This is a genomic window from Erwinia sp. CGal63 (genome assembly GCF_037026505.1).
Lineage (GTDB): Bacteria > Pseudomonadota > Gammaproteobacteria > Enterobacterales > Enterobacteriaceae > Erwinia.
In genome coordinates, this window is the sequence record NZ_JAKUMN010000001.1 from 1,017,288 (window position 1) to 1,244,655 (window position 227,368).

The window sequence follows — 227,368 nt, forward strand, 5'->3', positions numbered from 1 at the left end:
GAATTGCCACCGTAGCGGAACCCTGCGACGCGCGCAGCGCCAGCGACAGGATAAACGCGGCCGGCACCAGCGGCAGATGCAGCGTTTCAAGCGTAAGCGCAAGGGCTTTGCCGACACCCGACTCAACCAGCACCTTGCCGAAAGCGCCGCCCGCGCCCGCTACCAGGATCACGCTGGCCGAGCCGGGGATCGCGCGACCGGTGAGATCTTCCAGCTTCTCTTTGCTCCAGCCGCGACGCACGCCAAGCAGCCAGGCGGCCAGCGCCAGCGCGATAAGCAGCGCGATAGGCGGCGTACCTATAACCATCATCACCTTGCGCAGCAAACTCTCTTCCGCCAGCAACGAATGCGCCAGCGTACCCAGCACGATCAGGGCGATAGGCACCACGATCAGTCCTGAGATCATCAGCGCGCCCGGCGCTGCCGGCTCGTTCTTCTTCTCCGCACCTTCCGGCTTCGCCATTTGCAGGCTTTCCAGCACTTCAACCGACAGCTTATAGTGCTGACGATTCATAACTTTAGCGACAAAGTAGCCCACGACGCCGACCGGAATCGAAATCAGAATGCCCAACATCATCAGCCAGCCCATATCGGTGTGCAATATGCCAGCCGCGGCTGCCGGGCCGGGATGCGTCGGCAGCGCCACGTGTACCGTCAGCATCACGCCCGCCATCGGCAGGCCAAACTTCATCGGCGACACGCGGGCGACTTTGGTAAAGCCGTAAATCAGCGGGATGACAATAATAAAGCCGACTTCGAAAAAGACCGGAATACCGAGAATAAAAGCAGCCATAGTCAGCGCCGCTACGGTGCGCTTAATGCCCAGCGATTTGCTGAAGCGCTGCGCCAGCGACTCTGCGCCGCCAGAAGCCTCGATAACCGCGCCGAGCATCGCGCCCAGCACGATAATAATAGCGATATGGCCGAGCAGCCCGCCCATGCCGCTCATAATGACTTCCATAATTTTTTCAGACGGAATGCCGGTAGCGATGGCGACCAGCAGGCTGACAATCAGCAGAGCGACGAAAGGATGGACTTTGGCTTTAATGACCAGCAGCAGCAGGATAACGATGCTGGCGGTCGCAATGGCTAACAGCATAGCGGTGGACATGAAAAACCTCAGATATTGTTATCGTTTTAACCGATGGGGGTACCCGGTGCAGGCAAGGTTGAAGCAAACCGGCGCAAAGCGCCGGAAAGTACGGGTTTTCAGCGTTTTTTCGCCCAGGGTTTGAACCAGCCAAGCCCGGCGAGCGTGCCGTTTCGCGGCAGATATTCGCAGCCTACCCAGCCGTCGTAGCCCACTTCATCAAGCAGGTTAAACAGCCACGGATAGTTGATTTCGCCTTCGTCAGGCTCGTGACGATCCGGTGCAGAGGCGATCTGCACGTGGCGATAGCGTCCCGCGTTGGCGCGGATCAGGTGGCTCAGGTTGCCGTCCACCATCTGCGCGTGAAACAGGTCGAGCTGGGTAAAGACGTTCGGCCTGTCGATGCGCGTCATCATTTCCAGCGTCTGATACTGGCTGGCATAGAGATAGCCAGGCTTGATTTTGGGGCCGAGCGCCTCCAGCAAGATAGTGACGCCGTGCGGCGCGAAACGATCCGCCGCGTAGTGAATATTGCTGATAAAGGTTTCCACGCAGGCCGCGCGATCCATGCCTTCCTGCACGACGCCGGCCATGATGTGCACCTGCGATACGTTCAGCGCCAGCGCGTACTCCAGCGCGCTGTCGATATCGGCGCGCGCGTCGGCTTCGCGTCCCGGGATCGCCGTTACGCCCCATTCGCCCGCCTGAACGTCGCGTGGAGCCGTATTAAAGAGCACCAGCTTAAGGTTGGTTTCCGCCAGCTTTTGCTTCAGCAGCGTTGCAGGATAGTCATAGGGGAAAAGAAACTCGACGGCTTCAAATCCGGCTGCGGCCGCGGCCGCAAAACGATCCAGAAACGGCACCTCGTTAAACTGCGTGGAGATATTGGCTGCAAACTTCGGCATTATCGGCTCCTTAACTCGTCGACTTCCGGTTCGCTGAGGTAGCGGATGGCGCGCTCGCCCAGCGTGAAGATCAGGCGAGCCGTCTCTTCCAGTTCTTCGGTATTGTCTGCCGCTTCGCGCAGCGTTTTCCCCACCACGACCGAGCCGTGGTTCGCCAGCAAAAAGCCGCGATAGCGGCCAGCCAGCCCGGCGAGATCGTCCGCCAGTCGCTGGTCGCCGGGTTTGTAGTAAGGCACTACCGGCACATCGCCGACGCGCATCACCACATAAGGCGTAAATGGCCGGATGCAGTTGTGCTGATCGAGCCCTTCCAGACAGGAGAGCGCCGTCAGGTAATGGCTGTGTAAATGCACCACCGCTTTGCAGTCCGGATCGTTGAGGTAGAGCGCACGGTGAAAGGCAATCTCTTTGGAAGGCTTATCACCGGAGAGCCATTCGCCTTCTGGCGTCACCTTTGAGAGGCGCTCGCCGTCCAGCTCGCCCAGGCAGGAACCGGTCGGCGTCGCCAGCAGATTACCGTCTTCCAGCCGCAGGGAAAGATTGCCGGCGGAACCGGTCGCATACCCGCGCTGAAAGAAAGAAGCGCCCAGCTTAACCATCTCCTGGCGAGCCTGTTGTTCAGTCATAGTGGAAACTCCGTTTGCGCGCGGCGGAAAAACTCTTCGTCGCCAAAATTGCCCGACTTCAGCGCCAGCGACAGCGGCTGATGGATATCGCGCACCCAGGGTACGCCGGGAGAGATGGTTGGCCCAATATGGAAAGCGGTGACGTCAAGACTCTGCGCCACCACGCCGGAGGTTTCGCCGCCCGCGACAATAAAGCGCTGCCAGCCGCGGGTTTTCAGTTCGCGAGTCACGGCGGCAAAAAGTGCCTCAACAGCGGCGCTGCTGCGTTCCGCGCCATATTCCTGCTGAATCGCCTGCAGCTGCTGCGCGTCCGCCGTCGCGTAAAGCAGCGGCGCCAGCTCGCCATCGTTGTTAGCGGCGACCCAGTCGCAAAGCTCGCGGGCATAGTCGCTAACGTCAGCCAGGCAGCGGCGGACGTCCACTTCCTGGGCCGGAGCGAGCTGGCGATAGGCGTTGACCTGCCTGTTGGTCATTTGCGAGCAGGATCCGGAGATCACTACCGCGCGCTCGCCCTGCGGACGCCCTGCCGTTTCGGCATCTTCGTCGCCCTGCGCCGTCGCCCACTGACGGGCCAGCCCAATCGCCAGACCAGAGCCGCCGGTTACCAGATGGCAGTCGCGCAGCGCTTCGCCCTGCGTCAGCAGATGCTGCTCGTTGGTAGCGTCCAGCACCACGTAATTGATCCCCTGCGCTTTCAGCTCCTCCAGACGATCCCGCACGGCGTCGGCGCCTTTATCAAGCAGCGGCGCGGCGATCAGACCAGCTTTACCCTGCGACTGGCGTTCCATCAGACGCAGCAGATTGCTGTCGGTCATCGGCGTAACCGGATGATGGCGCATACCGGAATCGGACAGCAGCTGCTCGCCCACAAACAGATGCCCGGAATAGACGGTGCGACCGTTAACCGGCAGCGCCGGGCAAATCACCGTCATCGTCTCGCCCAGCTCGGCCAGCAGCGCATCGGTCACCGGGCCGATATTGCCTTTTTCCGTGCTGTCGAAGGTTGAACAATATTTGAAGTAGAAGCGGTCGCAACCCTGCTCCTGCAGCCAGCGCAGCGCGGCCAGCGACTGTTCTACGGCTTGTTCGACCGGACAGGATCGCGATTTCAGACTGATAACAATCGCCTGCGCGGTAATCGCTTCCTGCTGCTGCGGTACGCCATTGAACTGAATGGTCGCCAGGCCGTTCTGAGTCAAAAAACTGGCGATATCGGTCGCGCCGGTAAAGTCATCGGCGATGACGCCTAAACGAATCATGCCTGCTCCTTACCCTGAGGCAGCGTAATGCCGCTGAAAATTTTAATCACCGCGCTGTCGTCTTCGCGGCCATAGCCAGCGTTGCTGGCTTCGGTGAACATATTCAGCGCGGTAGCGGCCAGCGGCAGCGGGAAATGCAGCGCTTTGGCGGTTTCCGCGACCAGGTTGAGGTCCTTAACAAAAATATCGACCGCGGATTTCGGGCTGTAGTCACCGTCTACTACATGGCGCATACGGTTTTCGAACATCCAGGAGTTGCCCGCCGCGTTGGTCACCACTTCATACATGGTTTCCAGTGGAATGCCCGCGCGTGCCGCCATCGCCATCGCTTCCGCGCCTACCGCGATATGGACACCAGCCAGCAGCTGGTGAATGATTTTTACGGTCGACCCCAGGCCGATTTCGCTGCCGACGCGGTAAACTTTCGCCGCCACCGCATCCAGCACGGGCTGCAAACGTTCAAAAGCGGCGTCGCTGCCGGAAGCCATAACCGTCATCTCGCCGGTGGCGGCTTTGGCCGCGCCGCCGGAAACCGGCGCATCCAGCATCAGTAGCTGGTGCTGCGCCAGCTGCTGTTCAATTTGCTGCGCATCCTGTGCCGAGATGGTGGAAGAAACCATCACCACAGTGCCCGGCTTCAGCTTTGCCGCCAGACCATTCTCACCGAATAGAATCGCATTGACCTGACGAGCGTTCACCACCAGCAGCAGCACCGCTTCCAGCTGGTCGACAAAGCCGTCGGCAGCAGTCTGCGCATCGCGGGCGCCCGCCTGACGCAGCGTTTCCAGCGCCGTCGGGTTCAGATCGACGCCCCATGTATTCAGTCCTGCGCGGATACAGGACGTCGCTGCGCCCATGCCCATCGAACCTAACCCGATCACGCATACGTTTTGAATTGGCACCGCGGCCTCCATTGTTAAATTAAGTGATTATTTGTTCAATGTTGTTAATCGTGCCAGCTTATCGGGTTAATAAATGTGCCAGGTATCACAGTTTCAGGTTAAAGCACAAATTCGCACATTTCTTCACACAGACGGTTGTGCCTGTGTTTTCAGAGGATTTAAAGCAAATCCCCTGATAAAAAGGGGATTTGCAGTTCGCATCGCGGCCTCTTTTCGTTACAATGTGAAAAATTGATAATTTCACAGGAGCAGACGTGATCCCGGTTGAACGACATCAGCAGATCCTGGCGATGGTGGCCGAACGCGGCGTGGTGAGTTTTTCTGAACTGACCGAGCGGCTTGGCGTTTCGCATATGACCATTCGTCGCGACGTGCAGAAGCTGGAGGAGCAAGGCGCCCTGCTGGCGGTTTCCGGCGGCGTGCGTTCGGCGGAAAGGCTGGCGGCCGAACCGTCGCATCTGACCAAAACGTCGCTCTATAACGCTGAGAAAAGCGCGATTGGGCGTTACGCGGCGCAGCATATTCCGCGTAACAGCTGCATCTACATTGATGCCGGCACCACTACGCTGGCGCTGGCGCGCGAGCTGCTGGATCGCGACGATCTGCTGGTGGTGACCAACGATTTTATGGTGGTTAATCTGTTAATGGAGAGCAGCCATTGCCGGGTGATCCATACCGGCGGCAAAGTGTGCCGCGACAACCGCTCCTGCGTGGGAGAGAGCGCGGCGCGCAGTTTGCGTCATCTGGCCGTGGATATCGCTTTTATCTCCGCCTCCTGCTGGGGGCCGCGCGGACTTTTCACCCCGGATGAAGAGAAAGTCACGGTAAAACAGACGGTGTGTGAAGTGAGCAGCAGACGCATACTGCTGAGCGACAGCTCGAAATATAACAAGATCGCCACCTTTATGGCGCTGCCGCTGGACTGTTTCGATACGATTGTTACCGATACGCATCTGAGTCCAACCGCGCGCGAAGCGCTGAGTGGAGGTAGCTGGCAGCTGGTGCTCGCAGAGTAATTTTCCGGGCTTTATCAGAGTGGCACGGCCAAAGAGAAAGACGCTCTTCTCTGGCGGAAACGCGTTATTTCTCAAGGCCGTCGCATTTGTCTTTTGGTAATTTATGAATTTAATTGATTTATGACTAACAAAAAGCATTTGATTCTTTTTTTAATTTTGCACCAGGTTAATCCTGTTCCGGGTAAGGAAATAGCGCCGCGATTAATTTAGCTCTGGCGTTGTCTTGCCGGGAGTATAATGTTAATTTATTTTGCTGATTATTATCCCTTACCACTGCAATAAGCATTGTCTCTGCACGCTGCGCTTGCTCCGGGATGACGTCATCAAACTGATTGATTACAGATTTTAGTAAAGCATTGCGCTTTTCCCGGCGTGTTAACGGAACCCTTATTCAGGTTACAGGTAAAGGTAAAATTTCCATTTCTACAAGGAAGAGTAATGGCTCAGGACAGTTTTCTGAAACTTAGCGGTATCCAGGGGGAATCCGAGGATTTATCGCATAAAGGCGATATCGAATTAATTAACTGGGAATGGTGCGTCAGCCAGACGTCAAATATGCACGCGGGCAGCGGCGGCGGTGCGGGAAAAGCCACCATTTACGATCTTAATTTTGAACACTACGTCGACAATGCCAGCCCTGCGCTTTTGCAGTACTGCCTGACCGGAAAGCCCATTTAACAAGCTGTGCTTACCCTGCGCAAAGCCGGCGGCTCGCCTCTGGAGTATCTGCGTATTACTCTGCAGGAGGTGCTGATCACCCGTGTGCATCCTGTTTACTACAAAACCATGCCTGTGCCGCGTGAGGCAGTCAGCATGGCTTTCTCCCGGGTCACAATGGACTACGTACTACAAAACGCGCTGGGAAATCCTGCGGGGACAATTTCTGCAGGATTTAATATCAAAGCCAACGCGGCAATCTGATTGTGGAAACGATAACGCTAAGGAGGGAGCAAATATGTTATTTATCGATAAAAACGGCATGGTCGATGCCGAACGCATAGTAAAAAAACGATTCAGAACCATCGAGCGCGGCGACCTCGATAAGGTCAATGGCATAGTGGTGCATCAGACCAACTCGCCAACAGCTGAAAGCACGTTCAACAGCTATCGGGACAGGAACGCCACGGGTGCCCACTTTTTGATAGATAAAAATGGGGGAATTTATCAAACTGCTTCACTACACAAAATCACTTGGCATGTAGGGAAAATGAAGTCACGGTGCTTTTTAGAAAAAAAATGTGAACTAACCGAACTCAAGGTCATCTCCAGCCTGGAAAGAAACTGGAGGAATTCCAAAAAAATTTCTGATAGGGAAAGAGCGAAAAAATTTCCTGTCCGCTTTCCCGCTAACAGCGACAGTATCGGTATTGAAATAGTAGGAATGGCTTATGATGTCGATGGGGAAACAGATAAAATATACGAAGAGGTTAACGATGTGCAAAACGCAGCTCTGAAATGGCTGATATCGGAACTAACAGAAACGCTTGCAGTTGCCCGTACTGAGATATATCGCCATCCAGAGATAGCCAGAAAAAATGCGACAGAAGCGAGTACAGCAAAATGGTAAATAACAAATTTTTATTCGCAATTATGGTTTTTCTCTTTCCTGGTCAGCCCTTTGCCGATCGTGTCGTTAAGATTGAAATCGAGAAAACGGGAATAGCCTATAAAGGAAGAAGTGAAGTTGAACAGGAAGGATGTAAATTATTCAGGCCAACCGAAAAGCAGCTTATTCAATATTTTAATCAGGCTCAGCGACTGGAATTTGGCGGTTGGCGAGAGCACAAGTACTATTCGCCTTGCATAGTAATTGGAAGAGTCACGTTTAAGGAAGGAATGTCGGGCAGATTTACCCTGCAGTCCAGCGGATTTGGCTATGGGGTTTTCAATCACCAGCAAATTAATTTTTTTAATGAATTCAATCCGTGGTTCGATCCTTTTCAGTGTACCTATGCGATGGGCGATGAAGTTGAGCCGGGCTGTGATTGATATCGCAGCGCACGCTGTTATCCACGCCACTAACCGGTAACGTCGTCGCTGTAGCCACGAAAACTGGCGGGCGCCGGACAATCTTCTCCGGCGTGGCGTCGCCGCAGCCTGGCCGTTAAGCCCTTCTCTCTTCTCGGTTTCCCTGCCGCCGCGCCCTTCACTTTTCCAGCCATGAACTATGATTTAAAGCCTGCATCGCCACCCGTGCGATGACGTCGATTGCTCACCCCAGTGCATAACGAGGCTATTGAATGGGATCCAGAACTTTTCATAAAACCTGGGGGGCCGAGTATGTGGCCGCCGATACGGTTCGATTTCGTCTTTGGGCAACCGGGCAGCAGAGCGTCACGCTCAGGCTTGCCGGTCGCGATATCGCCATGTCCGCCAGCGATGACGGCTGGTTTACCGCGGAAGTCGCCGGCGTCGCGCCCGGCGCGGAATATAATTTTGTGTTAGCCGACGGCATGGTGGTGCCGGATCCGGCTTCACGCGCGCAGAAAGCCGATGTCAACGGCCCGTCACTGGTTATCGACCCTGAGCAGTATCGCTGGCAGAACGCCTGGCGCGGCAGGCCGTGGGTCGAAACGGTAGTCTATGAAATGCATATTGGCACTTTCACCCCCGACGGCACCTTCCGCGCCGCTATCGATAAGCTGCCTTACCTGGCAGAGCTGGGCGTCACCATGCTGGAAGTGCTGCCCGTCTCACAGTTTGGCGGTAATCGCGGCTGGGGCTATGACGGCGTGCTGCTCTATGCGCCTCACGCCGCTTACGGCACGCCGGACGATTTCAAAGCCTTTGTCGACGCCGCGCACGGTTATGGCCTGTCGGTCGTGCTGGATATCGTGCTTAACCACTTCGGCCCGGAAGGCAACTATCTGCCGCTGCTGGCGCCCGATTTCTTCCATAAAGAGCGCATGACGCCCTGGGGCGCCGGTATCGCTTACGACGTCGCCGCCGCCCGCGACTATATCGTGGAGGCGCCGCTCTACTGGCTGCAGGAGTACAACCTGGACGGCCTGCGCTTCGACGCCATCGATCAAATCGAAGACAGCTCGGAAAAGCACGCGCTGATCGCCATCGCCGAACATATCCGCTCGGAAATCACCGACCGGCCTGTGCATCTCACCACTGAAGACAGCCGGAACGTGATCTTCCTGCATCCACGGGATGAGGACGGCAGCGCGCCGCTGTTTACCGGTGAATGGAACGATGACTTTCATAACGCTATGCATGTGTTCGCCACCGGCGAGACTCACGCCTACTATCAGGATTTCGCCCGCGAGCCGGAAAAGCTGATCGCCCGCATCCTGACGGAAGGCTTCGCTTATCAGGGCGAAGTGTCGGCGCAGTCCGGCAAGCCGCGCGGCGTCAAAAGCGCTGCCCAGCCGCCGGTCGCCTTTGTCGATTTTATCCAGAATCACGATCAGACCGGCAACCGCGCTCAGGGCGACAGGCTGATTAAGCTGGCTGGTGCCGATCGCACCAAAGTCCTGCTGGGCACGCTGCTCTGCTCGCCGCATATTCCGCTGCTGTTTATGGGCGAAGAGTATGGCGAAACCCAGCCTTTCCTCTTCTTTACCGATTTTCACGGCGAGCTGGCCAAAGCGGTGCGTGAAGGCCGCGCGCGCGAATTCCAGGGCCACGCGGGACACGAAGATGAAAGCGTGCCCGATCCTAACGCCAAAAGCACTTTTGAAATTTCAAAGCTGGACTGGCAAAAAACGCAAAGCCAGCAGGGCAAAGAGTGGCTGGCGCTGACCAAAGCATTACTGGCGCTGCGGCAACGCCATATTGTGCCGCTGCTCGCTACGGCTGGCGGCGACAGCGGTCGGGTACTGCAAACCGCCGAAGGCTTCGTCGCCGTCAGCTGGACTTTCCCGCAGGGCACGCTTTCCCTTGCGCTGAATATCGGCGAACAAACCCAGCCGCTGCCGGCGATGCCTGGCGACACGATTTTCAGCTGGCCGCAGGCGATTACCGATCTGCCGCAGCACTCCATTATTGTTCGCCTGGCTCCGGGAGGCGCAGTGTGACTATTCCCTCTTCCACTTACCGTATTCAGTTTCGCGACGGCATGACGTTCGATCGCGCCGTCGCGCTCGTCCCCTATTTGAAACAGCTGGGGATCAGCCACCTTTACGCTTCGCCAATCTTCACCGCGCTTTCTGGCTCCACCCACGGCTATGACGTAACCAACGCCAACGAAATCGATCCGGCTATCGGCGGGCGCGAAGGGTTCGATCGTCTGACGCAGGCGCTGCAGGCGGCGGGATTGGGCCTGGTGATCGATATCGTGCCGAATCATATGGCTTCTTCGCTGGAAAACGCCTGGTGGCGAGATGTGGTTGAGCATGGCGAAAAGAGCCGCTACGCGCGCCATTTCGATATCGACTGGTCGCGTCGCCTGACGCTGCCGTTCCTCGGCGACGATTTTGAGCAGGAACTGGAAAGCGGCGCTATTACGGTGCAACCCGATCCGCAAAGCGGCAAGCCGACGCTGGCCTATTACGAAACCTTCTATCCGCTCGATCCTGCAAGCTGGCAGGATCGCGAGCAGGAAGTGCTGCAGCTCAGCGATAAAGCGGAGATCGCCAGGCTGCACGAGCGCCAGCCTTATCGCCTGATGTCCTGGCGGGATGCGCCGCGCGATCTCTCCTTCCGCCGCTTTTTTGAAATCACCGGGCTGGTTGGCGTTCGGGTAGAGGACAAGGCGGTGTTTGATGACTCGCACAAGCTTATCCTTGAACTGGTGCGCAGCGGCGCGGTACAGGGATTGCGCGTGGATCACGTGGACGGTCTGGCGGATCCGAAAGGCTATCTGGAACAGCTGCGGCAGGAAGCCGGGCCGGCGTGCTATATCACGGTGGAGAAAATTCTGGCAAAGGGCGAGCAGCTGCCCGCCGACTGGCCGATCTCCGGCACCACCGGCTATGAGTTTATCGCCTCGCTGTCGGAAGCGTTGGTGGACGGCAGGCATCTGCGTCAGCTACGCCAGGCCTATGAGTCGCTGCTGGGCAAGCCGGTAGACGTTGACGCCGAGCTGCGCGCGGCCAAAATGCTGATGGCAACCCGCAATTTCGCTGGCGAAGCGTCGAGGCTGCTCCAGCTCGCCATGACTATCGCCGCCGCTGATAACGAACCGCTGGCAGAACAGACGCTGCTGACGGCGCTGCGCGAGCTGCTGGTCGCCTTCCCCGTTTACCGCACCTACGGCACGACGGAAGGTTTGCCGGCAGCGGATGCCGATCTGCTGCTGAAGGTGGTCGACGAAGTTAACAACGGCGTCAAAGCGCCCGATCCGGCGGCGCTGGGCTTTTTAACGCGCATCATGGCTGGCGAAGTTTCCGCCGCCGCGCAGGAAGATGCCGCCAGCTTTCGCACGCGCTTTCAGCAGCTGACCGGGCCGCTGATGGCCAAATCGGTAGAGGACACGCTGTTCTTCCGTCTGCATATGGCGCTGGCGCTGAATGAGGTTGGCGCGGAGCCGATGCCGGACAGCTTCTCGCCGGAGCGCTTTCATCAGGAGATGCAGCAGCGGCTGGCGCGCCAGCCGGACGCCCTTTCCGGCACTTCCACGCACGACACCAAACGCGGCGAAGATGCGCGGGCGCGTCTCTATACGCTGACCGAAGCGCCGGAACGCTGGGCGGAATGCGTCGCGCGCTGGCGACAGGGCAATCAGGCGCAGGTCGTGAAGCTGCAGGATGGCCCGGCGCCGAAACCGGCCGTGGAGTGGATGCTCTATCAGGCGCTGGCGGGCGCCTGGCCGACCAGCCTGGCGCCGGACGATGCGGCAGGTCTGAAAGCGTTAGAGGAACGCTTTACCGGCTTTGTGGAAAAGGCGCTGCGCGAGGCGAAACTGCGCACCGACTGGGCGGACAGTAACGAAGGCTACGAGAACGCCGTGCTGGACTATGTGCGTCATCTGCTGTCGCCGGACAATCAGGCCTTTTTGCAGGATTTCACCGCTTCGCTACGGCCTTTTATCCGCGCGGGCCTGGTCAACAGCCTGACGCAGACGACGATTAAGCTGACCGCGCCGGGCGTACCGGATATCTATCAGGGCAGTGAAACGCTGGATTTGAGCCTGGTGGATCCTGACAACCGTCGCGAACCGGATTTCGCCGCGTTGGCGCAGCTGCTGCAAGAGGCGGATAAAGCGGACTTCGCCAATGAAACGCACTGGCTGGACGGGCGCCTGAAGCAGCGGCTGATCGCCAGCGTGCTGCCGCTGCGTCAGCAGCAGCCGGAGCTGTTTCGCAAAGGCGATTACCTGCCGCTGAACGCGACAGGCCCGCAGGCAGAAAACGTACTGGCGTTTGCGCGTGTCCATGATGATAAGGCGCTGATTGTCATCACGCCGCGTCTGGTGTTCCAACGGTTGCAGGACGAAGCGTGGGCGGCGGCTGAAATTGAGCTGCCGGAGCCGCTAGCCGGGCGGCGTTATGTCGACCTGCTGAGCGGCAAAGAGTGGATTGAAGAAAGAACGCTGAGCCTGGCAGGTATCGACAGGCGCATGCCGGTGATCCTCTTCAGTCGCTAAAGCTCTCTCTGGCACAGGGACGTGCCTTCTCCGCCTTGTTCTGGTGCTAACACCTCGCTTTCCCGCGCTTTATGGCTCTCTTTAAACGCCCTTTTTTAAACCGTGCCCTAACCATCAGGCACTTTTTCTGCGCTTATTTGTAACTAAATTAATTCAAATATGACATTTTTTAGTTATGTAACTAAAAACACATACAATCTCGCATAACAATATTTTAATATTTACAACCACTTTTTAACTAATCTCAAATCCCGACCTGCCATGATTAAATCAAAAAAGCTTTTTACATCGCTCTCGCTTGCCACTTTACTGATTTCCTCAGCGATCCACGCTGAGACTACACCAGAGAAAACCGACGTGCTGCTGATCGGCGGCGGCATCATGAGCGCCTCGCTGGGCACCATGCTGGAAGACGTGCAGCCAGACTGGAAACAGATCATGGTTGAGAAGCTCGACGGCGTGGCGCTGGAATCCTCTAACGGCTGGAATAACGCCGGTACGGGCCACTCCGCCAACATGGAGCTGAACTATACGCCTGAGCGTGCCGACGGCACCATCGACGTCAGCAAAGCGCTGGAGATCAACGAAGCCTTTATGATCTCGCGCCAGTTCTGGACTTCCCAGGTGAAAAACGGCGTGCTGAACAACCCGCGCTCTTTCATCAACTCGACGCCACACATGAGCTTCGTCTGGGGCGACGCCAACGTAGAGTATCTGAGCAAGCGCTACGCCGCGCTGCAGAAGACTACCCTGTTCCAGGGCATGAAATTCTCTACCGATCAGGATCAGATCAAACAGTGGGCGCCGCTGATCATTGAAGGCCGCGATCCTAAGCAGAAAGTGGCCGCGACCTGGACGCCGGTCGGCACCGACGTCAACTACGGCGAGATTACCCGTCAGCTGACCGCCAGCCTGCAGAAAAACAGCAACTTCAAACTGGAAACCTCTTCTGAAGTTACCGATTTTAAACGCAACAGCGATAACTCCTGGCATGTGACCATCAAGGACGTGAAAAGCGGTAACGAGCGCGCTGTTGATGCGAAATACGTCTTTATCGGTGCTGGCGGCGGCGCGTTGAAGCTGCTGCAGAAAACCGGTATTCCGGAAGCGGACAACTACGCGGGCTTCCCGGTCGGCGGATCTTTCCTGGTGACCGAAAACCCGGCCATTACCAGCCGTCACCTGCAGAAAGTCTACGGTCAGGCTTCCGTAGGCGCGCCGCCGATGTCCGTACCGCATATCGATGCGCGTAATCTGGACGGTAAGCGTGTGGTGCTGTTTGGGCCGTTCGCGACCTTCTCCACCAAGTTCCTGAAAAACGGTTCGCTGTTCGATCTGCTGAGCACCACCACCACCAGCAACTTTATGCCGATGACCCATGTAGGTATGGATAACTTTGATCTGGTGAAATACCTGATTGGCCAGGTGATGCTGAGCGACGACGACCGTTTTGCTGCGCTGAAAGAGTACTATCCGGACGCGAAGAAAGAGGACTGGAAACTGATTCAGGCCGGTCAGCGCGTGCAGATCATTAAGAAAGATGCGGATAAAGGCGGCGTGCTGAAGCTGGGTACGGAAATTGTGACCGATCAGCAGAAAACCGTTGCGGCCCTGCTGGGCGCGTCTCCTGGCGCTTCTACCGCTGCGCCTATCGCCATCAACGTGATGAAGAAGCTGTTCCCTGAGCAGTTCAACTCGCCAGAGTGGCAGGAGAAGATCCACAAAGTGGTGCCTACCTATGGCCAGACGCTGAACGGCAACACCGAACTGACGCAGAAAGTCTGGGATGACACCGCCGCTACGCTGCAGCTGACCAAACCACCGGTTATCTCTATGCCAGCGCAGGAACCTGCACAGTCCACCATCACCGGCCAGGCTGAGAAGACACCAGCCCGGCACGATATGGCGCTGTAAGTTCCGCGTTACGCGCCCGATAAAAAGCCTGCCATTCGGCAGGCTTTTTTGTCTGGAATTACGGGGAAACCTGAGGATTGTCAGTGCCAGACTTAACGTGGAAGCGCTGGCTAAAGCAAGGGAGAGGATCGCCTCTCCCTTTTTGTCGTTAACGCAGCGTCCCTGAGGTTTCCAGCGCTTCGGCGTGCTCCAGCGCGATGGGAATGCTTTTATAGGCAGGAATGCCGCTTTCCGTATCGAAGCTGTCGAGCGGCACCATCACATTGGCTTCCGGATAGTAGGCCGCCACCGAGCCCGGCGCCATGTCATATACCACCACCGTCAGGTTATCCAACCGCCGCGAGGTCTGTTTGCCCTCAGGATCGAGCGCAATCATATTGACCTTGTCGCCGACGCGCAGCTCGCGTTTTTCCGCTTCATCCGCCGAGATAAACAGCACGTCCCTTCTGCCCGTTACGCCGCGATAGCGGTCATTAAGGCCATATAGCGTGGTGTTGTACTGATCGTGGCTGCGCAGCGTGGTCAGCACCAGATCGTGGCATTTCAGCGAGCGCGGATCTTCGTTGATGCCCTGCATCACCTTGAACTGCGCTTTGCCGGAAGGCGTCAGCCATTTACGCTCCGAAGCGGCATTGTAGAGACGGAAGCCGCCGGGCTGCAGGATTTTGCGGTTAAAATCCTCAAACGCCGGGAATACCGACTCAATAGCCTGGCGGATAAAGCTGTAGTCGCCGATCATTTTGTCCCAGTTCACTTTAGTATTGGGCAGCGTCGCTTTCGCCAAACCGGCCACAATGGCCGGCTCCGACTTCAGCCACTCTGAGGCGGGCTTCAGCGTGCCGCGTGAGGCATGAACCATCGACATGGAATCTTCCACGGTGACGCTTTGCTCACCCGAAGCCTGCTTGTCGATCTCGGTGCGGCCCAGCACCGGCAGCAGATAGTTATGTTTACCCAACAGCAGATGAGAGCGGTTCAGCTTGGTCGCCATATGCACGACCAGATCCAGCTTGCGCATCGCCTCAAAGGTCTGCTGCGGATCGGAAATCGCCTCGGCCAGGTTACCGCCCAGACAGAGCAGCGCTTTGGAGTGGCCGTCACGGATTGCCTGAATAGCCTGCACGGCGCCGTGGCCGTGCTTCTGCGGCGGCTTAAAGCCAAAGGTTTTTTCCAGACCGTCCAGCAGCGACTGCGGTGGAATTTCGGTAATGCCAACGGTACGGTCGCCCTGCACGTTGGAATGGCCGCGCAGTGGACAGATCCCGGCGCCCCTTTTGCCGATATTGCCGCGCAGCAGCAGCAGGTTGGCAATCTGCTGTACGTTCTGCGTGCCGTACTGATGCTGGGTGATCCCCATGCCGTAGCAGATAATGGTCTTCTCTGATTTGGCATAGAGATGGGCGATATTCTGGATCTCTTCAAACGTCATGCCGGAAACTTTCAGGATGTGCGGCCAGTCGGTCGCATCCAGATCCGCTTTAAGTTCCGCAAAGCCTTCGGTATGGCCGTGGATAAAGTTTTCATCCAGCACGCCCGGTTCGCCGGCCGCCAGCGCCCGATCGTGCATCGCGAGCAGGCATTTCATAATGCCTTTCAGCATGGCGGCGTCACCGCCCACGCGGACTTTATAGTAGGTGGAGGCTAGCGTGGTGGAGCTGAGCGACAGCATCTCAACCGGGCTTTGCGGCGAGGTAAAGCGCTCCAGGCCGCGCTCCCGCAGCGGATTGATCGCCACGATGGTCGCGCCGCGTTTCGACACTTCGCGCAGCGTGCCAAGCATACGGGGATGGTTAGTACCCGGATTATGGCCGATACAGAGCACCAGGTCGCAGTGATCGAAATCATCGAGTTCTATCGTGCCTTTACCGATGCCGATAGACTGCGGCAGGCCAACGCTGGTCGGCTCGTGGCACATATTGGAGCAGTCCGGAAAATTGTTGGTGCCATATTCGCGGGCGAAAAGCTGCCAGAGAAAGGCAGCTTCGTTGGAGGCGCGGCCCGACGTGTAAAACTCCACGCTGTCCGGATCGGCGTAGCTTTGCAGCTTTTCGCCAATCTCACGAAACGCGGTTTCCCACTCAATAGGCTGATAAGTATCCGTCGCGGCGTCATATTTCATAGGATGGGTCAGACGGCCTTCGCCTTCCAGTTCAAAGGCATTGCGCTGCCACAGCTCGCTGACGGTATGGGCGGCGAAAAACTCCGGCGTGGTGCGCTTGCTGGTCGCTTCCCAGGAGACGGCTTTAGCGCCGTTTTCACAAAATTCAAAAGATGAGCCGTGCTGAGGATCGGGCCAGGCGCAGCCGGGACAGTCAAAACCCTGCGGCTGATTGACTTTAAACAGCGCGATCACATCCTGCTTAACGGACATCTGGCCGCGTATCGCATCGGCGACGGCTTTTAATGCGCCCCAGCCGCCTGCTGAACCGCCGTAGGGCGCTATTCCAATAGTCTTATTCTGGTGTTTCATACGACTCCACATCACATTGCAAACCAGATTTGAGCTTAGAACAGCGTGCGGCGGGCGCCCCTTTATTTGCTTTCAGAATGTTACCGAATAGCAGCTGTTTTGCCGTTTATAGCCGCCGGTGTCTGGGCTGGAGTACAAAAGCTTTCACGTAGTGACAGCCAGGGCGACAGAGGCTCTTCCTTCCTTCAGGCGGATCGAAATGACTGGCTGCCGCAGCTGTTGCCGCTCATTTGGGTCATGTCAACGCCAGGCCGGTTGGGTTGAAAAAAATAGTGTTTATTAACAATTAGTTGATTAAACAGAGCGTATCTTTTAACGACCCCGCCACGAAAATTCAGTAGACTCGCGTCTCAGCGTTATGCACTAAGTTTCTCTTTGTTTTCAATTTGAGCTGGACAACCCTGCAAAGGCATCTGGTAAGGTATGCATAACATAGCGAAAAATCTGGAACCCTCCATGCTGTCAACAATCATCTATCGTAGTCATATTTCTGATGACGTCCTCATTAAAACCCTGGGGGCGCTGGCTGAAAAAGCCAATCAGGTCAACGAATCAAACAGCGTGACGGGCATTCTGCTGTTCAACGGCACCCACTTTTTCCAGGTACTGGAAGGCCCGGAAGAGGCGGTGCTCGCTATCTATCAGGCGATTTGCCAGGATCCGCGCCACCATAATCTGGTGGAGCTGATGCGTGACTACGCGCCGGCCAGACGGTTCGGCAACGTGGGTATGGAGTTGTTCGACCTGCGCCAGTACGATCCTGACAATGTGCTGCAGGCCGTGCTGGATAAAGGGACCTCAAAATACCAGCTGACTTACGACGATCGCGCGCTGCAGTTCCTGCGCATGTTTGTTGAAGCGACAGAGCGTGAAAACTACTTTGAAATTCCGTCGGGCGACTCCTGGGAATTTATCGTGGATAAGGAAGAAACCCCGCCGCGAGCGGCGATTCAGCCAGCCACGGATCAATACAGCTTCGCGTTCCAGCCTATCATCGACCCGCTTTCACGTCAGATCGTTTCCGTGGAAGCCATGATGCGGCCCGGCTCTGGCGTCTCTGTAGCGGATTATTTCGCTGAGCTGCCGCGTAATGAGATGTATGAAATCGATCTGAAATCCAAGCAGCATGTGTTTGCCATGGCGAAGCAGCTGGGTATCGAAGGCCTGACGCTCTCCATTAACCTGCTGCCGATGTCGCTGGCCATAGTGCCGAACGCGGTGGATTTTTTACTGCAGGCTATCCACAGCAACGGCCTGGTGCCAGAGCAGATCGTAGTGGAAGTGACCGAAAACGGCGCGCTTTCTCGAGTGGACGAGTTCGAGGCAGCGATTAAAAAGCTGAAGGCGTCCGGCATCAGCCTGGCTATCGACAGTTTCGGCGCCGGCTCTGCCGGGCTGGTGCTGCTCACCCAGTTCCAGCCGGATAAAATCAAAATCGATCGCAATATCATTGCCGACGTGCACAGAAGCGGGCCAAAGCAGGCCATCGTACAGGCGATATTAAAGTTCTGCTCCTCTTTACAGATTACGGTGATCGCGGAAGGCGTCAATAAACCTGAAGAGTGGATGTGGCTGGAGTCGGCCGGCGTCTGCAATTTCCAGGGCGCGCTGTTCGCACCGTCCACGCTGAACGCCTTTCCCGCCGTCGCCTGGCCGGAGAAGCTGGAAGTCTGGTAAACGCCCACGACGAACCGGTGAAGGCTGCCGGTTCGTCTGTTTCTCTTCCCTCAGGCATATTTTTTTGCGCCCGCCACGCAGCACAGTGCGCCAAAGGCGCAGGCTACCATCATCCCGCTAATACTTTCATGTAAAAACAGCGCCGCGAACACGAAGCCGATAAAGGGTTGCAACAGCTGTAGCTGCCCTACTGTCGCCGCGCCGCCCTTCGCCAGGCCCTGATACCAGAAAATAAAACCGATAAGCATACTGAATAGCGAAACGTAGCCTAAACCGGCCCAGGCGGAAAAAGCGATGAGACGGAAAGAGCGCGGCAGCGTCAGTGTGGCAATCGGCAGCATAATCGGCAAAGCCAGCACCAGCGCCCAGGCAATGGTTTGCCAGCCGCCCAGACGGCGCGCCAGGCTGGCGCCTTGCGCATAGCCCGCGCCGCACAGAACGATCGCCGCAATAGTCAGTAAATCCCGCCAGCTCGCCTGGCTCTCTTTCGCCATCAGCGCATAGCCCGCCACAATTGCACCACCGATCAGCGCGAAGAACCAGAAGGCGGCCTGCGGTCTGCGCTCGCCGCCCCAGACGGCGAACGCGGCGGTGCAAAGCGGCAAAAAGCCCAGATACATTAATGAATGAGCAGCCGTTGCGTTCTGTAAGGCGACGGCCGTCAATAACGGAAAACCGATAACCACGCCCACCGCGACCACCGTAAGGGAGAAGAGATCGCCGCGATCCGGCTTTGGCTGTCGACAGGCGAACAACAAAAACAATGCTGCTGTCGCCGCCAGCGTCGCGCGCGCTGTTGTCAAAAACAGCGGGGAAAATCCCGCTACCGCCAGCCGGGTTGCCGGCAGCGATCCGGAAAAAATTACCACGCCCACCAAGCCGCTTAGCCAGCCATTCGCTTTAATCATTTTCTGCTCCTTAAGGTTTCGCCCAGTTAAGCATTGGCAGGGTGATACATGCCAGATACAATCCAGTACAATCTTTCTTAACTGTGCTGGTCTACAGTGCAGTACAGTCCGGAGAATTACATGTCGCGCAGCCATACACGTATTGCCACCGTGATGGAGCAGGTGCAAACGCAGATTGCCGCACGCGCTTATCTTCCTGGCGCGCGTTTGCCCTCAGTACGTCAACAGGCGCTTCTTTCCGGCGTATCGGTTTCAACCGTCGTGGAAGCTTACGAAAGACTGGCTGCGCAAAATGTCATTGCTGCTCGTCCCGGCGCGGGCTTTTTCGTGTGTGGGCCAGCAGCGCCGCTGGCGCTGACCCGGCAGGGGCTGAATACGGAGCGTGAAGTCGACCCGCTGTGGATTTCGCGTCAGGCGCTGGAAGCCGATCCTCATTTGCTGAAGCCGGGCTGTGGCTGGCTACCCTCTTCGTGGATGTATGAAGAAGGCGTCCGCAGAGCGATGCGAACGGCGTCGCGCGGCGAAAGCGCTTTATTGACCGACTACGCTTCGCCCTATGGCTATGCCGAAATGCGGCAGTTTATTGCCCGCCGGCTGGCGAAAGCAGGCGTACAGGCTGCCACGGATCAAATTCTGCTTACTGAATCGGGCACTCAGGCGATAGATTTGATCTGCCGGTTTCTGCTACGGCCCGGCGACTGCGTATTGGTAGACGATCCCTGTTATTTTAATTTTCATGCGCTGCTTCGCGCTCATCCGGTTAACGTTATTGGCGTGCCTTTTACGCCAAAGGGGCCAGATTTAACGGCTTTTGCACATCTCCTGCAGACCCATGCGCCTCGGCTTTATATTACCAACTCCGGCATTCACAATCCGACCGGCGTCTCGCTGTCGCCGGTCGTCACCCATCAGCTTCTGGCGCTGGCTGAGGCTGCCGGGCTAATTATTGTGGAAGATGATATTTTCGCCGATTTCGAAACCAGTCCGGCGCCAAGGCTGGCCGCGTATGACGGGCTGCACAATGTGATGCAGATCGGCAGTTTTTCCAAAACGGTTTCCGCCTCCGTACGCTGCGGCTATATCGCCGCGCGCGGCGAATGGGCGGAAAGTTTAGTCGATCTGAAAATCGCCACCAGCTTCGGCGGCGGCCAGCTCGCTTCGGCGTTGCTGTTGGGCGCGCTAACCGGCAGCGGCTACCGGCGCCATATGGAATCCGTGCGGCTACGGCTGGGCGTGGCGATGCAATCTACGCTGGAAAAGCTTGCCGGGCTTGCTATTACACCCTGGCATACGCCGCAGGCCGGTATGTTTCTCTGGTGTCGGCTGCCGCAAGGCGTCGATGCCGCCGCTCTCTCTCGCGCCTGCTTAAAAGAAGGCGTGGTGCTGGCGCCCGGTAATGCTTTTAGCGAATCCGGCTCGGCATCGGCTTTTCTGCGTTTCAATGTCTCGCAATGCAATGATGAACATATTTTTACCGTGATAAAACGAGCGCTTGCGACGCGTTGACGGGCGCTGGCTCCTTCACATGGCCTGTCCGCCAGGAGATTGACTTTTTACGCCATTCCCTATTTTATTATTGTTGAAATAATGTAAATAATCTCTGTTCAGGGACGGCGACGGCCGCGCCCCGGCTAAAAGGAGTTTTACGCTAATGCAATTTTCCAGCGGTTTTCTGCTGAGCCTGTCGCTCTGTCTTGATATCGGCATCGCCAATATCGCTATGATTACGCTGGCGATGCAGCGCGGCTATTTTCATGGTTTTTGGCTGGGGATCGGCACCTGCGTGGGCGATTTGATCTATGCGCTGCTGGCGCTGGCGGGCATGACGGTGCTGCTGCAGTTTGCCGCCGTGCGCTGGGTGTTGTGGATAGGCGGCGGCGCGATGCTGCTGTGGTTTGCCGTTAAGATGACGCTGACCGCACTTCGACGCCATGAAGAGTTGCGCATGGACGAACAACTGCAGGCACGGCCATTGAGTCGGGAGTTTGGCCGCGGCATTTTACTGGCTATGTCATCGCCTACTGCGATTTTATGGTTCGCCACGGTTGGCGGCGCGCTAATCTCACGCATGGGGCAGCACAGCACGGTAGATACAGGTTGGTTTCTGAGCGGTTTTTTCCTGGCTGGCGTGTTCTGGACTGGCGTATTATGCCTGGCGGGCAGCTTCGGCGGTAAACTGCTGGGCGCTCGCCTGCTGAAATATTCTTATATGGCGTCCGCCGTTATCTTTAGCTACTTCGCCATTTATGTGATTGTTTCGGGCTATCGGGAATTTATTGCTGTTTAACGGCCTGAAGCCGCGCCGGTAACGCAGATTTACCGGCGCGTGCTTTGCGCAGATTTAGTGCTTAATTTGCTGGAGATCGTCCTGCGTCAGGCCGGTCATTTCGATAACGGCCTGGTAATCGAAGCCTTTGGCCAGCATATTGCGGGCGATTTTCAGGCTGGCTTCTCGCTCGCCGTCCTCGTGGCCTTTGGCTATCCCCTGCTCTATACCCTGCTCCCGGCCTATCTGCTCAAGTCTTTTTGCAATTGTCATCAGTTCATCCTTATGCTGTGGCAACGCCTGTGCCAGTTTATCAAGAAACCCGTTGATATCGGGCGTTTCTCCTGCCTGAATCATATAGTTTATCAGCGCCGTCTGCTGTTGTCCGGTAAGATCTTCCGACTGCATCAACGAGGTGATGTCATTAAACAGCTCAAGCAGATCGCGCAGGCGAATATGCTTTTGCAGCAGCGTCAGCAGCGCCATTTTGCGATGTTTCCGGATCTCTTTATCGGGAATGACGGTGATATCCACCAGCGGAAAACCGCCGCCGTAAAGTTTCGCCGCCAGTTCCGGCTCGTCAAACAAATCCAGCCAGTTTGTGCTGAATGGATAAGGCGAGCGGCTGCCCTGATAAAACAGCACCGGAATAACCAGCGGCAGGGTTTTATGTCCCGCGTCCAGGTGGCGCTGCATAGCCGCAATGGCATAGCGCATCAGACGAAAAGGCATTATTCGATCCGGCGAACTCTGATGTTCGATCAGCACATAGGCGTAACCGTCGCCCCCGGTGGTTTTGAGAGAATAGAGGATGTCGCTATAGCAGGCTCTTAAATCGTCCTCAATAAAGCTGCCTGACTCCAGCCTGAGCGTGCTGAGATCGCAGATCGCAAGCAGCGGCTCGGGCAGATGCAGCTCCAGGAAATTCCGGGCGAGCAGCGAGTTCGACAGAAAGGTTTTAAAAATTGCGTCGTGCGGCGTAGGGGTACTGTTTTGCATGGTTTGGCCATCCTGTGCCAGTGGTGAAAAGAGAAATAAATGCTGGCACGGATGAAAACGAAAATAAAGAAAATTTACATATAAATCAGTAAGTTAAATTAATACGTTACTTATTCGCGATACTGTGAGCCTCCCCCGTTACGCAAACAGATAACGGCGGTTGGCCGTTTCGCCCTTAAAGCCATGTGCGGCCGGTCGCGCCGGGACAAAACCGGTCACCGCCGCTACCTTTGCGTCACCTCCGCCAGCATCACCCGATGCTTACGATGAAACAGCGGATAGGCCACGCTGGTAACCACCAGGCTGATAATCCAGGAGATATCAACGCCCGGGATCAGCTTCGCGTAAGGGCCAGAGAAGAAAGCGTTTTCGATAAAAGGCAGCTGCACAATAATGCCGAAAAAGTAGACCGCCAGCGTCTGGGTGTTCAGCAAGCCATAGCGTCCGCCGTCGGCGCGGAATATTGCCGTCACGTCATAACGCTGCTTGTTCACATAGTAGAAATCGATCAGGTTGATCACGCTCCACGGGATCAGGACGGAGATCAGCGCCAGGATCAGATTAATAAAGAAAGCCACAAAGTTTTGTGAGGCCGCCAGGGCTACCATGACGCTTCCCAGTAACACCAGCCCGGAGCAAAGCACGCGCACGGCCGCGCCGGGCGTCCAGTTTGGCCGAAAAGTCTGCACGGCGGTGATTAGCGACAGCACTGCGCCATACAGATTCATTGAGTTATGGCAGATGATATTAATCAGAAACAGCACCATCAGCACCGGGCCTAATCCGCCGGTGGCATGGCGCACGGCCATCATCGCGTCGCTGGCAGGGGCGACGGCCACCGCCATCATGCCGAAGACAAATGCCAGAATGGTGCCGCCGCATGCGCCCAGCCAGGTAGCGATAAAAGGCCGGGCGATGCCGACATTGGCGGGAAGATAGCGCGAGTAGTCAGAGGTATAGGGCGAGAAGCTAATCTGCCACACCGCACCGATGCAGAAAGTGCCGAACCAGCCCGCCGCGCTGAAGCTGCCGCGCTGCCAGAAATCGCCAGGCAGCGGCTGCGACAGCATCACTCCCAGGCCAGCTATCAGCGCCAGCCCCATTACCCACGCGCCCACCTTATTGATTTTATGAATAAAGTGATAGCCAATCATGCCGATCAGGGTGGCAAGCAGCGCGCCGGCGATGGTCGCCAGAGGCACGGGAATCACCGGTAACACATTGTTGATAACCCGGCCCGACAGCGAAATATTGGAGATAAAAAAGCCCAGATAGATCACGGTGGTAAAACTGATAACCAGCAGCGAACCATAGCGGCCAAACTGCGCCCGGCTTTGCACCATCTGCGGAATGCCGGTTTTTGGCCCCTGCGCCGAAGTCAGCGCCAGAAAAAGCCCGCCAAAAAGATGCCCGGCGACGATAGCCGTCAGCGCTGAAATCACATTCAGATGAAAGGTTTCGGTGGCGATGGCGCCGCTGACAATCGCCAGCGGCGCGATATTGGTGCAAAACCACAGCGTAAACAGGCTGCGGGATTTGCCGTGGCGCTCTGATTCCGGTACGTAATCCACGGACTTGTTTTCAATAATCTGCTGCGTATTCATTTTCCCCTCCGGTTATCGACATGGTTACGGCGTCAAAAAGTGCATAAAAAAAGCGCAGCCATCCCGACGAAAGGGTTTTCGTCATCTCAGCAAAGAGTTGGCGGTACAGCTCCAGGCGGGCTTTGCCGGCGCGGAAACCGGCAAAGCGTTAATCAGCGCATGATAAAGGGATCGTCTATCGGTTCATCGCTGGTGCGCAGCCAGACGGTTTTGGTGGTGGTGTATTCCAGCGCGGCGTCAATGCCGCCTTCACGGCCGAAGCCTGATTTGCCGTAGCCGCCAAACGGCGCCATTGGCGAAACCGCCCGATAAGTGTTCAGCCAGACCACGCCGCAGCGCAGCTTACGGGTGACGCGATGGGCGCGCGTCAGGTTCTGCGTGAAGATACCTGCCGCCAGGCCGTAGTCGGTGCCGTTGGCCAGCCGAATCGCTTCGGCTTCGTCTTTGAAAGTCAGCACGGACAGCACCGGGCCGAACAGTTCCCGCGTGACGCTTTCCGCCTGCGGCGTGTTGCTGCAGTCCAGAATAGTCGGCGGATAGTAAAAACCGGGCCGGTCGATGGGCTGATGACCGATAACCAGACGCGCGCCCTGCTCCAGGCTGCGGCTGACCACCGCTTCGATCGTGCGCTTCTGCTGTATCGTGCAGAGCGGCCCAAACTGGGTTTCCGGCTGCTCAGGCGAGCCGATGACGATGCCACGCACCTTGCCGATCAGCTTTTCTATAAACGCGTCTTTGATCTCCTCGGCGACCAGCAGCCGCGATCCAGCCACGCAGCTCTGTCCTGAGGCGGAGAAAATGGCGGCGACCTGCGCATTGGCCGCGCTTTCCAGGTCGGCGTCGGCGAAGACGATAAACGGCGATTTGCCGCCCAGCTCCAGCGAGGTGCTGGCGAGATTCTCGGCGCTATTGCGGATAATATGCCGCGCGGTATCCGGGCCGCCGGTAAAGGCGATATGGTCAACCAGCGGATGAGTGGTCAGCGGCGTGCCGCACTCCTCGCCGAAACCGGTAATGATGTTGCAGACGCCCGGCGGAAAGCCGGCTTCGTGAATCAGTTCGGCAAAAGCAAGCAGCGGCGCAGGCGCGGTTTCCGCCGCCTTGACGATCAATGTGCAGCCAGCCGCGATCGCCGGGCCAATTTTCACCGCCGAAAGAAACAGCTGGCTGTTCCACGGCACGATCGCCGCCACCACGCCAACCGGCTCTCGTTTAATCCAGGTTTCCATATCGGCTTTATCAATGCTCAGCGTCGCGCCGTCCATCTTGTCAGCCAGCCCCGCGTAGAAGCGGTAATACTCAGCGACGTAGGCGATCTGCGCTTTGGTTTCGCGGATGATCTTGCCGGTATCCTGCGTTTCAATCCGCGCCAGCCGATCGGCGTGCTTCTCTATCAGATCGGCCAGGCGCAGCAGCAGTTTGCCACGCGCGCCCGCGGTCATGGCGCGCCAGCTTTCTGACCCGAACGCGCGCGAGGCGGCTTCCACCGCGCGATTAACCTCATCGCGACGCGCTTCCGCGATAGTCGCCCAGGGTTCCGCCGTGGCCGGATTCTGCGAGCTGAACTGCGCCGCGCCGTCCGTAAATTGCCCGTCGATATAGAGTTTGAAAACGTCCATAGCCTCTCCGCTTAGTGAAATTCAGGAACAACGTGGCGGATAAACCGCTCCAGCGATGCTTTCTTCCGCTCAAAGGTCATGCCGCTGTCCAGCCACAGGGCATATTCGTCATAGCCCATCGCCTCGTAGTTTTTCAGTTTCGCCACGATCTCGTCGGCGTTGCCGATCGCCAGATTGTTACGCATGGCTTCCGCGCTGTAGTAGCCGTTGGCGGCAATCTCTTCGTCGCTTAGCGGTTTGATCAATCCCTGAGTCACCGGGCGCTCGTTTTTGAACCAGGCGCCGAAATAGTTATAGAAGCGGTTAAGCTCTTCGGCGGCGCGCTGCGCGTCGGCGGCGTCTTCCGCCACGTAGCCGTGCTGCAGCAGCATGATTTTCAGCGGTTTCTCCGGCGAGTATTGCTGGCAGGCCGTCCGGAAACAGTCAATCAGGCGCGTAATCTCTTCTTCGCCCTGATGCAGCGGCGTAACCTGTACGTTGCAGCCGTTTTTCACCGCGAATTCATGGCTGTTGGGATCGCGCGCGGCCACCCAAATTGGCGGATGCGGCTGCTGCTTCGGCTTCGGTGCTGAGGTCGTGGCCGGAAAAGACCAGAACTCGCCCTGATGGGCATAGTCGCCTTCCCACAGCGCTTTTATCGCCGGCACCAGTTCACGCATGCGCTGACCGGCTTCCCAGGCGGTCATGCCCGGCATCAGGCGCTCATACTCATAGGAGTAAGCGCCGCGCGCGATGCCCAGTTCCAGCCGTCCTTTAGTCACCAGATCGGTCATCGCCGCCTCGCCCGCCAGGCGAATCGGATGAGTGAACGGCGCGATAATGGTGCCGGTGCCCAGCCGTACGTGGCGGGTGCGATGGGCGATATCCACCAGGTTGATAAAAGGATTGGGCGCGATGGTGAAGTTCATACCGTGATGCTCGCCCGTCCAGATCGCGTGCAGGCCGCCTTTGTCGGCGATTTCACACAGCGTCATCATCTCTTCGTACAGTTTCTCCTGCGCGTCATCGGCAGAAACCCTTTCCATATGCAGGAACAGTGACAGTTTCATGGTGCTCTCCTAACTGGCTTTCAGGGCGAAATGTCTGACCGATCCCTGGCGCTCGTCGCCGTAGTAGAGACCGTAGTTGCCGACCGCGCTTTCCCGCACAAAGCGGTTCATCAGCGACTTCAGGGCGGAATCAGCGATGGGCAGCGTGTCCAGCTGGCTCAGGTTGTACCACTGCGCCTGACGGACGTCGGGCTGCGGGCTGCCGGTCGGCTGCGCGCAGAGGAAAACAATATGCTGCTGGTTTTTCTGGCGATCTTCCCAGATGGAGTAAACAAAACCGGGGCTGGCCTCAATAGCCAGATCGCCAATCAGCTTATTCAGCGTCTCGCTGACGCTGCTCTGGTTAACCCGCCGCGACGGCAGCGTGTAGCTGCCTTCACGCTCGACCATCAGCACCTGTCCGGCGGATTCGATCAGCGCGCTGACCACCACATCCGGCCCGCCAATCAGCGAGTCGGCGTTCTGGTACGGCGTGAAATAGACGCCGCGGTAATAGCCGAGTCCGGCGGTGCCGCAGGAGGAAAAGGCTTCTACCTTGCCGATCAAAATCGCGTGATCGCCCGCGTCCACCACCTGATGCAGCGAACAGTCGAACCAGGCGGAGCTGTTGTCGATCAGCGGCACACCGGAAGCGGCCTTGCGCCAGTCGACCAGCGCGAAGCGGTCTTCCATTTTCTGCGCGAAAATATTGGAAGTCTCTTTCTGCTGCTCGGCCAGAATATTGACGGCGAAATGGCTGCAGCCAGTAAAGTTCTCGTAGTTGGCGGAGCGTTTATCGATGCTCACCAGCAGCAAGGCCGGGTCCAGCGACACCGACGAAAAAGAGTTGGCGGTAAAGCCGATCGGATTGCCTTCACGATCGTTGGTGGTCACCACCGTCACGCCGGTCATAAAAGCGCCGAAAGCGTCACGGAGCTGTCTGCGTTTATCTGCGTCCATTGTTACTCCTTTACGGTCTGTAGCTTGTTGCCGACCACGGCGGGACAAAGAAACGTCAGCATCTCTTCGTTTACCCGTTCCGCGTCGGTCAGGTTCAACATATGTCGGGCGTTGCCGACCACGACGGCGACGCCGTTGGGCGCGGCTTCGGCCATCTGGTGCGTCATCTCCGGGCTGGAATTGGCGTCCAGTTCGCCGGTCATCACCAGCACCGGGCAGCGCATTTCAGGCCAGCGATCGGCATAGGTGCGGTCGCCTTCGGCGAAGGCCTGATAGGCGCGCGCATAACCCTGGCGATCGACCTGCTGCAGCCAGGCACCGACCCGATGACGCAGCGGCTGCTCGTGTTCGTCATCGCTGAACCAGCGATCCAGTGGCGCGTCTATCCGTACTTTGCCCTGTGTCAGCTCGTGCGCCCTTTTTATTACCGCCTCGCTCGCCTGCTCGCTGCGTTTGTAGACGCCGCTGATCACCACGGCGTGACTGACTAATTCCGGATGCTCAATCGCCAGACCGGCAGCGATCAGCGCGCCCATCGAATGACCGGCGACAGCGAAGCGCCGCGCCTTTTGCGTCCGTAAAAACGAGGCCAGCCAGCCCACGTAATCCTGCAGCGTGGCGGCATGGTGAAAGCCTTCGCTCTCGCCGTGACCGGGCATATCAACGGCGATCACGTGAAAGTTACGACTTAACGCTGCCAGCTGGGGAAACCAGGCCTCCGCATTCATGCCGACGCCGTGCACCAGCACCAGCGGCGTGCCCTGGCCCGCCTCCAGCCAGCTCACGCGCAGGTTGAGGTCAGACAGCTGCCGGGTTTTTCTGATCATGGCCTAGCTCTTTCAGGTCAAGGTAACGGTTGCCGATGCGGTGGTGCGGACGACCGCCCAGTGCCGCGCCCAGCGCGATAACGATTTCGTCGCCGGACGGCGCATCGTTGATATTGAACTGCATGGTCAGGTAGTGCTCGCGGGTGCCTTCATCGTTGGTGCCCATCATCGGCACGAGGATCGGCGTGTTGGCCGGGCCGCGCGTGTTGTTGAAGGCCAGATAGGTTTTTCCCTTTACCGCCGAACGATAGTGGTTACCGAAATGCAGCGTGTGGATCAGCGCCGAGGCGTGCTCCAGCTCGCCGTTCAGCCCAACCACCGCGCTTTTGCCATAGGCCTGCACGCGATCGCCGCCGCCCGCTTCCTTCACAATCAGGCCGGTCAGCAGCTCGCCCAGCACCGGCGCCATTTCACGGATTTTCGGCGCCAGATCCTCCACAAAGCCTTCACCTGCCCAGGGGTTTCTGACTACGGCCGCTGCCGCGATCATCACCAGCGGTGTGGTGGCCGCCTTGCCGCCGTCGGCATAGATTGTTTCCGTGGTCACGATGGTTTTACGAATATCAGGATGCATGCCGGGAACCTCGTTGGTTAATGATTTGTTAAATGCTCGGGAATCGGTATAACACCGGCATTCAGGGCATGTCAAAACTTGGTATACCATCATACGGTGTTATGGTGATCGGCGGTTTTTCGGGGTAAAAAGCCTGTAATTTCAACCTTTGCGGCCGAAAACAGGCTTAAAATTCGTCGGCTTTTAACCATGCTAAGAGATGTGATAATCCTCAAAGATTCAAACAAAATCGAGCAATACGCTTTGTTGTAAATACTATAACTATCAGTTGGTTATAAAATAACACTGCTCTTACGCTGCCCGGTTCGCTTTTGTACCAAAACCGACAGCGGAATTTGTGAGCCAGCGCCGGTTCCATCCGCGGCTGCGGATACAAAACCGCAGCATTGCGTTAACGGTTAAAACAGTGCTACTAATAAAAAGGTCAGGAGTGGCATTTTGCTATTTTCCCTTTTATTTCCGGACTGAGAAAAATATGGTTGCGAGCCATTCCTTAAAAATAGAAACCACGCCGACTTTACGTGAGCTGGCGTTAGTTAAAGTGCGTCAGGCGATTATTTCCGGCTATTTTCAGGCTGGCGATCGGCTGGTAGAGCGCAGTCTGTGCGATGAATTAGGCGTCAGCAGAACGGTCGTCCGGGAAGTGATTCGCTACCTGGAAGCGGAAGGCTTAATTGAAAATCTGCCGAAAAAAGGGCCGATCGTGGCCGTACTCAACTGGCAAACGGCTGAACAGATTTACGCTATTCGCCTGCTGCTTGAGCAGGAAGCGGCGCAGGATTGCGCGCTTGTGGCGACGGCGAAAGATAAAAAGAACCTGCAGCAGAAGCTGCTGCGCATCGCCAAAGCCTCGAAAGATCGGGATGATATCGAGCGAGTCGAGGCGTCACAGGCTTTTTATGAAACGCTGTTTACCATTGCCCGGCATACCATCGCGTGGGAGATCGTGCAGCGGCTCAACAGCCGCATCAGCCGGCTGCGCGCGTTAACCTTGCGCAGTCCGGAGCGTCAGGTGGCCGGCTTTGAGCGTATGTCGCGCATTTATGAAGCGATTGAAGAGAATAATCCCGACCAGGCGAAGGAAGCGGTTAAGCAGCATTTAACCGAGGCGGCCAGCCTGGCGAAATCTATTCTGACCAAAGAGGAATAATAATGGCGGCGTACTGGATAGCTCACGTAACGGTTAAAGATCCGCAGCAGTATAAAAATTATATGGCGCTGGCGCCGCAGGCTTTTCAAAAATATAACGCCCGGTTTTTAGCGCGCGGCGAAAAAGCCGAGACGCTGGAAGGTCAACATTTTATTAAGCATGTGCTGATTGAATTTGCGGATTATCAATCCGCGCTGGATTGCTACCATTCGGCAGAGTACAGCAAAGCGAGAAAAGAGCGAGAAAATATCGCCGAGGCGATGATTACTATTGTCGATGGTATAGATTAGCTCTTCTGCCGCGCCCTTTTCTCTGTAAAGGGCGTGACTGACGCACTGAATCGTGCGGTCGCGCCAAAATGTAATCAAATGCAAAAAACTCCTTACTCCTTTCCCTCAAATGTGAGTGAAGTTTTCACCAGCCCAAATTAGCAGTAATAGCTAAATGCCGCCGGCGGAAAAGGCGTTTTATTACTCCTGAAGGTTACCTTTCATTAACATATGCCGATATTTCACAACAACCCTCTGTCGGGTTTGGTTCATGAGGAGCAAGACGATGAAAGCCTTAGTTCAGGATGTGCTCTCAATATTTTCCGCTAAATCCATTGAGCCGGTGCTGGTGCGCCCGGGCCTTTCTCACCGTGAGAAAGCCTCGATTACCCCGGTCGGCGTAACGGAAGTCAGCTGGGCAACCTCGCACGAGGAGCTGCACGACGCGCTGGTAAAAAAAACGCTGGCCGCCGGCGCCGTCGGCTATCACATCACCCATGTTGAATCCCATAAGCCGGGCCATGACGAGCAGTCGGTGCTGGCCGCCACCGCTACGCTCTACAGTGTTGACGACAAGCTGGCGCAGGACGACTGGCTACTCTAGCCGCGTCAGTTGCTGATACCGCCTCTTTCCCGCGCGCCCTGTTGCTGCATGAAGTCGCGCAGGCCAATGCCCAATTCCGCCAATGCTTTACAGGAATAGAGATATGGCAACCTCCTGAAGGCTGGTAGGCTCTGACGCTTATCAACCCTTCAGGGAGTCTGCCGTGGCCGTTTTCAATTCTGCCGAAAAGGCGAACAGCCGTTTCACGCACGAGCGCGACTGTGCCGACTATTTGTTGGCCGTTCGCCACCATCTGCACCGTTTCCCTGAACTGTCGAACCAGGAGTTCGCCACCACCGCTTATCTGCGCAAGCAGTTGGCGGATCACGCTATCCACGTAATGGATCTGCCGCTGGCCACCGGCCTGGTCGCGGAGGTGCGTGGCGAACAGCCAGGCCCGCTGGTGATACTGCGTAGCGACATTGACGCGCTGCCGATCGAAGAGCAGTCCGATGAGGCTTTCCGTTCGCAAAATCCCGGCGTGATGCACGCTTGTGGTCACGATTTTCACGCCTCGGCAGCGCTGGGCGCGGCGATCTTACTGCAGCAGCAGCGCTCGCGGCTGGCAGGCTGCGTGCGTATTTTGTTTCAGCCCGCAGAGGAGATCGGTCAGGGCGCGCCAGCCATACTGGCAAGCGGCGCGCTGAATGACGCCAGCGTGATCTTTGGTCTGCATAACGATCCTGGCCTGCCGGTTGGCGTAGTGGGATGCAAAGCGGGCGCGCTGACGGCGGGCGTCGATCGTTTTGCCATTCGTATTAAAGGTACTGGCACGCACGCGGCGCGTCCGCATGAAGGTAACGATCCGATCGTGATCGCCGGTCAGCTGATTACCGCGCTGCAAACGCTGATCGCGCGCAATCTGCCTTCCGATCAAAACGCCGTGGTTTCTGTTACCCAAGTTCACAGCGGCACCACCTGGAACGTGATCCCGGAAGAGGCCTGGCTGGAAGGGACAATTCGTACCTTCAGCGATGAAAGTCGGACGCTGCTGGAGAGGCGCCTGCGTCAACTACTGCACGGATTGGGTGTGTCGTTCAATGCCGACATCGCGCTGGAGTGGCTGCCGGGGCCGCCTTCGGTCTGCAACGACGAGCGCTGGGCGGCTTTCGCGCTGGAACAGGCGACCCTCTGCGGGCTGGAAGCCCGTGTTGTCGAGGCCAGCCCAATCGGCGAAGATTTCGCTTTTTATCAGCAGCGCGTTCCCGTCGCTTTTGTGATGGTGGGCTCCGGCGGCCCGTGGCCGCTGCATCATCCGCAGTTTCGCGTTGATGACGCCGCCCTCTTTCCAGCGGCCCGCTATCTGGCAGCGCTGGCGCTGGCGGCCGGACAGCAGCTGGCGGCCAGCGTCGGCTAGCCTGAGTCTGTCAAAGGCTGCCGATCCGATCGAAACGGCGCGCCGGGCTTATTACTCAGGGCCGATGATATCGACAAGCAGTCCCTGTGCCTCGAGCGTTTCTCTGCAGGCATCGGGAAGCTCGCTGTCGGTAATGAGGTGGCTGAAAGGCGCTTCGGGCGCCAGCGGATAGGGATGGATCTGCCCGAATTTCGACGAGTCGGTGAGCGCCACCTTATGCGTATTTTTAAGCATTACGGCGTTGATCACGTCACAGCGCAGCATATTACGTCCGGTAAAGCCGGTTTCCCTATCCCATCCGTCGACGCCAATAAACGCCTTATGGAAGTTGAGGTTCTGAATGCAAAGCCGGGTCAGCGGCCCCACGACGGATTCGCTGCTTTTCTGATAGAGGCCGCCGAGAATAATGACGTCTGCGCCCGTGTCTCTCAGCAGCGTGGCGATGTAGTGGCTGACCGTCACAATGGTAATATCCTGCCTTGCGCTGAGCTCTCTCGCCAGCAGCGCGTTGGTGCTGCCACCTTCGATAAATACCACTTCGCCCGCGTTAACCAGCGAAGCGGCATGCTCTGCCAGCCGCTTTTTGATGGCGTAACGGGTGCGCATTCTGGAACCCACGTCATCGCTTTCGGGCGCCACGGCCGAACCGTGCACGCGCCGCAGAAAACCGCCCTTTTCCAGCACGTTCAGATCCTGACGTACCGTTACCTCGGAAACCCCGGTGATTTGAGCAAGTTCGCTGACGCTGACGCTGCCGCGTTCACTGACGAGCTGAATAATAGTCTGGTGACGTAAGTTCATAGTGCCTGCCGGTAAGCTTTTTTCTTAAGCTTACCAGAAAGATAAGCCGCGATATACGCAACAGGCCCGCCGCAAGCGGGCCATAAAAGCGCTTACGCCAGCCCCAGGCTGCGGCGGCCGTTTGCGTTAAGTTCGTCCGGCGTGAAGCGGTTCTTCCAGGCGATCTCATAGTCTTCTTTGGGAAAATCGGCGGGCGACTCGCCTGACGCCAGCGCTTTGGCGACGTTCGCGGCGCAGGCGGCGTTTTTAGCGCAGAGAGGCGCTGCCGGGATATACATCACGTTTCCCCAACCCTGCTGGTTTTCCACCGGCGCCACCGCATGGATCACGTCGCAATGCCACCACACGGAATCGCCGGCCTGTAGCGAAGGTATAGAGCAGAGCCCCTGAATCAGCTCAGGATGCCACTTTTCCGACACGGGCAGGACTTTGCCGGGCGTGACGCCGCACAAATCCTCTTCCGGCACGTCTTGCAGCAGCGGACGCAGCAGCAGCAAAGCCATGGCTTCCGGCACCGGCACCACGTGCACCAGCCCCTGGCCGATTTGCATATCGGAGAGCGCCGTCCAGCCCTGGAAAGTGCGGAAAGCGGAACATTTTGTCGTGGTGCCCGCTTCATACTCATTCACCTCGGTGCGCCATGCCGCGTCCCAGGGATCGTACTCGGCAAAACGGCCATCGAAAACATGACGAAACACCTGCTGATAAGCGGGAAGCAGCCAGCGCTCCAGCGCGCCGGAATCGGTATGGGCGCCCAGCCCTTTTGATGTCGTGCCCGGCAAACGGCGCCGGATACGATCGGGATAAATAATGCTCACGTCCGGCTCGAACCAGCGCTGGCCTGCCGATTCAAACTTCCACAGTCGGTTCAGAAAAGACTGGGTTTGCGCCATCGCCTCGCTCTGACGCGCTTCCATCTGCGCCTCAGACCAGTAAATGGGATAAATTTCAGGACGCGAGGCGTCGAGACTGCCGAAAAAGTTGTCGCCCGGCCCGTTATAGACGCGGTCGAAGTCGTTGCTGTCCAGATAGCTCAGCATCGATTTATCCCATGCCAGCGCCTTCTCCCGGCTGAAATTTTGCCTGACCACGACGCAACCTCTGCGGCGTATATGCGCTTTAACCTCTTCGGAAATACGCCCTGCAGCGATATCCGCGTAGGCGATCTCCGGCCAGGCGGTGCCTTTCTGCTTTTCTTCCTCTCGGGCCGCGTTAATTTCGCTGACGATCTTCTGCTGAACCTGGGCGAAAAGCGCCTCCACGTCGCCGATTTCCGCTCTAAGCGCTTTCTTTAACTGGCGCACAGACGCCTTGTAATCTTCTGGCTGATGCACTGAGGTAAAGCGGGTAGCCATAATTTCCTCCGGTGGCTGATGAGGGTTTGCTTTCATTCGAAATTAAATTATTCTTCATTCATAACCTATGCATAAAATTTAACAACGACGTAACAGCAAAAATTTGCACAACCTCACAGTTAAGTGCGCAAACGCCTCAGGCAGTGCCAGTAACTCTCTCTTCAGGATGCTTTCTCATGTACTGTCATGATGAAGACCAAAGGGCTCTCTCCCTGGTTTTCGTAGAAATGAGGAACGTCCGTCCTGGCCGTTGCCGAACAGCCGGTCTCCACCAGATACAGGTGATCCTGTACGCCAAGTGTGAGCGTGCCCGTTTGTACATATAACAGTTCAAGCGTTGCTTCCGGGTGACCGGGTGAAGCAAATTTTTCCCCTGGCTGCATTTCCCACATCCACAGCTCTGTCATATCGGGGCCGCCAGATCCTGCGAGCAGCCTTGCTCTCCCGCCTTTTTCGCCTTCCCACAATTGAGGGATCTCATCCTCAGCAATGAGATGCACGGTCGGTTTAGCGCTGACATCTACGACGTCAGCCACCGAAACACCCATTGCGGCAGCGAGGCGACATAACAGGGCAATGCTGGGATTCGCCCGGCACCCTTCAATCTCAACCAGCGCGCCCTTGCTGACGCCCGCCCGACGAGACAGTTCATCGAGTGAGATTTTCTTTTGCTTGCGATACAGCTTAATCCGCTGAGATACGGCTTCATTCACGGTGCTGACGATAGAATTCGCATCGGTCATTAAATTGACTTTTTTGGTCATTGGTCATTATCATGGAATAAATTGGTCATTACAGGATTATCACGTGCCAACAGTCTCTCCGTCAATTGCACCAGAAATTTACCATATCGCACCAGGCTTTCGGGCGCTCAGTATCTACGTAAAAGCTGCGCCGGTGCTGAACCCTGGTGCAGGAGAAAAGGTGCTGCAAGAAGCCTGTGAAGCGGTTCTGGCTGGCGAGCCTGAATGGGCGGAATCTCATCTGGCCGCCTGGGCTGCGGTTTTCCAGACGTTTGGTGTTAAACCGAAACGCACGCCATGTTCAGCGGATGCGTTACGTAAGCGCGTATTGCGTGACGGTACGATGCCCGCGCTCGATCCCATCGTTGATCTTTATAACGCCGTTAGCCTGCGCTATGCCGTTCCTGTGGGTGGAGAGAATATCGCTGCCTATCAAGGTTTACCGCGTCTGGCTGTGGCAAAAGGTACAGAGCCTTTTGATACCGTCAAAGACGGCGAAACCGCCATTGAATATCCTTCGCAAGGTGAGGTTATCTGGTGCGATGATGCTGGTGTGACCTGCCGTCGCTGGAATTGGCGACAGGGGATAAGAACCCGTCTGGGCGTTGAAGCTCAGCAAATGTGGTTCATTCTGGAGAGTCTGCCGCAGATGCCGCTGGAGAAGCTTCACGAAGCCGGAAAAATGCTGACCGATGGCCTTGAAAAAATGATGCCGGGTCTGTGGTTTGAGGCGGCTCTCATCGAAGAACAATGCCAGTAATATCATTCAGGAGAAATACAATGTTCACCGGCTTGTCCGCTTTCCCGTTAACCCCGATCGCCGCCAGCGGCGTCGACGAAGAGGGGTTCAGTAAGATTCTGGCCCGTCTTACGGCGGCCCATGTTGATTCGATGGGCATTCTGGGTTCAACCGGAAGCTATGCGTATCTGACCCGGGAGCAGCGCCATCGCATCGCGACGCTGGCGAAACAGCTTGCCGGAGATATTCCTGTGATGGTTTGCGTGGGGGCAGTCAGTACTGACGCCATCCTGCATCTGGCCGATGATGCGCAGGCCGCAGGCGCGGATGCCCTGCTGCTTCCGGCGGTCAGCTACCAGTCACTCCGTGATGAAGAGGTCTTCGCGCTTTTTGAGACGGTGACCCGGTACGCATCTGTTCCGGTCTGTGTTTATGATAATCCTGGCACTACCCATTTTACATTTACGGATGAACTGCACGGTCGTCTGTCATCGCTGGAGGGGGTTCGTTCGGTTAAGATCCCGGGTGTTCCAAATAACCCGGCTGCGGCCGCTGAGCGGGTGAATGCGTTACGCAAACATCTTCGTCCGGGAGTGACAATCGGTATCAGTGGCGATGCGTATGCAGGGCTGGGATTAAACGCAGGCTGTGAGGTCTGGTACTCCGTGTGCGGCGGTCTGTTCCCGCAAACAGCAAAACAGATCACGGAGGCAGCTGCAGCCCGGGATCATACCCGCGTCACGGCACTGACAACCCGGCTCGAACCGTTGTGGGCGCTGTTCCGTAAGCATGGCGCAAGTATTCGCGTTATTGCCGCTGCCGCTGGTGTGCTTGGCCTGACCGATACGGATTGCCTGCCCCGCCCTCTGCAGCCGTTGTCAGCAGGCGATATCGCAGATATTGCCCGTGTAATAACGGCACTGGAGCTGAAGTAACTCCCCTGGCTTGCCGGTGCTTCTGAAACCCAACCCGGCAATAATCTTCATAACCCTGAGCGTCCGTAAAAGCTGATGGCTGATAAAACGGCTGAGGCTTTCGTTCGTAACCTCAGCCTTTGAGGGTTATCTGCCCTTACCGGCCGCCAGCGCCTGCCGCGCAAAACTTTTTCCTGCCTGACGGGCTAAAGCGATCTCTTCCGCCTGTTGCAAAACCGCCTGCAGATCTTCTTCGTCGATATCCAGGTATTCCCCTTTCATTAAGGCTTCGTGCAGATCCTGGCGCGAGATAGCGACCTCCATATGTACCGGCGCCGGCGGCGCGCTGGCCTGCGGATGCGGATAACGGCGGCCACACAGATTATTGAAAAGGATCGCGACAAACGTCAGCGAAACGGAATTGAGCAGCACCGGCGCAAAGGCGAAATGGTAGCCGCTCATACCTGCTGCATGGCCGCTCAGCACCGTGGTCAGCGCTATCGCGCCGCCGGGCGGATGCAGACAGCGCAGCTTAAACATCAGCGCTACGGACAGGCCAGCAGCAAGCGCCACTGCCAAAGCTGGCTGTTGTACGGCGTGAACAACGGTCAGGCCAGTTAAGGCCGAGATAAAATTGCCGCCGATAACCGACCAGGGCTGGGCCAGCGGGCTGTTTGGCGCGGCGAACAGCAGCACCGCAGAAGCGCCCATTGGCGCGATAAACCAGAGGTTAACCTCGCCCAGCGCCCAGTGGCTGAACAGACTGGCGAACAATAAACCTACTCCCGCGCCAATGCTGGAAACTAACACTTGCCGGGGCGCGACCGCGACGGGACGCGGCCAGAATCTTTTCAGAAAGGAGATTATTTTTATACTGATTGTCATGCAGGCGATATCTTATTTACTAAAAACCGGAGGCGAATAGTCCCTGAATTTATCAACAAAAACAACGTCTGTTCGTTCAGGGAATGCGCGCCTGATTGCTGGCCGGCGTCGCTCTTCTTTGATCGCAGCGGCTGCATTTAAAAGGCTGCGCGTTGAAAATCTGCACCGTATGGCTACAGCGTGTACAGGCATACCAGCCCGGATGCTGAATATCCGTGACGTCTTCAATATAGCGTTTTGGGAAAACCGGCAGCCCGTAGCGAATGTTTTCTGGCGCATAATAATAGATGCTGACTTCACCATCGATTTCCAGAAAAGCCGTTTCAATCTGCCCCAGATGATGAACGCCGCGCTGGCGCAGCATAATAGAAAATTCTTCGTGCGCCAGCTTGTGCCGCCTGTCGTTTTCCCAATAAAGCTCGCCGTTTTCCACCATCAGCAAGGGTTTACCTTCCAGCGCGCGCTGAAAGCGTTCGCTGTGGTTGATTAGCATGATAAAACCCCGATACAGCCCGATAACGATAATAAAGGTCATGACTACCGGCAGCAGCGGCGCATCGGCGTCCAGCGCGGCGTCCCCCGATGCCGAACCTAACGTCAGGATCAGAACCAGTTCGAACAGCGACATTTGCCTGACGCCGCGGCGGCCGATAAAGCGCAAAAAGAAGTAGACCAGCGAAAAGGTGATCAGCGATCTGACGGCGACTTCGCCCAGATAACTCCATGGGTAGTTATTGATCAGAATACGGTTTATATCCATCACATGAACGGTCACGGCTTGCTCTCCAGAAGGAGCAAAGGGAAATCGGCCCTTTGCGATTTTAGTCGCTGAAATCTACCTGTACGCGGCCCGGAAAGCAAAGCTGAACCCCTCAAATACGCTCTTGCTTGCTATAGTTTTCTGCAAGGCCCGCTGGGGCATCCATTTCGACAAAAGGAAAAGCGATGAATATCAAAAATGGTCAGTGGATTAATGAGCCTGCCAGGTGGAGGCTGGATGATGATGCCCTGCTGGTGACCACCGATAAAAGCACGGATTTTTGGCGCGAAACGCATTACGGTTTTGTACGCCATAGCGGCCATCTTTTTGGTTTCAGGGTGAGCGGGGATTTTACGCTGCAGCTCTGCATTGAGGGCGAGTTTGCGGAACTCTACGATCAGGCTGGGCTGATGATAGAGCAAGGCCCGCAGCAGTGGTGCAAGGCCGGGATAGAATTTACGGATAATCACTTTATGCTGAGCAGCGTATTGACCAATGGCAAATCGGACTGGGCAACCGGCCTTTTTCAGGGCAACCCTGAAAAATTCTGGATGAGGGCTACGCTTGAGGGCGAAGTACTACGTCTGCAATATTCAGCCGACAGCGTTACTTGGCCCTTGCTTCGCCTGTGCCCTTTTCCCAAAGCAGAAAATCGGTTTGTCGGCGCCATGTGCTGTACGCCGGAGCGAGAAGGACTGGCTGTTCGCTTTAGCGAGTTTCAGCTGGGTAGGCCTGCTGGCAAAGCGTTGCACGATCTCAGCTAACTCCACGTCGTTCGTGAAGAGAAAACATCCCCGGGCATGACTGAATGCCCATGATTTTCTAACTTATAAAAAGCAGGATGCTAATTAAACTTGCTGTTAGGGTTATTTTAATAAAACAGGCATTAAACCTTCTGCTTTGATTAATTATGGAATACGCTTAACCTCCTGCTGCGCTAAAATATTACGTGAATGATATCCCAAATAAAGATGACTTAACTCAATTCGGCCTGGTGTCGACCAAACTTATTTTCACAATTATTAACCGGATGCTTTTTACGGTTGTTTCCTGCCATAAGGTAAATTTCCCGCTGAGCTCTGCGGCGGCCAATAAAATTTACCTTCAGCGCCTGTTAGTCCGGAGAATGCTGCCGATATAAGATCCATATTCTTTTTCTCTGCCTGACAGCAGGCGGATAGCGAGAAACATGCCGCCAGAAACACACGATTTAATCCGACAGCATTATTCATAGTGCCGCCGCCGGTGTTATGCCAGGGCTCAAATAATAACTATTTACTATTCAACTAATTATATTGCCGGGGGTTTTCAAATGCGCCTGAAACTTTTATGGTTAGCAATGCTAAACATTGCAACTATATTTCTCCTTTCCACCTTGTGGGAATGGGGGCTTGAGGAGTCGATATCCACGCTGTTCGGGCTGGGATACAGCGCCGATTTTGAATATGGCGAAAGAATGAGGTTTATTCTGACCTCTTCCGCCTTTGCTATGCTGGCCATGATCATTCCGGGTCTGCTTATCGCCAGACTTATACGCAAAATGATGACGGCTGAAAAAGAGGCCCTCCGACTGGCCGATACGGATGAACTGACTGGCGTGGGCAATCGTAGAGCATTCAGCGCCCGGATTGCCAGACTCGACGCTGCCGGACTGCCTTATGTGCTGACCTTGCTCGATATTAATGACTTCAAAAGCATCAACGATCTGCACGGACATCATCAGGGCGATGCCGCGCTGGTTTCTCTTGCCCGCCTGCTGGCAGAGTTTGTCGGACCGGATACCCATGCGTTTCGCATCGGTGGCGATGAGTTTGCTATGATCTCCGGCAAAGCTCAGCCCGAAGAAGCCATCGCGATGGCCACCTCTCTCCGGCGGCGTGCGGGGGAAATCCCTACCGGGCCTGATATGTTCCTGGGCGTGTCGGTAGGTATAGCCTGCTCGACCAGCAGTGGACGCTCCGGCATCGTTCGGGCGGCCGATCTGGCCATGTATGAGGCCAAACGGGATAAAACGCAGCCACTGGTGCATTTTTCACCGGATATGGAGCAGCGTTTTCTGCAGAGAGAAAAACTGGAGTATGAAGTGGCCGAGGCAGTCAAAAGACATGCCATCATCCCTTTTCTTCAACCTATTGTCTGCCTGCAAACAGGACGCATTACCGGCTTTGAGATCCTGGCACGATGGATACCTGGCCCCGATAAAGTGATCGCGCCCGCGGTGTTTATTCCCGTGGTAGAAAGGCTGGGACTGATGGACAGCCTGACTTTAGAGCTATTGCAGGCCGTAGTCCTTGTTACCGCCGACTGGCCGGCAGGCCTGCATCTCTCTTTAAATATCACGCCCGAACAGCTGCTCAATTCGGTGCTGACAGAGTGCCTTGCCACTATTATGCAGCAAGCTGAACGCTTAAAGCTGGAGCTGGAAATCACGGAGCAGAATGTCATGACGATTTCCGACGAGGCCAGACGAGCTACCCGCGATCTGCGGGACTGCGGCATCAGCGTGGCGCTGGATGACTTTGGCACCGGTTATTCAAATCTGTCGGTTCTGCTGGGGCTTGGCATTACCCGACTTAAAATTGATCGCTCGTTTATCGCCACCGTGGCGCACGCCTCTCAGCAGCAAAAGGTGGTCGAAACCCTGCTCTCACTATGCCAGGAGCTACAGATAACGGTGACGGCAGAAGGTATCGAAGACGCCGCCACGCTTGAGTGGTTGCAAAAGCGAGGATGTGACTACGGCCAGGGCTATCTTTTCAGTCGCCCCATACCGGCAGAGCAGGCGACCGCTTTGCTTACCTCAGACTACTTTGTTAATGAGCCGGTGCCCGCGCAGTAAGCCAGGGCGCCTCTGGATCAGCGAATTTCCTCCGGATCTATGCTGACTTTATATAATGGGACTTATATAAAGTCAGAATTACCGCGTGATAAACGGCATTAGCGTCAGGTAGTAGATAACGGTGGGAAATTGCGCAGCCTTTTAGCGTGCGCTACGTGAATTCTGACGGATCATCCCCTTAGCGGTTTGCCAGAATTCACGTAGCGCGATCGATTTAGTGCAGGGTAATAATTGAGCAATTAAGGCGGGAAACGCGCAGGCGTAGCAAAAAGAAAAGGCGCGCAGGTCACCGCCTCTTCTGTGATGTGGAGCGATCTAGTTTTTAGCCAGCATATCCTTATTCTGCTCGCCATAATTAAAGGATATCTGCGCCCCATGTTCGTTAGGCAGCCTGCGGGCTTCCAGGAACACGGATTTCCAGTAGACGTTATCCAGCGAAGAGCGCATGACGCCGCGGCTGGCGGAAGCGTGCAGAAAATGCCGATCGGTATCATAAAAACCGACGTGCATCTGGCGATTCACTCGGAAAAAGACCAGGTCGCCAGGCTGTAGGTTTTCCGGCTGAATGCGCTTGCCCATATGGATAAGCTGACTGGTGGTGACGCGCTTCATCGGCAGATTAAAGCGATCCTTGAGCGTGCGCCAGACGAAGCCGGAGCAGTCGACGCCGGAAAGTTCTGTCCCGCCCCATTGATATGGCGTGCCTTCCCATGCGTACATCTGATCGTGTAAAGCCGCGATGACCGGAATAAGATCGGGTTCGCCGGCATGGCTGGCGGTTTCATTCGCCACGCGATGGTTATTTCTGTCGCCAGAATGAGAGGAGCAGCCCGCCAGCGCGAAAAGCGCCAAAACCGTTATCCTGCGAAAAGGGGTTAAATAGTGCATCTGTGCCTGTCCGATTCCTGATTAATTTTCCTGAGTATCTGGAAACATAACGGTTAAAACTGGATAAGTATCATCGTTTTGTTATCGCTATAAATCATGCATTTTTACTTAAATTTACAGCGATTTATTGCACTACATTATGGTTGATTTCTGTTACCAATAACCCGCCAGAATTTGACAAAAACCTGCGGTTTTTACCCTGCGTCCTCAATCGTTATTATGCGCTGTGCCGCCGCCAGCAGATCTTTTTCGACAACGTCCGGCTGCGGGCCAATCTCTAACACCGCATTACCGGGACGAGCGACCAGCGCGCCCTTCCAGCCACAGGCCATTGCTCCCAGAATATCCCAGCTATGAGCCGCAATTAGCCGCAGTGAGCCAGGCTCTTTTCCCAGAGCGTGCGCTACATTAGCGTAATTCTCGGCGGCGGGTTTAAAGCGGCTAACCTCTTCAACGGAAAATTGCTTTTCAAAAAAGTGAGCCAGTCCCGACTGCGCCAGCGTCTGCTGACCAGCCTGTGCGGAAGAGTTAGTGAGTGTGACCATGCGAAAACCGGCGGCGCTAAGTTTCTCCAGCGCGGGCAACGCATCCTGGTGGGCGGGAAGCGCCGCCATTCGATCTCTGAACTCGGTGATATCGCCTGCTGTTAATGACAAACCTCTTATCCTGGCGACCATGTGTAGAACCTCCACCGCAAGCTTGCCAAATGGGAGGTAATCACCGCAAAGCGTCAGCGTCTGCGAGTAAAGAATAAGTTCGGCGAACCACTGACGCATGGCCTGGCGATCGGCAAAAACCCTGACGAAGAGCGGCGTCAGCGCTTCTAAATCGAGGAGCGTTTCATTGACATCAAAAACAAGGACTTCGCTGCGCATACTTATTTCTCAGACCATTTTAAAAGTAAAGTGTAGATGTGGATTTCCCGAAGGCAATGTTGTTGGCAGAATTCGCCAACCTGATGGCGGGCCGCGCCGATAAATCCGGGACAAAGGCCGCCGTTATCGGTAAGATGGCGCCCGAATTTTTAACGGCATCCGCTATTTTCTCTGAATGGACGTAGCGCGATCGGGGCGCATTTTATGGATCAGCTAACGCAGGCCGAAACCTTTTTGCCGATCCTGTCGGCAGATGAAGATATCGCGAAACGGCTTAAGGAATTTGTTCAAGACAAAGAGGCCTTTTCCGACAACACCTGGCGACAGCTATTAAGCGTGATGCGCATCTGCTGGCGATGGGCGGCGGAAAACCAGCGCCCTTTTCTGCCGATGGCGGCGGCGGATCTGCGTGACTATCTCAGTTGGCTACAGCTCTCCGGCCGCGCCTCTTCGACGGTCGCTACCCATGCTTCGCTGATTGCTATGCTGCACCGCAACGCCGGTCTGATCTCGCCTGGCGTTTCCCCGCTGGTTTTTCGCACCCTGAAGAAGATTAACCGATCGGCGGTGGTCGCCGGTGAACGTACGGGCCAGGCGGTGCCGTTCCGGCTGGTCAATCTGCTTGCTTTAGATGAACGTTGGGCCGGGATGTCGCGCAGGCAGGAAACGCGTGACCTGGCTTTTCTGCACGTGGCCTATGGTACGCTGCTGCGACTTAGCGAGCTGGCCCGCTTGCGGGTCGGCGACATTACGCGCGCGGAAGATGGCCGCATTATTCTGGACGTCGGCTGGACGAAAACTATCGTGCAGACCGGCGGGCTGGTCAAAGCCCTGAGCACCCTTTCCAGCCAGCGCCTGACCGAATGGATAAAGGTTGCCGGACTGGCAGGCGAACCGGACGCTTTTCTGTTCTGTCCCGTACACCGTTCCGACAAGGTAAAAATCGTGACGGAAAAACCGCTGACCACGCCTGCGCTGGAGGCCATTTTTATCCGCGCATGGCAGACGGTCGGGCCTGCCCAGCCGGCGAAGGCGAATAAAAAGCGCTATCGCGGCTGGAGCGGCCACAGCGCCCGCGTCGGCGCCGCGCAGGATATGGCGAAACGAGGCTATGCCGTTGCGCAGATTATGCAGGAAGGTACCTGGAAAAAACCGGAAACGCTGATGCGCTATATCCGCAACGTGGATGCGCATCAGGGAGCAATGGTGGATCTGATGGAGCAGGATTTCTGAGCCGACTGCCCGGCTCGCCTGACTATATCCGCACCCTGTCAGCGCACAACCTGGATGCCACGGTAAAAGGTGGGTTCTACCTTCAGCGGTTGGGCAATCAGTCCCTGCTGTTGATAAAAATCTGCCGTCGCCTGCTGCTGAGCAATCGTTTGCGTATCGATGGACTGCCAGTGCGCCTGCCTGCGGCTGAAAGAGAGTTTTACCGCCTCCGGCGGAAAGCCGATGATTTTCGCAAGCGTAGCGGAGTAGCCATCAATATCGGCATAGGCTCGCTGTTCCGCCTGCGCCAGCAGATTGACATAGCTCTGTAGCGCCTCGCGTTTTGCGTTATCGTTCAGCGCGCTGTCTGTCGCCGCCAGGAAACTGTTGCCCGTGGTTAACCCTCGCCCATTTACCAGCACGCGACCGGTAGCGGAGGTTTCCGCCAGCGCGGTATAAGGATCCCAGGTAGCCCAGGCATCAATGGCGCCGCTGGCCAGCGCAATTTTCGCGTCGCCCGGCGTCAGATAGCGGAAATGCACTTCGTCAGCTTTGATGCCTGCCTGCGCCAGCGCTTTCAGCGCTACAAAGTGACCGATAGAACCGCGTCCGGTGCCGATGCTTTTGCCTTTCAGATCGGCGGCGTTACGCAGCGCAGAATCTTTATTCACGACAATGGCCGTGCCGATCGGATCGGATTTATCCACGGCGACGGCTTTAACCTGCGAACCCGCCGCAATAGAAAACAGCAGCGGCGCGTCGCCGATAATACCCACATCCACCGCGCCGGCGTTTAATGCTTCCGCTAACGGCGCGGCGGCCGGGAATTCCGCCCATTCAATATGAAAAGGCAGATTTTTAAGCAAGCCGGACGCCTCAAGCTGCGCGCGCATATTGCCTTTCTGGTCGGCGATTCTGAGAGTAACCGCTTCATCGGCGTAGCTTATTCCGCTGGCGGCCAGCGCGAAAAATAAGAGTAATTTTTTCATTTCACTTTTATCCCTGCCCTAAAAAAATATCAGTAGTTTATTTTTCGCCTTCGCAAAATCCCTGTTTAGTCTGCAAAGGCTCCTGCGCAATCTTTTATCCGGCGTCATAAAGAAAACGCCATCTTATTATTTTTTCGTTATCAGCGGTGAAGATTAGTTATGCCAATATCTCCTTAGTATTATCGCGCAGCAGATTTCGCGACATATCCTGCTGCCGCCGAGGTTGTAGCCAGGGCGATTGCACAAAAAGCCGTCGCAGGCGGTGAGTAGCCGTTTTATCCATATAGCGGGTGAAGTTATCCTTCTTCCGCACGGCCAGACTGAAAAATAAGCTGATTCTTCTTTATAAACAAAGCATTAACCTGAAATAACAACAGGTTACGGCATGGTCTTTTTTTTGACCGCCTTAGCATTACAGATAAACCTTTTATCCACAGAAAATGGGGATTACCTGTGTATAAAAAAGTATAAATCTGCCGCCGTTGCGGTGAAACCCGCTAATTTTGTTGGAAAATTGCGCACACTGCTTTCCTGATAGCAAAAAAGAGGCCAAAAAAATTGCGTACGCGGCCGCAGGTCAATAAAACGGCCTGTTCTCTCCTGGATGGAAGTGGCCTTTTGCTCTGGTGTGAGCGAAAGTTATCCTGTGGAGCATCTACAACACAGATATAGGCTCAAGCTGCTAAAGGAGGTTGACGAGCAAGAAGTGGCCATCCAGTTTATTAACGAAATCGGTACTGACAGGGAAATAGAGAAAATGGTAGCCATTCTAATGGCGGCTTCTATGCTTCTCCTGCCAGCGTACCGGGGTTAGCTTCTGGACTTGTTGGTGTTGGGGAATGTTTTAATAATAGAGGTTCTGACACCACCTCAAACTCTAACTGTTCAGGTAATTCCTGCTGCTGGTAAAGGAAACAGAAATGAAAGGTAAATTAGTACGTGTTATATCTATCTTTGTAGGGATTCTATTGGCATCAGCATTACTTAACGGTTCACGAGTAATGTTTTTGGACTGGTATGCATTCCCTGAAACTTTTTCAGGTTTGCCGTGATGATACTTTGCTTTATAGGCGTTATTAAAGCCCTGGAATGGGTTATATATGTTTTTCATAAATTAACAAAGTAGCGAAAATATTATCACTCACTTTAACATGTTATTCTGGCCGCTTTATGCGGCCTTCTCTCTATTTTAAGATCCCGCTCACCTGCCGTGGCTGGAACGGTGACAATACCGGGACTGGAATATCCGGACACGCATAATATCCAGGTGACTATGGCATCGGAGGAGAAGAACTTACGGGATTCTGTTCCGGTGTTTCCGGGAAATATGCATCCGCCATTCTATGTATACGTGAGCCCGCTGGTAAAGCTACCGGAGATGGCTCCATATCAGCACTTGGCTATCATGTGTATGCTGTGTCGTCACGACAGGCGATGTTACTTCGTTATGGCCAGCCAATTCATCGAACTTTGCACTCTTAAGCATTAACTTATTGATAGTAAGCAAATTTATAGCCCTGCCCTATCCCGGGCGAGCAACTTCACGCCCTGTTGAACGAGGACAAGCATGATGCTGAAGTGTGGCAATATTAAATTGAATACAATTGTATGTTGTAACTATTAAGGCAGGTGTCGATTGCAACCCTGTTTGTCGATGCAACTTTTTATAGCCAATTAACGTTAGTGATAGTGTTGGTGAAATAGCAGAAAAGCCTGCAACCGCCTGACAAAAGTGCGTGTTGATGGAATGAAAAGTGACAGCGTCACGCGAAAGCGAAGGTTTAAGACGGAAAAATCTTGCTAGCCAGTTTGATAATAAACCCGGCCCATCGGCCACTGGCTCAATGAATAAAACGATACTGGCAAATCGGAGCATTAACGCTCCGGTTTGCCCTCTTTCGCGCCGTCAGCTATTAACGCCAGCCCAGCTCCGGCGCAACGTGCTGCAAAATAGCTTCCAGCACATGCGTGCAATAATCCACGCCCAGCTGGTTAGGAATGGTCAGCAGCAGCGTGTCCGCTTCGGCAATAGCCTCATCTTTCGCCAGTTGCGCGATAAGTTTTTCCGGCTCGGCCGCGTAGCTGCGGCCAAAAATCGCTCGCGTTTTCTCGTCCAGATAGCCGATCTGGTCGCCGCCCTGCCCGCTGCCGCCAAACCAGGCGCGATCCTGCTCGTTTACCAGAGCGAAAATGCTACGGCTAACGGAAACGCGCGGTTCACGCTGATGGCCAGCCTCGCGCCAGGCCGCGCGATAAGCGCGGATCTGCTTCGCTTGCTGAATATGGAAAGGCTCGCCGGTTTCATCATCCTTCAGCGTCGAACTCTGCAGGTTCATCCCCAGCTTTGCGGCCCAGACGGCGGTCGCATCCGAGCCGGAGCCCCACCAGATTCGTTCGCGCAGCCCCTGCGAAAACGGTTCCGGGCGCAGCAGACCTGGCGGATTAGGAAACATCGGCTGCGGGTTCGGTTTCGCGAATCCTTCCCCTTTCAGCACTTCCAGCAGCGCTTCGGTATGGCGACGTCCCATATCGGCATCGCTTTCGCCTTCCTGCGGCCCGTAGCCAAAGTAGCGCCAGCCTTCGATCACCTGCTCCGGCGAGCCGCGGCTAATGCCAAGCTGCAGGCGCCCGCCGCTGATCAGATCGGCTACGCCCGCGTCTTCCGCCATATAGAGCGGATTTTCGTAACGCATATCGATAACGCCGGTGCCGATCTCAATGTTGCGGGTACGTGCCGCTACCGCCGCCAGCAGCGGAAAAGGCGCGCTAAGCTGCCGGGCGAAATGATGGACGCGGAAATAGGCGCCGTCGGCACCCAGCTCTTCCGCCGCTACCGCCAGATCGATGGATTGCAGCAGCGCATCCGCCGCCGAGCGCGTGGCCGATTGCGGCGAAGGCGTCCAGTGCCCAAAGGAAAGAAACCCGATTTTTTTCATAGCGTAATGCCCTGTGACGGCGCGCTTCTGGCGCGTTTAAGCGCTTATACTACCGCCGCCGTCTGTTATTGTCTGCCGTTGCTTGTTACAGCCTGTTAAAACTCCGCCGGTTCGCCCGGTAATGGCTCCGACAGCGGCATACCTTCCACGCCCGCGTAGAAGATAACCAGCTCGGCTGCCTGATCAGTGGTATAACCGCGATGAATATCGCCAGTGGATTCATTCAGCGCTTCCCCCGCAATGACGGTATGCCTTTTGCCGCTCTCTTTATCCTCAACGGTCAGCTCGCCAGAAAGAACATAAGCGATATTCGGCATTGGATGCGAGTGCCAGGGCAGCGAGGAATGCGGCGGAATACGCATTTTCATCACCGAAAGCTGGGGTTTGCCGGCAGGCCAGGCCTCATAAGGCGTACCGTTCCAGGCCTCGCTGGTCTGCAGCAGCTCGGTGGATTCTGTCTCTTCATGCTGTTTTTCGCTCATCTGCGTCTCCTTAGTCGCTGGCGTCCTGCCTGATAACTTAGTCGAAAACTGGCTTACGCGCCTCTGCAAGGCCGATGCGGGTTTTCCATCAACCTGACGCGGTGTCGCCAGGCGTTTACGACTATAGGTTAAGTACTACCCGTTAATCCCTGTCGCCAGAGGAGAATTTGATGCGCCTGTCCGCTTTGCTATTGCTGAACTGCTGTTTTTTCGCCAGTGCCGCCGAAGGTCCGGCGCTGCTGATAAAAAATGGCTACCTGCTCTCTGTGCAGCCCGGCGTCGCCGACGCGCCAGATAGCGATGTGCTGATCCACGGCGATACCATCGTTAAAACCGGCAAAGATCTTAGCGAATCAGGCGCAGAGGTAGTCGACGCTCGCGGAAAATACATTCTTCCCGGCTTTATTGATGCCCATTCCCATCTCTGGATCACCACGCTACGCGGCCAGTTTCGTAATAAAGACGGCGAGTTTTCCCCGGTCAGCACCCGGTCTGGCGCCAGGATGCAGCCGCAGGATATTTATACGGCGATCTACAGCGGCGCCGTTGAGCAGATCGCTGCCGGCATCACTACCAGCGGCGATTTTTTTGACAACGTGCGCGGCCCGGCCTGGGGCGAGGCAGGCTTTAAAGCGCTGAATGACGCCGGCATCCGTGCCGTGATGTTCTATGGCGGGCCGGATAAAACCACTAAAACCGCTATCGACCTGGAACATCTGCGCCAGCTAATGGCACAGCCCTCCGCTCGTGTCTCGCTCGGGCTGGCGTGGCGTCTGCCGCGCGATATGCAGGATCGCGATAACTGGGCGATGCGCGATCGCGAATTCAGCTTTGCGCGGCAAAACAAACTGCCGGTACAGGTTCACGTCAGCGGCAAGCCAGACGCAATGTTTAATGCACTGATTGAACGACACTATCTGGCGCCTTTTGTCACCGTTGTCCACGCGACCGACGCCAAACCGCAGCAGCTCGCCGCGCTGGAAAAAGCGGGCGGCGGCCTGGTGCTGACGCCGGTTAGCGAGCAGCGCGTGGGTTACGGCCTGACGCGTACAGACCATTTCCACGGCGTCGACCGGCTGGGCCTCGGCCTTGACGGTAACGCGCTGGCGGGCAGCGCCGATATGTTTGCTACCCTGCGGTTGGCGGCGCTGACGCAGAGTGGCGCCAGCAAAGATGAAGCGCGGCCCGATCCGCGTCGGCTGCTGGCGATGGCGACGCTGGGCGGCGCAAAAACGCTCGGGCTGGATAAGATGACCGGCAGCATCGAGCCGGGTAAGCGTGCCGATATCCAGATTATCAATCCACAGACGCTGAATATGAGCGGCTTCGGCGGCGGCGATCCTGCCGCGCTAATCGTCTATTCTGCCGGGCCGCAGAATGTGGATACGGTCATCGTGGATGGAAAAGTGCTGAAGCGTGGCGGGAAAATGGTCACTATCGATGACAACGAACTTATCGAGCGTGCCAATGCGTCAGCGCGACGGTTGAGCGAGCAGCAGTAGCCAATAAAGGGTTGCGTAGACTGACGTTGCGAAATGCCCGTTACCTGCCAGGCTTTTACTGACATTTTGTAGCGACATTAAACAATTTCAGACACTTTTAACAATGGAGCCCTGATGAAAGGAACCCTGCCTCTGATCGCCCTGCTGCTGTGCGGCTGCGGCGCGCACAATACGCCTTCAAACGTGACCGCGCCCGGCGCGCCAACCTCGACAGAGAAAAAAGCGCTGGACGCAGGCGCGGCGGCGTTACAGTCCCGGCCGCCGATCGATGCGATTAACGCCTATCTGGACGGCTTCCATTTTTATAACGGCGACCACAACGGCCAGATGGAAGCGCATCACTATGTCACCATCCTTAACGATGACGTGATGCAGGCGGTGATTTACGACGGCAATACCAAAGACGCCAAGCTGATGGGCGTGGAATATATTATCAGCGAGCGGCTGTTTAAAACGCTGCCGCCAGAGGAGAAAAAGTACTGGCACAGCCATCAGTACGAGGTGAAATCGGGCACGCTGATCGCGCCAGGCCTGCCGCCGCTGGCGGAGAAAGCGCTGATGTCACGCATCGTCAATACCTACGGCAAAACCTGGCACACCTGGCATACCGATCGCGATAAAACGCTGCCTTTGGGTATTCCGGCGCTGATGATGGGCTTTACCGCTGACGGTCAGATGGACCCGCGTCTGCTGATTGACAGGGATAAAAGATTCGATGTGGACACGAAAAAAATCCGTGCGGAACGTAAGGATATCGTGGCGCATCCGGTCGCGGCTGGCGCCAACGCCTGGGAAAAAGGCAATACCGTCCAGCTGAAAAGCGTAAAAGGCGGCGGCGATATCGCGCATGGCGAGACGCATTTCACCACCTCCGAGCAAACCCGGGCGGGCAAGCTTTAGTCGATACGGCCGCGCTGAGAAGCGCGCCATTTCTCAGGTCGCGTTACCGCCGGCTTACTTCAGGCAGTAACGCGGTCACAGATTAGCTTTGCGCGCCCTTTTTCGACCAGGCGTACAGCCGATCCCTCGCCAGATTCTTCATCTTCACCTCGCACATAATATCGAAGTCTTTAAAAGATAAAGCCCAGTCGTTCAGCGTGTCGTTAAAATAGTAATCGGAGTGCGCGCGCAGCTTCGTCTTGGGCACGCCCAGATCTTCCTGCTGGGGAAAGCCGTGTTCAGGAATAATGCCTTCCTGCGAAATCGAATAGTGCAGCACCGGCCGCACGCCGCGCCAGGACTCCTTTATCAGCGCGATACGCGGATCGTCCGGCTGAATAAATTCGTTCTCTTTTACCCAGTAATGGTGGATATCCAGCACGATCGGACAGAGATCTTTCGCCTGCAGCACATCGTCCAGCGAGCAGGAGATCTCATCGTTTTCCACCGTCAGCATCTTTTTCGCTTCCGGGCTAAGTCGTGCAAAGGCACTTTTAAATCCTTCGAATCCGCCCTTGCCATTCATATGGATATTAATTTTAAAATCCTGAAAGGTTTTGCCGTAGCCCATCAATTTGGCGCACAAGGCGTGATACTCCACGTCTTCAATAGCGCGCTCCACCACCAGAGGATTATCGGAGGCGAGCACCGAGTATTGCCCCGGATGGAAAGAGAGACGAATGTTGTTGGCGCGGGCGAACTCGCCGCATTTGGCAAAATCTGCATGCAGCTCCGGCAGCAAATCCTGATAGAGCTCGCCGGCTTCCGGCACCGTAAACAGCGGCAGCAGATCGCTACCCAGACGCATCATCCGCAGCGCTTCCGGCTCACCTGCCAGCGCCTCCAGCGTAAGATAAAGATTGGTCAGATTATGCTGTGAAATCTCGCTAATCAGCGCCAGTCGCGCCGCTTTATCCAGGCTTAAAAATCGGGTACGCGTGGTGGCTCTTAACGGAAAAGGCTGTTTTGCCTCGGCATTAAAATATTTACAAGCAAAGCCCAGTTTCATAATCACTCCTGTTGAGACACCCGTATTGAGTGTAACAACTCAGGCGAAACTGTGTGGACAGGCGCTGACAAGCGCACGGTTTTTCAGCAGTTAGTCGATAAACGGCGACGCCAGCGCGCCGCCGTCCCGGTTAATGCGCTGGCATCTGCTCAGGCAGATTCAGCACCTTGCGTTTGCCGGCTACTTCTTCCGGCTTCACCGCCGAAGCGGCGTTGCCCCAGCTGTTGCGCAGATAAGTCGCCGCCGCCGCGACCTGCTCGTCGGAAAGTTTCCAGGCGAAAGCGGGCATTGCGCCGCTGGTAGGATTCCCCTGGGTTACCGCGCCGCGTCCGCCCTGCAAGATGGTGGAGATAATCGATGAGGCATCTTCCGCCTGCAGTGCAGGATTACCGGCCAGGCTCGTGGCCAGGTTGGGAATGCCTTTACCATCGCTGTTATGGCAGGCGGTACAGTTGGCGGAGTAGACGTTAGCGCCCATTTTCATATTGCTATCGTCCGCCGCCAGCGGCTGCGGCTTCCGCGTGCCGGAATCGGGCTGCGACTTCAGGTAAACCGCCATCGCTCGCAGATCGCCATCGCTCAGATGCTGCGTTGAATTGGTCACCGCTTCCGCCATCGGGCCGGAGGCGACCGCCACGTGATTGCTGCCCAGCTTCAGGTAGTCGACAATCTGCTGCTCGCTCCAGCCGCCGATGCCGGTATAGCTGTTGGCGGTAATATCCGGCGCGTGCCATTCCGATAAATTACTGCCCTGCAGCCAGGCGTCGCGATCGCCGCCCAGCAAGTTTTTCGGCGTGTGGCAGGCGCCGCAGTGTTCCAGTCCCTCCACCAGATAAGCGCCGCGGTTCCATTCCGCGCTGCGGCTCAGATCGGCCTTAAAGCCGCTGTTTTTAAAGAACAGCAGGTTCCAGCCCATCATCGCCAGGCGAATGTTATAGGGAAAGCCCAGATTGGTTTCCGGCACCGCGTAACGCACCGGTTTTACCGAACGCATATACATCCAGAGATCGTGCATATCTCTGTCGCTGACCTTTACGTAGGCGTTGTAGGGCATCGCCGGATACAGATTTTCGCCCTCTTTGCCCTTGCCGTGACGCACCGCGCGATAAAAGTCCCGCTCGGTCCAGTTCCCGATGCCGGTTTCCTTATCCGGCGTAATGTTGCTGGCGAAAATACCGCCGAACGGCGTGCTGATCGAGTAGCCGCCAGCGAAGGCGTTTTTACTTTCCGGCGCGGTGTGGCAGGCCACGCAGTCGCCCGCGATAGCGATATATTTACCGCGCGCGACCGCTGCCGCATCGGCGGCGCCCGGCGGCTGGCTGGTCAGGATCTGATTATCGGCCACGTCATCCGCGCTGGTGTCGCCGTTTTGCCACAGCATGCCTGCGGCCACGGCGGCGGCGATAAAGGCCACGCCGCCCAGAATTGTTGTCTTTTTCATCTCACACCTTTACCAGCGGGCCAGGATTTTTTAAATAGCGTTCAATAATCGCTTTCGCCGTCCACAGGCTTAGCGCGCCAATCGTGCCCGTTGGGTTATAACCGGCGTTATTGGGGAACGAGGAGGCGCCCAGCACGAACAGATTGTGCATATCCCAGCTCTGCTGATAGCGGTTAAGCACGCTGGTTTGCGGATCGGTGCCCATGACCGCGCCGCCGATGGTGTGGTCGCTGGCGAAGTTGTAAGGCGAATAGTTGCCGGCGGCCGAGTTAGTGCCAATCACCGTTTTCGCCCCCATCGCCTTGCCCAGCTCGACGCTTTTCTCTTCGATAAACTTCGCCGAGCGGCGATCGTTCTCGTTATAGTCAAAAGTGACGCGCAGCAGCGGATTGCCGTTGTCATCGACATATTCCGGGTCCAGATCCAGGTAATAATCCTCATGCGAGAAGCTGGTTCCCTGGCCGAAGATAAAGGTGCCGTTCTGGAAAGCATGGGTATAGGCTTTTTTCCACTCTTTGCCCCAGCGCGGCGTGCCTGGCGGCAGGACATCGGCGTTGCCGATAGGACGAGCGCCGCGCGCGACCACCAGGATGCCTGCGCCGCCGATAAAGTCCATGCCGGTATGATCGAAGTTGTCGCCGTTGAAATCGTCCACCTGCTGGGAGAGCGCGCCCGCGCCGATATACTGGTTCAGGTATTCGTTTTCAAAGAACAGGCTGGCGCCGGAAACGGTCTGGAAACTGTAGGCGCGGCCGACCACGCCGGTTTTGCTGACCGGATCGTAAGGCTTGCCGATTTTGGAAAGCAGCAGCAGGCGTACGTTCTGCATCTGGAAAGCGGAGAGGATGACGATATCCGCTGGCTGCTCCCACTCTTTTTTATTGCGATCGAGATAGGTCACGCCGGTCGCGGTTTTGCCATCTTCCGCTTTATTAACGCGCACCACGGCGGAATCAGTCAGCACCGTAAAGTTTTCGCGCTGCATCAGCGCCGGGATCACGCAGGCGTTCGGGCTGGACTTGGAGAAGTTGCCGCAGCCGTAATAGAGACAGTAGCCGCAGTAGGTGCATGGCCCCATCCGCACGCCCAGCGGATTGACATAGGCGCGGGAAGCCTGGCCGGCGGGCACCATAAACGGATGCTGACCAAGCGACTTCGCCGCGTCGCGGAAGATATCGGTCAGGCGCATCCCTTCCAGCGGCGGCAGCGGATAGTCGCTGCTGCGGTTGCCTTCAAACGGGTTGCCATCAGGAACGATCTCTCCGTTCAGCCTGCCCGCTTTTCCGGAAACGCCAGCGATTTTCTCGAAACGATCGTAGAAAGGTTCCAGCTCCTCATAGGTAACGCCCCAGTCCTGCAGAATTAACCCTGGGGCGATCTGCTGTTTGCCATAGCGTTCCACGGTCTGGCTGTAAGGCTGGAAATCCCACGGCGTAAAGCGCCACGCCATCCCGGCCCAGTGCGTACCGGAACCGCCGACGTTATAGCCCAGTTCATTAAGGTTCCAGTCGCGCGTCGGCAGCGCCTGCTGCGTGCGATTGTTACGGAAAGTGGTGGTTTCCACCGCGGGCGGCAGCAGCATACTGCGACGGGTATCCCAGCGCAGCTCGTCGGTATCGATGGAAGGCGGGAAATCGGTAGCGGTTTCAAACCACGGGCCGCGCTCGATGGCGACGACGTTTAATCCGGCGCGGGTCAGCTCTTCGGCAATCAAAGAGCCGCACCAGCCCAGGCCGACGATAGCCACATCAGCTTTTGGACGTACATTATTCATTTAATAACTCGTAATCAGAGAGTGTTATCGATCAGGCTGGTCGGGATAATATTCAGCTTCTGCCCTTTCTTGCTTAGCAGATCGCGAAAGTCGTAGCGCGCGCCGGGAAAGCCGATCATTTTCCAGCTGGTCATCTCTTTATTGCCGCCGTATATAGGATCGGCAAGAAAGCCTTCACGCACGTTTTGCAGCAGCAGCTCGAAAAAGACTTTGGTGTCGACTTCACCCAGGTTGAATTTATCGGCCTCCATCGCGTGCAGAATCTTTTCCTGAATATCGGCTGAGAGATCGAGAAAGTTTTTGCCGTACTCTTTCTGCGTGGCGGCATCCAGCGCGCCAAGACCCTGACGATAACGTTCCGCTGGCGTCAGCGGCGACTGCGGCCCCTGCTCTGGCGTGCCCTTAACGAAGCGGCCAAGCCGGTAAAGCGCGGCGGCGCGACCATAGTCGCCCGCCAGCTGGCGATCGATAAAGATGGCGCAGCCTGCGTCTTTGCCGCTCAGGCTGGTTTCATCGGCTGGAATGAAGCGTTCGGCAATCGCGCCGACGGTAGCGAACTCGTGCGGCGTAAAAAATTGCAGTCCGCCCTGTCTTGGCGGCGACGGCGGCGTGTTCACGTCACCGGGCTGCCAGGGCTGGCCGCCGTTGACCACCGCCGCTTTTGCGGTCGGAATGGATGTAGCCACGCCCAGCGCGACCACTGAGGTGAGAAACTCTCTGCGTTTCATATTTTCCCTGCGAATAGTTGTTCACACTGCGAAAAGGTTTTTATCTTTATTTTTGTTGATAACTTCTTAATGCATTTATCAAACCAGAGGCTTTAAATTTACAATTGAAAAATTGATTTAATGAAAAATTAACATCGGCGGCAGAATAGATTTTTGCCGGCCGGTGGAAAAGTTTCGCGTTGATGGTTTTCCATCATTATCAGACGGTCGTCTTTTTTTTCGTCAGAAGCGCCCGTTTTTTCACCTTTCCGGCGCCGCAAACCGCTCTGCGGCTGGCTCTGTCGCCTTCTGTCGGAAAGAAAAACAGGAAATATTTTCCCATTTTTTCCGACTTGCCAGACGCATCGGGCTGCGCATACTATGCCGCCGTCCGCGAAAGGCGGATGTCTGGCTGATGGACATCACTATGAAGAAGTTAACTCTGCAACAGCTGGCCGAGCTGGCTGGCGTTGGCGTCGCAACCGTGGATCGGGTGCTGAACGATCGCGGCGGCGTCTCGCCCGCCACCACACGCAAGGTGCTGCAGGCGGCGCGCGAAGCGGGTCTGCAGCGGCCGCTGCCGGAAGCCTATCGCCATCCCTGGCAGATCGAGGTGTTTCTCAGCGGCAACCCCTCTTTTTTCTTCGATACGCTGGCAAACGACTTTTCCGCGGTCGCCAGCCAGCTTGGCTATCGGCGTCTGACCCTGCACCGCACCTACATCGCCGAATCGCAGCCGGAAAAGCTGGCGCAGCGCATGATGGCCGCCTGTGGCCGACGGGACGGCATTATCGTCTTTGGCCATGACTATCCGGCCATCCATGAGGCCCTGACCCACTGCCGCGCGCAGGGCGTGCCGGTGATCACTTTAGCCACCGATATCCCGCAGGCGCAGCGGCTTTGTCATGTCGGTATCGATCAATATCAGGCGGGCAAAACGGCGGGATTGCTGATGAGCAAGTCGCTGCATGAGGCGGGCGAAGTGATTATGCTGAGCGGCCGTATCGACTATCGCGCTCACCGGCAGCGTATTGATGGCTTTCGCGAAACGATGGCGAAACGCGCACCGCATATCGAGCTAAGAGAGGTGCTTTCCGGCCAGGATCAGCGGGAGATAATCCGCACGTTATTCGATCAGGCGTTACGCAAGGCGCATCATATTAGCGGTATTTACAACACGGGCGTCGGCAACAGCGAAATAAAAGCGCTGCTGCAGCGGCACAAGCTACGCTGTTCAGTGATTACCCACGAGCTTTATTCCGTTACCCGCGAAATGCTCGACACCGATATGATCTCCTATACCCTGGATCAAAACGCGCCCGCGCATGCCCGGCTGGCGCTTGATTTGCTGCTGCGGCATCTGGAGGTCGGCTACCAGCCCGATCTTTATCAGGATGGACGGGTCGGGCTGAAGATTATTACGGCGGAAAATATGGAATAGCTTTTAACCAGCTATATCCGATCAGGATTCAGCAAAATAAGGCCGTCAGCCAGGAATAATCTTAAATAATTAATAAAGCTATTAAATCAGGAAGTTGTTATATAAATTCAGGGAATATTCCTGTCCGTAATTCGCCGGAGAAAACATTTTGCATGACGGCCTGTTAATTAGCGTCGGCGAACGGATACGCCTGTTCCGCAAACGCAAGCAGCTGAGTCAAATCGCGCTGAGCGAGCGCAGCGGCATCGATCGCACCTACCTGAGCGATATTGAAAACGGCAAGCGCAATATTAGTCTGCTGACCCTGAATAATCTGGCGCTGGCGCTGGATGTCCCGATTGAAATGCTGATCTCCCGACCGCCGGTCACTCTTTAATTACCGTCTCAAGTCGCGCCGCGCGCGCTGGCGCTGCGGCTTTCCGCCTGCTCTGGCCTGCGCCACTCGAAAATTTATCTATACTTTTCAGTCTGAAGCCTGAAGTCGTGCGATGAGCACATCGTTTACTGGCTCGGGCCGCTTTTCTATTTTGAACAAGGGACGTCGAGTGAAAAATAAAACCTACCGCTCTCCCGTGCGTAAAGAGGGTTTTGCCGGGCTGGGCGACTACGCCGCCATCGGTGAAGGGCGATCCGTCGCGCTGATTGCGCCTGATGGGTCGATAGACTGGTGGTGCGCGCCCAATCTTGACTCGCCGCCGCTGTTCGATCGCATCCTGGATCCCGGCATCGGCGGCTTTTTCCAGCTGGAGCCGGAAGGCGACTACCGCGTCGAGCGCAGCTATCGCGAAGAGAGCAACGTGCTGGAGACGCTGTTTACCACCGCCACCGGCTCGGTGCGCCTGACCGAATCACTTAACAGCTCGCTGGCCGGTCGTCTGCCCTGGAGCGAGCTGGCGCGGCGCGTTGAGGGCATCGAAGGCGAAGTAACGCTCAATCTGCGGCTGAAGCTGGGCACCGTAGCGGAGAGCCGTTCGCCGTGGATGGCGGATACGCAACAGGGCGCGGTGTTTCATATTGGCGACCTGATGACCATGCTCAGAACCAGCGATGATGTAGACATTACCCATATCTGCGATGAGGCGGTCGAGGCGCGTTTCGTCACCTCGTCCGGTTCGCATTCGCTGGTGGCGCTGCTGGCCAGCGAAAAAGAGCCGCTGGCGGTGCCCGAGCTCGCAGCGATTGACGACAGAATCGAAACCAGCCATACCGCCTGGCGCGACTGGGTTAACCATCTTTCTTATCGGGGCCTCTTTTCGCAGCACGTCAAACGCTCCGCGCTGTCGCTGAAGTTTCTCTGGTATTCGCCGACCGGCGCGCTGGCCGCCGCCGCGACTACTTCGCTGCCGGAAGGCATCGGCGGGGAAAAAAACTATGACTACCGCTACGCCTGGGTGCGCGACGCCTGCCTGATCATCAAAGCCTTTGTTTATCTCGGCGCGCTGGAAGATTGTAAAGCCGCCTTCTCCTGGCTGACCCATACCATTATCCGCCACGGCGTAAAACTGCGCGCCTGCTATACGCTGGAAGGCGACCTGGTGCCGGCAGAAAGCTATCTGCCGCTGCGAGGCTACGCCGATTCGCAGCCGGTTCGGGTTGGCAACAACGCTCGCGATCAGGTTCAGCTCAGCATGTATGGCGATATGCTCGCCACCGCTCAGCTGTTTATTGAAGCGGGCCACGTGCTGGATATCGCCACCTCGCGCATGTTGGGCGAGCTGGCCAACTGCTGTGCCGACAGCTGGCGGCAAAAAGATTCCGGCATCTGGGAACTGCCCGACGAGCAGCACTATACCCATTCGAAAATGGCCTGCTGGCTGGCGCTGGATCGCGCCGTGGCGATGGCGGAAGGCGAACATATCGAGCCAACCTGGGTCAACCGCTGGGCGCGGGAACGCGATCGCATTCGCGACTGGATCGAAGAGCACTGCTGGTCGGAAAGCCGTCAGGCCTATCTCTTCTATGTCGGCAGCGAAGAGAAGCTGGATGCCTCGCTGGCGCTGGTGCACCACTATGGCAACACGGTGAATCCGCAGCGAATGCTGGCGACCTACGAAGCGATTCGCCAGGAGCTGGGCCATAACAGCGCCATGCTTTACCGTTACAGCGGCGTGGAACAAGAAGAGAGCACTTTCGTGGCCTGCTCTTTCTGGCTGGCGGAAGCCTTTGCCGCAATGGGCGAAACCGAACGCGCCGAGGCAGCCCTACAGGAAATCCTGGAAGGTCTGTGCGACAGAGGCAACGTGGAGATCTTCAATGAGATGTTCGACGTCCGAACCGACAGCTGGCGCGGTAACCTGCCGCAGGGATTGAGCCATCTGGCGCTGGTCTGCGCGGCGCAGGCGCTGACCGAAGCCAAAGAGAAATAGGGAGAAGCTATGGATTATGTATGGCAGGTGCCTGGCCTGACGCCGGACGAACAGGCCGAACGGGTCGTGCAGGAGATGACCGAGGATGAAAAATTTGCCTGGCTCTCCGGGCCGATGGCGATCCCGCTGGGCGACGAGCCGCTGCCGGAAGGCGCTATCGGCTCCGCCGCTTACTACCCCGCCATTCCACGGCTGGGCATTCCCGCGATGCAGCAGTCGGATGCCAGTCTGGGCGTTTCGGCGCTGGGCAACGTGCGGCCAGGGGACAACGCCACCGCGCTGGCTTCCGGGCTGCTGCGCGCGGCGACTTTTAACCCGGAAATGGCGGAAGAAACCGGCAGGCTGATTGGCCGCGAAGCGTTCAGCAAAGGCTTCAATGTGCAGCTGGCTGGCGGCGCCAATCTGATCCGCGAACCGCGCGGCGGCAGAAATTTTGAGTATCTCTCCGAAGATCCGCTGCTGACGGGCGCGATGGCCGGTTATGCCGTGCGCGGCATTCAGTCTGAACAGGTGGTTTCCACCGTGAAACACTTTGCGGTCAACCCGCAGGAAACCGGCCGCGTGGTGGTCAGCTCCGATATCAGCGAAGCCGCCCTGCGCGAATCCGACCTGCTGGCGTTTGAGCTGGCTATCCATATTGGTCATCCCGGCGCGGTCATGCCCGGCTATAACCTGGTCAACGGCGAGTGGGCATCGGAAAACGCTTTTTTGCTGAACAAGGTTTTGAAAGGCGACTGGCGCTATCCGGGCTGGGTAATGTCCGACTGGGGCGCGACGCACTCCGCTGCTAAAGCCGCGCTGGCGGGTCTTGATGTGCAGTCGGGCGCCAATCTCGACGCGCAGGTCTGGTTCGACAAGCCGCTGCGCGAAGCCGTGGCGGCTGGCGAAGTGCCGCAGGCCAGAATCGACGAGATGGTGAAGCGTATTCTGCGCAGCCTGTTCGCCGTTGGCGCAATTCAGCGCCCGGCCAAACCGGGCGGCGACGTCGACTACACCGCGCATCGGCTGCTGGCCCAGCGCGAAGCGGAACAGGGCATCGTGCTGCTGAAAAACGCCGGCGCGCTGCCGTTGCGTAAAGGCGCGAAGAAGCTGCTGGTGGTGGGCGAACATGCCGACGCGGGCGTGCTCGCTGGCGGCGGTTCCTCTGCCGTGACGCCGATCGGCAGCCTGCAGCTGCCCGGCATCGACTTTATGGGGATCGCCACCAGCAAAATTTATCACCCTTCTTCGCCGTTAAACGCTATACGTGCCGAGTTGGGCGCGGCGGAGGTTGCCTTCAGTAATGGTAAAAACAGTGACGAGGCCGTGGCGCAGGCGCAGGATGCCGATGCGGTAATCTTTTTTGCCGAAGAGTGGCGCTCCGAAGCGCTGGACGCGCAGGGACTTGCCCTGAGCGAGGAACAGAACCGGCTCATTGCCGCGCTGGCCGCGGCCAATCGCAACACCATCGTGGTGCTGGAAACCGGCGGCCCGGTGACGCTGCCCTGGCTGGACGAGGTCGCGGCGGTGCTGGCGGCATGGTATCCCGGTTCCGGCGGCGCCGAGGCTATCGCAGGCGTGCTGGCCGGTCGCGTCAATCCTTCTGGTCGGCTGCCGGTGACCTTCCCGGCCAGCGAGCAGCAGCTACCGCATCCCGATCAGATCGATCCCGCCACAACCACCTCCATTCCTGGCATGCCGGTAAAAGGCGATATCATTCATCTCGATTACGACAAGGAAGGATCGGACGTCGGCTATCGCTGGTACGCCCGCACGCGTCAAAAGCCGCTGTTTCCCTTTGGTTTCGGCCTGAGCTATACCACTTTCGCCTGGCAGGATCTGGCTGTGTCGCAGCAGACGGAAGCTATCGAGGTGACGCTGACCGTGACCAATAGCGGCGATAAAGCGGGCGCGGAGGTAGTACAGATTTACGTGCAGCCACAGGACGAAAGCTATACGCCACGGCTGGCCGCTTTTGCACGGGTCGAGCTGGCGCCGGGAGAGCGCCGCTGGGTTACCCTGTTGCTGGAACCTAAAGTGATAGCCAGTTGGGACAGCGCAAACGCGGAGTGGCGCATAGCCGCAGGCGATTACCGTATTTACGCCGGGCGCAGCGCGGAAGATTTCCCGCTGGAAACGTCGCTGACGCTGGCGGAAAAGCGTTTCGGCTACTGAAAAAAGGGCAGGCTTTCGCTTGCCCTTCGCCGTCTTCTTATTGGCCTTATGGCCGCCCTTCGTAGCCGTCGCGCCAGGTCGCCGTCAGCGCTTCCGCCAGGATTTTCCGCTCTTTTTCCGGCCGATCCGCAAGATACTCCTGGTTAAGAAAGTGATGTTTCACGGCCGCTTCAGGGAGGTTTTCTGGATTAAGCATACAGGCCGCTTTTTCCTCCATCTGCGCTCTGGTCATGCCGGCAGCGCGATCCGCGACGCCCTGCTGGTACATAGCCTGAAAGTCCGGACGCATCGCCCGAATTGAGTCCGCCAGCAGCAGGCGGAAATTCGGGTCAAAATTGGCTTCAGAGAGAAGATGCGCGGTATGGACGGTATGGCGTTCAACGCTGGTTTGCTGAGCACAGGCGGCAAGCAATAGCGCCAGCGCGCTGATAACTAATTTCTTCATTTTTACATCCTTGTGTTACTGAGTGAGAGTCCGTTAAAAGCGGCCTTATTTTGTCCCTTTTCGGGCCTGCGGTAATCCCTTAGCGCGTTTAAATGTGATCCGTTTCAAACTCAAGCCACCCGACAAAATGCCTTTTCTTGCTAAGCACAGCACTTTCACTCGCTAAGCCATTGCGTGCCGGTTTGCTATGTTGCCCTGACGGATCTTTTTACGGGGAAAACGATGAAAAATTATCTTGTTAGCGGCCTTGCCGCGGTCATACTGACAGCAATTACCCAGCCTGCGCTGGCGGCAGAGCAGCCGGAAACGGTTAATATCGGCTATCAGAAAGCCAATATCTTCGCGCTGCTGAAATATCGCGGCACGCTGGACGATGAATTTAAAAAGCAGGGCGTTCAGGTGCGCTGGGTTGAGTTTCCGGCCGGGCCGCAGATGCTGGAGGGGTTGAACGTCGGCAGTATCGATCTGGCCGCTACCGGCGATGCGCCGCCAGCTTTTGCGCAGGCGGCGCGCGCCGACTTAGTCTATCTGGGCCATTCGCCCGCCAATCCGAAAACCGAAGCTATTGTGGTGCCGCAGGATTCCGCGATTAAAAGCGTGGCCGATTTGAAAGGCAAGCGGGTGGCGCTGAATAAGGGATCTGACGTTAACTACCTGCTGATCGCCGCGCTGGAAAAAGCCGGGCTGAGCTACAAAGATATTACGCCGGTTTACCTGCCGCCAGCCGACGCCCGCGCCGCTTTCCAGCGCGGCTCGGTGGATGCCTGGGTAATCTGGGATCCCTATTTGGCGGAAGTGGAAACCAATGCCAAAGCGCGGCAGGTGCAAAACGCCGAAGGCCTGGTGCCGCACTACACCTTCTATCTGGCCAGCCGTAAGTTCGCCGAAGCCTATCCGCAGACGGCGGAAAAAGTGCTGAACGAGCTGGGCGCGCTTAGCGAGTGGGCTAACCAAAACCCGGATGAGACGGCAAAAATTCTCTCCGGCTCGACCGGACTGCCGCAGCCGATCTGGCAGCGGGCTATCGCCAGAATGCCTTTCGGCGCCCAGCGAATGACGCCCGGGGTGTTTAAACAGCAGCAGACGCTGGCTGACAAATTCAGCCAAATCGGCCTGCTGCCGGTAAAGGTCGAGGTCAGCAGCGCCAGCTGGTCGCTGGATAAAAAGTAACGGGATGAGGTGACAACGTCACTAAGCTTTCCGTGCCGTCAGGCTCTCTGCCTGACGGCGACAGCGGCTTTTCCCCCTTCGCTCTATTTGATATCGGCCAGCGCCGGCGTCGTTACCGCATAGCGGTTGACCTTAAACGGAATACCCAGCCGGCCGCGCAGCGTGCTTTCCTGCGAGGGCTGCCAGTAGCCGCGCGCGGTCAAAATTGGCAGAACGTAACGGGTAATCTCTTCCAGCGCCTCTGTCAGCACCGGGCCGCTGATAATAAAACCGCTTGCGCCGCCCTTCTCTGTCCACTCAATCAGCGCATCGGCCACTTGCTCCGGCGTGCCGAAAAACTCGCCGCGCGGCAGCGTGGTTTCACTGGCGATTTGCCGAAGCGTCAGATTCTCTTCCCGTGCGCGGCGCTTGATGCTGTCTGTAGTGGAACGGAAACTGTTTTGCCCCAGTTCGCCGAGATCCGGGAAAGGCCCGTCCGGATCGTACTGGCTGAAGTCGTGATGTTCGAAAAAACGGCCCAGATAGGCCAGCACATCTTCCAGCGACAGCAGCGCCAGCAGCTGCTGATATTTCGCTTCCGCTTCTTCCGGGGTTTTGCCGATGATCGGACTGATACCGGGAAAGATAGCCACGGGTTCGCGGCCGTTAGCGGCCACGCTGCTTTGCAGCTTGCGTGAATAGGTTTGCGCTTCCTCAAGCGTACGCGCGTTGGTGAACACCGCGTCGGCAGATTTAGCGGCAAGCTGGATGCCGGTATCGGAAGCGCCTGCCTGGAAAATGACCGGCTGGCCCTGCGGCGAACGCTGAATATTCAGCGGGCCGTCGACCGAAAAAAATTTGCCGTGATGATTAAGCTTATGCAGCTTCGCGGCGTCGAAGAAAACGCCGCTGTCGCGATCGCGAATAAAGGCGTCGTCCTCCCAGGAATCCCACAGGCCCTGCACTACGGCGATATACTCTTCGGCGATTTCATAGCGCAGCGAGTGCGCCGGATGAACCTTGCCGAAGTTTTTCGCAGAGCCTTCCAGCGGCGAGGTCACCACGTTCCAGCCCGCGCGGCCGCCGCTGATATTGTCCAGCGTTGCCAGCTGGCGGGCGACGGTAAAGGGTTCGCTGTAGGAGGTAGAAATGGTGCCCGCCAGGCCAATCTGCTGCGTCACTGACGCCAGCGCCGACAGCAGCGCGATCGGCTCGAAACGATTCAGGAAATGCGGCAGCGATTTTTCGTTAATATGCAGCCCGTCGGCGACAAACAGGAAATCGAAGCCCGCCGCCTCCGCTTTTTGCGCCAGCCCGGTAAAATAACCAAAGTTGACGCTGGCGTCGGCCGGCGCGGCAGGATGACGCCAGGCATTCATATGACCGCCCGCGCCATGCAGCATCAGGCCAAATTTAATTTGGGTGCTCATCCGGTTTCCTTAGTGCTGGTTCGCCAGCAAAGTAATGGAACGCAGTCGCTGCGCGGGATCGCTCAGCGGCGTATGCAGAATAAATTCCTCGACGTTCAGGCTCTGTTGCAGCGCGGCCAGCCGATGATGAATCTCGTCAGCCGTGCCGTGCAGCACGTTCAGCGTTTGTTTTTCGATGCGGTAGTCCGTCGCGCCCGCCTGGCGCACAAAAGCCTGCGCCTGGGCTTCGCTGCCGACGGTGACGTGGCGGTCGCCGAGCGTCACGCGATAGTTGTGCTGTTCCGCCAGCAGTTCACTGGCCGCCTGCCGCGTGTCGGCCGCCAGTGCCGCCAGGCTAATCAGCGCCTTGCCCTGCGGCGCATATTCATGAAAGGTCAGCACCGCTTCGCGCATCGCCTGTTCCGAGGCGTTGATAAAGCCGGCGTAAACAAACTGCCAGCCGAGGCGAGCCGCCAGCCGGGCGCTCTCTGCGCTGGCGCCCAGCAGAAAACGCTGCGGCGGATCGGCCGGCACCGGCAGCGCTCTGGCCGTCTCGTCGCTGGCCGCTCCGTTTGCCGCGTCCAGATAGTGGGTTAGCTGCGCCAGCAGCGCGGGGAAATCTCTCTTTCCCGCCTGTTCGCCCTGTAGCGCTCTGGTAGAGAGCGGCAGGCCACCCGGCGCCTTGCCGATGCCGAGGTCAACGCGATCGCCCGCCAGCGAGGCCAGCAGATGAAAGTTTTCCGCCACCTTATAAGGGCTGTAATGCTGCAGCATGACGCCGCCCGAGCCGATGCGTAGCCGGGAAGTCTGCGCCAGCAGCCAGGCGATCAGCACTTCCGGCGAGCTGCCCGCCAGTTTTTCATTGTCGTGATGCTCGGAAACCCACAGCCGATGATAGCCAAGCCGCTCCGCCTCGCGGGCAAAGTTCAGCGTGGTGGCCAGCGCCTGCTGCGGCGTTTGCCCTTCCGCCAGCGGGCTTTGATCTAAAAGACTTAATCGATAACGCATAATTCCCTCCACATGCCGTACCGGGAGAATTCCATATAAAGCGCCGCTGGCTAAATATTAATTCCGACTTTGCTTTTGCGTTATGACAGAAATAACCACAATAAACAGCAAGCTTATTATTTGTTATTTCCCGCTATCTTTATTTGTTTTTGTTGTTTTACTTCAGGTGGGCTCCTGGTAATAGTGCAGGAAAATAAACAACAGGGATAAAATATGCACAACCGTTTAAGCGCGCTGGCGCTGCTGCTGGGCCTGAGTTTAAGCGCGCAGGCCGCGCCAGGCATCGATTTAATCGCTAATGAAAAACCCATTCACGCGCCGCTTAATCCGCAGGCCGCCTCGCTGATCCCGGCCGGTTACAGGTTCGTAACGCCGGGCACGCTGACGGTGGCCACGGCCGTATCGGGCAGCGCGCCGCCGTTTGGTTTATTCGCTCGCGACAATAAAACGGTTATCGGCAGCGAAGCGGATATCGCCCGTCTGGTGGCGGACGGGCTCGGTCTGAAATTAAAACTTGTCCCCGCTTCATGGGAAGACTGGCCGCTGGGCGTCGCTTCCGGGAAATATGATGCGGCCGTTTACAATATTACCGTGACCAAAGAACGTAAAGCGCGCTTCGATTTCGCTACCTATCGTCAGGACACGCTGGGTTTCTATGTGAAAAGCACCAGCAAAATTACCAAAATAGATTCCGCACCCGATATCGCGGGCAAGCGCATTATCGTCGGTTCCGGCACCAATCAGGAAGCGATCCTGCTGCAGTGGGATCGCGAGAACCAGGCGAAAGGCTTGCCCGCCATGCAGCCGCTCTATGTGACCGACGACGCCGCCGCCACGCTGGCGATCCAGTCCGGCCGCGCCGACGCCACTTTTGGCCCCAACGTCACCGGCGCCTGGAAAGCCAAACTTAACGGCGCCACCAGACTGGTCGGCATGGTGGCGGGCGGCTGGCCGAAAACCGCCAATATCGCCGTGACGCTAAAAAAAGGCAGCGGCCTGGTGGAAGCGGTTCAGGCTTCGCTGAACAGCGCCATTGCCAGCGGCAGCTATCTGCAGGTGCTGGATCGCTGGGGCGAGAGCGTCGAGAAGATCGACCATTCCGAGATTAACCCGCCGGGTTTGGGCGACTGACGAAAGGAGCGCGCCATGATTGATGAAACCTTTATCCATACCACGCCGGACGACCCGCTGATCGAGCCGATTATTGACGGCCTGTTTGCCGAATATCGCGCCCGCTACGGCGACTACTTCGGCGAACAGGAAGAGGAACCGCTGGGGCTGTACACGCCGCCCGACGGCGCTTTTATCGTGCTGCTGCGCCATGAAACGCCCATCGCGATGGGCGCCTTTAAGCGTTACAACGTCACTACAGCGGAACTCAAGCGCATCTGGACGCACGGCAGTATGCGGCGTCAGGGACTGGCGCAGAAAGTGCTGCTGGAGCTGGAGCGGCTGGCGAGGCTGCAAGGCTATGAAGCGCTCTTTCTGACCACCGGTTTTCGCCAGCCGGAAGCGGTAAGGCTCTATCTGTCGCAGGGCTATCAGCCGCAGTTCGACCTCAGTATCGATCCCGAACGCTATTCACAGCCGCCTTTTGACGGCCGCCTGCCCTTTACCAAGACGCTGTTCGACCAGCCAGCGAGAAGCCACTATGAAAAATCCAGAGCCGTATAAACCTGCCGAACCGGATGTCGTGCTGAAGGTCGTTCCCGCCCGCTATCCGTGGCGGCTGGCGGGCGCGGCGTTTGCGCTGTTTGTTATCGCCGCCGTGGCGCAGTCCATCGCCACCAATCCTCGCTGGGAGTGGAGCGTGTTCGCCCAGTGGTTTTTCGATCCGGCTATTTTAAGCGGTTTGGGGAAAACGCTGCTGCTGACGCTGCTCGGCACGCTGTTTGGCTCGCTGCTGGGCACCGGCCTGGCGCTGGCGCGGCTTTCCAAATCCTGGCTGCTGAGCGCGCTGGCCTGGAGCTATATCTGGCTGTTTCGCTCGCTGCCGCTGCTGCTGGTGCTGATTATTCTTTATAACTTCGCCTATCTGTATGACAACCTGTCGCTGGGCATTCCTTTTACCTCCCTTACCTTGTTCAGTTACGCCACTACCGATCTGCTGGATCAGTTCTCGGTCGCGGTGCTGGGGCTGTCGCTGGTGCAGGCGGCCTATACCGCAGAGATTATTCGCGGCGGTATCGCTGGCGTCGAACAGGGCCAGCACGAAGCGGCGGCCGCGCTGGGATTGTCGCCTCTGCGCCGCACCTTTCGCATCATTCTGCCGCAGGCGCTGCGCGCCATTCTGCCGACCGGCTTCAACGAGGTCATCAGCCTGGCGAAAGGCACCGCGATTGTTTACGTCCTGTCGATGCAGGAGCTTTTTTACACCGTGCAGGTGATCTATAACCGCACCCAGCAGGTGATCCCGCTGTTGATGGTCGCCAGCGTCTGGTATCTGCTGATCACCACCGTCCTGTCCGTGCTACAGCACTATGTTGAACGCTATTTCGCTCGTGGCGTGGTGCGGCAGGTTCGCCCTTCCCGCTTTGCCCCTTTCCGCCGTGCGGCGCGGGCCTGATTTCTGAGGAGAGAATCGATGTCAGAAGCGCTTGAGCTCTATCCACAAGGCCGCGAAGCCACTGGCGTTCGCTGGCGCGACCGGCCGCAGCCTCGACAGGGTAAAATCGAGATCGGCAATATCAGCAAAAGCTACGGCGCTTTTACCGCGCTGGACGATGTCAGCCTGACCATCGAGCCCGGCACGGTTACCGTGATCCTCGGGCCGTCCGGCTCCGGCAAATCGACGCTGCTGCGCACCATCAATCATCTGGAGCGCGTGGATAAAGGCTTTATTCAGATTGACGGCGACTACGTGGGCTATCGGCGTAAAGGCGACAGGCTCTATGAACTAAAGGAAAAAGCGATCCTGAAACAGCGTATCCAGGTTGGCTACGTATTCCAGAACTTCAACCTGTTTCCGCATATGACCGTGCTGGAGAATATTATCGAAGCGCCGATCGTGCATGGCCTGCTGAAGCGGCGCGAGGCCGTTGAGCGCGCTTATGAGCTGCTGGATACCGTAGGGCTGCGCGAAAAGGCGCAGGCCTGGCCGCGACAGCTTTCCGGCGGCCAGCAGCAGCGCATCGCCATCGCCCGCGCGCTGGCGCTCAATCCAAAGGTGATGCTGTTCGACGAGCCGACTTCCGCGCTGGACCCCGAGCTGGTCGGCGAAGTGCTGGCGGTAATCAATAAGCTGGCGCGCTCCGGCGTAACTATGGTGGTGGTTACCCATGAGATCGGCTTTGCGAAGCAGGTCGCCGATCGGGTGGTATTTATGGTTGACGGCAAAATCGTCGAAAGCGGCAGCGCCGATCGGGTACTGAATTATCCCGTTCATCAGCGCACGCAAAAATTTTTGCAAAGCGTTCTTTAGCGGTAGCTGGCGAGAGCGGGAAGCCATGCGCTTCCCGCCGTTCTTATTTAACCGACACGAATGGCACGCCGCCGCCCGGCACCATAGTAGCCGGCAGCTTGCCGTCCCAGCGCTCGGCCGTGGTCAGGCTCACCAGCGCCGGATTATCGCGCAGCGCCTGACCGCGCAGCCGGATAGCTTCCGCTTCGGCAGCGCCTTTCAGCCTGATCGCCTCCGCCGCCGCTTTCGCCGCGGCAAGCTGGCTGGCCGCCTCTGCTTCGGCCTGGGTGATGGCGATTTGCGCCTGGATTTTTTCCGTTTCCAGATTCTGCTTGCGTGTAGCGATGGCGACTTCCGCCTTCATCCTGTCCTCAATCGATTTTTCATAAGCGTCCGAGAAATCAATGTTTTCGATCTGCACGCTATCGATAATCACCGGCCCTTCCACCGCTTTGCGCAAGGCGTTTTGCATATCCTGCACCAGCCTGGCGCGATCCTGTACCGCGCTGATGGCGGTATACTGACCGAACACATTTTCCAGCTGCGTCGGGATCTGTCTGGCAATCAGCCGCTCGGTCATGTTTTCCAGCGTGGTATAGGCGATATAGAGCTTTTCCACTTCGGAGGCGGGAACGTGATAGTTGACGGAAACCGACATCGTAGCCGGCTGCTGATCGCGGCTGTAGGCCTGAATATTGTTGTGCAGCATGGCGTGGTTATGGATCGACAGGGTTTTGACCGTTTCGATTAGCGGGATTTTAAAGCCGAGGCCCGGCTCCGCGATTTTAACTATTTTGCCGTAGCGCAGCAGCACGCCTCGCTCGCCTTCCTTAACGGTATAAAACGACATTAAAACCAGCATGAAGGCCACAACGAAAGCCGGCAAAGCCAGCGGCAGGATCTGTTTAAATTTGCTTTGATTGAGCTGGTGCATAAAATTCCCTTTCAGTCATAATTTTCCGGATGTAATAACCCTTAACATCCCCTGTTTTGATGCTATTAAGCGACTTCCGGAACAGGTTTTCCGGCTTCGCCGGGAAATAGTCTTTAATTTAGCCGCCAGCGTCAATCTTTGTTTTAGCGTGGCGGCGCTGATCCCGGCGGCGGATTCACCCAGCCGCGATACAGCTCGGCTACGGTCATCGTAAACACCAGCAGGCGCTGCGACTTATTGGCGTAATGATGCGCCATAGCCGTTCTGGCTACCGCCAGGCAGCCGGCGGCCACCAGCAAAGACCAGGCGCGGCAGCGATTTTACGCAGGATACCGATGCTGAATTAAGATTGTGGTTCGCTTTATTTTTATATTTTAAAGATTAATTTTCCAGGAGCAGATACTGCAAATATCCTTTGTGCGTACCTGAATGAATAACAGAATAGCGTAAGACTAATTCTCAACGTTTATACCAGGGAAAAACGCCTGTGACTTATTGAGCTTTGTTATATAAGCTTTCGATGTTAGAGTCTTTTTCTTCATTATCGCAAGGAGAGCAGAATGAGCATACAGGAACGGAAAGCAAGAAAACTCACTTCTGGAGAAGTTAAAATGGCGCAAAGTATATTTAAAAACGCCATAAATTATTCAAAGGTCAGAGTTCATAAAGAAAGCTATTTCCCGTTTAATCTGCAAAATAAAGATTATGCTGTCACGCCCAACGGTGAAATCTACTTTATGCCGAAACACTATGAGGCTGATTTCTCCATAGCCCAAGGCTGGAAACAACACTGGTTCATTCACGAAATGGCGCATGTATGGCAATATCAGTTAGGGCTTAACGTCAAACTACGTGGCTGCCTGAGTTGGGCAGCGACTTATCGCTATTCATTACCGAGTTATAAGCTTATTTTTGACTACAGTATGGAAAATCAGGCCAGCCTGATTGCTGATTATTTTTGGTTAAAAACCTTTGGCCGCTCTGGATTTGAATCGGTAGCCAATTTTGAGGGCATCAAGGGTCCCGACCTTCTCAAAAAATATGAATGGGTTATGCGCGGCTTTTTAAGCGATCCCTCCGCCAAAAGGAATTTGCCATGATTAAAAAAGGGGTAATAGCTGCCGTTTTACTGGCGAGCGGCTGTCATCTTGAGAAGCCTTACGTCTACCCGCTGGATGTCGTTATCAGGGATAACGCGCCCTGCTTTTCCGTGCCTGCCGGGATGCAGAAAAAAGGCCACCCAATCCTGAACAGGGGCATTTCCGTAGCTAAATTAACCGAAGGAAAATGGCAAAACATTTGGTATTCAGACCTTCAGCCGCCCTTTGCCATTATTCCCACGGGAAAGTGCGTCTCTTACCCGGAAATTGATTGGCAGGAAGGCGACTACTCTGTATTAATGGGTATTTCTGCCGGTCGTGAAGCTGAAAAGTACCGGCTAGTAAATACGATGCGGCTGCAAAAAAATCGGGCAGGTTATTTTACGCTATCGGAAATCCCGGAGCCCGACCGCTAGATGTCGGTCGCGTCGTTCAGGACAAAGCCGCAGCGCCCGACCCTTTTATCTGTTTACTGCGGCCTCGGGCTTTTCCCTGATGCTATTACAACCTGTCTGCCTTATTATCCCAAACCTGCCCCGATCGATGAGATAAATAACCATGAGCCGTAGCCAACGCTTATTGACGCTAATTCAGCTGTTGCGCGGTCGCCGCTATCCGGTAACGGCGACGTTTCTGGCAGAGAAGCTGGGCGTGCATATCCGCACTATCTATCGCGATATTGCTACTTTGCAGCAGCAAGGCGCCTGTATTGCCGGTGAGGCTGGCTTGGGCTACGTCCTGCGTGAGGAGTTCCTGCTGCCGCCGCTGATGTTTACCCGATCGGAAACCGAAGCGCTGCTGTTAGGGATTAGCTGGGTCAAAAAGCGCGGCGACGCGGCGCTATCTGCCGCGGCGGATGAAGCTTTAGCAAAGATTGGCAGCGTTATCCCCGAGTCGCTAAAGCAGACCATCGACCATCAGGCCCTGCTGGTTGGCCCGGCGGCGCGCGTTCTGCCGCAAACCTGGCTGGTGGAGCTTCGCCAGGCTATCCGCCAGCGCAGTAAAGTCGAGGTTGTCTATTTGAATCTGCAGCAGGAAAAATCGACCCGTATCCTCTGGCCGGTCGCGCTGGGCTATTTTGATGACGCGTGCCTGCTGGCCGCCTGGTGCGAGCGGCGTCAGCAGCTGCGCCATTTCCGTACCGACAGCATCCAGCATCTGGTTACGCTCAACGAGCGCTATCCTCGTCAGCATCACGAGCTGCTGATGGCCTGGAAACGAGAACAGGGGATCCGCTGAATCGTCCTACTGACAAAAACTGTCACGGCGGAAAGCTAAGGTGTTGCAACACACAAAGCACTAAGGAAAACAGCATGCTAACCGCCGATATGACGCTTCTTTTTGTTACCAACCCAATGAAAAGCATGGATTTTTACAGCGACCTTTTTCAGGCAGAGTGCAAAGAAGCCTGGCCGACTTTCTGTCAGCTCACGCTGCCTGGCGGCTTTAAACTGGGATTATGGTCAAAATATACCGCCGAGCCGCTGCCTTTTCCTGCTCAGGGCAGCGCTGGCGAGCTGTTTATTACCGCTAACAGCAAGCAAGAGGTGGATGATACTTTTTTAGCCTGGGGAAATAAGCGCATAACCTTTATCCAGAAGCCGGTCAGCCTGGATTTCGGCTATACCTTCACCGCCCTCGATCCCGATGGACATCGACTACGCGTCTGTTTTTTATCCTGATCCGTCGCAAAAAAAAGGCCGGTTTCCCGGCCTTTTCGCTTTAGCGTCAATCAGTTATTAACAGGAATAACCGCGCCTTTGTATTTGCTGCGGATCCAGTCCTGAATCTGCTTAGAGTGCAGCACGCCGACCAGCGCTTTGATATCCGGCTTGTTCTCATCGCCGCGATGCACGGTGATAATATTGGCATACGGGTTATTTTCGCCGCTCTCAACCGCGATCGGATCTTTTACCGGATCCAGACCGGCATCAATCGCATAGTTGGCGTTGATTACAACCGCGTCGCCTTCGTCGTTGTTGTACATCTGCGGCAGCAGCGCGCCTTCAACGTTAGCCAGGAATTTCAGGTGTTTCGGGTTTTCCACGATATCGCTGATGCGCGCGTCGACTTTGCTGACGCCCGGCTTCAGCTTGATTACGCCTTCTTTCTCGAAGATAGAAAGAATACGGCCTTCTTCCGATACCGCGTCGCGCATAATGACCTTGCCGTTCTGCGGCAGATCTTTCAGCGACTTATATTTTTTAGAGTAGATACCGATTGGCTCGATATGGATGGCGCCCGCGCTGACAAAGTCGTAGCTCTTGTCGTCGGCGTGATCTTTCAGCACGCTGTTCAGGTAAGGCACGTGCTGGAAGTAGTTCGCGTCGATATCGCGGCTGGCCAGCGCGGTGTTCGGCAGAATGTAGTCCTGGAAGGGTTTGATTTCCAGATCGATGCCCTGCTTCGCCAGAATCGGCTTAGCCTGCTCCAGAATTTCCGCGTGCGGCACGTTGGAGGCGCCTACGGTCAGGGTATCGGCCCATGCGCTCAGGCTCAGCGCGCCCAGGGTTGCCGCAGCCAGCAGCGTCAGTGTTTTTTTCATTATTACTTCCTTCATGAGTTAGCGTTTGTCGAGCCGGGTAGTGATGAAATCGCCAATAAACTGAATAATAAAAACGATAATCAGGATCATAACCGTCGCCACCAGCGTGACGTCGCTGTGGTTACGCTGGAAGCCTTCCAGATAGGCCAGGTTACCCAGGCCGCCCGCGCCGATAACGCCCGCCATCGCGCTGTAACTTACCAGCGCGATCAGCGTTACCGTCATGCCGGAAACCAGCGCAGGCGAGGATTCCGGCAGCAGTACGCGGAAAATCAGGGTGCTGAGCCGCGCGCCCATTGAGCGGGAAGCCTCAATCACGCCTTTATCCACTTCGCGCAGGCCAATTTCCACCAGGCGAGCATAGAACGGCGCCGCGCCGACAATCAGCGCCGGCAGCGCCGCGTTGGCGCCCAGAATGGTGCCGATTAGCGTTTTGGTGAACGGGATCAGCAAAACAATCAGGATAATAAAAGGAATCGACCGGAAGACGTTGACCAGTACCGAAATCACCGAGTAGATGGCCCGGTTCTGAAACATGCCGCCGCGCGCGGTCAAAAACAGCGCCAGTCCGAACAGAATGCCCAGCACAAAGGTCGCTGCGCCGGACCAGGCGGTCATATAAAGGGTTTCACAGGTTGCCGCCCAAAGCTGATCCAGCTTCAGATGGGGAAAAAGCGTCTCAGTCATGTACCACCTCGGTCGTAATAGCATGGGCGTGTAAATCGGCCAGGATGTTCTCCAGCGCGCTGCCGCTGGCGGCAACCTGTAACCACAGCTCGCCGAAGGTGCCGTTGGTGGTTTGCGTCATTTTGCCGTGCAGAATATTAAAAGGAACGCCGTACTTCAGCGTCAGTTCGCCGACGATCGGCTGCTGCGTATTCTGGCCGACAAAGGTCAGCTTCAGTACGCTGCCCGCCGCGCCATCGATCAGCTCCGGATTGAACGGCGTTTCAGCGCTGCTGTACTCCGCCGTCTGTTTGACAAACTGACGGGTAATCGGCTGCTGCGGATGAGTAAAGACCGACAGGACTTCGCCCTCTTCCACAATGCGGCCCGCTTCCATTACCGCCACGCGATGGCAGATCTTCCGCACCACGTGCATCTCATGGGTGATCAGCACTATGGTTAGCTGGAGCTTGCGGTTGATGTCCAGCAGCAGATCCAGAATCGCGTCGGTAGTCTGCGGATCCAGCGCCGAGGTCGCCTCGTCGCAGAGCAGAACTTCCGGGTTGTTCGCCAGCGCGCGGGCAATGCCGACACGCTGTTTCTGACCGCCGCTGAGCTGTGAAGGCCAGACGTTCTCTTTTCCCTTCAGGCCCACCAGCTCGATCAGCTCCTGCACGCGGGTTTTGATCGCGGCTTTAGGCGCGCCGGCAATCTGCAGCGAGAACGCGATGTTTTCGCTGACGGTACGCGACCAGAGCAGATTAAAGTGCTGGAACACCATGCTGATCTTCAGCCGCGCCTGGCGCAGCGCTTCGCCTTTCGCCTGGGCGATATCCTTGCCCGCGATGGTGACGCTGCCGGAAGTGGGTTTTTCCAGCCCGTTCAGCAGGCGGATCAGGGTACTTTTCCCCGCGCCGCTGTAGCCGATGATGCCGTAAATCTGACCCTGTTCGACGCGGAGACTGACATCGTCAACCGCCGTCACCGGGCCAGCCGCAGCGTGAAAGGTTTTGGAGACGTTACGCAAAACTATCATTTGTCGCCTGTATTTCCCGTGTTGTTCAGCCTGCTGGCCGAGTCAATAAACTGACTATTTTTAATACGTTATTGGTGAAACTTATGATACGGGATAGCGCAACGCCGGTCGCGGGTCGAGCAAGACCCAAATACCATGACATATAGCTAAAAGGCATATCATGAAGGTTTTATCCGCCGCAATGACGCCTGAAATCCCGCTTCAACCGCTTATTTTTACCGCTAATCTACCGTTAGATTCCGTGGCATAACTTGTGTAACGCTGATAACCGCAGGATAACAGTATTAACTGGTGCGCAATGTTACCAGTTATTGTCAGCATTTATCCATCCGGATGGCTATCAGATGCGTATTAAATCGGCAACGCGCGGGAAATGCGTTATCGTCGTATCAATAACGCTAATGACGCGGCCACAGGGCGCCTCAAGGCCGGTAAGATTTTGAGACAATAATCTTTACAAAATAACTTACTGATAAATAACTAATTAACTGCAAATCCCCCACTATTTTCTTCGCCCTACCTTTGCAATTCTTTGCACCCTGTATTCTTGACTTACCTGTCACCGATCTAATAAGACCTTATGCAAAAAAATTCCTGGTACTCCCTGCCGTCGCTTACCGGCTATGTGGTCAGCCTGTTCGGGCTGGCTTTTCTGCTGCTCGGCGGCTGGCTGGCGACGCTGGGCGGCACGCCCTGGTATCTGATTTTCGGCGCCGGCTTCTTTCTCAGCGGCATCTTTATCGTTAAGCGCCGACCTGCCGGCCTGTGGCTTTATCTGCTCTCTTTTCTGATCTGCCTGGTCTGGTCGCTGTATGAAGTGGGTCTCGACGGCTGGAAGCTGATGCCGCGCCTGTTTGCGCTGGCCGTACTCGGCATCTGGTGCAGCATGCCGTGGATCGCCCGTCCCGTAATGCAGACGCAGCGCCGTGCCGGGATGCTGAGCGGCGTGGTCTATCTGGCGGCGGTGGTACTGATTTTCTGGAGCGGCTGGCATGTTAGCGCAACGCGCTATGTGCAGCATGAAACGGTGCCCGAAGCGACGCCAGCCGCGACTGCGGATAGCGATAACGACTGGCAGCACTATGGCCGCACCCGCGACGGCCAGCGCTTCTCGCCGCTCACGCAAATTACGCCAGCCAATGTCAGTAAGCTGCAACCCGCCTGGCAGTTTCATACCGGCGATACGATGCGTAAAGGCGAAGACAAAGCGGGCCGTGAGTTCAGCTTTGAGGTAACGCCGATCAAGGTCGGCAATACGCTCTTTATCTGTACGCCGCACCGCCAGGTGATTGCGCTGGACGCCACCAGCGGCAAACAGCGCTGGAAGTTCGATCCTGAAGTAGACACCTCGGCGAACGAATATCTCGCCTGTCGCGGCGTGGCTTACAGCAAGGCCGTTGACGACAGCGTCTGCCCGGAAAAAATCATCACTACCACCAGCGACGCGCGCATGGTGGCGCTGAACGCGCAAACCGGCGAGCCGTGCGCTTCATTCGGCGATAAGGGCTACGTCAGCCTCACCGACCATATGGGCCAGGTGCCGCCGGGCTTCCACTTTATTACTTCGCAGCCGATGGTGATGGAGGGTCGCGTGGTGCTGGGCGGCTGGATCTACGACAACCAGACCACCGGCGAACCTTCCGGCGTAGTGCGCGCCTATGACGTGAAAACCGGCCAGCTTTCCTGGGCCTGGGATCTGGGCAGAAGCCCACAGAATGCGCCGCTGAAGCCGGGCGAAGAGTATACGCACGGCACGCCGAACGGCTGGGGTACCTATACGGCGGACGAAAAGCTGGGGCTGATCTATATCCCGCTGGGCAACGCGACGCCGGATTACTATGGCGGCCTGCGCCGTCCGTTTGATGAAAAGTACTCCAGCTCGCTGGTGGCGCTGGATATTCATACCGGAGAGGAGCGCTGGCACTTCCAGACCGTGCATCACGACGTCTGGGATTTCGACGTGCCGATTGGCCCAACGCTGGTCGATCTGCCGGGGAAAAACGGCGAAACCCTGCCAGCACTGGTGCAGACCACTAAAATGGGCCAGCTGTTTATGCTGGATCGCCGCACCGGCAAACCGCTGGCGCAGATCAACGAGAAACCGGTGCCGACCTCGCCTTCTCTGCCCGGCGAACATCTTTCGCCAACGCAGCCAGATTCCGTTGGGATGCCGAACCTGTCGCCACCAAATCTGAAAGAGACGGATATGTGGGGCGCGACGCCGATCGATCAGCTGATCTGCCGCATTCAGTTTCACCGCTATCGCTATCAGGGCCAGTACACGCCGCCTGCCGAAGGCACCTCCATCGCCTATCCGGCATTTGACGGCGTCATGGACTGGTACGGCGCTTCGGTAGATCCGCAGCGGCACCTGCTGATCGCCAACACCAGCTATATTCCCTTCACTATGGAGCTGATGAAGCATGACGAGGCGATCAAACAGGGGCTGATGAAACAGTGGGCGGGCTGGGCCAGCGGCCAGGCCTATCCGAAACCGAAAGAGTTCGCCGTCGGGCCGCAGTACGGTACCGGCTGGGCTGCGGTAGTCAAACCCTGGCTGACCGCGCTGGGCGCGCCCTGCAGCGCGCCGCCGTGGGGCAAACTGGTCGCTATCGATCTTACGACCCGTAAAATCGCCTGGGAACGACCAGCGGGCACTACGCGCAATATGAATATCTTCAATACCCATACCAACGCGCCGCTGCCGACCGGCATCTTTATGATGGGCGGCAATATTATTACCCGCAGCGGGCTAATCTTTATGGGCGCGACGGCGGATAACTATCTGCGCGCCTTCGATGAGGCGACCGGCAAGGAGCTGTGGAAAGCCAAACTGCCTGCGGGCGGCCAGGCTACGCCAATGACCTACACCGGAGAAGACGGTCGCCAGTACGTGGTCATCGCCGCAGGCGGTCACGGCGGGCTGGGCACCACTTCCGGCGACACGCTGGCGGCCTTCGCCCTGCCGCAAGGCTAACACCGACGTAAAAAACCCCACGCCGCTGGGTGGGGTTTATCGTGAAATCAGGCCTCCGCAAGGAGGCTTTTTTACGCGGCTCAGACTATCTCTTCCGGCAACACAACCTTGCGCTGCTTTTCCTTCCGTTCGTCGTCGCCCGGCGGTGTGGGACGCGTGTGTCGCAATTTGGCCACATGGCGGGCAAAATCCTCATGCACCTCTACGCTTTGCAAATTAACGGAAGCGGCGCCATCTTCATCGATTAAGATACGCTCGCCGTCATCTTTCGCTTCCTGCATATCGTTACGCGACATCACGTTGAGCAGCCTTTCCGGACTGGTAAACAGGCTGGCGATCATTTTCAGCACGGGATCTCCTTTTAAAAAATGCTGGCACTATCAGCGGATTCATCGCTGCTGCACCGCTAAAACGGCGCACAGAGAGTATAGAAGATGTTCCGCAGACGAAGCGGCAAAATTAACCCGGCTGGCGTTGGCTTAAAAAAGAGTGGCTGGCGGAGGGAGATAAATCGAACCGCCACCGCGCGGACGCACGATGGCGGCGAGCCTGTCGGCGACAGGCGCATTACGCTTTAGCTGCGATGGCTCTTCTCGCCACCTTTTTTACCGGCTTCAGAGGCTTTTTCACGGTCATTTTTGAAATTACCGCTGCCGCTGCTGCTCTGGCCGCCTTTTTTGCCCGCTTCTGATGCTTTTTCACGATCGTCGGAGAAATTGCCTGAATTTGAATTACCACGATGCTGAGTCATACCCATGTCCTCTTCGTGTTAAAAAATACCCACTGATTTCTTCGTCATTATTTAATCCCGCTGGAATTAAATATCAGTGAACGTGCTGCGTATTTAAATCTAGCAGCCCACCTTATAAATGCAAGCAAATAGCCGCAGAAAGATAAGAAAAAACTATGACTATTTAAATAATTGATTTACATGAATATTTTTATATAACACTTATTTTTTTCATTTATAAATGCAAAAAACATTTTATAGCCAGCTTTTACTCATTAGCGGTTTAACTGGCCAGATAAATAAGGATTACCCTTGTATTAAATTCTGCCGCTTCGTTATAACTCACTGCCGCTTCGTCTTTTTTTTATTTCCTCGTGAAAAAGTGCTTGTTTGCAACGGTGAGTCGACTCGCGCCAGGCAGAGTCTGAATAGCGTTAAAACCACACAAACTGCTGGACTTAATTAACGAATTTTTACAAAATCGGCAGCACCGTACTGCGGCTTCAGGCCGAACAAGAGACGGACAGTACCATTTTTCTTCGGCGAACGCCGGATTGCTTCAGGGAATAGCGACTCTGGTCTGCGGCGCAATGGCCGCCATGACCGGTTCCTTACTGCTTACAGCCCGGTGAAGCATGGATAAAGAACATTTTCTGACCCGTCTGGCACAATGGCCGAAAATCCATTTTTCGGAAGTCTGTATTACCGTTTGCGGCGGCAGCCCCTCGCCGGAACTCTACGTGCGCGACCGCGCCGATCCGCCCTGCTGGCTTTTTATTCGTCGACTCGTCGCCGGTGAAAACAGCGACAGCGTGCTGGCTCGCTACAGCCAGTGGCTGGTGGAATTTCATCGAGAGCGCGGCAACGACTTCTGTTTGCTGTCGCCGCATGACGATCTGTCGTCGAATGAACCAGCCGGAGAGCAGACGGCCTTAAGCCCAACGCCTTTGCCGCTTGTCACCGAGCGTTGAGCGCCTTTTCGGCGGCGCCTGCCAACATATCAAAAAAGTTTATCTATACTTTCGGAAATTGCATGAGCAATACCCTTTACCCGCCAGCGGGCGGGAGTACTGGCAACGGGAGTCTCTGGATGAATAAGGATTTAATTAATGCCGCTGAAAAACTGGGCGGCGTACTACAACAGATCGGCGCGAAAGTCGCCGCCGCAGAATCCTGTACCTCGGGTCTGGTCAGCACTGCGCTGGGCGCCGCCAGCGACAGCAGCAGCTACTTTACCAGCGGCTTTGTCACCTATACCGACGGCGCCAAGCATCGTCTTCTGCACGTCAGCGAGAAAACGCTGCAGGTACATACTGCCGTGAGCGAAGCCACCGCGCGTGAAATGGCGACGGGCGCAAAAGAGGTGTCGGGCGAAAGCGCTAGCATTGCGATCACGGGCTATGCGGGGCCGGACGGTGGCGAGGACGGCACGCCTGCAGGAACGGTCTGGTTTGGCTGGGGATTACCGGATGGGAAAGTGGTCAGTCTGCAACGACATTTTGCAGGCGGCCCGGAAGAGGTGGTGCAGCAGGCCGCGCTGTTTTCACTTCGTCACCTTACTGAGCTGCTGACCTGATCAATAAGGGCGAACCCGAAAGTTCGCCCTGTTTTCAAATTACGGATCGCCAATTTGCTTGACGGCAATTTCCGTTTGTTTGTTTTTATGCTTCACAAAGCCGCTGACGCGCACCAGATCTTTGGCGTCATATTTTTTGCCACCCCAGGCAGATTCCGGAACAACCAGGTTAATCTTTCCTGATTTATCCTGAAATGCGTAGGTGTCGCCACCGACTTTTTTGATGATATTCCCTTCCAGAGTGACCCACGAGCCCTCTTTCAACGTGCGAACCGCTTTAATCTGGCTCTCGTTGGTATCTTCTGAACCTTTATAGCCCGCATCCTGCTTGTGCGGCGGCGGCGGCGTTTCTCCCGCTTCGAATCCCCCTTTGTCCTCGGCCATCACGTTCAGGCTAAGGGCAAGCAGCGCGGCCAGCGTAAGCACTTTTTTCATAAACACTCCTTTCGTTTAAAAAGTCCGATTTTCGTTCTGCACTCCTGTAAGCCTGGCAGAAAGCCGCTACTTTTCTGGTAAAGAGTAAAAAAAACCTGAAATTAATCAGGTTTTATCAGACGAATAGCGTGTTCCAGCACCTTTTGCTCGTCGCGGTCCGCATCCGTCCGCTCATGACGAGTCCTGACCAGCAGAGTGGTCAGCACATCGCGGCTGGTATTGTGGCCGCTCTCCGCCAGCACGATAGCCGCGTCGCCGATCACACGGCACACTTCGTCATAATACTCTTCACTTAATACATCACGTTTCATAAGGCCTCACTTTTCAAACCGGCCTCTTTCCCGGACAGGGAAATGCCGACCAAAAGTATTATTGCTGAAACGGCGTCTCGCCATCGTGCGGCCCGATGGCGGCCGCACAATGTGATGCACATCACACTTTATCAGCGACTGTAAAACGGGAAAGCGCCAAACAGCAGGCCGCCCGCCAGCAGCGCCATACTCACCAGAATCCCCCATTTAATGGCGAAACGCTGATGGTCGCCGATATCGACCTTCGCCAGCCCAACCAGCAGGTAAACCGAGGGCACCAGCGGGCTGAGCAGGTGAAACGGCTGGCCGATAATCGACGCCCTGGCGATCTCTTCGGCGCTGATACCATAGTTGACTGCCGTCTGCGCTATCACCGGCAGGATACCGAAATAGAAGGCGTCGTTTGACATAAAGAAGGTGAACGGCAGGCTGACCAGCGCGGTAAATACCGCCAGATAAGGGCCGAAACTGTGCGGGATCACCGCCAGCAGGCTTTTCGCCATCGCATCAACCATCCCGGTGCCGGAAAGAATGCCGGTAAAGACGCCGGCGGCGAAAATCAGCGAGGTCACCGCCAGCACGTTGCCTGCGTGTGTGGTAATGCGCGCTTTCTGCTGCTCCAGCGAGGGATAGTTGAGCATAACGGCGATGGCGAAAGCGAGCATAAACAGGATCTGAATAGGCATTAGTCCGGTTACCAGCAGCACCAGCAGCGCGGTGGTGAGAATAAAGTTAGGCCAGAACATTTTGGGTCGCCGGTTCGCCTCGCACTCTTGCGCATCACCCAGGCCCAGCTCGATATTGTTCAGATGCTCAGTGTCGAGCTTCATCACGCCGAGGCGCCGACGTTCGCGAACGCCGAACAGTACCGCCATCCCCACCAGCGTCACGCAGCCGAGAAACATGGCCGGTAGCATAGGGATAAAGATATCCAGCGCGTCGATACGCAACGCCGCCGCCGCGCGCGCGGTCGGGCCGCCCCACGGCGAAAGATTCATAATGCCGCTGGCAAGGTTAACCAGACAGGTCATCGCCAGCACGTTCATCCCCAGCTTGCGGTAGAGCGGCAGAAACGCCGCTACGGCGATCATATAGGTTGTGGAACTGTCGCCATCCAGCGAAACCAGCAGCGTCAGCACCGCCGTGCCCACCAGCACCTTCAGCGGATCGCCGCGCACCAGTTTAAGGATAAAACGCACCAGCGGGTCGAACAGGCCGGCATCGATCATCAGGCCGAAATAGAGGATAGAGAAAGTGAGCATTACGCCCGTCGGCGCCAGCGCCTTCACGCCGTTAAGCATCATCTCGCCCAGACCATGCCAGTAGCCGGCAGCCAACGCGAACACCGTTGGCACGATAATCAGCGCAATCAGCGCCGACATGCGTTTAGTCATGATCAAATACATAAAACAGGTCACCATCGAGAAACCCAGTATGGTCAGCACATTACTTCTCCTCTTTCGGATGCCTGGCGCACGCCACCATCAATAAAAGTGATTGTTCCGGCGACGGCAGCGGTAAAAAAGTAAACCCCATAACGCTTTCTGCGGCGTTAACCTGTTGTATTGCCGTAACGGCAGGGTAGGATTGATAATAATATGTAAAATTAATTCATCATTTTTTTAACAAAGAAGGGTGATGGCGATCGGCTTTCACCGGATGGAAAACAAGGGGATTGTGATAAGGATCAAACAAGCTGGCTATAACCTGGCCCTGATTGTGACAACGTCACGACTGGCAGAGAGATCTTCAGCCGGCAATGAATTCGAAGCGCCTGATGTGTAAGAAAAAGTGACATTGTCACCCAAGAGGCATTATTTTTCTCTTGTAAATGCACTAAAAGTGACCGCGTCACTCCTTATAACCAGTTGAATTAGCTGGGTTAGCGATATATTCCTCTGCCCTGCCCGTCGCCAGACTAAATCTTTAGCGTGTGATGCCGATACAGAAAGCATCGAACTCCCTCTTAAGGCTTTTAAGATGTCCCTGAAAAAATCGTCGCTGCTGGTGCTGCTGTTTCTGTTTGTGATTTTTTTCGCCAGCATGATCGCCAACGTCTGGCTGCTGACTCGTAGCAATACGTCACTGGATGCGGTGAACAAAGAGATCCGCGTGGTGCTTTCTATTATCGATCCTATAAACCACAGCCGCACCCTGCGCGTGCGCGTGATGGAATATATGAAGACGGCGGAAGGCAGCAGCAACCTGCCGTCGGAAGAGACTCTGAACGGGTTGAATGAGGTGATGGGCAAGGCGGACAAAGCTTTCCAGGCCTATCTGGCCGCGCCGAAGCTGGCGGATGAAGCCGGACTGGCGGAGGAGTACCGCACAACTTATGAAGCCTATCGTCATCAGGGCATCGATCCGCTGCTGGACGCGGCGAAAACTAACGATCAGGCGCGTTTTAAGGCCCAGCTGCCGACCGTTATCAGCCTCGATCGTCAGTATGAAATCGTACTGGATAAAGTGCTGGCGCTGCATGAAGCTTACGCGAAGCGGTTGAACAGCGACGCGCAGAGTAATTTCAGCTTTGGCATCGGCCTGATTGTCGCCTTCGGCGTGCTGTTCCTGATCGTCATCGTCGGCGTGCTGATGTTCCTGAAGCGTTACGTGCTCAGCCCGCTCGACAGCGCAAAAATGCACTGTAGCCAGATCGCCCAGGGCATTCTGGATACGCCAGTGCCGGTCGTCGCCGCCTCGCGCAGCGAAATTCAAAGCCTGATGGGGACAATGGAGCAGATGCGCTGCTCGCTGACCGACATTATCAGCCAGGTGCGCAACTCCACGCAGACCGTTTCCCACGCCTCGCAGGAGATTGCGGCGGGCAATATCGACCTGGCCTCGCGTACCGAGCAGCAGGCCGCCGCGCTGACGCAAACCGCCGCCAGTATGGAAGAGCTTGGCGCCACGGTAAAACAGAACACCGAAAACGTTTTTGAAGCCAGCCGCCTGACCAGCGAAGCGGTGAAAAACGCCAAAACCGGCGAGAAAGTGGCGCAGGAAGTGATCGTCACTATGGGCCTGATTAACAACAGCTCGAAGAAGATCGAAGATATCACCGGCGTGATTAACAGTATCGCCTTCCAGACCAATATTCTGGCGCTGAACGCAGCGGTGGAAGCGGCGCGCGCGGGCGAACAGGGCCGCGGCTTCGCGGTGGTCGCGGGCGAAGTACGCAACCTGGCGCAGCGCAGCGCCGTGGCCGCGAAGGAGATTGAAAGCCTGATCGCCGAATCGGTCGCCAATATCAAAGCGGGTTCGGATCAGGTAAGCCGCACCGGCGACGCTATTGGCGCGATTATTGCCTCTGTCAGCCAGGTAGACGTGTTGATGGATCATATTTCGACCGCTTCCGACGAGCAGAGCCGCGGCATCAGCCAGATCGAACAGGCGGTAACTGAAATGGACAGCGTAACCCAGCAGAACTCCGCGCTGGTGCAGGAGTCGGCAGCGGCTTCCGCCTCGCTGGAAGAGCAGGTGCTTTTCCTGAACCACTCCGTCTCCACTTTCCGCCTGTCAGAAGTTTGATTCTACCCGCCCCGGCGATACGCCGGGGTTTCACCATAAAAATAAGCACAGCGGCCCGTCCGGGCCATTTATCTTTACGAGAACACCATGGCAAAAATAACTTCACTCTGGAACGCACTGATTCCGGCAAAACTCAATCCACTGGCCGGTCGCCCGGTCAGCAACACTTACGACTGCCGCGCCCTGCCGACCTCGTTCAGCAGCCTGGGCGCTGGCGGCGGCAAAGGCCTGATGATGGTGTTCGTGCCGCCGGAAGCGGATTTCGCGCGGGTCAACGAAGCGTGGCAAAAACTGAGCACGCCGGGCCGCACCATCCTGGTTCTCTCCTCCACCGGCGCGCTGTGCGCGCAAAAAGGCCGCTCCGCCTACTGCGCCACCAATGGCCCGCAGGGGAGCTGGCTGTGGCTGCCGGAGCAAACTGTCGCGCGGCATGAGGTTCACACCATCGACCTGCAGGCGCCGCACGGCGCCAGCGTCAGCCAGCGCATCGCGGGCATTCGCGCCCAGCTGGATCGGCTGCAGGTCACTATGTCGCTCTCTGCCGAAGAGACCTTCGCCATGATCTATTGCGACGGCCTCTCCGCTTCCGAAGGCTTTCTGATGCAGGCCTGGTACGACAGCGGTCGCTTCCCGTGCCTGGCTATCGGCGGCTCGGCGGGCGGACGCACCGATTTTCAAAACACCTGGATGGCGACCAACGGCCAGCTGCTGCAGAACAAAGCGGTCATCGTCTTCTGCCGGATGGCAAAGGGCAAATCCTTCGCGCCGTTTAAAAGTCAGAATTTCCAGCCGACGTCGCAAAGCTGGCTGGTGGCGGAAGCCGATCCAGTCGCCCGCACCGTGACCTCGCTGTTCGACGCCAGCGGCCGCCAGCAGCCCATAGTAAAAGTGCTGGCCGATTATCTGCGCTGCCAGCCCGACCAGCTGGAGCAGAAGCTGAAGGGCAAAACCTTCGGCGTGAAGGTGGCGGACGAATACTTTATTCGCTCGGTGGCGAAAATCGACGCCGCCAGCCTCTCTTTTTTCTGCGATCTGGAATTTGGCGATCGTCTCTATCTGCTGGAAGCGGGCGATTTCGTCTCCGCCACGCGCAAAGACTGGGACAGATTCGTCGCCACGCACGGCAAGCCGGTCGGGCTGCTGCTCAATGACTGCCTGCTGCGTCGCCTGAACAACCCGGAAAGCCTGCCGGCAGCAGAGCTGTTCGACGGCGTGCCGGCCGCCGGTTTCTCCAGCTTCGGCGAGATCTTCGGCGTGCCGATCAACCAGACGCTCTCTGCGCTGGCCTTCTTCGATCGCGACGTCAAGGCGATGAGCCGTTTTCCTATCGAGTACGCCGACTACGCCGGACACTATGCCCAGCGCTCGCTGCGCCGCTGGGAAGCGCTGCATACGCTGCAAACGGACGTTATCGAAAAAGTTATCGACTATCAGCAGCAGATCGGCCCGGTTATGCAGAGTTTCCCGCTGCTGGAGAAAGCCACCAGCCGCCAGAGCGACGCGCTGGATGTGGCCGGCGTCAATATCGGCGCGATTGGCGAAGCGGCGACCGTGACGCTGCGGGCGCAGGATGAGCTGGACGCGCAGATTGGCGAACTGGAGAAGATTTCGCTGGGCATCACGCAGATCACCAGCGGGATCAGCACCATCGCCGATCAGACCAACCTGCTGGCGCTGAACGCGGCGGTGGAAGCCGCGCGTGCCGGATCGGCCGGACGCGGTTTCGCCGTCGTGGCGGAGGAAGTTCGTCGCCTGGCCCGCTCTTCCAAAGAGCAGGCGGATGCCACGCGTGAGAGCATCAACGAGACGGTCGCCACTATCGCCCGCATCAAACAAACGGCGTCCAAAACCGTCGCCACTACCGAGGATATGGCGCAAAAAAGCCTCTCCGCAAGCGGGCAGATCGCCAGCCTCAGCGAGCAGAACAGCGCCGAGCGCAGCGGCATGGCGGAGAGCCTTGACCGGATGAAAAACGCCGCCGACGGCATGGACGCCATGCATAAAGCGGTGGCGCAACTGACGGTGCTGCAGGAGCTGGTACGTTCCTGATCCCTTGTGCGCGGGCCTGGCTCGCGCATTTTTATACTTTTTTTATATTTCCCCGCCCTATTTTTGCAAAATCTTTGCGCGCCGCTTTTTACACTCATCGCGAACTGACTCTCTTAATGAGGTGAACCGTGAGCGTTGCTGTAATAACCGGTGTCCTGCTGGTGGCGTTGTTGCTTGGCTACCTGATTTACGCCCTGATTAACGCGGAGGCCTTCTGATGGCCTCTTCCGCCCTGTTACTGACGGCAAGCTATCTGGCGCTGCTGCTGCTGTTGGCCTGGCCGCTCGGACGATTTATCGCCCGGCTAATCGACACCCGTCCTCTGCCCTTTGTCGGCACAATTGAAAACATGCTTTGGCGACTTGCCGGCCTGCGCGGCGAAATGCGCTGGCAAACTTATCTGCTGGCGATCCTGATGTTCAACGCGCTGGGCTTTGCGCTGCTGCTGGCTATCCTGCTCCTGCAGGGCGAGCTGCCGCTCAACCCGCAGCATTTTCCCGGCTTATCCTGGGATCTGGCGCTGAACACCGCCGTTTCCTTTGTCACTAATACCGACTGGCAGGCTTACGCGGGCGAATCGACGCTGAGCTATTTCAGCCAGATGGCCGGTTTGACGGTGCAGAATTTTTTCTCGGCGGCCAGCGGCATCGCCGTCGCCTTCGCCCTGATCCGCGCCTTCGCACGCCGTTCCAGCACCACGCTGGGCAACGCCTGGCAGGATCTGACCCGTATCGTGCTCTGGCTGCTGCTGCCGCTTTGCCTGCTGCTGGCGCTGCTGTTTATCCAGCAGGGCGTGATACAGAGCTTCTCTGCTTATCTGCCTTTTACCAGCCTTGAGGGCGCGCGGCAGCTGCTGCCGATGGGGCCGGTCGCCTCGCAGGAGGCGATCAAGCTGCTGGGCACCAACGGCGGCGGTTTCTTTAACGCCAACTCGGCGCACCCTTTTGAAAACCCCACCGACCTTAGCAACTTCGCGCAGATGCTGGCGATTCTGCTGATCCCGGCGGCGCTCTGTTTCGCTTTTGGTGAGGCGGTCGGCGATGCGCGTCAGGGAAGAAGCATCCTGCTGGCGATGACGCTGATCTTCCTGCTCTGCGCCAGCGTGATATTTCAGGCTGAAATGCAGGGCAATCCGGCGTTGCAGGCTTTAAGCGGCGACGGCACGAATATGGAAGGCAAAGAGACTCGCTTTGGCGTGTCGGCGAGCATGCTTTACGCGCTGGTCACTACTGCGGCCTCGTGCGGTGCGGTCAACGCCATGCATGACTCCTTTACCGCGCTGGGCGGCATGATGCCGATGTGGCTGATGCAGATCGGAGAAGTGGTGTTTGGCGGCGTCGGTTCCGGTTTCTACGGGATGCTGCTGTTTGTGCTGCTGGCAGTATTTATCGCCGGGCTGATGATTGGCCGCACGCCGGAATATCTGGGCAAAAAAATTGACGTGCGCGAGATGAAAATGACGGCGCTGGCGATCCTGGTGACGCCCGCGCTGGTGCTCTGCGGCAGCGCGCTGGCGATGATGAGCGGCGCGGGCGCTGCGGCGATGCTCAATCCCGGCGCGCACGGCTTCAGCGAGGTGCTTTATGCGCTCTCTTCCGCCGCCAACAACAACGGCAGCGCCTTTGCCGGCCTTTCCGCCAACACCCCTTTCTGGAATCTGCTGCTCGCTTTCTGCATGTTGGCTGGCCGCTTCCTGACCATAGTGCCGGTGATGGCTATAGCCGGATCGCTGGCGGCGAAAAAAGCCCAGCCGGTCAGCAGCGGTACGCTGCCAACGCACGGCGCGCTGTTTGTCGGCCTGCTGATCGGCACCGTGCTGCTGACCGGCGCCCTGACCTTTATCCCCGCGCTGGCCTCCGGCCCGATAGCGGATCATCTTTCTGCGGAGACTTCCCGATGAGCCGTAAACAACTGGGTCTGTTCGACCCCGCTTTGCTGCGTCAGGCGCTGTTTGACGCGGTGAAAAAACTTTCGCCGCAGGCGCAGTGGCGTAATCCAGTGATGTTCGTGGTCTGGATCGGCAGCCTGCTGACCACGCTGCTGGCGATAGCGATGGCCTGCGGCATGGCGGGCGACGCTATATTTACCGCCGCCGTCAGCCTGTGGCTCTGGTTTACCGTGCTCTTCGCCTGCTTTGCCGAGGCGCTGGCGGAAGGCCGCAGCAAGGCCCAGGCCAACAGCCTGAAGAGCGTGCAGAAAACCGCTTTCGCCCTGAAGCTTGAGGAAGCCCGCCACGACGCGCCTTCGCAGCGCATTGCCGCCAGCGAACTGCGTAAGGGCGATCTCGTGCTGGCCAGCGCCGGCGAGATTATTCCCTGCGACGGCGAGGTGGTCGAGGGCGGCGCCTCGGTGGACGAGAGCGCCATCACCGGCGAATCGGCGCCCGTTATCCGCGAGGCGGGCGGTGATTTCGCGTCGGTGACCGGCGGCACCCGTTTGCTCTCCGACTGGCTGGTGATCCGCTGCACCGCCAACCCCGGCGAAACTTTTCTCGACAGCATGATTGCGATGGTGGAAGGCGCCAGCCGCCGCAAAACCCCTAACGAGATCGCCCTGACCATTTTACTGATCGCGCTGACGCTGGTGTTTCTACTGGCGACCGCCACGCTGTGGCCCTTCTCCGCCTGGAGCGGCACGCCGGTCAGCGTGACCGTACTGATCGCCCTGCTGGTCTGTCTGATCCCGACCACTATCGGCGGGCTGCTCTCCGCCATCGGCGTGGCCGGCATGAGCCGGATGCTGGGCGCCAACGTTATCGCCACCAGCGGCCGCGCGGTAGAAGCGGCGGGCGACGTGGATATTCTGCTGCTGGACAAGACCGGCACCATCACGCTCGGCAACCGCCAGGCCTCCGACTTTTTGCCCGCTGACGGCATTGAAGAGCGCCAGCTGGCGGATGCGGCGCAGCTCGCCTCGCTGGCCGATGAAACCCCGGAAGGCCGCAGCATCGTGGTGCTCGCCAGGCAGCGTTTCAACCTGCGCGAACGCCAGCTGCAGCAGCTGCAGGCGACTTTTATTCCCTTTACCGCCCAGACGCGGATGAGCGGCATCAGCCTGCCCGACCGCAGCATTCGCAAAGGCTCCGCCGATGCGATCCGCCGTTACGTGGCCGCCAGCGGCGGCGAGTTCCCTGCGGAAATCGACGAAAAGGTGAACGAGGTCGCGCGCCAGGGCGGCACGCCGCTGGTGGTGGCGGAGAATCTCAGGGTGCTGGGCGTGATTGCGCTGCGGGATATTGTTAAAGGCGGCATCAGGGAACGTTTTGGCGAGCTGCGCAAAATGGGCATCCGCACCGTGATGATCACCGGCGACAACCCGCTGACCGCGGCCGCTATCGCTGCCGAAGCGGGCGTGGACGACTTTCTGGCCGAAGCGACGCCGGAAGCCAAGCTGGCGCTGATCCGCCGCTATCAGGCGGAAGGCCGACTGGTGGCGATGACCGGCGACGGCACCAACGACGCGCCCGCGCTGGCGCAGGCCGACGTGGCGGTGGCGATGAACTCCGGTACTCAGGCGGCCAAAGAAGCGGGCAACATGGTAGATCTCGACTCCAGCCCCACCAAGCTGATCGAGGTGGTGCATATCGGCAAGCAGATGTTGATGACGCGCGGCTCGCTGACCACATTCAGCCTCGCCAACGATGTGGCGAAATATTTCGCCATTATTCCGGCGGCGTTCGCGGCCAGCTATCCACAGTTCGGCGCGCTGAACGTGATGCATCTGCACTCGCCCTCTTCGGCGATCTTAAGCGCGGTGATCTTCAACGCCCTGATTATCATCTTTCTGATCCCGCTGGCGCTAAAAGGCGTCAGCTATAAGCCGCTAAGCGCGGCAGCCCTGCTGCGCCGCAACCTGTTTTTTTACGGACTGGGCGGTCTGCTCCTGCCTTTTATCGGCATCAAACTTATCGATCTGCTTTTGCAGCTATAGGAGATTTAACGTGTCGCAACTGCGTCCCGCGCTGTTTATGATGGCTTTTTTACTGCTGCTGACCGGCGGCGTTTATCCGCTGCTCGTCACTCAGCTTGGGCAAACGTTGTTTCCGCAGCAGGCTGGCGGCTCGCTGCTGCTCTCTCAGGGCGAACTTCGCGGTTCGCGCCTGCTGGGTCAGGCGTTCAGCCAGGCGAAATATTTTCACGGCCGCCCTTCGGCCACGGCGGAAACCCCTTATAATCCGCTGGCGAGCGGCGGCAGTAATCTCGCGGTCGGCAATCCGGCGCTTGATAAGCTGTTCACCGCCAGGCTGGCTCAACTGCGCGCGGAAAACCCGGACGCCGTCGGCCCGGCGCCGGTGGATCTGCTGACCGCCTCCGCCAGCGGGCTGGATAACGGCATTTCGCCTGCGGCGGCCCGCTGGCAGGCGCCGCGCGTGGCGAAAGCGCGACGACTGCCGCCGGAAACGGTCAGTCGCCTGATTGCCGCGCATACGGTTTCGCCGCTGTTCAGCTTCAGCGGCCAGCCCTGGGTTAACCTGACTGAACTCAATCTTGCTCTGGACGCGCTCCAGACACCTTAAGGAACCGGCATGGCCGACACGCTTCGTCCCGATCCCGACCGTCTGCTCCAGCACGCCAGCGAGCAGCCGCGCGGCAAGCTGAAAATCTTTTTTGGCGCCTGCGCGGGCGTCGGTAAAACCTGGGCGATGCTGCAGGAGGCGCGGCGTCTGCATGCGCTTCAGCTGGACGTGCTGGCGGGGGTGGTGGAAACGCACGGCAGAGAGGAAACCGCGGCGCTGCTGCAGGATCTGCCGCGCCTGCCGCCACAGCTGCGGCAGCATCGCGGTCGTCAGGTAGCGGAGTTCGACCTGGATGCGGCGCTGGCGCGCCATCCTGCGGTAATCCTGATGGATGAGCTGGCGCACAGCAATGCGCCGGGATCGCGTCATCCCAAACGCTGGCAGGATGTTAAAGAGCTGCTGGCGGCGGGCATCGACGTGCTGACCACCGTCAACGTGCAGCACCTGGAGAGCCTTAACGATGTGGTGAACGGCGTCACCGGCATTCAGGTGCGTGAGACGCTGCCCGATCCCTTCTTCGACGCTGCCGATGAGATTATTTTGGTGGATCTGCCGCCCGACGATCTGCTGCTGCGCCTGAAGCAGGGCAAGGTCTATACCGGCGAGCGCGCCGAGCAGGCTGCCGGAAACTTTTTCCGCAAGGGCAACCTGATCGCCCTGCGCGAGCTGGCGCTGCGGCGCGCCGCCGAGCGGGTCGACAACCAGATGCAGGCCTGGCGCGACGGGCGCGGACGGGACAAGGTCTGGCATACGCGGGATGCGGTGCTGCTCTGTATCGGCTACGACGATGGCAGCGAAAAACTGGTACGCACCGCGGCGCGGCTGGCGGCCAGGCTGGGCAGCGAGTGGCACGCGGTATGTGTGGAGACGCGGGCTCGGCAGTCGCAGTCTCGCCGTCGGGCGGCGCTGGCTTCGCTACGTCTGGCCCGCCAGCTGGGCGCGGAAACCGCCGTGCTGGCCGATTCCTCCGCCGACCGTGCGATTGCGCGCTACGCCCGCGAACGCGATCTCGGCAAGGTTGTGCTGGGGCGAAGCGCCCGCCGCCGCTGGTTAAGGCCGCTCTCGCTCGCCGACCGCCTGACGGCTCGCGCGCCCGAGCTGGATCTGGTAATCGTCGCGCCCGGTGATAAACCGGCTGCACAAGCCGCGCCGTCGCAAACGTCGCCCCGCCGCTGGCGACAGAATTTGCGCGGCTGCCTGCTCGCCGCCGCGCTGTGCGCCCTGATTACTTTTATCGCCAGCCGCTGGCTGCTGGCCTTCGATCCCGCCAACCTGGTGATGCTCTATCTGCTGGGCGTGGTGGTTGTGGCGCTGCGCGCCGGGCGCTGGCCAGCGGTTTTCGCCACGGCGATTAGCGTCATCAGCTTCGATCTCTTTTTTGTTTCGCCACGCGGGACGCTGGCCGTTTCCGACGCGCAATATCTGCTGACTTTTGGCGTGATGCTGAGCGTGGGGTTGATTATCGGCAACCTGACGGCCGGCGTACGCTATCAGGCGCGTATCGCCCGCCACCGCGAACGCCGCACCGGGCAGCTTTACGCACTTTCCAGCGCGCTGGCTACCGCGCGAAGCTCGCAGGAAGTGGCGGCGGCCAGCCAGCAGGCGCTCTACGCTATTTTTCGCGCCGACAGCGTGCTGCTGCTGCCCGATGAAAACGATCGTTTAATGCCGCAGCTGCCTGCCGCGGGCGATCTGAGCTGGGATGAGGGCATCGCTCGCTGGAGCTTCACGCAGGGCGAGCCGGCTGGCGCAGGCACCGATACGCTGCCCGGCGTTCCCTGTCAGATCCTGCCGCTGCGAACCGCAGACAAAACCCTGGGCGTGCTGGTCACGGAGTTCGATGCGCCGCCGACGCTGCCCGAACAGCAGCAGCTGCTGGAAACGGTGCTGCTGCTTACCGCCAGCGCGCTGGAGCGGCTGCAGCTTACGGCCAGCGAAGAGCTGGCGCGCGTGGCTGGCGAGCGCGAGCAGCTGCGCCATTCGCTGTTGGCCGCCCTTTCCCACGATCTGCGCACGCCGCTGACCGTGCTGTTCGGCCAGGTAGAGATTCTGACGCTGGATTTGGCGACGGAACAGTCGCCGCAGGCGCGCCAGGCGAGCGAAATCCGCCAGCACGTGCTGCGGCTGACGCGGCTGGTCAATAACCTGCTGGATATGGCCCGTTTGCAAACCGGCGGCTTTCATCTGCGACGCGAGTGGCTGACGCTGGAAGAGACCATCGGCAGCGCGCTGGCGACGCTGGAGCCGGGCAGCAAAGGCCAGCCGGTTAAGCTGGAAATGGCCGACCCGCTGGCGCTGATCCATATAGACGGCCCGCTGTTTGAGCGCGTGCTGATCAATCTGCTGGAAAACGCCATGAAATACGCCGGATCGGCGGCGGAGATCGGCATTAAGGCCAGCACGTCGCCGGGCAGGCTGGAGATGGAGATCTGGGACAGCGGCCCCGGATTGCCCGCTGGCCAGGAGCAGGCGCTGTTTGCTAAATTCACTCGTGGCGATCGGGAGTCAGCGATCCCCGGCGTGGGTCTTGGCCTGGCAATTTGTCAGGCGATTGTCGAGGTTCACGGCGGCACTATTACCGCCCGGCAACGTTCGCAGGGCGGCGCCAGCTTCAGGATCAGCCTGCCGCAGGCGCCGCTGCCCGATTTAGCAGAAACAGGTGAGGCGCTGTGACCACCGTATTAATTATTGAAGATGAAAAAGAGATTGGCCGCTTTCTGCGCATTGCGCTGGAAAATGAGTCCCTGCGCGTGTTTGAAGCGTCGACGCTGCAGCGCGGCCTGCTGGAGGCCGCCACTCGCAAACCAGATTTGGTGATTCTGGATTTAGGGCTGCCGGACGGCGACGGCCTCACCTTTCTGCAGGAGTTTCGCCAGTGGAGCCAGAAGCCGGTGATCGTCCTCTCCGCCCGCAGCGACGAAGAGGATAAAATTGCCGCGCTGGACGCGGGCGCCGACGACTATCTCACCAAGCCTTTCGGCATCGGCGAGCTGCAGGCTCGTTTGCGGGTTGCGCTGCGGCGATCGGCGCACGATGCGCAGAGCGATCCCGTTTTTACCTTTTCAGACGTGGAGGTTGATTTAGCCGCCAGGCGGATTACGCGCGCCGGCGAAGAGCTGCACCTGACGCCGACAGAGTTCCGGCTGCTCGCCGTCCTGCTCAACAATCACGGTAAGGTGATGACGCAGCGTCAGCTGCTGGTGCAGGTCTGGGGGCCAAACGCCAGCGAGCACAGCCACTATCTGCGTATCTATATGGGGCATTTGCGGCAGAAGCTGGAGGCCGATCCCGCGCGTCCCCGTCATCTTCAAACGGAAACCGGCGTCGGCTATCGCTTCCGACTGTAGCCCGGCCTTATGGCGTTACACTCTGTTACAGGCTGACAGGCGATATTTTGCGCTTTCTCACAACAATGACGCTATGGCGACAGTATGCTGCTGCCGCCTGACTTTACTGCGTAAAGAACCCTGTCGTTAAAACGGCATGACTGACAGACAGGCATGAAACGCTCATCCTCAAAGTGTCGGTCATTCCTGTGGAAAGGAGTCCTCAATGAAGCCTGTCGCCCTTTTATTCTTTACCGCTGCGCTGCTGTGCGGCGGCTGCGCCATGGAAAATTTCGATCCTGCCAGCGTGCGGCCGACTTCTTCGCCGGCGCTGCCGGATATGACGGCCAAACCCGATAAGATCCAGCGCGCCGCCATTATGTCGGGAGAGCAACCAGACTGGCACCGCTCTTCGCCGCCGGCTATTCCCCTTAAAAAATAAAGCGCTGACGACTGTTATACCAGCCTGATGTAATTTAATGTTAAAGCCTCTGCGCTATTTATAATAAATGGCATAGAGGCTTTAAACAGATAAACCCGGAGTTAATAATGCCCTTTCTTGGTAATATTCTGCGAAGCCATGTAATACTGTTTTATAGAACTCGCTATTGAATGTTACGTGCTGATAAAATAGCTTGTCCATTTTGCGCCCTGTTGCAGACTAAAGTAAATTTTTAACAGCAGCACCAGCAGCGAAGGCCCAATCGCCAGCAACGCCGGAACGCGCCGGGCACAGGCGCGCAGCTCCAGGAGGCAGAAGATAAGCAGGGTCAGCGCGACAGCAGTGCAGAGATTAAGGATCGCGATCGGTAAGATAAAAACCGAGGTGTGCATAAAATAGCTGTAATAGCAGACAGCGGATAAAATAAAGACGGCAGCATTTCCCCAACTTAAAACCAAAGTTATTAAACAAGCAAGCTTATCGTTTAACACAGCTTGGTCACTTTTATTAAAACCATTCATAAATCACCTGACGCAGAGATAAAAGCAATAACCGGCTGGTACAACGTGATGACATTCGCATAACGACAAGTCGGGCTTATTTAATTAGCGTTTTACCTTACCAGAAATAGCGATTTCCCTTGCATACTTAATCTAAAAAAAACCTCACTGATAATGCTGTTTTCCCTCTTTTTATTCTCCCGACGTGACAAACATCACATTTGTGCCAGGCTTGATGTTACGAATAAACACCGATGAAGGAGCACATCATGAGCGAACAAACAAAGAAATCCCTGCTGACCGTCGATTATCCGGTACCGCCGTTTCCGGAACAGCCGCAGCAGGCGCCAGGTCTTGCCAGCAAAATGATCCCCCAGCCCGACCACGGTGAAAAAACCTATCGCGGTTCCGGCCGTCTGCAGGGCCGCAAAGCGCTCATCACCGGCGGCGACTCCGGTATTGGTCGCGCCGTTGCTATCGCCTACGCTCGTGAAGGCGCGGACGTCGCTATCGGCTACCTGCCGGAAGAAGAGTCCGACGCGGCGGAAGTAATCAAACTGATTGAAGCGGAAGGCCGTAAGGCAGTCGCTCTGCCGGGCGATATCCGCTCAGAAGAATTTTGTAAAAAGCTGGTCAGCGACGCAGTAAGCCAGCTGGGCGGCCTGGATATCCTGGTGAACAATGCCGGACGTCAGCAGTACAATGAATCTATCCGTACGCTGAGCACCGAAGATTTTGACGCGACGTTTAAAACTAACGTTTACGCCATGTTCTGGATCACCAAAGCAGCCGTGGATCATATTCCACGCGGCGGCGCCATTATCAACACCACCTCCGTACAGGCATACAGCCCAAGCGCGATCCTGCTGGACTACGCGCAGACCAAAGCTTCTATCGCCGCCTTTACTAAAGCGCTGGCGCAGCAGCTGGGCGAGGAAGGCATTCGCGTCAACGCGGTGGCGCCAGGCCCATACTGGACGCCGCTGCAGTCCAGCGGCGGTCAGCCGATGGATAAAGTGCAGCAGTTCGGCGCCAGCGCGCCGCTGGGCCGTCCTGGTCAACCTGCGGAAATCGCACCGCTGTATGTCACGCTGGCCTCTACTGAATCCAGCTACAGCTCAGGTCAGGTTTGGTGCTCCGACGGCGGTACCGGCACGCTGTAAGCCTGCCGCAAACCGTAACAGCCGCCCACGGGCGGCTTTTTTATGCGTGTCTGCCGCCCTGCAGCGCCGCCACGGCTTTGGCAAAGAAGTCCTTGCTGCCGAAATTGCCCGACTTCAGCGCCAGCGCCACCGGTCTGGCTCCTCGCGAAACCATTAATGGCACGCCTGTCTCTATCTCCGCGCCTATGGTCAGTGCGCCTAAGCCTAATGCGCTGACAACCGCGCCCGAAGTTTCCCCGCCGCCGACCACGATGCGCCGCGTGCCGCCAGCAACCAGCCGTTGCGCCGTCTGCCCAAACAGCCTGTCCAGCGCCGCCGCCACCTGCTCGCGCCCGTACTGCTGCTGTATGCTTTTCACCGCTTCCGGATCGCCGGAAGAGTAAACCAGCGGCGCGCGTCCCTGATGTTCGGTGATAAAGGCTACCAGCTGCTCTGGCCCGGTTTTACCGCTCAGCACATCGCTAACCTCAATCATCATCACCGGATGCGTTTTGCCATGTTCGGCAATCTGCGCCCGCGTCGCGCCGGAACAGCTTCCGACCAGGATTGCTTCCGGGCCGTCGATCGTCGGCGCCTGCGCCTGTTTGCCGCGCGCGCGCCCTTGCGCGATAAAATTATGCGGCAGCGCCAGCGCAATACCGGAGCCGCCGGTGATCAGTTTTGCGCCTTGGCTGGCGCGCCCAATGGTAATAAGATCGTGCTCGCTAATGGCGTCCACAATCAGCAACGTTCGCTCAGGTTGCGCCTCGATGACCTGCTGCAGCGCCTGGCTGCCCTGCACCACCGTCTGCCACGGAATATGCGCCACGCGGCTGGCGCTCTGCTTTTGCAGCACGCGCCGCAGATCCGCATCCCGCATCGGCGTCAGTGGATGATGCGCCATGCCCGACTCGTTCAACAGCCTGTCGTGGACAAAGAGATGTCCCTGATAAACCGTGCGGCCCAGCGCGGGAAACGCCGGGCACATCACCACGCTTTTCGCTGCCAGCAGCGCCGCCAGCGCATCCGTTACCGGGCCGATATTGCCGCTCTCGGTGGAATCGAAGGTGGAACAATATTTAAATACGATCTGCTCACAGCCCTGATCCAGCAGCCAGCGGCAGGCCGCCAGCGACTGCGCTACGGCCTCAGCGGCCGGCAAGGAGCGGCTTTTTAGCGCCACTACGCCCGCCTCGACCTCCGCTTCCGCCGGCGTTGTCGGAATGCCGGTATATTGCGTGGTATTCAGGCCGCCTTCGCCAGTCAGCCCTTTTGCCAGCGTCACCGCAATATCGCCAGCGCCGGTAAAATCGTCTGCAATTACGCCGATTAACATAGCTTACCCCTTAGCCATCACGCTGGCTTTCATCCGTTTGACGGCGGCATGCGGCGCGGTCAGCACCGGAATGCTCACCTGCCTGCGCACGCTGTCGGCAGCGCGCGAAGTGGAAAAATGCGCCAGCATTATCACGTCGCAGTGCGCCAGCTCCCTCGCCTGCGCCGCTACCAGCCGGTTATGACTCTCCGCGTCGCCTTTCTTCAGCAGATCGATAGCGTCTTCCACCAGCAGCGTGGTCAATTTTGCCCGCGATCCCTGCCGCGCCACGTAGTCGTTGAACTCCTCGGTCATCGTCTCTACCGCCGGAGCAAAGGTCGCCAGCATCCCGATGTTGTTTCCCTGCGCCACCGCTTCCATAAACATCGCTTCATTAGGCTTATGCACCGGAACCGGCAGTTCCGCGCTCAGCCTGTCGATGGCCGGGCCAAAGGCGGAACAGGTGATCAGAATGCCCTGCGCCTGCATATCGAAGCCATATTTTCCCAGCCGCACAAAGCGTTCGATCAGCCCGGTGGAAAGCTCGCTCTCTCTGGCGCGATCGAGAGAAAGCCCGTCATCCAGCAGGTTGATGGTTTCCGCCTCCGGCCAGATTTCGCTGAATGCCGTATGAATAGGCGCCATCGCCACCGGCGTGGCGTGCAGTAAGACAATTCTGTTCATGCTCTTCTCCTGGTGAAGGCGGGATGCCTGGTAAAGGCGGCTGAGATCTAATGTAAGGGCTTACAAATGTCTCTGTAAAGTGAACCCGGTCACATAAAATCGCCTTAGTGATGCCGGGCTGTTATTGAAATGTTAGAGATGGTTAGCCAGAATTGAAAGCGCTTACAAAATAAATCGCCTTTTTCGCCCGCTGGATGGCGCTCTGCGTCACCGCTAACCCTGGATCCGAGAACGCTTATGACTTCACCTGCTAATTCCTCGATAACGGCCGTCGTACCTGGCGCGGCGCCCACCGTCGGCAACCCGGCGCTAAAAAAAGTGCCCCGCCAGTTTCGCGATTTGCTGGCGCTGGATGATTTTGAGCGGCACGCGCGCCGTCGCCTTCCCGATATGATCTACCAGTATGTGGCGGGCGGCGTGGAAACCGGTCGCGGCATCGCCGGCAATTTCGAGGCTTACCGCCAATATACCTTTGTGCCACGCATGTTTCGCGACGTCTCCGGACGCGATCAGCGCACGACCCTGTTTGGCCAGACTTATCAGCATCCCTTCGGCGTCGCGCCGTTGGGCGGCGCCTCTTTCGTCGCTTACCAGGCGGATATCGCGCTGGCTAAGGCGGCCAAAGCGATGAATGTGCCGATGATCCTGAGCGCCTCTTCGCTGGTTAAGCTGGAAGATGTTCACGCCGCAAACCCGGACGCCTGGTTCCAGGCCTATCTGGCGGGCGATCAGCCGCGCATCGACCGGCTGGTGGATCGCGTTGCCGCTGCGGGTTACCAGACGCTGGTCGTCACCGGCGATACGCCGATGCTTGGCAACCGCGAGCACAATACCCGCAGCGGCTTCAGTATGCCGATCAAAATCACCCCGAAAGTGGCTTTTCAGAGTGCCATGAACCCGCGCTGGCTGCTCGGCACGGTAGCGCAAACCTTTCTGCGCCACGGCGCGCCGCACTTTGAAAATACCGACGCCGAACGCGGGCCGCCGATGATGTCCAGCAAAGTACGCAATACGCACGCTCGTGACAAACTCTGTTGGAAAAACGTCGAGGCGATTCGCAAAAGATGGACAGGCAATCTGGTGATCAAAGGTTTGATGTCGCCGGAAGACGCCTTTATCGCCCGCGATCTGGGCGCCGACGCGGTCATCCTCTCCAACCACGGCGGACGGCAGCTCGACCATACCGTGCCGCCTTTGGTCACGCTGCCGGAGATAGCCGCGAAAAAAGGCGCCATGAAAGTCATTATCGACAGCGGCATCCGACGCGGCACCGACGTGATGAAGGCGATGGCGCTGGGGGCGGATTTTGTCTTTCTGGGCAGGCCGTTCCTTTATGGCGCAGTAATCGGCGGCCAGGCGGGCGTGGAACATGCCATGCATATACTGCGTGATGAAATCGACCGCGATCTGGCGCTGATTGGCGTGCGCGCACCGGGCGAACTTGACGGCAGCTACCTGCGTAAAATCGGCTGAGGAACAGAGAATGAATGACGGAACCCTGAAGCTTTTTAGCGTGCTGGCTATTCGCGCGCCCTTTACCGATATTGAAAACGCCTGGCGACAGCACCATACCGAGCACGCGCTGGCTATCGACTGGAGCCCTACATCAATCATTGAAAAGAATATCAGCGACGGCGCCAGGGCGGACGCGGTGATCGTAACCGCTGAAGCGATGGATCGGCTAATCGCTCAGGGCGTGGTCGCGGCGGAGAGTCGGGTGGAGCTGGTGGATTCACCGCTGGGCCTGGCGATGCTGCCCGAAGCGGTGGCGCCGGATATCAGCACGGTGCCGGCCCTGACCCAGGCGCTGCTGGCGGCGAAATCGGTTTGCTATTCGCTGGGAGGCGCGAGCGGTATCTATTTTCAGACGCTGTTGAACAAGCTCGGTATTGAAGAAGAGGTTAACGCGCGCGCCACCACCATAGCCGAAGGCTTTACCGCCGCACAGTTGCTGACAGGCAAAGCGGATCTTGCCGTGCAGCAGATTAGCGAGCTGCTGATGGTGAAAGGCATCCGGATGATCGGCCCGCTGCCGCCAGGCGCGCAAAAAGTGCTCTCTTTTTCCGGCGGCGTCTGCAACGAGGCGGCCAGGCCGGAAGCCGCCACCACCCTGCTGCGCTTTTTGCGCGGGCCGGAAGCGATGCCGGCCTTTACCGCTTACGGGTTAACGGCGCGCGATTAGCCTTTAGTCCCGCGCGGCGCCGTTCCCGTGCTGCCGCGCACGATTAGCTCGGGTTTGAGTCGGGTCTGCGAAGGCGCGGCTTCGCCATTCAGCTTCGCCAGCAGATAGTCTGCGGCAACCGTGCCGATGCCATCCAGCTCCACGCGCATGGTAGTCAGCGGATGTTCCAGATGTTCGGCATATTCATAATCGTTAAAACCGGTGATGGAAATATCGTTCGGGATGCGCAGATAGCGCTCGCTGGCCGCCCGCATTGCGCCGAAGGCCAGCAGATCGTTGCCGCAGATCACCGCCGTCGGCGGATTCGCGCCGTCCAGCAGGCGGAACATCGCCTGCCGCGCCTCGTTCATGGTGAAGGCGCTGTTGATCAGATTGGCCTCTTCCAGCTGCAGGCCGGCCGCCGCCAGCGCCTGCCGGGTACCGGTGATGCGATCGGAAACGCGGTCATTGGATGGCGGCGTGCCGACAATGACGCCGAAAACCTTGTGCCCCAGCGCCAGCAGATGCGCGGTCAGCTCGCCCGCCGCCTGCTCGTTATCGTAGCCCACGCTCGGATAGCGCGTATCCACTGAAAAGGTCTGGATGCAGGGAATAGCCTGCTGCGCAATCCGCTCCCACAGGCGCGGATGATGGCTGTTGCCCACCAGCATCAGGGCGTCGATGCCATATTCCACCAGCTTGTTGACCTCTTTCAGCTCGGTATCGGGATCGAAATCGGAGTTGGCCAGCAGCATGGTGTAGCCGGACTGGTGGATGCGCTGCTGAAAAGCCGCCAGCGGCCGGGAAAAGGTTTCCGTCGCCAGCGTCGGCACGACCGCGCCTATGGTCATGCTGCGACGCGAGGCCAGCGTGCGGGCAGCGCGGTTGATGACATAGCCCAGCTCTTCGCAGGCGCGCTCCACCGCTTCCCGACGCGACTGGCGCACCGAGGCGCTGCCGTTCAGCACTCTTGACACCGTGGCGGTGGAGACGCCTGCGCGCTGGGCGACATCGTCCAGCGAGACGCGGGCGGTTGGCTTATCGGACATCTTCAGACTCCAGAGCAAAATTAGTGATGCTGTCCACAAAATTTACAGACAACCAATAACTGCATTTGAAAGCGCTTACTTTTTGCTTGACTGAATTTTGTAATCGCTTACTTTTAACATCATATTATCATAACCTGAAAAATATTTACTTAAACATAACATTCATCCAGGTGCTCGCCGCCGTAACGGCCCCAAAATCATAAAGGAATTCACCATGCGTAGATACCCGCGGATCCGCTGGCTGATGATCGCGTTCTGCTTTTTCGCCATCGCCATAAACTATATCGACCGTATCAATCTGGCCATCGCCGCCCCGCATATCAAAAAAGATCTTGGGCTGGATGACACCAGCATGGGATTGATTCTGGGTGCCTTTTTCTGGACTTACGCGCTGATGCAGATCCCCGCAGGACGCCTGATTGACCGCCTGGGCGCGCGTGCCGGTCTGGCGCTGGCCGTAGGCTGGTGGTCGCTGTTTACCGTGTTCACCGCCTTTGGCCGCGGTTTTACCTCTATTTTTGCCTCGCGCCTGATGCTGGGCCTGGGCGAATCGGGCGGCTATCCGGGCTGCGCCAAAGTGGTTTATTCATGGTTCGCCAAAAAAGAGCGCGCCACCGCCAGCGGCATTTTCGATGCCGGCCCGCGTGCAGGCAGCGCCATCGCCCTGCCGCTGGTCGCCTGGCTAATCAGCACCTGGGACTGGGAAACCTCGTTTATTGTTACCGGCGCGCTGGGCCTCATCTGGGTCGCTGTCTGGCTGGCGTTCTACCGCGAACCGGAAGAGATGAAAGGCCTGAATGAGCAGGAACGACAGAATCTGCTGGCCGACCGCAGCGTGCAGACGCTGGATAAAAACGAGAAGGTGCATATTGGCGGCCTGTTTCGCTACCGCACCGTCTGGGGCATGATGATCGGCTTCTTCTGCATGAACTTCGCCACCTACTTTTTTGTCACCTGGTTCCCGACCTATCTGACGATGGCGCACGGCTTCTCGCTGAAAGAGCTCGGCACGCTGGGCGCGATCCCTGCGCTGATGGGCATTCCGGGCAGCCTGCTGGGCGGTATTACCTCCGACTGGCTTTACCGCAAGGGGTTTTCGCTCACTACCGCGCGTAAATCCTGCCTGATCGCCGGGATGCTGCTCTCCTCGGTCATCGCCTTCGCCGCTTTCACCAACAGTATTCCACTGATCCTGACACTCTTCTCGCTGACCTACGCCGGGCTGGCTTTCACCGCGGCTAATATCTGGACTTTGCCTGCTGACGTCGCGCCCAGCTCCAGCTATGTCGGCACGCTGGGCGGTATTCAAAACTTTGCGGGCAACCTCGCCGGCATCGTTACCGCCTCCTTTACCGGACTGATGCTGACCCTGAGCCACGGCTCCTTCGTGGTGCCGCTGCTGGTAGCCGGCGGTATCTGCCTGTTCGGCGCGTTCAACTTCCTGTTCATCATGGGCAAAGTGGAGCCGCTGGCGATAAAAAAAGGTGAGACGACCGCCAAAGTCGTCCCTGCCGATCACAACATTTAACCCGGACGCGGAGAGAAACCATGACCAGTGAACAGCAGCTGCGCGAAGAGATTTGTCAGGTCGGCAAGAGCCTCTATGAGCGAGGCTACACCGTCGGCACCGCCGGCAATATCAGCGCCCGCCTGGCGGATGGCTGGCTGATTACCCCTACCGACGCTTGCCTGGGCCGCCTGTCGCCGGAGCAAATCGCCAAAGTTAACCGCGACGGCCAGTGGATTTCCGGCGAAAAGCCCTCGAAAACGCTGCTGCTGCATCGTCAGGTTTACGATCGCAATCCTGAAGTTCAGGGCGTGGTACATACTCATTCCACCAACCTGGTCGGGCTGACGCTGGAAGGCGTCTGGCAGCCGGAAAGCATTCTGCCGCCGATTACGCCCTATCAGGTGATGAAAGTGGGCCGTATTCCACTGATTGGCTACTGCCGTCCCGGCGCGCCACAGGTGGCGGAACAGGTGGCCCGGCTCGCCTGCGAAGTGCGCGGCGTGATGCTGGAGAGGCTTGGCCCGGTCGTCTGGGGCCGTTCGGTGCTCGCCGCCTGCTTCGCGCTGGAAGAGCTGGAGGAAACCGCCCGACTGTGGCGCCAGGCGCCGGTGAAGCCGCAGCCGCTGGGCGACGGCGAAGTAGCGGAACTGTGCGAGGTTTTTGCCGCCCGCTGGTAACCGACTTTTACCCTACAAGGAAATAATAATGAAAAAAACTTACGCGGGCGTGCTGCTTTCCCTGGCCGCCCTGACCGGCGCCGCTCAGGCGCAGAGTCTGGTTTATGTCTCCAACGCCGACAGCGGCACCGTGACCGGCTATCAGCTGGATAAAGCGAAAAAAGCGCTGGTGCCGATCGGGACGTTTCCGGCAGGCGCGAAAGCGATGTCGTCAGCGGTGTCGCCGGATAAGAAAATGCTTTATGTCTCGATACGCAGCAAACCCTACAGCGTCGCGGCTTATCATATTCAGCCCGACGGCCAGCTGGTGAAAGCCAGCCAGTCGCCGCTGCCGGAAAGTATGGCTTACCTCTCCACCGATAAGACCGGGCATTTTTTGCTCAGCGCTTCTTACGGCGGCGACCTCTTCAGCATTAACCGCATTGACAGCAACGGCCAGGTCGAAGCCCAGCCGGTTCAGGTGGTGCACACCGGCAAGCGCGCCCACGCTATTCAGGTCGATCCCACCAACCATTTCCTCTACGTCACGCTGCTGGGCGCCGATCAGCTTTTGCAGTATCGCTTTGATGCCGCCAGCGGCAAGGTCACGCCAAACGACCCGCCTTTTATCAATATCCAGAGCGAAGCCGCTACCGGGCCGCGCCACTTTGTTATCGCGCCCAACGTGGATAAGCAGGGCAAACGTAGCATCTATGTGCTGACCGAGATGGCGGGCAATATCAGCCAGCTGACGCTTAACGCCGACGGCACCACCACGCCGGTCGCGGTAGTCGACTCCGTTTCGCCGCAGGAAGATATGCAGCGCGGCGAAGCGCGGCCGTTAACGGGCGACGATAAACTGCCGCCGCCGCATAAGCCTCGTATCTGGCAGGCGGATATCCACCTGACGCCGGATGGCCGCTTTCTTTACGCCACCGAGCGCACCAGCAGTACCCTTTCCTCTTTCTCGGTCGATGCCAACGACGGCCATCTGACTTATCTCGGCAGCATTAAAACCGAGCAGCAGCCGCGCGGCTTCGCTATCGACAGCAGCAGCCGCTTCCTGATCGAGTCGGGCCAGAAGTCGACCCAGCTTTCGCTCTACTCGATCGATGCGAAAACCGGCGCGCTGACGCTGAACGGCCGCTATCCCACCGGCAAAGGCGCCAACTGGGTGTCGCTGGTCGAAGAGTAACACTTACGGGCCCGGACGGGCCCTGAATGGCCAATAACAGGAGACAGTATGAAAAGCCGATATTCCTTCCTTTCCGCCCTGTGTGCGACGGGCCTGATCGCGCTGGCCACCGTGCCTGCCGCGCAAGCCGAGGAGAAAGTGGTCGCCACCGATCTGGAGCCGCTGCATCACGTTATTCTGGAAAATCAGTACGTCACCGTGATGCGAGTGATGATCCGGCCCGGCCAGTCCACGCTGTTTCACGAGCAGCATCTCGATTATGTCAATACCCATGTCAACGGCAGCCTGGTGCATATCTCTTATCCTGACGAGCCAGCGAAGGATCTGGAGATGAAAACCGGCAACGTTAAATTCGGCGCCCATCAGGGCAAATCCGATACCGATAAGGTCACCAACACCGGCACCACGCTGAATCACCAGGTCGCTTTCGAGATCAAACAACACGGCCCGCAGAATTTCGGCGGCGCGACCCGGCCTGACAACCCAGAGTTTAAACAGGTGCTGGATCAGAAAACGGTGAAAGGCTGGAAGGTAACGCTGCAGCCGGGCGAAAGCACCACGCTTTATACGCAGCACGGGCCTGGCGTGCGCGTCTTTTTTACCGAAGGCCGCCTGCTGGAATCTATTCCCGGTCAGCCTAACCACAACAAAGAGGTCTGGCTGCATCGCGGCGACGCCATGTTGACCCAGTCCGGCCAGGTAGAATTAACCAACGGCGGCGAAACGCCGCTGGTCTTCAACGATTACGAACTGCTCTGACGCGCCGTGGCGAACGCAGCGCCGTTCGCCTCCGTCTAAAAACCGCCCGGCAACAGGGCGGCCAGCCGAAAACCGGCTTTTCTATTTTTTCTTTTTACAGGAGCATGTCAGGTGAGACGATTCAGTCCGCCTTTGGCGATCTGCCTGATCCTTTTCACCGGGATAGCGTCTGCCGCCGCGCAGTCGTCGGAGGATCTTATCGCCAAAGGAAAATATCTGTCGCTGGCCGCCGACTGCGGCGCCTGCCACACTTCGCCGCAGCAGGGTGCGCCGATGGCGGGTGGTTACGCCATTCACTCGCCGCTGGGCGATATTTACGCCAGCAACATCACGCCCTCGATGCGTTACGGTATCGGCGACTACAGCGAGCAAGAGTTTGCGCGCGCGGTCAGGGAAGGCGTGGATAAACGGGGCCGCCACCTTTATCCGGCCATGCCCTATACCGCCTATAACAAAATCAGCGATGAAGATATTCACGCGCTCTATGCCTACTTTATGCACGGCGTCGCGCCGGTGGATCGTGCCGCGCCACAGACGCATCTGCCCTTTCCGTTCAGCATCCGCGCTTCGATGGCGGTGTGGAATTTGCTCTTTGCGGACAACCAGCGCTTTACGCCGCAGCCCGATAAATCGTCTGAGGTTAATCGCGGCGACTATCTCGTTAACGCGCTGGCGCACTGCGACACCTGCCATACGCCACGTAACTTCCTGATGGCGCAAAAGAATGACCAGGCGTTTTCCGGCAGCAGCCTGGGCAGCTGGTACGCGCCCAATATCACGCCGGACGCGCAGTCGGGCATCGGCAGCTGGAGCCACGACGAGCTGGCGCGCTACCTGAAAACTGGCCATATCGCCAAAGCCCAGGCCGCCGGGCCAATGGCGGAAGCGGTTGAGCACGGTCTGGCGCATCTTAGCGATGAGGATATCAACGCGATCGCCGCTTACCTGCGGCAAATTCCTGCCGTCAGCAGCGGCGCTGCCCGCGCGCGCGACAGTTACGGTCAGGCTTCAGATGCCGAACAGCGGCTGCGTGGCCAGCACGCGCAAAACGATCCCGGCTGGCAGGTTTTCAGCGGCAGCTGCGCCAACTGTCACCAGCCGCAGGGTCAGGGCAACGCGCACTATCCTTCCCTGTTTCACAACAGCGCCACCGGCGCAGAGCAGCCCGACAATCTGGTTTCCGCCATTCTGTTCGGCGTGCAGCGCGGCGATATCGCCATGCCTGCTTTTGGCCCGGACGCCGACTTCACTAATCGCCTCAGCGACCAGCAGGTTGCCGATGTCAGTAACTATGTGCTGCGAAACTTCGGCAATCCGGCAGTGACCGTCACTGCCGCGCGGGTGAAGCAGCTGCGCGAAGGCGGCGATACGCCTTTACTGGTGAAGCTAACCCGGCCCGCGGCGCTGCTCGGCCTGCTGGCCGTCGTGATGATAATTATCGCCGGCGTTATTCTGCGCCGCCGTAAAAGGAGGTCTTATGCAGCCCACTAATCCCGCCCGACGTCGGCTGTTAAAAGGGATGGCCGCGCTGTCGCTTAGTGCCTGCTGCGTCTCGTTCTTTCCCGGCGCGCTGGCCGCTCAGCCCGCTGGCGCCGACTTTAGCGAGCTTTCCGCTTTTCTGGTCAGTCGACCGGTCAGCGCGATCCTCAGCCAGCGCTATTACGCTGCCCTCGTCCGTCACTACGCGGATTTTCCGACACATCTGACCTCGTTGAACGATTACCTCGCTGCGCGGCAGTTTGCGCACGTTGACGATTTTCTGGCGGCAACGCCCAACGGCTCGCCGCTGTTCAACACCGCTTCGCTGATTATTGGCAGCTGGTATACGGGCGTGGTCGGCGAAGGGGCAAAAAGCGAACTTATCGCCTATGCCGAGGCCATGATGTATCAACCAACCAAAGGCTTTCTGGTGGTGCCGACCTATGGCGGCGGCCCGGATTCCTGGGGCGACAATCCCGAAACGGCTAAAAAGGAAGGGTAACAATGAACAATATCGATGCCGATGTGATTGTCATCGGCTCTGGCGTGATGGGCGGCCTGGTGGCGACGCAGCTGGCGAAGGCGGGAAAATCGGTGATTATCCTTGAGGCCGGCCCGCGCGTTAAGCGTCAGGAGATTGTCGAACGCTTTCGCAACTCACCCTTTAAGATGTCGCTGACCAATATGAAATTACAGGGCGTCGGCTCGCCCTATCCCGATTTGCCTCACGTGCCCTCTACCTATGGCGAATACCTGCAGCAGACCGGGCCGGTCAAATACCCTACCAAATACCTGCGCGTGGTCGGCGGCACGACATGGCACTTCGGCTCCGCGCTGTGGCGCATGATCCCTAACGATTTTAAGCTGCAAAGCCTGTATGGCCGCGGCCGCGACTGGCCTGTGACCTATCAGGATCTGGAACCCTGGTACGGCGAAGCGGAGCGCGAGCTGGGCGTGTCGGGCATGGACGGTCAGGATGAGAGCGGTCATGGCGGCGAGGCCTGGCCGCCGCGCTCCACGCCTTTCCCGATGAAGGGTCTGGAGCCGAGCTATCTGTTTAAGCGCCTGTCGACGCTGTTGGGCGAAGGCGGCTATCATCCGGTAATGGAGCCTAACGGTCGGGCTACTCGTCCCTATGGCCAGCGCCCGGTCTGCGCGGGCAACAATAATTGCAATCCGGTTTGCCCTATCGCCGCGAAATATGATGGTTCTATGCATATTGACGAGGCCGAGCGCCACGGCGCCAGGCTACTGGATAATTCCGTGGTGTATAAAATAGAGGCGGACGAGCAAGGCAACATCAGCGGCGTCTGGTATCGCCGTCCCGACGGCAGCAATCATCACCTGACCGCCAGCTATTTTGTGCTGGCCGCCTACGGTATCGAATCCCCTAAACTGCTGCTGATGTCCGCTTCGGAACGTTATCCCAACGGCATCGCCAACAGTTCCGATCAGGTTGGGCGTAATCTGATGGGCCATACCGGCATCAGCATGAACGTGATGATGAAGGAAGATGTTTGGCCTGGTCAGGGGCCAACCGAGCTGCTGGTTTACCTTAATAACCGCGACGGCGCATTCCGCAAGGATTTCCCCAGCTACAAGATTAAAGTCCGTAACACCGTGCCTACGGCGGACTATGCCGCCTCGCTGATTAAAAAAGGCGTGCTGGGTTCGAAACTGGACGAAGAGTTAAAAAGGCTGTCGGCTCGCTCGCTGAATTTTGCTATTGACTTCGAAACGCTGCCGCTGGCGGAAAATCGTATTGTACCCAGTAAGAGCAAAAAGGATGCGATAGGCATTCCCGTGCCGGAAATTTATTACAGCGTTACTGATTACTGGCACGCAGGAAAAGAACAGGGTCTGAAAGACTTTAATAATTTCGCCCGACTTTTGAATGCGGATATATCAGAAATAGATACCGGCTATCAGGATCGCCAGCATATTATGGGCACCACTATTATGGGCGACGACCCTGCCAGCTCCGTGGTTAATAAAGAGTGCCAGAGCCACGACCATCCCAACCTTTTTATTGCCGGCACCAGCGTTATGCCTTCCGCGTCCTGTATGAACCCTACGCTGACCGGCGCCGCGCTTAGCCTGAGGCTGGCAGATTATATGTTGAACACCGTTAAGGTTTAAACTAACCCAAAGAAGTAAGTATTATTCCACAGGCGAAAGCGATCCGTTTTCGCCTTTTATTCCCCCTTCCTTTACTGCCGCATGAAATTGCGAATCCGCTTCTGAATAAAATGTAAATTTCATAGGATCGTCGATAAAAATTCGAGCCAGCTCTGATAACCGATGATAAAATCCGCATCGGATAAAAAACACCTTTTCACTACTTTTGACCGCGCGCTAAAGTGCCGACGAAAAGATGAAAAGGAGTCCGTTATGTTTGGCGCCGCAGAAAAGGAATCGCCGCCCACGCCTGAAATGGCGAAAACGCTGGCGACTATCCGTTCTTATCAAGATCGGGAAGGGAGAACAGAGAAAAAGATCGGGAAGGGAGAACAGAGAAAATGAGCAGGCAGCTTAACCACTTTGACCAGCTGGAAAAGGATACCCGCCAGATAAAACTGGATCTGGCGGTACTGACCGCACGAGCCGAGACTTTTGTGACCAAAAGCGAGTTCGGCGAGCTGGCCGCGCAGGCGGAAACCTGGGCGACAAGAGGCCATGTCGAAGTGTTGACGGAACGAGCAGGCACCTTCGCCACTAAAAATGATATCGCCGACCTGGCGACGCGAAACGAAGCTTTCGCTATCAGAAGCGATCTGCAGGTGTTAACCGAACGGGCTGAAACTTTCGCGACCAAAACCGATCTGCAGGTGCTCACCGAGCGGGCAGAGACTTTTGCCACCAAAAGTGATATCAGCGGACTCGCCTCAAAAGCCGAAACCACCGCAATCCGCAGCGATCTGCAGGTGTTAACCGAGCGGGCAGAAACATTCGCGACCAAAAGCGATCTCCAGGTGCTCACCGAGCGGGCTGAAACTTTCGCGAACAAAAGCGATCTCCAGGCGCTCACCGAACGGGCTGAAACTTTCGCAACCAAAACCGATTTGGAGGTGTTAACCGAACGAGCAGAAACCTTTGCCACCAAAAGCGACCTTCGTGAACTGGCGGTGCGATACGAAGCCTTTGCCACGCAGAAAAGCCTGATCGAGCTTAGCACGCGCGTGGATACGCTGGCGTCGCGAGAGGATTTGCATATGCTGCGGGTTGAGGTTTATAAGGCGATAACCATGCAGACCAAATGGCTGACGGCCTGTATGTTTACGGTTGCCGGTATGTGCCTGACTATTGCAAAGTGGATTTTTGTCTGAGCCCGCGCCCGGGCAAAAGTGAGTCCTGAAGCACGCCCGCACAAAAGATAACGGACGGCTTCCTGCCGTCCGTGCATTTTACTTCGTTAAGCGAATTTACTTCAGGCGCCAGGCGATAACGCTGTCCCCTGCTTTGGTGCCCAGCGAACCGTGACCGCCTGCGGCGATAATCACATACTGCTTGTTATCAGCGCCCATATAGGTGGCTGGCGTCGCCTGACCGCCTGCCGGCAGTTCGGTTTGCCACAGCAGTTTACCGGTGTTGATATCGTAAGCGCGGAAGAAGTTATCCGCAGTCGCGCCGTGGAACACCAGATCGCCCGCCGTGGTCAGCGGGCCGCCGTGTGCCACCATGCCCATCGGGAAGCCAATCGGGAAGCGGCCCGGCAGAAAGGTGGTTTTCAGGTTTTTAGTGGTGCCCACGCGGCGCAGCCACTCGGTTTTACCTGTAGTCAGGTCAACACCCACCATACGGCCCCACGGCGGCGCGATGCAGGGAATGCCCAGGCCGGAAGCGAACTGCTGGATATGGATAGCGTAGTCGCCTTCAAAGTTTTCATTCCAGTACGGCGTACCCTCTTTGGTGAACAGGCGCTTGTTCTCCGTATCCGGCGTACGCTTGATCAGATTGTATTTGTAGGCCAGGCGCACCGGAGAGGCAACCAGGATCTGACGCTCAGGATCGACCGCCACCGAGCCCCAGTTAAAGACGCCGATATTGCCAGGGAAAACAATCGTCCCCGCTTCGGTGGAAGGCGTCCACGGATTGCCATCGTAACGCATAGATTTGAATTCGATACGACAGGCCATCTGATCGAACGGCGTCAGCCCCCACATCGACTTCTCTTGCAGCGGGTCAGGAATAAAGTTCAGCGCTGAAACCGGTTGGGTTGGCGAAAACTTCTCCCCCGGCACGCCGCCTTTGGTGGAAACCTCGACCTGGTTAATCGGATAGACAGCCTGGCCGGTCAGACGATTCAGCACGAACAGGTTGCCGGTTTTGGTCGGCAGGATCACCACCGGCTGACGGCTACCCTGATAATCGATATCCAGCAGCGACGGCTGGGAAGGATTATCACGATCCCAGAGGTCGTTTTTAGAGGACTGGAAGCGCCATTTAAACGCGCCGGTTTTCAAATCCAGCGCCACCAGCGTATCGCGAAACTTCTCGGTATTGCTGTTGGCATCGCGACGAGCGCTCAGCTCGTCCGGAGAAGCATTGCCAAAAGGCACATACACCAGGCCGTTTTTCACATCGGCGCTCAGCGTAGCCCAGGCGACAGGCGTATCCTGCGGATAAGTCTGGCCCGCCGACAGCGGCTGCGTCTGCTGTGGGTTGGCCGGATCGAAGTTCCAGACCAGACGGCCGCTAACGGCATCGTAAGCGCGGATAACGCCCGACGGATTGCCGCTGTCGTAGCCGTTGTCCATTACCGAACCGCCTACGATCACCAGATTGCCCGCGACCAGCGGCGCGGCGGTCTGCATCAGCGCATGTGGACGGATATTGCCCATATTCGCGCGCAGATCGACAATGCCGTTTTCGCCAAAGTCGGCGCACGGCTTGCCGTTGTCCGCATCCAGCGCAATCAGCTTAGCGTCGGTGGTTGCGTTGAAAATACGTTTGCGGCACAGCGCGGGCGCTGCAGCATCCGTGGAAGGCGAAGACTGACCTTCCGGCGCATAGTAGCTGACGCCGCGGCAGGTCTGGTGCTGCTGCAGATAAGAACGATCTTTCGTCGGCTGATATTTCCACTTCAGCTCGCCGGTTTCGGGATTCAGCGCGTGAACCTCGTTATGCGGCGTACAGAAATAGACGGTATTGTTTACCTTCAGCGGCGTGGCTTCAAACGTGTACTCCGTTGCGTCCTTCTCGGTGCGCAGGTCGCCGGTATGATAGGTCCAGGCCACTTCCAGGTTGCTGACGTTGTCTTTGGTAATCTGCTTCAGACTGGAGAAGCGCAGACCGTTGCTGGTGCCGCCATAGGCTGTCCAGTCGTTGCCGGCCACGGCGGTATCCACCGGGTTGCGCTTGCTGGTCAGATTGCCTTCCTGCGGATAAGGGTCATAGAACGCCAGGCCGATCACCAGAGCGATAATGACAATGACCGTCGTACCCAGAAAAGGATGAAAGCCTGCCGGTTTGGCCGGATTATGCGCTTTTGACAGCGGACGCACGATCCACGGCAGCGCCAGCCAGACGCCGATCAGGCCAATAATATCGCCGCGCGGGATCCACTGCCATTTATCAAAGCCCACCTCATAAAGCGTCCAGCCGACCACCAGCCACATTAAAATCGCATAAATCGACAGCGCGATTTTTTTATTTTTAAACAGCGCCACAGCCGTAATCAGCAGGCCAATCGCCATGACGACATAGAATGGCGAACCGCCCAACAGCAGGAGTTTTCCACCCATGTAAAGCATAGCGATACCAATAATCGCTATAACGATACCCGTTAGTTTTATCATTTTCGTCTCTCGAATTAATGCCAGGGAAAGGTCGTTATCGAATTACAATTTAACAACATAAAATTAACCAAAACTTTGCAGAAAGAAAATACCATTTAATTTATGTATTTTAGGTGATAATTCAGCGGCGGAAGGATTATGTCGATTATGCGCGCGGATCGGGCACAGTGCTGCGCCGCGTGAATGAAAGGGAAAAGCTATTTTCAGATTTTATCGGACAGGGAGAGCGCTGGCTTTCGCCATTGAAAAAAGCCGGAAGCCTGATGCGCTTCCGGCTCTCTCTGCCAGCGGCTTTATTTGCTATAAAGCTGGCGTAATTTCGCCTGGTAGGCTTCGACGTTATGTTCAGTTCTGATTCTGGCGATGGAAGCGTTGGCCTTGTCGTGGATCTGCTCAGGAGAACGAACGATATCTTCAATAATCGCTTTCATACAATCAACAGTATTCCTGCGCAGGGTATCGCGATCCTGCTGCGAGGTTATGCTGAAATCGCAGTCGTCGTTTAGCGGATGGCTAATCAGCCAGCCAGCCTCCTGCGGATTGATCTCCGGCAGCGCCCGCACGTTGGTGGTGATAACCGGGCAGCCGCAGGACTGCATTTCCAGCACTGAAAATCCATAGGTTTCAGCCCAGGTTGGCAGCATGCCGACATCCGCTTTCTGCATCAGCAGCATCACTTTGTCGTTAGGCATAGCGCTGTGATGTTCAAAAAGAGCATAGCGCGCGATTGTCGCCTCCGTTTCACGAGCGAAAGCGGGATCGTCCTGAAACTCGCCGAAGGCGTAGTTGCCGGTTTTGGTAAGGTCGCCAACCAGGGTCACTTTGATCTGCTCAGGCTGAATTTTTTTCTCCGCCAGCAGTTCGCCGAACGCCTTGACGATTTCGCCACCGCCCTTGCGATAAAAGTCTTTGCCAACAAAAACAAAATGAACCGGATCAGCGGCGTTGCGCGCTGGCCGTTCGGTCATGTAGAGCTTTTGCGGCGGATGCATCACCACCATCTTGTCGCGCAGCACGCGCGACAGCTCCGGGCTGTCGTTAAACAGCTTCATCTCCATCTGGTAGGCCGCGCCGGAAAGCGCAATCAGCGCTAAACAGTTATTGGCGGTCAGTGCAGATGAAAGCTGCCGTAGCTTAGCGCGATTGTCCTCTTTGGTGCCGTTTTTAGGCGGCAGAATGCGCGGCAGCTCGGTTTCGAACGTCGCCACCCATTTACGGTCGGTGATCGCTATCTCATTGAAAACGTGAAAGACATCAATCTTTTTTTTCTGCACGCCTCCCAAAGGACGAAACAGGAAAATCTTGTCTTTTTTGAGAAACTTCATGTTAACAAGGTTAATATAAGAATAGATGTTCTTGTTTTTGAAGTTCACATATTCCACGTCAGCATCAACAATTATCGTCCGTTTCTCCGGGTAGTTATCGTTAGATACGCCGACTCTCATACCGCCACCTCATAGAAAATAATGCTAACTGCACTGAGTAATGTTATTAGAATTCATATTTGCCCTGGTATTGATTCCATGACGCCCCGGTACTCCACCACATTGCCTGCGGCAAGTAAATACAGACATATTCTTAATATCATAACTGGCAGAAGCGCGTTCGGCGCGCAGAGGCGGTCGCGATGCGGCAATAGTTAATTTTTGGTTAAATTTTACCGCCACCGCTTTGTTATGGTTTAGTTAAAATTGGCCACAAAAAACGCACATCAAAAGAAACCTTTAGAAATATAATCTTACATTACGCCCAATCCTTAGCCATTCGCTACCCGTCTGGTCGGGAGTGTTGCCGCTTACCAAGCGACGAGCTGTTCTTCTCTTCGCTGGCTGTCAGCCAGTAATAAGGCCAGAATGAATGAGAATAAAGTAAACAAAAAGTTAAATACATGCGGATTTCGCCATCAAAGTATTATGGCAGCTAATTAAATCCTCTTTTCCTGGCAAAACCGCACTGGCCACTTTTTTCATCGGCTAGAGGGCTATTAATCGTCATGACTTTTGCTGCCGTATAATATCTGTTCCGCACGCCGCCACTCTTGCTGGCGCGCAATAGCGCCTGGCGATTTCCTCAGTCAGATATTTCTGTATTTTCCTGCAATTAATCCGGATTTGTTCTTTAAGGAGAAAAGGAGTTTAAAAATACGGCTGCCTGAATAAGAAACGTCCGATAAGAGGGGAGACCTATTCAGTTTCAGATTTTCGGAAATTAAATGCCAGTAACAGCCAAATACCAACAAAAAGTCCCGGAACGTTATTTTGCCTGGCCGCTGTTTTGTCCTGCCGCAGCCAGCACGGTCATCACGTGCCAGCCTGTTGATTTACTATAAAATTTGTTGCGGATGGTCGCGTCGCCAGCCTCATCAGGCTAAACTCGCCCTGAACTTTTCACCCTGAGATAACCATGCTTAAAGACAATTTTAACGATCTTATCTCACTGATGGTGATTGCCCGTGAGAGAAGCTTTACCAAAGCAGCCGCCAGGCTGGGCGTGTCGCAGTCGGCGCTCAGCCACGCCATCCGCGGTCTGGAGGAGCGCTTACAGCTGCGCTTGCTGACCCGTACCACGCGCAGCGTCGCGCCAACCGAAGCAGGCGAGCACCTGATTAAAACCATCGGCCCGCATCTGGAAGAGATTGAAAACGAACTCAACGCCCTGCGGGAACTGCGCGACAGGCCGTCCGGCAATATTCGCCTTAACGTCAGCGAACATGCGCTGAGCTTTGCGCTGTGGCCCGCCGTTGAACCGTTCTTACGGGCATGGCCGGAAGTCAATCTCGAGATATTTACCGACAATTCGCTGGCAGATATCGTCAGCGGCCGTTTCGACGCGGGCGTGCGCCTGGGCGAACAGGTTGCGAAGGATATGATTGCGGTAAGGATTAGCCCCGACTGGCGCATGGTGGTGGTAGGTTCGCCCGCCTATTTCGCTCGCCACGGCAGGCCCGCCACGCCGCAGGATCTGCAGCAGCACAACTGTATCAATATGCGCCTGCCGACGATGGGCGGTCTTTACGCGTGGGAGTTTGAGAAAGCGCAGCGAGAAATTCGCGTCAGGGTGGAAGGCCAGCTGACGCTGAATAACCTGCAGGCGCGCATCAAAGCCGCCATCGCAGGTTTGGGGCTGGCGATGGTGCCAGAGGATACCGTGGTGGAAGCGGTACAGGCGGGTCAGTTAGAGCTGGCGCTGGAAGAGTGGTGCGCGCCTTTTCCCGGCTACTTCCTCTACTACCCCAGCCGCCGCCAGCACACTTCCGCCTTCGCGAAATTTATCGAAGCCGTGCGCTACAGCGAAAACCAGCCGCGCCTGGGGTCAGCACCGCTCGCGCCTTAAAGTATCAGAAAGCTTCCCAGTTATCGGACGGGCCGCCCGATGCCGCCAGTCTCGGCGCCTTCGCCTTTGCGACTGGCAGACTGAGCGCTTCTCTGCGGCCGGTGAGACGGAACACCGCCACCGCCTCGTTCAGGCGAGCCGCCTGCTCTTCCAGCGACGAGGCCGCCGAGGAAGACTGCTCCACCAGCGCGGCGTTCTGCTGCGTGACCTGATCCAGTTCCGATACCGCGATGCCAACCTGGCTGATGCCGCGGCTCTGCTCTTCCGAAGCGGAGGAGATCTCATCCATGATATCGCGCACCTGCTGTACCGAGTTAAGGATACCGCTCATCGACTCTTCTGCCTGACCGGCCAGCCGCGAGCCCTTTTCCACGCGGGCAGAGGATTCTGCAATCAGCGCGTTAATATCCTTCGCGGCCACCGCGCTGCGCTGCGCGAGGTTACGCACCTCTCCGGCCACCACGGCGAAACCGCGCCCGTTTTCGCCCGCGCGGGCGGCTTCCACCGCCGCGTTCAGCGCCAGGATGTTGGTCTGGAAAGCGATACTTTCAATCACGCCGGTAATTTCCGCGATTTTCTTCGAGCTCTCCTGTAGCCCAAAGATGCTTTTGATCACACCATCAACAATCGCGCCGCCCTTCTCTGCCGTTTGAGCGGCGGAAAGCGCCAGTTTCGCTGCCTGCAGCGAGTTGTCCGCGTTCTGCTTCACCGTGGCGGTGATCTGCTCCATGCTGGCGGCAGTCTGCTCCAGCGAAGCCGCCTGCTCTTCGGTGCGGGAAGAGAGATCGTTATTGCCCGCCGCGATTTCGCTGACGCCGGTTAAAATGGTATCCGCGCCGCTGCGCACGTTGCCGACGGTTTTCACCAGCGACTGCTGCATCACCGCCAGGCCGGAAAGCAGATGGCCCATCTCATTGCGCGCGCGCGGGTCAACGGCAATCTGTTCCGTCAGGTCGCCCTGTTCGATAGCGTTAATATGCCCCAGCGCGCGAGCCAGCGGCTGGATCAGCACGCGTTTGATCACCGACCAGCTAATCACTACCGCGCCCAGTACCGCCAGCAAAATAGCGCCCATCAGCCACAGCATCTGCGTGAACACCTGCTTGCTTTCGGCGGAAGTGGTTTTCGACAGCTGACTCACGGCGGCACGCCAGCGATCGTAATCGCCCTGCATGATCTTCTGGTTATTGGCCACGTTGATAGTGAACAGGCCCGGCATATCGCGCTGCGCGGCGATCGCCATCAGCTCGTTAAGCTGTCCGGCATAGATCTGATAGCTTTGCGCCAGCCGGCTGTTAAGCGCAGGATCGAGGCCGGGAATGACGGGCCCGTTCTGGTAGTTTTTGAAATCGCGATCGGCCAGCGCCAGCTGCTCTTTGCCGTGCGCGACCATGCCGCCCACGACGCTGCTGGTCGGCCCCTCTTTTTGCAGCCAAATCAGCACGCGGTTGACGTCCGCACGCGCGGCATTGAGTTCATACCAGGCGTTGGTCAGCGAGGTCACCTGATCGCTGGCCGTCGAAGCGGTTTCGAAGCTCTCTTTATTGTGGCCGAGCGCGCTGAGAAAAAGTATCCCGGCGACAAGCTGAAGCGCGCCGAAGGCGATAATGGTGCTGAGCAAAAACGAGGAGGTTTTGATTCGGGAAAATACGGACATAGCCACACCTGATTATTGTTTCAGAAGTGAGGACTATCGGCATAGTTACCGGTAACATTAGCAAAAAAAACGGCTTTCTGTGCTAATGCCCAAACGCGGATGCTTAGCTACGTTCGATTTTACGCGCGGCTTCGTCCAGCGCGTCGATAATGTCGTGGAGGGTTTGTGCGGGAAGATCGGCCTGGGAAAGGCGCATATTCAACGCCATACGCATATTGTTGATGGCCCGTTCCACCTCGGGAATGCTGCGGTTGTTGACGAGGATCGCCATCGAGCCGAGCCGGCTGACGATAAGCTCCAGAGCCGCCTGGCCCTGCTGCAGCTGGCGTTCGCCTTCTGCGGTCAGGCTATAGGCTTTGCGCGCCGCCTGCGGGTCGCGTGACTCAATGCACGCAATCTCTTCAAGCAGCGTCAGGTTGGGATAGATAATGCCCGGACTAGGGCTGTATTCCCCTTTGGAAAGCTCTTCAATCGACTTGATCAGCTCATAGCCGTGCGCGGCGCCCTGCGAGATAAAGTGCAGCATCAGCAGGCGAATATCGCTGGCGTCCAGCATTTTTTCGCGCCGCTTTCGGCGGCCGCCGGAGAAGTCATGTTGAGAACTGTGCTGTGGTTTCATCGCCTGCCCGAGCCTTACTGTAGGGGAAGCGATAGTAAGTGAGCCTCCCCGAAATTACAACCAGCCTACTTCTGGTGCCAGTACGCTACCGCGCGCACAAAGTCGGCGTCGCAGCCGCGCTTTTCAAAGTAGTCGCTAAGCTGTTTTACCGCCGCGCCTTCGCCCGTCAGCCAGATAAAATAGTCCTGCGGCGGCAGCGCGAGATTATCCAGTTCAGCGATTAGCGATGCGGTGTCCGCCTGCATTTTTCCGCTGCCCAGCCAGTGGATCTCCACGCCTGGCAGATTGCCCAAATAGGGCCGGCCTTTCGCTTCATCGACAAAGGCGTAGAGTTTAACCGGCCTGTCGCCCAGCGCGGCCTGACGGCGTTTAAAGGCGGGCAAACCCGTTTCATCGCAGACATAGAGCTGGAAGGCGTAATCTTCCGGCACGATCAGCGAGCCGCGCGGGCCGCCAATAGCCAGCCGGTCGCCGGGATGCGCCGTGGCGGCCCAGTCGCTGGCCACGCCCGATTCGTGCCGATAGAAATCCAGCGTCAGACGATTTTTTTCCGCGTTAAAAAGCAGCGGCGTATAGTCGCGCGCCAGCGGACGAATACCGTTCGGCCAGACGATGCCCTCTTCCGTCACCTGCGGCAGATAAAGCTCGCCCGTGGCCGGGTCCGGGAAAAAAACTTTGATATGGTCGTCAAAGCCTGGCGAAGTGAAGCCGGCCAGCGCCTCGCCGCCAAACTCAATGCGGTAAAAGCTGTTGGCGATAAAGGTTTTCGCTATCACTTCCACCGGCCGAAAACGCAGTTCATTTCTTACGCGACGGGGAGCGCGGCCCGTTCTTTCAGTCAAAATAGCTCTCCTGACGGGTACTGGCCCGTAAACAATAACAATTCTCAATAGCAGGAGAAAATATATCTATGATATATCTTGACCGCAAGCGGATTTTTCACCAACGGCGCGCTTATCAGCACAAATTATCCGCTCGGCCTCGCCAGCGCAGGCAATAAAAAAGCCGCCGGGCAGAACGCCGGGCGGCTCGCTGTTATTGCTGTTGGTTAAGGCGTCGTGGCGCTGGTAACGCGCCAGACCACGTTGCCGGCATCGTCCGCAATCATCAGACCGCCCTGCTTGTCCATGGTCAGACCGACCGGCAAACCGCGCACCGATTCCTGATCGTCGGTCAGAAAGCCGGTGACCACAGGTTCAGGATTTCCCTGCGGTACGCCATCGCGGAAGGCGACCCAGACCACCTGATAGCCGTTCAGCGGCTTGCGGTTCCAGCTACCGTGCTCGCTGACAAAAGCGCCGCCGCGATACTTCTCAGGCAGATTCGTACCGGTATAAAACCACAGCCCCAGCGGCGCAACGTGCGAGCTGAGCGCGTAGTCAGGCTTAATCGCCTTTTTCACCAGATCCGCTCGCTGCGGCTGGGCGCGCTCATCCACATGCTGGCCATAGTAGCTGTAGGGCCAGCCGTAAAAGCCGCCTTCCTGCACCGTGGTCATATAGTCCGGCACCAGATCGGCGCCGATTTCGTCGCGCTCGTTGACGATGGCCCAGAGCTTGCCGGTTTGCGGCTCCCACTGCATACCGGTTGGGTTGCGCAGTCCGCTGGCGTAGATGCGGCTGGCGCCGGTCGCGGCGTCAACCTCCAGGATCGCGGCGCGGCGATACTCGGCGCCAATGCCGTTTTCCGTAATATTACTGTTGGAGCCGACGCCGACATAAAGCTTGCTGCCGTCCTGGCTGGCCAGCAGCGCCTTCGTCCAGTGATGGTTAATCGGCCCGCCAGGCAGCTCGGTCAGCTCGGTGCCGGGATCGGTAATTTTAGTCGCGCCGCTTTCGTAGCGATATTTCATCAGCGAGTCGGCGTTGGCGACATAGAGCGTATCGCCCACCAGCTGTACGCCAAACGGCGAGCGCAGATTTTCCAGGAAAGGATATTTCTGCCAGGTTTTGCCATCGTCGCTGCTGCGCAGCAGCGTGATGCGGTTGCCGCCTGGCCCGCCTTTACCGGAGGCATTTTTGACGAGGCCGGTGATCAGCTGTTTCGGCTGGCTAACCGGCGCTTTCGGGCCGCTGGCCTCGACCACCAGCACGTCGCCATTCGGCAGCGTATAAAGCTGACGCGGATGCAGCAGGCCATCCGCCACCTTCTCGATTTTCAGACCTTCGGCCACTTTGGGCTTTTCGCCCTCTTTCCACGGCGTGCCGCTCGGCACCTGCATCGGCGGCACCAGGAAGTTTTTGGCTGCGGGCAGTTCCGGATTGGGGCCGGTTTGCTTTACGGGATCGATTTTAGCGCCGTCGTCACAGCCGGCGAGCAGCAGCGACACAGCAACGGCCAGCAGCGAGAGCGTGGTTGAACTTTTCATGACTCCTCCTTAAGCGGCGCGATCGCGCACGGCGAGCTGCACGTTGGCGAACAGCATCAGAACCACCGCCAGGGTGGAGAGAATAACGCCCGCGGGCACCACGGCAAAAGCGTCGCGGCTGTGGATGAAGGCGTTGAAGATTTCCAGCACGATCGCCAGCAGATAAGCCCAGAAATGCACTTTCACCGCTGAGCCCTGCGGATAAGAAGCCCCGATCCAGACCTGCACCAGGTTGATCAGGCGCGGAATGATAGCGATGACCAGGCCGATGGCGATCAGCCAGCTTGCGGCGCGCGTCCAGAGAATTTCAGTGCTGTAGATATAGATGATGTCGAAAATCCAGCCGCCGACAAAGAAACCGAGCGGAACGGGATGAAACAGCGCATAGAGGGCCACCGCGAAGGTCGAGTGGCGGGATGTTGCCTGGGAAGTCATGTACCGGCTCCTTATACAGGGGAAACGCGCGCGGCCTGAAAGCGATGCGGCGACGCAGACTGTAAAAGGTTAGTAAAGTTAGTGACTTCTTGTTTGATAATGTGAAGAAAAATAACATAAGGGCTGTGCGACGGCCCGGCTTGCCACACCCTGCCCGGGCGGCAAACCGGGTTACATCATCTCAGCCAGCCTGCTGACGCAGCGCGGTCAGCGATTGCCGCTGCTCTCCTTTTTCATCAAAATTGCTGGCGTCCAGCCAGCGCTCAAATGTGCGATGCAGCAGAGGCCATTCGCTGTCGATCACGGAAAACCAGGCGGTGTCGCGACTGCGGCCTTTATAGACGATGGCCTGACGGAACAGCCCTTCATACTGGAAACCCAGCCGCTCGGCTGCCTTGCGCGAAGGGGCGTTCAGGCTGTCGCACTTCCACTCATAGCGCCGATAGCCCAGCTGCTCAAAGGCGTAGCGCATCAGCAGGAAATGGCTTTCGGTAGAGAGCGGCGTGCGCTTCAGCGCCGGGGAAAAAGCGACGTGGCCCACTTCCATTACGCCGTGCGCAGGTTCGATACGCATCAGCGCCAGCGTGCCTACCGCGCGGCCGCTTCGCAGATCGATAACGGCAAAATGCAGCGGATCGCGACTGGCTTCGGCCTGAGCGAGATAGTCGCGCAGCTCCGAAGCGGAAAACGGCCCGGAAAACATATAGGTCCAGTCACGGCCATCTGCGGCGCTGCCCCAGGCTGCCAGCAAATCTTCGTAGTGGCGAGCACTCTCCAGCGGCACCAGCTGGCAGAAGCGGCCCGTCAGCGTCACCCGTTCCGGATAAGAGCGCGGCGTCCAGTTCGGCAGCGGCTCGCCAACCGGTTGTTGAAATTTATTTAGCGTTACGGACACCTGTTGTCTCCACGGCTACTGGGCTGATTTTCCTGTATAAGCTGAAGCGCGGTAAAAATCCACTAAAGCTATTCCCGGTCGATAAATCGTCCCGGATAGTCCGGCGGCGGATTTTGTCGCTCATTAAATCGGCCAAACAGCCGATAACGGTTTTGCGCAATCAGATTGTAGCAGCGGTCGCTGATGAATTTTGGACAGAAGCGCAGGACGGAGAGCGCTCGCCACGGCCAGGGCAGCCCCAGCATCACCCGGAAAATGGCATCGGCGCGCAGATAGACCTGGCCGCGATCGAGCAGGACGATGGTATTGATCTCGTCCGGCGACATGCCGGCGGCTTTCAGCAGCGCCTTGCCTTTATCGGTCTGCACGGCAGCCAGGCGCACGCTACGATTTTTGTCATAGCGCAGCAGGAAATTTACCCAGCCGTTGCAAAGTTTGCAGACGCCATCGTAGAGGACGATACGTTCCTGCGGCGGGATTTGAGCATCGGTCATAGCATCACCAGAGTCAGATAAGAATAACAAGCCGCTTTTACGCGATCGGGCCTTAAGCCTGGCCTGAAAAGCGCTATTCATCCATTTACGTTTCAGGAACACCAGTTATGCCGATTACTCCAGGCGAAACCCGATACCAGCTCGCGCTGGAAATGCTCACAGCGGACGACGCGGGCCGGGATGAAATTCTCAGTAAATTCACCCGGCTGACCAGCGAGCTGCTGGGCATTCCGGGCAGTTTCGTGTCGATCATGAACGAGCATCAGCAATATATTAAGGCGGCACAAAATTTTTCGCTGCGGCAAAGCTCGCTGGAAGACGTACTCTGTCGGCATACCCTGGCCAGCGGCCAGGTGATGGTCTGTCCTGATACCCATCTGGATGAACGTTTTCACGCTCATCCCCTTATTCAGGATTCGCCCTTTATTCGTTTCTATGCGGGCGCGCCGCTGAAAATGCGCGACGGCGCTATCGTCGGCACCCTCTGCGTGGCGGACGTGCAGCCGCATATTTTCAGCCAGGAAAAAGTCAAGCTGCTGGAACTGCTGGCGGAGATCATGACCGCGTGGCTGGACGCCTGGTATCACACCAGCCTGCGTGACATTGTCACTTTATTGCCTAACCGTCAGCGCCTGATCCGGGATCTGGAAAAGCTGGAAGACAAGGGCGAGCTGACGCCGCACAGCCTGGTGCTGATCGACTGTATTGATATGCCACGCGCCTATGAGATCGCCCGTTCGCTCGGCATGCTGGCGCTGGAAACGCTGCTGCAAAACATTGCGGAACTGCTGCGCACGCGCTTAAAGCTTCGGGATAACGACAGGCTTTATACCGTGTCGAAAGGCCGCTTTGCCCTGCTCTCCGCTGACAAACAGCCAGGCTGGCCGAAGCAGCTTAGCGACAAGCTTGGCCAGGTGCGCGCACGCATTGGCGAAGAGATCGCGATAGATTTGGATATTCATCTTGGCGAAGTTACCTTCACGCCCGCGCTTTGTCCGCCGGTCGAGGTGCTGCGACGCGGCGTCAGCGCACTGCACGAGGCGGTCGGCCAAAAGCTGCCTTTTGCCGCTTACGATGTGGAAAGCGACAACCGCCGCAAAATGGACTTTCTGCTGCTGCACGACCTGGCGGAAGCGCTGCGCAACGAAGGCGGACTCTACCTGGTTTATCAGCCGCAGATTTCGCTGCACAGCGGACTGCCGGTCGGTATGGAGGCGCTGCTGCGCTGGCAGCATCCCCGCCTGGGCAATCTGCCGCCAATGCAGTTTTTGCCGCTGGTAGAGCACACGAACCTGATGGCCGGCGTTACCGACTGGGTGATCGTCAGCGTGCTGGCGCAGCTCAAACTGTGGCGCGCTAAAGGCATCGATTTACCGGTGTCGGTAAACGTCAGCGTCAGCGATCTGGCGCGCGAAGGCTTCGCCGACTGGCTGGAAAGAATGCTGCTGCGCGCGGGCCTCTCCAGCGATCTGCTGCGTATTGAGTGTCTGGAAACGGAAAAGGTGCTGGAGAGCGCGGAGGCGATGCGCGGGCTGAATCAGCTACGGCTGCGCGGCTTCACGCTGGCGCTGGACGATTTCGGCTCCGGCTACAGCAATCTTAACTACTTAAAGCGCATCCCGATGGACATCATCAAGCTGGACAGGTCGCTGATTGCGCCGCTGGCGGGCGACTGCGGCAGCCAGACCATCGCGCGTCATGTGATCACTATGCTGAAGGAGCTGAACTACACCGTGCTGGCGGAGGGCGTGGAGGATGAGGAGACGCTGCTGATGCTGCGCAGCTTCGGCTGCGATGAAATTCAGGGCTATTTCTGCAGTAAACCCCTTCCGGCGGAAGGGGTTGAGCAGTGGCTTAAAAGCGGCAAAGCGCAGTAAAATCAAACGGCTGGCCGGGCGCGGATCAGGATTCCGCCCAAACGGTCTGCGCGTTGGTGAACTCGCGGATGCCGAAGTGGGAAAGCTCGCGTCCGTAACCGCTCTGCTTAACGCCGCCAATCGGCACGCGCGGATCGGAGAAGCTCGGCGTATTGATAAACATACCGCCGGTTTCCACTTTCGCGGCCAGTTTGCGGGCTTTGGCTACATCGCGGCTCCACAGGCTGCCGCCCAGGCCGAATTCGGAATCGTTAGCCAGCGCGATGGCGTCGTCGGCGTCTTTCGCGACGATCAGCGAGGCGACCGGGCCAAACAGCTCCTGCTTAAAGCTGGTCATGCCGGGTTTTACATTGCTCAGCACGGTCGGCGCATAGAAGTTGCCTTCGCCCTGCATAACGTGGCCGCCCAGCAGACACTCCGCGCCCTCGGCGATAGTCGCCTGCACCTGAGAATCCAGCTCGTCGCGCAGATCGTAACGCGCCATCGGGCCGATATAGGTCGCTTCATCGCGGGGATCGCCCACCACCATCTCTTTCACCGCCGCCACGAACTTATCGCGGAATTCAGCGAACACGGCCTCTTCGACGATAATGCGCTTCGCCGCCATGCAAACCTGGCCGCCGTTCATAAAGCGGCCCGCTACGGCGCCTTTCACCGCCGCATCGATATCGGCATCCGCCAGCACGATAAAGGCGTCGGAACCGCCCAGTTCCAGCACGCTTTTCTTCACCGCGGCGCCAGCCAGCGCCGCGATCGCCGCGCCAGCCCGCACGCTGCCGGTCAGCGTCACCGCTGCGATACGCGGATCTTTGATAATAGCGGCGACGGCGTCGTTATCGGCGTTAATCACGCCGAACAGCCCTTCCTGCACGCCCGCTTCCGCCAGCACCGACTGCAGCAGCAGCGCGCTGCCCATGATGCTCGGCGCCGGTTTCAGCAGGTAGCTGTTGCCCGCCATGATAATCGGCACCGCGCCGCGCAGAACCTGCCATACCGGGAAGTTCCACGGCATAACGGCCAGGATCAGGCCGATCGGCAGATAGTTGACGTGCGCTTTTTCGTTCTCCACCAGCGTGGCTTCCGGCGCCAGAATCGTTGGGCCCTGCTCCGCGTACCATTCGCACAGGCGCGCGCATTTTTCCACTTCCGCCAGGCTCTGGGTAATCGGCTTGCCCATCTCGTCGGTCATCATTTCCGCCAGCGCACGGCTGTGCTTGCGCAGGCTGGCCGCCATATTGCGCAGCAGCTGGCTGCGTTCCGCCACGTCGGTATGACGCCAGTTGCGGAAAGCGCCCTGCGTCTGCTCCAGCGCGGTTTCCACTTCGGCGGCAGTAGCGAAAGGCGTCTGGCGAATGATTTCGCCGGTAAAAGGATTGCGGGACACGGCGCCCGATTGCATGGCTGTGGTCATTGAATTCTCCTGTCGGCTTTTTTTGCCGGTTGCGATGTTGAGTTCAGCATAGCCTTGTGAACCATTTCTGAAAAATGAATAATAATGAAAATATCCTGCTCAAAATGAGAATGATGATGGATTTAACCCAGCTGGAAGTGTTCCGCGCTATCGCGGAAGAAGGCAGCGTGACGGCGGCGGCCAGCAGGCTGCATCGTGTTCCCTCCAATATCTCTACCCGCCTGCGCCAGCTGGAGGAAGAGCTGGGGATTGAGCTGTTCAGCCGCGAGAAGCTGCGCCTGCACATCACCGATGCGGGCCGTACGCTGCTTGACTACGCCCAGCGCATTCTGGCGCTGACCGAGGAGGCGCGCGTGCAGGTTTCCAGCCAGCATCCGGCAGGCGTCTTTACGCTCGGCGCCATTGAAAGCACCGCCGCCGTGCGTCTGCCGCCGCTGATCGCCCGCTATCATCAGACCTGGCCGGAAGTGGAGCTGGATCTCTCCACCGGGCCGTCCGGCGATATGACCGACGGCCTGCTGGCGGGCGAATTCAGCGCGATTTTTGTCGACGGGCCGCCGAAGCATCCGCAGCTGGAAGGTGTTGCCGTTTTCAATGAGGAGATGGTGCTGATCTCCTCGCTCAATCATCCGCCGGTCGCCAGCGCGCGCGAAATCTCCGGCTCGACGATCTACGCCTTCCGCGCCAACTGCTCCTATCGTCGCCTGTTCGAAAACTGGTTCGCCCGCGATAACGCTTCGCCGGGCAAGATTTTTGAAATGGAGTCCTATCACGGCATTCTCGCCTGCGTCAGCGCGGGCGCCGGCCTGGCGCTGATCCCGAAAAGCATGCTGGAGAGTATGCCCGGCCGGGACAGCGTCAGCGCCTGGCCGCTGGCGGACGGCATGGGCGAGCTGGCGATCTGGCTGGTGTGGCGCAAAGGCGGCGGCTCCGCCAACCTGCGCGCGATGGTGAAGATGTTAGAAGCCGTGCAGGAGTAAAAGCGCTGAACTACGCTTAAGCCACTTGTTAAGGGAAGGAAAGAATTATGCTGTGGCTGTACAACACATTGATTGTGCTGGCGACTATCGCCGCGATGGAGATAATCGCGGCGCTTGCGCACAAATATATTATGCATGGCTGGGGCTGGGGCTGGCACCTTTCCCACCACGAACCGCGTAAGGGCTGGTTCGAGGTTAACGATCTCTACGCCGTGGTCTTCGCCGCGCTCTCAATCGTGCTGATTTACCTGGGCAGCATCGGCTACTGGCCGCTGCAGTGGATAGGCGCAGGCATGACCGCCTACGGCCTGCTCTATTTTATGGTGCACGACGGCCTGGTGCATCAGCGCTGGCCTTTCCGCTACGTGCCGCGCCGCGGCTATCTGAAGCGTCTTTATATGGCGCATCGCCTGCATCACGCGGTGCGCGGTCGGGAAGGCTGTGTCTCTTTCGGCTTCCTTTACGCGCCGCCGGTAGAAAAGCTGCAGGCTACGCTGCGCCAGCGGCACGGTCGCCGCAGACGTGGGGACGCTGCCACAGCGCCGGAGAACGAGTCGGAGGGTTCCGCTTCACGCGAGAAGCCAGCGCCATAGCGCCGCCGCCCGCCAGCAGCGCCAGCTTTTCCGCCTTGCTGGTGCCCTGACGGCGATCCCAGGCTTCGCCGCCGGCGCGATCGACCTTAACGCCGATTTCCCGATAAACGCCGCGCGCGGTGGCGATGGCCCAGGCCGAGCGCAGCGGCAAACCGGCCAGCCCGGCCTGCGCGGACGCATAATAGGGTTCGGCCGCCGCCACCAGCCGCTGCGCCACTTTCGCCAGCTGCGCGCGCCTGGTCGGCTCCGCGTAGTTCTCCAGCGTCAGCCCCTCTTCCGCCAGCCAGTCGAGCGGCAGATAACAGCGGTTGTTCGCCGCATCCTCCACGATATCGCGGGCGATATTGGTCAACTGAAAAGCCAGCCCCAGATCGCAGGCGCGATCCAGCACGCTTTCATCGCGCACGCCCATCACCCGCGCCATCATCAGCCCGACCACGCCCGCGACGTGATAGCAGTAGCGCAGCGTCTCCTCCAGGCTATGGTAAAGATCGCCGCGCACATCCATCGCGTACCCTTCCAGGTGATCGAAAGCCTGCTGCTGCGGAATGGCATGGGCCAGCGCCACTTCCTGAAAAGCGGCGAAAGCGGGATCGCTCATCGGCTCGCCGGAACAGGCGCGGATCGTTAATACCTTCAGCGTTTCCAGCCGCAGCAGCGGCGAGCTTTGCGCCGCCTCGGTCTGGAAACCCAAATGCTGATCGTCAATAACGTCATCGCAGTGGCGGCACCAGGCATAGAGCATCAACGCGCTGCGCCGGGTTGCCGGATCGAAGAGTTTCGCCGCGGTGGCGAAGCTTTTCGATCCTACGGCCATGGTTTGCGTGGCGTGGCTGAGTAAAGCTTCATTCATCGTGAGTGCTCCTCCAGCATCAGGCTGGCGGTAACTTTGGCGGAAGCGATAACGCCAGGAATGCCCGCGCCGGGATGCGTTCCCGCGCCAACCAGGTAGAGATTGTCGATTTTGCTGTCGCGGTTATGCGGCCGGAACCAGGCGCTCTGCGTCAGCAGCGGCTCTACCGAGAAAGCGGAACCCAGGTGCGCGCCAAGCTGGTCGCGAAAATCGAACGGCGTGAAGATCCGCTGTGTCACCAGCTGCTCGCGCAGACCCGGCATATAGTTCTCTTCCAGATAGGCGAAGATACGATCGCGCAGGCGCGGCCCTTCCACTTCCCAGTCCAGATCGGCAGTGCCTAAATTGGGCACCGGCGCAAGCACGTAGAAGCTGCCGCAGCCCGGCGGCGCCAGCGTGGGATCGGTCACGCAAGGAGAGTGCAGATAGAGCGAAAAGTCGTCGGCCAGCTTGTCCTGATGAAAAATTTCCTCAATCAGCTCTTTATAGCGCGGCCCGAAGCAAACCGTATGGTGAGCCAATTGGCTGTGCGGATTATTCAGGCCGAAGTAGATCACGAACAGCGAGTTGCTCATGCTCTTTTTCTTCAGCGCCTTCGCCTGCGCCGCGCCGTGCGGATGGTGACCAAGCAGCTTGTCGTAGGTTTGCACCACGTCGGCGTTGGAGGCGACGGCGGCCACTTCAATGCGGCGGCCATCGGCTGTTTTCACCGCGGTGATACGGTCGCCTTCCGTTTCCAGCTTGCTGACCGGGGTGTTCAGTTCGATTTCGCCGCCCAGCTCGCGGAAAAGGTTAGTCAGTCCCTGCACCATCGCGCCAGTGCCGCCGCGCGCGAACCAGACGCCCCACTGCCGCTCCAGCGCGTGGATCAGCGTATAGATGGACGAGGCGGCGAAGGGATTGCCGCCGACCAGCAGCGAGTGAAAAGAGAACGCCTGACGCAGGTGCTCATTTTTAATAAATTTCGCCACCATGCTGTAAACGCTGTTCCAGGCCTGCAGGCGGATCAGCTGCGGCGAGGCGCGCACCATATCGCCGACTGAGAGGAAAGGCACGCTGCCGAGCTTGAGATAGCCCTCTTTAAACACCTCGCGCGAGTAGGCGTGAAAGCGGCGATAGCCCGCGACGTCGTCCGGGTTGAAGCGCGCGATCTGCTCTTCCAGCCGCTGCTGATCGTTATCGTAGTCCATGACTTCGCCCGAGTCCCAGCAGAGGCGATAGAAAGGCGTAACCGGCAGCATGTCGATAAACTCCGCGGTGCGCCGTCCGCTCAGGGCGAACAGCTCGTCGATCGCCGAAGGATCTGTAATCACGGTCGGCCCGGCGTCAAAGGTAAACCCCTGGTCCTGGTAGACATAGGCGCGGCCGCCTGGCTTATCGCGCGCCTCCAGCAGCAGCACGGGCACGCCTGCCGCCTGTAGTCGAATCGCCAAAGCCAGGCCGCCGATACCGGCGCCAATCACTAGTGTTTTTTTCATCAGAAAGCTCGCAGCCGGGGAGTTTTTTTCAGCACGGCCAGCAACGCCTCGCCGACCGGTACCGGGGGCTTGCCTGTCAGAATCCGTGCCATATCGAAAGGCGTCAGGCGACCGGCGTAAAATCTGGCGATCAGGCCGTCGTCCAACTGGTAAAAGCGCTGCATCACCTGCCATCGCCGCTCCGGGCGACCGGCCAGGAACAGCATGCGGTTGAGAACGCGAAAGAAGCGCTGGCGCCGCCATTGTCGGGCGGCAAACCGCGCAATCAGCTTATGCAGCCGGGCGCGTTCGGGCCTGCCATTTTCGGCAATCAAATCCGCCAGTGCCGCCGCCAGCGGCAGCGAATAGCCGGTGGTGGCGTGGAAAAGTCCGGCGCGCAGGCCGCTGCACAGCCGATCGCCCTGCTGCTGCCGAAAAGCCTTTGGCTGCCCCTGCAGCGTGATCGGCAAGCTGCCCTGCTCCTCGCGCTGCAGCTCCTGCAACTGCCAGCCCTGCGCTCGCGCATAGTCGGCAATGCGCTGGCGCGCTTCGTCGCCGTCCAGCGCCGCGCTGTCCTGATAGTGCGTATCCTCGATCAGTAACGTATCCGCCGAGAGCGGCAGCGTGTAGACAAAGCGGTAGCTCTGTTGCTGATCCACGGTAGCGTCCATCAGGATCGGCCGCGTCAGCCCGTGCGGCTCCGCCAGCCGCCACTGCTGGCCTAAAAAAGCCTGTAGCCCTACCGTCAGATAAGGGCTGGGCTGATAGCCGCGGCCGTCGATAACCGCTTCAGCATCCAGCCTGTCGCCGTTGCGCAGCGTGACGCTTTGCGGCGTTACCTCGCTGACTTCGCAGCCGGTGCGCAGATTATCGCCCAGCGCCGTTTCCAGCGCCTCGGCGAAGCTTTCTGCGGTCACGCTGAGATAGTCATTGGGCAGCGTGCGGGTATAGCGGGGAAAACGCACCTCGTAGCCCTGCCAGCGATGCGCCACCAGCGGACGCAGCCACTCATGCTGCGCCGGCGTTAAGTCATCCTCGTGAAAAGACCAGGTATGATTACCGCCGGCCCGCTCGCCCGCCTCCAGCATCAGCACCCTGAGTCCGGGCTGCTGCTGGTGCAGACGCCAGGCGATGAGTCCGTTGGCCAGCCCGCCGCCCACTAAAATCAGATCCCATTTGTTCATTCCGTCGCTCCGCGTCTGGCCGAACGCGGCCCGATTACCTGTTCCACAATATCCGCCGCTCTTTGTGCGCCGCCCGCCTGCTGCAGCTGGCGCTGCGCTTCCTTCATTCTTATGCGATAGCGGTCGTCCTTCAGCAGCGCGGCGAGGTTTTTCGCCATAGTTCTGCTGCTGGCGAAGCGGGAAACGCGCCGTCCCAGACCGTTCCACGCCACGCGGGAAGCGACGCCGGGCTGATCGAAGGCGATGGGGATCGCCAGAATCGGCGTCGAACTGTTGACCGCGTCCGCTACGGTATTCAGCCCGCCGTGCGTGATGACCGCCTGCGCCTGCTGCAGCACGCTGGGCTGATCGGCGAAGTCGGTCACCCAGTCGGCGCCGCAGGCTTGCAGCTCCGCTTCCTGCTCAGTGGTCAGGCCGCCGCAGTGCGCGATCAACAGCTGCACATGCAGGCGCCGACAGGCGCGGGCGATGGTTTTGAACAACCGGAAACGGTGTCCCTGCAGCGTGCCCAGCGAGGCGAAGACGAAAGGCCGAGAGGAGATCAGCGGCCAAAAGCGCTGTTCCGTGACGGAAGGCCGCAGCGGCCCGACCTGGTAAAAGTGTTCAGGCAGCGCGTGCCGTGGGAAATCCAGCGCGGGCACGGTCTGGCTGATCTGCGCCAGCGGCGACAGACACTCATGCAGCCCAGAACGCTCGGAAAGGCCGAAGCGACGGGCGTGAGCCGCGATGACGCGACCGTGCCCGCGCATCATCCAGTCGTAAACGCGCTGGCTGGTGCGAAAGAGTTTCTGCGCCCGATGATCGGTGCCGTAGCTGAACGCCATCACCGGCAGCGGAATGCCCCGTTCGCGGTTAACCGGCAGCGCGCAGGCCACCGACACGAACGGCAGTCCCAGACCTTCCGCCACCAGTCCGCCAGCCGCCTCCATCTGATCGACAATCAGGCCGTCCACCTCAAGCTGCTTTAACGCCTGCGGCAGTTCACGGCACAGCATATCGGTGGCGCGCGACATATCCTTGATCAGCGCGAACAGCGAAAAACCGGCGGGCGAAGCGGCCAGCTTCAGCGTACGCGCCAGGCTGCCCGGCGGATGAGAGTGCTGGCCGACCGCCTGAAAAGCGATGCGCGGATCGCCGAGCATGTCGCCCGCTTCTGCCTGATGGATAAATGTAACGCGATGGCCGCGGTTAATCAGCGCCAGCGCCAGCGCCTGCAAAGCCTGCCAGTGGCTGTAGAGCGGCGGCGCGACGACGGCGTAATGGCTCATGCCTCGCTCCTGTCATAGCGCAGTTTCGCCTGGCGCAGCCCGGCCAGACTGGCGCTGCCGGTACAGAAGCAGGCGATCCTGAGCTGGGCGATCACCGTTTGAAAATGGGTGACGGTCGCCTCGAACGAAGCGTTGGCGCTGGCCAGCACCGCCGCCGCCTGCCCGACTAAATCGGCGCCCAGCGCCAGCGCCTTCGCCGCGTCGATACCGTTATTGATACCGCCGGAAGCGATTAAAGGCATCGTCGGCAGCGCGGCATGAATATCCCGCAGCGCTTCGGCGGTAGGAATGCCCCAGTCGGCAAAGGCCATCGCCATTTCGCGGTGTTCAGGCTGTAAGGCTCTTTGCGCCTCGACGGCCGCCCAGCTGGTGCCGCCCGCGCCCGCAACATCGATCATCGCCACGCCCGCTTCGCTCAGGCGATGCGCCACCGCAGGCGAGATCCCCGCGCCCACTTCTTTCACCACCACCGGCACCGCCAGCCTGTCGACCAGCATGGCGACGGCATCCAGCACGCCGCGCCAGTCGCGGTCGCCGCCGTGCTGTAAAGCTTCCTGCAGAGGATTAAGATGGACGATCAGCGCATCCGCCTCAATCATTTCGACCGCGCGTCGGGCGTAGTCCAGCCCGCGCTGACCACGGATCTGTGCCGCGCCCAGGTTCGCCAACAAGGGAATATCGGGCGCGATGGCGCGCAGTTCGCCGCTCAGCCCAAAGCTGACGTCGCTCTCCAGCGCCACGCGCTGCGAGCCAACGCCCATCGCCAGGCCCAGCGTCTGCGCGGCGCGGGCGAGATGAAGATTGATATCGCGGGCGCGCGCCGCGCCGCCGGTCATGGAGCTGATCAGCAGCGGCGCCTGTAGCGGGCGGCCAAACAGCGTGGTGCGGAGATCGATGCCGTCGAGATCCAGTTCGGGTAGCGCGCAGTGTTCAAAGCGCCACCGTTCAAAGCCAGTCCGGCTTTTACGGGCGCCGGCGACCGGGTTAAGTACAATATCCAGATGATCGTTCTTACGCTGTATCAGGTTCGCGTCCTTCATTCACTCTCCGCTCGTGAACACTCAACTAAAAGTCGCCAGCTGTTGGTTAAACCAGCTATGCATAAAGCGCCGTGTCGCCAGGCCGTGCTGGCAGACGGAGAGATGCTGGTCGGCGCTGTGCAAATGTTCATGCAGGCGCGAGCGCACCGCATCGGCCCCCAACAGCGCCACCAGCGTCGACTTGCCGGCATCCTTGTTAATATCTTTTCCCGTGCCGCTGCAGCCGTCCGCCAGGTCGTCCAGCAGCTGGAAAGCCTGGCCCAGATCGTGAGCGAAGCAGCCCAGCTTCTGGCGAACGGCAGGCGACGCGTCGGCAGCCAGCGCCGCCATCTGCAGCGTGGCGCTGAACAACATGCTGGTTTTCAGCTCGTTGGCGTTGGCTATCGCCTCTTCGCTGCGCGCCGCGCCGCCTTCGTTCAGATCCAGAAACTGTCCCTGCACCAGGCCCTGTAGCCCGACGGCGGCGGAAAGCTCCGCCACCGCCTGCGTACGGCAGGCATCAGTTAAGCCTTCGGCAGCGGCGACGACGCCGAAAGCATTGCTGAGCAGCGCGACCGCCGCGAGGATCGCCACATCCTGGCCGAACTGACGGTGAATGGTCGGCCTGCCGCGCCGGAGCGCCGCGTTGTCCATACAGGGAATATCATCCAGCATCAGCGAAGCGGCATGCACCATCTCCACTGCGCAAGCGAGATCGAGCAGGCCCGGATGATTTTTGTCGCAGCCCAGGTCGCAGGCCGTGAGCAGCAGCAGTAAGGGTCGGATGCGCTTACCGGGCGCCAGCGCGCCCTCGCGCATTGCCGCGCCAACCCGATCGCGTTCGCCACCCGCGGGCAGGAGCTGATCGAGACGCGAATGCAGCGCGTCGCGCAGCGCCCGCAGTTCGCTTTCCTGACTCAGTGATTCTTTCGCGTTGGTTGTAGATGCCGTCACTGGTTTTCCCATCTTAGCGAGTGGATAAATAGAAGACCGTCATGGCCCGCCCGTTTTTCGTCAGGGCGGCGACGGTCAGGCTCACAGGCGCTAACGCTATTGCCGTTAAGCCTGGATGATGCCGATTAAAAAAACAAAAAACCGCTGCGATAATGGTTAAAAGAGAACCGATTTAGCCGGTTACTTTCACTATTCAGCTCGTCAGCGTGGTCAGGCGCACTACCCTTTATTGGCTGTTGGCCTAAAAAAACCTGTCTGACGGGTTTTTTGAGTGTAGTTCAATTAACAAGGTAACGAAGACTATTGTTCTTTATGGGTAAAAATTGTTAAACCCGGGCCTGGCTGGTGAAAAAACCATCCGCATAAAAGGCATTATCGCGTTGAACGTATAGCTTTAACTGGGGACATCTATCGGCAGAGAGAGCGGGAATCTCCCCGACAGGCTAAGGCAGGCGTTTTTCACGTGCAGAGAAGGATTAAAATTCACTAATTATTTCAGTCGTTTCAGCGCGCAGTTGCCTGAAATCTCGGTTTTTTCCGATTTTTCTGCGCTAACTTAGTCAGTTTACTGAATCTTTCATAAACTTAGATCCATAACCATTTATTCTGCAGGTAACCAGGCAGACAACGGTTACCGCATTTTTACTTATCTGACGACCGAGGGTTGTCGGCTGGAATTAAGGGAAAAAATGCCACTATTATTCGATGAGTTATCTGGCGCGCCGTCATGGGTACCTGCTTTATTGCTCGTCACGCTCTCTTTCGCGGTAGGATCGCTCGCCCGCTTCATCTTTTTTCGCTTCGTTCTCTACTGGCAGAAACGTGACAGGAAATTTTTTAAATCGCTGGAAAAGCATCTGCGTGGTTCGGTATTCCTTTTCGTCCCTTTGCTGCTGATCACTGTCGGGCTCAATTATATTAATATTCGCCCACACTATCTGGAGCTTATTACCACCACCATTAACGCGCTTATTATTCTTTCGTTCTGCTCTATTTTGGTTCGCCTGACTAACGTTGTGCAGGATATGCTTTTTATCCGCTATGACATCAATCTGTCGAATAATCTGCGCGCCCGAAAAGTCCGCACGCAGATAATCTATGTCAAAAAGGTGGTTATCGTCCTGCTGGTGACGCTCTGCGTCTCACTGATTTTGCTGAGTTTTCCCGGCGTGCGGCGCTTCGGCACCACCATTCTGGCCGGTGCCGGCGTCGCCGGTATTATCATTGGCTTTGCCCTGCAGAAGTCGCTGGTTAATCTGTTTGCCGGCATTCAGATCGCCTTTACGCAGCCGATAAAGATTGATGACGCCGTGGTGGTTGAAAAAGAGTGGGGCTGGATCGAAGAGATAAACCTGACGTATGTTGTGGTGCGTATCTGGGATCTGCGCCGACTGGTTTTGCCCATTACCTACTTTACAGAAAATACTTTCCAGAACTGGACGCGTAACAACGCCCAGATATTGGGCTCTGTTTTCCTTTACCTGGACTATTCCATGCCGCTGGAGCCTCTCCGCCAGCATTTTGAAAAGATCCTTAATGAAACAAAACTTTGGGATCGGGAGACTCAGGTACTCCAGGTGACCGATACCACTGACAAGACCATGACTATCCGCTTATTAATGACGGCGCAAAACTCCCCGACGGCCTGGGATTTACGCTGCTACGTGCGGGAAAAGATGATTGAGTTTGTGCAGCAAAATTATCCACAGTGCCTGCCTCAGGTCAGGGCTACGCTGAACGAGCTACCGCTGGAGCGCGCGGAAGAGCGGTAGTTGGAACAGGGACGGCCAGCGTAGTAAACCTGACCGCAACTGTGTCCTGACGCGCCTGCTGGAGCAGGAACCATGCAGGCGCGATTTTTACGAAGTCAATTTAGAGCTATCCGCTCGCTGAAAATCGTTTTACTTAACTTCCTTCATAAGCTGTTGAGCCGACTTCAGATGCTGCTCAACGATCGGCGTGTGCTCGTCAGCCAACGCTTTTACATCTGAATCTTTAATCTTTCCGGCATCGCTCTGCAGTTTTGCCAGAACCATCTTGTGATCTTTGCTACCGGCGTTTTCCATGTACATTTTGTCAAAAGCATCGCCGCTCTGCTTTTCCAGCTTGTCGGCCATCGCCTTGTGCGCAGCGTCCGGCTCGCTCGGCAGCGTTACGCCTTTTTGCTCCGCGACCGTCTGGACTTTGCTTAAAGCGCCGCCATGATCTTCCACCATCTTCTGCGCAAACGCTTTCACTTCACTGCTTTTCGCTTTGCTTAACGCTATTTTGGCGGCGGCGACTTCATTGATATTGGCCTGCGCCATATCCTTCAGCGCTTTTTCGTCACCGGCGCTGAGCTTGCCGTTTGATGCGGTCTGACTCTGCGCGGCGTTTGTCGGTGTCTGAGCCTGCACGCTGACGGTGCTGAACAGAGCCGCTACAGAGAGGGCCAGCAGCCCAAAAGTTTTATTTTGCATTTTATTCTCCTGAGGGTCACAGATAAGGTTGGCGTCAGGTAACTGGGGGTTGCGCTCCTGTATCATTAACAACGGTAATGGTCAGTATAGTGGATCACCGGTTCAGGACAGAAAGTTAAGCCTGATTTTTAACCAAAGATGGCAGGCAAAGCTTTTGCGCCCGCCAGACTCGCTCAGGAAGCCTGCGAATCCAGCAGGGTTTTCACCAGCGTGATCACCTGTCGGCTTTCGTCGGCGGTCAGCGCGCCTTCGCGGGCAAAGCGTACCCGCCCTTCACTGTCCAGCACCACCACCGCCGATCCGCCCGGCTTAAGCTGCCAGGCGCGCTGCGCCACGCCGCGGCCATCGATAATAAACTGCGACCAGGGCGACGCTTCTTTCGCCGACTTCAGGCTGGCACGCACGAACATGGCGCTACCGGGGATAGCGTCGTCGGTATTGACGATGGTGGTGGTTTGATAGCGATCGTGCGGAAAATTCGCCTTGCCCAGCGCGTCAATCAGCGCGGCGTTCTGATCTTTCGCCGATAGTCGCCCGGCCATATGCAGCAGTACCCGTACCTTGCCGCCAAGCTGAGCGCTGTTCCAGGGGCGTTCAGCTATTTTCTTATCCTGCCAGACAAGCTCGCCCTGCACGGCGATCCCGGTAGGCGGTACGCGCTGATTGAGCGCAATGTTGCTGGCCGTGGCGCTGGCGCAAAGGGCGATCAATAAAACAAACAAAACAGGCTGCATAGTTTCTCCATTCAGAATAAATGAAAGGGTTGCCGCTGCGCGGGCTCTTAACCATAGCCTGTTCTCAGCCGGATAGCCCTGTCGGCGCGCGCAGAGCGTGCTCCAGCGCCGCCAGAAAAGCGGTGACCCGGCGCGGCGTATAGCGTCTGGTCGGCAGTAGCGCCCAGACGGCAAGCGCGGGCATCGCCACATCGTTAAGGGTCAGCGCCACCAGCTCTCCGCGCGCTATCTCGTCATGGATATCCAGCGCGGTCAGCTGCGCGATACCTGCTCCGGCCACGCACATTTCGCGCACGCCTTCCACGCTGCTACAGTAAAAGCGCGCTTCCGGCGCGTAGCTGACCGCGTCGCCCTGGCTGTCAACCAGCGACCAAGGCAGCGCGCTCAGCCTCAGGGCGTCGTGATTTTTTAAATCGGCCAGGCTTTCCGGAACGCCCTTTTGCTGCAGATAGGCGGGCGAAGCGCACAGTACTCTGGGATTGTCCGCCAGCCTGCGCGCCACGAGCCGGGAATCTTTCAGCGGCGCGATACGGATAGCCACGTCGTAGCCCTGAGCGACGATATCAACGGCGTCTTCGTTCAGGTTAAGCTCGATTTTCAGCTGCGGATTCGCCGTCATCAGCTCAGGCAGCAGCGGCAGAACGGTACGCCTGCCAAAGCCTGATGGCGCGGTAACGCGCAGCAGGCCGAACGCGCCCGTCGCATCACCGCTGAACATATTTTTTGCAGTTTGTTCCGCCTCGACCATGGCGCGCGCGTAGGGCAGAAACTCTTCGCCTTCGCTGGTCAACGATACGGCGCGCGTGGTGCGCTGCAGCAGACGAACGCCCAGCTCGCTTTCGAGCTGCGCCAGCCGTCGCGATATGGTCATAGCGGTCGACCCCAAAGCGCGTGCGGCCTTGCTCAGGTTGCCCGCCGTCACGATGGCGCAGAATACCTCGACATCTTTCAGGTTCATTGTAACGATTTCCGTTATACAGCCAGTCATTTTGCGACGATTCTGCCGCCTGTTCCCCCTCATTATAATAGATTCCCTGTTCACTCATCTTCAGGAATCTTTATGCACCCTTTACTGTTCACGCCCAGCCGCATCAACCGCATCGCATTTAAAAATCGCGCGCTGGTTGCGCCGATGACCCGCATCTCCGCTTCCGAAACGGGTGTGCCCGGCGAGGTAATGCGGCGCTATTATGCCAGCTTCGCGCAGGGCGGCTTCGGCGGCGTCATTACCGAAGGCCTCTATATCGACAACGCCTGGTCGCAAACTTACGCGTTTCAGCCCGGCATCGTCAGCGATGAGCAGGTCGCGGGCTGGCGGGAAGTGGCGGCGGCGGTAAAGGAAGCCGGTGCGGTTGTTATCGCTCAGCTGATCCACGGCGGCGCGCTTTCTCAGGCAAACCGCCATCGCGACACCACTATCGGCCCTTCCGCCGTTAAGCCGCGCGGCCAGCAGATGGCTTTTTATTACGGCAAAGGCGACTACGCGCTGCCGGAAGCGATGAGTGAACAGCAGATCCGGGAAGCGATCGCCAGCTTCGCCGACAGCGCGGATCGCGCCGTCAATCAGGCCGGTTTCGACGGCGTAGAGATTCACGGCGCCAACGGCTATCTGCTCGATCAGTTCTTTACCGATTATCAGAACCAGCGCGAAGATGACTGGGGCGGCACGTTGGAAAAACGTCTGCGCCTGACGCTGGAGGTGATCCGCGCGGTACGCGACAGAATCGGCCGCGAGGCGATGCTGGGCGTGCGCATCTCGCAGGGCAAGGTCAACGATTTCCAGCATAAGTGGCAGGAAGGCGAAGCGGGCGCGCTGAAGGTGTTTGGCCTGCTGCAGAAGGCTGGCGTCGATTATATTCACGTCACCGAATACAAAGCCTGGCAGCCCGCTTTTTCTGACAATACGCGTTCGCTGGCGGCGCTGGCCAGGGCTGGCGCGCCGGACACGGTGATTATCGCCAACGGCGGGCTGGACGACGGCGAGCTGGCCGAGGATCAGCTTGCGGCTGACGCGGATTTCGTTGCCATCGGCAAAGCGGCGCTGGCCAACCACGACTGGCCGCTGCGCGTACAACAAGGGGAAGCGCTGCGGCCGCTGGCGGAAAACGTGCTTTCGCCCGTCGCCACTATCAAAGAAGGCGAATACTGAAGCGCCCTTTTCCATTACGCCTGATAAAGCTACACTCACCGGCATCCTGCGTGTCGGTGAGCGTTGCCCTCGCGCTCACGCCTTTATTGAGCGATAAGCCATTATGTCCGATTCCATCCTGCATCATCCGCTGGTTCGCCAGCTGCAAACGCTTGAAGCCGTAACCTGGTTCAATCCCGATCTCGACAGCGCGCAGGAAGGCCTGAAGAAGGTCGGCCTGACGCGTCACGATGTTCAGGAGGCTGAAGCCAGGCTAAAGCGCTTCGCGCCCCTTATCGCCCGCGCTTTCCCGGAAACCGCCGCCGCCAAAGGCATTATCGAATCGCCCGTGGTCGCCATTCCTGCCATGCAGCGCTGGTTAGCGGCGGCGGATAAGCGCGCTATTCCCGGCGAGCTGTGGCTGAAAAAAGACAGCCATCTGCCGATTTCCGGCTCTATTAAGGCGCGTGGCGGTATTTACGAAGTGCTTACCCATGCGGAAAAGGTGGCCACTGAGGCCGGTCTGCTGACCAGAGAGGCGGATTACAGCGTGCTGCTTTCCGCCCGCTGTCGGGATTTTTTCCGCCAGCAACGCATTGCCGTCGGCTCCACCGGCAACCTCGGGCTTTCCATAGGCATTATCAGCGCCACGCTCGGCTTTGACGTGACGGTGCATATGTCCGCCGACGCGCGCCAGTGGAAAAAGGAGAAGCTGCGCTCGCACGGCGTCAAGGTTGTGGAGTACGCGGAGGATTACGGTGTTGCCGTCGCTCAGGGACGGCGCGAGGCGGAAAGCGATCCGCACTGCTTTTTTATCGATGATGAAAACTCCCGCACGCTTTTTCTGGGCTATGCCGTAGCAGGATTGCGCCTGCGCGCGCAGCTTCAGGAGGCGGGCAGAACGGTCGACGCCGCGCATCCGCTGTTTGTCTATCTGCCCTGCGGCGTCGGCGGTGGCCCCGGCGGCGTCGCTTTCGGCCTGAAGCTGGCCTTCGGCGACGACGTTCACTGCTTTTTCGCCGAGCCGACGCACTCGCCCTGTATGCTGTTGGGCATGAGTACCGGGCTGCACGACGCCGTGGCCGTGGCGGATATCGGCATCGATAATAAAACGGCGGCGGACGGTCTGGCGGTCGGCCGCGCTTCCGGCTTTGTCGGCCGGGCGATGGCGCAGCTGATCGACGGCTGCTACACGCTCAGCGACGAGACAATGTATCAGCTGCTTGCGGCGCTGGCCGAAAGCGAAAATATCCGCCTTGAGCCTTCCGCGCTGGCGGGCATGGCCGGGCCGCAGCGTCTTAGCGCCGACTATCTGTCGCGGCACGGTCTGGAAGCTAAAATCATGGCCAATGCGACCCATCTGGTCTGGGCGACGGGCGGCGGCATGGTGCCGGAAGAAGAGATGCAGGCTTATCTGGCGGAAGGTCGGCGCGCGCTGCAGAAAGGATAACGACAACGTTGCGCCGATCGCGGCGTACCCGGCTTACAGCTCCCGTTGCGGTTTGCCCGCCAGCCAGGCCGCGATGTTTTCTACGGCCTGGGTAAAGTAGAGGCGATAGTTGCTGTCGCTGACGTAGCCCAAATGCGGCGTCGCCAGCAAATTGCCACCGCCGCGCCAGGCAGAATCGGCGGCCAGCGGTTCCTGTCCGAAAACGTCCGTCGCCGCGCCCGCGATGATCTTCTCCTCCAGCGCTCGCAGCAGTGCGCCCTCTTCAATTAGCTCGGCGCGCGAGGTATTAATCAGCAGCGCGCCAGGCTTCATCCTGAGCAAGTCCTGCCAGCCGATAACGCCGCGGGTGGCGGGCGCGCTGACCAGATGCAGCGTCAGCACGTCGCTGAGCGCCAGCAGCTCCGCTTTCTCTTTAAAAACGGCGCCCGCCTTTTCCGCCCGTTCAGGCGTAAGGTTGGGACTCCAGGCATACACCTTCATGCCGAAAGCCTGTGCGTAGCGCGCAATACGCTGACCGATTTTCCCCAGGCCGACAATACCGATAGTTTTTCCCGCCAGCGTTATGCCCAGTGTTTGCTGCCACGGCCCATTGCCGACCAGGCTGTTCTGTTCCGGTACGATATTTCTCGCCAGCGCCAGTAGCAGACCCCAGGTCAGTTCCGCCGGCGGCTCGCTGCCGCTGTCGGTGCCGCAAATGATAATGCCCTGCTCTTTGGCCGCCTTCAGATCGATTGCCGCATTGCGCATACCGCTGGTGACGATCAGCCGCAGCGCTGGCAGCTTCTTCAGCAACGCGCTGTCGATGACGGTACGCTCACGCATTACCACAAGAATCGAAGCATCGCGCAGCGCTGTCGTCAGCCGTTCACGATCGCTGATATGTTCCGTGAAGCTGCGCACGCTGACCGCGTCACCCAGGCTGGCCCAGTCAGCCAGGCTTAGCGCCACGTTTTGGTAATCATCCAGAATGATGCAGTTATGGGTTGGCACAGTGTCGCCTCCTCAATCATCAGGTCGGGAGATAATCAAATTTTTGTACGTTTTGCGCAAGACGTTGAGGTCGGCTCGCCTTTCCATACGGCCCTGAAAAGGTGACCAGCTGCGGCTTATTGGCTTAACAAGCTGCTAAAAAATAAATATCTCTAAACAATAGCCTGTTGCCGCGCCATTTTATGACTTACAGTGACTGCCCCAAAATCCTTCAGAATCGGCCAATGAAATCCTTTTCCCTGCTGCTTTTATGCGCAGCCAGCTTTCACTGCTATGCCGAAAGCTATCAAAGCGCGGTACAGAGCGCGCTCGATGCCGAACCCGCGCTCTGCCTGGGTGAAACTCGCTGGCCGGTGACGATTGCAAAGGGACGCGACGGCTGGCTGACGGCCAGAATGGCCGCGCTGGCGGATGCCGGGTTAATTGCGCGCTCTGCCACCGCCAACGAAACGGTCTGGCGGCTGACCGACTATGGCGGACGGGAATTCCGGCGCCACCACGATTTTTGTTATGGGCAGATGCGCGTAAAGCATATCCAGAGCGTGACGGCCAAAGAGGCGGGTCAAACTGAGGTCATCTTTACTTATGACATCGCTCATCTGCCTGCCTGGGCTAACAATAAAGCCGTGCGCGTCGCCAACAATGATTTGGACAACCTGCTGATGGGCGTTGATAAGGTACGCTGGCGCGTCAGTTTTTCGACCGCTACGCGCCAGGTAGTCGCCGAGCCAGAGCAGTTAGATCTGCTCTACTGAACGCTCTAACGCCGGATAGTTTTCAGCAGCGCTTTATCCGGCCAGCGCTGTGCGGGAAACAGCGACAGGCGGATATTAAACAGATAAAAAAGCGGCGCGAACGCCTCCTCGTCTTCGCGGGCCAGCGCTTCCAGTTTCAGCAGCAGCAGATCCAGCTCTTCCAGCAGATGCTGATGCGGCTGCGTCTGCAGTGACTTCATCCGCCGCTTTAAAAACAACCCCAGCTCGTGAAACATCTGGCCGCTGTCGAGGCGATAGCGCTCCAGCAGCTCGCGATGGCGCGCAGAGTAGTCGTAGCAGTTGGCGCCCAGCCAGGCTTCCGCCAGCAGATTGCCGCCGGAGACTAAATCGGGATGCGGATCCAGCCGCATTCGCGGCAGAATAATATTCACCCTGTCCAGCATGCGCACGATATAGTGCTGGCGCGCCAGCAGCGAAGAGCCGTTGCGCTCAATCTCCTTTATCAGCCGTAGCAAATCGCGCAGCCCTGCGCGCAGCGTGCGCCTTGCCATCCACGAAGGCCGTTTGTTGCGAATTATCGCCGTGATCGCCACCGCGACGATAATCCCTGTCATCGAAGAAACAGCCGTATTGATCAGCGAAGTCAGATTCGGCGTGAAATGGTGGCTCATACCTAAAAAAGCGGGGATCTGCGTCGCTACGCTGATGCCGATCAGGTTGGTGGCCGGCCTGGCGATAACCAGTCCCAGCAGCAGCAGGCCCGGCGTCAGCACCAGCAGCAGCGCCTCAAAGGTTACCGCCTGCGGAATTAAAAAAGCGATATAAAACAGGCTGATAGTCAGGGCTATCGCCACGCCTTTAATAAACCGCTTCATCGGCACCAGCGGCGTATCCACGTTAGCGAAAAACGAGGCCACGATCGCCGCCATCATTGGCGCCGTCGCGCCATCCGCCCAGCCGCTGCCGATCCAGAACAGGCTGGAAATAAAGGTCGCCAGAAAAGCCGTGGTCGCCGAAAGCAGCAGCAGCCCCTTATCAATATGCCGCTCCGCACGCGCTTCTTTTGCCAGGCTGGTATCGCCGGAGAGATCGCTGACCAGCACGCTGACGCTTTGATAAGCGCCCGCGATACGCACGAAATCCGCCAGCCGCTCCAGCAGACCAATCAGCAGAATGCTCGCTTCGCTGGCCAGCGCCCCGCTCTGCCAGCGCTGTTTCAGCTGCGCCTGAGTATCGGCAAGCTGCTGTTGCATCAGAGCGGTTTCCGCGATCTCGCCGCGATTCAGCCAGCCGGTAAACTCAGCGAAAACGTCCGCCACCTCCTGCGGGAAGCGAATTTGCTGCTCGGCCAGCACGCTCAGCCGCGTTTCGATGGCGGTCAGCGTGGGGATCAGATAGGAGAGATGCTGATACTGCACGCTCACCAGGCGAATAAGCTTACGCGCCGCGTCGCCTTCATAGACGCAATGAACGATCAGCGTTTCGACGCTCACCGGATAGTTGGCCATCTGGATCAGGATATCTTCCCGCTCCAGCGATTTATCCTGCGGCATCACCGTGACCAGCTCGTTACAGAGCTTGCTGGCGTTCTGATACCAGAGGCTGACGCTCTGTTCCAGCAGGCTGCGGATGGAAACCGGCAGGATCAGCTGGTGTATCAGGCTGCTGCAGACGATGCCCAGGGTGATCTCCTCAATTCTGGAGATAACAATGTCGCTGATGGAGAGCGGCGAAACCACGCCGGGAAAACCCATAATGGCGGCGCTGTAGCCCGCCAGCATAAAGACATAGCTCTTTGGCGTGCGATCGTGCAGCGAAAGATAGAGACAGGCCGCGACCCACAGCGACACGCACAGGCTAAAGAGCAGCGGATACTGCACGGTTTCCGGATAGATCAAAAAGATAAACAGCCCGCCCAGCAGCGTCCCCAGCAGCCGAAAAATCGATTTGGAGATGGTCGCGGCGGAGTAGAGCTGCGAGGCGACAAATACCGTCGTCAGCGACCAGGCGGGTTTTTCAAAGTTCAGTTCAAGCGCGATATAGAGTGCCAGAAAGGCGGCCAGACAGGTTTTAGCGGAGAAGAATACCGCGTTTTGGGTAAACCACTTCATGAAATTTCAGGAACCGGATGCACGTTGCGTGGCTGCGTATCCTGCCAGAAGCGCCCAGCCGCCGCCCGTCAATTAGTACTACAAATTATTAATGACCTAACTAAATGATTTAGCATATAAATCTTTTTGAAAGTCGATAAAATCACGCCAAAAAAAGCCCGATTCGCCTGAATTTACGGCAATAAATTATCGCCTTTTGTGCGGTTTCATCTTCCCGCAGCGCACGAGCCAGGCGTTTCCTTAGTCGCTCGCTGCTGTCTTGCGCCGCGACCGGCGCGAATGTTAGGTTAAACCCTGATTTTTTCAGCAGCCAGACGGAAAGCAACTATGGCGAAAACGTCCTCCAACGACTGGCTGACTCTGCGCCGGGACAACGAAACAGGTATCGAAAGCGTACACGCGCATTTCCGCGGGCACGCCTACGATCCGCACGATCATGACGAAATGCTGGTTGGCGTAACTCATACAGGCCTGCAGCGTTTTAACTGCCATCGTCGGCTGCATACCAGTACGCCGGGCCAGATTATGCTGATTGAGCCGGGCGCGGTGCACGACGGTCACGCGCCCAATCCCGAAGGCTTTACCTACAGTATGCTTTATCTGCCGCAAAGCTGGCTGGACACCCTGCTGCAACGGCGCGGAATGGGCGAGATATCCGCTTTAAGCGCGGCCTTCCGCTCCACGTTGATGCAGGACGTTCAGCTCAATCAGGCGATTCAGCAGGCTTTCGGCGCGATACACCATGCAGAAGGCAGGCTCGCTCGCGATCAAAGTCTCGATCGGCTGGTGGATATGCTGTCGCGCCATTTATATCGCCGCCCATGCGCCACGCAGGATCTGAGCGGTATGCTGCGCGTCAGGGATTTTCTGCATGATTCAATGGCCAGCGATATCGGGCTGGACGAGGTGGCGATGGCCGTCGGCCTGGATCGCTTTCGCCTGACGCGGCAGTTTCAGCAGGCGTTTGGCCAGTCGCCGCACGCTTATCTGATTAGGTTACGGCTGAAAACCGCGCGTGTGCTGCTGGCATCTGGCTGCTCACCGGCTCAGGCGGCCGCGCAGGTAGGCTTCGCCGATCAAAGCCATCTGGGCCGCTGGTTCCGGCGCGCCTGGCGCATCACGCCTGCCGCTTATCAGCAACAGTGCACAAACGTTCTATACCGCTAATTCTCTTCTGGCTGAAGATAAAGCCTGACCCACTCAGCGGAGAGCAGGATGTTTGATACTAAAATTGCCTTAATTGTGCGTGACGACCTGGCCGTTTGGCAGCGGCTTAACGTGACGGCTTTTCTTGCCAGCGGCATCGCTTACGCCGCGCCGGAGATAAAAGGCGAAGCCTATATTGACGCTAACGGTCGGCGCTATGGCAGCATGGCAGGCCAGCCGATGCTGGTGTTCGCCGCCGACCTTGCAGGTTTGCAAAGCGCGCATCGCAAGGGAGTGGAGCGCGAGCTGACGCTAATCCCTTACGTTGAGGCGATGTTCTCGACCGGTCACGACGAGGCCAACCGGCAGGCTTTTCTGGCGGAAAACGCCGATAATCTGAATCTGGTCGGGCTGGCGATCCGTGGCCCGAAAAAAGCGGTGGATAAAGCGATTAAAGGATTAAAAATGCACGACTAAACCTCGCCATTATTTAAATGGCGGAACGGTACTGTTCCGCCAGCAATAATGAACGGGTTTAATCAGATCTTTGATGCTTTTATTCATGAGCCGGGCTCATTAGCTTATTCGCCTCAGTGACCTTATTTTCACCCTGCTTGTGCACTACTCTCGTTGTTGCTTATTTCTGGCCTTCCTGCCGCTTGCGCAGCGGCCTTTTTATCCGCAAGGAGAAAACAATGACTGATATTTATAAGTGCGGCTCACAGGCTTCTTACGCCGGCCCGGAAGAGTGGTTTACCGGAAAGGTACGCGTCGATCCCCTTTTCCCTGCCAACCAACCTGCCCGCGCCAGCGGCGGCAGCGTGACTTTCGAACCGGGCGCGCGCACCGCCTGGCATACGCATCCACTTGGGCAAACGCTGATTGTGACCGCAGGCTTCGGCTACGTGCAAACCTGGGGTGAACCGGCGCGGGAAATCCGCCCTGGCGACGTGGTGTGGATCCCGCCGTTTGAAAAACACTGGCATGGCGCCAGCGCCACCACCGCGCTGACCCATATCGCCATTCAGGAAGCGCAGGATGGCAAGGTCGTGGAGTGGCTGGAAAAGGTCAGCGACGAACAATATGGAGAGAAAGCCTGAGTCAGGCGAAGCGGGCAAAGTCCTTGTTATTACCGGCACCAGCCTCGGTGCGGGCGAAACCACAGCACGGCACCTTAGCGCGCTGGGCGCAATTTTTATGCCCGCCGCGCCGACCGATCAACGAGATGCCCACCAGCCAGCCGCTCTGACTTTCAATCGGGACGCGGGCCTGCATGCTCGCGCCCTACTCTTTGATAAAATCCTCAAACCGCTGCCTGTTCGCCACCAGCCATGCCGGCAACTGATGGCTGTTCACCGGCACGATTTTCATTTTGCGGGGACGATTCCAGATATCGATATTGTTCTCGACGCAGCGGCGAATATGGTCAGGATTATTAAATTCCGGCAAATCGTGCTCGGTATGGGAAATGGTCGACATCTTTTCGCTGATGCGTTCATCCGTCATCACCCAGGAGAAGTGCCAGCCGCCCTGCGGGACAACTTTAGTGCGCAGCTTGAGCCAATGCCAGCGCAGCCAGCTCTCCCGAATCGGCGTTCCGCGACGCTTAACGTTGCGCAATAATTCCGGCTGCCCCTGAAAAAAGCCTTTGAGATTTTTATAAGTGACCATTTTTGGCAGCTTGCAAAGCCGCGGCGTGCCGTCGTCGTTTAATACCTGCAGATTAAATTTAAAATTATAGAAATTTTGGTAGAGCGTGGTGCAAAGGTGCGTGCGGCTGAACTGCGCCAGCGCCTCCGGACGGGGAATTTCATCCACGTCGGAAATGATAATGATATCTTCATCCCGCGCGTCACTAAGTCCCTGCATTATCGCATTGCGCGCGTTGGTTTCATTCTGCCAGGGATCGGTTTCGCCAGCTTTGATCAACGAACTGTTTGAGCGAAACGCCTGCTGATGAATGACCGGTACGCGATCGTTCACCACATAGATAATTTTGTCGCGAAAGCGGGCGAACTTCTCTATATCGAAATGAAGACGCCGTTTTTTGCCGGTGAAAGTATAAAGAGACTCCACAATAACAAACTTATCCACGTAGTCGTGCAGCGTGTTAAGCCGTATTTCCAGCAGCATATCTTCGTCGTAATAGAGAAAGCAGTCGTAAATCACCGGGTCTACATCCATGCAAAAAATCAGAGCCGTAAATTACCAGAACTGTCCGTCTCACCACAACGTTTTGTTAAATTTAAGTAAGTAGTGGTAAGGGAATATGAAAGCACGCCCGCCGGGGCGCGCTGTCAGAAGGCGCCGTAGCTACGCCGCCGTTTTTTCAGCCCAGCCGCCGGTTAAGGTAAAGGAGACGCTGTCATCCGAGGCAAACGCTGAACCTGTATAAAGCCCTAACAGCTGATGCGTGCCTTCGTCATAAAACAGGATGCCGGTCAACGCCAGATTGGCCGCCAAATAAAAGCGCGCCGTCTGCTGAAACAGACTGTTGTAATCCGCGCTGCTGATGGTGCCGGTACTGGCCAGCTGCAGAGGGAAAATAGCCGGCGCGGCTTTGCCGGTACAGAGGTTGCTGTAGCCTTCCAGGATCTGGCAATGGATAAGATGGTCCTCGCCCTGCTGCGAAAGCGTGATCTCCGCGTTGACTTCCGGCGGCGGCTCGGTCGTCAGGATCTCGCTAACGCTGGCCTCCATGCTTTCGGGTAAATCCGGAAAGTGCTTGCGGAAAAGCGTAAGAATTTCATTGGCGTTAATATTTAACAGGTTGCTCATCGCCTTCTCCTTATTTCAAATTGTAAGCCAGCGTTAATTCATCTGAGTACAGACTATGATTTAGCTCAGAGCGAGAAAATTGTTTCATTATCGTGCAGGCCCAATCTGGCCTATAATTAAAAACAGCAGCTTATCTGTTGCCTTTGTCTTTTGTTTAAGATTTATCTCAGCACGTTTTAAACGAAGCGGTAATTCGCGACGGCCTTTATTTGCCGTTTCGCTTATTAAAGCGGTCGGGATTTCTTTGTTGTTGGCGCGGTTTTAAATCACGCTTTGCCCTTAACCGGCAAGGCTTTGCGGCCTTTTTAGCGCTCGTAAAACGCCTTTTTTGTGCCTTGTTGTAGAAATGTTAACGGAGACACAGGCGATTAATGGGTCAGAAAATCAACAACATATTGATTCCTATAGGAAAATCTTAAATAAAACTTAACAAAATTAATGATTGAGTCGGGGACTGAAAAGTCCTATATTGGCCGCGCTTTTTTACAGCGCTCACCCTTTTAATTCATTTTTCAACCACGGCGTTATTTATAACCCTGGTTGTAGGAGAGATATGATGACGGATAAAGTCCGTATTGATCATTTTGGTGCAAATTCATCAGGAAACAATGAAGCGTTTTTAGCCCGTCAGGCTGAATATGAATCGAACGTGCGCAGTTATCCGCGCAAGCTGCCGTTCGCCATCGCGAAAGCACAGGGAGTCTGGATCACAGATGTTGAGAACAATCAATATCTTGACTGCCTTGCCGGTGCCGGTACGCTGGCGCTTGGCCATAACCACCCTGATATGCTGCAGAGCATCCAAAATGTCATTACCAGTGGCTTGCCGTTACATACGCTCGATCTGACGACGCCGTTGAAAGATGAATTTTCCGCTTACCTGCTGTCGCTGCTGCCAGGCCAGGGGAAAGAGTACTGCCTGCAGTTCACCGGCCCTTCCGGCGCCGATGCCGTCGAGGCCGCGCTGAAGCTGGCGAAAAAGTATACCGGCCGCAGCGGCGTGATCAGCTTCTCCGGCGGCTATCACGGTATGACTCACGGCGCGCTGGCGGTAACAGGCAACCTGTCGCCGAAAGAAGCGGTTAACGGCATGATGCCGGAAGTGCAGTTTATGCCTTATCCGCACCTCTACCGCTGTCCGCTGGGTATCGGCGGCAAAGCGGGCGAGCAGGCGCTGGCCTACTACTTTGAAAACCTGATCAACGACGTGGAAAGCGGCGTGCGTAAACCTGCCGCTGTAATCCTGGAAGCGGTTCAGGGCGAAGGCGGCGTGAACCCGGCGCCGGTTGAATGGCTGCAGCGCATCCGCAAGGTAACGCAGGAGCACGGCATTCTGTTGATCCTGGACGAAGTTCAGGCTGGCTTCGCGCGTACCGGCAAATTCTTCGCTTTCGAGCACGCGGGCATCGAGCCGGACATCATCGTCATGTCCAAAGCCGTTGGCGGCGGTCTGCCGCTGGCCGTGCTGGGCATCAAAAAGCAGTTTGACGCCTGGGCGCCAGGTCACCATACCGGTACCTTCCGCGGCAACCAGCTGGCGATGGCTACCGGCCTGACCACGCTGCGTATCCTGAAAGACAACAACATTGCCGATCAGGTAGCTGAAAAAGGCGAATGGCTGAAAGGCCAGCTGGCCGAGCTGCAGAAACGCTATCCGGTGATCGGCCACGTGCGCGGTCTGGGCCTGATGCTGGGTATTGAGATCGTTAAACCAGACCAGCCACAGGATCATATGGGCTGCTACCCTGCCGACGGCGAGCTTTCCGCGCTGCTGCAGAAGAAGTGTTTCGAAGCGGGTCTGATCCTTGAGCGCGGCGGCCGTCACGGCTGCGTGCTGCGTCTGCTGCCTTCGCTGCTGATCAGCAAAGAAGAGCTGGGCGTGTTCCTGGATAAATTCGAAGGCGCCCTGATGGCTGCCGGCGTTAAACCTGTTTCTGCGGAGTAAATGATGTCCAGGTCCAACCCTATTCTGGCGGCTTCGGCGCAAAGCATCGAAGAGTACCAGCAGGTTATCGAGCAGACCAGCCAGGCCGTCGTGCAGTGGCTGCAGCAGCCTGAAATGTATCAGGGCAAAAGCGTCGCCGAGCTGCGCGAGCGCATTTCGCTGGACTTTAACAAGGAAGGCCTGGGCAACCAGGCCGCCATTGAGCGCGCCATTGAGCTCTTCCTGAAAGACAGCCTGTCGGTACACCATCCGCAGTGCGTGGCGCATCTGCACTGCCCAAGCCTGGTGATTAGCCAGGCCGCTGAGGTGCTGATTAACGCCACTAACCAGAGCATGGACTCCTGGGATCAAAGCCCGTCAGCTACCATCATCGAGATGAAGCTGATTGAATGGCTGCGTGCTCAGGTTGGCTACCAGGCTGGCGATGCCGGCGTCTTTACCAGCGGCGGCACCCAGAGCAACCTGATGGGGCTGATGCTGGCGCGCGACGCTTACTTCGCGCGTCGCGGCCACTCGGTACAGCAGGATGGTCTGCCGGGCGATCTGAGCAAAATCAAAGTGTTCTGCTCTGAAAATGCCCACTTCTCCGTGCAGAAGAACATGGCGCTGATGGGCCTGGGCTACCGCTCCGTCACCCTGGTGAAAACCGACCGCTTTGCGCGGATGGACACTGCCGATCTGCGTGACAAGCTGGCACAGGCGCAGGCCAACGGCGAGCAGGTACTGGCGATTGTGGCGACGGCGGGCACTACCGACGCAGGCGCTATCGATCCGCTGCGTGAAATCGCCGGCATCGCTGCAGAACACCAAACCTGGCTGCATGTTGATGCGGCCTGGGGCGGCGCGCTGCTGCTGTCTGAGCACTATCGTCACTATCTGGACGGCATTGAGCTGGTGGATTCCATCACCCTGGATTTCCACAAGCAGTACTTCCAGACCATTAGCTGCGGCGCTTTCCTGCTGAAAGATCCGAGCAACTATGAGCTGATGCGCTATCAGGCAGCCTACCTGAACTCCGAGTTCGACGAGGCGGCCGGCGTACCAAACCTGGTTTCCAAATCCCTGCAGACCACTCGCCGCTTCGACGCGCTGAAAATGTGGATGGGTCTGGAAGCGCTGGGCCAGCAGCAGTATGCGCAGATCATCGATCACGGCGTGACGCTGGCGCAGCAGGTTGCGTCTTACGTTGCCGAACAGCCGTCGCTGGAGCTGGTGATGGAGCCGCAGCTGGCGAGCGTGCTGTTCCGCTTCCGTCCGCAACAGGGCGACGACGCGGCGATTGCCCTGCTCAACCAGAAAATCGGCGACGCGCTGCTGGATTCCGGCAAGGCTAACGTTGGCGTCACCGAGCACAACGGCGTAACCTGCCTGAAGATGACGCTGCTGAACCCAACCGTCACGCTGGAAGATATCAAGCTTCTGCTGGCGCTGGTGGAGCGGACTGCGGCTGCAATCGCATAAGCGGCACCCTAAGACAGAAAAAAGCCGGTAGCGTGAGTTACCGGCTTTTTTATTGCCCTGAGAATTAAGGACAGCCCATTTCTTCCGTCGCCAGCCTTCCTTTGCTGTTTTTCAACCAAAGCGCACTATCGGGATTCAGTGCCGGCCAAAGCCTTAATGCAGGTTGGGTTCGCTTCTCAATCTCGCTGACCGTGACCTGGTAATCGCAAAAATTAGCCGATCGGGCTACCGTTTGTTCCATGATAAAAGCGGCAAACTGACCCGACTGCAGTCCGGGTTTAATAAAAACGACCTTCCAGTAACCGCTGGGTATCTTTACCGACGGCGCCGCAGGCAAGACGCCCAGATCCTGTTCAAACAACGGCCCGGTAACCACGTAAACCGCCTGGACATCAGGCCGGTTCGCCAGCGCCCTCTCCTGGTTTTCCAGTCTTGCCCACGGCCCCTGATTCAACGCCGATTTCTGCGGTGTGATATTGGAAAGGTAGTTTAGCGCTGGCCAGTCCGGGTTGCCGCCAAGGCCGGCCAGAGGAGCCTGATGCCCTCGATCCACAGCGAGCGCCCCGTGAGCGTCCCTGTAAGCGGCCGGCGCCAGCGTTTCGTCCGCAGGCAGATCGGGATCCTGTCGCCAGTTACGCGAGCGCCCGCTGGCCTGACTGGTTTTCGTTATTTTGTAAGCCACCCAGTTAGCAAACTTTGTTGTGCCATTATTGTTCAGGGTATAAACCTGACGAATAAGCAGGTTGTCGCTGCCGCCTGTGGGGCAGCCGACCGCGCAATTATCTACTGCTGGCAGAATAGCGGATTCAGACGGTTTTTGCGGCGCAGGAAAAATACAGGCGGTCAGAAGTACAGGCGCGAACAGCAGCGCAACAACGCGAAGAGTATGGGTCATGAATGTTTCCTGAAAATGATAGTGATTCAGATTCTGCTGACTCTACTACTGGAGCATATCTGAACCCTGCCGTTCATAACCCGTACTTTTTCCGAATAAATTCTGATTCGCGTTGATTTATCGCCTTATCGGCGGCAAAAGATAACATCTTGCCGCTCGTGCATCGCTGTACGCTTTTAACAAGCCGAGGGAAAGAGTGAGTGTTTTATTTTCAAAGTTATTTAACTATTAAATACCCCTGATTTTGTTCCGTTACAGGCAACGTGAATCAGCCGCGCTATGCCACATAATATTTAAGGCGTCCCGAAGGACGCCTTAATGCTTACATCTGCACCAGATTTTTGATTTTCACATCCGGGTTGACGTCAGCTTCATAATCCACGCCTGCCAGGCCAAAACCGAACAGCTGCATAAATTCGTTTTTATAGCCGGCGAAATCGGTCAGCTCGTTCAGGTTTTCATTGGTCACTGTTGGCCACAGTTTCACCACTTCATCCTGCACTTCCGGCTGCAGCTCTTTGTAGTCCGCGCGCAGACGGCCGGTTTCATCCAGAATTGGCTCGGCGCCGTACAGGCTATCTTTGAACAGGCCGTAAACCTGCTCAATGCAGCCTTCGTGCGTGCCTTTCTCTTTCATCACTTTAAACAGCAGCGACAGATAGAGCGGCATGACCGGAATCGCGGAGCTGGCCTGGGTTACCACGGCTTTCAGCACGGATACGCGCGCGTCGCCGCCTTTTTCCGCCAGCGTGTCGCGAATGGTCAGGACACGCTTGTCCAGATCCTTTTTCGCTTCGCCGATAGAACCGTTCCAGTAGATATCGTGGGTGATCTGCTCGCCCAGATAGGTAAACGCGGTAGTTTTCGCGCCGTCAGCCAGCACGCCCGCCGCTTTCAGATCGTCGATCCACATCTGCCAGTCTTCGCCGCCCATCACCGCCACGGTGCCCGCGATCTCTTCCTGCGAGGCCGGTTCCAGCGTGATTTCGGTGATGGTTTCTTTATCGGTGTTCAGACCGCGAGTCTGCAGCGTTTTGCCAACCGGCTTCAGCGTGGAGTTAAACACTTCGCCGGTCTTTGGATGGGTACGGCGCGGCGCGGCCAGGCTGTACACCACCAGATCGACCTGACCCAGATCCTGTTTAATCAGTTCGATGGTCTTCTGCTTCACTTCATCGGAGTAGGCGTCGCCGTTGATGCTTTTCGCGTACAGGCCTTTCTCTTCGGCAAACTCTTCGAAAGCCGCAGAGTTGTACCAGCCAGCGGTGGCCGGCTTGCTCTCTTCGCCCGGACGCTCAAAGAAGACGCCCAGCGTATCGGCGCCACAGCCGAAAGCGGCGGAAATGCGGGCAGCCAGACCGTAACCGGTGGAAGCGCCAATCACCAGCACCTTTTTTGGGCCGTTGGCGATGTTGCCCTGACGGGTAACGTAATCAATCTGGTTTTTTACGTTGGCTTTGCAACCCGCCGGATGGGCGGTAACACAGATGAAGCCACGGATGCGTGGTTTAATAATCATGTCGACCTCAAGAGATTCTCTTTTAAATTCGGCCCGTAGAATACCTGCTTGCGACGATTCAGGCAAAGCCGACAGCGACTTATCGCCGTCGGCCGCCCTGAAGTGCGCCATATTGCTCACTCTTCAGGCATAATTTTATTCGGCGGCGCCTGGATGGCTGACGTGGCACCAGTCGCGCAGCGAATTAATGCCGCCGTCCGGCGAAGTAAAGCCCGCGCAGCCCAGCACGCTGTCAAACAGCTTCTCGTGGAACACCGGCGTTTTTGCCTGCGCCATCTTCTTTAACTGCGCAAAAGCAGCGGCGTGATCCGGATGCTGCAAGAATTTATCCGACGCCCAGACCATAATCGGCACGGTGCGCTGCGCCATCGGCGCCTGATCGCGCGGCGTGCCGTGAAAATGCATATTCTGCGAAATCGATTCGCCGTGATCGGAAGCATAGAACACGATGGCGTTGCGGTCGCGCAGCTGATTGAAAACCTGCTCCAGCACGGCGTCGGTATAGAGCAGGCTGTTGTCGTAGGAGTTGATCATCTGCTGCGTGGTGCAGTCATCGTCAATGCCCAGACATTCCGGCTGATAGCGGGCGAAAGATCGCGGATAGCGTTCGGTATAGAGATAGTGCGAGCCTTTGGTGTGCAGGATCACCAGATGTTTGCCCTGAGGATGACGCTCTATCGAATCCTTCAGCTCGCTGACCAGCGCCATATCGTCGATAGGTTTGCCGACGTTGCGCTTCTCCGACTGGATGGTTTCCCGCAGCGCGTAGTCGTTCGCCAGCGCTTTGTTATAGAACCAGGCTTCGCTCTGCATGGCGAACAGCTCGGAGGTGAAGCCCTGCTTTCTCAGCACCGAAAAAACATTCATCTCTTTCAGCGTGCGCTCCGGCGCTTCCGACGCGCCGCCTTCGCGCACAAACATACAGCGCAGCGACAGCTTGGTCGAAGTATCACACGAGTAGCCCTGCAGCGCGGCGAGGTTGGGCTCTTTATCCAGATTAGGCGTATTGTCGCGCTCATAGCCATACACGCCCATATGATCGCGCCGCGCGCTTTCGCCGATAACAAAAACGATATAGAGGCTGTCCGCATCTTTTGGCGGCGTGTAGGTAAAGTGCGCGGCGGGATCGAACAGATTGCGGCTGTCCTCCGCCTGGCTCCAGCTGCTGTAGGCCAGAAGCCCCATACCCGACAGCCAGTTCGACGGCGAATAGGTGCCGGCGACCACGCCGCCGTAGCTGGCCATCATCCGGTTATGCTGGCGATCCAGATTGTCCTGGTGTTCACCCATCACTTTTAGCGGCAGCCAGCAGCAGAGTGCGGCGGCAAGCATGGCGCCGGCGCGACGAGCGAGAGCGCCGCCGTTACGCCGCCGCAGCGTCGCTTCCGGCAATGGCGCCAGCCACAACGCCAGCAGCGGCGGCAGGCTTACCAGGCTCAGCCACAGGCCGAAATCCCAGCCGACCGACTCTCTGGAGAGATCGAAGCTGTCGGTGGTCACCACCGCCGCGATAATCCCGTAGCCGATATCCACGTTAAAAAAGATCATGTAGTAGCTGGCGGCGACGGAAAAGAGCACCAGCAGCGAGGCGAGCAGGCGGAACAGCAGCCTTCCGCCCAGCGAAACCAGCAGCGTGGTAAAGAGCACCAGTGCGAAAGCCGCCACGACTTCAATGGCGACCGACAGGGCCGCGTCAGCGTGAAGGTGATGAAAGCGGCGCAGGAAAATCGGTAGATTCAGTAAGATGCCAATATAGAAAGCAATAAAGCAGCAGACCCGGTACTGGGTCAGAAAGTGCAGTTTTTTCATCCGTCTCGTCGTTGTTATGGCAGGTGAATGGAATAACCAAAGCGGCTTCGGTGTTGAAAACTCGGTTTTTATCTTGTCGCGCGGTAAGACAAGGTAAAGGAGCGTGAGTTTAACGTTGGCACTGAAAATTTAGTTGCAATAATGTAACAAAAAATATGTTTTCTGCGTCGGTGGTGGCTGCCAGCGTCGCGACGGCAAAATTTGAAGCTGTTCAAACTTCTGATAAATAACGGCAAACCAGAAAAATGCGCCGTTACTGCATAATTATTCCTGAAACGCGACTTGATGACTGGCCGCTGGCCATAAAGATAATTATTTATTCGTTCAGAGAGAGTTAAAGCAGCAGTTACGCCATAACTTAACAATAATTTAATGAATTAAATACATTCCATTAATGATAAATTAGCCCGCGTTCCGGTCAGATCTACTGGCTCCTTCCCTATTTCGCAGCATTTATAACTGTCAGGAAAGCATTGTAATGGACAAGCTATCTTACGCTTCAGAAAGCCGCGCTACCGCCTGGTCCACCTATCTGCAACAGATCGATCGCGTCGCGCCCTACCTGGGCGAGCTGAGCCGCTGGATCGATACGCTACGCCATCCTAAACGCGCGCTTATCGTTGATATTCCTCTGCAAATGGATGACGGCACCATTCGTCACTTTGAAGGGTTCCGCGTGCAGCACAATCTGTCGCGCGGGCCGGGAAAAGGCGGCGTTCGCTACCATCCCAATGTCGATTTAAACGAAGTGATGGCGCTCTCCGCCTGGATGACCATCAAGTGCGCGGCGGTGAATCTGCCCTACGGCGGCGCCAAAGGCGGTATCCGCGTCGATCCTTTTAAACTCTCCGAAGGCGAACTGGAGCGGCTGACTCGCCGTTATACCAGCGAGATCGGTCTGGTTATCGGCCCGCAAAAGGATATTCCGGCACCGGATGTCGGCACCAACGCGAAAGTGATGGCCTGGATGATGGATACCTACTCCATGAATCAGGGCACCACCATTACCGGCGTAGTCACCGGCAAGCCGGTGCATCTGGGCGGCTCGCTGGGACGCGAAAAAGCGACCGGTCGAGGCGTATTCGTGACCGGCCGCGAAGTGGCCCGTCGCCTGAATATTGAAACCGACGGCGCGCGCCTGGCGGTACAGGGCTTCGGCAACGTCGGCAGCGAAGCCGCCAGACTGTTTGTCGACGCTGGCGCGCTGGTGGTGGCGGTGCAGGATCACTCCGCTACGCTCTATAACGCGGAAGGCATCGACCTGGCCGCGCTCAGCGAGTGGCAGACGACGCATAAAAAGATCGCCGGCTTCAGCGGCGCGCAGGAGATCGACAGCGAAGCGTTCTGGCAGGTGCCGATGGATATTCTGATCCCGGCGGCGCTGGAAGGCCAGATTACTCGCGAACGTGCAGAAAAGCTCAGCTGCAAACTGATCCTCGAAGGCGCTAACGGCCCGACCTATCCCGACGCCGACGATATGCTGGCATCGCGCGGCATCACCGTGGTGCCGGACGTCATCTGCAACGCGGGCGGCGTAACGGTCAGCTACTTCGAATGGGTGCAGGATATGGCCAGCTTTTTCTGGAGCGAAAGCGAGATCAACGAGCGGATGGATAAAATCATGTCCGAGGCGATGATCCATATCTGGGATAAAGCGCGGGAGAAAGAGTGTAGCCTGCGTACCGCGGCCTATATCGTCGCCTGTGAGCGCATTCTGATGGCGAGGAAAGATCGCGGAATTTATCCGGGCTAATCGGCTCGCTTTTACGAAAATGCCGCGCGATTGCGCGGCATTGCTGTTTTTACGGCTGGTTACGCCAGCGATCGCGCAGCCAGCTGACCGCTTGCTGCGTTTGCGGCGCGTCGAGAAAAGCGTCGCGAAACAGAATGGTACCGGCAACGCCGGGCAGCGATTCATTCAGCTCAATCTGCCTTTTCAGCTCCGCCACGCCATTTTGCTCGCCCCACTGCGGCTCGGTGCCGGTCGGCTGACCAACCTTATAGAGCGCCACGCCGATATAGAGTTTGGTATGGCCGGAACCGACCACGTCCGCCCACCATTTCGCCAGCGTGGGATAGCGCACGATTTTCCGCTCAAACGGCCAGTACAGCTGCGGCGCGATATAGTCCAGCACCCCCTCTTTCACCCACTGGCGCGTATCGGCGAAAGCCTGATCGTAAGCCGCACCGCCGCGCGTATCCGACCCGCGTTCATCCTGATCCTGATTGCGCCAGACGCCCGCAGGACTGATGCCGAACACCACTTCGGGCTTCAGGGATTTGATAGTGGCCGCCACTTCCCGCACCAGCAGCAGCGTATTGTTGCGGCGCCAGCTGGCTTTATCGGCAAAGCCATCGCCATATTCACGCCAGCTGGCACTGTCGTCAAGCCGCGACGACGCCGTTTCGTAATAGAAGTAGTCATCGAACTGCACGCCGTCGATCGCATAGTTTTTCACCAGCTCGGCGACCACGCCATTAATCCACTGACGAACCTGCGGCAGGCCGGGATCGAGTACGAAGCGATCGCTGGCGACCCGCACCCAGTCGCGATGCAGCGCGTAAACGCTGGCTGGCGGATGCGCGAGCGTGTTTTGCAGCGCTCTGGCAGTACCGGCCGAGCTATTCATGCTGACGCGATAGGGGTTCAGCCAGGCGTGCACTTTCAGTCCCCTCTTATGCGCTTCAACCAGCATAAACTGCAGCGGGTCCCAGCCGGGATCCTGACCGGTAGTGCCGGTCAACACCGACGACCAGGGCAGAATAGCGGAGCGATAGAGCGCGCTGCCGTCGGGTTTGACCTGAAAAAAGACGGTATTGATGCCCAGCGAGACATACTTGTCCAGCCGCTCGCGCAGCGCCTGCTGCTGCCGTGCGATGCGCTGTTGCGGATCGGTAAGGTTCAGGGTTGAGGCTGGCGGCCAGTCCAGATGGCTGACCGTAGCCAGCCAGACGCCGCGCATAGGCTGAAGAAGCGGTTTAACTACCGGTGCCGGCGGCACCCAGGGCGTGACCAGAGATTTAACGTCGGTTTTACTGCTGCATCCTGTAAGCAACGTTAACAACAACAGCCCAAAGCGGGCTGCGCCCTTTTTTCCTTGCAGCATACCTTCTCCGTGATTATGACAATGTCATCAGTAATGCTCAGGCGCCTGCAAGTGTGGCCAAACGCCAAAGCGGATCAATGAAATATTATCATAATCTTGCTGGTAAAAAGCCTGCTGAAAGTTCAACGAAGCGGCAGCCCGGCGGTTTATTCGTAATTGACCCAGATCGCGCCGCTGTCGGCCGAGCGCACGCAGTTCTCCACCCAGCGCACCCCTTCCAGTCCCGCGTCGATATCGGGATAGATCAAATTCGCCAGCGCCGTCTCATCCCCACGGTTTTTAGCGTCGATAGCCAGCGCGCAGCGCAGATAGATATTGGCCCAGGCGTCGGTCAGCCCTTCCGTATGCAGCGCGCCGAGCCGATCTTCCGCCAGCGCGGCCTGGTCGAGATAGGCCATGCCGTGATGCAGCAGCTGGCTGGGCTGATTTTGTACTTCATAACGGAGCTCATTGGGCAGCCAGTCGCACCACTGCAGGCTCGCTTTCGAGCCGATGACGCGGATCTGCTGCGCGTTCATAGAGCCCGCGTCAACGGACGACGTCCACATGCGGCCTACCGCGCCGCCGTGATAGCGCATCATCACCATCGCGTTATCCTCCAGCGGCGCGCGCGAGGCGATAAAGCTTTGCCTGTCGCACAGCAGGGATTGCAGCTTCAGCTCCGGCAACACCAGCTGCGAGATATAGAAAGTATGCGTGGAGAGATCGCCCAACACAAAGCTTGGCCCGGCAACTGCAGGATCGACCCGCCATTTCTGCGCCTCGAACTTATCGGCGCTGTCGCTGGCGCTGAAGCCGTGGGTATAGCGCATATCGACCATTCTGACCTCGCCGATTTCACCGCTGGCGATCATCTGCCGCATCTGCAGCAGCATCGGATGGCCTGAATAGCCATAGGTCACGCCAACGATACGGTTTTTCTGCGCCGCCAGCGCTTTGACCTCGCGGGCCTGCTGGCTGGTAAAAAACAGCGGCTTTTCGCAGATTACATGCAGCCCGGCCTCCAGCGCGGCTTTGGTGATTTCGTAATGCGTGCCGTTGGGCGTGGCGATGGTTACCACCTCGATCCCCTCTTCGTGCTGCCGCTCGCGGCTGAACAGCTCCCGGTAATCCGCATAGCAGCGATCGGCGTCCAGGCCAAGATGAACGCCGAAATCCCGGCCGCGATCGGCATCAATGTCAAAAGCGCCCGCTACCAGTTGGAAAGCCGTATTGTCGTGCAGCGCGCCGCTGCGATGTTTATAACCTACCTGGCTCAGCCTGCCGCCGCCAACCATCGCCCAACGTAACGGACGCGCTAATTTTTTCTCTCCGTTTAACATAGCCACCTCGTTTTCATGTTTTATGCAGGGTACGCGTCCGCGCTATCCCGCTTTTTGCAACCGGGTGCAAATAAAGCTGAAGATAGCCGTCGCTCCGTGTAATCTCGTCGACAGCAGCCCGGAAGTCAAAATGCATCAGGCGAAAATTCTGCTGAGGATCACAGGAAAAACTTTTTTTGCAACCGGGTGCATGCGCAGGAAGCGTTTGTGCCTTACACTGCGTTTTTTATTGGCAGCAAGGAGTCAGCGTGAACTCGAAATCCCGACCGCCCGCCGCAGTCAAAAAAGCCACGGCCAGCGACGTCGCCGAGCTGGCTGGCGTCTCTAAATGGACCGTTTCCCGCGCCTTTACCGACGGCGCCTCGATTTCGCCTCAGGCGCTGGCGCGCGTGCAGCAGGCGGCGGCGCAGCTTGGCTATCGCCCTAATTTGCTGGCGCGCGGGCTGGCCAGGAAGCGTTCGCGGCTAATCGGCGTGGTGGTGGACGAGATGCAAAACCCTAACCTGCTGGCGCTGCTGGATGAAGCGACGCGGCAGCTACAGCTGCGCGGTTACATGGCGCTGCTGCTGAATATCAGCGCGACGGGATCGGAAGAAGCGGTGCTGACGCTGGCGGATCAGCTGCAGGTAGATGGCCTGCTCTTTATGGGGACGTTGCTCAGCGACCGGCTGATTGCGCTGGCGCGCGATATCCATCAGATTCCGCTGGTGCAGCTCTGCCGCAACGACGCCAATCCCTATATTCAGATTATCAATACCGACGGCTATCAGGCGGGCCGCCAGATCGCGATGATCCTGCATCAGCAGGGCTATCAGCATTTCGGCTATATGAAAGGGCCGGACACGGAATCCACGCAGCTGCTGCGCTATGAGGGCTACTGCGATTCGCTGCGGGAGCTGGGCGTGGAACAGCAAAATATCACGCTGCTGAAAGCCAACCACTACGACCGCGCCAGCGGCTTCAGGGCCTTTAGCGATCATCTTGCGCAAACGCCGCGCGCGCAATGGCTGGACGCGTTGTTCTGTGAAAACGATATTCTGGCGATAGGCACGCTGGACGCGCTGGCGGCCCTGGCGCCGACGCATCATCCGGGGATCGTCGGCTACGATGATATTGAGCTGGCTTCCTCGCCCCGCTATCAGCTCACCACGCACGCTCAGCCGCTACGCGCTATGCTGGAGGATGCCGTTCGTCGTTTAACGTCGTCGGTGCCAGCGGAAGCGGTAAATCATCAGGATCGGCTCTGTTTGCGGCAGTCGCATCTGCGCCGCTGATTAGCCATGCCCGGTGACATTCGCCAGCCAGCAGGAATCGCCGCTAACGCCCTGTGCCGTTGAGTTGTGGCCGGTTCTGCTGCCTTTTTACCGCTTTGCGCGGGTTTACGCTTTCGCCGCCTGTGCCGCCTGGTAGCGCGCTTTAAAGGCTTCGTTCTCTTCGCTCAGGCGGATCGCCGCTTCGATCAGCTCGTTCTGGTTCAGCGAAGTTCCGCCTTCGCTGGTGCGCCAGTGAATATAGAGCACGCAGAGCGCCGCCACCTGCAGCAACTCGTTTTCCGCACTGCCGCCGTCAAAGCCATACTCTTCGTCGCACCAGCGGTAGATCTCGTCGACAAAAGGCATCTCGCCCTGCTCATCCAGCGGCGGCAGGCTGGCGAACAGTTCGATCATCTCCGGCGTGGCGACGTAGCTGCTGCGGCCAACCGCGTCCAGCTGTTTGCCGCGGGCGCGGGCGTTGTTGGCCTGTTTGGCTTTAAGTTTGGCGCGCTTGTTGCGCTTGTCCTGCTTGCTCACCGGCTTCTCCTGGCGAAAAAAAAGAGCGGTATCATAGCAGACGCGCTACATTTTGCCGATAAACAGCGAAACCAGCCCGGCGGCAATCAGCGGCCCTACCGGTACGCCGCGAAACAGCGAGACGCCAATGATCGTGCCGATCAGCAGACCGCCCACGATAGTCGGCTGCGAGCTCATCAGGCTGACGCCGCGGCCACCAACCCAGGAGACGAAAATGCCGATCGCAATTGCCAGCAGCGACTTCCAGTTCAGAAACGAGTGCATCAGCGTGCTGGTCGGCAGCGCGCCGCTGGCGATGGGCGCCATCACGCCAATGGTCAAAATAATTATCCCAACAGTCACGCCCTGCTTCTCAATCCACGGAAAAAAAGCGTTTAGCGGCGTCATGCGCACCACGATCAGCACCAGTAAAGCGATAGCGACGGTCAGGTTGTGGCTAAAGTAGCTGAGCCCTGCCAGCAACAGCAGAATAAACAGCGTTAAATCGAACATAGTGGTTTCCTGTCAAAGCGTGGGGCTACACCATAAAACGCTTTGCCGTCGCGCTCTACTCTTTTTAACGCCTTTAAAATCAAAGGATCGCGTCGATAGCGGCCTGCAGGCTAATTTCGGGGCCGGTCAGCACCGACAGCGTGGTGTTGATATACTTCTCCGCGCCCGCCATCGAACTTTGCGCCAGCACAATGCAGCCCAGCGCGCACTCGTGCCGCTCACGGATATAGCGGGCGATTTGCTGATGATAGCCGTCGATGTCGCCATGATTGAAAAAAGCCCAGGCGCGCGGGATCAGCTCCACCGCCAGTCTGCCGTCGGGAATAAAAGCTTCAAAGAGTCGGGTCGTTGCGTCAAGGGTGGCATGCGCGGTACAGAGCACCAGCACCGCGCCGTGATAGCCCGCCGCCGCCCTGGCCAGCGCCGCGTCCACGCGGATTACCGGCTTGCTGAAGGCTTTCGCCTCCAGCGCGACGATGCCCAGCGTGGTACAGGTTACGATTACCGCATCGGCATGACGACACATCTCCTCCAGAATCTGCCGCACATCGTTCGCGATGTCGGCGGTGACTTCGCCAGCTTCGATCGCGCTGGTTAACAGCTCGCTTTCTACACGGTGCAGCAGCTGAATATCGTCATAATCCAGCGTGCGCAGCGCCGTTTCAAACAGTGCGATATTGCTTGTTGCCGCATGCAGACAGGCTATGGTCGCCATTTTGCTCTCTCCGGAAAAAATAGTGCTGCCACTGTGGCAAATTCCGCCGCCTGTTGCCAGTTCTTCAACCTGCAGTATCGCTTTTGTTTCATCCAGGCTTCCCCGCAATGGTGCAATGCGCCAGCCTGAGGCAGAAATTTAACGAAACTTTTGTTTCAGATGCGCGCCGTGCCGTGCTGACGTAGCTGGTACAAAAGTTGCAGCGTCTCCGCAAAGCCTGGAGGAGAAAAAGATGAAAGCACTGATTATGGGCGCCGGGATCGGCGGCCTCTGTACCGCCATCGCGCTACGGCGTTGCGGCATTGAAACCGCCGTTTTTGAGGCGGTCAAAGAGATTAAGCCGGTCGGCGCGGCGATTTCAATCTGGCCTAACGGCGTCAAGTGCCTGAACTATCTGGGCATGAAGGAGCCGCTGCGTGCGCTCGGCGGCAATATGGAGAGCATGGCCTATCACGACGCTTTTTCCGGCGCGCCGTTGACGCAATTCAGCCTGGCGCCGCTGGTGGCCGAAGCGGGCGAACGGCCTTATCCGGTCGCAAGGGCGGAACTGCAGGCGATGCTGCTGGAGAGCTATGGCCGTGAGCAGGTGCAGTTTGGCAAGCGAGCGATCGGCGTTGAACAGCACGATCGCGGCGTGACGGCCTTTTTTAATGACGGCAGCGAGGCGCAAGGCGATCTGCTGATCGCCTGCGACGGCACCCATTCCGCGATCCGCCCCTGGGTGCTGGGCGAAACCGTGCCGCGGCGCTACGCGGGCTACGTTAACTGGAACGGGCTGGTCACGCTGGACGAGAGCATCGCGCCCGCTTCTCAGTGGACGACTTTCGTCGGCGAAGGCAAACGGGTTTCGCTGATGCCGGTGGCAGGCAATCGCTTCTACTTTTTCTTCGATGTGCCGCTGCCGTTGGGGCTGGCGGAAGATCGCGACACGCTGCGCGCCGATCTGCAGCGCTATTTTCACGGCTGGGCCGCGCCGGTGCAAAGGCTGATTAGCCAGATCGATCCCGCCACCACTAACCGCGTCGAAATTCATGATATCGAGCCTTTTCCACAGCTGGTAAAAGGCCGCGTGGCGCTGCTTGGCGACGCGGCGCACAGCACCACGCCCGATATCGGCCAGGGCGGCTGCGCGGCGATGGAGGATGCGGTGGTGCTGGCGCACTGCCTGCAAACCCATTCGCTGGGTATTGAGGATGCGCTGCTGCGCTATCAGGCCAGCCGCGCCGAACGCGTCAAAGAGCTGGTGCTGAAAGCGCGCAAGCGCTGCGACATTACGCACGGCAAAGAGATCGGCGTGACGCAGCAATGGTATCAGGAATTAAAAAGCGAAACCGGCGAGCGCGTGCTGCGAGGCATGCTCGACACCATTCAGGGCGGCCCGTTCGGCTGACGCCGCGCAGAGAGCCTAAAAGCGGAAACATAGCGGCGCTGCCGGAACAGCGCCAAAGATCACTGGCGATTCAGGCTGGCTTAAGCGCTGCCAGCGCGATGCTGGCCGCCTGCGCCAGCACCTCCTGGCGGCTTTTGGCCGCTTTATCGTGCTGAGTGAAGTAAATGGCCAGCACCAGCGGCGACGCGGCAGGTCGCCAGATCGCCGCCACGTCATTGGTGGTGCCGTAGTCGCCGCTGCCGGTTTTATCGCCGACGATCCAGCCGGCGGGCGTCGCTGCGGCAATCGCCTTTTTCCCGGTAGTATTGCCTTTCAGCCACTCGTTAAGCTGCTGCCGCCGTGCTGCGCTCAAGATCATGCCCTGCGCTTTACCGTCGCCCAGCGTCAGCTGCCGCAGATTATGCGCCATTTGCAGCGGCGTGCTGCTGTCGCGCGGATCGCCAGGTATGGCGCTGTTTAGCGTCGGCTCATTTCTGTCGAGCCGCGTAATGCCGTCGCCGCCTTCGCGCAGAAAACGAGTCAGCCCGGCGGGGCCGCCCAGCTCTTTCAGCAGCAGATTGGCCGCCAGATTATCGCTGTAGCGAAGCGCCGCCGCGCACAGCGCCTCTACCGTCATGCCCTCTTCACGAAGGCCAGCGGTGACCGGCATCCATGCCAGTTCTTCCTCGCGGCGCCAGTAAAGACGCTTTTGCAGCAGGTCTGGCTGCGCGCGCTGCAGAATGGCCGCCACAGCCAGCACTTTAAAAGTGCTGCAGAGCGGAAATCGTTCTTCGCCGCGATAGTGAAGCAGGCAGCCGTCGCCATCCAGCAGAGCGAGGCCGATGCGCCCGTTCGCCTGACGCTCCAGCCCGGCAAGCTGCTGCGCCAGCGTGGCGGAATCTGCCTGCGCCAGACGAGAGAAAAAGCCCGACGCCAGCGGCGTCAGCAGAGCCGCCAGCAGCAGCCGGCGGCGTTGTAGAGAGAAGCTCACTTTAGTCCCCGGTTAAGCAGCATGGCTTCGATTTGCGGATCTCTGCCGCGCCAGCGCGCGTACAGCGCTTTCAGATCTTCGCTGTTGCCGCGCGATAATATTTTCTCCCGGAATAGCTGGCCGTTTTCGCGCGTCAGCCCGCCGTGTTCGCGGAACCAGTCGAAACCGTCGTCGGCCAGCATCTGCGTCCACAGATAGGCGTAGTAGCCGGCCGCGTAGCCGCCGCCCCAGATATGCTGAAAGTAGCTGGAGCGATAGCGCGGCGGCACCTCAGTCAGGGCGATCTGCTCCGCCTGCAGCGCCTGTTGTTCAAAATCGACGACGTCCTGTTCCGGCAGATCGGCGGCAAGGCTGTGCCAGCGCATATCCAGCAGCGCGGCGGCCAGCAGCTCGGTCATGTCGTAGCCCTTGTTAAATTTGCTGGCGTTAATGATTTTCTCATGCAGCGCGGCAGGCATCGGCTCGCCGCTCTGATAGTGGCGGGCGAAATGACGGAAGACCTGCGCATCGCTGGCCCAGTGTTCGTTGAGCTGGGAAGGAAACTCAACAAAGTCCCGCGGCGTCGCGGTGCCGGAAAGCGAAGGATAGCGCTGTTCGGCGAAAAGGCCGTGCAGCGTATGGCCAAATTCATGGAACAGCGTGATCACATCATCCCACGCGAGCAGCGCCGGTTCGCCTGCCGCAGGTTTGGCGTAGTTGCAGACGTTATAGATAACGGGCTGCGTACCAAGCAGCGTGGACTGGTCGACGAAATTGCCCATCCAGGCGCCGCCGGCCTTGTTATCGCGCTTGAAATAGTCGGTGTAGAACAGCGCCATCGGCTCGCCGTTGGCATCCGAGATCTCATAGACGCGAACATCGGGATGATAAACGGGAATATCGTCGCGGGCTTTAAAGGTGATGCCATAGAGCTGCGTCGCCGCCCAGAAAACGCCGTTTTCCAGCACGTTATTAAGCTCAAAGTAGGGTTTGATCTGATTTTCATCCAGATCGTAATTCGCTCTGCGCACCTGTTCCGCGTAAAAAAGCCAGTCCCAGGGCTGCAGCGCGAAACCGCCCTGCTGCTGATCGATAACTTTTTGGATATCCGCCGCTTCACGCCGGGCGCGAGCGGTGGCTGCCGGCACGATGGCGCGCATAAAATCGAGCGCCGCCTGCGGCGATTTCGCCATTTGATCCTGCAATTTCCACTCGGCATAGCTGGCGAAGCCCAGCAGCTGCGCCTGACGCGCGCGAATGCTGGCCAGGCGAGCGATCAGCGCGCGGGTATCGTTATCGTCGCCTTTTTCGGCACGGCTCCACGCGGCTTTGAACAGCGCTTCCCGCGTTTCGCGGCGGCTGAGGTTTTGCAGATCCGGCTGCTGCGTGGTGTTTTGCAGCACCAGCAGCCACTGCTGCCGCAACCCTTTCTCCTGGGCCGCCGTGGCCGCCGCTGCCAGTTCCGCCTCGCTTAAGCCCGCCAGCGCCGCCGCATCGGTAACGGTAAGCCCGCCCGCTTTGGTTGCCGCCAGCAGCTTATTGGCGAACTGGGTGGTCAGCGTAGCCGCCTGCTGGTTAAGCACCTTAAGCTGCGCTTTTTGCTCTTCGTTCAGGCTGGCACCGGCGAGCTGAAACGCCTGCCAGGTCACTTCCACCAGCCGCAGCGACTCCGCGTCCAGCGCCAGGCTCTGCCGCTGCTGATAAACCTGGTCAAGCCGCGCGAACAGTTGGCCGTTCAGGTGGATATCATCCTCCAGCGCCGCCAGCTTCGGCGACATCTCTTCGTCCAGCTGCTGCAGCAGATCGCTGGTGTTGGCCGAGGTCATCGCGTTGAATACGCTCTCGACGCGTCGCAGCATCTCTCCGCACTGCTCCAGCGCCTGATAAGTGTTGGCGAAATCCGGCTGTTCGGCGCTGTCGGCGATGCGCGCCACCTCCTCGCGCTTTTGCCGTATGGCTTCTTCCAGCGCCGGTCGGTAGTCGGCTTCGGTAATCTTGTCGAAAGGCGGCGCCTGAAACGGCAGCGGACTCGGCTGGCTGAATGGTTGGGTCGGCATAGCATCTCTCCTTTACGCAACAACTGGAATGAAGGCCGTCAGCCGTCGCGGCTGAACAGCCGGATCAGCGTCTGAATTTGCCGATCCTCAGGTGATAACTCTTTTACTATCAGATGTAAGGGTGTAGCACGTCTGCCGCCATGCGTCATGGGAAGAATCTTCAGCACGCCGGCGTCCAGCAGCGGCGCGACGCGATCCCAGGGCAGCCAGCCGTAGCCAACCTGAGCCACGACCGCCTCCATCGCCGCGTCGATGGTGGAAAACGTCCAGCATTCAGCCGCGTCAGGGGCGTTCCCCTGGCGTTCCGCAATGCGGATTAGCGGATAAGCCGCCAGGCTCTCTTCGCTCAGCGGCGCGCTCTGCCGATGTAGCGGATGATCGCAATGCGCTATGGCAACAAAGTCGATATTCATCAGCCACTCGCCCCGACCGGTGATGTCCTGGCGACGCGTCAGCACCATCACATCCGCTTCCGGCCGATCCACAGCGTCGCTTTCCAGCACCTCGGTCAGATTGATCTGCGTATGCGGATGCAGCTGTTGAAACTGGCGAAGGATGGCGAACAGGCGATGGCGCGGAAAAATCGCGTCCACGACCAGCTCCAGCCTGGTGCGCACGCCTGTTTTCAGCGTGGCGGCGTGTGCTTCTGCGTAATGGAAAGCCTTCAATAGCGGCCTTACGCGCGCCAGCAGCTGTTCGCCTGCCGGCGTCAGCACGGTACGGCGTCCCTGCGGCTGCAGCAGCGCCACGCCGAGCCTCTCCTGCAGCTGGGCCAAATTGTAGCTGACCGAAGACTGGCTGCGGCAGGTCGCCTCCGCCGCGCTGGCAAAGCTGCCCAGCTCGACCACTTTTTCCAGTAAAACCCACTGCTCCAGCGTTGTTTTATGCATGAATTATTCAATTATTCGATGAATATTATTCAAAAGTAGCGTTATTAATTCAAAAAATAAACTGATAATTTACAGAAAACAGAGGAGGAAATGATGAAATTCGACAAAAACGATCTGAACGGTCTGGTAGGCAAACACCTTGTTTATACCTACGACAACGGCTGGAACTATGAGATTTACGTTAAAAATGAGCGGACGCTGGACTACCGCATTCACAGCGGCCTGGTCGGCAATCGCTGGGTCAAAGACCAGCAGGCTTACATTGTGCGCGTCGGCTCGGATATCTATAAAATTTCCTGGACAGAGCCAACCGGCACCGATGTCAGCCTGACGGTGAACCTGGGCGACAGCCTGTTCCACGGCACCATTTTCTTTCCGCGCTGGGTTATGGATAATCCGCAAAAAACCGTTTGCTTCCAGAACGACCATCTTGCCGAAATGGCACGCTATCGCGAAGCCGGGCCGGCTTACCCTACGGAAGTGATTGACGAATTCGCCACTATCACTTTTATCCGTGACTGCGGTCGCGACAACGACAGCGTGATTGCCTGCGCGGCAAGCGAGCTGCCCGCGAACTTTCCGGATAACCTGCGCTAATCGGATAAACCCAATACAGGAGCTTTTATTTTGTCGCAGCGGGAAATGAGTAAGCCGGATCTGGCGTTATGCTTTACCGTCAATATAGAAGTGGGACAGCCCCAGGTCGTGGCTAACAGCCGCGAGAGCGGCAAGCGACAGCTGATACCGGTGCTGCGTGGCGTGGTGAGCGGCGAGCTGACGGGCGAGGTCATGCCCGGCGGCGTCGACAGCCAGATTATTGCGCCGGACGGGCTTTGTCGTCTGTCGGCGCGCTACGCCCTCGCCACTCAGCTGGGCGCTGTTTATATTGAAAACAACGGCGTACGCCGCGTGCCGCCCGCGTTTCGCGAACAGCTGTTTGGCGATAACATGCGCTTTTTTGACGCGATTCCGTCAGAAGCGCTCTATTTCCGTACCGTCCCTAAGTTTGAGGTGTATGACTCGCGCCTGGCCTGGCTGCAGGAGTCGATCTTTATCAGTAGCGGCGAGCGCACGCCGCACGGCGTCACTCTTCATTTTTACCGCGTAACCTGAGGCGCCTGCTGGCCGTAGCAGGCGATAATTTCTCCCGCTACCGCTACGGCGATCTCCGCCGGCAGTTTTCCTTTGACGTCCGGCAGGCCAATCGGGCAGCGCAGGGTTTCCAGCTGCGAACGGCTGAAGCCTTTGCCCTCAAGCCGGTACTCGAAGCGCTGACGCTTGGTCGCCGAGCCAATCACGCCGAAGTAGCGATAGTCGCCACGCGTCAGGATCGCCTCGCACAGCGCGAGATCGGTGGGATGGTGATGGGTCATCACGATGTAGTAGCTCTCTGGCGGCATCTTGTTAACCCAGTCACGCGGATCTTCTTCGCAGCAGACGGTCACGCCTTCCGGCACCTGGCCGAACTGCTCCTGCCGCTCGTCCACCCACCAGATATGACAGGGCAGCGTCGCCAGCAGCGTGACCAGCGCGCGGCCGACATGACCCGCGCCAAATACCGCGATCTGCGGCTGCGGCTGGATTAACGGCTCAAACAGCACCGTGGTTATGCCGCCGCAGCATTGCCCAAGCCGCGCGCCCAGGTTGAAATGCTCGCTGCGCGGCTCGGGGCTTTGCGTCGCCAGCATTTCTCTGGCGAGCGCAATGCACTGATACTCAAGATGCCCGCCGCCGATAGTCAGAAAGGTTTCTCCGGCAGTTACCACCATCTTGCTGCCGCGATCGCGCGGCACCGAGCCTTTCTCCTCCAGCACCGTCAGCAGCACGCAGGGTTCCCGTTTGTCACGCAGCGCGGCGAGCGCCGTAATCCAGTCGTCAGGACGCATGGCTTCCCCTTATTTTTTCTACGCCCCAGAAGACTCTTTCCGGCGTGGCGGGCGCATCCAGCAGCGGATGTTGCCGATAGTCGCCGACGCTGGCGACGGCGTCCTGCAGCGCGCACCAGGCCGCTATCCCCAGCATAAAGGGCGGTTCGCCTACCGCTTTGGAGTGAAACACCGTCTCTTTGGGATTTTTACGGTTTTCCACCAGCGTGACGCGCAGGTCGGCCGGCACATCGCCAATGGCCGGGATCTTATAGCTGGCCGGGCCATCGGTCATTAAACGGCCCTGCTCGTTCCATACCAGCTCTTCGCAGGTCAGCCAGCCTACGCCCTGCACAAAGCCGCCTTCCACCTGGCCGATATCGATAGCCGGGTTAAGCGAAGCGCCGACGTCATGCAGGATATCCGCCCGCAGCAGCCGGTATTCGCCGGTCAGCGTATCGATGATGACTTCGACGCAGGCGGCGCCGAAGGCGTAGTAGTAGAACGGCGTGCCGCGTCCCGCTTCGCGATCGTAGTGAATGCCCGGCACCTTGTAGTAGCCGGTGGCGGAGAGCGGCACCTGATTCAGCCAGGCCAGCTGCGCCACGTCCGGAAAGGTAAAGTGCTTTTCGCCCACTTTGACGATGCCGTTGCTGAAGCTGACCTGTTCCGCCTCGCAGCCGTGCAGGCGGCACAGCATCTCAGTGAGCCGATCTCGCAGGATTTGCGCCGCGTTCTGCGCGGCTTTGCCGTTCAGATCGGCGCCGCTGGAGGCGGCGGTCGGCGAAGTATTGGGGACTTTGCCGGTATCCGTGGCGGTGATCTGAATACGATCCACGTCGATCTGTAACACTTCCGCCACGATCTGCGCGACTTTGGTATTCAGTCCTTGCCCCATCTCCGTGCCGCCGTGATTAAGCTGCACGGTGCCGTCGGTATAGATCAGGATCAGCGCGCCGGCCTGATTAAGAAAACTGGAGGTAAAAGAGATGCCGAATTTAACCGGCGTCATCGCCAGGCCGCGCTTCAGATAAGGGCTGCCTTGATTAAAGGCGGCAATATCGCGGCGGCGCGCGATGTAATCTGAACTGGCTTCCAGCTGCGCCGTCATCTCCTCCAGTAGATTGCCTTCCACCTGCTGATGATAGTGCGTGACGTTGCGCGTCTCTTTACCGTAGTAGTTGCGCTTGCGCACCTCCAGCGGATCGAGCCGCAGTTCGCGAGCGATATGATCCATAATTTGCTCAATCGCCACCATGCCCTGCGGGCCGCCGAAGCCGCGATAAGCGGTGTTGGAGGCGGTATTGGTGCGGCAGCGATAGCCGGTAATCAGCGCGTCGCCCAGATAGTAGGCGTTATCGGCATGGAACATGGCGCGATCGACGATCGAGCCGGAGAGATCCAGCGAATAGCCGCAGTTGCCCGCCAGATCGATTTTTACCCCGCTGAAGCGCCCTTCGCTATCCACGCCAACGTCGTAGCGTACGTAAAACGGATGGCGCTTGCCGGTAATGCGCATATCGTCGCTGCGCGCCAGCCGCATCTTCACCGGCCTGCCCGTTTGCCGCGCCGCCACCGCGCAGAGACAGGCGACGCCTGCGGCCTGGGTTTCCTTGCCGCCGAAGCCGCCGCCCATGCGGCGCATATCAATAGTGACCTTATTCATGGTAATGCCCATTACCGAAGCCACCAGCTTCTGCACTTCCGTCGGGTTCTGCGTGGAGGAGAACACCTGCAGCGACTGGTCTTCGCCCGGCACCACCAGCGCAATCTGCGTTTCCAGATAAAAGTGCTCCTGGCCGCCGATATGAAATTCGCCGCGAAGCCGATGCGAGGCGCGGGCCAGCGCCGCTTCGGCGTCGCCGCGCTGATGAACGTGCGGCTGCTGCACGAAGTGCGCTTTTTCCAGCGCCTCTCTGACGTCCAGCACCGGCGTCAGCGGTTCATACTCGATAATGGCCGCTTCCGCCGCCTGCCGCGCCGCCTGCGGCGTCTCCGCCGCCACCGCCAGGATCACCTGCCCGGCATAGTGCACAATCTCTTTCGCCAGCAGCGGATCGCCCGGCTCCAGCGGCCCGATATCGCCGTCGCCCGGCACGCTCTGCCAGCTCAGCACGCTGACCACGCCGGGAATGGCGTAGCAGGGTTCGGTATTCACGCTAAGGATGCGCGCATGGGCATGTTCGCTAAGGCGTGGACAAAGATGCAGCATGCCGGGCAGCTCCAGCCTGTCGTCAATATAGATCGCCTCGCCGGAGACGTGCTTTTCCGCGCTTTCGTGCTTATTGCTTTTGCCGACACCGCTCTGAACGCCGGAAAGGTACTGCCGGGCGATCACGTCAGCGGCTACCTCAGGTCTGTTATTAGACATAATCCGTCACCTCCAGCAGGTTCAGTTCATTGTTAAGCGAAGCGTGCCAGCGGCGCAGCAGATTCTTTGCCACCTGCAGCCGATAGGGCGCGCTGGCGCGAAAATCGCTCAGCGGCGTAAAATCCTGCTCCAGCGCGCGGCACGCCTGTTCCAGCGTCTGCTGCGTCAGGACTTTGCCTGACAGCGCGCGTTCGCAGTGCGTCGCTCTTTTCGGCGTCGCCGCCATGCCGCCAAAAGCGATACGCGCCGTGGTTATCTCGCCGCCCGCATCGCGTTCCAGTAGAAAAGCGCCGAACACGGCGGAGATATCATCTTCCAGCCGTTTTGAGACTTTCCAGGCGTGAAATGTTTGTGACGCCGTCACTTTTGGGATAACGATTGACTGGATAAATTCACCCGGCTGCAGCGCGGTTTGCCGGTAGCCGAGGAAGAACGCTTCCAGCGGCAGCTGGCGCGTTTGCGTGCCGCGCCGCAATTTCAGCGAAGCGCCCAGCGCCAGCAGCATCGGCGGCGTGTCGCCGATGGGCGAACCGTTGGCGATATTGCCGCCCAGCGTGCCACGGTTGCGGATCTGCAAAGAGGCGAAACGCGCCAGCATCCGCGCGAAAACGGGCAGATGCGGCTGTAAAAACCGCTGGCAGGATTGCAATGAAGCGCCCGCGCCCAGTTCAATCGCCTCTGCCTCAATGCCACAGGCTTTCAGCTCTTCGACGCCATCCAGCGCGATAACCAGCGGCAGCGTCTGGTGGCGCTGGGTCACCTGCAGCGCCAGATCCGTGCCGCCCGCCAGCAGTTTCGCCTCGGGATAGCGCATGGTCAGCTCGGCCAGGCTATCGAGATTTTTGGGCAGCAGACAGCGGTTGCCGTTCAGCGCCATCGCCTGCTCTTCGCCGTGTTGCAGCGCCGCCAGCCTTTTTATCGTCTGCGCTTCCTGCCGCGTGAAGGCGTCCGGCTGCCGCTGTTCGCAGGCCTGCCGCGCCGCGTCGACAATCGGCCGGTAGCCGGTACAGCGGCAAAGGTTGCCCGCCAGCGCCTGCTCCGCTTCATGACGCTGCCAGCCCGCGCTGTTCTTTTGCAGCGTGAACAGCGACATCGCGAAACCCGGCGTGCAAAAACCGCACTGCGAAGCGTGACAGGCCACCAGCGCCTTTTGCACTTCATGCAGCTCGCCTTCCTGACGGAGATCTTCCACGGTAATCAGCTGCTTGCCCTGCAGGCTACTGACAAAAGCGATGCAGCTGTTGACGGTTTCATACACCATCCTTCCCGCTTCGACACGCCCTACCGTGACGGTGCAGGCGCCGCAGTCGCCCGACGCGCAGCCCTCTTTGGTGCCGCAGCGCCGCTTGTGCTGCCGCAGCCAGCTTAAAACCGTGGTATTGGGATCGAGCGACGTTTCCGTCACCAGCGTCTGGTTGAGTAAAAACTGGATCATGCGGCTTTCTCCTCGCCCTGTGGCTGCCAGACCGGCTTGCCGTCAACCCAGGTGCAGACGATATTGCGATCGTCGCCCAGCGTCATCAGCACAAACAGTTTCTCCCAGATATCGCGGCTGTTGGCGCAGCGAAGCTTTTGCAGCGCCGAAACCGCCGGGTCGAGCACCACGAAATCTGCCTCTTTGCCCGCTTCGAAATTGCCGATTTTCTGGTGCAGATCCAGCGCCCGCGCGCCGCCGAGCGTGGCGTGATAGAAAGCCTCGCAGGCCGCCATTTTGTAGTGCTGCAGCTGGCCGACTTTATAAGCCTCGCCCAGCGTCTGCAGCATATTGAAAGTGGTGCCCGCGCCGACATCGGTGCCGATCCCCAGCCTGACGCTTTTTTGCCAGCAGGTTTGCAGCTTAAACAGGCCGCTGCCCAGAAAAAGATTGGAGGTTGGACAGAAGGCGACGGCGGAATCGGTGTTATGCAGGCAATCCCACTCATGCTCCTCAAGATGCACGCAGTGCGCAAAGACGCTGCGGCGGCCTGTCAGCTGATAGTGGTGATAAACATCCAGATAGCCGTCGCGTTCGGGAAACAGCGCTTTTACCCAGGCCACTTCCTGCGGATTTTCGCTCAGGTGCGTGTGCAGCCAGAGATCCGGCCAGGCCGCTTTTAACTCGCTGACTTTCTCCAGCAGCGCCGGCGATGAGGTCGGCGCGAAGCGCGGCGTCAGCGCATAGCTCAGACGGCCGCGGTTGTGCCAGCGCTCAATCAGCTCGCGGGTTTGCCGGTAGCTCTGCTCCGGCGTTTCGGTGAGGTAGTCCGGCGCGTGGCGATCCATCATTACTTTTCCGGCGATAAGGCGCATGCCCAGGCCTTCGGCCGCGCTGAACAGCGCGTCCACCGATTCCGGATGAACGGTGCCAAACACCAGCGCCGTAGTGGTACCGTTGCTCAGCAGCTGATGCAGAAAAAAAGCGGACATTTTCGCCGCGTGCTGCGGACAGTGATACTGACTCTCTACCGGAAAAGTGTACTGTTGCAGCCACTCCAGCAGCTGTTCGCCGAAGGCGCCGATCATCTCCGTCTGCGGATAGTGGATATGGCAGTCGACAAAACCCGGCACGATCAGTTTGCCGCGATAATCGGTTATCGGCTGATCGTCCGCAAGCTGGCAACGCCCCGTTTCCCAGCTTTGCAGCGAAAGAATTTTGCCTTCCTGCAGTAGCAGCAGACCATCTTCGATGTAGCGCGCGCGCGCCGGCAGCTCTTCGGGCTGGCTGACCGTTGCCGTGATATCAAAAAAGCTGCCGCGAATGGCGGTCATTGTCGACATAGCGTTTCCTTCTGGTTAAGCCGAACCTTTGCTTAACGCTGCAAATGCCATGCCAGTGTGAATATCTTGTTAAACTAATAATAATCAATGGGTTACTCGTGACGTGCCCCTTTCAGGCTTTTTCCTGGCAGCAACTGTATGCGCAATCGTTTGCTGATAATGGCAATCGTTTGCTCATACGAATAAGGCTTTTTATCAGGCCGCAAACGCGGCTCGCCTGCACCTTTTTCTGGCGTATTTTCTTCTGTAACGCACCTTAACCGTGCAGCGCGTTTTACGGCCATAACCAATCCTTCTTATCAGAGACGAACTGAAGTGATATGGTAAAAGCCCCCCAAAAGATGTTGAGGAACAGTGAGATGATTGTATTTGTTACTGGCGCCACTGCCGGATTCGGCGAAAGCATTACCCGACGCTTTATCGGTGAAGGCCACAAGGTGATCGCCACCGGTCGTCGCCAGGAGCGGCTGCAGAAGCTGAAAGAGGAGCTGGGCGAAAATCTTTATACGCTGCAACTCGACGTGCGCAACCGCGCTGCTATAGAAGAGGCGCTGGCCGCGCTGCCCGCTGAATGGCGCAATATCGATGTGCTGGTCAATAACGCCGGTCTGGCGCTGGGCATCGAGCCTGCGCACAAAGCGAACCTCGACGACTGGGAAGCGATGATCGATACCAATAACAAAGGTCTTGTCTATATGACTCGCGCCGTGCTGCCCGCCATGGTGGAGCGCAACGTCGGCCATATCATCAATCTGGGCTCTATTGCGGGCAGTTGGCCCTACGCGGGCGGCAACGTTTACGGCGCGACAAAAGCCTTTGTGCGTCAGTTCAGCCTGAATCTGCGCACCGACCTGCACGGCACCGCGCTGCGCGTTACCGATATCGAGCCGGGTCTGGTGGGCGGTACGGAGTTTTCCAACGTGCGTTTTAAAGGCGACGACGCCAAAGCGGACAGCGTCTATGACGGCACCGAACCGCTGACTGCCGAAGATGTGACCGAGGCAGTCTGGTGGGTCGCCACGCTACCGAAGCATGTCAATATCAATACGCTGGAGATGATGCCAGTCGCCCAGACGCTGGCGGGTCTGAAAGTGCACAAGGCTTAACGCCGCTGCGGCCCGGCGGCGTTAAGCCGGGCCTTTATCCCCTTCCCCAGCCCGCCACGATAATCAGCATCCCGCAGAAAGCTATCGCCGCGCCCGCCCAGTCGTAGTGGCTCAGCCGTACGCCGTCCACAAAGCGCAGCCACAGCAGAGCCGTGACTACGTAAACGCCGCCGTAGGCCGCATAGACCCGGCCGCTTGCCGCCGGATGCAGCGTCAGCAGCCAGACAAACAGCGCCAGGCTCAGCGCCGCAGGCAGCAGCAGCCAGACGGAGCCGTTTTTGCGCAGCCATAGCCAGGGAAGAAAACAGCCGACGATTTCAGCCAGCGCGGTCAGAAAAAAGATCAGGGTGGTTTTCAGCAGCATGTTTCCTCTCTGCGGGCTAAATGAACGGGTCGGCCCGCTGGTGAGCCGGCGTGCGCAGATGATATACTATCGACGGCGTTAGACGCAGCCGCGCGGCTGTAAAACAGGTATAAGGAATCAAAGATGAAAAAGATGTTTTCCTGGCAATCTCCACTGAGCAAGGCCGCTCTGCCGCTGGTTTTGCTTGCCTCGCTCTTTGCCCTGCAGCACAACGCAAAGGCTGAAACCAAACGGCTGATTTTCGAAAACGCCGACAGCGCTTTGACGAAAGAAGAGGCGCGGCAGCAGAAAGAGCAGTGGGACGAAACCCGCCGTCTGCGCACCAAAGTGAATCAGCGCAGGGAAAAAGATTTTGATAAGAGCGATCGCGCCCTCGATTCCCGCGACGCCTGTGAGCAGAGTCTGAACTTCAACGCCTACTGGGAGCCAAACACGCTGCGCTGCCTGGATCGCACCACCGGACGCCCTGTTGTTCCGTGATGACGGAATGCTGCTATAGTTAGCGTAGTTTTCAGGCAAAAGGAAAGGACGATGAAAGCGATAAAATGGCTGTTACCCGTGCTCTTTATCGCCGCTCCGCTGGCGGCGCAGGCCTCCTGCGAAACGGTAAAAGAGTCTATTAATCAGAAAATTATCAATAATGGTGTGCCGGCTTCCGGCTTTACGCTGGATATCGTGCCGAGCGATCAGGCTGACCAGGCCGGCGGCCAGGTGGTCGGCCACTGCGAAAACGATTCGCAGAAGATCGTCTACAAGCGCGACCGCAACGGCGAAAGCGACGCCGCGGCGCCAGCCAGCGCCGGCACTTCTCAGGACGCGCCCTCTTCCTGACCCCTGAGGGCCGCTTGCGCGGCCCTTTTTCCGTCCGCTACTCCGGTTTTTTCGCCGGGATAAAGCGCGCTACCGCCATACTGGCGAAAGCTATCGCCACCGACATGGCGAAGACCCAATGCAGCGAGACGGCAACCCCGCCGATAAGATGCTGCAATCCGCCCTGCGTCAGGCTCCCTCTCTGTTCCTGCGACATCAGCAGCTGCACCGGATCGTCCTGCTGCGGCAGCCGCAGCGCCAGGTTATAGTTCAGCACCGCGCCCATTACCGCCGTACCCGCAGCCGAGCCCAGCAGGCGACTGAACATTACCGAAGCGGTACAGATGCCGCGTACCGAAAATTCCGCGCTGTTTTGTACCGCGATCAAAAAGGTGGTGCTGGTCATGCCCATGCCGGAACCGATCACGAAAGCGGCAAAGCCGGCGTGGCCGATGCCGCTGTCGGCGTGCAGAGTCAGCAACAGCGCCGTGCCGGCAATCAACAGCAGCGAGCCAAGCTGTGCGGTAAAGCGGTATGACGTGCGCAGCATCAGCCTGCCGCTGAGCGTGCTGGCGAGCGGCCAGCCAATCGACATCATTGCCAGCGCGCTGCCAGCCTGTAGCGGCGTACCGCCGTTAACGCCCTGAATCCACGTCGGCAGAAAAGCGCTGATGCCCATCATCGCCGCGCCGATAATCAGATTGCCAACGTTGCCGGCAATAATAGTGCGGCTGCGCCACAGCAGCAGCGGAAACAGCGGCGCGTCTGCCCGCTTCTCGTGCCGCACCAGCGCGATCCCCGCCAGCAAAGCGACGCCAAGCAGCAGCAGCGACCAGCCGCCGAGCAGCTGCGCCTGCAGCAGCGCCGTCAATAGCGCGCTAACCGCCAGCGTCAGCCAGCCGCTGCCGGTCAGGTTGAGCTTCTGCCGTCCTTCGCCGCGCGATTCAGGAAACCAGCGCGCCAGCATCAGCATAGAGAGGATGCCGATCGGCACATTCACCCAGAAAACCAGCGCCCAGCTGAAGTGCGCCACGATCCAGGCGCCGCTCAGCGGCCCAATCACCGCCGCTATACCCCAGACGCTGGAGAGCCAGCCCTGAATCCCGGCGCGCTCTTTCGGCGAATAGATATCGGCGATAATAATCGCGGTCAGCGGCATGATTGCGCCCGCGCCCAATCCCTGCACGGCGCGGAACAGGATCAGCCAGCTCATGCTCGGCGCAAAGCCGCACAGCACCGACCCCAGAAGAAACAGCGAAGTGCCGATAAAGAATACCCGTTTACGTCCCCAAAGATCGGCGAGTCTGCCGTACAGCGGCACGCTGACCGCCTGCGTCATCAGATAAACGGAAAAAACCCAGCCGAACTGCGAAAAACCGCCCAGCTCCGCCACGATGGTGGGCATAGCCGTAGCAACGATGGTGACCTCAATCGCCGCCATAAACATCGCCAGCATCGCGGCGATAAGTATCCAGTGGCGATGGCCCGCCGCCCTGGTTTGCGCTGTCTCTGTCATACCGCTCCTTATTGTCGTCCGCTCTTATTCTGGCCTGGTTTGGCGTCGGAAGTTTCCTGTTTGTGCGCTGAAACAATAAAAAAGCCGCTTCGACCAGAGACGGGCCGAAGCGGCGAACGGGCAGGAAGATCGGAAGACGTCAGCCTTCAGGGCGCATCAAGCACGCTCAGATCCAGATAGCAGGCCAGATCGCGATGTTCCGGTTTACGCAGATAGGGCAGCTCGCCCAGCAGCGGCGCCGGAATTTTCTGGCTCAGCACGTCGATAATTTCCGCATAGTGCGCCAGCCCCGGGTTGATACGGTTGGCAACCCAGCCCAGCAGCGGCAGGCCGTCATTGGCCACCGCCTGCGCCGTCAGCAGCGCATGGCTTATGCAGCCGAGCTTGATGCCGACCACCATCACCACCGGCAGCTGCTCGTCCACCGCCCAGGCGGAAAGCGGACGCAGATCGTTCATCAAACTGTGCCAGCCGCCGGTGCCCTCGACCACTACGGAGTCAACCTGCGCGGAAAGCGCCTGCAGCCGCTCGCTCAGCACGGCGTAATCGATAACAACGTCCCGGCTGGTGCTGATTTCGTCATCCAGCAGCGTCAGCGGATTAATCGCCGAATAGGGAAGCGTAACGGAGGAGGAAGCCTGAAGCGTCAGCGCGTCTTTATTGCGCAATCCCTCTTCCGTCTGCTGGCTACTTTTAGCGACGGGTTTATACCCCGCCACGCGCCTGCCCCCTTCTGACAGCTTCTGCAAGAGCGCGCGGCTGACCACTGTTTTACCCACTTCTGTATCGGTGCCAGTGACAAATAAACGCTTTAACATATCCTCTCCACGCTCCGGTTTTGTCGATAATTTATAAACAATAATTAACAATTAAGACGCAACATCTTAGGGGAGCGAACCGGAGTGAGGCTTGCGTTAGCGCAATCTTTTGCACATTAAAGGGCCGCGATCAGCCCTGCAGGAGTTTTACCAGCAGCGTGCCGTTATAGAGCGCATCTTTCACCAGCGCGGCGCCGGGCATGGTGCCCTGATTGTAAAACTGGGTAGGTTCAATGGCGATATGTTGACCATAAACAGGCAGCGACTGACGGCGGACGCAGTCGGCGATAGCGGGATAGAGGATCTCGCGGGCGTGGTTCAGCGGCGAGCCAATAACAATCTTTTCCGGATTAAAAAGGTTAACCATAATCGCCAGGATGCGGCCAACGTGGTGTCCGACGCCGGTAATGATATCTCTGGCAAGCGGATCGCCGGCCAGCGCGGCGTCGCACAGCGAGATTGCCGTCAGTGGCGACTGGTGCAGCAGGCAGTCGGGCGCCGCCTGCATTTTCTGCGCGGCCAGTTCCAGAATGCTCTCCAGGCTGGCGACCGTTTCCAGACAGCCGTGATTGCCGCAGTAGCACTGTTTTCCCCAGGGTTCGACCTGGGTATGGCCAATCTCCACCAGCGTGCTGCTGCCGCTGTGCAGCAGACGGCCGCCGGTAATCACGCCCGCGCCGACGTTGTGGTCAATCACTACCTGGATAACATTGTTTAAATCGCGTGAGGCGCCGAACAGCGCTTCCGCCATTGTCCATGCGCAAATATCGTGCTGAATATAGACCGGCAGACCGGTGCGCGCCGACAGCGCTTCGCCCAGCGGCATATCGCTGACGCGGTAAAATGGCATCCGATGCACGATGCCCCGCTCAGCGTTGAGAATGCCGGGCAGCGTGATGGCGATGGCGGTCAGGCGCTCAAGCTTTTGCTGATGGCGTATAAAGAAGTTGTCGATTTCGCTGATAATACGCGACAGCAGCGGCTGCGGATCTTCGACCGGCAGCGGGCGAACTTCTTCCACTACGAGCAGGCTGCTTAAATCCCGCAGCGCCAGGGTGATTTCGCCATTGCCGAGACGGGCGGAAAGATAGTGCCAGGCGGGTGTGTCCACGATAAGCCCCACAGCCGGACGGCCGCGGCTGCCCGCTTCCTGAAATTCCGTTTCCTGCACCAGATGCGCTTCCAGCATTTCGCGCACGATTTTGGTGATGCTCGCCGGCGCCAGCTGCGCTTTTTTTGACAGGGCGATACGTGATATCGGGCCGTAGCGATCGATCAGGCGATAAACTACGCCCGCATTAGTCTGTTTGATCTGGTCGATATGGCCAGGCTGATTATCGGCAATCACTTTATTTTCGCGCCTCAAAATAAATCTTCGCTCATGGTGAAACAGTTCCGCCCGGTCGTCAACGCTTTGATTTTTAGTGTGATTAGCAGCACAAAACAGGCGCTTTAATCTTGATCATTCCAAATCTGGTGTTTTTAGCATCAGCGACAGCAGATGACGCGTGGCGGCGCCTGTTTCACCCTGCCGCTGCCAGACCAGCCACACTTCCGACAGCGCATCCTCTTCTTTAATGTCGAGCCAGACCAGATTTTCCAGCCGCGCCCGGCGAAACGAAGCGGGTAAAATGGAGATCCCCAGCCCGGTCGCCACCAGGCCGAGAATGGTCATCGCTTCGCCCACTTCCTGCGCGATATCGGGCCGGATAGCGTAGCGATCCAGCAGCGACAAGGTTTCGCTGTAGAGCGCGGTGCCGACCTGGGGATCGAAAAAAACGAAAGGCTCCGCCGCCAGCTCGGTTAACGAGATGGCGCCGCGGCCGGCCAGACGATGCGCGCGATAGACAACCGCACAGAGCGGCTCCCGCAGCAGCAGCCGGTGAGCCAGCGTTTCCGGCAGCGGCGTGTTGCGCATTACGCCCAGATCCAGCTGCCCTGCCTGCAACGGCGCCAGCTGCTGGCGGGTATTGATCTCCTGCATTCTGAGATGCACCTGCGGATAGCGCTGACGAAAAGTATATAGCGCATCGGAAACCTCAGGAATAAAAGGCGCGGATGAGGTAAAGCCGATGCGCAGCACGCCCTCTTCTCCCCCATGCAGCCTGGCGGCCTTATCCGCGGCAGTGGCGACGCTTTGCAGGATCTGCCGCGCATCGCCCAGAAATCGTACGCCCGCCGGCGTCAGCTCCACGCTGCGGTTGGTACGCGCCAACAGCCTGGCGCCGATCTGCCGCTCCAGCTGCTGGATCTGCTGGCTGAGCGGCGGCTGGGAAATGGCGAGCCGCTGCGCCGCCCGGCCAAAGTGAAGCTCTTCCGCGACGGCGATAAAGTAACGCAGATGACGCAGCTCGATATTCATATTTTTAACCTATCAATCAAGATTATTAATAGATTAGACAACTTACTGCACGTTACATAAAGTTAACAACTTCTTTTCTGATGTAAGGACAGGCAGTGAACTCCTCTACGCAAACCGCCAGCTCGGATAGTCGCTTCGGACCTCCTGCCGAACCTGCCGGCCCCCCTATCCGCCGAGGCTCGCCGCAGTTTATGCGCGTAACCCTGGCGCTGTTTTCCGCCGGGCTGGCGACGTTCGCGCTGCTTTATTGCGTGCAGCCCGTTTTGCCCATTCTGTCGCAGGAATTTGGCGTCTCGCCCGCTGCCGGCAGCCTTGCTCTCTCTGTCGCTACCGGCCTGCTGGCGCTGGGGCTGCTGGTAACCGGCCCGCTTTCCGATGCGATAGGCCGTAAGCCGGTGATGGTGACGGCGCTGCTGCTGGCCGCGCTGTTCACTCTGCTTTCCGCAGCCATGACCAGCTGGCACACCCTTCTGCTGATGCGCGCCCTGACCGGCCTGGCGTTAAGCGGCGTGGCGGCGGTCGGGATGACCTATCTCAGCGAAGAGATTCACCCGGGCGCGGTCGCGTTTTCGATGGGGCTTTATATCAGCGGCAACTCTATTGGCGGCATGAGCGGCCGACTGCTCAGCGGCGTGATCGCCGATTTCAGCAGCTGGCGCATCGCGGTCGCAGCTATCGGCTGCTTCGCGCTGGCCGCGGCGCTAATGTTCTGGAAAATTCTGCCGCCCTCGCGCCATTTTCGGCCAGCCTCGTTGCGGCCGCGTAGCCTGCTGATCGGTTTCCGCCTGCACTGGCGCGACAGCGGCCTGCCGCTGCTGTTTGCCGAAGGTTTTCTGCTGATGGGCGCGTTCGTCACGCTGTTTAACTACATCGGCTACCGGCTGCTTTCGCCGCCGTGGTCGCTCAGTCAGGCCGTGGTTGGCCTGCTCTCCATGGTCTATCTGACCGGTTCCTGGAGCTCGCCGAAAGCGGGCGCGATGACCGCGAAATATGGCCGCGCCACCGTACTGCTGGTCTCGATAGCCGTGATGCTGGCGGGCGTAATCCTGACGCTGGCAAATGCGCTTTGGCTGATCCTGCCGGGAATGATGCTGTTTACCGCCGGTTTTTTCGCGGCGCACGCCGTTGCCAGCGGCTGGATAGGCCCGCGCGCGCGACGCGCCAGGGGACAGGCTTCCTCGCTTTATCTGTTCAGCTACTATCTGGGGTCAAGCCTGGCGGGCACTTTGGGCGGCGTGTTCTGGCACAATTTCGGCTGGCAGGGCATCGTCGCGTTTATCGCTTTGATGCTGGTACTGGCGCTGCTGGCCGGTTTCCGCCTGCGCGCGAAAAAGCTGTAGTAAAAAGCGGGCGAAAGCCCGCTTGCGTCAATCGTGGCTTATTTAGTCTGGCTGGCGTAGCGCTTACGCAGCTTCTGCAGTTTCGGCGGGATCACCGCCAGACAGTAACGGTTTTCCTGCCCTTCGCCTTCCCAGTAGTTCTGATGATAATCCTCTGCCGGGAACCATTCGCTGGCTGCTTCAATCGTGGTGACTACCGGCTCGGCCAGTTCAGCCTGCGCACGCGCGATGGCCGCTTTCGCTTCCACCGCCTGAGCTTCATTCAGCGGGAAAATCGCCGAGCGATACTGGGTGCCGATATCGTTGCCCTGGCGATTAAGCTGGGTCGGATCGTGCGTGGCGAAGCTGATATCCAGCAGCTCGCCGTAGCTGATTTTTTCCGGATCGAAGCCCAGGCGAATCGCCTCGGCATGGCCGGTTTCACCAGTGCAAACCTGCTTATAGGTTGGATTGGCGACGTGGCCGCCGATATAGCCGCTTTCCACGGTTTCTACGCCGTTAATCTGTTTAAACACGGCTTCGGTGCACCAGAAGCAGCCACCGGCGATAATTGCATATTCAGTCATCATTGTTCCTTATTTGCTCTGCGAGCCTCGTGAATCATTCCAGCATAAGTTTTTAATTTTTTCTACGCACTTCCATGCGGTGCTGGTTATTTGAGTAAATGCTAATTCCGATGAAACAAATAACGCTTGCTAACTGTGTGGTTATATTTCGAAGATTTTGCATGTTTGTTATTTTTAATTGAATGCTCAATCAATAAAAACTATGATGTGAAGCTTATTTTTTAGCACAAACCAGTGGAGGCAAACGTAGCAGGTTACACAAGTGACGTAAAATCAAACAAATACACCAGATCCTGAAGAGTTCCCCAGTGTAGTTAGCGGATATGCGGCGGAGGTTTCCCAGTATGCGCTAAGGCACGCTTTGTGAACTTCAGGTTTATTTAGCTTTTCGGAGAGCCTATGCCGACAACTGAAATATCAAGGAAAGCGCAACAAGACCGTATTAATCCCGTGGTTTTTTATACCTCGGCAGCGTTAATCCTGCTTTTCTCCCTCACCACGCTTTTTTTCACGGATTTATCCGGTCGCTGGATAAATAAAACCCTTGAATGGGTATCCAATACTTTCGGCTGGTATTACCTGCTGGCGGCCACCGTCTATATCGTTTTTGTCGTGCTGATTGCCGCCTCCCGTTTCGGCTCGATTAAGCTCGGGCCGGAACAGTCCAAACCTGAGTTCAGCCTGATGAGCTGGGCGGCGATGCTGTTCGCAGCCGGCATCGGCATCGATCTGATGTTCTTCTCCGTGGCCGAACCCGTGACGCAATATATGATGCCGCCGGAAGGCCAGGGACAGACCATGGAAGCGGCGCGACAGGCGATGGTCTGGACGCTGTTCCACTACGGGCTGACCGGCTGGGCGATGTACGCGCTGATGGGGATCGCGCTGGGCTACTTCAGCTACCGTTACGGCCTGCCGTTGACTATCCGTTCCGCGCTCTATCCTATCTTCGGTAAGCGCATTAACGGCCCGATCGGCCATTCAGTGGATATCGCTGCGGTAATCGGCACTATTTTCGGTATCGCCACGACGCTGGGTATCGGCGTGGTTCAGCTGAACTATGGCCTGAAAGTGCTGTTTGATGTGCCGGAAGGCTTAACGGCTCAGGCGGCGCTGATTGCGCTGTCGGTCATTATGGCCACTATTTCGGTGACCTCCGGCGTCAATAAGGGGATCCGTTTCCTGTCGGAACTCAACGTGCTGCTGGCGCTGGGCCTGATTCTGTTTGTGCTGTGCATGGGCAATACCAGCTTCCTGCTTAACGCGCTGGTGCTGAACGTTGGCGACTATATCAACCGCTTTATGGGGATGACGCTGAACAGCTTCGCTTTCGACCGCCCCGGCGAGTGGATGAACAACTGGACGCTGTTCTTCTGGGCATGGTGGGTCGCCTGGTCGCCGTTTGTCGGCCTGTTCCTGGCGCGTATCTCCCGTGGCCGAACTATTCGTCAGTTCGTGGTGGGTACTCTGACTATTCCGTTTATTTTTACGCTGCTGTGGCTGTCGATTTTCGGCAACAGCGCGCTGTATGAGATTATCCACGGCAACACCGCGCTGGCCCAGGAGACGCTCGCCCATCCGGAACGCGGTTTCTATAGCCTGCTGGCGCAGTATCCGGCCTTTACCTTCAGCGCTTCGGTCGCCACTATTACCGGCCTGCTGTTCTATGTCACCTCTGCGGACTCCGGTTCGCTGGTGCTGGGCAACTTTACCTCTAAACTGAGCGACATCAACAACGACGCGCCCAACTGGCTGCGTATTTTCTGGTCGCTGGCGATTGGTCTGCTGACGCTGGGGATGCTGATGGTGAACGGCGTAACCGCGCTGCAAAAAACCACGGTGATTATGGGCCTGCCCTTCAGCTTTGTGATTTTCTTTGTGATGGCCGGTCTTTATAAATCGCTGCGCGTTGAGGATCATCGGCGCGCCAGTACTGCTGTCAGCACGCCGCCGGTGCCGGTTTCACGCGAAGATCGCCTGAACTGGAAGCAGCGTATTTCCCGCGTGATGAACTATCCGGGCAGCACGCATACCAAAAAGATGCTGGATAACGTCTGTCGTCCGGCAATGGAGGAAGTGGCGCTGGAGCTGGAGCGACGCGGTGCGAAGGTTCAGGTCAGCGAGCTGCCGCCGCTGGAAGATGAGCGTCTTAATCATCTGGAAATGTTGGTCAGCCTCGGCGACGAGCAGAGCTTCCTCTATCAGATCTGGCCGCAGCGCTATTCGGCGCCGGCGTTTACCTGGCGCGCCCGCAGCGGCAAGTCCGATTACTTCCGCCTGGAGACTTTCCTGCTGGAGGGCACTCAGGGCAACGATCTGATGGACTACACCAAAGAGCAGATTATTAACGACATTCTCGATCAGTATGAGCGCCACCTGACCTTCCTGCATATTCATCGGGAAGCGCCGGGCAGCACCATGCCTTTCCCGGAAGCCTGATCGGCTAAGCCGTCAAACTATTTTCTCGCCAGCCGGACTTTTTTGTCCGGCTATTTTTTTGCCCCTACCCACTTCGCCAGCCATTTCGCCAGGAGTGGGCCGGTAAAAAGCACCACCATAAAACGGCCGGTCTGCATCGCCATAACGAACGAGAGATCGACAGGGCTGGAGGCGGCGATAATAGCCACCGAATCGGCGCCGCCAGGACTGGTGGCCAGATAAGCCGTTAAGGGATCGACGCCGGCGAAACGCACCAGTAAATAAGCCAGTCCGCAACAGACTGCCACCAGGCTAAATATCGCCAGCAGCAGACGCGGCAGCGCTTTCGCCGCATAGGAGAGAATAGCGCGGTTAAAACGCAGGCCGATACTCCAGCCAATCAGCGCGTAAGCTATGGTCAGTATAGCTGGCGGCAATTCCAGCCTGACCAGCTGCGTATTTTGCACCAGCAAACCGCCAGCCAGCGAGAGTAATAAAGCGCCCGCGGGCAGCCTGAGCCATCGACTTATCCCGACGCAAACCACTATCACGAATAAAGTGGCCGCGAAGGCAGGCCAGATCACAGGCTGAATAATAGTGAAGGCGGCAGCATTCTGTGCAGCAGCGGGCGGCGCCAGGCAGCGTGCAATAAGCGTGGCGAGTACGGCGACAATAACCACGCGCAGATATTGCATAAAGGCCACCAGCCTGACATCGGCGTCGTAACTTTCCGCCATCAGCGTCATGGCGGTTGCGGCGCCAGGGGAAGATCCCCAAATAGCGGTTGAGCCTGGCAGCACCTGCCAGCGAGTAAGCAGCCAGCCCGACAGCGCGCTGGCGAAAATTACCGAGAAAATAGCGGCCGCAAAAAGTAGTCCGTTATCGGCTATTTCCGTAAATACCGCAGGCGGCATAGCGCGAGCGATCATGCAGCCCACTACCCCCTGCGCCAGCCAGAATAACGGTTTAGCGATAGTCACGGGTTTATCGCGAGCGGCGAAAATAATCGCTACCAGCATCGGCCCTAACAGCAGCGCGGCGGGAAGTTGAAACTGCTCAAGCAGGATAACAACAGCGGCTGAGAGAAGAATAAGCGCAGGCCAGCGTAATAAGGGAGGCTTCATTAATTCATCCTGCCGATCGGTAAAAAATTATTCTGGCACACACCGGGATGAGGCACCAGATTTGCGCTGTTGCCCTGCTGGGCTTTCGGGCATTGTGCGTGAAGCGCCGTGAAAGCTGCATAAAACACCGCGCTGAACGCTACCTATAAAAGTGAAGTTAATAGCATGTTGTAACTACAAGGCGGTCTATTTATGCCGAAATGGTCTTATGCCGTGCCGACAATAAGGTTATCGACCGCCATTATAGTCAGCTATTTATATGTTCAGTGCGATCGCTATAAGCGTTCATCTTACTCATTTTATGAATCAAAAAAGCCCGTAGCGCCTTTAAATTCCCGGCTACAGCCACCGGGTAAACAAATTTGTTGGCGACTTACAAAAAAAACCGCCTGCTGACAGAGCAGCATGATTAATTTATTCTTCTTTAGCTTCAGGGCCGCGATGCTGCAATTATAGACGCCGCTGATTACTCCCCAGCCCTCTTTTACTCTTGTCGCTGCACAGCGCGTTAAGATTTTTCTCATTGCCATGAAATATACCTTCACTTTCTCCCGCACTATTTTGCAAAAAAAATGAAAAAGCGGCGCAATATAGCTTTTTTTTCAGATTTACTGTTTTGAACTGCGGCAATTCTATGTACACTGTTCTACGATACATACACTGATAAATCATTTTAACCAACTCAACGCTACGGATTCCTTTATGAGCGAAACTCTGAAAGTATTAAATAACATTCGAACTCTTCGTGCGCAGGCTCGTGAAGTTTCATTATCTGAACTGGAAGAGATGCTGGAAAAGCTTGAAGCGGTGGTTAACGAACGTCGCGATGCGGAAGCGGCTATCGCTTCTGAAATCAAGGAAAAAGAAGAGAAACTGGCAAAATATCGTCAGATGCTTCTGGACGACGGTATCGATTTAAGCGAGCTGACCGCAGCAGAAAATAACTCAGGCAAATCTCGCGCTAAACGCGCGCCGCGCCCTGCTAAATACCAATATACCGATGAAAACGGCGAGACTAAATCCTGGACAGGTCAGGGTCGTACGCCAGCGGTGATTAAGCAGGCGCTGGATCAGGGTAAAAAGCTGGAAGATTTCTTGATCTAAATCTTCCGCCACGCTGAGCCTTCAGCGTGGCCGCTTTTATTCATCATTTCACTTTTGTCATTTATATTTTCCTCCCGCTGCTGTCCCTTTTCGCCATTTCTGCTATTCTTTTAGCGTATGTTGTAACTAAGGATAACATCATGAGACGTTATGACGCCGTTGAAAATCTGCACCGTTGCGCCACCGATTTACAGGCGGCGCTGGGTGAATTAACCCATCAGCTATCCGCGCAGCGCCTGCTGGCGGCCCGCGTGTTTGAACTGCCGCTGGTGCAGAAAGGTCAGGAGCACGATCCGGTAACGGAAATCGCCGTCACCCAGCATCTGGCGCAGCCCGCGTTCGCCATGACTCTCGCTCACTATAACCGGCTCTATATGCAGCATCAGTCGGAAACCATCAGCACCAAAGCCGCGGTTCGCCTGCCTGGCGCTATCTGTCTGGAAGCGGCAGGCCCGCAGGCCGATCTTTTGCGTCAGCGTGTAGAGCAGGTTAATTTGCTGAAAAAACGGCTGGAGGAGATTATTACGGTAGAATCCGGCGTCTCCAGCGAAGAGCGTTTTGAATTTGTTCACAGCCATCTGCGCGGCCTGATCACCCTGAACGCCTATCGCTCAATTACCTTACTGGAAGCGCCTGATTCCGTGCGTTTCGGCTGGGCAAATAAACATATTATTAAAAATGTAACGCGCGAAGAAATGGTGGAGAAGCTTAAAAAAAGCCTGAAGTCCGGACGGGCAATGGCGCCGTGGACGCGGGAACAGTGGGGAGAAAAATTGCAGGATGAGATCGCCATGCTTAATTCGCTGCCCGGCAGCGCTAAGCTCAAGATTAAACGGCCGGTCAAGGTGCAGCCGATTGCCCGCGTCTGGAATAAAGAACAGCAAAAACAAACCCAGCTCGCCTGCCCTTCTCCGCTGCTGGTACTCTGTCCCGACGCCTTATCCGTACCCAAGCTGGGCGAATTATTAAATTATGACGCCGGTAAAGTGGTGCACCGATTTAAGCCGGAAGCGGCAAAGCTTTTTTCACTCATTCCCCGGCTGCATCTTTACAGCGACAGGCTTGCGTAAAAAAAGAGCGGAAAGCTTTCCGCTCTTACGTTAATTACGCTTTCATGCTGCCGACCATCTCTTCGGGTCGAACCCAGCTGTCGAACTCTTCTTCGGAAAGATAACCCAGCTTGAGCGCGGAAGCTTTCAGCGTCAGACCTTCCTTGTGCGCTTTTTTGGCGATCTCTGCCGCTTTATCGTAACCGATATGAGTATTCAGCGCCGTTACCAGCATCAGCGATTCATTCAGCAGCTGCGAAATACGATCGCGATTCGGTTCAATCCCTACGGCGCAATGATGATTAAAACTGTCCATACCGTCGGCCAGCATTCGCACCGACTGCAGGAAATTATGAATAATCATCGGGCGGTAAACGTTAAGTTCGAAATTACCGGACGCGCCGCCCATATTAATGGCGACATCATTGCCCATGACCTGGCAGCAAAGCATGGTCATCGCTTCACACTGGGTCGGGTTCACCTTGCCCGGCATAATAGAGCTGCCCGGTTCGTTTTCCGGAATGGCGATTTCGCCAATGCCGCAGCGAGGGCCGGAAGAGAGCCAGCGCACGTCGTTGGCGATTTTCATTAACGAGGCCGCCAGCCCTTTCAGCGAGCCGTGTGCATGTACCAGCGCGTCGCAGGTCGCCAGCGCTTCGAACTTGTTCGGCGCGGTGACAAAAGGCTGCTTAGTGAGTTCGGCCAGCTCTTTCGCCACGCGCACCGCATATTCCGGATGCGTGTTCAGACCGGTGCCGACCGCGGTGCCGCCCAGCGCCAGCTCCGCTACGTGCGGAATGCTCTGCTCGATATGCTTCAGATTGTGCTTCAGCATCGCCACCCAGCCGGAAATCTCCTGACCCAGCGTCAGCGGCGTGGCATCCTGCAGATGGGTACGGCCAATTTTCACGATATCCTTAAAAGCTTCCGCTTTCTCATCCAGCGTGCTCTGCAGCACCTTCAGCTGTGGGATCAGATGCTCCTGCAGCGCGATAACGGCCGCGACGTGCATAGCGGTAGGAAAAACGTCGTTAGAGCTTTGGCTCTTGTTGACATCGTCATTGGGATGAACCAGACGCGCCATGCCGCGATCGCCGCCCAGAATTTCGCTGGCGCGGTTAGCCAGCACCTCATTCATGTTCATATTGGTCTGGGTACCGGAACCGGTCTGCCAGATCGCCAGCGGAAACTCGGTGGCGTGCTGATTATCCAGCACCTCATCAGCAGCCTGTACAATCGCCTGCGCGCGCTCTGCGGGCAGCAGTCCCAAATCGCTGTTGACCTTCGCCGCGGCGCGCTTGGTCAGCGCCAGCGCGTGCACCAGCTCAACGGGCATCTTTTCGCTGGAGATGCGGAAGTGCTCCAGCGAGCGCTGCGTCTGCGCGCCCCAAAGTTTATCTGCCGGAACGTCGATGGAACCCATTGAATCTTTTTCAATGCGGTTGGCGGCCATGTCTTTCTCCTTTACTGGTTTAAATGGAACCCAACTGCCCATCCGGGCGTTTTGCGCGGGCCATAGTATGACATACAATAATTTAACATTTTGCGAGCCGGTCGTCCTTATCCCATTTTGACGCCCCGGAAAATGCGCTCCTGAGGCTGATTCCGGCGCTGCCGGTCAGATTGCGGCTGACGCTACGGGCCACAGTTGCTATCATTTAACCCGTTATACAGAAACATTTTTTCCTTAGCCGAACCGGACTGGATGCGCGTGTCGGCATCGGCGACTTAAAAAAGGACGACTTAACTCATGAAGAAGACAAAAATAGCCGCGGGCGTAATTATCGCCCTGGGCGTGATCTGGACCGGTACAGCATGGTTTACCGGCAAAAAGCTGGAGAACAACAGGGATATGCTGGTGCAGGAAGCCAACGCCCGCATGAATGAGCTGCTGCCTAACGGCCGCCTGAAGCTGAGTTACCAGGACTGGCAGCGCGGTATTTTCAGCAGCTCGCTGCGCCTTGTGGTGCAGTCTGACTCGCAAACCGAAGATAATTCGCCGCTGAAGCCGGGCCAGAGCGTGGTATTCGATGAGAAAATCGATCACGGCCCTTTCCCCTTCGCCCAGCTTAAAAAATTCAATCTGATCCCCAGCATGGCCTCGGTGCATACCCAGCTTGAAAACACCGATGCGGTGAAAAAACTCTTCGAGATGAGCAAAGGCCAGTCGCCGCTTCAGGCGGATACGCGCATCGGCTATAGCGGCGCTACCGCTTCCGTGATTGATCTGCTGCCGCTGGATTACGCCAACGCGCAAACCGGCGAGCGCTTCGCCTCTAACGGCGGCACCCTGACGCTCAGCGCCGATAAAAAAGGCGATAAGGTCGACTACGACGGCAAGCTGGAGAGCCTGGCGCTGACGTTGCGCAATCAGCTGAATATGCCGGTTATGTTTACCTTCAACGGCGTGAAGCTGGATGGCAAAACGCACCTTAACGCTCAGGGTCTGCGCATCGGCAATCAGAACGCCACGGTTGATAAAATCAGCTCCGCCGTCAACGGTCAGTCCTCATTCGATCTGGAAGGCGTGAAGCTGAACTCTTCCTACGACAGCGCCAACAACCTTGTCTCCGGCACCACCGATTTAACGCTGGACGCGCTGAAGATCCGCGAGCGCGATTTCGGTCAGGGCAAGCTGCAGCTCAAGCTTTCCCAATTTGACGCCGACGGCATCAAAGCCTTTAGCGACAACTATCAGCGCCAGATGAAAGCGCTGAGCGACGAGCCGGGCATGGCGGATAATCCGGAGCTTTACCAGCAGCGCGTCGGCGAGGTGCTGAACGCCAACCTGCCGCTGCTGCTGAAAGGCGAGCCGGTGATCACCATCGCGCCGCTGAGCTGGAAAAACAGCAAGGGCGAAAGCAGCTTCAACCTTTCCGTCCATCTTAAAGATCGCCCTGCCAATGCGCCGCAGCCGCAGACGCTGAGCCAGGCGCTCGACAACTCGCTGAAAACGCTGGATGGCAAGCTCACCGTCTCTATGGATATGGCCACAGAGATGATGACGCAGGTAGCGATGGCGGAAGGCCATCCGCAGGAAGAGTCCGCTAAGCTTGCGGATCAGCAGGTCAAAGGCGTGGCCGCGATGGGCCAGATGTTCCGTCTGACCAAACAGGAAGATAACAATATTGTCACCAGCCTGCAGTACGCCAGCGGTCAGGTGACCATGAACGGCGAGAAAATGTCGCTCGACCAGTTCCTCGCCCACTATATGCTGGGCGGCGAACCGGCAGCGATGCCGCAACAATAGGTTAGCGCTCCGCATGTCATTTTTAGCTGGCCTGAACAGGCCAGCTTTTTACTTTAAGGGCAATTAATCGGCAATTGATGCGCCTCTTGCGCAATTCGCTGGCTATGTTGCGCAAATAGTTTTTATACTGTTATGCACTTTTATGACTACAGAGTGCACCGCCATGATCGATTCCCATATTCCCCTTACCGATATCCATCGCCATCTCGACGGCAACATCCGTGCACAAACCATTCTCGATTTAGGCCGCGAATTTAATCTGGCGCTGCCCGCTACTACGCTGGAGACGCTCAGACCGCATGTGCAGGTAATGAAAAACGAGCCGGATCTGGTGAGTTTTCTGCAGAAGCTGGACTGGGGCGTTAAAGTTCTCGGCTCGCTGGAGGCCTGCCGCCGCGTAGCGATGGAAAATGTCGAAGACGCGGCTCGTGCCGGTATTCACTACGCGGAGCTGCGCTTCTCTCCCGGCTATATGGCGATGACCCATAACCTGCCGGTTGCGGGCGTGGTGGAAGCCGTTATCGACGGCGTGCGCGCGGGCTGTGAAAAGCACAATATTACCGTGCGCCTGATCGGCATCATGAGCCGCACCTTTGGCGAAGAAGCCTGTCTGCAGGAGCTGGAAGCGCTGCTGGCGCACCGCGACGGCATCACCGCGCTGGATCTGGCGGGCGACGAGCTGGGCTTTCCCGGCAGCCAGTTTCTTAGCCATTTCAACCGCGCGCGCGACGCAGGCCTGCGCATTACCGTTCATGCGGGCGAAGCGGCCGGCCCGGAAAGCATCTGGCAGGCGATTCACGAGCTGGGCGCCGAGCGCATCGGCCACGGCGTGAAGGCGATTGAAGACGCGAAGCTGATGGATTACCTGGCGGAAAACGCGATCGGCATCGAATCCTGCCTGACCTCTAATATCCAGACCAGCACCGTCTCGTCGCTGCTGCATCACCCGCTGGTCAAATTCCTCGATCACGGCATTCTGGCCACGATCAACACCGACGACCCAGCCGTTCAGGGCATCGAGATCGGGCATGAATACAAGATTGCCGCGCCGCAGGCGGGCTTGAGCCAGCAGCAGATGCGCACCGCTCAGGAGAACGGGCTGAAGATCGCCTTTTTAAGCGAAGCGGAGAAAGAGGCTATTCGCGCCAGCGTAGCGGCTTGAATCACCAGTCGCTAAGAATGGTCAAAACGAGGTAAAACGCCCGGCGACAGCGCCGGGCGTTTTTTTATTTCAGCGACAGCGTCTGCCGCTTTTCGGCAGATTGCAGACCCAGCTCGATCAGCTCCATCACCTGAATCGCTTCCTGCGCCGTGACCGGATTGGCGCCGTCGCCGTTAATGGCGTCGCGAATGCCCGCATAGTAAGCGGGATAGTTGCCCGGCGTGGTGAGCAGCGTCTCTTCCGCCATCATTTCGCCATTAGCCAGCGTTACCACGCCGTCACGCATATCGTAGCCCCACTCTTCCTGCGGCGGACGTCCGCCCGACCTCAGGCTGTCCTCCTGCGGGTCCAGGCCATACTTCACATAGCTGCCGCGCGTGCCGTGTACCTGATAGCGCGGCGATTCCGCCGCCACCAGCATACTGGCGTGCAGCACTACGCGACGCTTTGGATAGGTAAGCACGGCGTGGAAATAGTCGGTGGTTTGCGCGCCCGGGCGCAGTTCCGCCAGGTCGACGTTGATAGCCACAGGCGAACCGAATAGCTGCAGCGCCTGGTCGATCAGGTGCGGCCCTAAATCGAACCAGATGCCGCTGCCCGCGCCCTTCTGTTCGCGCCAGCGGTTACGCACTTCAGGACGGAAACGGTCGAAATGGGACTCAAAGTAGCGCACTTCGCCCAGCGTGCCTTCCGCCAGCAGCGTTTTCAGCGTCAGGAAGTCGCTGTCCCAGCGGCGGTTGTGAAACACCGACAGCAGCAGACCTTTGGCGACGGCCAGCGCTTCCAGCTCGCGCGCCTGTGACAGTGTCACGGTAAAAGGCTTATCCACCACCACATGCTTGCCCGCGTTCAGGGCCGCTTTCGCCAGCGGGAAATGGGTGTCATTAGGGGTAGGAATCACGATCAGCTGGATAGAAGGATCGTCAAACAGCGCCTGCGGCTCGGCCACCACCGTAACGGCGGGCCAGTCGGCACGCACTTTGTCGGCGTCGCTACTGGAGACGGCCGCCAGTTCCATGCCGGAAGCGCCGCTGATTAACGGCGCGTGAAACGTTTTGCTGGCAAAGCCGTAGCCGACCAGACCAACGCGAATAGTGTCGTTCATTTGTCATCCTCTTGTCGCTTACCCGAATGATTTAAGACTATCAGTCGGGCAAGGACAAGGCGGATTTACCTGAATGTTAAAAGAAAGTTATTGGCCGGCGCGCAGCAGATCCCAGCTTTCCCGCGTCACCAGCGTATCGGCATCCAGCGAACGGCGGCGGAAATCGCTGGGGCTGACGCCCACGCGCTTGCGGAACACGCGCGAAAAATAGAGCTGATCGTCATAGCCGACGATGCGTCCCACGGTGGCGATAGGCTCCTGAGTGGTTTGCAGCAGCAGCCTGGCGCGGATAATGCGCTGATCCTCGCGCCAACGCAGCAGGTTGATGCCCATCTGCTCGCGGAACAGATGCGCCAGCCGCGACGGCGACAGGCAAACATGATTGGCCACTTCGTCGATTTTCAGCTCGCCCGCCAGATTATTGGTGACGTACTGGCAGGCTTCGATAATGCGCGGATCGCGAATTTGCTGATGGCTGCGCGGATCTTCCTCTACCGCGCGCAGCAGCAGCCGCTCAAGCAGGTTCATCGCCAGCTCTTCGGCAAAGCGTTTTCCCGAGGTATGGGTCTGCTCTATGGTGGTAAAGAGCCGTTCAAACTCCGCCCACAGCCGCTCGGGCAGCCGCAGTCTGCCGACGCCGCGCTTTTCATCCTGCCACACCAGCCAGCTGCTCCAGTAGGCGCGCGGGCGGAAGTAAATCCAGCGATGGTGCCAGCAGTCGCTCTCCGGCGCGCGGCCGTAATAGTGCGAGGTTTTTGGCTGAAACAGCAGCAGATCGCCCGGCTCGCACTCAAAAGCCTCATCGCCGCTGAACACCTGGCCGCGACCTTTGATAGTCAGGTTAATGATATAGCCCTTCATGCCCTGTGGCCGATCGATAAAAAAGTCGAGCGGATCGCCTGCGCTAATCGGCGTCAGGCCCGCCACCAGCCAGGCGTTGAAGGGATAGCCGGGCAGCAGCGGATTGGATTGCGCTACCGGTTCCAGACGATGGTACATAGCGCCTCCTCAGGCCGTTTTGGCTTTCTGTTTATAGCGGTCGAAAATCACCGCCGCCAGCAGGATCAGGCCGCGCACCACATACTGTGAGAACGGCGAGATATTCAGCAGGTTCATGGCGTTCTCCACCGTGCCGAGGATCAGCACGCCCGCCACCACGTAGGAGATTTTGCCGATGCCGCCCTTCAGCGAAACGCCGCCCAGCACGCAGGCGGAGATAACGATCAGCTCGTAGCCCAGCGAAGTCATCGGCTGGCCGCTGGTCATGCGCGAGGCCAGGATGATGCCCGCCGCGGCGGAAACCAGCCCGGACAGAATAAAGATGATAATGCGCGTCCGCACTACGGGTACGCCAGCCAGTCGCGCCGCCTCTTCGTTACCGCCGATAGCCAGCGTGTTGCGGCCAAAGGTGGTTTTATTCAGCAGAAAGCCAAAAACGATCAGCGTGCCGATGGTCAGCCAGACCGGCGCGGGTACGCCCAGCCAGCTGGCGTAGCCCAGCGCGAAGAAGCGTTCGTCCTCGATGCCGACCGCTTTGCCGTCGGAGAAAATATAGGCGAGGCCGCGCACGATTTGCATCGTTGCCAGCGTGGTGATCAGCGCGTTGATTTTGAGTTTGGCGATGACAAAGCCGTTAACGAAGCCGCAAACCACGCCCAACAGCAGACCGGCGGTGATGCCAATCCACAGGCTTTCGGTCATGTTGATCACCACGGCGGCGGTCACGCCCGCGCAGGCGATTACCGAGGCGACGGAGAGATCGAAATCGCCGGAGGCCAGACAGAACAACATGCCGCAGGCGACCATGCCGGACATCGACATCGCCAGGCCCAGCCCTTTCATATTGATCAGCGTACCGAAGTTAGGCACGAAGATGGTACAGCCGATAAAGAGCACGGCGAACACCACCAGCATCCCGAAATTATCCCAGATGCGGCTCAGGTTAACGCGCTGCCTCGGCGGCGTAGCGGAAGAAGTAGTTAAAGACATGGTTGACTCCTCAAGTCAGGCAACGCGCTGGGTGGTTTTCGGCATGGCAAGCGCCAGCGTCAGGGCTTCGGTGGCTTCATCATGGCTCAGCTCGCCGGCGATGGCGCCTTCACGCATCACCAGAATACGGTCGGCCAGCCCCATCACTTCCGGGAGATCGCTGGAGGCGAAGAGCACCGCGATGCCCTCTTCCGCCAGCGCATAGATCAGGCGATAGATCTCGTTTTTCGCGCCGACATCGATGCCGCGCGTCGGCTCGTCCAGCAGGATCACCTTCATCTCTTCCGACAGCCAGCGGCCAAGAATCGCCTTCTGCTGGTTGCCGCCGGAAAGATTCATAATCAGCTGATCGGCGCCAGGCGTTTTGATATTCAGCGAGCGGATATGGCTGGCGGCGTTTTTGCTCTCCCACTGGTTGTCGATCAGGCAGCCAGCGGTCAGGTTGTTGCGCCGCGCGCTGATATTGATATTGTCGCGTACGGAGTGCACCGCGATAATGCCGTCCGCTTTGCGATCTTCCGGGCAGAGCAGAATGCCGGCGCGGATGGCGTCGGACGGCTCGCGAATCGTCAGCTTTTCGCCATCCAGCCGCACTTCGCCGCCGCTGATGCGCGTGCCGCCGAACAGGCCTTTCAGCAGCTCGCTGCGTCCCGCGCCTACCAGGCCGAACAGGCCGACGATTTCGCCCGCGCGCACCTCCAGCGAGATTGGCGTACGCACGCCTTTGGCCTGCACGTTGTCCAGACGCAGGCGCACTTCGCCGGTTTTACGCGGCGTATAGCCGTAGATATCGCCGATTTCACGCCCGACCATCGCCTGCACCAGCTCGTCGTGGCTGGTGGCGGCGACATCATCGAAAGTGCGTACGTAGCGTCCATCTTTGAAGACGGTGATAGCGTCGCTAAGGGCAAAAATCTCCTCCATGCGGTGCGAGACATAGAGCACTACTTTGCCCTCGTCGCGCAGCTGGCGAATAACGCGGAACAGATGCTCGATCTCGCGCGCGGAGAGCGAGCTGGTCGGCTCATCAAAAGCGATCACTTTGGCGTTTCTCGCCAGCGCTTTGGCGATCTCCACCATTTGCCACTGGCCGAGCGACAGCGATTTCAGCGGCGTATCGGGATCGATATCCATACCTAAATTTTTCAGCTGCAGTCCCGCCTCATAGCGCAGCAGCGAGCGGTTAACAAAGCCCGCGCGCTGCGGCAGCTGGCCCAGGTAGATGTTTTCCGCTACCGACATTTCCGGTACCAGATGCAGCTCCTGATAGATAATGGCGACGCCCGCGTTGAGCGCGTCCAGCGTGTTAGTGAAGCTGACCGGCTGGCCCTTGAGCCGGATTTCGCCGCTGGAGGGCTGGTAGCTGCCGCTGAGGATCTTCAACAGCGTCGATTTACCGGCGCCGTTTTCGCCCATCAGCGCGTGCACTTGGCCGGCGGCGCAGTCGAAGCTGATATCCGTCAGCGCTTTAACGCCGGGAAAGGTTTTGCCGATATTATGAAAGCTCAGATACGGGGATGGCATGGTCATTCCTCGCTGTAAGGTGCGTCGGGGCCGCCAGGCGGCCCCTTTCCGATTACATCAGGCCTTTTTTAGCCAGTTCGGTTTTAAAATTGTCGCGGGTAATCAGCACCACGTCGGTGACTTCGGTAAATTTCGGCGGCTCGGCGTCTTTGGTCACCCAGTTATAGAGCATCTGGATGCTTTTATAGCCGTGCACGTCCGGGCTGGGCAGCAGCGAGCCGTAGAAGCCGGTCGCCTGGCCTTTGGAGAGTTCGCTTACCGCGTCCACGCCGTTGATGCCGATGCCGATCACGTCCGGCGCTTTAAAGCCCTGGCCTTCGGTGGCGCGCACGCCGCCGAGCACGGTATTGTCGTTCATGCCGACGATCAGCCAGTGTTTAACTTCCGGATGCTGTACCAGCAGCGAGTTGCCTGCGTCAAACGCGCCGGGAATGTCGTTGGATTTGGTCGGCACCTTATAGATCTGCGCCTCAGGGAAACCGGCCGCCTTCAGCGCGTCCACGGAGCCGCCGGTACGACGGCGCGCCGTATCCAGCTCGTCCGCCGTAATCGCCATTACGCCGGTTTCTTTCGCATTCCAGCCGCGTTTCTGCATCTCCTTATAGAGTTCCTGACCCTGACGCTCGCCGATTTTGGTCGCCGCCATCATCACCAGCGGCACCGTCTCCATCGGCTTGCCTTTGGCGGTGACAAACTGGTCGTCCACGGCGATCACTTTCAGATCGTAGCTGCGGGCTTTGGCTACAATCGCCGAGCCGAGCTTGGGATCGGGCGTGCAGATAACAAAGCCTTTCGCGCCGCTGGCGGCCAGGCTGTCGATCGCATTCAGCGTTTTTTCGCCATCGGGCACGGCGATTTTAATCACCTCAAAGCCCATCTCTTTCCCCGCCTTGTCGGCGAACTTCCATTCGGTCTGGAACCACGGCTCTTCCGGCTGCTTCACCAGAAAACCCAGCTTCATCGTGTCGGCGATAGCCGAATGTGACATAACGGCGGCGAGGCCAGCGATGGCTAACGCCTGAGTAAATTTGTGCATGAGGCTCTCCGGCTCAGTGCCCGCTTTTGGCGGTTTAATGTAAACGGTATCAATTCAGTCCTGGCACGCTGCAACGCCAGCGTATTCGGCATATTAAGACGCCGATAAGCGCTAGTTGTAATGGTAAAGAGAGGGGAAAAGGGAGAGCGCTATCACACCCTGAGCTTTTAGCTGTTTGATCCATATATTTAGCAAAATTAACACAAATCAAACATTTGAAGCCGGTCACAAAACGCTGCGTTACGGCAGAAAAGTGCATATTTGCAGCGGGCTACAGCCTAACCGCCCGCCACGCAATTTCTTAGGGTAGTCGTAACCTATTCGTTGACCGCCCGGAGAGAAAAATGCAGTTGGACGCCATTACAATCGGTCTGGACTTTGGCAGTGACTCGGTGCGCGCGCTGGCGGTTGAGTGCGCCAGCGGCAAAGAGCTGCAAACCGGCGTTGTCGCCTACCCGCGCTGGCAGGCCGGGCTTTACAGCCAGAGCCGTCTGAATCAGTTCCGCCACCATCCGCAGGACTATATCGACGCCTTTGAACAGGCTATTCGTGACGTTGTCACTAAACTGACGCCGGAACAGCGTCGCAGCATCGTCGGCATCGGTGTTGATTCCACCGGCTCGACGCCGGCGCCCATCGATCGTCAGGGCAACGTGCTGGCGCTGCTACCAGAGTTTGCAGAAAACCCCAACGCGATGTTTGTGCTGTGGAAGGATCACACCGCCATTAAGGAAGCGGAAGAGATTACCGCGCTCTGCCATAGCGGACGTTTTGAGGACTATGCGCGCTTTATCGGCGGCACCTACTCTTCCGAATGGTTCTGGGCAAAAATTCTGCACGTCAGCCGCGAAGATCGGGCAGTGCGCGAAGCGGCGGTGGCCTGGGTTGAGCTGTGCGACTGGGTGCCTGCGCTGCTTAGCGGCACCACCGCGCCGGAAGCGATTCGCCGTGGACGCTGCGCCGCCGGTCATAAGTCGCTGTGGCACCCCGCCTGGGGCGGCCTGCCGGGCGCGGACTTTTTCAACGCGCTCGATCCGCTGCTGACGGAACATCTGGATACGCCGATGTTCAGCGAAACCTGGACGGCAGAGCAACCTGTCGGCCAAATTACCGCAGAATGGGCCGCGCGGCTGGGCCTGCCGGAAAACGTCATGATTTCCGGCGGCGAGTTTGACTGCCATATGGGCGCCGTCGGCGCGGGCGCCACGCCTTATACCCTGGTGAAAGTGATCGGCACCTCCACCTGCGATATTTTGATCGCCGATGTGGATCGCGTTGGCGAGCGCGCTATCGAAGGTATCTGCGGCCAGGTCAACGGCAGCGTGGTGCCGAATATGATTGGGCTGGAAGCGGGCCAGTCGGCTTTCGGCGATATGTACGCCTGGTTCAGCCGCCTGCTCGCCTGGCCGCTGGCGCAGGCCGCCGAAAAAAATCCCCATTTGCAGGCTGAGCTACAAAAAATCCAGCAAAACCTGCTTAACGATCTCACCAAAGCTTGGGCCGCCGATCCGCAGCTGGATCATCTGCCGGTGGTGCTGGACTGGTTTAACGGCCGCCGTACGCCTTTCGCCAATCAGCGCCTGAAAGGCGTGATTACCGATCTGAATCTCGGCACCGACGCGCCAACGCTGTTTGGCGGTTTTATCGCCGCGACGGCCTTTGGCGCGCGCGCCATTATGGAGTGTTTCGAGCGCCAGGAGATTCCGGTGGAAAATATCCTGACGCTGGGCGGCATCGCCCGTAAATCCCCGGCCATTATGCAGGTCTGCTGCGACGTCATGAATCGGCCGCTGGATATCGTCAGCTCGGACGAGTGCTGCGCGCTTGGCGCAGCGATTTTCGCCGCGGTCGCCGCCGGCGTCTATCCCGACGTGCCCGCTGCCCAGCAGAAAATGGCCAGCCCGATTGCCACTACGCTTGCGCCCGACGCCAGCCGCGTCGAGCGCTATCAGCAGCTCTATCAGCGTTACCTTCAATGGTGTGAAGTGGCCGAACCGCAGTTCGCCCCGCGCCAGCTCAACAGTTAAGGAGAAAGTATGGCTCAGCTTAATGCGCTCAGCGTCTGGTTTGTTATCGGCACTCAGCATCTTTACGGCAGCGAAACGCTGCGCCAGGTGGAACAGCACGCGCAGCAGGTAGTGGATGGCCTTAACCGCGACGGCAATCTGCCGTTCCGGCTGCAGCTGAAGCCGCTGGTGAAAAGCCCGGACGAAGCGCTGGCGCTCTGCCGCGAGGCGAACTATGCCGACGACTGTATCGGCATCGTCACCTGGCTGCACACCTTCTCGCCGGCCAAAATGTGGATTGGCGGCCTGTCGGTGCTGAATAAGCCGCTGCTGCAGTTCCATACCCAGTTTAACGCGGAGATCCCGTGGGACAGCATGGATATGGACTTTATGAACCTGAATCAGACCGCGCACGGCGGCCGTGAGTTCGGCTTTATCGGCGCGCGGATGCGGCTGCCGCACAGCGTGATCACCGGCCACTGGCAGGATAAAACCGCGCAGGAGCGCATCGGTAAATGGATGCGCGCCGCCGCCGCCAAACAGGCCAGCTCGCAGCTGAAAGTGGCGCGCTTCGGCGACAATATGCGCGAAGTGGCGGTAACGGAAGGCGACAAGGTGGCGGCGCAGATCCAGTTCGGCTATGCCGTTAACGGCTGGGGCGTCGGCGATCTGGTCGAGGTGATCAACGGCGTCAGCGACGGCGACGTCAACGCGCTGATCGACGAATATGAAAGCCTGTACGACTTTACGCCCGCCGCAGCCGCCAACGGCGAAAAGCGGCAGAACGTGCTGGACGCCGCGCGCATTGAGCTGGGCATCAAAAGCTTCCTGCAGGCCGAAGGCTGCATGGCTTTCACCACCAACTTCCAGACGCTGCACGGCATGACGCAGCTGCCGGGCCTGGCGGTACAGAGACTGATGGGCCAGGGCTACGGTTTTGCGGGCGAAGGCGACTGGAAAACCGCCGCGCTGCTGCGTATTTTCAAGGTGATGGCGACCGGGCTGCCGGGCGGCACTTCCTTTATGGAGGATTACACCTATCACTTCTCGCCGGGCAACGAGCTGGTGCTGGGATCGCATATGCTGGAGGTTTGCCCTTCCATCGCCAAAGAGTCGCGTCCGCTGATTGACGTACAGTATCTGGGCATTGGCGGCAAGGCCGATCCGGCGCGCATGATTTTCTCTACGCCAGCGGGACGCGCCGTAAACGCCAGCGTGATCGATATGGGCGATCGTTTCCGCCTGCTGGTCAACGTGGTGGACGCGGTCGAGCAGCCGAAGCCGCTGCCGAAGCTGCCGGTGGCCCGCGCGCTGTGGCGTGCGCAACCTTCGCTGGCGACCGCTTCCGAAAGCTGGATCCTCGGCGGCGGCGCGCACCATACGGTGTTCAGCCAGGCGTTGACGGTCGAGGATATGCGTCAGTACGGCGAAATGCACGGCATTGAGGTGCTGGTGATTGATGAGGAAACCACGCTGCACGGCTTTAAAGACGCGCTGCGCTGGAACGAGGCTTACTACAGGCTGAACCAGCGTTAAGCGACAGGCCGCCTCGCTTGCCAATCGTTATAAGCCACGGTTCTCCGACCGTGGCTGGAGGTTGTTTACAAACTTATGCTCTGTGAACAGGTCGCGTTCAGATCGTTGAACTGCCAGCAGAGGCGGAGCGGAGCACGGACACGCCGTGAATCCGTCCATGGAGGCTTGCTTCGCGCGTCCCGGCGCGAAAACGGTCCGCTTATCCGCACCGCCTCCGCCGCCACGAAGCCACTGCGCCGCTGTTAAAATGTTGATACGCACCCGCTGTTTAAGTTTGTCAGCAGTCTGAAGCCACGGTTCTCCGACCGTGGCTTTTCCTTTACGGTTTCGACTGCTGCAGCATTTTCTGGATCAGCGCCTCGGTTTTCTCGAAAGAGGCAAATACCTGTTCGTTTACTTTCTCTTTCTGATACTGGTCGGGCAGCACGCCGTCATACTTGTCGCGCGGGTTATTGCCACGCAGCCATTCCGCCGGGAAATCGGCCATTTTTTTGCCGCCTTCCCGATAGCGGAATACCACGCCCTGACTGGTTCTTTCATTGTAGGGAATAATGCTGTTGCCCTGATGATCCTTCAGTCCCTCAAACAGCTTTTTGCGCAGCGCGATTTTGGTATCGATGATCTCTCTGGATTTATCGTCGATCAGATTACGCTTCTCGTGCGGATCTTTAGCGATATCGTACAGCTCCTCTTTATCCCAGATGCCGTAGTACTGAATGTACTTATAGTGTGGCGTACGGATGGCGAAGGTGGTGGGCGTATAGGGGAAGTTATATTCCCAGAAGTATTCATAGACGAAGTAATCCTTGCGCGGCGGCAGATCCTTACGGCCGGTACCTAACCCAAGAAAGCTGTCGCCGTCGTAGTTGGCGGGTTTGGCGACGCCCGCCGCATCCAGAAAGGTTGGCGCAATATCGATATTCGCCACTACATCCTCCACCACTTTGCCTTTGGCGAAGCCGGGGCCGGACGCCAGCAGCGGCACGCGCATCGACTCTTCATAGGCGTTACGCTTATCGATCAGGCCATGTTCGCCGAACATAAAGCCGTTGTCGCCCATCACCATCACTATCGTATTGTCGGCCAGGCCGTTTTTCTTCAGCCACGCCTGCACGCGCCCTACGCTGTCGTCCACCGCCATCAGCGTCTCGTAGTAGTCGCGCTGGAACTGCTGCAGATCCAGCTTTTTATCGTAGGGATAATCTACGCCGTGCCAGCTGTTGCGCTGGTTTTTTACCCACATCGGTTTGCCGGCATAGTTCTCTTCCGTATCGGCCCAGGTATCCGGCAGCGGGAAAGTGACGTTGGCAAGCTTGCCCTTGTCGCGAACCGCCGGATAAAAGTCGGCATGCACGCCCTTGTGCGACAGGTAAACCATAAAAGGTTTCGATTTATCGGTGTGCTCCAGCCAGTCCAGCGTGTAGTCGGTGAGCTCGTCGGTGATATAGCCTTTCTGCGGCGTGAGTTTGCCGTCGATATTCAGCATCGCCGGCTTGCCGAACATGTTAATGGGATAGTAGTCGCCCTGGCCCAGCAGCCCTACCCAGCGGTCGAAACCGGCGAAGCCCGCTTTGGCCGTGGCGTCCGCGCCGCCGAAGTGCCACTTGCCAAAAAAGGCGGTCTGATAGCCGTTTTCACGCAGCAGCTCGGGAAAATAGCGCAGCCGCGACAGATCGCTGGGATTGTTGTCCGACACGCCGTGGTTGTGCGCATACATGCCGGTAAGAATAGAGGCGCGGCTGGGCGACGACAGTGAAGTCGTCACAAAGGCGTTTTTAAACCAGGTGCCGTCGCGGGCGATCTCATCCATATGCGGCGTTTTGATAAGTGGATTGATAAAGCCGAAAGCGTCGTAACGCTGATCGTCCAGCAGAATATAGACGATATTGGGCCTGGCCTTCTGCACCGGCGTGGCCGCCAGCGTGGGCTGCAGGAGCGCCTGACAGCAGAGCGCCAGCGCGGTTAAGGTAAATGTTTTCATTGTTCGATCCTCCATGACGGTATCGGGGCCGCGACAGCCTGGGCCCGTTGCAATCAGGGGCGTTGCCCCTGGTAGTAGCGCCTGATGCATTTTCGCAGCTGCACCAGGCTTTTTCCCTGCTGCGCCAGCGCGACGATCTGCCGCATGACCGGCAGCGTATGTCGGAAGTGCAGCGCCAGCCCTTCGCAAAAATAGTTTTGCGCTCTGCCATCGCCGGCGGGCAAAAAGCGGTGTTTGGGACAGCCGCCGTGGCACAGCGGCCGGACGTCGCAGTTCAGGCAGTGTTGATTGAGTTGGGTCAGCTTGCGCTCGCCGAAAGCCCGCTGCTGCTCGCTGTTAACCAGCGTTCGCAGCTCGTCCCGGTTGATATTGCCCAGCCTGTACTGCGGATAAACGAAATGATCGCAGGCATAAACATCGCCCTGCGCTTCCACCACCAGGTTGCCGCCGCAGGTTTCGCTCTGCACGCAGATGCCCGGCTGACCCGCCAGCTTCGCCAGCGTCTGTTCAAAATTCATCACGAATACCGAACCGATATCGTGCTGCGCCCAGTGGTCAAAAATGGCGTTAAGAAAACGGCCGTAGGCTCTGGCAGGCACCGACCAGGGCGCGACCTGGCAGTCGCCGACAAAATCGGGCGTGACCAGCGTCAGCCCGCTGGCGTCCGGCTGCGCGGCGCGGCGCTCCACCAGCGGAATAAACTGCATATAGCGGCTGCCCGCGCGGCGAAGAAAGTGGTAGATCTCCAGCGGCCTGGCGGCGTTGTCGGCGTTAACCACGGTCAGCGTATTGACGTCGACATGATGGCGCTGCAGGCTGGCCAGTCCGGCCATCACCTCGTCGAAACTGCCTTTGTCGCCGCGCGTCCGCCGGAAGCGATCGTGCGTTGCCCTGTCGCCATCCAGCGAGATGCCGACCAGAAAACGGTGCTGCTTAAAAAAGCGCGCCCAGTCATCATTAAGGTTTATGCCGTTGGTCTGGAAGAAGTTGTTGAGCCGCTTGCCCTGCCCGTAGCGCTGCTGTAGCGCCAGCGCGCGCCGGTAGAAATCGAGGCCCGCCAGCGTCGGCTCGCCGCCCTGCCAGATAAAATCGACCACGGGCGCGCGCTGGGCCTGAATAGTCTGGCGAATGTAGTTTTCCAGCGTCGCGTCATCCATTTTCCAGCGCGCTGCGCGCTGCGGATAGAGCTGGCTTTTCTCCAGATAAAAGCAGTAGTCGCAGCGAAGATTACAAACCGAGCCGGAAGGCTTGGCCATCAGCTGAAAATTCCTGCCGCCGTCGTGCATACACCCTCCTGGTGTTAACGCTTTCTTTCCTGAAAAACAGGCATAAAAAAACCTGAAAAAACAGTCGTCTGCTTCACGCTGCTTTTTCAGGTTTCGCCCGCCGTGCGGTTACGCCCTGCCGTGGTCGACACTACGCCCACGGCCGCGGCTTCGACAACAGTGGATTGGGCGCAATGTGAACAAACTCACGCTATTTCTGCCTCTGTTACCGAAGTCAGCAAAGAATTTTCGACTCAGTTCAGACGAACAACCGGCGCGTTGCCCTGGCGATCCCAGATAGCCGTCAGCAACCTTTGCAGAGCGATAAAAGCGAACAGCAGCACGCCGATAGCGATTTTCGTCCACCAGGAGCTGAGCGTGCCGTCGAAATTGATCCAGGTCTGAATCAGCCCCTGAATCAGTACGCCGAACAGCGTGCCGAGCACCGTACCGACGCCGCCGGAGAGCAGCGTGCCGCCGATCACTACCGAAGCGATAGCATCCAGCTCCACGCCCATGCCCGCCAGCGCATAGCCCGCTGAGGTATAGACAGAAAAAACGATCCCCGCCAGCGTGGCCAGCGTGGAAGAGAGCATATAGATGCGCACGGTGGCGCTGCGCGTGCCGATGCCCATCAGGCGCGCCGAGGTCTGGTTGCCGCCGATAGCGTAAACCTCGTTGCCGAAGCGGGTACGGTGCGCCAACAGGATGCCGCCAGCCACCACCGCCAGCATCACCAGCGCCAGCAGGCTAAGCCGTCCGCCGCCGGGAATTTTCCAGGCCAGCGAAGAGAGCGTGGCGTAGAGCGGATGATCGATGGGAATGGAGCTTTCCGACACCAGATAGCTGCTGCCGCGCAGAAAAAACATGCCTGCCAGGGTAATGATAAATGCGGGCATCTTCAGCGCGTCGATCAGCCAGCCCATCAGCGCGCCAAAGGCCGCGCCCATCGCCATCACCAGCGCGAAGGCCAGCCAGGGATCGAGATGAAAATCGCCGATAGCCCGCGCGAGGAACACGCCGGTAAAAGCGATCACCGCGCCCGGCGACAGATCGATGCCGCCGGAGAGGATCACAAAGGTCATACCGACGGCAATAATGCCCAGGAAGGCGTTGTCGGTCAGGATATTGGCGATAACCCGCGTGGAGGCGAAGCCGGGATACTGCGCCAGACAGAACAGATAGCCCGCCACAAACACCAGCAGCGTAATCATTAACGGCAAATGACGTTTAATCACGGCGACCTCGTTTAAACAGTTGCAGAAAAGCGGGCGACTGCAGCAGCAGCACCGCCATCACCACCACGGCTTTCACCACCTGATTCAGCTCCGGCGGAAAGCCGGAGAGCAGAATGCCGGTGTTCATCGCCTGGATAATCAGCGCGCCAAGCAGCGACAGCAGCAGGTTAAAGCGACCGCCCAGCAGCGAGGCGCCGCCGATCACCACGGCGAGAATAGCGTCCAGCTCCAGCCAGAGCCCGGCGTTGTTGGCGTCCGCGCCGCGAATATCCGCCGCGACGATCAGCCCCGCTACCGCGGCGCACAGCCCGCTGAGAATATAGGTGGTCATCACTACCGCCCAGCCGTTAACCCCGGCGTTGCGGGCCGCGCGCAGGTTGATGCCTACCGCTTCGATAAACATGCCCAGCGCGGTTTTTCTCGCCAGCAGCCAGACCAGCAGCGCCACAACGCCCGTAATCCATACCGGAACCGGCAGCAGCCACAGGGTGCCGCTGCCCAGCCATGCCAAAGCGTCGCTGTTAAAGGTGACGATTTGCCCCTGGGTGATGAGCTGTGCGATGCCGCGGCCGGCGACCATCAGGATCAGCGTCGCCACGAAAGGCTGGATCTTCAACAGCGCCACCAGCATCCCGTTCCACAGGCCGCACAGCACGCCGCTGCCCAGCGCGGCCAGGATAATTACCGGCAGGCTGTGGCCGGAAACGGTTAGCGTCGCCGCCGTGGCGCCCGCGATCGCCATCACCGCGCCCACCGAGAGATCGATGCCGCCGGTGGCGATCACCAGCGTCATGCCGATGGCGAGTAGCGCTACTGGCGCCGCGCGGTTGAGGATGTCGATCGGGCTACCGAACAGGCGGCCATCCTGCAGATGCACGGCAAAAAAATTGTGCGCCACCAGGCTATCCACCAGCAGCACCAGGATTAGCGCGGCGATTTGCGGCATGCCCGGCGGCAGTTTGCGCCCGGAGGCGGTTTTTTTCATCAGCTGAGTCTCAAGCATGCTGCCCTCCAGCGGCAATCGCTTTCACCACCGAGGCGACGGAAAGGTTATCCAGCGGGATTTCCGCCACCTGTCGACGATCGCGCAGGATAATGACTCTGTCCGCGTAACCCACCAGCTCTTCCAGTTCGGAAGAGATCACCAGCAGCGCCAGGCCATCCGCGCAGAGCGTTTCGATCAGCCGGATGATCTCCGCGTGGGCGCCAACGTCGATCCCGCGCGTCGGTTCATCCAGGATCAGAAACTGCGGCTTCGTCACCAGCCAGCGCGAGAGCAGCACTTTTTGCTGATTGCCGCCGGAAAGCAGCTCCACAGGCTGTTCCGCATGCGGCGTGCGGATGCTCAGGCTTTTGATATAGCGATCGGCTATCTGCTGCTGCTCACGCTTGCCGATCGGCCGCAGCCAGCCGCGCTGGGCCTGCAGCGCCAGAATGATATTCTCCCGCACCGAAGCCGCGCCGATGATGCCATCGGTTTTACGATCTTCCGGACAGAAGCCGATTCCGGCACGCGAAGCCTGGGCCGGCGTACGGATTACACGTGGTTTTCCCCTGATGAAGGCGCTGCCGCTGTCGGCGCTTTTAATGCCGAACAGCAGCTCTGCGGTTTCCGTGCGTCCGGAACCCAGCAGACCGGCGAGGCCAACGGCTTCGCCGGGACGAACGCTAAGGCTGAAGGGCTCTATCGTCCCTTTCCTGCCATATTCTTTAAACTCCACCACCGGCTGGTGGCTTTTCAGCGTGCTGCCCGCGCGCTGCAGCGCGGTTTCCAGCAGCTCGCGCCCCAGCATCAGCTTAATCAGCTCGATTTGCGGTAGCGCGGCGGTTTCCCGCGTGGCGACGAACTGGCCGTTGCGCAATACGGTAATGCGGTCGCATACCTTATAGACCTGATCGAGAAAATGCGTGACGAAGATCAACCCCATGCCGCGCGCGCGCAGCTGGCGCATCAGCGTAAACAGCATCTCAACTTCGCTGGCGTCCAGGCTGGCGGTCGGCTCATCGAGGATCAGTACCTGAGCCGAAAGATCCACCGCGCGGCAGATAGCGATAATTTGCTGCATCGCCACCGAATAGTGGCCAAGCGGGCGCGTCACATCCAGCTCGAAACCGTAGTTGCGCAGCAGCACGACGGCCTCTTTGTTCATGCGCCGGCGATCGATCATGCCCAGCCGACGCGGCTCGCGGCCGATAAACAGATTATCCGCCACCGACATATTGGGCAGCAGATTGACTTCCTGGTAAACGGTGCCGATGCCCGCCTGCTGGGCTTCGGCCGTGCTGCGCGGCGCGATCTCATTGCCTGCCAGCGTCACAGCGCCGGCGTCGCGGCGGTAGACGCCGGTCAACACTTTAATCAGCGTGGATTTTCCGGCGCCGTTCTCGCCCAGCAGCGCCATAATTTCGCCGCCGCGCAGGTCGAAAGAGACGTTATCCAGCGCCCTGACGCCGGGAAAGCTTTTACTCAGGCCGCTGATGGCGAGCAGCGGCGGAGATTGCGAAGAGCTAATCATGGCTGGCCTCGGAAAAGATGCCGCCCGTTATCCGGGCGGCGGCGGGATCAATAACCCATGCCTTTTTTCTTATCCAGCTGCGCCTGAGCGTCGGCTGGTAAAAAGAGTCTTGATTCGGTTTTGATGATTTTCGGCGGCTGAGTCCCCTCTTTGCGGAACTTCTCCAGCGCGTCGAAAGCGGGGCCAGCCATATCCGGCGTCAGCTCGACGTTGGCGTTGGCTTCACCGGCCAGCATCGCCTTATAGATATCGGGCACGCCGTCGATCGAGCCGGTCAGAATATCTTTGCCCGGTTTCAGTCCGGCCTCTTTAATCGCCTGAATCGCGCCGATCGCCATATCGTCGTTATGCGCGTAAACCATGCAGATGTTTTTGCCGTTGTTTTCCGCCTTGATAAAGCTTTCCATCACCTCTTTACCCTTACTGCGGGTAAAGTCGCCGGACTGCGAACGCACGATTTTAATTCCCGGCGCGTTGGCGATGGCCTCAGCGAAGCCTTTTTTACGGTCGATGGCCACGCTGGCGCCAACGGTGCCCTGCAGCTCTACCACGTTACAGGGTTTGCCCGCCCGCTCTTTTACCAGCCAGTCGCCGATCAGCTTGCCTTCCAGCACGTTGTCCGCCGTTACGACCGCCATATAAAGCGATTTATCTTTCACCACGATGGCGCGATCCAGCAGGAATACCGGAATTTTCGCGTCTTTGGCCTCTTCCAGTACCGGTTCCCAACCTGTCTGTACGACCGGCGCGATAAAAATAGCGTCGACGCCCTGAGCGATAAACGAACGTACTGCTTTAATCTGATTCTCCTGCTTCTGCTGGCCGTCGGCGATTTTTAGCGTAATACCGCGTTTTTGCGCCTCGCTTTTCGCCATGCTGGTTTCCGCCGCGCGCCAGCCCGATTCGGAGCCAACCTGCGAAAAGCCAACCGTAAGATTTTCCGCCAGCGCATTACCGCTCAGCGCTGCGCCAATCAGCGTGGTTAAAAGTAACCGTTTCCACATAGGTCTGTTCCTCTGACGGGGATCGTTATCCGGGAGTGATTGCCGCTTAATCGTGGCCCAGCCAAAAAAAAACATTTTCGACAATGCTCACAAAATTCAGCAATTAAGGTGGCGCGTAAAATTAGTGCGCCGCGGGTTAAAAATGGGATATGGATAAACTCTGCGCCACTGCGGAATGTCTTTGTTAAATAAGTGTAATAAAGAGAAGCGGTTAACGCGGCTTATAATGAAAACGATTACAAGTACCTGATAACTATCTGTCGTAGTAGCGCAATGCCGGGGAATGCGGAGCAAAGTGCGAATTTGTGAGCGGAGACACAACCTGGTGGATCCAATTATTAACATAGAAACCATTTATTAACATGACAGGCGGGAAATGCTAATTAAAGTCGACAATCACCCTGTTGGAAATGCGGAAATGACTTACTCTTTATTCTGAATTTACTGTGATTTTGCATTTTCCGCTATAGACAGCGCATCGCCTGACCATATACTTGAAACTTCTTAATTCTTAGCATAACGGCAACTATGACAGTACATGACTATCTGTTGAAATTTCGTAAAGTGAGCTCTCCTGACACGCTGGAGAAACTGTTCGATCATCTCAACTACTCACTGACCGATAATAAAGAAATTATTGATATGTATCGCGCTGCCGATCACCGCCGTGCCGAACTGGCTTCCGGTGGGCGCCTGTTCGATCTTGGCTGCGTGCCGAAGTCCGTCTGGCATTACGTCGTCTAGGTTCTGTTTCGCCCTCTCTGTATCTGATAAAAAAAACGCCGCTCTGCCACAGGCCGACGCGACGCGCCTTGACCCCCTGCTAAGGCGGGCTGCTTGCTGTTGCCGCTCGCCCGATCCTCTCTTTAATCGCCTGGCCGCACCGCGGCCATCGATGTGCGTCACTCTGGCGCCAGGTTATACTGGCTCTCCTGAAACGAATTTTTCCGCGCCCTGACTTTTTTCAGCGCCTTTGGTGTCGAAAAAGCGCGCAAAAATTTAATTCTCCGTGCGGTCATTTCCGCTCCCGAACGCGCTGCGGTTGTTGTCCGGGCGCGAATGACCGATAATAAACGGCTTTTATTTTTCTCAGGCGTAAAAATGACCGACTACCTGCTTCTTTTTATCGGCACAGTGCTGGTGAATAACTTCGTTCTGGTGAAGTTTCTCGGCCTTTGTCCCTTTATGGGCGTTTCCAAAAAACTGGAAACGGCGATTGGCATGGGACTCGCCACGACTTTCGTCATTACCCTGGCCTCGATCTGCGCATGGCTGGTGAATCACCTGATCCTGCTGCCGCTGGATCTGGTCTATCTGCGCACCATGGCCTATATCCTGGTGATTGCGGTAGTGGTGCAGTTCACCGAGATGGTGGTGCGCAAAACCAGCCCCGAGCTCTATCGGCTGCTGGGCATTTTTCTGCCGCTGATCACCACCAACTGTGCGGTGCTCGGCGTGCCGCTGCTGAGCGTCAACCTGAACCATACCTTTTTGCAGGCGGCGCTGTACGGCTTCAGCGCCTCTGTCGGCTTCTCGCTGGTGATGGTGCTGTTCGCCGGCATTCGCGAGCGGCTGGTGCTGGCCGACGTGCCGGCGCCTTTCAAAGGGTCTTCCATCGCGCTGGTAACCGCCGGCCTGATGGCGCTGGCATTTATGGGCTTTAGCGGACTGGTGAAATTCTGATGAGTGCAGTATGGATTGCGGTCGCGGTATTAAGCGTGCTGGGCCTGATTTTCGGCGGCCTGCTGGGCTACGCTTCGCGCCGGTTTAAAGTCGAAGAAGATCCCATCGTCGAGCAGATCGACGCCATTTTGCCGCAGAGCCAGTGCGGCCAGTGCGGCTATCCGGGCTGTCGTCCCTATGCGGACGCGGTCGGCAACAACGGCGAGCAGATCAACAAGTGCGCGCCCGGCGGCGAGCAGACCATGCTCAAGCTGGCGGCGCTGCTGAACGTCGAGCCGCAGCCGTTAGGCGACGAAGCGGCGCGCGAGCCGGAGCGTAAAGTCGCCTGGATCGATGAAGCCAACTGTATCGGCTGCACCAAATGCATCCAGGCCTGTCCCGTGGACGCCATCGTCGGCGCTACCCGCGCGATGCATACCGTGTTGAGCGATGTCTGTACCGGCTGCGATCTCTGCGTCGCGCCCTGCCCGACCGACTGCATCGAAATGCGTCCGGTGGCCGACACAACGGCAAACTGGAAGTGGGATCTGCAAACCATCCCGGTCAGGGTAATTTCAGTGGAAAGTCATGCGTAACCTCTTCAGACTGTTTAAAAAAGAGAAACTGTGGGATTTTCAGGGCGGCATCCATCCGCCGGAGATGAAAACCCAGTCTAACGGCACGCCGCTGCGCCAGCTGCCGCTGGCGACAAAATTTATTATTCCCCTCAAGCAGCATATCGGCCACGAAGGCGAGCTGCTGGTGAAGCCGGGCGATAAAGTGCTGCGCGGCCAGCCGCTGACCTTTGGCCGCGGTCGAATGCTGCCGGTACACGCGCCGACTTCTGGCGTGGTAGAAGATATCGCGCCTCATATCACCGCGCATCCTTCCGCGCTGGCGGAGCTCTGCGTCTTTATTACGCCCGATGGCGAGGATCGCTGGATCGAGAAAAGCCCGCTGGCCGACTATCGTCAGCACGAGCGTGAGGAGATTGTCGGGCTGATTCACCAGGCTGGCGTGGCTGGCCTGGGCGGCGCGGGTTTCCCTACCGCTACCAAACTCAAGGGCGGCCTGCGCGGCGTAAAAACGCTGATTATTAACGCCGCCGAATGCGAGCCCTATATCACCGCCGACGACCGCCTGATGCAGGACTGCGCGCAGGAAGTGCTTGAAGGCACCCGTATTCTCGCCTGGGTATTGCAGGCGGAGCGCGTGCTGATCGGGATTGAGGACAACAAGCCGGAAGCGATCGCCGCGCTGAAAAAAGCGCTGGGCGACGCTGCGGATCTGCAGATTCGGGTCATTCCCACCAAATATCCTTCCGGCGGCGCGAAGCAGCTCACCAAAATTCTTACCGGGCTGGAAGTGCCGCACGGCGGCCGCTCCACCGATATCGGCGTGCTGATGCAGAACGTCGGCACCGCTTATGCGGTGAAGCGCGCCGTGGTAGACGGCGAGCCGCTGACCGAGCGCGTGGTGACGCTGACCGGCGAAGCGGTGAAACGGCCCGGCAACGTCTGGGGACGCATCGGTACGCCGATCAGCCATCTCCTGCACCAGGCCGATTTCACGCCAGCCTCGGGCCAGATGGTGGTCATGGGCGGCCCGCTGATGGGCTTTACCCTGCCGACGCTGGACGTGCCGGTGGTGAAAATCACCAACTGCATCCTCGCGCCTTCCGCCAGCGAAATGGGCGATAACGAGGAAGAGAAATCCTGTATCCGCTGCAGCGCCTGCGCGGATGCCTGTCCCGCCGCGCTGCTGCCGCAGCAGCTTTACTGGTACAGCCGCGGCGGCGATCACGACAAGGCGCGTCAGCATAATATCGACGACTGTATCGAGTGCGGCGCCTGCGCCTATGTCTGCCCAAGCAATATTCCGCTGGTGCAGTATTACCGCCAGGAGAAAGCGGAGATCCGCGCTATCGATCTGGAAGCGGAACGTACCGCACAGGCGAAGGCGCGTTTCGAAGCGCGTCAGGCGCGCCTGGAACGCGAGAAGCTGGCGCGTGAAAACCGTCATCAGCAGGCGAAACGCGTTGTCGGCCAGCGCGATAGCGGCGAGGTCGAAGCAGCCCTGGCGCGGGTGAAAGCGAAGCAGGCAGCGCCGGCGAGCGATGCACAGGAAGCCGAAAACGCGGCACTTCTGGCGCAGCGCGAAGCGCGTAAGGCACAGGCGCGCGCGCACCAGGCGGAAAAACAGTCCGAGACGGAACCGGCTACGCGCCAGGCGGGCGATCCGCGTAAAGCGGCCGTAGAAGCGGCTATCGCGCGAGCTAAGGCGAAGAAAGCGGCGGCTGAACCTGCTGCTATAAACGAGCAGACCGATGCCGCGCCGGTGGATCCGCGCAAAGCGGCGGTGGAAGCGGCCATCGCGCGGGCGAAAGCGAAGAAAGCGGCTGTTGCGGCCAAAGCGGAGCCAGCAGATGGCGCGGCGGTAAAAGCGGAAGCTGAGCAGCCGGAAGCGGCGCCGGTGGATCCGCGCAAAGCGGCTGTGGAAGCGGCCATCGCGCGGGCGAAAGCGAAGAAAGCCGCAGCGGCCAAAGCGGAGCCAGCGGATGACGCGGCGGTGAAAGCGGAAGCTGAGCAGCCGGAAGCTACGCCAGTCGATCCGCGCAAGGCGGCTGTGGAAGCAGCTATCGCGCGGGCTAAGGCGAAGAAAGCGGCGGCGGCCAAAGCGGAGCCAGCGGATAGCGCGACGGTGAAAGCGGAAGCCGCGCCGATGGATCCGCGCAAAGCGGCTGTGGAAGCAGCTATCGCGCGGGCTAAGGCGAAGAAAGCGGCGGCGGCCAAAGCGGAGCCAGCAGATAACGCGACGGTGAAAGCGGAAGCTGAGCAGCCGGAAGCCGCGCCACAGGCAGTGAGTAAAACGTCGTCAGAACAGGACGATCCCCGCAAGGCGGCAGTGGCGGCGGCCATCGCTCGTGTTAAGGCGCGTAAGGCGCAGCATTCTACGCAAGAGGATTAAATGGCTTTTCGCATCGCAAGTTCGCCTTATACCCACAATCGACGCAGCACCAGCACTATTATGCTGCTGGTGCTGGCGGCGACCCTGCCCGGCATCGCGGCTCAGTGCTGGTTTTTCGGCTGGGGGACGCTGATTCAGATCGCGATTGCCGCTGCGGCGGGCCTCGGCTCCGAAGCCGCCATCCTGAAGCTGCGCAAGCTGCCGCTGGGCAAAACGCTCGGCGACAACTCGGCGCTGCTGACCGCGCTGTTGCTGGCCATCAGCATTCCGCCGCTGGCGCCCTGGTGGATCATTGTTATCGGCACCGTCTTCGCCGTGGTGATTTCCAAACAGCTCTACGGCGGCCTGGGTCAGAATCCTTTTAACCCGGCGATGGTGGGCTATGTCGTTCTGCTGATCTCCTTTCCGGTGCAGATGACCAGCTGGCTGCCGCCCGATTCGCTGCAGACGGTCACACCCAACTTTTTCGATGCCCTGAACATGATCTTTCATGGTCAGACGCTGGACGGCCACAGTATGCAGCAGCTCAGGCTCGGCGTGGATGGCGTCAGCCAGGCGACTCCGCTGGATAGTTTTAAAACCGGCCTGCGCGCCGGGCACAGCGCAGAAGAGCTGCGGGCGCAGCCTCTCTACAGCGGCGTTATCGCCGGACTGGGCTGGCAATGGGTCAATATCGGCTATCTGCTTGGCGGCCTGTTCCTGCTGTTCACCAACAGCATCCGCTGGCATATTCCGGCCAGTATGCTGCTGTCGCTGGCGCTTTTCTCCACGCTTGGCTGGCTGATCTCTCCGGACGCTTTGCTGTCGCCCGCGGTGCATCTCTTCTCCGGCGCGACCATGCTGGGCGCTTTTTTTATCGCTACCGATCCGGTAACGGCCTCCACCACCAACAAAGGGCGCCTGATCTATGGCGCGTTAATTGGTCTGCTGGTCTGGCTGATCCGCAGCTTCGGCGGCTATCCTGACGGCGTGGCTTTCGCCGTGCTGCTGGCGAACATCACCGTGCCGCTGGTCGACTACTACACGCAGCCGCGCGTTTACGGTCATCGTAAGGAGAAGTAATGCTGGATGCGATTCGTAAAAATGGCGTGACGCTGGCGCTGTTCGCCGCCGTCACCACCGGGCTGACGGCGGTGGTCAATACCGTGACCAAACCCACTATTGAGCATCAGGGCGTGCTGCAGCAGAAAACGCTGTTGGATCAGGTGGTGCCGCCCGAGTTGTACAATAATGCTATTCAGCAGGAGTGCTATCTGGTCACCAGTCCGGCGTTAGGCAACGGCGTACATCATCTTTACCTCGCACGGAAAGATGACCAGCCGGTCGCCGCGGCGATTGAGGCTACCGCGCCAGATGGCTATTCTGGCGCTATTCAGATGATTGTCGGCGCGGATTTCAGCGGCAAAGTACTGGGCGTGCGCGTGGTTGAGCATCACGAAACGCCCGGCTTGGGCGATAAAATCGAGCTGCGCATATCCAACTGGATCGAGAGCTTCAGCGGCGTGAAGCTGAGCGGAAAAGATGACAAGCGTTTTGCGGTGAAAAAAGATGGCGGTCAGTTCGATCAGTTTACCGGCGCCACCATTACGCCGCGCGCGGTGGTAAACGCCACCAAACGCGCCACCCTGTTTGTTGAAACGTTGCCGGGGCAGCTCGCCTCGCTGCAAACCTGTGGAGACTCCAATGAGTGAAGCAAAAAACCTGCTGGTCGGCGGACTGTGGAAAAATAACTCGGCGCTGGTACAGCTGCTGGGGCTCTGTCCGCTGCTGGCGGTGACCTCGACCGCCACCAACGCGCTGGGCCTTGGCCTGGCCACCACTATGGTGCTGATCTGCACCAACAGCGCAATCTCCGCCTCGCGCCGCTGGGTGCCGACCGATATCCGTATCCCGATTTACGTGATGATTATCGCCTCGGTGGTGAGCTGCGTGCAGATGCTGATTAACGCTTACGCCTATGGGCTCTATCACTCGTTAGGCATTTTTATTCCACTAATTGTCACCAACTGCATCGTGGTGGGCCGTGCCGAAGCGGTGGCCTCGCGCAGCAGCGTCCCGCTGGCGGCACTGGACGGGATGGCGATTGGTCTGGGCGCCACCAGCGTGATGGTAGTGCTGGGCTCGCTGCGCGAAATCATCGGCAGCGGCACCCTTTTCAACGGCGCCGATCAGCTGCTGGGGCCGTGGGCGAAGGCGCTGCGGATTGAGGTGGTGCATTTTGATTCGCCGATGCTGCTGGCGATGCTGCCGCCGGGCGCCTTTATCGGCCTCGGTATGCTGCTGGCGGCCAAATACGTTATCGATAACAAAATGAAGGCGCGCGCGGCCCGTAAAGCGGCCGAAACCAGCCTGCCGAAAGGAGCCTCGAACGCGCTGTGAACAAGGAAAAACGTCACGAAATTTTGGTGCGGCTGCGCGACAACAATCCGCACCCGACCACGGAACTGGTCTTTACTACCCCTTTTGAGCTGCTGATCGCCGTGCTGCTCTCTGCGCAGGCCACGGACGTCAGCGTCAACAAGGCGACCGCAAAGCTCTATCCGGTCGCCAACACGCCTGCCGCTATGCTGGAGCTGGGCGTGGACGGCGTAAAAGAGTACATCAAGACCATCGGCCTGTTTAACAGCAAGGCGGAGAACGTGATTAAAACCTGCCGCATTCTGCTGGAGCAGCACGGCGGCGAAGTGCCGGAGAGCCGCGAGGCGCTGGAGGCGTTGCCGGGCGTGGGCCGTAAAACCGCCAACGTGGTGCTGAATACCGCTTTCGGCTGGCCGACCATCGCCGTCGACACCCATATCTTTCGCGTCTGCAACCGCACTAAGTTTGCGCCCGGCAAAAACGTCGAGCAAGTCGAAGAGAAGCTGCTGAAAGTCGTGCCGAAAGAGTTCAAGGTCGACTGCCACCACTGGTTTATCCTGCATGGTCGCTACACCTGTGTCGCCCGCAAGCCGCGCTGTGGCTCCTGTTTGATTGAAGATCTCTGCGAATACGCCGAGAAAACAGAAATTTAAGCCTGCGCTTTACCGTCAGCCAGGGGTAAGCGCCACGACCGGAGAGAGCCATGCTGTTTAAAGTAGAAATGACTATCGCCATCCCTGATACGCTGCCGGCAGAGCGCGTCAGTGAGATCAAAGCCCAGGAAAAGGCCTATGCGCAGCAGCTGCAGCAGTCGGGAAAATGGCGTCACGTCTGGCGCGTAGCGGGAGAGTTCAAAAACGTCAGCATCTTTGACGTGGAAAGCAATGAAGAGCTGCACGACCTGCTGACCGGCCTGCCGCTCTACCCGTATATGACGATGTCCATCCAGCCGCTGTGTCGTCATCCCTCTTCCATTCGCGAAGACGACAGCTAGCCGCGTTCGTCGTCAGGGAAGACGACGCCGCTTAGCAACATCGCTTCACAGAGCAACGCTCGCCTTTGTCGGATTCTGCTTTTAAACACTCTTCTTTTCCCCCTTTCATACGCCTCACGCTACCCTTATCGTTTATCAACAGTTGTCATCTTCGCTAAAGCGGTTTAGCTTAATGCTTACTTAAACAGGAGGCGTAATGAACAGAGTCTGGGTTTTGGGCGATGCGGTAGTAGACCTGCTGCCGGAAGAGAATAACCATCTGCAGCAGTGTCCCGGCGGCGCGCCCGCTAACGTCGCGGTTGGCGTAGCGCGTCTGGGCGGCGACAGCGCTTTTATCGGCCGCGTCGGCGGCGATCCCTTCGGCGCCTTTTTGCAGGAAACCCTGCGTACAGAACGCGTCAATACGGATTTCATGCGCCAGCTGCCGGAGCAGCGTACTTCCACCGTCGTGGTCGGCCTTGATAAGCAAGGCGAACGCACCTTTACGTTTATGGTGCGCCCGGCGGCCGATCTCTTCCTGACGCCGGAAGATTTACCCGTTTTCGCTGCCGGCCAGGCCCTGCATTTTTGTTCTATTGCGCTGAGCGCCGAGCCAAGCCGCAGCGCGGCATTCGCCGCCGCCGAGCGCATTCATGCGGCCGGAGGCTGGGTCAGCTTCGATCCTAATCTGCGCGAGGATTTCTGGCAGGATCATGCCGCGATGTGCCACGTTGTCGGACAAGCTTTCGCCGTGGCGGACGTCATTAAACTCTCGCTGGACGAGTTACAGCTGCTGACCGGCATTGAGCAGATCGATACCGCTCTGGCGGCTTTTACCGAAGGCTACAAGCCCGCTCTGCTGCTGGTAACGCTGGGCGAAGAAGGCGTCATCGCCTGGCATCAGGGCGAACAGACCCGCTTCGGCGCTTCGAAAGTAGAGGTGGTGGATACGACCGGCGCGGGCGACGCTTTTGTGGCGGGCTTATTGACTGGCCTGATGCGGGAAGCCGATCCGCTGCGGCCTCGCGATCTGGCGGGCGCGATCGAGCTGGCACAGCGCTGCGGATCGCTGGCGACCACCGCCAAAGGGGCCATGACGGCGCTGCCCACTGCCGCAAAACTGTTAGCCGCTTCACAATAACGAAATTGTAACAGGGAAATCCTTTGTAACCTTTACCGCCCTTCTCTACTCTCTCGATCGAACCGGTTTAGCTAAACGGTAAACCCTCTGGAGAATGGCGGATGACAAAACTAACCCCTCTTGCGCTGGCGGTCACGGCAGCGCTGTTTTTCCCTCAACAAAGCCTGGCCGATACCGATCTCAGCGCCGTAGAAAAGCGCCTGAATCAGCTTGAAGCGCGGCTGCAAAAAGCGGAGCGGCGCGCCGACGAGGCCGAACGCCGCGCCCGACTGGCAGAACAGCGCCTGGCCCAGCAGCAGGCCGCTCCGGCAGCCAGCGAACAGACAACCGCACAGGCGCAATCCTCTGCAGATAACCCGCCTGCCGTGCGTCAGGGTTCCGCGCAGGCGCCTGCCGTCGTCGCCGGGCCTCAGCCGCCGATAACGCCGACGCCAGCCGAACAGCAGCAGGCCGCCGCCGCGAAGCCGAGGGAAAAAACGCTGGCGGACGGCTTCGAATTTCACGCCTATGCGCGTTCCGGCCTGATTATGAACGATTCGGCCTCGTCGACCCAAAGCGGCCCTTACCTGACGCCAGCCGGTGAAACCGGCGGCGCGGTCGGCCGACTGGGCAATGAAAATAACACCTACGTTGAAGTCAATATGGAGCACAAAACCCAGCTGGCGAACGGCGCGACCACGCGCTTTAAGGTGATGCTGGCGGATGGCCAGAGCGACTATAACGACTGGACGGCCGACAGCAGCGATCTCAATATCCGCCAGGCCTTTGTCGAGCTGGGCAGCCTGCCGACCTTTACCGGCGCCTTCGACAACAGCACGCTGTGGGCCGGCAAACGCTTTGACCGCGACAACTTCGATATCCACTGGCTCGATTCTGACGTTGTGTTCCTTGCTGGAACCGGCGGCGGCATCTACGACGTGCGCTGGGCCGATAATCTCAAGAGCAACTTCTCGATTTACGGCCGTAACTTCGGCGATATCGAAACCATTGATAACACCATACAAAACTACATCGCCACCGCTAACACCTTCAGCGGCCCGCTGCAATTTATGCTCAGCGGCCTGCGCGCCAAAGATAACGACGAACGCATCAACAGCGCCGTGCGCAGCGATAACGCGGGCGACAGCGGCGTACACGCGATGCTGGCATGGCACGGCGACAGTTTCTATGGCCTGCGCGACGGCCAGTCAAAAACCGCGCTGCTCTATGGTCACGGCCTGGGCGCGGAAGTGAAAGGCATCGGCTCTGACGGCAACCTTACAGAAAACGCCAACACCTGGCGTCTCGCGTCTTACGGCATGACGCCGCTGAATAAAACCTGGAGCCTGGCCCCGGCCCTGCTCGCGCAGGAGAGCCGGGATCGCTATATCAAAGGCGACAGCTACCGCTGGGTCACCGCCAATGCCCGCCTGCTGCAGGAGATCAATGAGAACTTTATGCTGGCTTATGAGGGCAGTTATCAATACATGGATCTCGATCCCAAAGGCTTTAAGGATCGCCAGAGCGTCAGCGGCGGCTTCTATAAGCTGACCTTCGCGCCCACTTTCAAACCCGGCGATATCGGCGATTTCCTGAGCCGTCCGGAAATCCGCTTCTTTGCCAGCTGGATGGACTGGGATCGTTCGCTGGATCGCTACGCCAGCGACGACGCCTTCGGCACCAGCGGCTTTACCGCCGGTGGCGAATGGAACTTCGGTGTACAGATGGAAACCTGGTTCTGATCCTGAACCGCTAACCAAGAGAATGATGCTATGGATTTTGAACGTATAGCCCGCCAGCTGCTGCCGCTGCTCGGCGGCCGGGAAAATATCGCCTCTGCTGCCCACTGCGCGACCCGCTTAAGGCTGGTGCTGGTGGATGATGACAAGGCGGATAAAAAAGCGATTGGCGAACTGGAAGGGGTGAAAGGCTGTTTCCAGAATGCCGGTCAGATGCAGGTGATTTTCGGCAGCGGCATCGTTAACAAGGTGCACGCCGCCTTTATTCAGGCTGCAGGGATCGGCGAATCCAGCAAGAGCGAGGCGGCTTCCGCTGCCGCTCGCAAGCTGAATCCGGCGCAGCGCATCGCCAGGCTGCTCTCCAATATCTTTGTGCCGATTATTCCCGCCATCGTCGCCTCCGGCGTGCTGATGGGCCTGCTGGGCATGATGAAAACTTACGGCTGGGTCGATGCGGGCAGCGCGCTGTTTGTGATGCTGGATATGTTCAGCTCCGCCGCCTTTATTATTCTGCCGATCCTGATCGGTTTTACCGCCGCGCGCGAGTTTGGCGGCAATCCCTATCTGGGCGCAACGCTGGGCGGTATTCTGACCCACCCGGCTTTGACCAACGCCTGGGGCGTGGCGGGCGGCGTGCAGACCATGAACTTTTTCGGTCTGGATATTGCGATGGTCGGCTACCAGGGCACGGTTTTCCCGGTGCTGCTCGCGGTCTGGTTTATGAGCCTGCTGGAAAAGAGGCTGCGTAAAATCATCCCGAACGCGCTGGATATCATTCTGACGCCGTTTCTGACGGTTATTATTTCCGGCTTTGTGGCGATGCTGATTATCGGCCCAGCGGGCCGCGCGCTGGGCGACGGCATCTCGCTGGTGCTGAGCACGCTGATCGCTCATGCGGGCTGGCTGGCCGGGCTGCTGTTTGGCGGGCTTTACTCGGTGATCGTTATCTCCGGCGTGCATCACAGCTTTCACGCCATCGAAGCGGGCCTGCTGGGCAATCCCCATATTGGCGTCAATTTTCTGCTGCCGATCTGGTCAATGGCCAACGTCGCCCAGGCAGGCGCCTGCCTGGCGGTCTGGTTTAAAACGCGAGACGTGAAGATCCGCAGCATCGTGCTGCCTTCCGCGCTTTCCGGCCTGCTGGGCATCACCGAGGCGGCCATCTTCGGCGTCAATCTCCGCTTTATGAAGCCTTTTATCGCCGGGATTGTCGGCGGCGCCATCGGCGGCGCTTTCGTGGTGCTGATGAAGGTAGGCATGACCGCAGTAGGCCTGACCGCGCTGCCGGGCATGGCGATTGTGCAGGCCAGCTCGCTGCTCTCCTATATTATCGGGATGGCGCTGGCCTTCGGCTCCGCTTTTCTCCTTTCACTGCTGCTGAAATATAAAGTCGGGGAACAGGTATGAACGAAGCACAGCTGATCAACCGCGCGCTGCAGGCGGTGATGAACAGATATAGCGGCGAAGATCCTCATCGTCCCGCCTGGCATCTTTCGCCCCAGACCGGGCTGATGAACGATCCCAACGGCCTGATTCAGTTTCAGGGCGAATGGCATCTGTTTTACCAGTGGAATCCGCTGGCCTGCGCGCACGGTGCGAAATACTGGGGACACTGGCGCTCGACGGATCTGCTCGACTGGCGGCATGAGCCGCTCGCGCTGGTGCCGTCCGAAGAGTATGAAAGCCACGGCTGCTATTCCGGTTCGGCCGTCGATGACGAGGGCAAATTAACGCTGCTCTATACCGGCAATGTTAAATACGCGCAGGGCCGCACCGCATGGCAATGTCTGGCAACGGTCGACGAGCGTGGCGAAGTGACCAAACAAGGCCCGGTGGTCAGCCTGCCTCAGGGCTATACCGGCCACGTGCGCGATCCCAAAGTCTGGCGGCATCAGGATAGCTGGTACATGGTGCTGGGCGCGCAAAATCTTAACGAACAGGGCAAAGTCCTGCTTTATCGCGGCGATTCGCTGCAGGAATGGCAGCTACTGGGCGAAATAGCCGGTTCGCAGCTTAATGGCCTGGGCGAGTTTGGCTATATGTGGGAATGCCCGGATCTCTTTGCGCTGGGCGATCGCGACGTGCTGATAGTTTGCCCGCAGGGCCTGCCGGCGCAGGAGCGTAAATGGTTGAACACCCATCAGAGCGGCTATTTTATCGGCGACCTCGACTATCAGGCGGCCCGTTTTCCCCACGGCGAATTCCATGAGCTGGATCACGGCTTTGAGTTTTACGCGCCGCAGACCACCCTAAGCGACGACGGACGCCGCATCCTCTTTGGCTGGATGGGCGTGCCGGATAAGGATGAGTTTTTGCAGCCGACGATTGCTCAGGGCTGGATCCATACCCTCACCTGTCCACGCGAGCTGACGCTGGAGCAGGGAAAGCTGCGGCAGCGGCCGGCGCGGGAACTGCAACAGCTGCGTCAGCATCCTGAGCAATATCAGGGCGCGGCTTCTTCCCTGCCCGTGTTGTCCGTCGGGCAGGCGGAGCTGGCGCTCCATGCCACAGGCTGCTGGTCGGTTTGTTTCGGCGAGACGCTGACGCTGAGCGGCGATGAAACCGGCCTGACGTTAACTCGCCCTTCTCTGCGCAGCGGCGAGCCGGAGCATCGTTACTGGTCGGGTTCGGTTTCGCATCTGCGCATCCTCTGCGATCGCTCCAGCATTGAGATTTTTATCAATGACGGCGAAGGCGTGATGTCCGCGCGCTATTTCCCGCAGGCCGAGCCGATGGCGGTCTGGCAGGGCGAAGCCAGGCTGAGTCTCGACTACTGGCAACTGCGGCCGTGCATGGTAGTATGATGCGCTTAGCCCACTACCTTAAAAGCCCGTGAATAAGCCGAAACGCGTCACCATTAACGATATCGCCAGCATGGCTGGCGTTTCCAAATCTACCGCCAGCCTGGTGCTGAACGGGCGCGGCAAAGAGCTGCGCGTAGCCGAAGCTACCCGCCAGCGCGTGATGGAGATTGCGC

General features: G+C 57.9%; 206 protein-coding genes and 2 pseudogenes (2 of these 208 only partly in view). 103 read left to right on the forward strand and 105 right to left on the reverse strand.

Going from position 1 to position 227,368, the window contains the following annotated elements; all coding sequences use genetic code 11:
• From MKZ79_RS04585 to ltnD, 5 genes are all read right to left on the reverse strand, one after another.
• A protein-coding gene (locus tag MKZ79_RS04585; RefSeq protein ID WP_336140421.1) for a GntP family transporter crosses the window boundary here: on the reverse strand, positions 1-1,111 show its 5' portion. It extends 245 nt beyond the left edge of the window; the window shows 1,111 of its 1,356 coding nt (coding positions 1-1,111); the start codon lies at positions 1,109-1,111; the stop codon falls past the left edge of the window.
• 98 nt (positions 1,112-1,209) lie between these two features.
• Positions 1,210-1,995, reverse strand: a complete 786-nt coding sequence (locus MKZ79_RS04590; protein WP_336140422.1) for an HPr family phosphocarrier protein — start codon at positions 1,993-1,995, stop codon at positions 1,210-1,212.
• On the reverse strand, positions 1,995-2,621 hold the full coding sequence (gene otnC / locus MKZ79_RS04595) for a 3-oxo-tetronate 4-phosphate decarboxylase (RefSeq protein WP_336140423.1): 627 nt from the start codon (positions 2,619-2,621) through the stop codon (positions 1,995-1,997). Before otnC (MKZ79_RS04595) ends, MKZ79_RS04590 begins: the two co-directional genes overlap by 1 nt.
• Positions 2,618-3,877: a 3-oxo-tetronate kinase gene (otnK, locus tag MKZ79_RS04600; RefSeq protein ID WP_336141346.1), complete on the reverse strand. Its 1,260-nt coding sequence runs from the start codon at positions 3,875-3,877 to the stop codon at positions 2,618-2,620. Before otnK (MKZ79_RS04600) ends, otnC (MKZ79_RS04595) begins: the two co-directional genes overlap by 4 nt.
• Positions 3,877-4,782: an L-threonate dehydrogenase gene (ltnD, locus tag MKZ79_RS04605; RefSeq protein WP_336140424.1), complete on the reverse strand. Its 906-nt coding sequence runs from the start codon at positions 4,780-4,782 to the stop codon at positions 3,877-3,879. Before ltnD ends, otnK (MKZ79_RS04600) begins: the two co-directional genes overlap by 1 nt.
• 254 nt (positions 4,783-5,036) lie before the next feature.
• Between ltnD and ygbI the strand changes: the two genes are divergently transcribed.
• The 7 genes and pseudogenes from ygbI (at position 5,037) to mqo (ending at position 14,247) form a co-directional block, all read left to right on the forward strand.
• On the forward strand, positions 5,037-5,798 hold the full coding sequence (gene ygbI, locus MKZ79_RS04610) for a DNA-binding transcriptional repressor YgbI (RefSeq protein ID WP_336140425.1): 762 nt from the start codon (positions 5,037-5,039) through the stop codon (positions 5,796-5,798).
• Positions 5,799-6,236: 438 nt separating this feature from the next.
• Positions 6,237-6,719, forward strand: a pseudogene (locus MKZ79_RS04615) (Hcp family type VI secretion system effector).
• Positions 6,720-6,753: 34 nt separating this feature from the next.
• Positions 6,754-7,365 carry a peptidoglycan recognition protein family protein gene (locus tag MKZ79_RS04620; RefSeq protein ID WP_336140426.1) on the forward strand — a complete coding sequence of 204 codons (612 nt, stop codon included), beginning with the start codon at positions 6,754-6,756 and terminating at the stop codon, positions 7,363-7,365.
• Complete coding sequence (locus MKZ79_RS04625) at positions 7,359-7,787, forward strand: hypothetical protein (protein ID WP_336140427.1); 429 nt, start codon at positions 7,359-7,361, stop codon at positions 7,785-7,787. Before MKZ79_RS04620 ends, MKZ79_RS04625 begins: the two co-directional genes overlap by 7 nt.
• A gap of 251 nt (positions 7,788-8,038) precedes the next feature.
• The gene (gene treZ, locus MKZ79_RS04630) at positions 8,039-9,823 is read left to right on the forward strand and encodes a malto-oligosyltrehalose trehalohydrolase (protein WP_336140428.1); all 1,785 of its coding nucleotides are present in this window, start codon (positions 8,039-8,041) and stop codon (positions 9,821-9,823) included.
• A 41-nt stretch (positions 9,824-9,864) separates the two neighbouring features.
• Positions 9,865-12,333, forward strand: a complete 2,469-nt coding sequence (treY, locus tag MKZ79_RS04635; RefSeq protein ID WP_442897137.1) for a malto-oligosyltrehalose synthase — start codon at positions 9,865-9,867, stop codon at positions 12,331-12,333.
• A 261-nt stretch (positions 12,334-12,594) separates the two neighbouring features.
• On the forward strand, positions 12,595-14,247 hold the full coding sequence (gene mqo, locus MKZ79_RS04640) for a malate dehydrogenase (quinone) (protein ID WP_336140430.1): 1,653 nt from the start codon (positions 12,595-12,597) through the stop codon (positions 14,245-14,247).
• A gap of 148 nt (positions 14,248-14,395) precedes the next feature.
• Here mqo and MKZ79_RS04645 read toward each other — a convergent pair whose 3' ends face one another.
• Positions 14,396-16,717: an FdhF/YdeP family oxidoreductase gene (locus tag MKZ79_RS04645; RefSeq protein ID WP_336140431.1), complete on the reverse strand. Its 2,322-nt coding sequence runs from the start codon at positions 16,715-16,717 to the stop codon at positions 14,396-14,398.
• A gap of 456 nt (positions 16,718-17,173) precedes the next feature.
• On the opposite strand from MKZ79_RS04645, the gene MKZ79_RS04650 reads away from it, so the two are divergent.
• Entirely contained in the window at positions 17,174-18,394 is a 1,221-nt protein-coding gene (locus tag MKZ79_RS04650; protein ID WP_336140432.1) for a diguanylate phosphodiesterase, read from the forward strand.
• Between the two features lie 50 nt (positions 18,395-18,444).
• Here MKZ79_RS04650 and MKZ79_RS04655 read toward each other — a convergent pair whose 3' ends face one another.
• Entirely contained in the window at positions 18,445-19,302 is an 858-nt protein-coding gene (locus tag MKZ79_RS04655) for a DMT family transporter (protein WP_336140433.1), read from the reverse strand.
• 120 nt (positions 19,303-19,422) lie between these two features.
• Between MKZ79_RS04655 and MKZ79_RS04660 the strand changes: the two genes are divergently transcribed.
• On the forward strand, positions 19,423-20,808 hold the full coding sequence (locus MKZ79_RS04660; RefSeq protein ID WP_336140434.1) for an aminotransferase-like domain-containing protein: 1,386 nt from the start codon (positions 19,423-19,425) through the stop codon (positions 20,806-20,808).
• 145 nt (positions 20,809-20,953) lie between these two features.
• Positions 20,954-21,589, forward strand: a complete 636-nt coding sequence (locus tag MKZ79_RS04665; protein ID WP_336140435.1) for a LysE family translocator — start codon at positions 20,954-20,956, stop codon at positions 21,587-21,589.
• Between the two features lie 54 nt (positions 21,590-21,643).
• Here MKZ79_RS04665 and MKZ79_RS04670 read toward each other — a convergent pair whose 3' ends face one another.
• The 7 genes from MKZ79_RS04670 to MKZ79_RS04700 form a co-directional block, all read right to left on the reverse strand.
• The gene (locus MKZ79_RS04670) at positions 21,644-22,567 is read right to left on the reverse strand and encodes an Rpn family recombination-promoting nuclease/putative transposase (protein WP_336140436.1); all 924 of its coding nucleotides are present in this window, start codon (positions 22,565-22,567) and stop codon (positions 21,644-21,646) included.
• Positions 22,568-22,791: 224 nt separating this feature from the next.
• Entirely contained in the window at positions 22,792-24,171 is a 1,380-nt protein-coding gene (locus tag MKZ79_RS04675; protein ID WP_336140437.1) for a purine-cytosine permease family protein, read from the reverse strand.
• A gap of 152 nt (positions 24,172-24,323) precedes the next feature.
• On the reverse strand, positions 24,324-25,790 hold the full coding sequence (locus MKZ79_RS04680; RefSeq protein ID WP_336140438.1) for an aldehyde dehydrogenase: 1,467 nt from the start codon (positions 25,788-25,790) through the stop codon (positions 24,324-24,326).
• Between the two features lie 11 nt (positions 25,791-25,801).
• Entirely contained in the window at positions 25,802-26,839 is a 1,038-nt protein-coding gene (locus MKZ79_RS04685) for an LLM class flavin-dependent oxidoreductase (protein ID WP_336140439.1), read from the reverse strand.
• Between the two features lie 9 nt (positions 26,840-26,848).
• Positions 26,849-27,778: a flavin reductase family protein gene (locus MKZ79_RS04690; RefSeq protein WP_336140440.1), complete on the reverse strand. Its 930-nt coding sequence runs from the start codon at positions 27,776-27,778 to the stop codon at positions 26,849-26,851.
• 2 nt (positions 27,779-27,780) lie between these two features.
• Entirely contained in the window at positions 27,781-28,605 is an 825-nt protein-coding gene (locus MKZ79_RS04695; protein ID WP_336140441.1) for an alpha/beta fold hydrolase, read from the reverse strand.
• Positions 28,577-29,179, reverse strand: a complete 603-nt coding sequence (locus tag MKZ79_RS04700) for an amino acid synthesis family protein (RefSeq protein ID WP_336140442.1) — start codon at positions 29,177-29,179, stop codon at positions 28,577-28,579. The genes MKZ79_RS04695 and MKZ79_RS04700 overlap by 29 nt, the downstream gene beginning before the upstream one ends.
• 475 nt (positions 29,180-29,654) lie before the next feature.
• Here MKZ79_RS04700 and MKZ79_RS04705 point away from each other — a divergent pair, with 475 nt between their 5' ends.
• The 4 genes from MKZ79_RS04705 to MKZ79_RS04720 all read left to right on the forward strand — a co-directional run bounded on the left by MKZ79_RS04705 (position 29,655) and on the right by MKZ79_RS04720 (position 32,559).
• Entirely contained in the window at positions 29,655-30,329 is a 675-nt protein-coding gene (locus MKZ79_RS04705; protein ID WP_336140443.1) for a GntR family transcriptional regulator, read from the forward strand.
• Between the two features lie 2 nt (positions 30,330-30,331).
• Positions 30,332-30,619, forward strand: coding sequence for a DUF1330 domain-containing protein (locus MKZ79_RS04710; RefSeq protein ID WP_336140444.1), 288 nt, complete (start codon positions 30,332-30,334; stop codon positions 30,617-30,619).
• Positions 30,620-30,884: 265 nt separating this feature from the next.
• Positions 30,885-31,202: a DUF1471 domain-containing protein gene (locus MKZ79_RS04715; protein WP_336140445.1), complete on the forward strand. Its 318-nt coding sequence runs from the start codon at positions 30,885-30,887 to the stop codon at positions 31,200-31,202.
• Positions 31,203-31,434: 232 nt separating this feature from the next.
• A complete protein-coding gene (locus MKZ79_RS04720; RefSeq protein WP_336141347.1) occupies positions 31,435-32,559 on the forward strand; it encodes an amidohydrolase in 1,125 nt (374 codons plus the stop codon).
• 51 nt (positions 32,560-32,610) lie between these two features.
• On the opposite strand, the gene MKZ79_RS04725 is transcribed toward MKZ79_RS04720, so the two are convergent.
• The 3 genes from MKZ79_RS04725 to MKZ79_RS04735 form a co-directional block, all read right to left on the reverse strand.
• Complete coding sequence (locus MKZ79_RS04725) at positions 32,611-33,360, reverse strand: DeoR family transcriptional regulator (RefSeq protein WP_336140446.1); 750 nt, start codon at positions 33,358-33,360, stop codon at positions 32,611-32,613.
• A 92-nt stretch (positions 33,361-33,452) separates the two neighbouring features.
• Complete coding sequence (locus MKZ79_RS04730) at positions 33,453-34,715, reverse strand: YbiU family protein (protein ID WP_336140447.1); 1,263 nt, start codon at positions 34,713-34,715, stop codon at positions 33,453-33,455.
• 161 nt (positions 34,716-34,876) lie between these two features.
• Positions 34,877-35,479 carry a helix-turn-helix domain-containing protein gene (locus MKZ79_RS04735; protein WP_336140448.1) on the reverse strand — a complete coding sequence of 201 codons (603 nt, stop codon included), beginning with the start codon at positions 35,477-35,479 and terminating at the stop codon, positions 34,877-34,879.
• Positions 35,480-35,522: 43 nt separating this feature from the next.
• Between MKZ79_RS04735 and MKZ79_RS04740 the strand changes: the two genes are divergently transcribed.
• Positions 35,523-36,218 (forward strand): B3/B4 domain-containing protein, encoded by a 696-nt coding sequence (locus MKZ79_RS04740; RefSeq protein ID WP_336140449.1) that lies wholly within the window; start codon positions 35,523-35,525, stop codon positions 36,216-36,218.
• A gap of 20 nt (positions 36,219-36,238) precedes the next feature.
• Complete coding sequence (locus MKZ79_RS04745) at positions 36,239-37,132, forward strand: dihydrodipicolinate synthase family protein (protein ID WP_336140450.1); 894 nt, start codon at positions 36,239-36,241, stop codon at positions 37,130-37,132.
• A gap of 126 nt (positions 37,133-37,258) precedes the next feature.
• Here the strand turns inward: MKZ79_RS04745 and MKZ79_RS04750 are convergent, their stop codons facing one another.
• Both MKZ79_RS04750 and MKZ79_RS04755 read right to left on the reverse strand, forming a co-directional pair.
• Positions 37,259-37,996, reverse strand: a complete 738-nt coding sequence (locus tag MKZ79_RS04750; RefSeq protein WP_442897123.1) for an HPP family protein — start codon at positions 37,994-37,996, stop codon at positions 37,259-37,261.
• 76 nt (positions 37,997-38,072) lie between these two features.
• Positions 38,073-38,771 (reverse strand): DUF421 domain-containing protein, encoded by a 699-nt coding sequence (locus MKZ79_RS04755; RefSeq protein ID WP_336140452.1) that lies wholly within the window; start codon positions 38,769-38,771, stop codon positions 38,073-38,075.
• Between the two features lie 170 nt (positions 38,772-38,941).
• Between MKZ79_RS04755 and MKZ79_RS04760 the strand changes: the two genes are divergently transcribed.
• Positions 38,942-39,520 (forward strand): DUF1349 domain-containing protein, encoded by a 579-nt coding sequence (locus tag MKZ79_RS04760; protein ID WP_336140453.1) that lies wholly within the window; start codon positions 38,942-38,944, stop codon positions 39,518-39,520.
• A gap of 575 nt (positions 39,521-40,095) precedes the next feature.
• Complete coding sequence (locus tag MKZ79_RS04765) at positions 40,096-41,595, forward strand: putative bifunctional diguanylate cyclase/phosphodiesterase (RefSeq protein ID WP_336140454.1); 1,500 nt, start codon at positions 40,096-40,098, stop codon at positions 41,593-41,595.
• A gap of 315 nt (positions 41,596-41,910) precedes the next feature.
• On the opposite strand, the gene MKZ79_RS04770 is transcribed toward MKZ79_RS04765, so the two are convergent.
• Positions 41,911-42,483 carry a C40 family peptidase gene (locus tag MKZ79_RS04770; RefSeq protein ID WP_336140455.1) on the reverse strand — a complete coding sequence of 191 codons (573 nt, stop codon included), beginning with the start codon at positions 42,481-42,483 and terminating at the stop codon, positions 41,911-41,913.
• A gap of 194 nt (positions 42,484-42,677) precedes the next feature.
• A complete protein-coding gene (locus tag MKZ79_RS04775; RefSeq protein ID WP_336140456.1) occupies positions 42,678-43,358 on the reverse strand; it encodes a haloacid dehalogenase type II in 681 nt (226 codons plus the stop codon).
• A 56-nt stretch (positions 43,359-43,414) separates the two neighbouring features.
• Here MKZ79_RS04775 and MKZ79_RS04780 point away from each other — a divergent pair, with 56 nt between their 5' ends.
• Together MKZ79_RS04780 and MKZ79_RS04785 are read left to right on the forward strand one after the other, a co-directional pair.
• A complete protein-coding gene (locus MKZ79_RS04780; protein WP_336140457.1) occupies positions 43,415-43,543 on the forward strand; it encodes a hypothetical protein in 129 nt (42 codons plus the stop codon).
• A gap of 19 nt (positions 43,544-43,562) precedes the next feature.
• Positions 43,563-44,591 carry a tyrosine-type recombinase/integrase gene (locus MKZ79_RS04785; protein WP_336140458.1) on the forward strand — a complete coding sequence of 343 codons (1,029 nt, stop codon included), beginning with the start codon at positions 43,563-43,565 and terminating at the stop codon, positions 44,589-44,591.
• A 38-nt stretch (positions 44,592-44,629) separates the two neighbouring features.
• Here the strand turns inward: MKZ79_RS04785 and MKZ79_RS04790 are convergent, their stop codons facing one another.
• On the reverse strand, positions 44,630-45,559 hold the full coding sequence (locus MKZ79_RS04790) for an ABC transporter substrate-binding protein (protein WP_336140459.1): 930 nt from the start codon (positions 45,557-45,559) through the stop codon (positions 44,630-44,632).
• 920 nt (positions 45,560-46,479) lie between these two features.
• On the opposite strand from MKZ79_RS04790, the gene MKZ79_RS04795 reads away from it, so the two are divergent.
• On the forward strand, positions 46,480-46,611 hold the full coding sequence (locus tag MKZ79_RS04795) for a hypothetical protein (RefSeq protein ID WP_336140460.1): 132 nt from the start codon (positions 46,480-46,482) through the stop codon (positions 46,609-46,611).
• Positions 46,612-47,081: 470 nt separating this feature from the next.
• Here the strand turns inward: MKZ79_RS04795 and MKZ79_RS04800 are convergent, their stop codons facing one another.
• The 3 genes from MKZ79_RS04800 to MKZ79_RS04810 form a co-directional block, all read right to left on the reverse strand.
• Positions 47,082-47,435, reverse strand: a complete 354-nt coding sequence (locus MKZ79_RS04800) for a hypothetical protein (protein WP_336140461.1) — start codon at positions 47,433-47,435, stop codon at positions 47,082-47,084.
• A gap of 37 nt (positions 47,436-47,472) precedes the next feature.
• The gene (locus MKZ79_RS04805) at positions 47,473-48,495 is read right to left on the reverse strand and encodes an LLM class flavin-dependent oxidoreductase (RefSeq protein ID WP_336140462.1); all 1,023 of its coding nucleotides are present in this window, start codon (positions 48,493-48,495) and stop codon (positions 47,473-47,475) included.
• A 95-nt stretch (positions 48,496-48,590) separates the two neighbouring features.
• Positions 48,591-48,977 (reverse strand): cupin domain-containing protein, encoded by a 387-nt coding sequence (locus MKZ79_RS04810; RefSeq protein WP_336140463.1) that lies wholly within the window; start codon positions 48,975-48,977, stop codon positions 48,591-48,593.
• A 170-nt stretch (positions 48,978-49,147) separates the two neighbouring features.
• On the opposite strand from MKZ79_RS04810, the gene MKZ79_RS04815 reads away from it, so the two are divergent.
• Together MKZ79_RS04815 and MKZ79_RS04820 are read left to right on the forward strand one after the other, a co-directional pair.
• Positions 49,148-50,479 carry an amidohydrolase family protein gene (locus MKZ79_RS04815; RefSeq protein ID WP_336140464.1) on the forward strand — a complete coding sequence of 444 codons (1,332 nt, stop codon included), beginning with the start codon at positions 49,148-49,150 and terminating at the stop codon, positions 50,477-50,479.
• 114 nt (positions 50,480-50,593) lie between these two features.
• Positions 50,594-51,379 (forward strand): OBAP family protein, encoded by a 786-nt coding sequence (locus tag MKZ79_RS04820; protein ID WP_336140465.1) that lies wholly within the window; start codon positions 50,594-50,596, stop codon positions 51,377-51,379.
• Between the two features lie 82 nt (positions 51,380-51,461).
• On the opposite strand, the gene MKZ79_RS04825 is transcribed toward MKZ79_RS04820, so the two are convergent.
• From MKZ79_RS04825 to MKZ79_RS04840, 4 genes are all read right to left on the reverse strand, one after another.
• Positions 51,462-52,427 carry a UV damage endonuclease UvsE gene (locus MKZ79_RS04825; RefSeq protein ID WP_336140466.1) on the reverse strand — a complete coding sequence of 322 codons (966 nt, stop codon included), beginning with the start codon at positions 52,425-52,427 and terminating at the stop codon, positions 51,462-51,464.
• A 130-nt stretch (positions 52,428-52,557) separates the two neighbouring features.
• A complete protein-coding gene (locus MKZ79_RS04830; RefSeq protein ID WP_336140467.1) occupies positions 52,558-53,868 on the reverse strand; it encodes a c-type cytochrome in 1,311 nt (436 codons plus the stop codon).
• A 1-nt stretch (position 53,869) separates the two neighbouring features.
• Positions 53,870-55,642 carry a GMC family oxidoreductase gene (locus tag MKZ79_RS04835; protein ID WP_336140468.1) on the reverse strand — a complete coding sequence of 591 codons (1,773 nt, stop codon included), beginning with the start codon at positions 55,640-55,642 and terminating at the stop codon, positions 53,870-53,872.
• Positions 55,643-55,656: 14 nt separating this feature from the next.
• The gene (locus MKZ79_RS04840) at positions 55,657-56,370 is read right to left on the reverse strand and encodes a gluconate 2-dehydrogenase subunit 3 family protein (RefSeq protein ID WP_336140469.1); all 714 of its coding nucleotides are present in this window, start codon (positions 56,368-56,370) and stop codon (positions 55,657-55,659) included.
• A 406-nt stretch (positions 56,371-56,776) separates the two neighbouring features.
• Between MKZ79_RS04840 and MKZ79_RS04845 the strand changes: the two genes are divergently transcribed.
• The 4 genes from MKZ79_RS04845 (at position 56,777) to MKZ79_RS04860 (ending at position 62,310) form a co-directional block, all read left to right on the forward strand.
• Positions 56,777-57,790, forward strand: coding sequence for a LacI family DNA-binding transcriptional regulator (locus MKZ79_RS04845; RefSeq protein ID WP_336140470.1), 1,014 nt, complete (start codon positions 56,777-56,779; stop codon positions 57,788-57,790).
• A gap of 148 nt (positions 57,791-57,938) precedes the next feature.
• A complete protein-coding gene (locus MKZ79_RS04850; protein WP_336140471.1) occupies positions 57,939-58,166 on the forward strand; it encodes a helix-turn-helix domain-containing protein in 228 nt (75 codons plus the stop codon).
• Positions 58,167-58,335: 169 nt separating this feature from the next.
• Complete coding sequence (locus MKZ79_RS04855; RefSeq protein WP_336140472.1) at positions 58,336-60,156, forward strand: glycoside hydrolase family 15 protein; 1,821 nt, start codon at positions 58,336-58,338, stop codon at positions 60,154-60,156.
• Positions 60,157-60,165: 9 nt separating this feature from the next.
• A complete protein-coding gene (locus MKZ79_RS04860; protein WP_336140473.1) occupies positions 60,166-62,310 on the forward strand; it encodes a beta-glucosidase family protein in 2,145 nt (714 codons plus the stop codon).
• Between the two features lie 46 nt (positions 62,311-62,356).
• On the opposite strand, the gene MKZ79_RS04865 is transcribed toward MKZ79_RS04860, so the two are convergent.
• Complete coding sequence (locus MKZ79_RS04865) at positions 62,357-62,755, reverse strand: Exc2 family lipoprotein (protein WP_336140474.1); 399 nt, start codon at positions 62,753-62,755, stop codon at positions 62,357-62,359.
• Positions 62,756-62,977: 222 nt separating this feature from the next.
• On the opposite strand from MKZ79_RS04865, the gene MKZ79_RS04870 reads away from it, so the two are divergent.
• Entirely contained in the window at positions 62,978-63,925 is a 948-nt protein-coding gene (locus MKZ79_RS04870) for a sulfonate ABC transporter substrate-binding protein (protein WP_336140475.1), read from the forward strand.
• Positions 63,926-64,008: 83 nt separating this feature from the next.
• Here the strand turns inward: MKZ79_RS04870 and MKZ79_RS04875 are convergent, their stop codons facing one another.
• The gene (locus MKZ79_RS04875; protein ID WP_336140476.1) at positions 64,009-65,334 is read right to left on the reverse strand and encodes an LLM class flavin-dependent oxidoreductase; all 1,326 of its coding nucleotides are present in this window, start codon (positions 65,332-65,334) and stop codon (positions 64,009-64,011) included.
• Positions 65,335-65,343: 9 nt separating this feature from the next.
• Positions 65,344-66,321: an MsnO8 family LLM class oxidoreductase gene (locus tag MKZ79_RS04880; protein ID WP_336140477.1), complete on the reverse strand. Its 978-nt coding sequence runs from the start codon at positions 66,319-66,321 to the stop codon at positions 65,344-65,346.
• A gap of 213 nt (positions 66,322-66,534) precedes the next feature.
• On the opposite strand from MKZ79_RS04880, the gene MKZ79_RS04885 reads away from it, so the two are divergent.
• The 4 genes from MKZ79_RS04885 to MKZ79_RS04900 are packed head-to-tail and all read left to right on the forward strand — an operon-like array spanning position 66,535 to position 69,742.
• Positions 66,535-67,452, forward strand: coding sequence for an ABC transporter substrate-binding protein (locus MKZ79_RS04885; RefSeq protein ID WP_336140478.1), 918 nt, complete (start codon positions 66,535-66,537; stop codon positions 67,450-67,452).
• Between the two features lie 15 nt (positions 67,453-67,467).
• A complete protein-coding gene (locus MKZ79_RS04890) occupies positions 67,468-67,995 on the forward strand; it encodes a GNAT family N-acetyltransferase (RefSeq protein ID WP_336140479.1) in 528 nt (175 codons plus the stop codon).
• Positions 67,973-68,887: an amino acid ABC transporter permease gene (locus MKZ79_RS04895; protein ID WP_336140482.1), complete on the forward strand. Its 915-nt coding sequence runs from the start codon at positions 67,973-67,975 to the stop codon at positions 68,885-68,887. Before MKZ79_RS04890 ends, MKZ79_RS04895 begins: the two co-directional genes overlap by 23 nt.
• 18 nt (positions 68,888-68,905) lie before the next feature.
• Positions 68,906-69,742 (forward strand): amino acid ABC transporter ATP-binding protein, encoded by an 837-nt coding sequence (locus MKZ79_RS04900; protein WP_336140483.1) that lies wholly within the window; start codon positions 68,906-68,908, stop codon positions 69,740-69,742.
• Between the two features lie 43 nt (positions 69,743-69,785).
• On the opposite strand, the gene MKZ79_RS04905 is transcribed toward MKZ79_RS04900, so the two are convergent.
• Positions 69,786-70,583 (reverse strand): prohibitin family protein, encoded by a 798-nt coding sequence (locus tag MKZ79_RS04905; protein WP_442897138.1) that lies wholly within the window; start codon positions 70,581-70,583, stop codon positions 69,786-69,788.
• Between the two features lie 632 nt (positions 70,584-71,215).
• Here MKZ79_RS04905 and MKZ79_RS04910 point away from each other — a divergent pair.
• The 4 genes from MKZ79_RS04910 to MKZ79_RS04925 all read left to right on the forward strand — a co-directional run bounded on the left by MKZ79_RS04910 (position 71,216) and on the right by MKZ79_RS04925 (position 73,437).
• Positions 71,216-71,755 (forward strand): hypothetical protein, encoded by a 540-nt coding sequence (locus MKZ79_RS04910; RefSeq protein ID WP_336140487.1) that lies wholly within the window; start codon positions 71,216-71,218, stop codon positions 71,753-71,755.
• A complete protein-coding gene (locus tag MKZ79_RS04915) occupies positions 71,752-72,171 on the forward strand; it encodes a putative T6SS immunity periplasmic lipoprotein (RefSeq protein ID WP_336140488.1) in 420 nt (139 codons plus the stop codon). The genes MKZ79_RS04910 and MKZ79_RS04915 overlap by 4 nt, the downstream gene beginning before the upstream one ends.
• 142 nt (positions 72,172-72,313) lie before the next feature.
• Positions 72,314-72,994: a helix-turn-helix transcriptional regulator gene (locus tag MKZ79_RS04920; RefSeq protein ID WP_336140489.1), complete on the forward strand. Its 681-nt coding sequence runs from the start codon at positions 72,314-72,316 to the stop codon at positions 72,992-72,994.
• A gap of 74 nt (positions 72,995-73,068) precedes the next feature.
• Positions 73,069-73,437, forward strand: a complete 369-nt coding sequence (locus MKZ79_RS04925) for a VOC family protein (RefSeq protein WP_336140490.1) — start codon at positions 73,069-73,071, stop codon at positions 73,435-73,437.
• A 50-nt stretch (positions 73,438-73,487) separates the two neighbouring features.
• Here MKZ79_RS04925 and MKZ79_RS04930 read toward each other — a convergent pair whose 3' ends face one another.
• Genes MKZ79_RS04930 through MKZ79_RS04940 form a run of 3 tightly spaced genes read right to left on the reverse strand, consistent with a single transcriptional unit; the run spans position 73,488 to position 76,002 of the window.
• Entirely contained in the window at positions 73,488-74,300 is an 813-nt protein-coding gene (locus tag MKZ79_RS04930; RefSeq protein WP_336140491.1) for a MetQ/NlpA family ABC transporter substrate-binding protein, read from the reverse strand.
• 18 nt (positions 74,301-74,318) lie between these two features.
• A complete protein-coding gene (locus MKZ79_RS04935; RefSeq protein WP_336140492.1) occupies positions 74,319-74,987 on the reverse strand; it encodes a methionine ABC transporter permease in 669 nt (222 codons plus the stop codon).
• Entirely contained in the window at positions 74,980-76,002 is a 1,023-nt protein-coding gene (locus MKZ79_RS04940; protein WP_336140493.1) for a methionine ABC transporter ATP-binding protein, read from the reverse strand. The genes MKZ79_RS04935 and MKZ79_RS04940 overlap by 8 nt, the downstream gene beginning before the upstream one ends.
• 580 nt (positions 76,003-76,582) lie before the next feature.
• Here MKZ79_RS04940 and MKZ79_RS04945 point away from each other — a divergent pair.
• Entirely contained in the window at positions 76,583-78,979 is a 2,397-nt protein-coding gene (locus MKZ79_RS04945) for a membrane-bound PQQ-dependent dehydrogenase, glucose/quinate/shikimate family (RefSeq protein WP_336140494.1), read from the forward strand.
• Positions 78,980-79,140: 161 nt separating this feature from the next.
• Here the strand turns inward: MKZ79_RS04945 and MKZ79_RS04950 are convergent.
• Both MKZ79_RS04950 and MKZ79_RS04955 read right to left on the reverse strand, forming a co-directional pair.
• Positions 79,141-79,320: pseudogene (locus tag MKZ79_RS04950) on the reverse strand (hypothetical protein); the annotation flags it as partial.
• A gap of 233 nt (positions 79,321-79,553) precedes the next feature.
• The gene (locus tag MKZ79_RS04955) at positions 79,554-79,730 is read right to left on the reverse strand and encodes a general stress protein (RefSeq protein WP_336140495.1); all 177 of its coding nucleotides are present in this window, start codon (positions 79,728-79,730) and stop codon (positions 79,554-79,556) included.
• Between the two features lie 614 nt (positions 79,731-80,344).
• Between MKZ79_RS04955 and MKZ79_RS04960 the strand changes: the two genes are divergently transcribed.
• Positions 80,345-80,680: a hypothetical protein gene (locus MKZ79_RS04960; protein WP_336140496.1), complete on the forward strand. Its 336-nt coding sequence runs from the start codon at positions 80,345-80,347 to the stop codon at positions 80,678-80,680.
• 119 nt (positions 80,681-80,799) lie between these two features.
• A complete protein-coding gene (locus MKZ79_RS04965) occupies positions 80,800-81,285 on the forward strand; it encodes a CinA family protein (RefSeq protein ID WP_336140497.1) in 486 nt (161 codons plus the stop codon).
• A gap of 39 nt (positions 81,286-81,324) precedes the next feature.
• Here MKZ79_RS04965 and MKZ79_RS04970 read toward each other — a convergent pair whose 3' ends face one another.
• From MKZ79_RS04970 to MKZ79_RS04980, 3 genes are all read right to left on the reverse strand, one after another.
• Entirely contained in the window at positions 81,325-81,720 is a 396-nt protein-coding gene (locus MKZ79_RS04970; protein ID WP_336140498.1) for a YgiW/YdeI family stress tolerance OB fold protein, read from the reverse strand.
• Between the two features lie 101 nt (positions 81,721-81,821).
• Positions 81,822-82,031 carry a DUF2767 family protein gene (locus MKZ79_RS04975; RefSeq protein WP_336140499.1) on the reverse strand — a complete coding sequence of 70 codons (210 nt, stop codon included), beginning with the start codon at positions 82,029-82,031 and terminating at the stop codon, positions 81,822-81,824.
• A 131-nt stretch (positions 82,032-82,162) separates the two neighbouring features.
• Complete coding sequence (locus tag MKZ79_RS04980; protein ID WP_336140500.1) at positions 82,163-83,476, reverse strand: CitMHS family transporter; 1,314 nt, start codon at positions 83,474-83,476, stop codon at positions 82,163-82,165.
• 535 nt (positions 83,477-84,011) lie between these two features.
• On the opposite strand from MKZ79_RS04980, the gene MKZ79_RS04985 reads away from it, so the two are divergent.
• From MKZ79_RS04985 to MKZ79_RS05025, 9 genes are all read left to right on the forward strand, one after another.
• On the forward strand, positions 84,012-85,559 hold the full coding sequence (locus MKZ79_RS04985) for a methyl-accepting chemotaxis protein (RefSeq protein WP_336140501.1): 1,548 nt from the start codon (positions 84,012-84,014) through the stop codon (positions 85,557-85,559).
• Positions 85,560-85,646: 87 nt separating this feature from the next.
• Positions 85,647-87,608 (forward strand): methyl-accepting chemotaxis protein, encoded by a 1,962-nt coding sequence (locus tag MKZ79_RS04990; protein WP_442897124.1) that lies wholly within the window; start codon positions 85,647-85,649, stop codon positions 87,606-87,608.
• A 128-nt stretch (positions 87,609-87,736) separates the two neighbouring features.
• Positions 87,737-87,826, forward strand: a complete 90-nt coding sequence (gene kdpF, locus MKZ79_RS04995) for a K(+)-transporting ATPase subunit F (RefSeq protein ID WP_125287524.1) — start codon at positions 87,737-87,739, stop codon at positions 87,824-87,826.
• Entirely contained in the window at positions 87,826-89,508 is a 1,683-nt protein-coding gene (gene kdpA / locus MKZ79_RS05000) for a potassium-transporting ATPase subunit KdpA (RefSeq protein ID WP_336140502.1), read from the forward strand. Before kdpF ends, kdpA begins: the two co-directional genes overlap by 1 nt.
• Positions 89,505-91,538: a potassium-transporting ATPase subunit KdpB gene (gene kdpB, locus MKZ79_RS05005; RefSeq protein ID WP_336140503.1), complete on the forward strand. Its 2,034-nt coding sequence runs from the start codon at positions 89,505-89,507 to the stop codon at positions 91,536-91,538. The genes kdpA and kdpB overlap by 4 nt, the downstream gene beginning before the upstream one ends.
• A 10-nt stretch (positions 91,539-91,548) precedes the next feature.
• Positions 91,549-92,124, forward strand: coding sequence for a potassium-transporting ATPase subunit KdpC (gene kdpC, locus MKZ79_RS05010; RefSeq protein ID WP_336140504.1), 576 nt, complete (start codon positions 91,549-91,551; stop codon positions 92,122-92,124).
• 9 nt (positions 92,125-92,133) lie between these two features.
• Positions 92,134-94,797, forward strand: a complete 2,664-nt coding sequence (gene kdpD / locus MKZ79_RS05015; RefSeq protein WP_336140505.1) for a two-component system sensor histidine kinase KdpD — start codon at positions 92,134-92,136, stop codon at positions 94,795-94,797.
• Entirely contained in the window at positions 94,794-95,471 is a 678-nt protein-coding gene (kdpE, locus tag MKZ79_RS05020; RefSeq protein WP_336140506.1) for a two-component system response regulator KdpE, read from the forward strand. The genes kdpD and kdpE overlap by 4 nt, the downstream gene beginning before the upstream one ends.
• 205 nt (positions 95,472-95,676) lie before the next feature.
• Positions 95,677-95,892 carry a hypothetical protein gene (locus MKZ79_RS05025; protein WP_336140507.1) on the forward strand — a complete coding sequence of 72 codons (216 nt, stop codon included), beginning with the start codon at positions 95,677-95,679 and terminating at the stop codon, positions 95,890-95,892.
• Positions 95,893-96,065: 173 nt separating this feature from the next.
• Here the strand turns inward: MKZ79_RS05025 and MKZ79_RS05030 are convergent, their stop codons facing one another.
• Positions 96,066-96,413, reverse strand: a complete 348-nt coding sequence (locus MKZ79_RS05030) for a hypothetical protein (RefSeq protein WP_336140508.1) — start codon at positions 96,411-96,413, stop codon at positions 96,066-96,068.
• A 248-nt stretch (positions 96,414-96,661) separates the two neighbouring features.
• Between MKZ79_RS05030 and MKZ79_RS05035 the strand changes: the two genes are divergently transcribed.
• Positions 96,662-97,555, forward strand: coding sequence for an SDR family oxidoreductase (locus MKZ79_RS05035; RefSeq protein ID WP_336140509.1), 894 nt, complete (start codon positions 96,662-96,664; stop codon positions 97,553-97,555).
• A 40-nt stretch (positions 97,556-97,595) separates the two neighbouring features.
• Here the strand turns inward: MKZ79_RS05035 and otnK (MKZ79_RS05040) are convergent, their stop codons facing one another.
• The gene (otnK, locus tag MKZ79_RS05040; RefSeq protein WP_336140510.1) at positions 97,596-98,870 is read right to left on the reverse strand and encodes a 3-oxo-tetronate kinase; all 1,275 of its coding nucleotides are present in this window, start codon (positions 98,868-98,870) and stop codon (positions 97,596-97,598) included.
• Positions 98,871-98,873: 3 nt separating this feature from the next.
• The gene (locus MKZ79_RS05045; protein WP_336140511.1) at positions 98,874-99,533 is read right to left on the reverse strand and encodes an aspartate/glutamate racemase family protein; all 660 of its coding nucleotides are present in this window, start codon (positions 99,531-99,533) and stop codon (positions 98,874-98,876) included.
• A gap of 237 nt (positions 99,534-99,770) precedes the next feature.
• Here MKZ79_RS05045 and MKZ79_RS05050 point away from each other — a divergent pair, with 237 nt between their 5' ends.
• Positions 99,771-101,006, forward strand: a complete 1,236-nt coding sequence (locus tag MKZ79_RS05050; RefSeq protein WP_336140512.1) for an alpha-hydroxy acid oxidase — start codon at positions 99,771-99,773, stop codon at positions 101,004-101,006.
• 10 nt (positions 101,007-101,016) lie between these two features.
• The gene (locus MKZ79_RS05055; protein WP_336140513.1) at positions 101,017-101,715 is read left to right on the forward strand and encodes a molybdate ABC transporter substrate-binding protein; all 699 of its coding nucleotides are present in this window, start codon (positions 101,017-101,019) and stop codon (positions 101,713-101,715) included.
• On the opposite strand, the gene MKZ79_RS05060 is transcribed toward MKZ79_RS05055, so the two are convergent.
• Positions 101,712-102,743: a LacI family DNA-binding transcriptional regulator gene (locus MKZ79_RS05060; protein ID WP_336140514.1), complete on the reverse strand. Its 1,032-nt coding sequence runs from the start codon at positions 102,741-102,743 to the stop codon at positions 101,712-101,714. The two genes, MKZ79_RS05055 and MKZ79_RS05060, sit on opposite strands and share 4 nt — an antisense overlap.
• 214 nt (positions 102,744-102,957) lie before the next feature.
• On the opposite strand from MKZ79_RS05060, the gene MKZ79_RS05065 reads away from it, so the two are divergent.
• The 9 genes from MKZ79_RS05065 (at position 102,958) to MKZ79_RS05105 (ending at position 111,668) form a co-directional block, all read left to right on the forward strand.
• Positions 102,958-104,271 (forward strand): MFS transporter, encoded by a 1,314-nt coding sequence (locus MKZ79_RS05065; RefSeq protein ID WP_336140515.1) that lies wholly within the window; start codon positions 102,958-102,960, stop codon positions 104,269-104,271.
• A gap of 20 nt (positions 104,272-104,291) precedes the next feature.
• Positions 104,292-104,930: a 3-oxo-tetronate 4-phosphate decarboxylase gene (otnC, locus tag MKZ79_RS05070; RefSeq protein ID WP_336140516.1), complete on the forward strand. Its 639-nt coding sequence runs from the start codon at positions 104,292-104,294 to the stop codon at positions 104,928-104,930.
• Between the two features lie 28 nt (positions 104,931-104,958).
• Positions 104,959-106,104 carry a lactonase family protein gene (locus MKZ79_RS05075; RefSeq protein WP_336140518.1) on the forward strand — a complete coding sequence of 382 codons (1,146 nt, stop codon included), beginning with the start codon at positions 104,959-104,961 and terminating at the stop codon, positions 106,102-106,104.
• 48 nt (positions 106,105-106,152) lie between these two features.
• Positions 106,153-106,863, forward strand: coding sequence for a hypothetical protein (locus MKZ79_RS05080; RefSeq protein ID WP_336140519.1), 711 nt, complete (start codon positions 106,153-106,155; stop codon positions 106,861-106,863).
• 111 nt (positions 106,864-106,974) lie between these two features.
• The gene (locus MKZ79_RS05085; protein ID WP_336140520.1) at positions 106,975-108,354 is read left to right on the forward strand and encodes a c-type cytochrome; all 1,380 of its coding nucleotides are present in this window, start codon (positions 106,975-106,977) and stop codon (positions 108,352-108,354) included.
• Complete coding sequence (locus MKZ79_RS05090; RefSeq protein WP_336140521.1) at positions 108,341-108,844, forward strand: sugar dehydrogenase complex small subunit; 504 nt, start codon at positions 108,341-108,343, stop codon at positions 108,842-108,844. The genes MKZ79_RS05085 and MKZ79_RS05090 overlap by 14 nt, the downstream gene beginning before the upstream one ends.
• Before the next feature lie 2 nt (positions 108,845-108,846).
• Positions 108,847-110,481: a GMC family oxidoreductase gene (locus MKZ79_RS05095; RefSeq protein WP_336140522.1), complete on the forward strand. Its 1,635-nt coding sequence runs from the start codon at positions 108,847-108,849 to the stop codon at positions 110,479-110,481.
• A gap of 252 nt (positions 110,482-110,733) precedes the next feature.
• The gene (locus tag MKZ79_RS05100) at positions 110,734-110,865 is read left to right on the forward strand and encodes a hypothetical protein (protein WP_336140523.1); all 132 of its coding nucleotides are present in this window, start codon (positions 110,734-110,736) and stop codon (positions 110,863-110,865) included.
• Positions 110,862-111,668, forward strand: a complete 807-nt coding sequence (locus MKZ79_RS05105; protein ID WP_336140525.1) for a hypothetical protein — start codon at positions 110,862-110,864, stop codon at positions 111,666-111,668. The genes MKZ79_RS05100 and MKZ79_RS05105 overlap by 4 nt, the downstream gene beginning before the upstream one ends.
• A gap of 96 nt (positions 111,669-111,764) precedes the next feature.
• Here MKZ79_RS05105 and MKZ79_RS05110 read toward each other — a convergent pair whose 3' ends face one another.
• The gene (locus MKZ79_RS05110) at positions 111,765-114,140 is read right to left on the reverse strand and encodes a membrane-bound PQQ-dependent dehydrogenase, glucose/quinate/shikimate family (RefSeq protein WP_336140528.1); all 2,376 of its coding nucleotides are present in this window, start codon (positions 114,138-114,140) and stop codon (positions 111,765-111,767) included.
• Between the two features lie 293 nt (positions 114,141-114,433).
• A complete protein-coding gene (locus MKZ79_RS05115; RefSeq protein WP_336140529.1) occupies positions 114,434-115,585 on the reverse strand; it encodes a glycosyltransferase family 4 protein in 1,152 nt (383 codons plus the stop codon).
• A gap of 958 nt (positions 115,586-116,543) precedes the next feature.
• Between MKZ79_RS05115 and MKZ79_RS05120 the strand changes: the two genes are divergently transcribed.
• Complete coding sequence (locus MKZ79_RS05120; RefSeq protein ID WP_336140530.1) at positions 116,544-117,473, forward strand: LysR family transcriptional regulator; 930 nt, start codon at positions 116,544-116,546, stop codon at positions 117,471-117,473.
• Positions 117,474-117,477: 4 nt separating this feature from the next.
• On the opposite strand, the gene MKZ79_RS05125 is transcribed toward MKZ79_RS05120, so the two are convergent.
• The 7 genes from MKZ79_RS05125 to MKZ79_RS05155 form a co-directional block, all read right to left on the reverse strand.
• Positions 117,478-119,130: a methyl-accepting chemotaxis protein gene (locus tag MKZ79_RS05125; protein ID WP_336140532.1), complete on the reverse strand. Its 1,653-nt coding sequence runs from the start codon at positions 119,128-119,130 to the stop codon at positions 117,478-117,480.
• A gap of 103 nt (positions 119,131-119,233) precedes the next feature.
• Complete coding sequence (locus tag MKZ79_RS05130; RefSeq protein WP_336140533.1) at positions 119,234-119,749, reverse strand: PadR family transcriptional regulator; 516 nt, start codon at positions 119,747-119,749, stop codon at positions 119,234-119,236.
• 65 nt (positions 119,750-119,814) lie between these two features.
• Complete coding sequence (locus tag MKZ79_RS05135) at positions 119,815-120,594, reverse strand: siderophore-interacting protein (protein ID WP_336141349.1); 780 nt, start codon at positions 120,592-120,594, stop codon at positions 119,815-119,817.
• Positions 120,595-120,797: 203 nt separating this feature from the next.
• Complete coding sequence (locus tag MKZ79_RS05140; protein ID WP_336140535.1) at positions 120,798-122,117, reverse strand: PQQ-dependent sugar dehydrogenase; 1,320 nt, start codon at positions 122,115-122,117, stop codon at positions 120,798-120,800.
• A 9-nt stretch (positions 122,118-122,126) separates the two neighbouring features.
• Entirely contained in the window at positions 122,127-122,552 is a 426-nt protein-coding gene (locus MKZ79_RS05145) for a DUF2231 domain-containing protein (RefSeq protein WP_336140536.1), read from the reverse strand.
• Between the two features lie 181 nt (positions 122,553-122,733).
• Positions 122,734-123,447: a GNAT family N-acetyltransferase gene (locus MKZ79_RS05150; RefSeq protein WP_336140538.1), complete on the reverse strand. Its 714-nt coding sequence runs from the start codon at positions 123,445-123,447 to the stop codon at positions 122,734-122,736.
• A gap of 68 nt (positions 123,448-123,515) precedes the next feature.
• Entirely contained in the window at positions 123,516-123,941 is a 426-nt protein-coding gene (locus tag MKZ79_RS05155) for a thiol-disulfide oxidoreductase DCC family protein (protein WP_336140539.1), read from the reverse strand.
• A gap of 107 nt (positions 123,942-124,048) precedes the next feature.
• Here MKZ79_RS05155 and MKZ79_RS05160 point away from each other — a divergent pair, with 107 nt between their 5' ends.
• Positions 124,049-125,818: a sensor domain-containing diguanylate cyclase gene (locus MKZ79_RS05160; RefSeq protein WP_336140540.1), complete on the forward strand. Its 1,770-nt coding sequence runs from the start codon at positions 124,049-124,051 to the stop codon at positions 125,816-125,818.
• A 25-nt stretch (positions 125,819-125,843) separates the two neighbouring features.
• Here MKZ79_RS05160 and MKZ79_RS05165 read toward each other — a convergent pair whose 3' ends face one another.
• Positions 125,844-127,229: an NAD-dependent succinate-semialdehyde dehydrogenase gene (locus MKZ79_RS05165; protein WP_336140542.1), complete on the reverse strand. Its 1,386-nt coding sequence runs from the start codon at positions 127,227-127,229 to the stop codon at positions 125,844-125,846.
• Positions 127,230-127,345: 116 nt separating this feature from the next.
• Here MKZ79_RS05165 and ptrR point away from each other — a divergent pair, with 116 nt between their 5' ends.
• Both ptrR and MKZ79_RS05175 read left to right on the forward strand, forming a co-directional pair.
• Complete coding sequence (gene ptrR, locus MKZ79_RS05170) at positions 127,346-128,209, forward strand: putrescine utilization regulator PtrR (RefSeq protein WP_336140543.1); 864 nt, start codon at positions 127,346-127,348, stop codon at positions 128,207-128,209.
• A 47-nt stretch (positions 128,210-128,256) separates the two neighbouring features.
• The gene (locus MKZ79_RS05175) at positions 128,257-128,802 is read left to right on the forward strand and encodes a sterol desaturase family protein (protein ID WP_336140545.1); all 546 of its coding nucleotides are present in this window, start codon (positions 128,257-128,259) and stop codon (positions 128,800-128,802) included.
• Here the strand turns inward: MKZ79_RS05175 and crtB are convergent.
• The 6 genes from crtB to MKZ79_RS05205 are packed head-to-tail and all read right to left on the reverse strand — an operon-like array spanning position 128,699 to position 135,549.
• Positions 128,699-129,655, reverse strand: coding sequence for a 15-cis-phytoene synthase CrtB (gene crtB / locus MKZ79_RS05180; RefSeq protein WP_336140546.1), 957 nt, complete (start codon positions 129,653-129,655; stop codon positions 128,699-128,701). The two genes, MKZ79_RS05175 and crtB, sit on opposite strands and share 104 nt — an antisense overlap.
• A complete protein-coding gene (locus tag MKZ79_RS05185; RefSeq protein WP_336140548.1) occupies positions 129,652-131,133 on the reverse strand; it encodes a phytoene desaturase in 1,482 nt (493 codons plus the stop codon). The genes crtB and MKZ79_RS05185 overlap by 4 nt, the downstream gene beginning before the upstream one ends.
• A complete protein-coding gene (crtY, locus tag MKZ79_RS05190; protein ID WP_336140550.1) occupies positions 131,133-132,296 on the reverse strand; it encodes a lycopene beta-cyclase CrtY in 1,164 nt (387 codons plus the stop codon). The genes MKZ79_RS05185 and crtY overlap by 1 nt, the downstream gene beginning before the upstream one ends.
• Entirely contained in the window at positions 132,293-133,564 is a 1,272-nt protein-coding gene (locus MKZ79_RS05195; RefSeq protein ID WP_336140551.1) for a glycosyltransferase, read from the reverse strand. Before MKZ79_RS05195 ends, crtY begins: the two co-directional genes overlap by 4 nt.
• Positions 133,561-134,604 carry a type 2 isopentenyl-diphosphate Delta-isomerase gene (gene fni, locus MKZ79_RS05200; RefSeq protein WP_336140552.1) on the reverse strand — a complete coding sequence of 348 codons (1,044 nt, stop codon included), beginning with the start codon at positions 134,602-134,604 and terminating at the stop codon, positions 133,561-133,563. The genes MKZ79_RS05195 and fni overlap by 4 nt, the downstream gene beginning before the upstream one ends.
• Positions 134,605-134,625: 21 nt before the next feature.
• A complete protein-coding gene (locus MKZ79_RS05205; protein ID WP_442897125.1) occupies positions 134,626-135,549 on the reverse strand; it encodes a polyprenyl synthetase family protein in 924 nt (307 codons plus the stop codon).
• Positions 135,550-136,226: 677 nt separating this feature from the next.
• On the opposite strand from MKZ79_RS05205, the gene MKZ79_RS05210 reads away from it, so the two are divergent.
• The gene (locus MKZ79_RS05210; protein WP_336140555.1) at positions 136,227-137,309 is read left to right on the forward strand and encodes a mechanosensitive ion channel family protein; all 1,083 of its coding nucleotides are present in this window, start codon (positions 136,227-136,229) and stop codon (positions 137,307-137,309) included.
• Between the two features lie 129 nt (positions 137,310-137,438).
• Here MKZ79_RS05210 and MKZ79_RS05215 read toward each other — a convergent pair whose 3' ends face one another.
• The 3 genes from MKZ79_RS05215 to MKZ79_RS05225 form a co-directional block, all read right to left on the reverse strand.
• A complete protein-coding gene (locus MKZ79_RS05215) occupies positions 137,439-137,996 on the reverse strand; it encodes a DUF4142 domain-containing protein (RefSeq protein ID WP_336140557.1) in 558 nt (185 codons plus the stop codon).
• 173 nt (positions 137,997-138,169) lie between these two features.
• On the reverse strand, positions 138,170-138,730 hold the full coding sequence (locus MKZ79_RS05220) for a YtfJ family protein (RefSeq protein ID WP_336140558.1): 561 nt from the start codon (positions 138,728-138,730) through the stop codon (positions 138,170-138,172).
• A 64-nt stretch (positions 138,731-138,794) separates the two neighbouring features.
• Positions 138,795-139,688 (reverse strand): LysR family transcriptional regulator, encoded by an 894-nt coding sequence (locus tag MKZ79_RS05225; protein ID WP_336140560.1) that lies wholly within the window; start codon positions 139,686-139,688, stop codon positions 138,795-138,797.
• 102 nt (positions 139,689-139,790) lie between these two features.
• On the opposite strand from MKZ79_RS05225, the gene MKZ79_RS05230 reads away from it, so the two are divergent.
• Positions 139,791-140,879 (forward strand): NADH:flavin oxidoreductase, encoded by a 1,089-nt coding sequence (locus tag MKZ79_RS05230; RefSeq protein ID WP_336140562.1) that lies wholly within the window; start codon positions 139,791-139,793, stop codon positions 140,877-140,879.
• Positions 140,880-140,982: 103 nt separating this feature from the next.
• Entirely contained in the window at positions 140,983-142,308 is a 1,326-nt protein-coding gene (locus MKZ79_RS05235; RefSeq protein ID WP_336140563.1) for a D-serine ammonia-lyase, read from the forward strand.
• A 33-nt stretch (positions 142,309-142,341) separates the two neighbouring features.
• Here MKZ79_RS05235 and MKZ79_RS05240 read toward each other — a convergent pair whose 3' ends face one another.
• Complete coding sequence (locus MKZ79_RS05240) at positions 142,342-143,298, reverse strand: D-2-hydroxyacid dehydrogenase family protein (protein WP_336140564.1); 957 nt, start codon at positions 143,296-143,298, stop codon at positions 142,342-142,344.
• A gap of 224 nt (positions 143,299-143,522) precedes the next feature.
• Here MKZ79_RS05240 and MKZ79_RS05245 point away from each other — a divergent pair, with 224 nt between their 5' ends.
• Positions 143,523-144,053: a CpmK protein gene (locus tag MKZ79_RS05245; protein ID WP_336140565.1), complete on the forward strand. Its 531-nt coding sequence runs from the start codon at positions 143,523-143,525 to the stop codon at positions 144,051-144,053.
• Between the two features lie 5 nt (positions 144,054-144,058).
• On the opposite strand, the gene MKZ79_RS05250 is transcribed toward MKZ79_RS05245, so the two are convergent.
• The gene (locus MKZ79_RS05250) at positions 144,059-146,125 is read right to left on the reverse strand and encodes an FUSC family protein (protein ID WP_336140567.1); all 2,067 of its coding nucleotides are present in this window, start codon (positions 146,123-146,125) and stop codon (positions 144,059-144,061) included.
• Between the two features lie 327 nt (positions 146,126-146,452).
• Between MKZ79_RS05250 and MKZ79_RS05255 the strand changes: the two genes are divergently transcribed.
• From MKZ79_RS05255 to MKZ79_RS05265, 3 genes are all read left to right on the forward strand, one after another.
• Positions 146,453-147,292: an AraC family transcriptional regulator gene (locus MKZ79_RS05255; RefSeq protein ID WP_336140568.1), complete on the forward strand. Its 840-nt coding sequence runs from the start codon at positions 146,453-146,455 to the stop codon at positions 147,290-147,292.
• 48 nt (positions 147,293-147,340) lie between these two features.
• Positions 147,341-147,748, forward strand: coding sequence for a DUF2000 family protein (locus tag MKZ79_RS05260; protein ID WP_336140570.1), 408 nt, complete (start codon positions 147,341-147,343; stop codon positions 147,746-147,748).
• 218 nt (positions 147,749-147,966) lie between these two features.
• Positions 147,967-148,371 carry a (R)-mandelonitrile lyase gene (locus tag MKZ79_RS05265; RefSeq protein ID WP_336140571.1) on the forward strand — a complete coding sequence of 135 codons (405 nt, stop codon included), beginning with the start codon at positions 147,967-147,969 and terminating at the stop codon, positions 148,369-148,371.
• Between the two features lies 1 nt (position 148,372).
• Here MKZ79_RS05265 and MKZ79_RS05270 read toward each other — a convergent pair whose 3' ends face one another.
• From MKZ79_RS05270 to MKZ79_RS05280, 3 genes are all read right to left on the reverse strand, one after another.
• The gene (locus MKZ79_RS05270) at positions 148,373-148,546 is read right to left on the reverse strand and encodes a hypothetical protein (protein WP_336140572.1); all 174 of its coding nucleotides are present in this window, start codon (positions 148,544-148,546) and stop codon (positions 148,373-148,375) included.
• 9 nt (positions 148,547-148,555) lie between these two features.
• Positions 148,556-149,440 (reverse strand): benzoate transporter, encoded by an 885-nt coding sequence (locus MKZ79_RS05275; RefSeq protein ID WP_336141350.1) that lies wholly within the window; start codon positions 149,438-149,440, stop codon positions 148,556-148,558.
• Positions 149,441-149,584: 144 nt separating this feature from the next.
• Positions 149,585-150,049, reverse strand: coding sequence for a hypothetical protein (locus tag MKZ79_RS05280; RefSeq protein WP_336140574.1), 465 nt, complete (start codon positions 150,047-150,049; stop codon positions 149,585-149,587).
• A gap of 553 nt (positions 150,050-150,602) precedes the next feature.
• On the opposite strand from MKZ79_RS05280, the gene MKZ79_RS05285 reads away from it, so the two are divergent.
• On the forward strand, positions 150,603-151,994 hold the full coding sequence (locus MKZ79_RS05285) for a diaminobutyrate--2-oxoglutarate transaminase (RefSeq protein ID WP_336140575.1): 1,392 nt from the start codon (positions 150,603-150,605) through the stop codon (positions 151,992-151,994).
• Positions 151,995-151,997: 3 nt separating this feature from the next.
• Positions 151,998-153,455 carry a pyridoxal phosphate-dependent decarboxylase family protein gene (locus MKZ79_RS05290; protein ID WP_336140576.1) on the forward strand — a complete coding sequence of 486 codons (1,458 nt, stop codon included), beginning with the start codon at positions 151,998-152,000 and terminating at the stop codon, positions 153,453-153,455.
• Positions 153,456-153,519: 64 nt separating this feature from the next.
• On the opposite strand, the gene MKZ79_RS05295 is transcribed toward MKZ79_RS05290, so the two are convergent.
• The 3 genes from MKZ79_RS05295 to eptB all read right to left on the reverse strand — a co-directional run bounded on the left by MKZ79_RS05295 (position 153,520) and on the right by eptB (position 157,678).
• Entirely contained in the window at positions 153,520-154,350 is an 831-nt protein-coding gene (locus tag MKZ79_RS05295) for a DNA/RNA non-specific endonuclease (RefSeq protein WP_336140579.1), read from the reverse strand.
• A gap of 322 nt (positions 154,351-154,672) precedes the next feature.
• Positions 154,673-155,869, reverse strand: a complete 1,197-nt coding sequence (gene fabV, locus MKZ79_RS05300; RefSeq protein WP_336140581.1) for an enoyl-ACP reductase FabV — start codon at positions 155,867-155,869, stop codon at positions 154,673-154,675.
• 135 nt (positions 155,870-156,004) lie between these two features.
• A complete protein-coding gene (eptB, locus tag MKZ79_RS05305) occupies positions 156,005-157,678 on the reverse strand; it encodes a kdo(2)-lipid A phosphoethanolamine 7''-transferase (RefSeq protein ID WP_336140582.1) in 1,674 nt (557 codons plus the stop codon).
• Positions 157,679-158,156: 478 nt separating this feature from the next.
• Here eptB and MKZ79_RS05310 point away from each other — a divergent pair, with 478 nt between their 5' ends.
• Complete coding sequence (locus MKZ79_RS05310; RefSeq protein WP_336140584.1) at positions 158,157-159,431, forward strand: Glu/Leu/Phe/Val family dehydrogenase; 1,275 nt, start codon at positions 158,157-158,159, stop codon at positions 159,429-159,431.
• Between the two features lie 49 nt (positions 159,432-159,480).
• Here the strand turns inward: MKZ79_RS05310 and MKZ79_RS05315 are convergent, their stop codons facing one another.
• Together MKZ79_RS05315 and MKZ79_RS05320 are read right to left on the reverse strand one after the other, a co-directional pair.
• The gene (locus tag MKZ79_RS05315) at positions 159,481-160,785 is read right to left on the reverse strand and encodes a glycoside hydrolase family 10 protein (protein WP_336140585.1); all 1,305 of its coding nucleotides are present in this window, start codon (positions 160,783-160,785) and stop codon (positions 159,481-159,483) included.
• A 146-nt stretch (positions 160,786-160,931) separates the two neighbouring features.
• On the reverse strand, positions 160,932-162,107 hold the full coding sequence (locus MKZ79_RS05320; protein ID WP_336141351.1) for a Gfo/Idh/MocA family protein: 1,176 nt from the start codon (positions 162,105-162,107) through the stop codon (positions 160,932-160,934).
• 248 nt (positions 162,108-162,355) lie between these two features.
• On the opposite strand from MKZ79_RS05320, the gene MKZ79_RS05325 reads away from it, so the two are divergent.
• Positions 162,356-163,381: a LacI family DNA-binding transcriptional regulator gene (locus tag MKZ79_RS05325; RefSeq protein WP_336140586.1), complete on the forward strand. Its 1,026-nt coding sequence runs from the start codon at positions 162,356-162,358 to the stop codon at positions 163,379-163,381.
• 105 nt (positions 163,382-163,486) lie between these two features.
• On the opposite strand, the gene MKZ79_RS05330 is transcribed toward MKZ79_RS05325, so the two are convergent.
• The 3 genes from MKZ79_RS05330 to MKZ79_RS05340 all read right to left on the reverse strand — a co-directional run bounded on the left by MKZ79_RS05330 (position 163,487) and on the right by MKZ79_RS05340 (position 165,104).
• Positions 163,487-163,897 carry a hypothetical protein gene (locus MKZ79_RS05330; protein WP_336140587.1) on the reverse strand — a complete coding sequence of 137 codons (411 nt, stop codon included), beginning with the start codon at positions 163,895-163,897 and terminating at the stop codon, positions 163,487-163,489.
• Between the two features lie 45 nt (positions 163,898-163,942).
• Positions 163,943-164,389 (reverse strand): DUF441 domain-containing protein, encoded by a 447-nt coding sequence (locus tag MKZ79_RS05335; protein ID WP_336140588.1) that lies wholly within the window; start codon positions 164,387-164,389, stop codon positions 163,943-163,945.
• A gap of 79 nt (positions 164,390-164,468) precedes the next feature.
• Positions 164,469-165,104: a hypothetical protein gene (locus MKZ79_RS05340; RefSeq protein WP_336140589.1), complete on the reverse strand. Its 636-nt coding sequence runs from the start codon at positions 165,102-165,104 to the stop codon at positions 164,469-164,471.
• 232 nt (positions 165,105-165,336) lie between these two features.
• On the opposite strand from MKZ79_RS05340, the gene hpxO reads away from it, so the two are divergent.
• Positions 165,337-166,494: an FAD-dependent urate hydroxylase HpxO gene (hpxO, locus tag MKZ79_RS05345; RefSeq protein ID WP_336140590.1), complete on the forward strand. Its 1,158-nt coding sequence runs from the start codon at positions 165,337-165,339 to the stop codon at positions 166,492-166,494.
• A gap of 70 nt (positions 166,495-166,564) precedes the next feature.
• Here the strand turns inward: hpxO and bla are convergent, their stop codons facing one another.
• Genes bla through MKZ79_RS05360 form a run of 3 tightly spaced genes read right to left on the reverse strand, consistent with a single transcriptional unit; the run spans position 166,565 to position 170,390 of the window.
• A complete protein-coding gene (gene bla, locus MKZ79_RS05350; protein ID WP_442897126.1) occupies positions 166,565-167,464 on the reverse strand; it encodes a class A beta-lactamase in 900 nt (299 codons plus the stop codon).
• Complete coding sequence (dcp, locus tag MKZ79_RS05355; RefSeq protein WP_336140591.1) at positions 167,461-169,500, reverse strand: peptidyl-dipeptidase Dcp; 2,040 nt, start codon at positions 169,498-169,500, stop codon at positions 167,461-167,463. The genes bla and dcp overlap by 4 nt, the downstream gene beginning before the upstream one ends.
• A 38-nt stretch (positions 169,501-169,538) precedes the next feature.
• Positions 169,539-170,390, reverse strand: coding sequence for a LysR family transcriptional regulator (locus MKZ79_RS05360; RefSeq protein WP_336140592.1), 852 nt, complete (start codon positions 170,388-170,390; stop codon positions 169,539-169,541).
• A 90-nt stretch (positions 170,391-170,480) separates the two neighbouring features.
• Here MKZ79_RS05360 and MKZ79_RS05365 point away from each other — a divergent pair, with 90 nt between their 5' ends.
• Both MKZ79_RS05365 and MKZ79_RS05370 read left to right on the forward strand, forming a co-directional pair.
• On the forward strand, positions 170,481-170,987 hold the full coding sequence (locus MKZ79_RS05365; RefSeq protein ID WP_336140593.1) for a phenolic acid decarboxylase: 507 nt from the start codon (positions 170,481-170,483) through the stop codon (positions 170,985-170,987).
• Positions 170,988-171,032: 45 nt separating this feature from the next.
• A complete protein-coding gene (locus tag MKZ79_RS05370; RefSeq protein ID WP_336141353.1) occupies positions 171,033-171,503 on the forward strand; it encodes a DUF3237 family protein in 471 nt (156 codons plus the stop codon).
• Here the strand turns inward: MKZ79_RS05370 and xdhC are convergent.
• From xdhC to MKZ79_RS05395, 5 genes are all read right to left on the reverse strand, one after another.
• Positions 171,488-172,276 carry a xanthine dehydrogenase accessory protein XdhC gene (gene xdhC, locus MKZ79_RS05375; protein ID WP_336140594.1) on the reverse strand — a complete coding sequence of 263 codons (789 nt, stop codon included), beginning with the start codon at positions 172,274-172,276 and terminating at the stop codon, positions 171,488-171,490. The genes MKZ79_RS05370 and xdhC overlap by 16 nt on opposite strands.
• Positions 172,266-174,626 carry a xanthine dehydrogenase molybdopterin binding subunit gene (gene xdhB, locus MKZ79_RS05380; RefSeq protein ID WP_336140595.1) on the reverse strand — a complete coding sequence of 787 codons (2,361 nt, stop codon included), beginning with the start codon at positions 174,624-174,626 and terminating at the stop codon, positions 172,266-172,268. The genes xdhC and xdhB overlap by 11 nt, the downstream gene beginning before the upstream one ends.
• A complete protein-coding gene (xdhA, locus tag MKZ79_RS05385; RefSeq protein ID WP_336140596.1) occupies positions 174,619-176,061 on the reverse strand; it encodes a xanthine dehydrogenase small subunit in 1,443 nt (480 codons plus the stop codon). The genes xdhB and xdhA overlap by 8 nt, the downstream gene beginning before the upstream one ends.
• Entirely contained in the window at positions 176,058-177,383 is a 1,326-nt protein-coding gene (gene guaD, locus MKZ79_RS05390) for a guanine deaminase (RefSeq protein ID WP_336140597.1), read from the reverse strand. The genes xdhA and guaD overlap by 4 nt, the downstream gene beginning before the upstream one ends.
• A 92-nt stretch (positions 177,384-177,475) precedes the next feature.
• Entirely contained in the window at positions 177,476-177,667 is a 192-nt protein-coding gene (locus tag MKZ79_RS05395) for a hypothetical protein (RefSeq protein WP_336140598.1), read from the reverse strand.
• Between the two features lie 75 nt (positions 177,668-177,742).
• Between MKZ79_RS05395 and ydfG the strand changes: the two genes are divergently transcribed.
• The gene (gene ydfG, locus MKZ79_RS05400; RefSeq protein ID WP_336140599.1) at positions 177,743-178,489 is read left to right on the forward strand and encodes a bifunctional NADP-dependent 3-hydroxy acid dehydrogenase/3-hydroxypropionate dehydrogenase YdfG; all 747 of its coding nucleotides are present in this window, start codon (positions 177,743-177,745) and stop codon (positions 178,487-178,489) included.
• Between the two features lie 34 nt (positions 178,490-178,523).
• Here ydfG and MKZ79_RS05405 read toward each other — a convergent pair whose 3' ends face one another.
• Positions 178,524-178,850, reverse strand: coding sequence for a YnfA family protein (locus MKZ79_RS05405; RefSeq protein ID WP_336141354.1), 327 nt, complete (start codon positions 178,848-178,850; stop codon positions 178,524-178,526).
• Positions 178,851-178,985: 135 nt separating this feature from the next.
• Here MKZ79_RS05405 and MKZ79_RS05410 point away from each other — a divergent pair, with 135 nt between their 5' ends.
• Positions 178,986-179,333, forward strand: coding sequence for a DUF1283 family protein (locus tag MKZ79_RS05410; RefSeq protein WP_336141355.1), 348 nt, complete (start codon positions 178,986-178,988; stop codon positions 179,331-179,333).
• A gap of 51 nt (positions 179,334-179,384) precedes the next feature.
• A complete protein-coding gene (locus MKZ79_RS05415; protein ID WP_336140600.1) occupies positions 179,385-179,684 on the forward strand; it encodes a DUF1161 domain-containing protein in 300 nt (99 codons plus the stop codon).
• Between the two features lie 37 nt (positions 179,685-179,721).
• Here the strand turns inward: MKZ79_RS05415 and MKZ79_RS05420 are convergent, their stop codons facing one another.
• The 4 genes from MKZ79_RS05420 to MKZ79_RS05435 form a co-directional block, all read right to left on the reverse strand.
• Positions 179,722-181,179, reverse strand: a complete 1,458-nt coding sequence (locus tag MKZ79_RS05420) for an MDR family MFS transporter (RefSeq protein ID WP_336140601.1) — start codon at positions 181,177-181,179, stop codon at positions 179,722-179,724.
• A gap of 146 nt (positions 181,180-181,325) precedes the next feature.
• Positions 181,326-181,997 (reverse strand): dethiobiotin synthase, encoded by a 672-nt coding sequence (bioD, locus tag MKZ79_RS05425; protein WP_336140603.1) that lies wholly within the window; start codon positions 181,995-181,997, stop codon positions 181,326-181,328.
• 130 nt (positions 181,998-182,127) lie between these two features.
• Complete coding sequence (gene mlc, locus MKZ79_RS05430; RefSeq protein WP_336141356.1) at positions 182,128-183,345, reverse strand: sugar metabolism global transcriptional regulator Mlc; 1,218 nt, start codon at positions 183,343-183,345, stop codon at positions 182,128-182,130.
• A gap of 114 nt (positions 183,346-183,459) precedes the next feature.
• Positions 183,460-184,359: a LysR family transcriptional regulator gene (locus MKZ79_RS05435; protein ID WP_336140604.1), complete on the reverse strand. Its 900-nt coding sequence runs from the start codon at positions 184,357-184,359 to the stop codon at positions 183,460-183,462.
• A gap of 95 nt (positions 184,360-184,454) precedes the next feature.
• Between MKZ79_RS05435 and MKZ79_RS05440 the strand changes: the two genes are divergently transcribed.
• Entirely contained in the window at positions 184,455-185,699 is a 1,245-nt protein-coding gene (locus MKZ79_RS05440) for an MFS transporter (RefSeq protein ID WP_442897127.1), read from the forward strand.
• A gap of 38 nt (positions 185,700-185,737) precedes the next feature.
• Here the strand turns inward: MKZ79_RS05440 and msrA are convergent, their stop codons facing one another.
• Positions 185,738-186,268, reverse strand: coding sequence for a peptide-methionine (S)-S-oxide reductase MsrA (gene msrA / locus MKZ79_RS05445; protein WP_336140607.1), 531 nt, complete (start codon positions 186,266-186,268; stop codon positions 185,738-185,740).
• A 396-nt stretch (positions 186,269-186,664) separates the two neighbouring features.
• Between msrA and MKZ79_RS05450 the strand changes: the two genes are divergently transcribed.
• The gene (locus MKZ79_RS05450; RefSeq protein WP_336140609.1) at positions 186,665-188,704 is read left to right on the forward strand and encodes a choline transporter; all 2,040 of its coding nucleotides are present in this window, start codon (positions 186,665-186,667) and stop codon (positions 188,702-188,704) included.
• Positions 188,705-188,754: 50 nt separating this feature from the next.
• On the opposite strand, the gene MKZ79_RS05455 is transcribed toward MKZ79_RS05450, so the two are convergent.
• Positions 188,755-189,807 carry an AbrB family transcriptional regulator gene (locus MKZ79_RS05455; RefSeq protein ID WP_336140611.1) on the reverse strand — a complete coding sequence of 351 codons (1,053 nt, stop codon included), beginning with the start codon at positions 189,805-189,807 and terminating at the stop codon, positions 188,755-188,757.
• Positions 189,808-190,106: 299 nt separating this feature from the next.
• Positions 190,107-190,337, reverse strand: coding sequence for a hypothetical protein (locus MKZ79_RS05460; protein ID WP_336140613.1), 231 nt, complete (start codon positions 190,335-190,337; stop codon positions 190,107-190,109).
• A gap of 172 nt (positions 190,338-190,509) precedes the next feature.
• Between MKZ79_RS05460 and MKZ79_RS05465 the strand changes: the two genes are divergently transcribed.
• Both MKZ79_RS05465 and tus read left to right on the forward strand, forming a co-directional pair.
• The gene (locus MKZ79_RS05465) at positions 190,510-190,911 is read left to right on the forward strand and encodes an H-NS family histone-like protein (protein ID WP_246759257.1); all 402 of its coding nucleotides are present in this window, start codon (positions 190,510-190,512) and stop codon (positions 190,909-190,911) included.
• A 140-nt stretch (positions 190,912-191,051) separates the two neighbouring features.
• Positions 191,052-191,981, forward strand: a complete 930-nt coding sequence (gene tus / locus MKZ79_RS05470; RefSeq protein ID WP_336140615.1) for a DNA replication terminus site-binding protein — start codon at positions 191,052-191,054, stop codon at positions 191,979-191,981.
• 34 nt (positions 191,982-192,015) lie between these two features.
• On the opposite strand, the gene fumC is transcribed toward tus, so the two are convergent.
• Positions 192,016-193,413, reverse strand: a complete 1,398-nt coding sequence (gene fumC / locus MKZ79_RS05475) for a class II fumarate hydratase (protein ID WP_336140616.1) — start codon at positions 193,411-193,413, stop codon at positions 192,016-192,018.
• A gap of 297 nt (positions 193,414-193,710) precedes the next feature.
• Here fumC and MKZ79_RS05480 point away from each other — a divergent pair, with 297 nt between their 5' ends.
• Both MKZ79_RS05480 and add read left to right on the forward strand, forming a co-directional pair.
• Positions 193,711-195,210: a YdgA family protein gene (locus MKZ79_RS05480; protein ID WP_336140617.1), complete on the forward strand. Its 1,500-nt coding sequence runs from the start codon at positions 193,711-193,713 to the stop codon at positions 195,208-195,210.
• A 163-nt stretch (positions 195,211-195,373) separates the two neighbouring features.
• Complete coding sequence (add, locus tag MKZ79_RS05485) at positions 195,374-196,372, forward strand: adenosine deaminase (RefSeq protein WP_336140619.1); 999 nt, start codon at positions 195,374-195,376, stop codon at positions 196,370-196,372.
• 64 nt (positions 196,373-196,436) lie between these two features.
• Here the strand turns inward: add and MKZ79_RS05490 are convergent, their stop codons facing one another.
• From MKZ79_RS05490 to MKZ79_RS05510, 5 genes are all read right to left on the reverse strand, one after another.
• Positions 196,437-197,477 (reverse strand): oxidoreductase, encoded by a 1,041-nt coding sequence (locus MKZ79_RS05490; RefSeq protein WP_336140620.1) that lies wholly within the window; start codon positions 197,475-197,477, stop codon positions 196,437-196,439.
• 87 nt (positions 197,478-197,564) lie between these two features.
• On the reverse strand, positions 197,565-198,476 hold the full coding sequence (gene araC, locus MKZ79_RS05495; RefSeq protein ID WP_336140621.1) for an arabinose operon transcriptional regulator AraC: 912 nt from the start codon (positions 198,474-198,476) through the stop codon (positions 197,565-197,567).
• A gap of 9 nt (positions 198,477-198,485) precedes the next feature.
• Complete coding sequence (gene araH, locus MKZ79_RS05500; RefSeq protein ID WP_336140622.1) at positions 198,486-199,466, reverse strand: L-arabinose ABC transporter permease AraH; 981 nt, start codon at positions 199,464-199,466, stop codon at positions 198,486-198,488.
• Positions 199,467-199,481: 15 nt separating this feature from the next.
• Positions 199,482-200,996: an L-arabinose ABC transporter ATP-binding protein AraG gene (gene araG, locus MKZ79_RS05505; RefSeq protein WP_336140623.1), complete on the reverse strand. Its 1,515-nt coding sequence runs from the start codon at positions 200,994-200,996 to the stop codon at positions 199,482-199,484.
• Positions 200,997-201,042: 46 nt separating this feature from the next.
• Positions 201,043-202,026: an arabinose ABC transporter substrate-binding protein gene (locus MKZ79_RS05510; protein ID WP_336140624.1), complete on the reverse strand. Its 984-nt coding sequence runs from the start codon at positions 202,024-202,026 to the stop codon at positions 201,043-201,045.
• Between the two features lie 344 nt (positions 202,027-202,370).
• Between MKZ79_RS05510 and MKZ79_RS05515 the strand changes: the two genes are divergently transcribed.
• Both MKZ79_RS05515 and araA read left to right on the forward strand, forming a co-directional pair.
• Complete coding sequence (locus MKZ79_RS05515) at positions 202,371-204,053, forward strand: ribulokinase (RefSeq protein WP_336140625.1); 1,683 nt, start codon at positions 202,371-202,373, stop codon at positions 204,051-204,053.
• A gap of 9 nt (positions 204,054-204,062) precedes the next feature.
• Positions 204,063-205,568: an L-arabinose isomerase gene (gene araA / locus MKZ79_RS05520; RefSeq protein WP_336140626.1), complete on the forward strand. Its 1,506-nt coding sequence runs from the start codon at positions 204,063-204,065 to the stop codon at positions 205,566-205,568.
• Between the two features lie 319 nt (positions 205,569-205,887).
• Here araA and MKZ79_RS05525 read toward each other — a convergent pair whose 3' ends face one another.
• The 6 genes from MKZ79_RS05525 to ytfQ all read right to left on the reverse strand — a co-directional run bounded on the left by MKZ79_RS05525 (position 205,888) and on the right by ytfQ (position 213,572).
• Positions 205,888-207,549 carry a sulfatase family protein gene (locus MKZ79_RS05525; RefSeq protein ID WP_336140627.1) on the reverse strand — a complete coding sequence of 554 codons (1,662 nt, stop codon included), beginning with the start codon at positions 207,547-207,549 and terminating at the stop codon, positions 205,888-205,890.
• Positions 207,550-207,602: 53 nt separating this feature from the next.
• Positions 207,603-208,835: an anaerobic sulfatase maturase gene (locus MKZ79_RS05530; RefSeq protein ID WP_336140628.1), complete on the reverse strand. Its 1,233-nt coding sequence runs from the start codon at positions 208,833-208,835 to the stop codon at positions 207,603-207,605.
• A gap of 233 nt (positions 208,836-209,068) precedes the next feature.
• On the reverse strand, positions 209,069-210,052 hold the full coding sequence (gene yjfF, locus MKZ79_RS05535; protein ID WP_336140629.1) for a galactofuranose ABC transporter, permease protein YjfF: 984 nt from the start codon (positions 210,050-210,052) through the stop codon (positions 209,069-209,071).
• Positions 210,045-211,055, reverse strand: a complete 1,011-nt coding sequence (gene ytfT, locus MKZ79_RS05540; protein ID WP_336140630.1) for a galactofuranose ABC transporter, ATP-binding protein YtfT — start codon at positions 211,053-211,055, stop codon at positions 210,045-210,047. The genes yjfF and ytfT overlap by 8 nt, the downstream gene beginning before the upstream one ends.
• Positions 211,048-212,568 (reverse strand): galactofuranose ABC transporter, ATP-binding protein YtfR, encoded by a 1,521-nt coding sequence (gene ytfR, locus MKZ79_RS05545; protein WP_336140631.1) that lies wholly within the window; start codon positions 212,566-212,568, stop codon positions 211,048-211,050. Before ytfR ends, ytfT begins: the two co-directional genes overlap by 8 nt.
• A 47-nt stretch (positions 212,569-212,615) precedes the next feature.
• Positions 212,616-213,572 (reverse strand): galactofuranose ABC transporter, galactofuranose-binding protein YtfQ, encoded by a 957-nt coding sequence (gene ytfQ, locus MKZ79_RS05550; RefSeq protein ID WP_336140632.1) that lies wholly within the window; start codon positions 213,570-213,572, stop codon positions 212,616-212,618.
• A gap of 528 nt (positions 213,573-214,100) precedes the next feature.
• On the opposite strand from ytfQ, the gene ydgT reads away from it, so the two are divergent.
• The 14 genes from ydgT to MKZ79_RS05620 form a co-directional block, all read left to right on the forward strand.
• A complete protein-coding gene (ydgT, locus tag MKZ79_RS05555; RefSeq protein WP_336140633.1) occupies positions 214,101-214,316 on the forward strand; it encodes a transcription modulator YdgT in 216 nt (71 codons plus the stop codon).
• A gap of 357 nt (positions 214,317-214,673) precedes the next feature.
• Complete coding sequence (gene rsxA / locus MKZ79_RS05560; RefSeq protein WP_336140634.1) at positions 214,674-215,255, forward strand: electron transport complex subunit RsxA; 582 nt, start codon at positions 214,674-214,676, stop codon at positions 215,253-215,255.
• Positions 215,255-215,830 carry an electron transport complex subunit RsxB gene (gene rsxB / locus MKZ79_RS05565; protein WP_336140635.1) on the forward strand — a complete coding sequence of 192 codons (576 nt, stop codon included), beginning with the start codon at positions 215,255-215,257 and terminating at the stop codon, positions 215,828-215,830. The genes rsxA and rsxB overlap by 1 nt, the downstream gene beginning before the upstream one ends.
• Positions 215,823-218,201: an electron transport complex subunit RsxC gene (gene rsxC, locus MKZ79_RS05570; protein ID WP_336140636.1), complete on the forward strand. Its 2,379-nt coding sequence runs from the start codon at positions 215,823-215,825 to the stop codon at positions 218,199-218,201. Before rsxB ends, rsxC begins: the two co-directional genes overlap by 8 nt.
• Positions 218,202-219,263, forward strand: a complete 1,062-nt coding sequence (gene rsxD, locus MKZ79_RS05575; protein WP_336140637.1) for an electron transport complex subunit RsxD — start codon at positions 218,202-218,204, stop codon at positions 219,261-219,263.
• The gene (gene rsxG, locus MKZ79_RS05580; protein ID WP_336140638.1) at positions 219,263-219,892 is read left to right on the forward strand and encodes an electron transport complex subunit RsxG; all 630 of its coding nucleotides are present in this window, start codon (positions 219,263-219,265) and stop codon (positions 219,890-219,892) included. Before rsxD ends, rsxG begins: the two co-directional genes overlap by 1 nt.
• Entirely contained in the window at positions 219,885-220,580 is a 696-nt protein-coding gene (locus MKZ79_RS05585) for an electron transport complex subunit E (protein WP_336140639.1), read from the forward strand. The genes rsxG and MKZ79_RS05585 overlap by 8 nt, the downstream gene beginning before the upstream one ends.
• Complete coding sequence (nth, locus tag MKZ79_RS05590) at positions 220,577-221,212, forward strand: endonuclease III (protein WP_336140640.1); 636 nt, start codon at positions 220,577-220,579, stop codon at positions 221,210-221,212. The genes MKZ79_RS05585 and nth overlap by 4 nt, the downstream gene beginning before the upstream one ends.
• A gap of 50 nt (positions 221,213-221,262) precedes the next feature.
• A complete protein-coding gene (catC, locus tag MKZ79_RS05595) occupies positions 221,263-221,553 on the forward strand; it encodes a muconolactone Delta-isomerase (protein ID WP_336140641.1) in 291 nt (96 codons plus the stop codon).
• 196 nt (positions 221,554-221,749) lie between these two features.
• Positions 221,750-222,673, forward strand: coding sequence for an aminoimidazole riboside kinase (locus tag MKZ79_RS05600; protein ID WP_336140642.1), 924 nt, complete (start codon positions 221,750-221,752; stop codon positions 222,671-222,673).
• A gap of 101 nt (positions 222,674-222,774) precedes the next feature.
• The gene (locus tag MKZ79_RS05605) at positions 222,775-224,394 is read left to right on the forward strand and encodes a carbohydrate porin (RefSeq protein WP_336140643.1); all 1,620 of its coding nucleotides are present in this window, start codon (positions 222,775-222,777) and stop codon (positions 224,392-224,394) included.
• Positions 224,395-224,424: 30 nt separating this feature from the next.
• The gene (locus tag MKZ79_RS05610; RefSeq protein ID WP_336140644.1) at positions 224,425-225,798 is read left to right on the forward strand and encodes a sucrose-specific PTS transporter subunit IIBC; all 1,374 of its coding nucleotides are present in this window, start codon (positions 224,425-224,427) and stop codon (positions 225,796-225,798) included.
• The gene (locus MKZ79_RS05615; protein WP_336140645.1) at positions 225,795-227,195 is read left to right on the forward strand and encodes a sucrose-6-phosphate hydrolase; all 1,401 of its coding nucleotides are present in this window, start codon (positions 225,795-225,797) and stop codon (positions 227,193-227,195) included. Before MKZ79_RS05610 ends, MKZ79_RS05615 begins: the two co-directional genes overlap by 4 nt.
• A 28-nt stretch (positions 227,196-227,223) precedes the next feature.
• Positions 227,224-227,368, forward strand: partial view of a substrate-binding domain-containing protein gene (locus tag MKZ79_RS05620; protein WP_336140646.1) — the 5' portion only. It continues 860 nt past the right edge of the window; only the first 145 of its 1,005 coding nucleotides appear in the window; its start codon is at positions 227,224-227,226; its stop codon lies off the right edge, out of view.

Excerpts from the sequence above, each read along its gene's own strand:
- MKZ79_RS04715 (WP_336140445.1), top strand. The coding sequence starts at position 30,885 with ATGAAAGCCTTAGTTCAGGATGTGCTCTCAATATTTTCCGCTAAATCC.
- MKZ79_RS05225 (WP_336140560.1), bottom strand. The coding sequence starts at position 139,688 with ATGAACCTGAAAGATGTCGAGGTATTCTGCGCCATCGTGACGGCGGGC.
- MKZ79_RS05360 (WP_336140592.1), bottom strand. The coding sequence starts at position 170,390 with ATGCATAAAACAACGCTGGAGCAGTGGGTTTTACTGGAAAAAGTGGTC.
- MKZ79_RS04785 (WP_336140458.1), top strand. The coding sequence starts at position 43,563 with ATGGATCAGCTAACGCAGGCCGAAACCTTTTTGCCGATCCTGTCGGCA.
- MKZ79_RS04590 (WP_336140422.1), bottom strand. The coding sequence starts at position 1,995 with ATGCCGAAGTTTGCAGCCAATATCTCCACGCAGTTTAACGAGGTGCCG.
- araA (WP_336140626.1), top strand. The coding sequence starts at position 204,063 with ATGGCTCAGCTTAATGCGCTCAGCGTCTGGTTTGTTATCGGCACTCAG.
- MKZ79_RS05280 (WP_336140574.1), bottom strand. The coding sequence starts at position 150,049 with ATGAGCAACCTGTTAAATATTAACGCCAATGAAATTCTTACGCTTTTC.
- MKZ79_RS05460 (WP_336140613.1), bottom strand. The coding sequence starts at position 190,337 with ATGGCAATGAGAAAAATCTTAACGCGCTGTGCAGCGACAAGAGTAAAA.
- MKZ79_RS04875 (WP_336140476.1), bottom strand. The coding sequence starts at position 65,334 with ATGAGCACCCAAATTAAATTTGGCCTGATGCTGCATGGCGCGGGCGGT.
- xdhB (WP_336140595.1), bottom strand. The coding sequence starts at position 174,626 with ATGTCTAATAACAGACCTGAGGTAGCCGCTGACGTGATCGCCCGGCAG.
- MKZ79_RS04835 (WP_336140468.1), bottom strand. The coding sequence starts at position 55,642 with ATGAATAATGTACGTCCAAAAGCTGATGTGGCTATCGTCGGCCTGGGC.
- treZ (WP_336140428.1), top strand. The coding sequence starts at position 8,039 with ATGGGATCCAGAACTTTTCATAAAACCTGGGGGGCCGAGTATGTGGCC.
- treY (WP_442897137.1), top strand. The coding sequence starts at position 9,865 with ATGACGTTCGATCGCGCCGTCGCGCTCGTCCCCTATTTGAAACAGCTG.
- MKZ79_RS05130 (WP_336140533.1), bottom strand. The coding sequence starts at position 119,749 with ATGAAACCACAGCACAGTTCTCAACATGACTTCTCCGGCGGCCGCCGA.
- MKZ79_RS04930 (WP_336140491.1), bottom strand. The coding sequence starts at position 74,300 with ATGAAAAAAACACTGACGCTGCTGGCTGCGGCAACCCTGGGCGCGCTG.
- MKZ79_RS04975 (WP_336140499.1), bottom strand. The coding sequence starts at position 82,031 with ATGAAACGTGATGTATTAAGTGAAGAGTATTATGACGAAGTGTGCCGT.
- MKZ79_RS05450 (WP_336140609.1), top strand. The coding sequence starts at position 186,665 with ATGCCGACAACTGAAATATCAAGGAAAGCGCAACAAGACCGTATTAAT.
- MKZ79_RS04940 (WP_336140493.1), bottom strand. The coding sequence starts at position 76,002 with ATGATAGTTTTGCGTAACGTCTCCAAAACCTTTCACGCTGCGGCTGGC.
- MKZ79_RS05370 (WP_336141353.1), top strand. The coding sequence starts at position 171,033 with ATGAGTAAGCCGGATCTGGCGTTATGCTTTACCGTCAATATAGAAGTG.
- MKZ79_RS04770 (WP_336140455.1), bottom strand. The coding sequence starts at position 42,483 with ATGCACTATTTAACCCCTTTTCGCAGGATAACGGTTTTGGCGCTTTTC.
- MKZ79_RS05340 (WP_336140589.1), bottom strand. The coding sequence starts at position 165,104 with ATGGCGACCATAGCCTGTCTGCATGCGGCAACAAGCAATATCGCACTG.
- MKZ79_RS05285 (WP_336140575.1), top strand. The coding sequence starts at position 150,603 with ATGATGACGGATAAAGTCCGTATTGATCATTTTGGTGCAAATTCATCA.
- MKZ79_RS04870 (WP_336140475.1), top strand. The coding sequence starts at position 62,978 with ATGAAAAATTATCTTGTTAGCGGCCTTGCCGCGGTCATACTGACAGCA.
- rsxC (WP_336140636.1), top strand. The coding sequence starts at position 215,823 with ATGCGTAACCTCTTCAGACTGTTTAAAAAAGAGAAACTGTGGGATTTT.
- MKZ79_RS04625 (WP_336140427.1), top strand. The coding sequence starts at position 7,359 with ATGGTAAATAACAAATTTTTATTCGCAATTATGGTTTTTCTCTTTCCT.
- MKZ79_RS04920 (WP_336140489.1), top strand. The coding sequence starts at position 72,314 with ATGAGCCGTAGCCAACGCTTATTGACGCTAATTCAGCTGTTGCGCGGT.
- MKZ79_RS04895 (WP_336140482.1), top strand. The coding sequence starts at position 67,973 with ATGAAAAATCCAGAGCCGTATAAACCTGCCGAACCGGATGTCGTGCTG.
- MKZ79_RS05615 (WP_336140645.1), top strand. The coding sequence starts at position 225,795 with ATGAACGAAGCACAGCTGATCAACCGCGCGCTGCAGGCGGTGATGAAC.
- MKZ79_RS05465 (WP_246759257.1), top strand. The coding sequence starts at position 190,510 with ATGAGCGAAACTCTGAAAGTATTAAATAACATTCGAACTCTTCGTGCG.
- MKZ79_RS04935 (WP_336140492.1), bottom strand. The coding sequence starts at position 74,987 with ATGACTGAGACGCTTTTTCCCCATCTGAAGCTGGATCAGCTTTGGGCG.
- MKZ79_RS05035 (WP_336140509.1), top strand. The coding sequence starts at position 96,662 with ATGAGCGAACAAACAAAGAAATCCCTGCTGACCGTCGATTATCCGGTA.
- MKZ79_RS04820 (WP_336140465.1), top strand. The coding sequence starts at position 50,594 with ATGAAAGGAACCCTGCCTCTGATCGCCCTGCTGCTGTGCGGCTGCGGC.
- MKZ79_RS04840 (WP_336140469.1), bottom strand. The coding sequence starts at position 56,370 with ATGAAACGCAGAGAGTTTCTCACCTCAGTGGTCGCGCTGGGCGTGGCT.
- MKZ79_RS04945 (WP_336140494.1), top strand. The coding sequence starts at position 76,583 with ATGCAAAAAAATTCCTGGTACTCCCTGCCGTCGCTTACCGGCTATGTG.
- MKZ79_RS05435 (WP_336140604.1), bottom strand. The coding sequence starts at position 184,359 with ATGAATATCGAGCTGCGTCATCTGCGTTACTTTATCGCCGTCGCGGAA.
- MKZ79_RS05395 (WP_336140598.1), bottom strand. The coding sequence starts at position 177,667 with ATGGCCGTAAAACGCGCTGCACGGTTAAGGTGCGTTACAGAAGAAAAT.
- MKZ79_RS05365 (WP_336140593.1), top strand. The coding sequence starts at position 170,481 with ATGATGAAATTCGACAAAAACGATCTGAACGGTCTGGTAGGCAAACAC.
- MKZ79_RS04690 (WP_336140440.1), bottom strand. The coding sequence starts at position 27,778 with ATGGACGCAGATAAACGCAGACAGCTCCGTGACGCTTTCGGCGCTTTT.
- MKZ79_RS05080 (WP_336140519.1), top strand. The coding sequence starts at position 106,153 with ATGAAAAGCCGATATTCCTTCCTTTCCGCCCTGTGTGCGACGGGCCTG.
- guaD (WP_336140597.1), bottom strand. The coding sequence starts at position 177,383 with ATGTCGACAATGACCGCCATTCGCGGCAGCTTTTTTGATATCACGGCA.
- MKZ79_RS05490 (WP_336140620.1), bottom strand. The coding sequence starts at position 197,477 with ATGAACGACACTATTCGCGTTGGTCTGGTCGGCTACGGCTTTGCCAGC.
- MKZ79_RS05160 (WP_336140540.1), top strand. The coding sequence starts at position 124,049 with ATGCCGATTACTCCAGGCGAAACCCGATACCAGCTCGCGCTGGAAATG.
- otnC (WP_336140423.1), bottom strand. The coding sequence starts at position 2,621 with ATGACTGAACAACAGGCTCGCCAGGAGATGGTTAAGCTGGGCGCTTCT.
- MKZ79_RS05610 (WP_336140644.1), top strand. The coding sequence starts at position 224,425 with ATGGATTTTGAACGTATAGCCCGCCAGCTGCTGCCGCTGCTCGGCGGC.
- MKZ79_RS05530 (WP_336140628.1), bottom strand. The coding sequence starts at position 208,835 with ATGCACGACGGCGGCAGGAATTTTCAGCTGATGGCCAAGCCTTCCGGC.
- MKZ79_RS05295 (WP_336140579.1), bottom strand. The coding sequence starts at position 154,350 with ATGACCCATACTCTTCGCGTTGTTGCGCTGCTGTTCGCGCCTGTACTT.
- MKZ79_RS04990 (WP_442897124.1), top strand. The coding sequence starts at position 85,647 with ATGGCAAAAATAACTTCACTCTGGAACGCACTGATTCCGGCAAAACTC.
- MKZ79_RS04695 (WP_336140441.1), bottom strand. The coding sequence starts at position 28,605 with ATGATCAGAAAAACCCGGCAGCTGTCTGACCTCAACCTGCGCGTGAGC.
- MKZ79_RS04965 (WP_336140497.1), top strand. The coding sequence starts at position 80,800 with ATGAATAAGGATTTAATTAATGCCGCTGAAAAACTGGGCGGCGTACTA.
- otnC (WP_336140516.1), top strand. The coding sequence starts at position 104,292 with ATGACCAGTGAACAGCAGCTGCGCGAAGAGATTTGTCAGGTCGGCAAG.
- MKZ79_RS04735 (WP_336140448.1), bottom strand. The coding sequence starts at position 35,479 with ATGACCAAAAAAGTCAATTTAATGACCGATGCGAATTCTATCGTCAGC.
- bioD (WP_336140603.1), bottom strand. The coding sequence starts at position 181,997 with ATGTTAAAGCGTTTATTTGTCACTGGCACCGATACAGAAGTGGGTAAA.
- MKZ79_RS05140 (WP_336140535.1), bottom strand. The coding sequence starts at position 122,117 with ATGAAAAGTTCAACCACGCTCTCGCTGCTGGCCGTTGCTGTGTCGCTG.
- MKZ79_RS05110 (WP_336140528.1), bottom strand. The coding sequence starts at position 114,140 with ATGATAAAACTAACGGGTATCGTTATAGCGATTATTGGTATCGCTATG.
- hpxO (WP_336140590.1), top strand. The coding sequence starts at position 165,337 with ATGAAAGCACTGATTATGGGCGCCGGGATCGGCGGCCTCTGTACCGCC.
- MKZ79_RS04955 (WP_336140495.1), bottom strand. The coding sequence starts at position 79,730 with ATGACTCAGCATCGTGGTAATTCAAATTCAGGCAATTTCTCCGACGAT.
- MKZ79_RS05100 (WP_336140523.1), top strand. The coding sequence starts at position 110,734 with ATGTTTGGCGCCGCAGAAAAGGAATCGCCGCCCACGCCTGAAATGGCG.
- MKZ79_RS04725 (WP_336140446.1), bottom strand. The coding sequence starts at position 33,360 with ATGAACTTACGTCACCAGACTATTATTCAGCTCGTCAGTGAACGCGGC.
- MKZ79_RS05090 (WP_336140521.1), top strand. The coding sequence starts at position 108,341 with ATGCAGCCCACTAATCCCGCCCGACGTCGGCTGTTAAAAGGGATGGCC.
- ytfQ (WP_336140632.1), bottom strand. The coding sequence starts at position 213,572 with ATGTGGAAACGGTTACTTTTAACCACGCTGATTGGCGCAGCGCTGAGC.
- xdhA (WP_336140596.1), bottom strand. The coding sequence starts at position 176,061 with ATGATCCAGTTTTTACTCAACCAGACGCTGGTGACGGAAACGTCGCTC.
- MKZ79_RS05155 (WP_336140539.1), bottom strand. The coding sequence starts at position 123,941 with ATGACCGATGCTCAAATCCCGCCGCAGGAACGTATCGTCCTCTACGAT.
- MKZ79_RS05065 (WP_336140515.1), top strand. The coding sequence starts at position 102,958 with ATGCGTAGATACCCGCGGATCCGCTGGCTGATGATCGCGTTCTGCTTT.
- MKZ79_RS04745 (WP_336140450.1), top strand. The coding sequence starts at position 36,239 with ATGTTCACCGGCTTGTCCGCTTTCCCGTTAACCCCGATCGCCGCCAGC.
- MKZ79_RS05420 (WP_336140601.1), bottom strand. The coding sequence starts at position 181,179 with ATGACAGAGACAGCGCAAACCAGGGCGGCGGGCCATCGCCACTGGATA.
- xdhC (WP_336140594.1), bottom strand. The coding sequence starts at position 172,276 with ATGCGTCCTGACGACTGGATTACGGCGCTCGCCGCGCTGCGTGACAAA.
- MKZ79_RS04620 (WP_336140426.1), top strand. The coding sequence starts at position 6,754 with ATGTTATTTATCGATAAAAACGGCATGGTCGATGCCGAACGCATAGTA.
- MKZ79_RS04805 (WP_336140462.1), bottom strand. The coding sequence starts at position 48,495 with ATGAAAAAAATCGGGTTTCTTTCCTTTGGGCACTGGACGCCTTCGCCG.
- MKZ79_RS04960 (WP_336140496.1), top strand. The coding sequence starts at position 80,345 with ATGGATAAAGAACATTTTCTGACCCGTCTGGCACAATGGCCGAAAATC.
- MKZ79_RS04800 (WP_336140461.1), bottom strand. The coding sequence starts at position 47,435 with ATGCTCCGATTTGCCAGTATCGTTTTATTCATTGAGCCAGTGGCCGAT.
- MKZ79_RS05260 (WP_336140570.1), top strand. The coding sequence starts at position 147,341 with ATGTTTGATACTAAAATTGCCTTAATTGTGCGTGACGACCTGGCCGTT.
- MKZ79_RS04890 (WP_336140479.1), top strand. The coding sequence starts at position 67,468 with ATGATTGATGAAACCTTTATCCATACCACGCCGGACGACCCGCTGATC.
- MKZ79_RS05105 (WP_336140525.1), top strand. The coding sequence starts at position 110,862 with ATGAGCAGGCAGCTTAACCACTTTGACCAGCTGGAAAAGGATACCCGC.
- msrA (WP_336140607.1), bottom strand. The coding sequence starts at position 186,268 with ATGATGACTGAATATGCAATTATCGCCGGTGGCTGCTTCTGGTGCACC.
- MKZ79_RS04925 (WP_336140490.1), top strand. The coding sequence starts at position 73,069 with ATGCTAACCGCCGATATGACGCTTCTTTTTGTTACCAACCCAATGAAA.
- MKZ79_RS04985 (WP_336140501.1), top strand. The coding sequence starts at position 84,012 with ATGTCCCTGAAAAAATCGTCGCTGCTGGTGCTGCTGTTTCTGTTTGTG.
- MKZ79_RS05125 (WP_336140532.1), bottom strand. The coding sequence starts at position 119,130 with ATGTCCGTATTTTCCCGAATCAAAACCTCCTCGTTTTTGCTCAGCACC.
- MKZ79_RS05310 (WP_336140584.1), top strand. The coding sequence starts at position 158,157 with ATGGACAAGCTATCTTACGCTTCAGAAAGCCGCGCTACCGCCTGGTCC.
- ydfG (WP_336140599.1), top strand. The coding sequence starts at position 177,743 with ATGATTGTATTTGTTACTGGCGCCACTGCCGGATTCGGCGAAAGCATT.
- MKZ79_RS04665 (WP_336140435.1), top strand. The coding sequence starts at position 20,954 with ATGCAATTTTCCAGCGGTTTTCTGCTGAGCCTGTCGCTCTGTCTTGAT.
- MKZ79_RS05030 (WP_336140508.1), bottom strand. The coding sequence starts at position 96,413 with ATGAATGGTTTTAATAAAAGTGACCAAGCTGTGTTAAACGATAAGCTT.
- ytfT (WP_336140630.1), bottom strand. The coding sequence starts at position 211,055 with ATGCTTGAGACTCAGCTGATGAAAAAAACCGCCTCCGGGCGCAAACTG.
- MKZ79_RS05525 (WP_336140627.1), bottom strand. The coding sequence starts at position 207,549 with ATGAAAACATTTACCTTAACCGCGCTGGCGCTCTGCTGTCAGGCGCTC.
- fabV (WP_336140581.1), bottom strand. The coding sequence starts at position 155,869 with ATGATTATTAAACCACGCATCCGTGGCTTCATCTGTGTTACCGCCCAT.
- MKZ79_RS05315 (WP_336140585.1), bottom strand. The coding sequence starts at position 160,785 with ATGCTGCAAGGAAAAAAGGGCGCAGCCCGCTTTGGGCTGTTGTTGTTA.
- MKZ79_RS05235 (WP_336140563.1), top strand. The coding sequence starts at position 140,983 with ATGTCCGATTCCATCCTGCATCATCCGCTGGTTCGCCAGCTGCAAACG.
- MKZ79_RS04675 (WP_336140437.1), bottom strand. The coding sequence starts at position 24,171 with ATGAATACGCAGCAGATTATTGAAAACAAGTCCGTGGATTACGTACCG.
- araH (WP_336140622.1), bottom strand. The coding sequence starts at position 199,466 with ATGTCTTTAACTACTTCTTCCGCTACGCCGCCGAGGCAGCGCGTTAAC.
- rsxG (WP_336140638.1), top strand. The coding sequence starts at position 219,263 with ATGCTGGATGCGATTCGTAAAAATGGCGTGACGCTGGCGCTGTTCGCC.
- MKZ79_RS04670 (WP_336140436.1), bottom strand. The coding sequence starts at position 22,567 with ATGCAAAACAGTACCCCTACGCCGCACGACGCAATTTTTAAAACCTTT.
- MKZ79_RS05205 (WP_442897125.1), bottom strand. The coding sequence starts at position 135,549 with ATGGGAAAACCAGTGACGGCATCTACAACCAACGCGAAAGAATCACTG.
- MKZ79_RS05050 (WP_336140512.1), top strand. The coding sequence starts at position 99,771 with ATGACTTCACCTGCTAATTCCTCGATAACGGCCGTCGTACCTGGCGCG.
- MKZ79_RS05245 (WP_336140565.1), top strand. The coding sequence starts at position 143,523 with ATGAAATCCTTTTCCCTGCTGCTTTTATGCGCAGCCAGCTTTCACTGC.
- MKZ79_RS05120 (WP_336140530.1), top strand. The coding sequence starts at position 116,544 with ATGCTTAAAGACAATTTTAACGATCTTATCTCACTGATGGTGATTGCC.
- MKZ79_RS05250 (WP_336140567.1), bottom strand. The coding sequence starts at position 146,125 with ATGAAGTGGTTTACCCAAAACGCGGTATTCTTCTCCGCTAAAACCTGT.
- otnK (WP_336140510.1), bottom strand. The coding sequence starts at position 98,870 with ATGTTAATCGGCGTAATTGCAGACGATTTTACCGGCGCTGGCGATATT.
- MKZ79_RS05025 (WP_336140507.1), top strand. The coding sequence starts at position 95,677 with ATGAAGCCTGTCGCCCTTTTATTCTTTACCGCTGCGCTGCTGTGCGGC.
- MKZ79_RS04905 (WP_442897138.1), bottom strand. The coding sequence starts at position 70,583 with ATGCTGGTTTTAATGTCGTTTTATACCGTTAAGGAAGGCGAGCGAGGC.
- catC (WP_336140641.1), top strand. The coding sequence starts at position 221,263 with ATGCTGTTTAAAGTAGAAATGACTATCGCCATCCCTGATACGCTGCCG.
- MKZ79_RS04750 (WP_442897123.1), bottom strand. The coding sequence starts at position 37,996 with ATGACAATCAGTATAAAAATAATCTCCTTTCTGAAAAGATTCTGGCCG.
- MKZ79_RS05220 (WP_336140558.1), bottom strand. The coding sequence starts at position 138,730 with ATGCAGCCTGTTTTGTTTGTTTTATTGATCGCCCTTTGCGCCAGCGCC.
- MKZ79_RS05410 (WP_336141355.1), top strand. The coding sequence starts at position 178,986 with ATGTTTTCCTGGCAATCTCCACTGAGCAAGGCCGCTCTGCCGCTGGTT.
- MKZ79_RS04730 (WP_336140447.1), bottom strand. The coding sequence starts at position 34,715 with ATGGCTACCCGCTTTACCTCAGTGCATCAGCCAGAAGATTACAAGGCG.
- MKZ79_RS05455 (WP_336140611.1), bottom strand. The coding sequence starts at position 189,807 with ATGAAGCCTCCCTTATTACGCTGGCCTGCGCTTATTCTTCTCTCAGCC.
- mqo (WP_336140430.1), top strand. The coding sequence starts at position 12,595 with ATGATTAAATCAAAAAAGCTTTTTACATCGCTCTCGCTTGCCACTTTA.
- MKZ79_RS05185 (WP_336140548.1), bottom strand. The coding sequence starts at position 131,133 with ATGAAAAAAACACTAGTGATTGGCGCCGGTATCGGCGGCCTGGCTTTG.
- MKZ79_RS05510 (WP_336140624.1), bottom strand. The coding sequence starts at position 202,026 with ATGCACAAATTTACTCAGGCGTTAGCCATCGCTGGCCTCGCCGCCGTT.
- ytfR (WP_336140631.1), bottom strand. The coding sequence starts at position 212,568 with ATGATTAGCTCTTCGCAATCTCCGCCGCTGCTCGCCATCAGCGGCCTG.
- MKZ79_RS04795 (WP_336140460.1), top strand. The coding sequence starts at position 46,480 with ATGAAAGGTAAATTAGTACGTGTTATATCTATCTTTGTAGGGATTCTA.
- MKZ79_RS05115 (WP_336140529.1), bottom strand. The coding sequence starts at position 115,585 with ATGAGAGTCGGCGTATCTAACGATAACTACCCGGAGAAACGGACGATA.
- crtY (WP_336140550.1), bottom strand. The coding sequence starts at position 132,296 with ATGAACAAATGGGATCTGATTTTAGTGGGCGGCGGGCTGGCCAACGGA.
- MKZ79_RS04865 (WP_336140474.1), bottom strand. The coding sequence starts at position 62,755 with ATGAAGAAATTAGTTATCAGCGCGCTGGCGCTATTGCTTGCCGCCTGT.
- MKZ79_RS05210 (WP_336140555.1), top strand. The coding sequence starts at position 136,227 with ATGCCACTATTATTCGATGAGTTATCTGGCGCGCCGTCATGGGTACCT.
- MKZ79_RS04650 (WP_336140432.1), top strand. The coding sequence starts at position 17,174 with ATGCTGTCAACAATCATCTATCGTAGTCATATTTCTGATGACGTCCTC.
- MKZ79_RS05480 (WP_336140617.1), top strand. The coding sequence starts at position 193,711 with ATGAAGAAGACAAAAATAGCCGCGGGCGTAATTATCGCCCTGGGCGTG.
- MKZ79_RS05605 (WP_336140643.1), top strand. The coding sequence starts at position 222,775 with ATGACAAAACTAACCCCTCTTGCGCTGGCGGTCACGGCAGCGCTGTTT.
- crtB (WP_336140546.1), bottom strand. The coding sequence starts at position 129,655 with ATGAATGAAGCTTTACTCAGCCACGCCACGCAAACCATGGCCGTAGGA.
- MKZ79_RS04790 (WP_336140459.1), bottom strand. The coding sequence starts at position 45,559 with ATGAAAAAATTACTCTTATTTTTCGCGCTGGCCGCCAGCGGAATAAGC.
- MKZ79_RS04815 (WP_336140464.1), top strand. The coding sequence starts at position 49,148 with ATGCGCCTGTCCGCTTTGCTATTGCTGAACTGCTGTTTTTTCGCCAGT.
- MKZ79_RS05270 (WP_336140572.1), bottom strand. The coding sequence starts at position 148,546 with ATGCAGGCCCGCGTCCCGATTGAAAGTCAGAGCGGCTGGCTGGTGGGC.
- tus (WP_336140615.1), top strand. The coding sequence starts at position 191,052 with ATGAGACGTTATGACGCCGTTGAAAATCTGCACCGTTGCGCCACCGAT.
- MKZ79_RS05195 (WP_336140551.1), bottom strand. The coding sequence starts at position 133,564 with ATGAGCCATTACGCCGTCGTCGCGCCGCCGCTCTACAGCCACTGGCAG.
- MKZ79_RS05230 (WP_336140562.1), top strand. The coding sequence starts at position 139,791 with ATGCACCCTTTACTGTTCACGCCCAGCCGCATCAACCGCATCGCATTT.
- MKZ79_RS05255 (WP_336140568.1), top strand. The coding sequence starts at position 146,453 with ATGGCGAAAACGTCCTCCAACGACTGGCTGACTCTGCGCCGGGACAAC.
- MKZ79_RS05290 (WP_336140576.1), top strand. The coding sequence starts at position 151,998 with ATGTCCAGGTCCAACCCTATTCTGGCGGCTTCGGCGCAAAGCATCGAA.
- fni (WP_336140552.1), bottom strand. The coding sequence starts at position 134,604 with ATGAAGGACGCGAACCTGATACAGCGTAAGAACGATCATCTGGATATT.
- add (WP_336140619.1), top strand. The coding sequence starts at position 195,374 with ATGATCGATTCCCATATTCCCCTTACCGATATCCATCGCCATCTCGAC.
- MKZ79_RS04810 (WP_336140463.1), bottom strand. The coding sequence starts at position 48,977 with ATGAGCGAAAAACAGCATGAAGAGACAGAATCCACCGAGCTGCTGCAG.
- MKZ79_RS04970 (WP_336140498.1), bottom strand. The coding sequence starts at position 81,720 with ATGAAAAAAGTGCTTACGCTGGCCGCGCTGCTTGCCCTTAGCCTGAAC.
- MKZ79_RS05320 (WP_336141351.1), bottom strand. The coding sequence starts at position 162,107 with ATGTTAAACGGAGAGAAAAAATTAGCGCGTCCGTTACGTTGGGCGATG.
- araG (WP_336140623.1), bottom strand. The coding sequence starts at position 200,996 with ATGACCATGCCATCCCCGTATCTGAGCTTTCATAATATCGGCAAAACC.
- MKZ79_RS04775 (WP_336140456.1), bottom strand. The coding sequence starts at position 43,358 with ATGCGCAGCGAAGTCCTTGTTTTTGATGTCAATGAAACGCTCCTCGAT.
- MKZ79_RS04880 (WP_336140477.1), bottom strand. The coding sequence starts at position 66,321 with ATGCGTTATCGATTAAGTCTTTTAGATCAAAGCCCGCTGGCGGAAGGG.
- MKZ79_RS04680 (WP_336140438.1), bottom strand. The coding sequence starts at position 25,790 with ATGGACGTTTTCAAACTCTATATCGACGGGCAATTTACGGACGGCGCG.
- MKZ79_RS04760 (WP_336140453.1), top strand. The coding sequence starts at position 38,942 with ATGAATATCAAAAATGGTCAGTGGATTAATGAGCCTGCCAGGTGGAGG.
- MKZ79_RS04710 (WP_336140444.1), top strand. The coding sequence starts at position 30,332 with ATGGCGGCGTACTGGATAGCTCACGTAACGGTTAAAGATCCGCAGCAG.
- MKZ79_RS05165 (WP_336140542.1), bottom strand. The coding sequence starts at position 127,229 with ATGACCACAGCCATGCAATCGGGCGCCGTGTCCCGCAATCCTTTTACC.
- MKZ79_RS04900 (WP_336140483.1), top strand. The coding sequence starts at position 68,906 with ATGTCAGAAGCGCTTGAGCTCTATCCACAAGGCCGCGAAGCCACTGGC.
- MKZ79_RS05515 (WP_336140625.1), top strand. The coding sequence starts at position 202,371 with ATGCAGTTGGACGCCATTACAATCGGTCTGGACTTTGGCAGTGACTCG.
- MKZ79_RS05145 (WP_336140536.1), bottom strand. The coding sequence starts at position 122,552 with ATGACTTCCCAGGCAACATCCCGCCACTCGACCTTCGCGGTGGCCCTC.
- araC (WP_336140621.1), bottom strand. The coding sequence starts at position 198,476 with ATGTACCATCGTCTGGAACCGGTAGCGCAATCCAATCCGCTGCTGCCC.
- MKZ79_RS05600 (WP_336140642.1), top strand. The coding sequence starts at position 221,750 with ATGAACAGAGTCTGGGTTTTGGGCGATGCGGTAGTAGACCTGCTGCCG.
- MKZ79_RS05415 (WP_336140600.1), top strand. The coding sequence starts at position 179,385 with ATGAAAGCGATAAAATGGCTGTTACCCGTGCTCTTTATCGCCGCTCCG.
- dcp (WP_336140591.1), bottom strand. The coding sequence starts at position 169,500 with ATGCCGACCCAACCATTCAGCCAGCCGAGTCCGCTGCCGTTTCAGGCG.
- kdpD (WP_336140505.1), top strand. The coding sequence starts at position 92,134 with ATGGCCGACACGCTTCGTCCCGATCCCGACCGTCTGCTCCAGCACGCC.
- MKZ79_RS05095 (WP_336140522.1), top strand. The coding sequence starts at position 108,847 with ATGAACAATATCGATGCCGATGTGATTGTCATCGGCTCTGGCGTGATG.
- kdpB (WP_336140503.1), top strand. The coding sequence starts at position 89,505 with ATGAGCCGTAAACAACTGGGTCTGTTCGACCCCGCTTTGCTGCGTCAG.
- MKZ79_RS04780 (WP_336140457.1), top strand. The coding sequence starts at position 43,415 with ATGTTGTTGGCAGAATTCGCCAACCTGATGGCGGGCCGCGCCGATAAA.
- MKZ79_RS04915 (WP_336140488.1), top strand. The coding sequence starts at position 71,752 with ATGATTAAAAAAGGGGTAATAGCTGCCGTTTTACTGGCGAGCGGCTGT.
- MKZ79_RS04705 (WP_336140443.1), top strand. The coding sequence starts at position 29,655 with ATGGTTGCGAGCCATTCCTTAAAAATAGAAACCACGCCGACTTTACGT.
- MKZ79_RS05265 (WP_336140571.1), top strand. The coding sequence starts at position 147,967 with ATGACTGATATTTATAAGTGCGGCTCACAGGCTTCTTACGCCGGCCCG.
- MKZ79_RS04685 (WP_336140439.1), bottom strand. The coding sequence starts at position 26,839 with ATGAAACTGTCACTGTTCCTGCATATGGAAAGGGTTTCTGCCGATGAC.
- MKZ79_RS04910 (WP_336140487.1), top strand. The coding sequence starts at position 71,216 with ATGAGCATACAGGAACGGAAAGCAAGAAAACTCACTTCTGGAGAAGTT.
- rsxB (WP_336140635.1), top strand. The coding sequence starts at position 215,255 with ATGAGTGCAGTATGGATTGCGGTCGCGGTATTAAGCGTGCTGGGCCTG.
- MKZ79_RS05055 (WP_336140513.1), top strand. The coding sequence starts at position 101,017 with ATGAATGACGGAACCCTGAAGCTTTTTAGCGTGCTGGCTATTCGCGCG.
- ydgT (WP_336140633.1), top strand. The coding sequence starts at position 214,101 with ATGACAGTACATGACTATCTGTTGAAATTTCGTAAAGTGAGCTCTCCT.
- kdpA (WP_336140502.1), top strand. The coding sequence starts at position 87,826 with ATGGCCTCTTCCGCCCTGTTACTGACGGCAAGCTATCTGGCGCTGCTG.
- MKZ79_RS05075 (WP_336140518.1), top strand. The coding sequence starts at position 104,959 with ATGAAAAAAACTTACGCGGGCGTGCTGCTTTCCCTGGCCGCCCTGACC.
- MKZ79_RS04655 (WP_336140433.1), bottom strand. The coding sequence starts at position 19,302 with ATGATTAAAGCGAATGGCTGGCTAAGCGGCTTGGTGGGCGTGGTAATT.
- MKZ79_RS04660 (WP_336140434.1), top strand. The coding sequence starts at position 19,423 with ATGTCGCGCAGCCATACACGTATTGCCACCGTGATGGAGCAGGTGCAA.
- rsxD (WP_336140637.1), top strand. The coding sequence starts at position 218,202 with ATGGCTTTTCGCATCGCAAGTTCGCCTTATACCCACAATCGACGCAGC.
- MKZ79_RS04825 (WP_336140466.1), bottom strand. The coding sequence starts at position 52,427 with ATGAAACTGGGCTTTGCTTGTAAATATTTTAATGCCGAGGCAAAACAG.
- MKZ79_RS04885 (WP_336140478.1), top strand. The coding sequence starts at position 66,535 with ATGCACAACCGTTTAAGCGCGCTGGCGCTGCTGCTGGGCCTGAGTTTA.
- MKZ79_RS04645 (WP_336140431.1), bottom strand. The coding sequence starts at position 16,717 with ATGAAACACCAGAATAAGACTATTGGAATAGCGCCCTACGGCGGTTCA.
- MKZ79_RS05335 (WP_336140588.1), bottom strand. The coding sequence starts at position 164,389 with ATGTTCGATTTAACGCTGTTTATTCTGCTGTTGCTGGCAGGGCTCAGC.
- MKZ79_RS04830 (WP_336140467.1), bottom strand. The coding sequence starts at position 53,868 with ATGAAAAAGACAACAATTCTGGGCGGCGTGGCCTTTATCGCCGCCGCC.
- MKZ79_RS04765 (WP_336140454.1), top strand. The coding sequence starts at position 40,096 with ATGCTAAACATTGCAACTATATTTCTCCTTTCCACCTTGTGGGAATGG.
- MKZ79_RS05585 (WP_336140639.1), top strand. The coding sequence starts at position 219,885 with ATGAGTGAAGCAAAAAACCTGCTGGTCGGCGGACTGTGGAAAAATAAC.
- eptB (WP_336140582.1), bottom strand. The coding sequence starts at position 157,678 with ATGAAAAAACTGCACTTTCTGACCCAGTACCGGGTCTGCTGCTTTATT.
- MKZ79_RS05175 (WP_336140545.1), top strand. The coding sequence starts at position 128,257 with ATGCTGTGGCTGTACAACACATTGATTGTGCTGGCGACTATCGCCGCG.
- rsxA (WP_336140634.1), top strand. The coding sequence starts at position 214,674 with ATGACCGACTACCTGCTTCTTTTTATCGGCACAGTGCTGGTGAATAAC.
- ptrR (WP_336140543.1), top strand. The coding sequence starts at position 127,346 with ATGGATTTAACCCAGCTGGAAGTGTTCCGCGCTATCGCGGAAGAAGGC.
- MKZ79_RS05060 (WP_336140514.1), bottom strand. The coding sequence starts at position 102,743 with ATGTCCGATAAGCCAACCGCCCGCGTCTCGCTGGACGATGTCGCCCAG.
- fumC (WP_336140616.1), bottom strand. The coding sequence starts at position 193,413 with ATGGCCGCCAACCGCATTGAAAAAGATTCAATGGGTTCCATCGACGTT.
- MKZ79_RS05045 (WP_336140511.1), bottom strand. The coding sequence starts at position 99,533 with ATGAACAGAATTGTCTTACTGCACGCCACGCCGGTGGCGATGGCGCCT.
- MKZ79_RS05215 (WP_336140557.1), bottom strand. The coding sequence starts at position 137,996 with ATGCAAAATAAAACTTTTGGGCTGCTGGCCCTCTCTGTAGCGGCTCTG.
- MKZ79_RS04860 (WP_336140473.1), top strand. The coding sequence starts at position 60,166 with ATGGATTATGTATGGCAGGTGCCTGGCCTGACGCCGGACGAACAGGCC.
- MKZ79_RS04845 (WP_336140470.1), top strand. The coding sequence starts at position 56,777 with ATGAAGAAGTTAACTCTGCAACAGCTGGCCGAGCTGGCTGGCGTTGGC.
- MKZ79_RS04700 (WP_336140442.1), bottom strand. The coding sequence starts at position 29,179 with ATGCATCCTGATATTCGTAAAACCATCGTGACCACGGAAACAATCTAT.